The 223,921-nt window shown below is 67.9% G+C and carries 213 protein-coding genes, 4 tRNA genes and 1 pseudogene (2 of these 218 running past the window's edge); 82 read left to right on the forward strand and 136 right to left on the reverse strand.

The window, feature by feature from the left end; all coding sequences use genetic code 11:
* The 3 genes in view from O4N75_RS12140 to ccoN are tightly spaced (at most 15 nt apart) and all read right to left on the reverse strand, a layout consistent with a single transcriptional unit that may run on beyond the window.
* Window positions 1-89, reverse strand: partial view of a cbb3-type cytochrome c oxidase subunit 3 gene (locus O4N75_RS12140; RefSeq protein WP_267230235.1) — the start only. The gene continues 91 nt to the left of window position 1, outside the view; 89 of the gene's 180 nt are visible here — the first part of the coding sequence; its start codon is at window positions 87-89; its stop codon lies beyond the left edge, outside the window.
* Window positions 86-820 (reverse strand): cytochrome-c oxidase, cbb3-type subunit II, encoded by a 735-nt coding sequence (gene ccoO, locus O4N75_RS12145; protein WP_267230233.1) that lies wholly within the window; start codon window positions 818-820, stop codon window positions 86-88. The genes O4N75_RS12140 and ccoO overlap by 4 nt, the downstream gene beginning before the upstream one ends.
* A 15-nt stretch (window positions 821-835) precedes the next feature.
* A complete protein-coding gene (gene ccoN / locus O4N75_RS12150) occupies window positions 836-2,320 on the reverse strand; it encodes a cytochrome-c oxidase, cbb3-type subunit I (RefSeq protein WP_269629366.1) in 1,485 nt (494 codons plus the stop codon).
* A 305-nt stretch (window positions 2,321-2,625) separates the two neighbouring features.
* Between ccoN and O4N75_RS12155 the strand changes: the two genes are divergently transcribed.
* Complete coding sequence (locus O4N75_RS12155; RefSeq protein ID WP_269625810.1) at window positions 2,626-2,871, forward strand: hypothetical protein; 246 nt, start codon at window positions 2,626-2,628, stop codon at window positions 2,869-2,871.
* 56 nt (window positions 2,872-2,927) lie between these two features.
* Here the strand turns inward: O4N75_RS12155 and O4N75_RS12160 are convergent, their stop codons facing one another.
* Complete coding sequence (locus tag O4N75_RS12160; RefSeq protein WP_269625811.1) at window positions 2,928-5,699, reverse strand: TonB-dependent receptor; 2,772 nt, start codon at window positions 5,697-5,699, stop codon at window positions 2,928-2,930.
* 284 nt (window positions 5,700-5,983) lie between these two features.
* Between O4N75_RS12160 and O4N75_RS12165 the strand changes: the two genes are divergently transcribed.
* From O4N75_RS12165 to O4N75_RS12190, 6 genes are all read left to right on the forward strand, one after another.
* Window positions 5,984-6,898 carry a LysR family transcriptional regulator gene (locus O4N75_RS12165; RefSeq protein WP_269625812.1) on the forward strand — a complete coding sequence of 305 codons (915 nt, stop codon included), beginning with the start codon at window positions 5,984-5,986 and terminating at the stop codon, window positions 6,896-6,898.
* Window positions 6,899-6,953: 55 nt separating this feature from the next.
* A complete protein-coding gene (gene dgcN / locus O4N75_RS12170) occupies window positions 6,954-8,036 on the forward strand; it encodes an N-acetyltransferase DgcN (protein ID WP_269625813.1) in 1,083 nt (360 codons plus the stop codon).
* Window positions 7,994-9,013 carry an N-acetyl-D-Glu racemase DgcA gene (gene dgcA / locus O4N75_RS12175; protein WP_269625814.1) on the forward strand — a complete coding sequence of 340 codons (1,020 nt, stop codon included), beginning with the start codon at window positions 7,994-7,996 and terminating at the stop codon, window positions 9,011-9,013. The genes dgcN and dgcA overlap by 43 nt, the downstream gene beginning before the upstream one ends.
* Before the next feature lie 74 nt (window positions 9,014-9,087).
* On the forward strand, window positions 9,088-10,686 hold the full coding sequence (locus tag O4N75_RS12180; RefSeq protein ID WP_269625815.1) for an amidohydrolase family protein: 1,599 nt from the start codon (window positions 9,088-9,090) through the stop codon (window positions 10,684-10,686).
* Window positions 10,687-10,776: 90 nt separating this feature from the next.
* Window positions 10,777-12,093, forward strand: coding sequence for a dicarboxylate/amino acid:cation symporter (locus O4N75_RS12185; RefSeq protein WP_269625816.1), 1,317 nt, complete (start codon window positions 10,777-10,779; stop codon window positions 12,091-12,093).
* Between the two features lie 91 nt (window positions 12,094-12,184).
* Complete coding sequence (locus O4N75_RS12190) at window positions 12,185-12,946, forward strand: hypothetical protein (RefSeq protein WP_269625817.1); 762 nt, start codon at window positions 12,185-12,187, stop codon at window positions 12,944-12,946.
* Between the two features lie 117 nt (window positions 12,947-13,063).
* On the opposite strand, the pseudogene ftsZ reads toward O4N75_RS12190, so the two are convergent.
* Together ftsZ and lpxA (O4N75_RS12200) are read right to left on the reverse strand one after the other, a co-directional pair.
* A pseudogene (ftsZ, locus tag O4N75_RS12195) lies at window positions 13,064-14,032 on the reverse strand (cell division protein FtsZ); the annotation flags it as partial.
* A 166-nt stretch (window positions 14,033-14,198) separates the two neighbouring features.
* On the reverse strand, window positions 14,199-14,993 hold the full coding sequence (lpxA, locus tag O4N75_RS12200; RefSeq protein ID WP_269625818.1) for an acyl-ACP--UDP-N-acetylglucosamine O-acyltransferase: 795 nt from the start codon (window positions 14,991-14,993) through the stop codon (window positions 14,199-14,201).
* A gap of 102 nt (window positions 14,994-15,095) precedes the next feature.
* Here lpxA (O4N75_RS12200) and O4N75_RS12205 point away from each other — a divergent pair, with 102 nt between their 5' ends.
* The 3 genes from O4N75_RS12205 to O4N75_RS12215 are packed head-to-tail and all read left to right on the forward strand — an operon-like array spanning window position 15,096 to window position 18,175.
* Window positions 15,096-15,998 (forward strand): class I SAM-dependent methyltransferase, encoded by a 903-nt coding sequence (locus O4N75_RS12205; RefSeq protein ID WP_269625819.1) that lies wholly within the window; start codon window positions 15,096-15,098, stop codon window positions 15,996-15,998.
* A complete protein-coding gene (locus O4N75_RS12210) occupies window positions 15,995-16,732 on the forward strand; it encodes a 16S rRNA pseudouridine(516) synthase (protein WP_269625820.1) in 738 nt (245 codons plus the stop codon). Before O4N75_RS12205 ends, O4N75_RS12210 begins: the two co-directional genes overlap by 4 nt.
* Before the next feature lie 24 nt (window positions 16,733-16,756).
* Window positions 16,757-18,175 carry a CoA transferase gene (locus O4N75_RS12215; protein WP_269625821.1) on the forward strand — a complete coding sequence of 473 codons (1,419 nt, stop codon included), beginning with the start codon at window positions 16,757-16,759 and terminating at the stop codon, window positions 18,173-18,175.
* Window positions 18,176-18,274: 99 nt separating this feature from the next.
* On the opposite strand, the gene O4N75_RS12220 is transcribed toward O4N75_RS12215, so the two are convergent.
* Entirely contained in the window at window positions 18,275-19,708 is a 1,434-nt protein-coding gene (locus tag O4N75_RS12220) for an MFS transporter (RefSeq protein WP_269625822.1), read from the reverse strand.
* An 88-nt stretch (window positions 19,709-19,796) separates the two neighbouring features.
* Here O4N75_RS12220 and O4N75_RS12225 point away from each other — a divergent pair, with 88 nt between their 5' ends.
* Window positions 19,797-20,036 (forward strand): sulfurtransferase TusA family protein, encoded by a 240-nt coding sequence (locus tag O4N75_RS12225; RefSeq protein ID WP_269625823.1) that lies wholly within the window; start codon window positions 19,797-19,799, stop codon window positions 20,034-20,036.
* On the opposite strand, the gene O4N75_RS12230 is transcribed toward O4N75_RS12225, so the two are convergent.
* Window positions 20,033-20,917 (reverse strand): YihY/virulence factor BrkB family protein, encoded by an 885-nt coding sequence (locus tag O4N75_RS12230; protein ID WP_348649496.1) that lies wholly within the window; start codon window positions 20,915-20,917, stop codon window positions 20,033-20,035. The genes O4N75_RS12225 and O4N75_RS12230 overlap by 4 nt on opposite strands.
* A 331-nt stretch (window positions 20,918-21,248) precedes the next feature.
* Between O4N75_RS12230 and O4N75_RS12235 the strand changes: the two genes are divergently transcribed.
* Window positions 21,249-22,331 (forward strand): substrate-binding domain-containing protein, encoded by a 1,083-nt coding sequence (locus O4N75_RS12235; RefSeq protein WP_269629368.1) that lies wholly within the window; start codon window positions 21,249-21,251, stop codon window positions 22,329-22,331.
* A gap of 70 nt (window positions 22,332-22,401) precedes the next feature.
* On the opposite strand, the gene O4N75_RS12240 is transcribed toward O4N75_RS12235, so the two are convergent.
* A complete protein-coding gene (locus O4N75_RS12240; protein WP_269625824.1) occupies window positions 22,402-23,535 on the reverse strand; it encodes a CaiB/BaiF CoA-transferase family protein in 1,134 nt (377 codons plus the stop codon).
* A gap of 63 nt (window positions 23,536-23,598) precedes the next feature.
* Entirely contained in the window at window positions 23,599-24,375 is a 777-nt protein-coding gene (locus O4N75_RS12245; RefSeq protein ID WP_269625825.1) for an SDR family NAD(P)-dependent oxidoreductase, read from the reverse strand.
* Window positions 24,376-24,506: 131 nt separating this feature from the next.
* Between O4N75_RS12245 and O4N75_RS12250 the strand changes: the two genes are divergently transcribed.
* From O4N75_RS12250 to O4N75_RS12260, 3 genes are all read left to right on the forward strand, one after another.
* On the forward strand, window positions 24,507-25,835 hold the full coding sequence (locus O4N75_RS12250) for a diguanylate cyclase (protein ID WP_269625826.1): 1,329 nt from the start codon (window positions 24,507-24,509) through the stop codon (window positions 25,833-25,835).
* Between the two features lie 289 nt (window positions 25,836-26,124).
* The gene (locus tag O4N75_RS12255; protein ID WP_269625827.1) at window positions 26,125-26,403 is read left to right on the forward strand and encodes a hypothetical protein; all 279 of its coding nucleotides are present in this window, start codon (window positions 26,125-26,127) and stop codon (window positions 26,401-26,403) included.
* Window positions 26,404-26,538: 135 nt separating this feature from the next.
* Complete coding sequence (locus O4N75_RS12260) at window positions 26,539-26,820, forward strand: hypothetical protein (protein WP_269625828.1); 282 nt, start codon at window positions 26,539-26,541, stop codon at window positions 26,818-26,820.
* 1,438 nt (window positions 26,821-28,258) lie between these two features.
* Here the strand turns inward: O4N75_RS12260 and mfd are convergent.
* The 3 genes from mfd to O4N75_RS12275 all read right to left on the reverse strand — a co-directional run bounded on the left by mfd (window position 28,259) and on the right by O4N75_RS12275 (window position 32,683).
* On the reverse strand, window positions 28,259-31,747 hold the full coding sequence (gene mfd, locus O4N75_RS12265) for a transcription-repair coupling factor (RefSeq protein ID WP_269625829.1): 3,489 nt from the start codon (window positions 31,745-31,747) through the stop codon (window positions 28,259-28,261).
* Complete coding sequence (locus O4N75_RS12270; RefSeq protein ID WP_269625830.1) at window positions 31,737-32,027, reverse strand: succinate dehydrogenase assembly factor 2; 291 nt, start codon at window positions 32,025-32,027, stop codon at window positions 31,737-31,739. Before O4N75_RS12270 ends, mfd begins: the two co-directional genes overlap by 11 nt.
* Before the next feature lie 62 nt (window positions 32,028-32,089).
* Entirely contained in the window at window positions 32,090-32,683 is a 594-nt protein-coding gene (locus O4N75_RS12275; RefSeq protein WP_269625831.1) for a hypothetical protein, read from the reverse strand.
* Between the two features lie 76 nt (window positions 32,684-32,759).
* Here O4N75_RS12275 and recG point away from each other — a divergent pair, with 76 nt between their 5' ends.
* The gene (gene recG, locus O4N75_RS12280) at window positions 32,760-34,835 is read left to right on the forward strand and encodes an ATP-dependent DNA helicase RecG (protein ID WP_269625832.1); all 2,076 of its coding nucleotides are present in this window, start codon (window positions 32,760-32,762) and stop codon (window positions 34,833-34,835) included.
* Window positions 34,836-34,847: 12 nt separating this feature from the next.
* On the opposite strand, the gene O4N75_RS12285 is transcribed toward recG, so the two are convergent.
* The 5 genes from O4N75_RS12285 to kdsA all read right to left on the reverse strand — a co-directional run bounded on the left by O4N75_RS12285 (window position 34,848) and on the right by kdsA (window position 40,350).
* Window positions 34,848-35,642 (reverse strand): NADP-dependent oxidoreductase, encoded by a 795-nt coding sequence (locus O4N75_RS12285; RefSeq protein ID WP_269625833.1) that lies wholly within the window; start codon window positions 35,640-35,642, stop codon window positions 34,848-34,850.
* A gap of 254 nt (window positions 35,643-35,896) precedes the next feature.
* The gene (locus tag O4N75_RS12290; RefSeq protein ID WP_269625834.1) at window positions 35,897-37,021 is read right to left on the reverse strand and encodes a DUF3089 domain-containing protein; all 1,125 of its coding nucleotides are present in this window, start codon (window positions 37,019-37,021) and stop codon (window positions 35,897-35,899) included.
* Between the two features lie 12 nt (window positions 37,022-37,033).
* Entirely contained in the window at window positions 37,034-38,032 is a 999-nt protein-coding gene (gene rfaD / locus O4N75_RS12295; protein ID WP_267230205.1) for an ADP-glyceromanno-heptose 6-epimerase, read from the reverse strand.
* Window positions 38,029-39,483 carry a D-glycero-beta-D-manno-heptose 1-phosphate adenylyltransferase gene (gene rfaE2, locus O4N75_RS12300; RefSeq protein ID WP_269625835.1) on the reverse strand — a complete coding sequence of 485 codons (1,455 nt, stop codon included), beginning with the start codon at window positions 39,481-39,483 and terminating at the stop codon, window positions 38,029-38,031. The genes rfaD and rfaE2 overlap by 4 nt, the downstream gene beginning before the upstream one ends.
* A gap of 21 nt (window positions 39,484-39,504) precedes the next feature.
* Window positions 39,505-40,350: a 3-deoxy-8-phosphooctulonate synthase gene (gene kdsA, locus O4N75_RS12305; protein WP_269625836.1), complete on the reverse strand. Its 846-nt coding sequence runs from the start codon at window positions 40,348-40,350 to the stop codon at window positions 39,505-39,507.
* A 185-nt stretch (window positions 40,351-40,535) separates the two neighbouring features.
* Here kdsA and O4N75_RS12310 point away from each other — a divergent pair, with 185 nt between their 5' ends.
* The 3 genes from O4N75_RS12310 (at window position 40,536) to sseA (ending at window position 43,712) form a co-directional block, all read left to right on the forward strand.
* Window positions 40,536-41,792 (forward strand): cyclopropane-fatty-acyl-phospholipid synthase family protein, encoded by a 1,257-nt coding sequence (locus tag O4N75_RS12310; protein ID WP_269625837.1) that lies wholly within the window; start codon window positions 40,536-40,538, stop codon window positions 41,790-41,792.
* Window positions 41,793-41,877: 85 nt separating this feature from the next.
* The gene (locus O4N75_RS12315) at window positions 41,878-42,876 is read left to right on the forward strand and encodes a cysteine synthase A (RefSeq protein ID WP_269625838.1); all 999 of its coding nucleotides are present in this window, start codon (window positions 41,878-41,880) and stop codon (window positions 42,874-42,876) included.
* Window positions 42,877-42,878: 2 nt separating this feature from the next.
* Window positions 42,879-43,712 carry a 3-mercaptopyruvate sulfurtransferase gene (sseA, locus tag O4N75_RS12320; RefSeq protein ID WP_269625839.1) on the forward strand — a complete coding sequence of 278 codons (834 nt, stop codon included), beginning with the start codon at window positions 42,879-42,881 and terminating at the stop codon, window positions 43,710-43,712.
* Here sseA and O4N75_RS12325 read toward each other — a convergent pair.
* Complete coding sequence (locus O4N75_RS12325; protein ID WP_269625840.1) at window positions 43,709-44,773, reverse strand: amino acid ABC transporter substrate-binding protein; 1,065 nt, start codon at window positions 44,771-44,773, stop codon at window positions 43,709-43,711. The genes sseA and O4N75_RS12325 overlap by 4 nt on opposite strands.
* A 100-nt stretch (window positions 44,774-44,873) precedes the next feature.
* Here O4N75_RS12325 and metC point away from each other — a divergent pair, with 100 nt between their 5' ends.
* Entirely contained in the window at window positions 44,874-46,067 is a 1,194-nt protein-coding gene (metC, locus tag O4N75_RS12330; RefSeq protein ID WP_269625841.1) for a cystathionine beta-lyase, read from the forward strand.
* Here the strand turns inward: metC and O4N75_RS12335 are convergent.
* The 13 genes from O4N75_RS12335 to O4N75_RS12395 form a co-directional block, all read right to left on the reverse strand.
* On the reverse strand, window positions 46,064-47,374 hold the full coding sequence (locus O4N75_RS12335; protein WP_269625842.1) for a M20/M25/M40 family metallo-hydrolase: 1,311 nt from the start codon (window positions 47,372-47,374) through the stop codon (window positions 46,064-46,066). The genes metC and O4N75_RS12335 overlap by 4 nt on opposite strands.
* Window positions 47,375-47,502: 128 nt before the next feature.
* Window positions 47,503-47,579: transfer RNA gene (locus O4N75_RS12340), tRNA-Arg, on the reverse strand.
* Window positions 47,580-47,590: 11 nt separating this feature from the next.
* Window positions 47,591-47,896 (reverse strand): ETC complex I subunit, encoded by a 306-nt coding sequence (locus O4N75_RS12345; RefSeq protein WP_269625843.1) that lies wholly within the window; start codon window positions 47,894-47,896, stop codon window positions 47,591-47,593.
* Window positions 47,897-47,924: 28 nt separating this feature from the next.
* Window positions 47,925-48,001: transfer RNA gene (locus tag O4N75_RS12350), tRNA-Pro, on the reverse strand.
* Between the two features lie 71 nt (window positions 48,002-48,072).
* On the reverse strand, window positions 48,073-48,501 hold the full coding sequence (locus tag O4N75_RS12355; RefSeq protein ID WP_269625844.1) for a PaaI family thioesterase: 429 nt from the start codon (window positions 48,499-48,501) through the stop codon (window positions 48,073-48,075).
* Window positions 48,494-48,985 (reverse strand): DUF192 domain-containing protein, encoded by a 492-nt coding sequence (locus O4N75_RS12360; protein ID WP_269625845.1) that lies wholly within the window; start codon window positions 48,983-48,985, stop codon window positions 48,494-48,496. Before O4N75_RS12360 ends, O4N75_RS12355 begins: the two co-directional genes overlap by 8 nt.
* 129 nt (window positions 48,986-49,114) lie before the next feature.
* Complete coding sequence (locus O4N75_RS12365; protein WP_269625846.1) at window positions 49,115-49,714, reverse strand: cold-shock protein; 600 nt, start codon at window positions 49,712-49,714, stop codon at window positions 49,115-49,117.
* Between the two features lie 167 nt (window positions 49,715-49,881).
* Window positions 49,882-49,956 (reverse strand) — tRNA-Glu (locus O4N75_RS12370).
* Between the two features lie 124 nt (window positions 49,957-50,080).
* Window positions 50,081-51,880: a single-stranded-DNA-specific exonuclease RecJ gene (gene recJ / locus O4N75_RS12375; RefSeq protein WP_269625847.1), complete on the reverse strand. Its 1,800-nt coding sequence runs from the start codon at window positions 51,878-51,880 to the stop codon at window positions 50,081-50,083.
* Window positions 51,881-51,884: 4 nt separating this feature from the next.
* The gene (gene glpX / locus O4N75_RS12380) at window positions 51,885-52,838 is read right to left on the reverse strand and encodes a class II fructose-bisphosphatase (RefSeq protein WP_267230189.1); all 954 of its coding nucleotides are present in this window, start codon (window positions 52,836-52,838) and stop codon (window positions 51,885-51,887) included.
* A gap of 45 nt (window positions 52,839-52,883) precedes the next feature.
* The gene (locus O4N75_RS12385) at window positions 52,884-54,173 is read right to left on the reverse strand and encodes a homoserine dehydrogenase (protein WP_269625848.1); all 1,290 of its coding nucleotides are present in this window, start codon (window positions 54,171-54,173) and stop codon (window positions 52,884-52,886) included.
* Window positions 54,170-55,390, reverse strand: a complete 1,221-nt coding sequence (locus O4N75_RS12390) for an LL-diaminopimelate aminotransferase (protein ID WP_267230186.1) — start codon at window positions 55,388-55,390, stop codon at window positions 54,170-54,172. The genes O4N75_RS12385 and O4N75_RS12390 overlap by 4 nt, the downstream gene beginning before the upstream one ends.
* Before the next feature lie 115 nt (window positions 55,391-55,505).
* Window positions 55,506-55,898, reverse strand: a complete 393-nt coding sequence (locus O4N75_RS12395) for a hypothetical protein (protein ID WP_269625849.1) — start codon at window positions 55,896-55,898, stop codon at window positions 55,506-55,508.
* Window positions 55,899-56,059: 161 nt separating this feature from the next.
* Here O4N75_RS12395 and phaC point away from each other — a divergent pair, with 161 nt between their 5' ends.
* Together phaC and O4N75_RS12405 are read left to right on the forward strand one after the other, a co-directional pair.
* On the forward strand, window positions 56,060-58,000 hold the full coding sequence (phaC, locus tag O4N75_RS12400) for a class I poly(R)-hydroxyalkanoic acid synthase (RefSeq protein ID WP_269625850.1): 1,941 nt from the start codon (window positions 56,060-56,062) through the stop codon (window positions 57,998-58,000).
* A gap of 23 nt (window positions 58,001-58,023) precedes the next feature.
* Window positions 58,024-58,968: an alpha/beta fold hydrolase gene (locus tag O4N75_RS12405; protein WP_269625851.1), complete on the forward strand. Its 945-nt coding sequence runs from the start codon at window positions 58,024-58,026 to the stop codon at window positions 58,966-58,968.
* Window positions 58,969-58,971: 3 nt separating this feature from the next.
* On the opposite strand, the gene O4N75_RS12410 is transcribed toward O4N75_RS12405, so the two are convergent.
* The 6 genes from O4N75_RS12410 to rplM form a co-directional block, all read right to left on the reverse strand.
* The gene (locus O4N75_RS12410; protein ID WP_269625852.1) at window positions 58,972-59,550 is read right to left on the reverse strand and encodes a histidine phosphatase family protein; all 579 of its coding nucleotides are present in this window, start codon (window positions 59,548-59,550) and stop codon (window positions 58,972-58,974) included.
* A 10-nt stretch (window positions 59,551-59,560) separates the two neighbouring features.
* Window positions 59,561-60,043 carry a peptide-methionine (R)-S-oxide reductase MsrB gene (gene msrB, locus O4N75_RS12415; RefSeq protein ID WP_269625853.1) on the reverse strand — a complete coding sequence of 161 codons (483 nt, stop codon included), beginning with the start codon at window positions 60,041-60,043 and terminating at the stop codon, window positions 59,561-59,563.
* Window positions 60,044-60,082: 39 nt separating this feature from the next.
* Window positions 60,083-60,523 (reverse strand): GNAT family N-acetyltransferase, encoded by a 441-nt coding sequence (locus tag O4N75_RS12420; protein ID WP_269625854.1) that lies wholly within the window; start codon window positions 60,521-60,523, stop codon window positions 60,083-60,085.
* Window positions 60,520-61,497, reverse strand: coding sequence for an N-acetyl-gamma-glutamyl-phosphate reductase (gene argC, locus O4N75_RS12425; RefSeq protein ID WP_269625855.1), 978 nt, complete (start codon window positions 61,495-61,497; stop codon window positions 60,520-60,522). The genes O4N75_RS12420 and argC overlap by 4 nt, the downstream gene beginning before the upstream one ends.
* Before the next feature lie 90 nt (window positions 61,498-61,587).
* Window positions 61,588-62,058 (reverse strand): 30S ribosomal protein S9, encoded by a 471-nt coding sequence (gene rpsI, locus O4N75_RS12430; protein WP_267230178.1) that lies wholly within the window; start codon window positions 62,056-62,058, stop codon window positions 61,588-61,590.
* A gap of 5 nt (window positions 62,059-62,063) precedes the next feature.
* Window positions 62,064-62,537 carry a 50S ribosomal protein L13 gene (rplM, locus tag O4N75_RS12435; protein ID WP_267230177.1) on the reverse strand — a complete coding sequence of 158 codons (474 nt, stop codon included), beginning with the start codon at window positions 62,535-62,537 and terminating at the stop codon, window positions 62,064-62,066.
* A 217-nt stretch (window positions 62,538-62,754) separates the two neighbouring features.
* Between rplM and O4N75_RS12440 the strand changes: the two genes are divergently transcribed.
* Window positions 62,755-64,191 carry an alkaline phosphatase PhoX gene (locus O4N75_RS12440; RefSeq protein WP_269625856.1) on the forward strand — a complete coding sequence of 479 codons (1,437 nt, stop codon included), beginning with the start codon at window positions 62,755-62,757 and terminating at the stop codon, window positions 64,189-64,191.
* Here O4N75_RS12440 and O4N75_RS12445 read toward each other — a convergent pair.
* On the reverse strand, window positions 64,188-65,219 hold the full coding sequence (locus O4N75_RS12445) for a COX15/CtaA family protein (RefSeq protein ID WP_269625857.1): 1,032 nt from the start codon (window positions 65,217-65,219) through the stop codon (window positions 64,188-64,190). The two genes, O4N75_RS12440 and O4N75_RS12445, sit on opposite strands and share 4 nt — an antisense overlap.
* Before the next feature lie 138 nt (window positions 65,220-65,357).
* On the opposite strand from O4N75_RS12445, the gene O4N75_RS12450 reads away from it, so the two are divergent.
* Window positions 65,358-65,606, forward strand: coding sequence for a GlsB/YeaQ/YmgE family stress response membrane protein (locus O4N75_RS12450; protein WP_269625858.1), 249 nt, complete (start codon window positions 65,358-65,360; stop codon window positions 65,604-65,606).
* Window positions 65,607-65,645: 39 nt separating this feature from the next.
* Entirely contained in the window at window positions 65,646-65,843 is a 198-nt protein-coding gene (locus O4N75_RS12455) for a DUF2842 domain-containing protein (RefSeq protein ID WP_269625859.1), read from the forward strand.
* An 84-nt stretch (window positions 65,844-65,927) separates the two neighbouring features.
* Here the strand turns inward: O4N75_RS12455 and O4N75_RS12460 are convergent.
* From O4N75_RS12460 to O4N75_RS12490, 7 genes are all read right to left on the reverse strand, one after another.
* Window positions 65,928-66,004: transfer RNA gene (locus O4N75_RS12460), tRNA-Pro, on the reverse strand.
* Between the two features lie 89 nt (window positions 66,005-66,093).
* Window positions 66,094-66,507, reverse strand: a complete 414-nt coding sequence (locus tag O4N75_RS12465; protein WP_269625860.1) for a MerR family transcriptional regulator — start codon at window positions 66,505-66,507, stop codon at window positions 66,094-66,096.
* Between the two features lie 13 nt (window positions 66,508-66,520).
* On the reverse strand, window positions 66,521-66,823 hold the full coding sequence (locus O4N75_RS12470; protein ID WP_056019003.1) for an integration host factor subunit alpha: 303 nt from the start codon (window positions 66,821-66,823) through the stop codon (window positions 66,521-66,523).
* A 150-nt stretch (window positions 66,824-66,973) separates the two neighbouring features.
* Window positions 66,974-67,954, reverse strand: coding sequence for a beta-ketoacyl-ACP synthase III (locus O4N75_RS12475; protein WP_269625861.1), 981 nt, complete (start codon window positions 67,952-67,954; stop codon window positions 66,974-66,976).
* Window positions 67,955-69,007, reverse strand: a complete 1,053-nt coding sequence (gene plsX, locus O4N75_RS12480; protein WP_269625862.1) for a phosphate acyltransferase PlsX — start codon at window positions 69,005-69,007, stop codon at window positions 67,955-67,957.
* An 85-nt stretch (window positions 69,008-69,092) separates the two neighbouring features.
* Window positions 69,093-69,614 (reverse strand): DUF177 domain-containing protein, encoded by a 522-nt coding sequence (locus O4N75_RS12485; protein WP_269625863.1) that lies wholly within the window; start codon window positions 69,612-69,614, stop codon window positions 69,093-69,095.
* Complete coding sequence (locus tag O4N75_RS12490; RefSeq protein WP_269625864.1) at window positions 69,611-70,141, reverse strand: ubiquinol-cytochrome C chaperone family protein; 531 nt, start codon at window positions 70,139-70,141, stop codon at window positions 69,611-69,613. The genes O4N75_RS12485 and O4N75_RS12490 overlap by 4 nt, the downstream gene beginning before the upstream one ends.
* 105 nt (window positions 70,142-70,246) lie before the next feature.
* On the opposite strand from O4N75_RS12490, the gene bamE reads away from it, so the two are divergent.
* Entirely contained in the window at window positions 70,247-70,738 is a 492-nt protein-coding gene (bamE, locus tag O4N75_RS12495; protein ID WP_269625865.1) for an outer membrane protein assembly factor BamE, read from the forward strand.
* Window positions 70,739-70,816: 78 nt separating this feature from the next.
* Here bamE and O4N75_RS12500 read toward each other — a convergent pair whose 3' ends face one another.
* From O4N75_RS12500 to glyA, 9 genes are all read right to left on the reverse strand, one after another.
* Complete coding sequence (locus O4N75_RS12500) at window positions 70,817-72,943, reverse strand: sodium-translocating pyrophosphatase (RefSeq protein ID WP_269625866.1); 2,127 nt, start codon at window positions 72,941-72,943, stop codon at window positions 70,817-70,819.
* A gap of 215 nt (window positions 72,944-73,158) precedes the next feature.
* Window positions 73,159-73,620, reverse strand: a complete 462-nt coding sequence (locus O4N75_RS12505) for a hypothetical protein (RefSeq protein WP_269625867.1) — start codon at window positions 73,618-73,620, stop codon at window positions 73,159-73,161.
* Between the two features lie 42 nt (window positions 73,621-73,662).
* On the reverse strand, window positions 73,663-74,625 hold the full coding sequence (thiL, locus tag O4N75_RS12510; RefSeq protein ID WP_269625868.1) for a thiamine-phosphate kinase: 963 nt from the start codon (window positions 74,623-74,625) through the stop codon (window positions 73,663-73,665).
* Entirely contained in the window at window positions 74,612-75,070 is a 459-nt protein-coding gene (gene nusB / locus O4N75_RS12515; RefSeq protein WP_267230164.1) for a transcription antitermination factor NusB, read from the reverse strand. The genes thiL and nusB overlap by 14 nt, the downstream gene beginning before the upstream one ends.
* A complete protein-coding gene (ribH, locus tag O4N75_RS12520) occupies window positions 75,070-75,531 on the reverse strand; it encodes a 6,7-dimethyl-8-ribityllumazine synthase (protein WP_269625869.1) in 462 nt (153 codons plus the stop codon). The genes nusB and ribH overlap by 1 nt, the downstream gene beginning before the upstream one ends.
* Before the next feature lie 30 nt (window positions 75,532-75,561).
* The gene (locus O4N75_RS12525; RefSeq protein ID WP_269625870.1) at window positions 75,562-76,152 is read right to left on the reverse strand and encodes a riboflavin synthase; all 591 of its coding nucleotides are present in this window, start codon (window positions 76,150-76,152) and stop codon (window positions 75,562-75,564) included.
* On the reverse strand, window positions 76,153-76,803 hold the full coding sequence (locus O4N75_RS12530; protein ID WP_269625871.1) for a RibD family protein: 651 nt from the start codon (window positions 76,801-76,803) through the stop codon (window positions 76,153-76,155).
* Entirely contained in the window at window positions 76,793-77,266 is a 474-nt protein-coding gene (gene nrdR / locus O4N75_RS12535) for a transcriptional regulator NrdR (protein ID WP_269625872.1), read from the reverse strand. Before nrdR ends, O4N75_RS12530 begins: the two co-directional genes overlap by 11 nt.
* 42 nt (window positions 77,267-77,308) lie before the next feature.
* The gene (glyA, locus tag O4N75_RS12540) at window positions 77,309-78,598 is read right to left on the reverse strand and encodes a serine hydroxymethyltransferase (RefSeq protein WP_269625873.1); all 1,290 of its coding nucleotides are present in this window, start codon (window positions 78,596-78,598) and stop codon (window positions 77,309-77,311) included.
* Window positions 78,599-78,786: 188 nt separating this feature from the next.
* Between glyA and O4N75_RS12545 the strand changes: the two genes are divergently transcribed.
* Window positions 78,787-79,218, forward strand: a complete 432-nt coding sequence (locus O4N75_RS12545; RefSeq protein WP_269625874.1) for a MucR family transcriptional regulator — start codon at window positions 78,787-78,789, stop codon at window positions 79,216-79,218.
* A gap of 108 nt (window positions 79,219-79,326) precedes the next feature.
* Here the strand turns inward: O4N75_RS12545 and hemA are convergent, their stop codons facing one another.
* The 4 genes from hemA to O4N75_RS12565 all read right to left on the reverse strand — a co-directional run bounded on the left by hemA (window position 79,327) and on the right by O4N75_RS12565 (window position 83,839).
* Complete coding sequence (hemA, locus tag O4N75_RS12550; protein ID WP_269625875.1) at window positions 79,327-80,556, reverse strand: 5-aminolevulinate synthase; 1,230 nt, start codon at window positions 80,554-80,556, stop codon at window positions 79,327-79,329.
* A gap of 152 nt (window positions 80,557-80,708) precedes the next feature.
* Entirely contained in the window at window positions 80,709-81,605 is an 897-nt protein-coding gene (gene mmsB / locus O4N75_RS12555) for a 3-hydroxyisobutyrate dehydrogenase (protein ID WP_269625876.1), read from the reverse strand.
* 51 nt (window positions 81,606-81,656) lie between these two features.
* Entirely contained in the window at window positions 81,657-82,703 is a 1,047-nt protein-coding gene (locus tag O4N75_RS12560) for an enoyl-CoA hydratase/isomerase family protein (RefSeq protein ID WP_269625877.1), read from the reverse strand.
* Entirely contained in the window at window positions 82,700-83,839 is a 1,140-nt protein-coding gene (locus O4N75_RS12565; protein ID WP_269625878.1) for an isobutyryl-CoA dehydrogenase, read from the reverse strand. Before O4N75_RS12565 ends, O4N75_RS12560 begins: the two co-directional genes overlap by 4 nt.
* A gap of 105 nt (window positions 83,840-83,944) precedes the next feature.
* Between O4N75_RS12565 and O4N75_RS12570 the strand changes: the two genes are divergently transcribed.
* From O4N75_RS12570 to O4N75_RS12580, 3 genes are read left to right on the forward strand one after another with little or no spacing between them, the layout of a single operon-like run.
* Complete coding sequence (locus O4N75_RS12570) at window positions 83,945-84,424, forward strand: hypothetical protein (protein ID WP_269625879.1); 480 nt, start codon at window positions 83,945-83,947, stop codon at window positions 84,422-84,424.
* Window positions 84,421-85,428: a porphobilinogen synthase gene (gene hemB, locus O4N75_RS12575; protein WP_269625880.1), complete on the forward strand. Its 1,008-nt coding sequence runs from the start codon at window positions 84,421-84,423 to the stop codon at window positions 85,426-85,428. The genes O4N75_RS12570 and hemB overlap by 4 nt, the downstream gene beginning before the upstream one ends.
* On the forward strand, window positions 85,425-85,808 hold the full coding sequence (locus tag O4N75_RS12580; protein WP_267230150.1) for an NUDIX domain-containing protein: 384 nt from the start codon (window positions 85,425-85,427) through the stop codon (window positions 85,806-85,808). The genes hemB and O4N75_RS12580 overlap by 4 nt, the downstream gene beginning before the upstream one ends.
* 17 nt (window positions 85,809-85,825) lie before the next feature.
* Here O4N75_RS12580 and O4N75_RS12585 read toward each other — a convergent pair whose 3' ends face one another.
* Window positions 85,826-86,353, reverse strand: coding sequence for a GNAT family N-acetyltransferase (locus O4N75_RS12585; RefSeq protein WP_269625881.1), 528 nt, complete (start codon window positions 86,351-86,353; stop codon window positions 85,826-85,828).
* Entirely contained in the window at window positions 86,350-87,207 is an 858-nt protein-coding gene (locus tag O4N75_RS12590; protein ID WP_269625882.1) for an NAD(P)-dependent oxidoreductase, read from the reverse strand. Before O4N75_RS12590 ends, O4N75_RS12585 begins: the two co-directional genes overlap by 4 nt.
* An 85-nt stretch (window positions 87,208-87,292) precedes the next feature.
* Here O4N75_RS12590 and O4N75_RS12595 point away from each other — a divergent pair, with 85 nt between their 5' ends.
* Both O4N75_RS12595 and O4N75_RS12600 read left to right on the forward strand, forming a co-directional pair.
* The gene (locus tag O4N75_RS12595) at window positions 87,293-88,198 is read left to right on the forward strand and encodes a flagellar motor protein MotB (protein ID WP_269625883.1); all 906 of its coding nucleotides are present in this window, start codon (window positions 87,293-87,295) and stop codon (window positions 88,196-88,198) included.
* A gap of 88 nt (window positions 88,199-88,286) precedes the next feature.
* Entirely contained in the window at window positions 88,287-89,051 is a 765-nt protein-coding gene (locus O4N75_RS12600; RefSeq protein WP_269625884.1) for an arginyltransferase, read from the forward strand.
* Window positions 89,052-89,075: 24 nt separating this feature from the next.
* Here O4N75_RS12600 and O4N75_RS12605 read toward each other — a convergent pair whose 3' ends face one another.
* Entirely contained in the window at window positions 89,076-91,430 is a 2,355-nt protein-coding gene (locus tag O4N75_RS12605; RefSeq protein WP_269625885.1) for an arylsulfatase, read from the reverse strand.
* Window positions 91,431-91,644: 214 nt separating this feature from the next.
* Between O4N75_RS12605 and O4N75_RS12610 the strand changes: the two genes are divergently transcribed.
* The 5 genes from O4N75_RS12610 to O4N75_RS12630 all read left to right on the forward strand — a co-directional run bounded on the left by O4N75_RS12610 (window position 91,645) and on the right by O4N75_RS12630 (window position 98,897).
* Window positions 91,645-92,316 carry a DnaA/Hda family protein gene (locus O4N75_RS12610; protein ID WP_269625886.1) on the forward strand — a complete coding sequence of 224 codons (672 nt, stop codon included), beginning with the start codon at window positions 91,645-91,647 and terminating at the stop codon, window positions 92,314-92,316.
* A gap of 39 nt (window positions 92,317-92,355) precedes the next feature.
* Entirely contained in the window at window positions 92,356-94,575 is a 2,220-nt protein-coding gene (locus tag O4N75_RS12615) for an RNA degradosome polyphosphate kinase (protein ID WP_269625887.1), read from the forward strand.
* 88 nt (window positions 94,576-94,663) lie between these two features.
* A complete protein-coding gene (locus tag O4N75_RS12620; protein WP_269625888.1) occupies window positions 94,664-96,091 on the forward strand; it encodes a Ppx/GppA phosphatase family protein in 1,428 nt (475 codons plus the stop codon).
* A gap of 91 nt (window positions 96,092-96,182) precedes the next feature.
* Entirely contained in the window at window positions 96,183-97,553 is a 1,371-nt protein-coding gene (locus O4N75_RS12625) for an alkaline phosphatase (protein WP_269625889.1), read from the forward strand.
* A gap of 78 nt (window positions 97,554-97,631) precedes the next feature.
* Entirely contained in the window at window positions 97,632-98,897 is a 1,266-nt protein-coding gene (locus O4N75_RS12630; RefSeq protein WP_269625890.1) for a serine hydrolase domain-containing protein, read from the forward strand.
* A 437-nt stretch (window positions 98,898-99,334) separates the two neighbouring features.
* Here O4N75_RS12630 and rnd read toward each other — a convergent pair whose 3' ends face one another.
* Window positions 99,335-100,522, reverse strand: coding sequence for a ribonuclease D (rnd, locus tag O4N75_RS12635; protein WP_269625891.1), 1,188 nt, complete (start codon window positions 100,520-100,522; stop codon window positions 99,335-99,337).
* A 92-nt stretch (window positions 100,523-100,614) separates the two neighbouring features.
* Here rnd and purM point away from each other — a divergent pair, with 92 nt between their 5' ends.
* The gene (gene purM, locus O4N75_RS12640) at window positions 100,615-101,640 is read left to right on the forward strand and encodes a phosphoribosylformylglycinamidine cyclo-ligase (protein ID WP_269625892.1); all 1,026 of its coding nucleotides are present in this window, start codon (window positions 100,615-100,617) and stop codon (window positions 101,638-101,640) included.
* Window positions 101,641-101,656: 16 nt separating this feature from the next.
* On the opposite strand, the gene O4N75_RS12645 is transcribed toward purM, so the two are convergent.
* From O4N75_RS12645 to O4N75_RS12655, 3 genes are read right to left on the reverse strand one after another with little or no spacing between them, the layout of a single operon-like run.
* Window positions 101,657-102,436 carry an enoyl-CoA hydratase-related protein gene (locus O4N75_RS12645; RefSeq protein ID WP_269625893.1) on the reverse strand — a complete coding sequence of 260 codons (780 nt, stop codon included), beginning with the start codon at window positions 102,434-102,436 and terminating at the stop codon, window positions 101,657-101,659.
* A complete protein-coding gene (locus O4N75_RS12650; RefSeq protein ID WP_269625894.1) occupies window positions 102,433-103,653 on the reverse strand; it encodes a CoA transferase in 1,221 nt (406 codons plus the stop codon). Before O4N75_RS12650 ends, O4N75_RS12645 begins: the two co-directional genes overlap by 4 nt.
* 10 nt (window positions 103,654-103,663) lie before the next feature.
* Window positions 103,664-104,821: an acyl-CoA dehydrogenase family protein gene (locus O4N75_RS12655; RefSeq protein ID WP_269625895.1), complete on the reverse strand. Its 1,158-nt coding sequence runs from the start codon at window positions 104,819-104,821 to the stop codon at window positions 103,664-103,666.
* 209 nt (window positions 104,822-105,030) lie between these two features.
* On the opposite strand from O4N75_RS12655, the gene O4N75_RS12660 reads away from it, so the two are divergent.
* Window positions 105,031-105,228 (forward strand): hypothetical protein, encoded by a 198-nt coding sequence (locus O4N75_RS12660; protein WP_269625896.1) that lies wholly within the window; start codon window positions 105,031-105,033, stop codon window positions 105,226-105,228.
* A gap of 131 nt (window positions 105,229-105,359) precedes the next feature.
* On the opposite strand, the gene ndk is transcribed toward O4N75_RS12660, so the two are convergent.
* Entirely contained in the window at window positions 105,360-105,779 is a 420-nt protein-coding gene (ndk, locus tag O4N75_RS12665; RefSeq protein ID WP_267230125.1) for a nucleoside-diphosphate kinase, read from the reverse strand.
* 133 nt (window positions 105,780-105,912) lie between these two features.
* Here ndk and O4N75_RS12670 point away from each other — a divergent pair, with 133 nt between their 5' ends.
* On the forward strand, window positions 105,913-107,799 hold the full coding sequence (locus O4N75_RS12670) for an ABC-F family ATP-binding cassette domain-containing protein (RefSeq protein WP_269625897.1): 1,887 nt from the start codon (window positions 105,913-105,915) through the stop codon (window positions 107,797-107,799).
* Window positions 107,800-107,839: 40 nt separating this feature from the next.
* Entirely contained in the window at window positions 107,840-108,655 is an 816-nt protein-coding gene (locus O4N75_RS12675) for a potassium channel family protein (RefSeq protein ID WP_269625898.1), read from the forward strand.
* 108 nt (window positions 108,656-108,763) lie between these two features.
* On the opposite strand, the gene O4N75_RS12680 is transcribed toward O4N75_RS12675, so the two are convergent.
* On the reverse strand, window positions 108,764-108,934 hold the full coding sequence (locus O4N75_RS12680) for a hypothetical protein (RefSeq protein ID WP_269625899.1): 171 nt from the start codon (window positions 108,932-108,934) through the stop codon (window positions 108,764-108,766).
* A 336-nt stretch (window positions 108,935-109,270) separates the two neighbouring features.
* Here O4N75_RS12680 and O4N75_RS12685 point away from each other — a divergent pair, with 336 nt between their 5' ends.
* The 10 genes from O4N75_RS12685 (at window position 109,271) to O4N75_RS12730 (ending at window position 122,985) form a co-directional block, all read left to right on the forward strand.
* Entirely contained in the window at window positions 109,271-111,052 is a 1,782-nt protein-coding gene (locus O4N75_RS12685; protein ID WP_269625900.1) for an FAD-dependent oxidoreductase, read from the forward strand.
* On the forward strand, window positions 111,043-112,869 hold the full coding sequence (locus O4N75_RS12690; protein ID WP_269625901.1) for a 2-oxoacid:acceptor oxidoreductase subunit alpha: 1,827 nt from the start codon (window positions 111,043-111,045) through the stop codon (window positions 112,867-112,869). The genes O4N75_RS12685 and O4N75_RS12690 overlap by 10 nt, the downstream gene beginning before the upstream one ends.
* Entirely contained in the window at window positions 112,866-113,921 is a 1,056-nt protein-coding gene (locus tag O4N75_RS12695) for a 2-oxoacid:ferredoxin oxidoreductase subunit beta (protein WP_269625902.1), read from the forward strand. Before O4N75_RS12690 ends, O4N75_RS12695 begins: the two co-directional genes overlap by 4 nt.
* 100 nt (window positions 113,922-114,021) lie before the next feature.
* Complete coding sequence (locus tag O4N75_RS12700; protein WP_269625903.1) at window positions 114,022-116,685, forward strand: hypothetical protein; 2,664 nt, start codon at window positions 114,022-114,024, stop codon at window positions 116,683-116,685.
* A 94-nt stretch (window positions 116,686-116,779) separates the two neighbouring features.
* Window positions 116,780-117,712 carry an NAD-dependent epimerase/dehydratase family protein gene (locus tag O4N75_RS12705; protein WP_269625904.1) on the forward strand — a complete coding sequence of 311 codons (933 nt, stop codon included), beginning with the start codon at window positions 116,780-116,782 and terminating at the stop codon, window positions 117,710-117,712.
* Window positions 117,713-117,714: 2 nt separating this feature from the next.
* Window positions 117,715-119,010, forward strand: coding sequence for an NAD(P)/FAD-dependent oxidoreductase (locus tag O4N75_RS12710; protein WP_269625905.1), 1,296 nt, complete (start codon window positions 117,715-117,717; stop codon window positions 119,008-119,010).
* Window positions 119,003-119,431: a GtrA family protein gene (locus O4N75_RS12715; RefSeq protein ID WP_269625906.1), complete on the forward strand. Its 429-nt coding sequence runs from the start codon at window positions 119,003-119,005 to the stop codon at window positions 119,429-119,431. The genes O4N75_RS12710 and O4N75_RS12715 overlap by 8 nt, the downstream gene beginning before the upstream one ends.
* Window positions 119,428-120,897, forward strand: a complete 1,470-nt coding sequence (locus O4N75_RS12720) for a UbiA family prenyltransferase (RefSeq protein ID WP_269625907.1) — start codon at window positions 119,428-119,430, stop codon at window positions 120,895-120,897. Before O4N75_RS12715 ends, O4N75_RS12720 begins: the two co-directional genes overlap by 4 nt.
* The gene (locus O4N75_RS12725) at window positions 120,888-122,225 is read left to right on the forward strand and encodes an FAD-binding oxidoreductase (RefSeq protein ID WP_269625908.1); all 1,338 of its coding nucleotides are present in this window, start codon (window positions 120,888-120,890) and stop codon (window positions 122,223-122,225) included. Before O4N75_RS12720 ends, O4N75_RS12725 begins: the two co-directional genes overlap by 10 nt.
* Window positions 122,215-122,985 carry an SDR family NAD(P)-dependent oxidoreductase gene (locus O4N75_RS12730; RefSeq protein ID WP_269625909.1) on the forward strand — a complete coding sequence of 257 codons (771 nt, stop codon included), beginning with the start codon at window positions 122,215-122,217 and terminating at the stop codon, window positions 122,983-122,985. The genes O4N75_RS12725 and O4N75_RS12730 overlap by 11 nt, the downstream gene beginning before the upstream one ends.
* A gap of 17 nt (window positions 122,986-123,002) precedes the next feature.
* Here O4N75_RS12730 and O4N75_RS12735 read toward each other — a convergent pair whose 3' ends face one another.
* The 9 genes from O4N75_RS12735 to O4N75_RS12775 all read right to left on the reverse strand — a co-directional run bounded on the left by O4N75_RS12735 (window position 123,003) and on the right by O4N75_RS12775 (window position 132,203).
* Entirely contained in the window at window positions 123,003-123,731 is a 729-nt protein-coding gene (locus O4N75_RS12735; protein WP_269625910.1) for a PepSY domain-containing protein, read from the reverse strand.
* 11 nt (window positions 123,732-123,742) lie between these two features.
* Complete coding sequence (locus tag O4N75_RS12740; RefSeq protein ID WP_269625911.1) at window positions 123,743-124,441, reverse strand: hypothetical protein; 699 nt, start codon at window positions 124,439-124,441, stop codon at window positions 123,743-123,745.
* Between the two features lie 66 nt (window positions 124,442-124,507).
* Entirely contained in the window at window positions 124,508-127,213 is a 2,706-nt protein-coding gene (locus tag O4N75_RS12745; RefSeq protein WP_269625912.1) for a TonB-dependent receptor, read from the reverse strand.
* A gap of 468 nt (window positions 127,214-127,681) precedes the next feature.
* Entirely contained in the window at window positions 127,682-128,005 is a 324-nt protein-coding gene (locus tag O4N75_RS12750) for a copper-binding protein (protein WP_269625913.1), read from the reverse strand.
* A gap of 39 nt (window positions 128,006-128,044) precedes the next feature.
* Window positions 128,045-129,028 carry a copper resistance protein B gene (locus O4N75_RS12755; RefSeq protein ID WP_269625914.1) on the reverse strand — a complete coding sequence of 328 codons (984 nt, stop codon included), beginning with the start codon at window positions 129,026-129,028 and terminating at the stop codon, window positions 128,045-128,047.
* On the reverse strand, window positions 129,025-130,740 hold the full coding sequence (locus tag O4N75_RS12760; protein ID WP_269625915.1) for a copper resistance system multicopper oxidase: 1,716 nt from the start codon (window positions 130,738-130,740) through the stop codon (window positions 129,025-129,027). Before O4N75_RS12760 ends, O4N75_RS12755 begins: the two co-directional genes overlap by 4 nt.
* Before the next feature lie 154 nt (window positions 130,741-130,894).
* Complete coding sequence (locus O4N75_RS12765) at window positions 130,895-131,479, reverse strand: RNA polymerase sigma factor (RefSeq protein ID WP_269625916.1); 585 nt, start codon at window positions 131,477-131,479, stop codon at window positions 130,895-130,897.
* Window positions 131,476-131,913: a periplasmic heavy metal sensor gene (locus tag O4N75_RS12770; RefSeq protein WP_269625917.1), complete on the reverse strand. Its 438-nt coding sequence runs from the start codon at window positions 131,911-131,913 to the stop codon at window positions 131,476-131,478. Before O4N75_RS12770 ends, O4N75_RS12765 begins: the two co-directional genes overlap by 4 nt.
* Entirely contained in the window at window positions 131,910-132,203 is a 294-nt protein-coding gene (locus O4N75_RS12775; RefSeq protein ID WP_269625918.1) for a hypothetical protein, read from the reverse strand. The genes O4N75_RS12770 and O4N75_RS12775 overlap by 4 nt, the downstream gene beginning before the upstream one ends.
* Before the next feature lie 177 nt (window positions 132,204-132,380).
* Between O4N75_RS12775 and O4N75_RS12780 the strand changes: the two genes are divergently transcribed.
* From O4N75_RS12780 to O4N75_RS12795, 4 genes are all read left to right on the forward strand, one after another.
* Entirely contained in the window at window positions 132,381-133,478 is a 1,098-nt protein-coding gene (locus O4N75_RS12780) for a serine hydrolase domain-containing protein (RefSeq protein ID WP_269625919.1), read from the forward strand.
* Window positions 133,479-133,550: 72 nt separating this feature from the next.
* Window positions 133,551-134,243, forward strand: a complete 693-nt coding sequence (locus O4N75_RS12785; protein WP_269625920.1) for a response regulator — start codon at window positions 133,551-133,553, stop codon at window positions 134,241-134,243.
* Window positions 134,240-135,415: an ATP-binding protein gene (locus tag O4N75_RS12790; RefSeq protein WP_269625921.1), complete on the forward strand. Its 1,176-nt coding sequence runs from the start codon at window positions 134,240-134,242 to the stop codon at window positions 135,413-135,415. The genes O4N75_RS12785 and O4N75_RS12790 overlap by 4 nt, the downstream gene beginning before the upstream one ends.
* A 111-nt stretch (window positions 135,416-135,526) precedes the next feature.
* Complete coding sequence (locus tag O4N75_RS12795; protein WP_269625922.1) at window positions 135,527-136,120, forward strand: porin family protein; 594 nt, start codon at window positions 135,527-135,529, stop codon at window positions 136,118-136,120.
* Between the two features lie 97 nt (window positions 136,121-136,217).
* Here the strand turns inward: O4N75_RS12795 and O4N75_RS12800 are convergent, their stop codons facing one another.
* On the reverse strand, window positions 136,218-136,637 hold the full coding sequence (locus tag O4N75_RS12800) for a hypothetical protein (RefSeq protein WP_269625923.1): 420 nt from the start codon (window positions 136,635-136,637) through the stop codon (window positions 136,218-136,220).
* Here O4N75_RS12800 and O4N75_RS12805 point away from each other — a divergent pair.
* From O4N75_RS12805 to O4N75_RS12815, 3 genes are all read left to right on the forward strand, one after another.
* Window positions 136,636-137,010, forward strand: coding sequence for a hypothetical protein (locus O4N75_RS12805; RefSeq protein ID WP_269625924.1), 375 nt, complete (start codon window positions 136,636-136,638; stop codon window positions 137,008-137,010). The two genes, O4N75_RS12800 and O4N75_RS12805, sit on opposite strands and share 2 nt — an antisense overlap.
* 103 nt (window positions 137,011-137,113) lie before the next feature.
* Complete coding sequence (locus O4N75_RS12810) at window positions 137,114-137,941, forward strand: flagellin (protein WP_269625925.1); 828 nt, start codon at window positions 137,114-137,116, stop codon at window positions 137,939-137,941.
* 67 nt (window positions 137,942-138,008) lie between these two features.
* A complete protein-coding gene (locus O4N75_RS12815) occupies window positions 138,009-139,022 on the forward strand; it encodes an LLM class flavin-dependent oxidoreductase (RefSeq protein ID WP_269625926.1) in 1,014 nt (337 codons plus the stop codon).
* Here the strand turns inward: O4N75_RS12815 and O4N75_RS12820 are convergent.
* Window positions 139,019-139,195 (reverse strand): YegP family protein, encoded by a 177-nt coding sequence (locus O4N75_RS12820; RefSeq protein ID WP_267230088.1) that lies wholly within the window; start codon window positions 139,193-139,195, stop codon window positions 139,019-139,021. The genes O4N75_RS12815 and O4N75_RS12820 overlap by 4 nt on opposite strands.
* Window positions 139,196-139,389: 194 nt before the next feature.
* Here O4N75_RS12820 and O4N75_RS12825 point away from each other — a divergent pair, with 194 nt between their 5' ends.
* The 3 genes from O4N75_RS12825 to mazG all read left to right on the forward strand — a co-directional run bounded on the left by O4N75_RS12825 (window position 139,390) and on the right by mazG (window position 142,162).
* Complete coding sequence (locus O4N75_RS12825) at window positions 139,390-139,890, forward strand: hypothetical protein (protein WP_269625927.1); 501 nt, start codon at window positions 139,390-139,392, stop codon at window positions 139,888-139,890.
* A gap of 94 nt (window positions 139,891-139,984) precedes the next feature.
* Window positions 139,985-141,349 (forward strand): MFS transporter, encoded by a 1,365-nt coding sequence (locus tag O4N75_RS12830; RefSeq protein WP_269625928.1) that lies wholly within the window; start codon window positions 139,985-139,987, stop codon window positions 141,347-141,349.
* A gap of 3 nt (window positions 141,350-141,352) precedes the next feature.
* The gene (gene mazG, locus O4N75_RS12835; RefSeq protein WP_269625929.1) at window positions 141,353-142,162 is read left to right on the forward strand and encodes a nucleoside triphosphate pyrophosphohydrolase; all 810 of its coding nucleotides are present in this window, start codon (window positions 141,353-141,355) and stop codon (window positions 142,160-142,162) included.
* Here mazG and hflX read toward each other — a convergent pair.
* The 5 genes from hflX to O4N75_RS12860 form a co-directional block, all read right to left on the reverse strand.
* Window positions 142,159-143,475: a GTPase HflX gene (hflX, locus tag O4N75_RS12840; RefSeq protein ID WP_269625930.1), complete on the reverse strand. Its 1,317-nt coding sequence runs from the start codon at window positions 143,473-143,475 to the stop codon at window positions 142,159-142,161. The two genes, mazG and hflX, sit on opposite strands and share 4 nt — an antisense overlap.
* Entirely contained in the window at window positions 143,472-143,723 is a 252-nt protein-coding gene (hfq, locus tag O4N75_RS12845; protein ID WP_183770024.1) for an RNA chaperone Hfq, read from the reverse strand. Before hfq ends, hflX begins: the two co-directional genes overlap by 4 nt.
* A 100-nt stretch (window positions 143,724-143,823) precedes the next feature.
* Complete coding sequence (locus O4N75_RS12850) at window positions 143,824-144,687, reverse strand: D-amino-acid transaminase (protein ID WP_269625931.1); 864 nt, start codon at window positions 144,685-144,687, stop codon at window positions 143,824-143,826.
* A 1-nt stretch (window position 144,688) separates the two neighbouring features.
* The gene (locus O4N75_RS12855; RefSeq protein ID WP_269625932.1) at window positions 144,689-146,080 is read right to left on the reverse strand and encodes a sigma-54 dependent transcriptional regulator; all 1,392 of its coding nucleotides are present in this window, start codon (window positions 146,078-146,080) and stop codon (window positions 144,689-144,691) included.
* Window positions 146,080-148,314 (reverse strand): PAS domain-containing sensor histidine kinase, encoded by a 2,235-nt coding sequence (locus O4N75_RS12860; protein ID WP_269625933.1) that lies wholly within the window; start codon window positions 148,312-148,314, stop codon window positions 146,080-146,082. The genes O4N75_RS12855 and O4N75_RS12860 overlap by 1 nt, the downstream gene beginning before the upstream one ends.
* A gap of 300 nt (window positions 148,315-148,614) precedes the next feature.
* Between O4N75_RS12860 and O4N75_RS12865 the strand changes: the two genes are divergently transcribed.
* Together O4N75_RS12865 and O4N75_RS12870 are read left to right on the forward strand one after the other, a co-directional pair.
* Window positions 148,615-149,700 (forward strand): 3-deoxy-7-phosphoheptulonate synthase, encoded by a 1,086-nt coding sequence (locus O4N75_RS12865; RefSeq protein WP_269625934.1) that lies wholly within the window; start codon window positions 148,615-148,617, stop codon window positions 149,698-149,700.
* Between the two features lie 132 nt (window positions 149,701-149,832).
* Window positions 149,833-151,059: a serine hydrolase domain-containing protein gene (locus O4N75_RS12870; protein WP_269625935.1), complete on the forward strand. Its 1,227-nt coding sequence runs from the start codon at window positions 149,833-149,835 to the stop codon at window positions 151,057-151,059.
* A gap of 10 nt (window positions 151,060-151,069) precedes the next feature.
* On the opposite strand, the gene O4N75_RS12875 is transcribed toward O4N75_RS12870, so the two are convergent.
* From O4N75_RS12875 to dusB, 3 genes are read right to left on the reverse strand one after another with little or no spacing between them, the layout of a single operon-like run.
* Window positions 151,070-152,491 carry a sigma 54-interacting transcriptional regulator gene (locus O4N75_RS12875; RefSeq protein WP_269629369.1) on the reverse strand — a complete coding sequence of 474 codons (1,422 nt, stop codon included), beginning with the start codon at window positions 152,489-152,491 and terminating at the stop codon, window positions 151,070-151,072.
* Window positions 152,492-152,496: 5 nt separating this feature from the next.
* Window positions 152,497-153,618, reverse strand: coding sequence for an ATP-binding protein (locus O4N75_RS12880; RefSeq protein WP_269625936.1), 1,122 nt, complete (start codon window positions 153,616-153,618; stop codon window positions 152,497-152,499).
* Entirely contained in the window at window positions 153,615-154,622 is a 1,008-nt protein-coding gene (dusB, locus tag O4N75_RS12885; protein WP_269625937.1) for a tRNA dihydrouridine synthase DusB, read from the reverse strand. Before dusB ends, O4N75_RS12880 begins: the two co-directional genes overlap by 4 nt.
* Window positions 154,623-154,712: 90 nt before the next feature.
* Between dusB and O4N75_RS12890 the strand changes: the two genes are divergently transcribed.
* Entirely contained in the window at window positions 154,713-155,861 is a 1,149-nt protein-coding gene (locus O4N75_RS12890; protein ID WP_269625938.1) for a bifunctional 2-C-methyl-D-erythritol 4-phosphate cytidylyltransferase/2-C-methyl-D-erythritol 2,4-cyclodiphosphate synthase, read from the forward strand.
* A gap of 111 nt (window positions 155,862-155,972) precedes the next feature.
* On the opposite strand, the gene O4N75_RS12895 is transcribed toward O4N75_RS12890, so the two are convergent.
* Complete coding sequence (locus O4N75_RS12895; protein ID WP_269625939.1) at window positions 155,973-158,219, reverse strand: fused MFS/spermidine synthase; 2,247 nt, start codon at window positions 158,217-158,219, stop codon at window positions 155,973-155,975.
* An 84-nt stretch (window positions 158,220-158,303) separates the two neighbouring features.
* On the opposite strand from O4N75_RS12895, the gene O4N75_RS12900 reads away from it, so the two are divergent.
* Entirely contained in the window at window positions 158,304-158,795 is a 492-nt protein-coding gene (locus tag O4N75_RS12900; protein WP_269625940.1) for a CinA family protein, read from the forward strand.
* Here the strand turns inward: O4N75_RS12900 and O4N75_RS12905 are convergent.
* Window positions 158,792-159,241: an SRPBCC family protein gene (locus O4N75_RS12905; RefSeq protein WP_269625941.1), complete on the reverse strand. Its 450-nt coding sequence runs from the start codon at window positions 159,239-159,241 to the stop codon at window positions 158,792-158,794. The two genes, O4N75_RS12900 and O4N75_RS12905, sit on opposite strands and share 4 nt — an antisense overlap.
* Before the next feature lie 4 nt (window positions 159,242-159,245).
* Complete coding sequence (lipA, locus tag O4N75_RS12910) at window positions 159,246-160,208, reverse strand: lipoyl synthase (protein WP_269625942.1); 963 nt, start codon at window positions 160,206-160,208, stop codon at window positions 159,246-159,248.
* Window positions 160,209-160,285: 77 nt separating this feature from the next.
* Between lipA and O4N75_RS12915 the strand changes: the two genes are divergently transcribed.
* The 3 genes from O4N75_RS12915 to O4N75_RS12925 all read left to right on the forward strand — a co-directional run bounded on the left by O4N75_RS12915 (window position 160,286) and on the right by O4N75_RS12925 (window position 163,434).
* Window positions 160,286-161,302 carry an alpha/beta hydrolase gene (locus tag O4N75_RS12915; RefSeq protein ID WP_269625943.1) on the forward strand — a complete coding sequence of 339 codons (1,017 nt, stop codon included), beginning with the start codon at window positions 160,286-160,288 and terminating at the stop codon, window positions 161,300-161,302.
* 126 nt (window positions 161,303-161,428) lie between these two features.
* Complete coding sequence (locus tag O4N75_RS12920) at window positions 161,429-162,982, forward strand: AMP-binding protein (RefSeq protein ID WP_269625944.1); 1,554 nt, start codon at window positions 161,429-161,431, stop codon at window positions 162,980-162,982.
* Window positions 162,983-163,029: 47 nt separating this feature from the next.
* Complete coding sequence (locus O4N75_RS12925; protein ID WP_269625945.1) at window positions 163,030-163,434, forward strand: DoxX family protein; 405 nt, start codon at window positions 163,030-163,032, stop codon at window positions 163,432-163,434.
* A gap of 34 nt (window positions 163,435-163,468) precedes the next feature.
* Here the strand turns inward: O4N75_RS12925 and lpdA are convergent, their stop codons facing one another.
* The 7 genes from lpdA to eno all read right to left on the reverse strand — a co-directional run bounded on the left by lpdA (window position 163,469) and on the right by eno (window position 170,802).
* Complete coding sequence (gene lpdA / locus O4N75_RS12930) at window positions 163,469-164,869, reverse strand: dihydrolipoyl dehydrogenase (RefSeq protein ID WP_269625946.1); 1,401 nt, start codon at window positions 164,867-164,869, stop codon at window positions 163,469-163,471.
* A gap of 14 nt (window positions 164,870-164,883) precedes the next feature.
* Complete coding sequence (locus O4N75_RS12935) at window positions 164,884-166,167, reverse strand: pyruvate dehydrogenase complex dihydrolipoamide acetyltransferase (protein ID WP_269625947.1); 1,284 nt, start codon at window positions 166,165-166,167, stop codon at window positions 164,884-164,886.
* 11 nt (window positions 166,168-166,178) lie between these two features.
* Window positions 166,179-166,490: an aldehyde-activating protein gene (locus tag O4N75_RS12940; RefSeq protein WP_269625948.1), complete on the reverse strand. Its 312-nt coding sequence runs from the start codon at window positions 166,488-166,490 to the stop codon at window positions 166,179-166,181.
* Between the two features lie 136 nt (window positions 166,491-166,626).
* The gene (locus O4N75_RS12945) at window positions 166,627-167,991 is read right to left on the reverse strand and encodes a pyruvate dehydrogenase complex E1 component subunit beta (protein WP_269625949.1); all 1,365 of its coding nucleotides are present in this window, start codon (window positions 167,989-167,991) and stop codon (window positions 166,627-166,629) included.
* Window positions 167,988-169,028, reverse strand: coding sequence for a pyruvate dehydrogenase (acetyl-transferring) E1 component subunit alpha (gene pdhA, locus O4N75_RS12950; protein ID WP_269625950.1), 1,041 nt, complete (start codon window positions 169,026-169,028; stop codon window positions 167,988-167,990). Before pdhA ends, O4N75_RS12945 begins: the two co-directional genes overlap by 4 nt.
* Window positions 169,029-169,104: 76 nt before the next feature.
* Window positions 169,105-169,401, reverse strand: coding sequence for a septum formation initiator family protein (locus tag O4N75_RS12955; RefSeq protein ID WP_267230058.1), 297 nt, complete (start codon window positions 169,399-169,401; stop codon window positions 169,105-169,107).
* Between the two features lie 120 nt (window positions 169,402-169,521).
* Window positions 169,522-170,802 carry a phosphopyruvate hydratase gene (gene eno / locus O4N75_RS12960; RefSeq protein WP_269625951.1) on the reverse strand — a complete coding sequence of 427 codons (1,281 nt, stop codon included), beginning with the start codon at window positions 170,800-170,802 and terminating at the stop codon, window positions 169,522-169,524.
* 128 nt (window positions 170,803-170,930) lie between these two features.
* Here eno and O4N75_RS12965 point away from each other — a divergent pair, with 128 nt between their 5' ends.
* Window positions 170,931-171,794 carry a serine hydrolase domain-containing protein gene (locus O4N75_RS12965; RefSeq protein WP_269625952.1) on the forward strand — a complete coding sequence of 288 codons (864 nt, stop codon included), beginning with the start codon at window positions 170,931-170,933 and terminating at the stop codon, window positions 171,792-171,794.
* Window positions 171,795-171,876: 82 nt separating this feature from the next.
* On the opposite strand, the gene rpmF is transcribed toward O4N75_RS12965, so the two are convergent.
* From rpmF to secG, 4 genes are all read right to left on the reverse strand, one after another.
* Entirely contained in the window at window positions 171,877-172,059 is a 183-nt protein-coding gene (gene rpmF, locus O4N75_RS12970; RefSeq protein WP_056018768.1) for a 50S ribosomal protein L32, read from the reverse strand.
* 93 nt (window positions 172,060-172,152) lie between these two features.
* A complete protein-coding gene (locus O4N75_RS12975; protein ID WP_269625953.1) occupies window positions 172,153-172,509 on the reverse strand; it encodes an MmcQ/YjbR family DNA-binding protein in 357 nt (118 codons plus the stop codon).
* 188 nt (window positions 172,510-172,697) lie between these two features.
* Window positions 172,698-174,338: a CTP synthase gene (locus tag O4N75_RS12980; protein WP_269625954.1), complete on the reverse strand. Its 1,641-nt coding sequence runs from the start codon at window positions 174,336-174,338 to the stop codon at window positions 172,698-172,700.
* Window positions 174,339-174,493: 155 nt separating this feature from the next.
* Window positions 174,494-174,940, reverse strand: coding sequence for a preprotein translocase subunit SecG (gene secG, locus O4N75_RS12985; RefSeq protein WP_269625955.1), 447 nt, complete (start codon window positions 174,938-174,940; stop codon window positions 174,494-174,496).
* 110 nt (window positions 174,941-175,050) lie between these two features.
* Here secG and O4N75_RS12990 point away from each other — a divergent pair, with 110 nt between their 5' ends.
* Together O4N75_RS12990 and O4N75_RS12995 are read left to right on the forward strand one after the other, a co-directional pair.
* On the forward strand, window positions 175,051-175,566 hold the full coding sequence (locus O4N75_RS12990) for a GNAT family N-acetyltransferase (RefSeq protein ID WP_269625956.1): 516 nt from the start codon (window positions 175,051-175,053) through the stop codon (window positions 175,564-175,566).
* A 32-nt stretch (window positions 175,567-175,598) separates the two neighbouring features.
* Complete coding sequence (locus tag O4N75_RS12995; protein ID WP_269625957.1) at window positions 175,599-176,012, forward strand: VOC family protein; 414 nt, start codon at window positions 175,599-175,601, stop codon at window positions 176,010-176,012.
* 7 nt (window positions 176,013-176,019) lie between these two features.
* On the opposite strand, the gene tpiA is transcribed toward O4N75_RS12995, so the two are convergent.
* Window positions 176,020-176,763 carry a triose-phosphate isomerase gene (tpiA, locus tag O4N75_RS13000; protein WP_269625958.1) on the reverse strand — a complete coding sequence of 248 codons (744 nt, stop codon included), beginning with the start codon at window positions 176,761-176,763 and terminating at the stop codon, window positions 176,020-176,022.
* Window positions 176,764-176,898: 135 nt separating this feature from the next.
* Here tpiA and O4N75_RS13005 point away from each other — a divergent pair, with 135 nt between their 5' ends.
* Complete coding sequence (locus tag O4N75_RS13005) at window positions 176,899-178,830, forward strand: peptidylprolyl isomerase (protein WP_269625959.1); 1,932 nt, start codon at window positions 176,899-176,901, stop codon at window positions 178,828-178,830.
* Window positions 178,827-180,359, forward strand: coding sequence for an anthranilate synthase component I (gene trpE / locus O4N75_RS13010; RefSeq protein ID WP_269625960.1), 1,533 nt, complete (start codon window positions 178,827-178,829; stop codon window positions 180,357-180,359). The genes O4N75_RS13005 and trpE overlap by 4 nt, the downstream gene beginning before the upstream one ends.
* Here the strand turns inward: trpE and O4N75_RS13015 are convergent.
* Window positions 180,356-180,556, reverse strand: coding sequence for a hypothetical protein (locus tag O4N75_RS13015; RefSeq protein ID WP_269625961.1), 201 nt, complete (start codon window positions 180,554-180,556; stop codon window positions 180,356-180,358). The genes trpE and O4N75_RS13015 overlap by 4 nt on opposite strands.
* A 77-nt stretch (window positions 180,557-180,633) precedes the next feature.
* Here O4N75_RS13015 and O4N75_RS13020 point away from each other — a divergent pair, with 77 nt between their 5' ends.
* The 4 genes from O4N75_RS13020 (at window position 180,634) to lexA (ending at window position 183,854) form a co-directional block, all read left to right on the forward strand.
* Window positions 180,634-181,224, forward strand: a complete 591-nt coding sequence (locus tag O4N75_RS13020) for an aminodeoxychorismate/anthranilate synthase component II (RefSeq protein ID WP_269625962.1) — start codon at window positions 180,634-180,636, stop codon at window positions 181,222-181,224.
* A gap of 3 nt (window positions 181,225-181,227) precedes the next feature.
* Complete coding sequence (gene trpD, locus O4N75_RS13025) at window positions 181,228-182,241, forward strand: anthranilate phosphoribosyltransferase (protein WP_269625963.1); 1,014 nt, start codon at window positions 181,228-181,230, stop codon at window positions 182,239-182,241.
* Window positions 182,238-183,026: an indole-3-glycerol phosphate synthase TrpC gene (trpC, locus tag O4N75_RS13030; protein ID WP_269625964.1), complete on the forward strand. Its 789-nt coding sequence runs from the start codon at window positions 182,238-182,240 to the stop codon at window positions 183,024-183,026. The genes trpD and trpC overlap by 4 nt, the downstream gene beginning before the upstream one ends.
* A 132-nt stretch (window positions 183,027-183,158) precedes the next feature.
* Window positions 183,159-183,854 (forward strand): transcriptional repressor LexA, encoded by a 696-nt coding sequence (lexA, locus tag O4N75_RS13035; RefSeq protein WP_269625965.1) that lies wholly within the window; start codon window positions 183,159-183,161, stop codon window positions 183,852-183,854.
* 6 nt (window positions 183,855-183,860) lie between these two features.
* On the opposite strand, the gene O4N75_RS13040 is transcribed toward lexA, so the two are convergent.
* Window positions 183,861-185,903 (reverse strand): ComEC/Rec2 family competence protein, encoded by a 2,043-nt coding sequence (locus O4N75_RS13040; protein ID WP_348649497.1) that lies wholly within the window; start codon window positions 185,901-185,903, stop codon window positions 183,861-183,863.
* A gap of 121 nt (window positions 185,904-186,024) precedes the next feature.
* Between O4N75_RS13040 and gltX the strand changes: the two genes are divergently transcribed.
* The 3 genes from gltX to O4N75_RS13055 all read left to right on the forward strand — a co-directional run bounded on the left by gltX (window position 186,025) and on the right by O4N75_RS13055 (window position 189,275).
* Window positions 186,025-187,437, forward strand: coding sequence for a glutamate--tRNA ligase (gene gltX, locus O4N75_RS13045; RefSeq protein ID WP_269625967.1), 1,413 nt, complete (start codon window positions 186,025-186,027; stop codon window positions 187,435-187,437).
* Between the two features lie 57 nt (window positions 187,438-187,494).
* Window positions 187,495-188,775, forward strand: coding sequence for a citrate synthase (gltA, locus tag O4N75_RS13050; RefSeq protein WP_267233688.1), 1,281 nt, complete (start codon window positions 187,495-187,497; stop codon window positions 188,773-188,775).
* Window positions 188,776-188,915: 140 nt separating this feature from the next.
* The gene (locus tag O4N75_RS13055; protein WP_267233687.1) at window positions 188,916-189,275 is read left to right on the forward strand and encodes a hypothetical protein; all 360 of its coding nucleotides are present in this window, start codon (window positions 188,916-188,918) and stop codon (window positions 189,273-189,275) included.
* On the opposite strand, the gene lpxB is transcribed toward O4N75_RS13055, so the two are convergent.
* The 15 genes from lpxB to rpsB all read right to left on the reverse strand — a co-directional run bounded on the left by lpxB (window position 189,225) and on the right by rpsB (window position 204,042).
* Entirely contained in the window at window positions 189,225-190,382 is a 1,158-nt protein-coding gene (gene lpxB, locus O4N75_RS13060) for a lipid-A-disaccharide synthase (RefSeq protein ID WP_269625968.1), read from the reverse strand. The genes O4N75_RS13055 and lpxB overlap by 51 nt on opposite strands.
* Complete coding sequence (lpxI, locus tag O4N75_RS13065; protein WP_269625969.1) at window positions 190,379-191,221, reverse strand: UDP-2,3-diacylglucosamine diphosphatase LpxI; 843 nt, start codon at window positions 191,219-191,221, stop codon at window positions 190,379-190,381. Before lpxI ends, lpxB begins: the two co-directional genes overlap by 4 nt.
* Before the next feature lie 3 nt (window positions 191,222-191,224).
* Complete coding sequence (gene lpxA / locus O4N75_RS13070; RefSeq protein ID WP_269629370.1) at window positions 191,225-192,016, reverse strand: acyl-ACP--UDP-N-acetylglucosamine O-acyltransferase; 792 nt, start codon at window positions 192,014-192,016, stop codon at window positions 191,225-191,227.
* Between the two features lie 2 nt (window positions 192,017-192,018).
* Window positions 192,019-192,486, reverse strand: a complete 468-nt coding sequence (gene fabZ, locus O4N75_RS13075) for a 3-hydroxyacyl-ACP dehydratase FabZ (RefSeq protein WP_269625970.1) — start codon at window positions 192,484-192,486, stop codon at window positions 192,019-192,021.
* Window positions 192,483-193,499, reverse strand: coding sequence for a UDP-3-O-(3-hydroxymyristoyl)glucosamine N-acyltransferase (lpxD, locus tag O4N75_RS13080; RefSeq protein ID WP_269625971.1), 1,017 nt, complete (start codon window positions 193,497-193,499; stop codon window positions 192,483-192,485). Before lpxD ends, fabZ begins: the two co-directional genes overlap by 4 nt.
* A gap of 40 nt (window positions 193,500-193,539) precedes the next feature.
* A complete protein-coding gene (locus O4N75_RS13085) occupies window positions 193,540-194,193 on the reverse strand; it encodes an OmpH family outer membrane protein (RefSeq protein ID WP_269625972.1) in 654 nt (217 codons plus the stop codon).
* A gap of 9 nt (window positions 194,194-194,202) precedes the next feature.
* Window positions 194,203-196,605 (reverse strand): outer membrane protein assembly factor BamA, encoded by a 2,403-nt coding sequence (bamA, locus tag O4N75_RS13090; RefSeq protein ID WP_269625973.1) that lies wholly within the window; start codon window positions 196,603-196,605, stop codon window positions 194,203-194,205.
* 31 nt (window positions 196,606-196,636) lie between these two features.
* Window positions 196,637-197,854: an RIP metalloprotease RseP gene (rseP, locus tag O4N75_RS13095; protein ID WP_269625974.1), complete on the reverse strand. Its 1,218-nt coding sequence runs from the start codon at window positions 197,852-197,854 to the stop codon at window positions 196,637-196,639.
* 22 nt (window positions 197,855-197,876) lie between these two features.
* Window positions 197,877-199,073, reverse strand: coding sequence for a 1-deoxy-D-xylulose-5-phosphate reductoisomerase (locus tag O4N75_RS13100; protein WP_269625975.1), 1,197 nt, complete (start codon window positions 199,071-199,073; stop codon window positions 197,877-197,879).
* Window positions 199,061-199,900, reverse strand: coding sequence for a phosphatidate cytidylyltransferase (locus O4N75_RS13105; RefSeq protein WP_269625976.1), 840 nt, complete (start codon window positions 199,898-199,900; stop codon window positions 199,061-199,063). Before O4N75_RS13105 ends, O4N75_RS13100 begins: the two co-directional genes overlap by 13 nt.
* Complete coding sequence (locus O4N75_RS13110) at window positions 199,881-200,636, reverse strand: isoprenyl transferase (protein WP_269625977.1); 756 nt, start codon at window positions 200,634-200,636, stop codon at window positions 199,881-199,883. The genes O4N75_RS13105 and O4N75_RS13110 overlap by 20 nt, the downstream gene beginning before the upstream one ends.
* Window positions 200,637-200,670: 34 nt before the next feature.
* Window positions 200,671-201,234 (reverse strand): ribosome recycling factor, encoded by a 564-nt coding sequence (frr, locus tag O4N75_RS13115; RefSeq protein WP_269625978.1) that lies wholly within the window; start codon window positions 201,232-201,234, stop codon window positions 200,671-200,673.
* Between the two features lie 40 nt (window positions 201,235-201,274).
* Window positions 201,275-201,994, reverse strand: coding sequence for a UMP kinase (gene pyrH / locus O4N75_RS13120; protein WP_269625979.1), 720 nt, complete (start codon window positions 201,992-201,994; stop codon window positions 201,275-201,277).
* A 186-nt stretch (window positions 201,995-202,180) separates the two neighbouring features.
* Complete coding sequence (gene tsf / locus O4N75_RS13125) at window positions 202,181-203,116, reverse strand: translation elongation factor Ts (RefSeq protein WP_267233675.1); 936 nt, start codon at window positions 203,114-203,116, stop codon at window positions 202,181-202,183.
* A gap of 98 nt (window positions 203,117-203,214) precedes the next feature.
* Window positions 203,215-204,042: a 30S ribosomal protein S2 gene (gene rpsB / locus O4N75_RS13130; protein WP_269625980.1), complete on the reverse strand. Its 828-nt coding sequence runs from the start codon at window positions 204,040-204,042 to the stop codon at window positions 203,215-203,217.
* A 340-nt stretch (window positions 204,043-204,382) separates the two neighbouring features.
* Here rpsB and O4N75_RS13135 point away from each other — a divergent pair, with 340 nt between their 5' ends.
* Window positions 204,383-204,727 (forward strand): hypothetical protein, encoded by a 345-nt coding sequence (locus O4N75_RS13135; RefSeq protein ID WP_269625981.1) that lies wholly within the window; start codon window positions 204,383-204,385, stop codon window positions 204,725-204,727.
* 120 nt (window positions 204,728-204,847) lie between these two features.
* Here the strand turns inward: O4N75_RS13135 and dnaE are convergent, their stop codons facing one another.
* Window positions 204,848-208,297 carry a DNA polymerase III subunit alpha gene (dnaE, locus tag O4N75_RS13140; RefSeq protein WP_269625982.1) on the reverse strand — a complete coding sequence of 1,150 codons (3,450 nt, stop codon included), beginning with the start codon at window positions 208,295-208,297 and terminating at the stop codon, window positions 204,848-204,850.
* Window positions 208,298-208,501: 204 nt separating this feature from the next.
* On the opposite strand from dnaE, the gene O4N75_RS13145 reads away from it, so the two are divergent.
* Window positions 208,502-208,927: a VOC family protein gene (locus O4N75_RS13145; RefSeq protein ID WP_269625983.1), complete on the forward strand. Its 426-nt coding sequence runs from the start codon at window positions 208,502-208,504 to the stop codon at window positions 208,925-208,927.
* Here O4N75_RS13145 and O4N75_RS13150 read toward each other — a convergent pair.
* From O4N75_RS13150 to nuoG, 16 genes are all read right to left on the reverse strand, one after another.
* Window positions 208,924-209,610, reverse strand: coding sequence for an ABC transporter ATP-binding protein (locus tag O4N75_RS13150; protein WP_267233670.1), 687 nt, complete (start codon window positions 209,608-209,610; stop codon window positions 208,924-208,926). The two genes, O4N75_RS13145 and O4N75_RS13150, sit on opposite strands and share 4 nt — an antisense overlap.
* Window positions 209,603-210,904 carry a lipoprotein-releasing ABC transporter permease subunit gene (locus O4N75_RS13155; RefSeq protein WP_269625984.1) on the reverse strand — a complete coding sequence of 434 codons (1,302 nt, stop codon included), beginning with the start codon at window positions 210,902-210,904 and terminating at the stop codon, window positions 209,603-209,605. Before O4N75_RS13155 ends, O4N75_RS13150 begins: the two co-directional genes overlap by 8 nt.
* A 319-nt stretch (window positions 210,905-211,223) precedes the next feature.
* Window positions 211,224-211,487 (reverse strand): DUF1467 family protein, encoded by a 264-nt coding sequence (locus O4N75_RS13160; protein WP_267233668.1) that lies wholly within the window; start codon window positions 211,485-211,487, stop codon window positions 211,224-211,226.
* Complete coding sequence (mce, locus tag O4N75_RS13165) at window positions 211,487-211,909, reverse strand: methylmalonyl-CoA epimerase (RefSeq protein WP_183770102.1); 423 nt, start codon at window positions 211,907-211,909, stop codon at window positions 211,487-211,489. Before mce ends, O4N75_RS13160 begins: the two co-directional genes overlap by 1 nt.
* Before the next feature lie 57 nt (window positions 211,910-211,966).
* Window positions 211,967-213,646 carry a ribonuclease J gene (locus O4N75_RS13170; protein ID WP_269625985.1) on the reverse strand — a complete coding sequence of 560 codons (1,680 nt, stop codon included), beginning with the start codon at window positions 213,644-213,646 and terminating at the stop codon, window positions 211,967-211,969.
* On the reverse strand, window positions 213,646-214,422 hold the full coding sequence (locus O4N75_RS13175; RefSeq protein WP_269625986.1) for a type III pantothenate kinase: 777 nt from the start codon (window positions 214,420-214,422) through the stop codon (window positions 213,646-213,648). Before O4N75_RS13175 ends, O4N75_RS13170 begins: the two co-directional genes overlap by 1 nt.
* A gap of 3 nt (window positions 214,423-214,425) precedes the next feature.
* Window positions 214,426-215,166: a biotin--[acetyl-CoA-carboxylase] ligase gene (locus O4N75_RS13180; RefSeq protein WP_269625987.1), complete on the reverse strand. Its 741-nt coding sequence runs from the start codon at window positions 215,164-215,166 to the stop codon at window positions 214,426-214,428.
* Window positions 215,167-216,609 (reverse strand): NADH-quinone oxidoreductase subunit NuoN, encoded by a 1,443-nt coding sequence (nuoN, locus tag O4N75_RS13185; RefSeq protein ID WP_269625988.1) that lies wholly within the window; start codon window positions 216,607-216,609, stop codon window positions 215,167-215,169.
* A gap of 14 nt (window positions 216,610-216,623) precedes the next feature.
* On the reverse strand, window positions 216,624-218,111 hold the full coding sequence (locus O4N75_RS13190; protein WP_269625989.1) for an NADH-quinone oxidoreductase subunit M: 1,488 nt from the start codon (window positions 218,109-218,111) through the stop codon (window positions 216,624-216,626).
* Between the two features lie 16 nt (window positions 218,112-218,127).
* Window positions 218,128-220,209: an NADH-quinone oxidoreductase subunit L gene (gene nuoL, locus O4N75_RS13195; RefSeq protein WP_269625990.1), complete on the reverse strand. Its 2,082-nt coding sequence runs from the start codon at window positions 220,207-220,209 to the stop codon at window positions 218,128-218,130.
* Between the two features lie 11 nt (window positions 220,210-220,220).
* Window positions 220,221-220,526, reverse strand: a complete 306-nt coding sequence (nuoK, locus tag O4N75_RS13200) for an NADH-quinone oxidoreductase subunit NuoK (protein WP_183770116.1) — start codon at window positions 220,524-220,526, stop codon at window positions 220,221-220,223.
* Window positions 220,523-221,131: an NADH-quinone oxidoreductase subunit J gene (locus tag O4N75_RS13205; protein ID WP_269625991.1), complete on the reverse strand. Its 609-nt coding sequence runs from the start codon at window positions 221,129-221,131 to the stop codon at window positions 220,523-220,525. Before O4N75_RS13205 ends, nuoK begins: the two co-directional genes overlap by 4 nt.
* Before the next feature lie 91 nt (window positions 221,132-221,222).
* Window positions 221,223-221,714: an NADH-quinone oxidoreductase subunit NuoI gene (gene nuoI / locus O4N75_RS13210; protein ID WP_269625992.1), complete on the reverse strand. Its 492-nt coding sequence runs from the start codon at window positions 221,712-221,714 to the stop codon at window positions 221,223-221,225.
* Window positions 221,715-221,721: 7 nt separating this feature from the next.
* The gene (locus O4N75_RS13215; RefSeq protein ID WP_269625993.1) at window positions 221,722-221,916 is read right to left on the reverse strand and encodes a hypothetical protein; all 195 of its coding nucleotides are present in this window, start codon (window positions 221,914-221,916) and stop codon (window positions 221,722-221,724) included.
* Between the two features lie 8 nt (window positions 221,917-221,924).
* Window positions 221,925-223,010 carry an NADH-quinone oxidoreductase subunit NuoH gene (gene nuoH / locus O4N75_RS13220; protein WP_269625994.1) on the reverse strand — a complete coding sequence of 362 codons (1,086 nt, stop codon included), beginning with the start codon at window positions 223,008-223,010 and terminating at the stop codon, window positions 221,925-221,927.
* A gap of 4 nt (window positions 223,011-223,014) precedes the next feature.
* Window positions 223,015-223,921: the 3' end of an NADH-quinone oxidoreductase subunit NuoG gene (nuoG, locus tag O4N75_RS13225; protein ID WP_269625995.1), read on the reverse strand. 1,136 nt of this gene lie beyond the right edge of the window; the window shows 907 of its 2,043 coding nt (coding positions 1,137-2,043); its start codon lies off the right edge, out of view; the stop codon is at window positions 223,015-223,017.

The following is a 223,921-nucleotide window of genomic DNA, read 5'->3' on the forward strand; positions in this document are numbered from 1 at the left end:
ACGACGCCGCAGGCGAAGATCAGCCCGAAGTAGATCAGGCCGCCTTGCTGGGCGAACCGCGCCACGGTCTCGTAGGTGAGATCGCTCATCGACGGTTCTCCGGGGCCTTGGCCTCGTAGGTGCTGAAGTCGACGAGCGTGCCGAGCATCTGCAGGTAGGCGATCAGGGCGTCCATTTCGGACAGCCGGTCCGGCTCGCCGTCGAAGTCGCGCTGGATGACCTTGCCGCCGTAGCGGGCCTGGAACTTGCTGGCCGCCGCGAAGGGATCGGCCTGGGTCTCCAGGTCGTCCTTGGCGTTGTCGATCATGTCCTGGGTGTAGGGCACGCCGACCTTGGTCATGGCGCGGATCTTGTCCTGAATGTCGCGGTAGTCGAGCGCCTTCTCCGAGAGGAAGGCGTAGGGCGGCATCACCGATTCCGGAACGACCGAGCGCGGGTCGACCAGGTGGTCCTTGTGCCAGCCGTCCGAGTACTTGCCGCCGACCCGCGCCAGGTCGGGCCCGGTGCGCTTGGAGCCCCACTGGAACGGGTGGTCGTACATGCTCTCGGCCGCCAGGCTGTAGTGGCCATAACGTTCGACCTCGTCGCGCAGCGGGCGGACCATCTGCGAGTGACAGGTGTAGCAGCCCTCGCGGATGTAGATGTCCCGGCCGGCGAGCTCGAGCGGGGTGTAGGGACGCACGCCCTCCACCTCCTCGACGGTGCTCTCCAGCCAGAACAGCGGCGCGATCTCGACGATGCCCCCGATGGACACCACGATCAGGATCGCGATGACCAGCGGCAGGGAGTTCCGCTCAAGTTTACCGTGATGTTTCCACATGTTGGTTGTCTCGCCTTACTGCGCCGCGACGAGCGCGGGGGCGGGACCGCTCAGGCTCTGGGCGCTGGGCGCAGAGCTGGGCATGCGGATCGTACGCCACAGGTTGTAGGACATGATCACCGCGCCGGCGAGGAACATGGCCCCGCCCAGGGTGCGGATGACGTTCTCGATGTGCTTGGCGGCGACGGTCTCGACGAAGGAGTTCGCGAGGAAGCCCTGCGGCGTGTACTCGCGCCACATGAGGCCTTCCATGATCCCGGAAACCCACATCGCGCAGATGTAGAGAAGGATGCCCAGGGTCGCGATCCAGAAGTGCCATTCGGCCAGCTTCAGCGAATAGAGGCCGTCCTTCTTCCACAGCCACGGCACCAGGCAGTAGACGGCGCCGAAGGTGATGAAGCCGACCCAGCCGAGCGCCCCGGAGTGCACGTGGCCGATGGTCCAGTCGGTATAGTGGCTGAGCGCGTTGACCTCGCGGATCGACATCAGCGGGCCCTCGAACGTGGCCATGCCGTAGAAGGCGATCGCGACGGCCATCATCCGGATGACCGGGTCGGTGCGCAGCTTGTCCCAGGCCCCCGAGAGGGTCATCAGGCCGTTGATCATCCCGCCCCAGGACGGCATCCACAGCATGATCGAGAAGGTCATGCCCAGCGTCTGGGCCCACTGCGGCAGCGCGGTGTAGTGCAGGTGGTGCGGGCCGGCCCAGATGTAGATGAAGATCAGCGACCAGAAGTGGACGATGCTGAGCCGATAGGAATAGACCGGCCGCTCCGCGCGCTTGGGCACGAAGTAGTACATCATCGCCAGGAAGCCGGCGGTCAGGAAGAAGCCGACCGCGTTGTGGCCGTACCACCACTGCAGCAGGGCGTCCTGCACCCCGGCGAACAGCGAGTAGCTGCGGCTGTTCAGTCCATTGACCGGCACCGCCAGGTTGTTGACGATGTGCAGCATCGCGATGGTGACGATGAAGGCCAGGTAGAACCAGTTGGCCACATAGATGTGCGGCTCCTTGCGCTTCCAGAGCGTGCCGAGGAACACCAGCAGGTAGGCGACCCAGACGATGGTCAGCCACAGGTCCACCAGCCACTCGGGCTCGGCGTACTCCTTGGACTGGGTGATGCCGGCCACGTAGCCGACCGCGGCCAGGACGATGAACAGCTGGTAGCCCCAGAACACGAACCAGGGCCAGACGCCGCCGGCCAGCCGGGCGCGGCAGGTCCGCTGCACGACGTAGAAGGAGGTCGCGATCAGGGCGTTGCCGCCGAACGCGAAGATCACGCCCGAGGTGTGCACCGGACGCAGCCGGCCGAAGTTCAGCCAGCCGTGCTCAGGGAAATACAGCAGGTTCGGCCACGACAGCTGGGCTGCGATGAACACGCCGGCGCTCATGCCGACGATCGCCCAGAACATGGTGGCGATGACCCCCGCCCTCACCACGCCGTCGGCGTAGCGGTCCTGCGGCGAGCGCAGCCGGCCGGAGTTGATGGCGACCGTCATGATCGACAGCGCGACCAGGAAAGCGCCGAGGAATATCCAGCCCTGGAGCCGGAACAGCGGGTCTTCGGTGAAGGCGGTGGCGAGGAGCGCGCCGAAGGCGCAGATCCCCGTGGTGATGAACAGAAGGACCGCGTCGCGCGGCGCCCTGCTCTCTGGAGCCGGCAAGGTAGTCATGGTCCCCCAAGCGAGTCATGGTGACAGCACCTGTGGGAATGGCCGCCCCCTGACCTAGGGGCATTGATTTCGGTCAAGGCGTCGCGCGGCCGGCTAGTTCCTATGGCTGCACCCCACTCAAGGAGAACGCCATGACGTCGCTGAAGTCGGACCTGATCACCGCCGCCGGCGCGGCCATGCTCGTCGGGGCGGCGGTCAGCGCGGAGATGGCCTGGCTGGCCGCCCGCGGCGTCGCCCAACTCGGGGTCATCTGCGGAGCCGCCGGCCAGCCGCACTGCCCCTGGCTGATCGGCGCGGGCGCCCTGCTCGTTTCCGGGACGGCGGCCCTCGTCGCGGGCCGCCGGCGCATGAAGCCGGCGCCAGTGTCGTCGACCTGATGCGCGGCACGGCGCCGGCCGGCCCCTCAGGGGCCTGACCGGCGCCTTTCAGCCTTCTAGTAGGTGAAGCGCAGGCCGACCGTGAACCGGCGGCCGACGATGTCGTGCGCCGCCCCCGAGTTCGGGCTGCCGAAGATGAAGGTGTTCGGCGACACCGGCGGATCGACGTCGAACAGGTTGTTGATCACCCCGAACGCCTCGAGCGAGCGGGCCCCGTCGTCCTTGATCTTCCAGGCTCCAGACACGGTGGTCACGAACTGGCTGTCGACATGGGCGTCGTCATAGGTCTGCTCGACGTCGTAGACGCCTTCGCCCACGTACCGTCCCTGAACGTAGCCCTTGAACGGGCCGTTCTCGTAGGACGCGCTGGCGGTCCAGCGCCAGTGCGGACGGTTGTTACCGACTTCGCCGGCCGTATCGAGCGAAGTCATGCCGTCATTGGTGACGTAGCGATCCAGGTAGCTGCCGAGGAACCGCAGCGTCAGGTCGCCGCCGACCGCCTCGAAGATGTTCGACAGCGGGGTCGAGTAGCTGACCTCGGTATCGACGCCGCGCACCTGGATGCTCGACAGGTTGATGAAGGTCCGCATCACCTCGTTGAGGGACCCGTCGGGGTTGCGGGTGATGTAGCGGCACAGGTCCGCCGCGCCGGCTGCGCAACGGTTGACGATGCTCTGCCCGGTCAGGGTCGAGATCGCGCCCTGCAGGTCGATGTCGTAGTAGTCGACCGACAGGCGCAGGCGCGGGGCGAAGGCAGGCTCGTAGACCACCCCGGCGGTGAAGGTGTCGGCCTCCTCCGGCTGCAGCGCGAGGTTGCCCTGCTGCGGCGAGCGCACCGTCGACTGCCGGCCGGTCACCGGGTCGGTGATCGACGAGAAGGTCAACACATACGACGAGTAGAGCTCCGACAGGTTCGGGGCCCGGATGTCGCGCGAGCGGGTGGCCCGGAACTTTAGGCCGTCGAACGGCTCGTAGGTGAAGCCGGCCTTCCAGGTCCAGACGGTGCCGCTGGTCGAGTAGTTGGTCGCCCGCACCGCGCCGTTGAAGTCCAGCGACTGGGCGAAGGCCATGTCCTTGGCCAGCGGGACGACCGTTTCGACGAAGGCTTCCTGGACGTCGTACGAACCCTTCATCGCCTTGGGATTGCCGATGGAGAACTGGCTCGCCTGGGCCATGGCGTCGACGCGCTGCTCGACCGAGTCCTTGCGGTACTCCAGGCCGGTGGCGATCGAAACCGGGCCGGCCCAGGTCGAGAACGGCTCGCCCGACAGGCTGGCGGCGGCGGCCTGCTGCTCGATGTTGGCGACCAGGTGCTGGCTGCCGGTCACGTAGTCGATCGCCGCGGCCGAGGGAGAACCCTCGCCGAACAGGTTGATCGGCACGCAGCCGTTGCCCGGCGCGCTCAGGGTCGAGCGGCAGACGATCTGGTTGGTCGCCGGATTGATCACCGCGTCCAGGGCGTTGGTGAAGTTGGCGGCGATGCGGTTGTTGAAGATCCGGGCCGCGTAGCGGTTCTGGCCGTACTGGTAATAGGCGTCCCAGTTCCAGCCGTCGCCGAAGTCGCCCTTCAGGCCGACGACGATCCGCGAAGTGGCGTTCTTGTTGTCGACCACGTTGAAGGCGATGTCGCGGTTGAAGCGGCCCATGCGGAAGGTCGAAACCCCGTTCGCATCCATCAAGGCTCCGACGTGCGCCGGCAGGAAGGCGTTGTCGCGACGGATGGTCAGGGTGCCCAGGTCGTAGGACGTCGACAGGTTGAAGGTCGTCTCGGCATAGGCGACCGAGGCCTCCATGAACGCCTCGACATTGTCGGTCACGTCATAGGTCGTGCGGGTGAACAGGTTGGCCCGGGTCAGCGGGGTCATCAGGCTGATGATGTCGCCCGGATAGAGCCCGTCGCCGTCGGTGTGGTACTGGGTGCCGAGATTGTTGCCGTAGCGGAACGGCGCGGTGGCGCCGCCCGGCAGGAACTGCAGGCCCTTGAGAGGCCCGTCGGTGATCAGGCCGCCCAGCGTCGCCACCGATGCGGTGACGTTGGGAACCAGCAGGTTCTGCGGCTGGCCGTTGCCGGCGCGATAGGCTGGGTTGGCGATCACCTGCTGGTGCTCGCGGAACCAGTCGCGGTCGGCGCCGACGCCCTTCATGTCGACGAACTCGGACGCGGCCATGAAGTGACCGCGGCCGCCGGCGAAACGCAGCCCCCCGGCCAGGGCGAGGTTGAACTCCTCATTGTCCTTGTACTGGCTGGTGCTGCCCTGGACCTGGCCTTCAAGGCCTTCAAGGTCCTCACGGAAGATCAGATTGACCACGCCGGCCACGGCGTCCGAACCCCAGGCCGCCGAGGCGCCCCCAGTCACCACTTCGACGCGTCCCAGCAAGGAGGCCGGAATGACGTTGATGTCGACCAGCCCGCTGGCGGTCGTCGGCACGTGACGACGACCGTCCACCAGCACCAGGGTCCGGTTGTTGCCTAGGTCGCGCAGGTTCAGGAAGTTCGCGCCGGCGTTCTGCGAGCTGTGCGAGGTAGTCGACGGCGTCGTGCCGCCGCCGAAGGTCGGCAGGGTGTTCAGCATGTCGGCGACATTGGTCGCGGCCACGGCCTGCAGGTTGTCGGTGCCCACGACGGTGGTCGGGGTCGGCGCGTCGAATCCGGAGCGATTCACCCGGCTGGCGGTGACGACCAGTTCCTCGACCAGATCCTGGGCCAGCGCCGGCCCCGCCGGCATCATGCAGGCCACGGCCAGGCTGCTGGCCCCCGCCAGAGCCGTCTTGCGCAGCCGGCCGCCGGCCGCGGTGGCGCGGCCGTTCGATGTCGTTGTATTTCGCATGGTCCCCTCGTCGATACCCGTCATGCGAACGGCGATTGACGCCGCCCGTCGTCTTATCGCCGCGGACCTTTGGTCGGCGACCCCGCAACGCCAATGTCGAAGGCTTCCTCCGCCCATAACCTGAGCTCATGGGTCGACGGCGTTCAGGAAATCGTCCGGACGCGGCAGATGCCCCCTGTGGCGGCGCTGAATGATCGGCTATTCCGCAAACGCGTTTTCTCGCCCCAGTCCCGCACGTCCCGCGTTGCGCATCAGGATTTCAGTGGCGTTGAGGGGGAATGGTTATGGTCTCAGTTCCAGGTTCGTCGATGAACCTGCGCCACATCGAAGTCTTCCATGCGGTCTATCAGTCGGGGTCCGTCAGCGCCGCCTCCCGCGCGCTCAACGTCTCCCAGCCGTCGGTCAGCAAGGTCCTCAAACACGCCGAGAGCCGGATCGGCTTTCGACTGTTCCGCCTCGTGAAAGGGCGCCTCGTGCCTACGGACGAGGCGCACACCCTCTTCCGGGAGGTCGACGACATCTATGGCCGCATCGAATCGCTGCGCCAGACCACGCGCAACCTGCGCGCCGGCGGCGACGGGCATATCCGGCTGGCGGTTCTACCGTCCCTCGGATTGGGCGTCGCCCCGGCCGCCGTCGCTCGATTTCGTCAGCAAAGACCGAACGTTTCGTTCGATATTCACACCCTGCACAACGACGACATCCTGAAGGCCCTCTACGAGCGCAACAGCGATCTGGCCGTGGCCTACGACGCCCCGCGCCACCCGCGGCTGGCCGACGTCCGGATCGGTTCGGGCGAGCTGGTCATGCTCTATCGCAAGGACGAAATCCCGGACGCGCCAGAGCGTCTCGCCCTGGACGCGGCCCGCGGCCGCGACCTGATCAGCCTGGCCGGCAGCGGCCCCGTGGGCGCCCTGTTCGCCAGCGAGGTCGTGCAGGACGACCCCGGCCGCAGCGAGCGCATCTTCGTGCAAACCTACTACGTGGCCGCCGCCCTCGTGCGGCACGGCGCGGGCGTGGCCGTGGTGGACGAATTCACCGCGCGCGCCAGTCTCAGCCCGGAACTCGACTTCAGGCCGCTGACCCCCAAGGTGACCTTCGGCGTTCACTGTATCTACCTGGAAGACCGGCCGCCCTCGCGGCCCGCACGCGACTTCATCGGAGTCCTCCAACAAACTCTCGCCGAACGGCACACATAACCAGCGGCTATATCGCAACCCCGTCTTTGACCTATCGCCGGGGCCGCCGGACGACATGATCCAGCCCGCCGGGCGCGCCCTGGCTGGTCTGGAGCTGTTGATGATCCCCTCCCCGTTTCTCCTTTATCTCGGCGACTCTCAGGACGAGCTCTCCGTGAAAACGTCGCGCGGCGTCGCCGTCTGGCGCCCGCAGGCCTGCGTCGGGGAATTCCGCGGTCCGAAGTGCGACCAGACCCTCGGCCTGCCGCATCTGGGCTTCGAGGAAGCCAAGGCCAAGGGCGCCCGGACGGTGATCATCGGTGTCGCCAACGCCGGCGGAATCATGGGCCCGAGCATCGTCGCCGACGTCGTCGCCGCCCTGCGCGCCGGCCTGAACGTCGCCTCGGGTCTGCATGACCGCCTGCGCAATCACCCCGAGATCGTCGAAGCCGCTCAGGCTGGCGGGCTGGAACTGTTCGACGTGCGCGAGCCGCCGGCCGACATACCGGTCGGCAACGGCCGCCCCCGGGCGGGCCTGCGGCTGCTGACCGTCGGCACCGACTGCTCGGTCGGCAAGATGTACACGACCCTCGCGCTCGAGAAGGAGATGCAGGCCCGCGGCCTGAAGGCCGATTTCCGGGCCACCGGTCAGACCGGCATCTTCATCGCCCAGTCCGGCGTGCCGATCGATGCTGTGGTCGCCGACTTCATCTCTGGCGCCGCCGAGCAGATCTCCCCGGCGCGCCACGACGGCGGCTGGGACCTGCTCGAAGGTCAGGGCTCGCTGTTTCACCCCTCCTACGCCGGGGTCTCGCTCGGCCTGCTGCACGGCGCCCAAGCCGACGCCCTGGTCATCTGCCACCAGCCGGGCCGCGAGAGCATGCGCGGCCTTCCCGGCCGCGCCCTGCCAGACCTCAAGATCTGTCTGGAGGCCAACCTCGCCGCCGCCCGCCTCACCAGCCCCGACGTGATCGCGGTCGGCGTGGCGCTCAACACCTCGGGCATGACGCCGGAAGCCGCCCACCGCGCCTGCGCCGAGGCCAGCGACCTCCTCGGCCTGCCCGCCCAGGATCCGGTCTCCATGGGCGTCAATCTTATCGTCGACAGGCTGATCGAATGCTTCGAACCCTCCAAGCTCGCCGCGAACACTGGCCGCTAGCCGCGCCGTTCCGCATCTCGCGCGGCGTAAAGACGGCGGCCGACGTGGTCGCCGTCGAGATCGGGCACGAGGGACAGATCGGCCACGGCGAGGCCGTCCCCTACGCCCGCTACGGCGAAACCCTGGACAGCGTGCTGGCCCAGATCGAAACCGTCGCTATGGCGGTTCGCGGCGGCATGACCCGCATCGAGCTGATGCGCGCCCTGCCGCCGGGCGCGGCGCGCAACGCCATCGACTGCGCGCTCTGGGACCTGGAGGCCAAACTGTCAGGCCGCAGCGTGGCCGAGTTGCTGCACCAGCCCGAGCCGCAACCGGTGACCATCGCCCTGACGGTCAGCCTGGACAGTCCCGAGGCCATGGCCCGGGCCGCCGCGGCGATGAACGGAGCGCCGGTCATCAAGGTGAAGGTCGACGCGACCGAGCCGGAGGCCTGCTTGCGCGCGGTCCGCGCGGCAGCCCCCGACGCCCAGCTGATCGTGGATCCAAACGAGGGATGGAGCTTCGCGCTGCTGCGCGACATCCAGCCCGTGCTGCAGGAGCTGAAGGTGGCGCTGGTCGAACAGCCATTGCCGTCGGACGAGGATCATCAACTCGAGGGCTTCGAGCCCGCCATCCCGATCTGCGCCGATGAATCGTGCCACGTCGCCGCCGATCTGGACGAACTGGCCGGCCGCTATCAGGTCGTGAACATCAAGCTGGACAAGACCGGCGGGCTGACCGAAGCCCTCGACCTGCTGGCCGCGGCGCGGTCCCGCGGATTCGGCGTGATGGTCGGCTGCATGGTTTCGAGCTCGCGGTCCATCGCTCCGGCCCTGCTGCTGGCGCGCGAGGCCGAGTTCGTCGACCTGGACGGCCCCTTGTGGCTCAAGGCCGACCATCCGGGCGGCGTGCGCCTGCAGGCCGGCAAGCTGGCGCCGGCGGCGCCCGGCTTCTGGGGAACGCCATGCCCGCAGGCTATGACCTCGCCAAGCGTCTGACGCTAGGCGAGGTCCGGCCGGGGGACGAGATTTGCCGACGGCGCCGTGGGCGCGGGTATTGGGGGAGAGGCTTGATGACCACGTCCAAGAAGATCGCCGTCGCCGGCGCGAGCGCACTGGCGCTATGCCTCGGCTCGGCTGGCCTCGCCCAGGCGGGCCAACAGGCCGACCTGCTGATCAAGGGCGGCACGGTCTATGACGGCGGCCAGGGCGCCGGCGTCACCGCCGACGTCGCCATCGCGGGCGGCAAGATCGTCTTCGTCGGCGACGCCGCCAAGGCCAAGCTCAAGGCCGCCGCCACGATCGACGCCAAGGGCAAGGTCGTCGCCCCCGGCTTCATCGATCCCCACACCCACTACTTCGAGGACCTGTCGTCGACCGACGCCGGCATGCGGCGCAATCTCGCGGCCGCCATGCAGGGCGTGACGACGGTGTTCGTCGGCAGCGACGGCCGCGCCGCGCCGGAGGTCAAGGACACCTTCGCCAAGCTCGAGCAGAACGGCGTCGGGACCAACGTGGCGACCTATGTCGGCTTCGGGACCCTGCGCCAGCGCGTGCTGGGCGACTCCGACCGCGCGCCCAACGCCGCCGAGCTGGACCAGATGAAGGGCATGGTCGCCAAGGCCATGTGCGAGGGCGCGCTGGGTCTCTCGACCGGCCTGTTCTACCCGCCGCAAAGCTACGCCAAGACCGAGGAGGTCATCGCGCTGGCTAAGGAAGCGGCCAAGCGCGGCGGAACCTACGACAGCCACATCCGCGACGAGTCTTCCTACACGATCGGCCTGAAGGGCGCGGTGCAGGAGGTGTTCGACATCGGCCGCGGGGCCGGCATTGCCGTCCACATCGGCCACATCAAGGCGCTCGGCGTCGACGTCCAGGGCCAGGCCGGCGAGATCATCAGGATGGTCGAGGCCGCCCAGGCCTCCGGGCTAAAGGTGACCGCTGACCAATATCCGTGGGCCGCCTCGGGCACCGGCCTGTCGGCCGCCCTGCTGCCGCGCTGGGCCCAGGTCGACGGCGAGAGCGCGATGCTGAAGCGGCTGGCCGATCCGACGCTCGGCCCCAAGATCCGCGCTGAAATGGCCGAAAACATGCGCCGTCGCGGCGGCCCCGACTCCCTGCTGCTCACCCGCACCCAGGTCGCTGAGGCCAAGGGCAAGACCCTGGCCGAAATCGCCAAGCTCTGGAACGTCGACCCGATCGAAGCGGCCGTGCGCATCCTGCAGCGCGGCGACGCCGGCGTCGCTTCGTTCAATCAGAGCGAGGACGACATCAAGGCCTTCATGCGCCAGCCCTGGGTGATGACCTCGTCCGACGGCTCTGAAGGCCATCCGCGCAAGTACGCCAGCTTCGCCGAGAAGTACGCCAAGTACGTCAAGGCCGAGCAGACCGTCAGCATGAGCGACTTCGTGCACCGCAGCACCGGCCTGACGGCCGACACCTTCGGCCTTACCGGCCGCGGCTACCTGCGGCCCGGCTACCATGCCGACGTCGTGGTGCTGGACCCGGCGACCTACGCCCCCAAGGCCACCTACGTGCAGCCGGAACTGCTGTCCGTAGGCGCCGAGCAGGTGCTGGTGAACGGGAAGTTCGTGGTCCGCGACGGCCAGCCGACCGGCGCCCTGCCCGGCGTCGGCGTGCTGCACGCCCCGACGGCAGGTTCCTGCAACTGATCCTGCGGCTGCGCGGCGCACTAGCGTGACGCGCAGCCGCGACTATCGTCGGCCCTGACGGCCGACGCGCCCGCACCCTGGGAACACTTGATGGCCACCGAGCAAGACGCCCGCCCTTCGGCTGACCAGGCCGCCCATCGGCGCACCGCCGGGGCGCTGCTGCGGCGCTACTGGTTCGGCGTCGTGCTGTGGAAGCGGGTCCTGATCGCCCTGGTGCTGGGGACCATCGTCGGTCTGGCGCTCGGCGAGGCCGCGGTGCAGCTGAAGTGGATGGGCGACGTCTTCATCCGCCTGATCCGCATGGTCGTCGCGCCGCTGGTGTTCTTCTCCATCGTGTCCGGCATCGCCAGCATGGGCGATCCCAAGCGGCTCGGCGCCATCGGCTCCAAAACCCTGGGCCTCTACCTAACCCTGACGGTGATCGCGGTCAGCGTCGGCATGATCATGGGCGTGATCTTCCAGCCCGGCGTCGGCATGGATTTCGCCGGCGCCGCGCCCGCCCAGGTCGCCAAGGCGCCGCCGAGCCTCGGCGAGCACCTGATCAGCATCATCCCGACCAACCCGATCGCCGCCCTGGCCGAGGGCGCGGTGCAGTCGGTGATCTTCTTCGGGATCCTCGTCGGCCTCGCCATCCTGACCATCGCGCCTCGCGCCGAGCCGGTCGGCCGTCTGTTCCAGATGGGCGCCGACATCATGCTGCAGATCGTGCGCTTCGTGATGGAGGTCGCCCCCTTCGGCGTGTTCGCCCTGGTCGCCTGGGTGATGGGCACGAGCGGCCCCAGCGCCTTCGTCCACGTGCTGAAACTCGCCGCCGCCCTGGTGCTGGGTTGCGCCTTCCAGACCCTGATCATCCATGGCGGCCTGGTGCGCCTGGTCGCCCGCCTGCCGGTGCTGCCGTTCTTCCGCGACATCACCGACGTCGTCGCCATCGCCTTCTCCACCTCGTCCAGCGCCGCCACCCTGCCCGTCGCCATGCGGGTCGCCGAGAAGAACCTCGGCGTCAGCCATGCGGTGACCTCGACCGCCATGCCGCTCGGCGTGACGCTCAGCATGGACGGCACGGCCCTCTACGTGGCGCTGCTGGCCGTGCTGTCGGCCCAGGCGTTCGGCGTCGACCTGCACTTCTCGCAGTATGTGATGCTGGCGCTCGCCACCACGGTCGTGGCGCTCGGCACCGCCCCGGTGCCCTCGGCCTCGCTGTTCATGCTGGCCGCGGTGCTGCAGGTCATCGGCCTCGGCGCCGAGCAGACCGCCCTGGTCGTCGGCTTCATCCTCCCGTTCGACCGGCTCCTGGATATGACCCGCACGATCACCAGCGCCACCAGCGACCTCTCCACCGCGGTCACCGTCGCCAAGTGGGAGGGCGAACTCGATCGCGAGCTCTACCTGCGCAAGCCGACGGAGTAGGTCTTCCGAGCAGCTCATCTAGGGTCATACCCTGACAGCATTGCGCGGCCGCATGGCCCAATCTCCGGGAAGCTTCGCCAGGAGATCCAACATGCGCACGATCGGGCTACTCGCTTTGCTGGCGGCGACAGCCGGCCTTCCGGCGGCGGCGCACGCCGAGGACGACTGGACCTTCTCGGTGACGCCTTACGTCTGGATCGCCTTCCCGACCGGGGATGTCGCCCTCGCCTCAGGCCGCGGCGGCTCGCGCCCGTCGATCAATCCCGACGTCCAGGTGAACTTCGACGATATTGGCCTGTCCGGTGCATTCACCGGCTCGGCCGACGTCCGCTATGGAAAGTTCGGAGTGCTTGGCGACCTCACCTACTACGAGGTCGAGGCCGACAAGGACATCGCCGCCGGCCCCCTGCCGGACGCCGACGGCAAGGTCACCATCTCGGGCGCCAAGGGCATGATCGTCGGCTACTGGCGCGCCTACGAGACCGACCGCGCGTCGGTCGACCTCCTCGGCGGGGCCCACTACCTCGGCATCGACGCCGACGTCGCGGTGAGCACGCCGAACCGCCGGATCGACTTCGGCGCCAAGGAAGATCTCTGGGATCCGGTCATCGGCGTGCGCGGCAAGACCCTGATCGGCGAGCATTTCGGCGTGATCGGCCTCGCCAGCGTCGGCGGCTTCGGCGTTTCGTCCGAGAGCCTCTACGAGGTGCAGGCCTATCTCAGCTACCAGTTCAACGATCTGCTCACCGCCGAGGCCGGCTACCGTTTCTATTCCACGAAGTGGGAAGGCGACCGCATCGACTACGACGCCTCCTTCAGCGGCCCGCTGATCGGCCTGACCTTCACCTTCTGAAGTCCGAGACCCGCGCTACCAGAAGCGGCGGGGCGTCGAAGACGGCGCACCATCCTGGGCGACCGGCGCCTCCGCGGCCTGGGCCGGCGCCGGGACCGCATCGCGGCCGTTCACCGAGTTCATGCCGGTGGCGACGACCGACACCCGCAGCCGGCCCTCCAGCGAAGGATCGAAGGCCGCGCCGAAGATGATGTTGCCGTCCGGATCGACCTGGTCGGAGATGACGTTCGCCGCCTCGTCGACCTCCAGCAGGGTCATGTCGGTCCCGCCGGTGACATTGATCAGCACCGCCTTGGCGCCGGCCAGCGAGGTCTCGTCGAGCAGCGGGTTCTGAATGGCGTTCTGCGCGGCGACCGCCGCGCGGTCCGCGCCCGTCGCCTCGCCGGTGCCCATCATGGCGTTGCCCATGCCGCCCATAACGCTCAGCACGTCGGCGAAGTCGAGGTTGATCAGACCGGGCAACACCATGAGGTCGGTGATCGAGCGCACGCCCGAATGCAGCACCTGGTCGGCCATCCCGAACGCGTCGGCGAAGGTCGTCTGTTCGGTGGCGACCCGGAACAGGTTCTGGTTCGGGACGATGATCGAGGTGTCGACGTACTGCTGCAGCTCCTGCAGGCCGGCCTCGGCCAGGCGCATGCGGTGGCGCCCCTCGAACCGGAACGGCTTGGAGACGACGCCCACGGTCAGGATGCCGCGCTCACGGGCGCAGCGCGCCACGAACGGCGCGGCGCCAGTGCCGGTGCCGCCGCCCATGCCGGCGGTGATGAACACCATGTCCGCGCCGTCCAGATAGCGGATGATGTCCTCAGCCGACTCCTCGGCGGCGCTGAGACCGGCGTTGGGGTTGGCCCCGGCGCCGAGCCCTTGCGTGACCCGCACGCCGAGCTGGATGCGCTGGCTGGCCAGGGACAGCGACAGCTGCTGGGCGTCGGTGTTGGCGACGACGAAGTCGACGCCCTCCAGCCCCTGCTCGATCATGTTGTTGACCGCGTTCACGCCGGCGCCGCCGACACCGAACACCACGATCCGGGGCTTCAATTGGGCGGCCGCCGGGCGCGTTCCGTTCGGGGCTGACACTGACATGCTCGCAAAACTCCTCGTACGTCCCTGCCGTGACCGCCGGCGATTCCACAACCAAGGCGGACAAGTTCCACAGGAATGTGGTGCAATCCGGACTCACCCCCGGGGCACGGGCCAACGAATTGGCCCATTGCGCCACAAACAGCAAGCGTGGGCGTAGCGCGGCGCTTTAAGCCGCAGCCGGAAGGTTCCGGCGCGGCGTGGCGATCACCCCGCGGGCGCTGGAGCGCATGAACGCCACCAGCCGCCGGACGCGCTCGTCGTCTGCGCCGACCTCCACCGCCGCCAGGCGATCAGCCAGCGCGCCGTCGCCGTGGAAGATCGCCCGGAAGGCGCGCTTCAGAACCGCCGTGTCCCCCGCCCCGATCCCCGCCCGCCGCAGCCCCACGGCGTTGATCGACACCAGTCTCGCGCGGTCGCCCTGGACAAGGCAGTACGGGGCCACGTCCTGGGTGACGATCGCTCCGCCCGCGACAAAGGCCAGTTCGCCGATCCGCACGTGCTGGTGGACCGCGCAGAGGCCGCTGAGCTGGGCGCGGTCGCCGATTTCGACATGTCCGCCCAGGGTCGCCCCGTTGGCCATCACCACCTCGTCGCCGATCACGCAGTCATGAGCGACGTGCGCCGTCGCCATGAACAGGCCCCCGCCGCCGATGCGGGTGGTCGCCTCGCCGCCGGAATGCACGGTCACGAACTCGCGAAACACATTGCCCGCGCCGATCCGAAGGCGGCCGACGTCGCCGGCCCGCCCGGTGATCTGCGGACTGGCCCCGATCGAACACGAGGCCAGGAACCGATTGTCGGCGCCGATCTCGGTTTCGCCGTCGAGCACCGCATGAGGCCCGACGACATTGCCCGGTCCCAGCCGCACGCCCGGCCCGATCACCGCATAGGGGCCGATCTCGCAACTGGGGTCGATCTGCGCGCCGGGCGCGACAACGGCTGTCGGATGGATGCTCGCCATGCGAAGACACCTGGACCCGTCGATGGTCGCCGCCAACTCAACTTCGGTGTCCGATTGCGACGGGCTACAGATGCCGCAACAGATTCGCCTGGACCTTCAGCCTTGTCTTCAGCCGTTTACGGAAACCCGCCGCCCGACGTCATCGAGACGCCCAAGGGGGCCGTGCAGCTGTCGCCGCTGATCCCGGAATCGACCGATATCGCCAAGCTGGCCGACGCCAGCCAGGACGAGATCGCCTTGCTGGTCCCCGGCGGCGCGATCGAGGCGCGCTATCTGCTGGCCCAGGCGCTGCGCGTTCTGCGCCCTGGCGGCGCGCTGGCCGCCGCTGCGCCGAAGGATCGCGGCGGCCTGCGCCTGAAGAAGACCCTGACCGGCCTGGGCTGCGAGGTCGTCGAGACCTCCCGCCGCCATCACCGGATCTGCGAGGTTGAACGGCCGGCCGGATCGCTGGCGCTCGCCGCCGCGCTGGAAGACGGCGCGCCCCGCATCCTGCCGAGCGGGCTCTGGTCGCAGCCGGGCGTGTTCAGCTGGGATCGGCTGGACCCGGGCAGCGAGTTGCTCCTCGCCCACCTTCCCGCGCTCAGCGGGGCTGGCGCCGATTTCGGCTGCGGCGTCGGCTGGCTGTCGCGCGCGGCGCTGTCCTCGCCCGCCGTCACCGCCTTGACCTTGATCGACCTCGATCGCCGCGCGGTCGAATGCGCCGAGCACAATGTCGTCGACCCGCGGGCGACGTTTGTCTGGGCCGACGTCCGGACGGCCGCAAAGAACCTTTCCAACCTGGACTTCGTGGTCATGAACCCGCCGTTCCACGACGGCGGCCAGGAAGACCGGCGGCTGGGCCAGGCCTTCATCCGCGCCGCCGCCGACGCCCTGCGGACCGGTGGTCGGCTCTGGCTGACTGCCAACCGTCACCTGCCCTACGAAGCGGTGCTGGCCGAAGCGTTCAAGGCCGTGACGCCGGTCGCCGACGGCGGCGGCTACAAGGTCTACGAGGCCCGCAAATGAGCAAGACGCCGACCATGCGGCTCGACCGCCTGCTGTCCAACCTAGGCTATGGTAGCCGGAAGGAAATGCACGGCCTGGTCGCCGCCGGCCAGGTGGTGCTGGACGGCGTGCCCCTGACCGATGCCGGCGCGCGGATCGCCATCGGCGCGGACCTGCCAGATCGCATGCGGATCATGGGCAAGCCCGTCGACCCGCCGCCGCCGCTGGTGGTGATGATGCACAAGCCGCTGGGCGTCGTCTGCTCGCACAAGGAATACGGCGATCGGGTCTACGACCTGCTGCCGCCGCGCTGGCGAGTGCGTGACCCGGCGCTGTCGACCGTGGGCCGGCTCGACAAGGAAACGTCCGGCCTGCTGCTGATCACCGACAATGGTGATTTCCTGCATCGGGTGATCTCGCCGCGCCGCCATGTGCAGAAAAGCTATGTCGCCGATCTCGACCGCCCGCTGGAAGGCCACGAGGGCGAGATCTTCGCCGCTGGGACGCTGATGCTCGAGGGCGAGGAGAAGCCGCTGCTGCCGGCCGTGCTGGAACCGCTGGGCGAACGCCGGGCGCGGCTGCTGATTGAGGAAGGCCGTTATCATCAGGTCCGCCGGATGTTCGCCGCCGTCGGCAACCACGTGACGGCGCTGCACCGGGACCGGATCGGCGGCCTCGTCCTGCCGGATGACCTGGCGGCGGGCGAGTATCGGGTGCTTCCGGCCGCCGTCGCCGAGACGGTGTTCGCCGGCTGACCATAGCCTGAAGGGAAAGTGCCGATGGCCACGGCCGACGCCGCGTTCGAACAACTGATGCGATTGGCCGGCCGCCCCCGGCCCGATTTCGTCCGCATCGACGACGAACCGCCCGCCATAGCCACCCGCTTCCAGGCCGAGGCCGGAGCCGCCGCCGCGCTGGCCGCGGTGGGCGCGCTCGCCGCCGAGCTCTGGACGCTGCGGACCGGTCAGACCCAGCAGGTGAGCGTCTCGCCCCGCGAGGCCGGAGCTGCGCTGGTCAGCTTCGCCCTGCAGATCTTCGAAGACCCCGACCGCGCACCGCCGCAACGGCCCGAGGACGCCGGCGGCGGCGGACGCGGCACCCCGGCCATGGGGTTCTTCCCGACCAAGGACGGGCGCCACGTCTTTCTGCATCCGAGCTTCCCGGACAGCGCCGCCAAGCTGCACCAGCTGATGGGCTCCCCGGCCGACACCGCAGCGGTCGCCGCCGAGGCGCTGAAATGGTCGGCGCTAGACTTGGAAAACGCCATCGCAGACGCGGGCGTCTGCGGGGCCATGGTCCGCACCGCCCAGGAATGGGACGCCTCCGAACAGGGCCGCATCCTCGCCGCCCGGCCGAGCGTGGAGATCGTCAAGATCGCCGATGGTCCGCCCATGCCCCTGCCCGACCGCGGCGAGGCTCCGCTCTCAGGGGTTCGCGTCCTGGACCTGACCCGGGTGCTCGCCGGGCCGACCTGCGGCAAAACCCTGGCCCAGCACGGGGCGGACGTCCTCTATGTCGCCTCGCCGACTCTGCCGGCCACCGAGTTCTTCATCAGCGACGTGGGGCACGGCAAGCTCTCGACTTGGCTCGATCTGAAGGACCCCGGCCAGTTGGCGCGGCTGAAGGAGTTGATCGCGCGTGCGGACGTCTTCAGCCAGGGCTACCGCGGAGGAGCCCTAGAGCGGCTGGGCCTCGGCCCCCTCGATCTCGCCAAGTTGCGGCCCGGGATCGTCTACACCTCGATAAACGCCTATGGGCATGAAGGCCCCTGGGCGAACAGGCCAGGCTGGGAGCAACTCGCCCAGACCGTGACCGGCATGGCCGATGTTCACGGCGGCGACGCCGGGCCGAAGCTGCAGCCGGGCGCCGTCGCCGACTACACCACGGGCTTCCTAGCCGCCTTCGGTACGCTGGCGGCGCTGGAGCGCCGCGCCCGCTACGGCGGCAGCTATCTGGTGCGGGTGTCGCTGGTCCAGACCGCGACCTGGCTGCGTGGCCTGGGCCTCAAGCCCGCCGACGATCTCGCCAAGGTGCAGCCCGCCGCCCCGGCCGAGATCGACGCCTGGCGCGTCACCTCGCCGTCGGGCTTCGGCCCCGTCCGCCACCTGCGCCCGCCGGTGCGAATGTCGGTGACCCCGGCGCGCTGGGCCCGCCCGACGACGCCGCTCGGTGCGGCGCCGGCCGAGTGGCCCGTCTAGAGCAATTTCCGCCGAAGTGGTTGCCGGTTCGGCGAAGAAAATGCCCTATATTTCAAAGAGTCCTGAGCAAATCCCGATCCAATCGGATCCGAATTTGCTCTAGGGGACGTCGTCGATCACCGACAGCGGCGGGGCGACCTCCTCCAGCGGCTTGCGCTCGGCGGCGACGCCCAGGAACAGCTCGACGACCGCTGCGCTCAGCATCAGGCCGCCGCCCAGCAGATAGCCCCAGAAGATTTGGCCGCGCTCGCCGCTGTCGATCAGGGCCCCGAACAGGGCCGGCCCGCCGACCCCGCCCAGCAGCGTTCCAAAGGCGTAGAACAGCGAGATGGTCACAGCCCGCGTCTCCAGGGGAAAGCTCTCGCCGACGGTCAGATAGGCCGCGCTTGCTCCTGCCGAGGCGAAGAAGAAAATCACCGTCCACGCCGCCGTCTGGGTCGTGGCGGTCAGCAGCCCAGCCGAGAACATCCATCCTGTCGCGCACAACAGCGCGCCGGCCAGGCCATAGGTCAGCGCGATCATCGGCTTGCGCCCGACGCTGTCGAAGAAGTGCCCGAGCAGCAGCGGTCCCAGGAAATTGCCCGCCGCGAACGGTAGGATGAACCAGCCGATCGAGGCGGCCGGAACCTCGTAGAACTTGGTCAGGATCAGGGCGTAGGTGAAGAAGATCGCATTGTAGCAGAAGGCCTGGGTCGCCATCAGCACCAGGCCCAGCACCGTGCGCTTGGGGTGGCGGACCACCAGCGAGCGGGCGATGTCGAACCACGACGTCCGCATCGGCCGCAGACGCAGGGTCGGCAGGTCGTTCGTGGGACCAAGGGAGCGGCCCGTATCGCGTTCGACCCGCGCCTCGATCGCCTCGACGACCGCCAGGGCTTCCTCAGGATGGCCATGCGTCATCAGCCAGCGCGGGCTTTCCGGGATGTAGCGGCGGACCCAGATGACGATCAGCGCCAGCAGCCCGCCGATGATGAAGGCCAGCCGCCAGCCCCAGGCCTGGTCGATCAGGTTCGGATCCAGCACCACCAGCGAACCCATCGCGCCCAGCGCTGCGCCGAGCCAGAAGCTGCCGTTGATCGCCAGGTCGGTGTAGCCGCGCCGGCGCGCCGGGATCAGCTCCTGGATCGCCGAGTTCACCGCCCCGTACTCGCCGCCGATCCCGGCGCCGGTCAGGAACCGGAACAGCATGAACGACCAGAAGTCCCAGGCGAAGCCGGTGGCGATCGTCGCGACCAGGTAGACCGCGACCGTAATCGTGAACAGCCGCCGCCGCCCGAAGGTGTCGGTCAACCTCCCGAACACCAAGGCGCCCAGCACCGCCCCCAGGATGTAGGCGCTGCCCGACAGCCCGATCTGGGTGGTGCTGAGGCCAAGCCCCTGGGAAATCGCCGGCGACAGCGATCCGACCAGGGTCACCTCCAGTCCGTCGAGTATCCAGGTGATCCCCAGGGCCGCCACCACCAGCCAGTGGAAGCGGCTCCAGGGCAGTCGATCGAGCCTCGCGGGCACGTTCGTCGTGAAGCTGTCGGTCATACGCCCCTCCCCCGTCTTTTGCGTAAGTGAGCGACAACGCGACGGCGCCGCTTGGGTTCAGGCGTTTCTGCCTGTATGGCCGCACAAGATGTTTACTGACGAAATCACCGTAGACGCCCGCGGCCACCGCTGTCCGGTGCCGACCCTGCGCCTTCGGCGTGCGCTGGAAGACGCCCAGCCGGGCGTGAAGGTGCGGCTGCTCGCCGATGATCCGCTCGCCCGGATCGACGTGCCGCATTTCGCCAACGGCGCCGGCTTCGTCGTCGTCGAGACCGGCGAGCGCGACGGCGTGCTCAGTTTTCTGGTGGCGCGGCCGGAGCCCGCCTAGTCGTCCGGCAGGAGACGGCGCTCGCGTTCGCGCAAAACGATCTCGATCTCGGTGGCGAAGGCGCCGCCGAAGAACACGGCGTTCACGCTCCACGACAGCCAGATCAGGAAGACCACGACCGCGGCGACCGATCCGTAGGTCGCGCCCAGGTGCGCCACCTGTTCGACATAGAAGGCGCTCGCCCAGGACACGAGCAGGCAGAGGATCGCCGCCGCCGCCCCGCCGAGGATCGACGGCATCCAGGCCACCGGCCGGCTGGACATCGCATACCGGTAGATCAACGTCATCGCGAAGGTCAGGCCGAAGCTCGCCCAGGTCCACTCGCTGTAGAGCCACGAGACGCCCGCCAGCGGCTTGATCCCGAACGCCGCGGCGACGAACCGGAAATAGAAGAAGATGGCCGAGAAGAAGGCCAGCATCGCGAAGGCGGCGATGAGCACTGCCAAGGCCAGAAGATTGAACTGCAGGAAGCTGCGCGGCGCCGCTTCGTCGTGAATGAACGACAGCCCCGCCAGCAGCGCCTTGAAGCCGCGGTGCGCGGCGTAGCCGCCGACCACCAGCGCCACCCCGCTCTGCGCCGACACCGAATGGAATGGCGTCTGCGCCAGCCGTTCCAGCTCGGCCTGAAAGATCGCCTGCGCGCCCGACGGCATCAGCCGGGCCAGGGCCTCGGCCTGGTGCGCCACCTCGTTCGGGTCGGCCATCAGGCTGTAGAGCCCGATGCCGATCGCCAGCGCCGGAAACACCGCCAGCATGATGAAGAACGACACCCCGCCCGTGTAGAGCATGACGTCCCGTCCCCAGAGCCGGCCCAGCGCGCGACCTGAAATCAGGACGGCCAGGCGCAGCCAGTGGGAGGGATCCCAATCCCACTCCTGCACACGCTGGATTCGTTGCCTTAGCGACATGGCGCGGAAGGTGCTGAAGCTCGCCTGCCCGCGCAAGCGGTGATCTTGCCCCGGCGAACGGCGCGCCGACCCTTGCTGGGGGACCGACGCGCCGCCGATGGGCGTGTCATGCCATCGGGCCGGCCGTCGTATCGAGGGACGGGAGTGACGACGACCGACCGTGGCCAAGGATGACGCCCGGGGGCTGAACCCACGCTGAACGCGGTTCGTAGAACCCGTTCAGCTCCCGCGCGTTCGTCACCCAACCTTCACAGAACCGTCAAACAACAATGTTAGCGCCTCTGCCGTACCCGAGCGGAGCCAGATCATGAAGACTTTCGCCTATCTCGCCGTCGCCGCCGTCGCGCTCAGCGCCTGCGGCCAGCAAGCCCCCAAGGGCGGAGCCGAAAAGGCCGCCGGCCCCAGCGCCAGCGGCCGCGATCAAGTGTGGGCCGCCGGTTCGTCGACCGTCTTCCCGTTCGCGACCCGCGTCGCCGAGAACGTCGCCAAGACCACGGGCGGCCGCGCGGCCAAGGTGGAAAGCCTCGGCACCGGCGGCGGCTTCAAGCTGTTCTGCAGCGGAACGGGCGCGGGCTTCCCCGACATCGCCAACGCCTCGCGGGCGATCAAGAAGTCGGAATTCGAGCAGTGCGCCGCCAACGGCGTCACCGACATCGTCGAGATCAAGATCGGCTATGACGGCATCGTGATCGCCAACGCCAAGAGCGGCCCGACCTACAACTTCAAGATCGACCAGGTCTATCGCGGCCTGGCCGCCGAGCTGCCGCAGGGCGCGGGCTTCGCCAAGAACGCCGCCAAGTCCTGGAAGGACGTCGATGCGAGCCTGCCGGCCCAGGCGATCCTGGTCTACGGCCCGCCGCCGACCTCCGGCACCCGCGACGCCTTCGTCGAGCTGGGCCTGGAAAAGGGCGCCCGCAAGCTCCCGGCCCTGGAAGCCCTGCGCGAGAAGGACGAGGACGCCTTCAAGGCCAAGGCCCACACCATTCGCTCCGACGGCGCCTGGGTCGACGCCGGCGAGAACGACAACGCCATCGTCCAGACCCTGACCAAGACCCCGAACGCCATCGGCGTCTTCGGCTACTCGTTCCTCGAGAACAACATGGACACCGTGAAGGCCGCCACCGTCGACGGCGTCGCCCCGACCTTCGAGACCATCTCGAACGGGACCTATCCGGTGTCGCGCTCGCTCTACATCTACGTAAAGAAGGCCAATGTCGGCGTCATCCCGGGCCTGCGCGAGTACGTCAACGCCTTCGTTTCCGATGCGGCGACGGGCAAGGGCGGCTACCTGCAGCAGCGCGGCCTGATCCCGCTGGCGGCCGAAGAGCACGCCGCCCAGAAGGCCTCGGCGACCGAGCTGAAGACCATCGGCGCGCCCGAGAAGTAAGTTCCGCGCTCAAGGCGACGGACAAGGCCCCGAAGCGCGAGCTTCGGGGCCTTTGCGTTATCCGGCCATGTTATCCGGCGAGGGCGCCGGCCGCCTTCAGCTCGTCGATGGCGGCGGGCGAGAAACCCCAGTCGGCCAGCGCTTCGCGATCATGCGCGCCGATGGCCGGCGGCGGGCCCTGGATCTCGCCCGGGGTGGCCGAGAAGCGCGGCGCCGGCGCCGGCTGCACCACCCCGCCCAGTTCCACAAAGGTCTGCCGCGCGACGTTGTGCGGATGCTTGGGCGCCGCGTCGAGGTCGAGCACCGGGGCGAAGCATACGTCGGTGGCGTCCATGATCTCGCACCACTCGGCCTGCGTCTTCTGGGCGATCACGTGGGCCAGCTTGCCGCGCAGGTCGTTCCAGCTCCCGCGGTCCATCTGCGTGGCGAAGGCCGGATCGTTGATCCCGGTCTTTTCCAGCAACAGGGCGTAGAACTGCGGCTCGATGGAGCCGATCGAGATCCACTTGCCGTCGGCGCATTGATAGGTGTCGTAGAAGTGCGCCCCGCCGTCCAGCAGGTTGGCGCGACGCTCCTCCTTCCACATCCCGCTGGCCTTGAAGCCGTAGAACATGGCCATCAGCGAAGCCGCGCCGTCGCTCATCGCGCAGTCGATCACCTGGCCCTGGCCGGTCTGGCGGGCGTTCAGCACCCCGGCCAGCAATCCGAAAGCCAGGTAGAGCGCCCCGCCCCCGAAGTCGCCGACCAGGTTCAGCGGCGGGATCGGCTTGTCGTTCGTGCCGATAGCGTGCAGCGCGCCGGTGATGGCGATGTAGTTCATGTCATGGCCGGCGGCGTTGGCGTAGGGCCCGAACTGCCCCCAGCCGGTCATCCGGCCGTAAACCAGCTTCGGATTTCGCTTCAGCGCGACGTCGGGGCCCAGGCCCAGCCGCTCCATGACCCCCGGGCGGAAGCCTTCGAACACCGCATCGGCGCTCTCCATCAGCTTCAGGCAGGTCTCGATGGATGCCGGGTTCTTCAGGTCGAGCCCGATCGAGCGCCGGCCCCGGGCGGTGATGTCGGCCGGCGAGGCCCGCCCCTGCCCCTTGCGGTCGATCCGCACGACGTCAGCGCCCAGGTCGGACAGCAGCATGCCGCAGAACGGACCGGGGCCGATTCCAGCGAACTCGACGACCTTCAGCCCTGAAAGCGGTCCCTTACCCATGCGACGTCTCCCTGTTTTGTCGGGCCGAACCTAGCGGCCATGACGCGCCGTCAGCCAACGGCTTCAGCCGCCGCCCGGCAGCGACTGGCCGTCGTCGATGGTGATCACCGTCCCGGTGATGGCCCGCGCCGCGGGCCCGCTCAGCATCAGCAGCGAGGCGTCGAGATCCTCGGCGTCCATCAGCCGCCGGCGCGGGAAGCCCTTCATCTGCTTCAGCCCGCCCTCGGTCTTGAACCAGTCGGAATTGATGTCCGTCTCGATATAGCCGGGGCAGATGGCGTTGACGGCGATCCCCCTGCGGGCCCACTCGCGGGCCAGGCCGCGGGTCAGCATGGCGACCGACGCCTTCGAAGCGCAATAGGCTGACAGCCCCGGCAGCACGGTGTGCGAGGCGATCGAGGCGATGTTGACGATGCGCGCGTCGCCGCGCTCGGCCACGCCCGAGGCGATCATCCGCTTGGCGGCCTGCTGGGCGGCGAAGAACACCCCGCGCACATTGACGTCGAAGGTGCGGTCCCAGTCCTCGATGGAGAGGTCCAGGGCCAGGCCCTCGCCGCCGACCCCGGCGTTGTTGATCAGGATCGAGATGGGGCCCAGCGCCGCCTCGACCTCGTCGAAGGCAGGACCGATGGCGGCGGCGTCGGCGATGTCGAGCTTCAGCGCCATCGCCTGGCCGCCCGCCCCGGCGATGGCCCCGGCGTGGCTTTCCACCAGATCCAGGCGACGCGCGGTCAGCGCCACCGACGCGCCCGCCTTCGCCAGCACCCGCGCGAAATGCGCGCCCAGCCCGCCCGACGCGCCGGTGATCACCGCCACCTGGCCCTTCAGGGTCTGCTCCATCCCGTCTCTCCTCCACAGGCTTGCGACTGCGCGTCGCTGTGTCATTCGCCTTGCGGCTGTATAATCGCTGGGCACGTCGATTCCCGCCCAGCCTGGGCGGGCGCGCGACCGAGAGGCCAGGGTTTAAGCGAATGACGGCGGGCGTCCAGGCGCGAGTTTTGATCGTCGCGAAGGACGATGCGGTTGCTGGCCCCCTGGCCGAGGGCCTCGATCGGCTGGGCTGGCGCACGGTGACGGCCCGGGGCCCCTACGCCGCCGCGGCTACGCTGGCCGATCTCAATGTCGAGGCCGCGATCGTCGACCTCGCCAGCGGCGGCCACGAGGCGCTGACCATGGCGCGCCGCCTGAAGTCGGCCTGCGCGCCGCGCCGGATTCCGGTCATCGCGATCGGCGATCCCGGCCCCGAACTCGAGACCTACGACTTCGACCTGACGCTGGCCGCACCTGTCCATCCGGCCCAGATGGTCATGCGGCTGGAGACCCTGGTGCGCACCGCCGTGGCCGAGGAAGAGTTCGAGCTTCGGCTGGAGACCTTCGCCGAACGCGGGCGGCGGCTGGACATGCCCGAGCCCGAATCCACGCCCTATCAGGTGCTGGCGATCGGCGAGCCGGCTCCGCAGTTCCTGGCCCTGGCCAACGCCCTGACCCGTTCAGGCGCCGAGGTCGTGGGCGCCTTCACCGCCTATACCGCCTTCGACTACCTGCATGAGCGTCCGTTCGACGCCGTCGTGCTATGGGCCGGCGACACCAGCCAGGAGGCGCTGTCCATCGCCGCCGGCATGCGCCGAAACACCCGCCTCTATCACACGCCCGCCCTGCTCTACATGCGCCAGGAGAGCTACGTGACGATGTCGGAGGCCTACCATCGCGGCGTCTCCGACGTGGCTTCGCCAGAGACGCCGGAGACCGAGACCGCCCGCCGCGTGCTGGAGCTGGCCCGCAGCTATCGCCGTCAGACCGCGGTCCGCCGGGCGCTGGAACTGGCGCGCACGTCGGGCCTGATGGATGCGGCCACCGGCCTCTTCACGCGCGACCTCTTCGCCCGCCATGCCGGACGTCTGGCCCAGGCCTCGCGCGAGCGCGGCCGCCCGCTGTCGGTCTGCGTGCTCAAGGTGGCCGAGCGCACCGACGTCTCCGCCGCACGCGCCGCCGGCTGGCTCGACCGCGCGATCCCGCAGATCGGCTCGATGATCGGCCGCCTGGTCCGCGTCGAGGACACCGCCGCGCGCCTCGGCCAGGAAGTCTTCGCCCTGGCCCTGCCGGCCACCGGCAAGGCCGCCGCCCGCGCCGCGGGCGAGCGCATCGCCGCGGTCATCGGCTGCACCGCCTTTGAGGCCGGCGACGGCCAGCCGCCGTTCGTGGTCGATTTCGACATCGGCGTCGCCGAGGTCACCTCCCCCGAAAGCGTCGGCAAGGCGCTCGAAGAGGCCGCGGCAAGGGCTCACCAGAAGGCGAGCTAGAACGTCCCGGTACGGCGAGGATCGGCCCTCGCCGAGGACCAGCGGCCGCGGCGGCTGCAACAGCCTCCATGGCCAGCCGGCCCTCGCGCGCGCTCGGCGCCACATGATGTGGCCGCGGTCAGGAGGTCGGGATGAAAGCCTTGATGGTTCTCGCAACAATGGCCGTCGCCGCGCCCACCTTGGCGGTTCCTCCAGCGCCGGCGGCGCCCCAAGGTCTGTTCGGCCTGCACCCCATTGCGGACATTTGCGGGAAGTGAAAGCTACACTGCGCAGCTTTTGGGGCGTTGAGATGAGCGAACAGGCCGACGCGTCCGAGATTTGGTTCGAGCGGATTGGGCCGACCCTCGGATGGTTCGGCTCCTACAGCCCGACCACGATGAAAGGCTTCTATGTGCTCCTCGCGCACATGTTGCCGGTGCTCATGCTCTGGGTCGTCCCCCTATCGCTGCTGGCGCATTTTCAGGTGGTCGCCGGGCCCGTTGTGTTCGTGCTCGTGTTTCCAGTGGTCATCGGCTGCCTTGTCTCGCTCATGCGGACTGCGCACCGACACAGTGCCCCACGGACCTAACGATCGAAATCCATCCCTTCTGGGACTTTGTAGTCGTCGGCTCTCCGGTATGGCAGCGACGTCCGTAGTCTGTGCAGCAGCTTTGGACCGAAATCGACCCGTTGCGGACGTCCCACGCGCTGGCAGTATACCTGGATGGGAAACGTCATCGCCGTCACCCTCGCATCGGCAATAGTCGGAGGCTATTTTACCATCGGCTTCGCACTCTTCTCCTACGCGGCGGTGAGCGCGCCGAAATCCGAAAACGTGAAGGCATGGCCTCATCCGCTGGCATTTATGGGCCCTTGGATTTGGTCGTACGTATTCAGTGGTCGCCACCTTGGCGCGAACGACCCCGTTCTGAGCGGTCTCGTCCGGAGTTGGCGGGTGACTATGATCCTTCTTCCAATTGGGTTCTGGGCGTTGTTTGCCATCTAGGTGCCGAGCTTCGTGCAACGCCCGCTTCCCGCCCCTCGACGACGTTTGAGACGTCTGCTCTCGGGCGCGGCGCCCTATGTCCGTTGTCGGGACTGAAGCCTACGATTGGAATCGACCCGTTGTGGACCCAAGAGCCATGTGCGTGAGCCTAGGGGGTGAGATGAGCTGGCAGGCGCGCGTTCGACGTCGTCAAGAGGGTCGAAGGCTTAAGTTCTTTGCGCTCCTCGCGCTGCTCTTCTTGGCTTGGTTCGCAGGTGTGGCGCTCTTTTGGCTGGTGCATGTGATCACTCTAGGCCCTCCATCAGTACAGCGGCTCATGGCGGTCTACCTCGGAATTGGAGCCGCGCTCCTAGCTGCATTCGCCAAATGGGGGCCGACTCTACCATTTCGCGGGCGCGCTCCCGAGGAAGCAGCTGCCCGAGCCTTCTTCGCGCGGGAGAGCGTGCGATCCGATGACAACAAGTTTGAGCCGGGCCTAGAGCCATAGATCCGCTCCCCCATCTGAGATGATCACGAGGTCTGCTCATGGGTAGGATGGCTTAGGTCCGCTTCTGGCCGGCGGCCTAGTGACCGCTCGCGACCCTTCGGAGCTTCGAACGCGACCGTGACGAGGGACGGTTCAACGTTTTGATCGGCGCGCGCGCCACTTTTTGGCACGTGGAGGTGTGCGAACGGACCGAAGATGGATGGCGTCTCGCTGGAATGACCAGAGAGACCAAAGACCTGTGGGGAGATACCTACTGGTTCGAGATGCATACCGGCGCAAACACCCGGGTTGAGTATTGCCTACAAGGAGTGGGTTCGCACGGACACTCCGGTGGAGCTAGGGGCCTAGGTCCGCAATCCACCCCTCGGCGACGTTTGAGACGTCTGCTCTCGGGCGCAGCGGCCTATGTCCGTTGTCGGGACTGAAGGCCATGGCTGAAATCGACCCTTAGCGGACGTTCGACCGAAGGTTTCGCAATACCAGAGCTAGGCCAGCGGCAGCGCTGGCCGGTATGAGCCAATAGGCAGCGTTCCACGCCGCAATTTCTGGATCCAGCAAAGCGCGCCAGAGACCGGGTCTCAACAGAAATTGACTAGCGGGTATGAGCAGGCCGACTGGGAGAACGGCGACTGCAAATCGTGCGCCCCACCGCCGAGAGCCCACGAACGTTACGACCCACCCAAGCGCGAGGCCGAGGAGTAGAGGGCCGTAGTTGGTGTGAACAGCGTAGACCACCATCGTGGGAACCTAGGCTGTCGCGCGTCCTGTTTCCACCCATTGCCGACATAAGAGAGGACCGCTTTTGGGCGGCAACTGCTCACCGGGACTTGAGGGCGTCAGAAGCCTCCAGAGCTGCCCAGCCGCTCCGACCGTCGGCGCACCTGCGTTTCGGGTTGGCGGACGCCGCCAGCCTTGAGCGGCCCCGCTGTCCGGCGCTGACCGCCCCCCGCCTCACGCCGCCAGCTTCGCCAGTTCGCTGAGGATGCCCTCGGCCGCCGCGAGGCGCTGCTCGGGGGTCTCCCATTCGCCCTTCACCACGACCTTGTGGTCGGGGCGGATCTTCCAGGCGACCTGGTTCTTCTGGACGAAGCCGACCAGGCCCATCGGGTTCTTGAACTCGTCGCCGCGGAAGGTGACGACCGCGCCCTTCGGCCCGACGTCGATCTTGGCGACGTTGGCTTCGCGGCACATGCCCTTGATGGCCACGACCTTGAGCAGCTGACCGGCTTCCGGCGGCAGCGGGCCGAAGCGGTCGATCATCTCGGCCGCCAGCGCCTCGCGGTCGCCCGCCTTCTCGGCGTCCGACAGGCGGCGATAGAGCGACAGGCGCACGTTGAGGTCCGGCACGTACTCGTCGGGGATCAGCACGGCGGCGCCGGTGTTGATCTGCGGCGACCATCCACGGTCGGCGGCCTCGCCCTTGCCGGCCAGTTCCTTGAGCTCGTTGACTGCGTCTTCCAGCATCTGCTGGTACAGCTCGACCCCGATCTCGCGGATATGACCCGACTGCTCGTCGCCGAGCAGGTTGCCGCCGCCGCGCTGGTCCAGGTCGTGGCTCGCCAGTTGGAAGCCGGCGCCCAGGCTGTCGAGCGATTGCAGCACCTTCAAACGGCGCTCGGCCGACAGCGTGATCTGCTTCTCCGCCGGCGTGGTCAGATAGGCGTAGGCCCGCGCCTTGGCCCGCCCGACGCGGCCGCGCAGCTGGTACATCTGCGCCAGGCCGAACATGTCGGCGCGGTGCAGGACCATGGTGTTGGCGGTCGGGATGTCGAGGCCGCTCTCGACGATGGTCGTCGACAACAGCACGTCGTACTGGCCCTCGTAGAAGGCGCTCATCACCTCCTCAAGCTGGGTCGGGGCCATCTGGCCATGGCCGACCACGAACTTCACCTCGGGCACCTGCTCGCGCAGGAATTTCTGCAGATCCGGCAGGTCGCTGATCCGCGGGGCCACGTAATAGGCTTGGCCGCCGCGATACTTCTCGCGCAGCAGCGCCTCGCGAATGACCACGGGGTCGAACGGCGTGATGTAGGTCCGCACCGCCAGCCGGTCGACCGGCGGCGTGGCGATGATCGACATCTCGCGGATGCCGGACAGCGACATCTGCAGCGTCCGCGGGATCGGCGTCGCCGTCAGGGTCAGCATGTGCACGTCGGCGCGAAGCTCCTTGAGCTTCTCCTTGTGCTTGACCCCGAAATGCTGCTCCTCATCGACGATCACCAGGCCAAGGTTCTTGAAGCCCACCTGCTTGGAGAGCACCGCATGGGTGCCGACGATGATCTCGACCTCGCCGTTGGCCAGCGCCGTACGGGTCTCGCTGGCTTCCTTGGCCGGCACCAGTCGCGACAGCCGGCGAACCTTCACCGGCCAGCCCTGGAACCGCTCCGAGAAGGTCTTGTAGTGCTGGCGGGCCAACAAGGTGGTCGGCGCCACGACGGCGACCTGCTGGCCGCTCATGGCGACCACGAAGGCCGCACGCAGCGCGACCTCGGTCTTGCCGAAGCCGACGTCGCCGCAGATCAGCCGGTCCATCGGCTTGCCGGCGCCCAGGTCCTCCAGCACGTCGCCGATGGCGTTGAGCTGGTCCTCGGTCTCCTCGTACGGGAAGCGAGCGCAGAACTCGTCGAACACGCCATGCGGCGGGACGATAGCGTCGGTGTCCTTGGTCGCCCGCTCGGCCGCGATGCGAATAAGGCCGATGGCCATTTCCCGCAGGCGTTCCTTGGCCTTGGCCTTGCGCGCCTGCCAGGCCGCGCCGCCCAGGCGGTCGAGCTGAACCCCCTCCCCATCGCTGCCGTAGCGGGTCAGCAGGTCGATATTCTCGACCGGAAGGTAGAGCTTGGCCTCGCCGCCGTATTGCAGCTCCAGGCAGTCGTGCGGCGCGCCCGCGACGTCAAGGGTCTTCAGCCCCTCGTAGCGTCCAATGCCGTGATCGATATGGACGACCAGGTCGCCCGGCGTCAGCGACGAGGCCTCGGCCAGGAAATTCGATGCGCGGCGGCGGCGGCGCGGCCGCGCCAGGCGATCGCCGAGGATGTCGGTCTCGGAGATGACCGCAAGCTTCTCGGTCTCGAAACCCGACTCCAGCGGCAACACCACGCGCTGGAAGATTTTCGGATCAGCCGAGCGCGCCGCGTCCCAGTAGGGCGCGAGCGAGATGTTCTTCAGGCCGTGATCGGCGAGCATGGCGCCCAGGCGGTCGGACGAGCCGTCCGACCATGAGGCGAACAGCACACGCTTGCCCTCGCCGACCAACCGCTTGGCATGGTCGGCGGTCGCCTCGAACAGATTGACCGAGTCCTGCTGGCGCTCGGCCGTGAAGGCGCGGCCCTGGCGCGCGCCCATGTCGATGACGCTCTCGCCCTCGACCTCCTGGAAGGCCGAGAACCGCCGGGTCGCAAGAACCGCGAGCCGCTCGCGGTACTCGTCGGCGTCCATGTAGAGCCTGGTCGGCTCCAGCGGCCGATAGTGCACCTTGCGGTCGGCCTGGGCGCGGGCGTCGTAGGCGTCCTCGATCATCGAGAGCCGCTCGTCGCGGGCGCCGTCGGCCAGGTGGTCCAGGGCGATCAGGGTGTCGGCCGGCAGATAGTCGAGCAGCGTCGCCATCTCCGGGTAGAACAGCGGCAGCCAGTGCTCCATGCCCGCCCGGCGGCCGCCCTCGCTGACCGTGTCGTAGAGCGGATCGCCGCCCGGCGCTCCGAACGCCTCGACATAGCCGCGGCGGAAGCGCGAGACGCTGTCCTTGTCCAGCAGCGCCTCGCTGACCGGCAGCAGCGAGATGTCCTTGAGCTGGCGGGTCGAGCGCTGGGTTTCGGGATCGAAAGCGCGGATCGATTCCAGGGTGTCGCCGAACAGGTCCAGGCGGACCGGCTCGTCCGCGCTCGGCGGGAACACGTCGATCACCCCGCCACGGATCGCAAACTCGCCGCGTTCCGACACCGTTGAGGCGCGCTGATAGCCGTTGATCGCGAAGTAGCGCTCCAGGTCGGCGATCTCGACGACGTTGCCGACCGTCGCCGAATAGGCGCCGCCCTCGACCGCCGATTTCGGCGGCGTCCGCTGGATCAGCGCCGGCACCGTGGTCACCAGCAGGGCCGGCTTCTTGGCGTCGAAGCCCTTGGCCAGCCGCGCCAGGGCGGTCATCCGCTCGGCGGCGACGCCGGCCGAGGGCCCGATACGGTCGTAGGGAAGGCAATCCCACGAGGGGAACCGCACGATTTCGACGTTCGAGGCGAAGAACGAGAACGCATCGACGAAGGCCGACAGCCGCGAGGCGTCGCGGGCCACGAACACCGAAAGCCCGCCCCGGGCCTTGACGATGTCGGCCATGACCAGCGCGTCGAAACCCTCCGGTGCGCCGACTAGGTCGAGCCGGCCGGGGTCCTGGGCGATGCGCCGGGTCTCCGCCGCCGTCGGCGCCCGGAAACCGTCAGCCGCCACGAGGACCGCCCCTCGCTTCGTAAGCTTCAAAGCGGAAAGTCTTGATCATGCGCATGATTTCGCCGTCGAACTCGGGCGGCGTCGGGGTGCGCTCGACGATCCACTCATAGAGGTCCTGGTCGGCCTGCTCCATCAGCGCCTCGAAGGCGTCGAGTTGCTCAGGGCTCAGCGTGTGGGCATAGGTGTCCGCGAACGGCCCCAGGATGAGGTCCGCTTCCCGGAAGCCCCGGTGCCAGGCCCGGAACTTCAAACGCTTCAGTCGTGTGTCGTCGGTGCTCATGGGAGAGCGGCCGATATAGGCCGCTACGCCCACGCGCGCCAGAGCGCGTTCGCTGAAAAGGCTCAGCCCCAGTCGCCGCCGCGCCAGGTGAAGGCCACCTGTTTGAACGGCGTGTCGCCGACCTGCAGCGCCCCGGTCGCGACGGTCAGGCCGTCCTTGCCCTTCGTGCCCTTGGTCTTCTTCAGCGCCGCAGGGTCCAGCTTGGCGTCCAGCCGCACCTCGCCCAGCTTGGGATGGCTGCCCACCAGGCGGATGCGATCGTCGGTGACGGCGTATGCGGCCGGCAGCACCTTCAGCTTCACCGAATAGACGACGTTGCCCAGCGCGTTCTTTCGGGCCGGGCTGGTGATGTCGACGAACTCCAGCATCACCGGGGCGTAGGTCTTGGTCCGCTCGCCCTTCTCCCAGTCGTTGAAGCCCATCTGGCCGGCGATGTGCAGGTTGTCGAGCCGGTAGTCGCCGACCTTCACCTCGGCGGTGGGCAGATAGTAGCCGAACTGGGCGTCGCCCTTCGGACGGGTCAGGCCGGTGAACGTCGGATCGACCGGTACGGCGGGCTCGGCCACCGGAGCCTTGGCCTGCTCGACCTGTTCGGCCGCAGGGCTGCAGGCCGCGAGCATGGCGACGCCGACGGCCGCCAGAAGCGCTTTACGCATATGATTTCCCCCCTGGGTTTTGCCGAACTTCATCATGGGCGCCGCAGGCTGTCCATGGTCGCGCTATGTTCCGGCCATGCGGCCCGAGATTCTCTTTCCGCTCTACGCACCGATCACGACCCTCAAGGGCGTCGGCGCGCGCGTCGCGCCCCTGCTGGAGAAGCTGGCGGGGCCGATCGTGCGCGACGTCGCCTTCCTGCGCCCGCACTCGGTGATCCGCCGCGAGCACGCCACCGTCGCCGGCGCGGTCGAGGGCGCGGTGCAGATCTTCGAGGTCCAGATCGACGCCTACAAGCGCCCGCGCAGCCCCCAGCAGCCCTGGCGGGTCGAGACCTATGACGGCACCGGCGTGCTCAGCCTGGTGTTCTTCGGCAGCTTCGGCGGCCAGCTCGAGGCCAAGCACCCGCTCGGCTCCAAGCGGCTGGTCAGCGGCAAGGTCGAGCGGTTCGGCGCCGGCCTGCAGATCGCCCACCCCGACTACATCGTCGCCCCCGACCGGGCCGCCGACATCCCGGCCTTCGAGGCCGTCTATCCGGCCACCGCCGGCCTGCCGGCCCGCACCGTGCGCAAGTTCGCGCTGGAGGCGCTCGGCCGCGCGCCGGACCTGCCGGAATGGCAGGACCCCGCCTGGCTGGCCCGCGAGCGGTTCCCGTCCTGGCGCGAGGCGCTGGCGCTGCTGCACGCCCCGCAGTCGGAGGCCGACCTCGCGCCCCAGACCCTCCACATCCAGCGCCTGGCCTATGACGAGCTGCTCGCCCACCAGCTGGCCATGGCCCAGCGCAAGTCCGAGCGCCGCGCCGAGCCCGCCGCCCGCATCGCCGCCTCGGCGCTGGCCGAAGCCGTACGCGAAGACCTGCCCTACCGCCTGACCGGCGCCCAGGAGCGGGCCCTGGCCGACATCCGCCGCGACTTCGAGGCCGGCGAGCGGATGAGCCGCCTGGTCCAGGGCGACGTCGGCTCGGGCAAGACCGTCGTCGCCATGCTGGCCATGGCCGACGTCGCCGCCGGCGGCGGCCAGAGCGCGCTGATGGCCCCGACCGAGATCCTCGCCCGCCAGCATTTCGAGACCATTTCCGGCCCGCTGGCCCGCCACGGGCTCACCGCCATCCTGCTGACCGGCCGCGACAAGGGCGCGGCGCGGGCCGAGAAGCTGCGCGCCCTGGCGTCCGGCGCCGTGCAGGTCGCGGTCGGCACCCACGCCCTCTTCCAGGACGACGTCGCGTTCCAGAACCTGCGGCTGGCGGTCATCGACGAACAGCACCGGTTCGGCGTCGCCGAACGCCAGCGGCTGCAGGCCAAGGGCCAGGCCGTCCACCTGATCGCCATGTCGGCGACCCCGATCCCGCGCACCCTGGAGCTCACCGTCTACGGCGACCTCGACGTCTCGCGGATCGACGAGAAGCCGCCCGGCCGGACCCCGGTCGCCACCCGCGCCGTCCCGACCACCCGCCTGGACGAGATCGAGGCCCGCCTGCGCGACGCCATCGCCCACGGGGCCCAGGCGTTCTGGATCTGCCCGCTGGTCTCCGAATCCGAACTGATCGACCTCAAGGCCGCCGAACAGCGCGCCGCCGAGCTGCGCGCCAGGATCGGCCCCGGCGTCGGCCTGGTGCACGGCAAGATGACCGGCCCGGAGAAGGACGCGGTCATGGCCGACTTCGCCGACGGCAAGATCAGCCTGCTGGTCGCCACGACCGTCGTCGAGGTCGGGGTCAACGTCCCCAACGCCACCATCATGGTCATCGAACAGGCCGAACGCTTCGGCCTGGCCCAGCTGCACCAGCTGCGCGGACGGGTCGGCCGCGGCTCGCGCGAGAGCGCCTGCGTGCTGCTCTACGATCCGCCGCTGTCGGAGACCGCCCAGAAGCGGCTCGACATCCTGCGCCGCACCGACGACGGCTTCCTGATCGCCGAGCGCGACCTGGAGCTGCGCGGCGGCGGCGACGCGCTCGGCCTGCGCCAATCGGGCTTTCCGGCCTACGTCTTCGCCGACCCGATCGCCCACCGCGACCTGATCGCCGCGGCCGGCGACGACGCGCGCCTGATCATGGAACGCGACCCCGCCCTGACCTCGCCGCGCGGCCAGGCCCTGCGGGTGCTGCAGGAGTTGTTCGACTGGCGGCCGAGCTCGCCCCTGAAGGATGCGGGCTAGGATGCGGGCTGGCTAGCTGACCTTGACCATGCGCTTGCCGCGGTTCTCCCCGGCCAGCAGGCCGACCAGCGCCGCCGGCGTGTTCTCCAACCCCTCGATGACGTCCTCCTGGACCTTCAGCGCCCCGCTGGCCACCCAGGCCTGCAGTTCGGCCAGGGCGATGTCGCGGCGGTCGTAGAAGTCCGAGACGATGAAGCCGCGCACGTTCAGCCGCTTGGTGACGATCAGTCCCGGCACCCCGCGCGGCCCATGCGCGGGCGCTGCCCCGTCGTACTGCGAAACCGCCCCGCAGCAGGCGATGCGGCCGAAATTGTTCATGTTGAACAGCGCCGCCTCGAAGACCTCGCCGCCGACATTGTCGAAATAGACGTCGACCCCGTCCGGACAGGCCGCCCGCAGCGCGCGCCGCACGTCGCCGGCCTTGTAGTCGACCGCCGCATCGAACCCGAGTTCATCGGTCAGCCAGGCGCACTTCTCGGCCCCGCCGGCGATCCCGACCACCCGGCAGCCCTTGATCTTGGCAAGCTGCCCGACGATCGACCCGACCGATCCGGCCGCGGCTGAGACCACGACCGTTTCGCCCGCCTGCGGCCGGCCGCACTCCATCAGCCCGAAATAGGCCGTCAGCCCGGCCACCCCATAGACGCTGATCAGGTGGGTCATCGGCTTCAGGTCGGGCAGCGGCGCCAGCCCCTTGGCCGGAACGGCGGCGTACTCCTGCCAGCCGGTGTCGGCGAACACGAGGTCGCCGGCCTTGAGCCCCGCCGCCTTGCTCTCGACCACCTCGGCGACCGCGCCGCCGGCCATGACGTCGCCGGACTGCAGCGCCGAACATAGGTCGCCCCCTGCATCCAGGCTCGGTTCGCCGCGTCTAGCGAGATGTACCGCGTGCGTACCAGCACCTCGCCGTCGGCGGGCGCGGGGGCCGGCGTCGTCTGCATCCGGAAGTGATCCGGCGTCAGCTTGCCCTGCGGAATCTGCTCAAGAACGATCTGGCGGTTGTCCATCCGGCGTCTCCTGCCCTGCGGTGACGCCACGATGGTCCCCGAAACCTCGGAGGGTCAATCGGCAGGCGTCGTTCCGGGCTCGGCCAAGGCCGCGACCCGGGCCCCGGCGTCGGCTTCCAGGTCGGCGAAGAACACGTTGTAGCCTGGCGCCCGGCGGCGGTCGGTCCAGGACCCCGAGGGCTTGAGCGACGGCGACTTCGGCCGCGTCACCCGCAGGATTCCCTTGTCGCACTTGGCCCCGACCTGGCGGGTCAGGAACGCCGGGCGCGCGCCCCATTCCAGCCCCGTCGCGTTGGTCGCCCCCAGGTTCAGGCGCGCCGGCGCCTCGGCGTCGACGACCGCGCCGAACAAGGGATTGAAGCAGATCGGGGTGCGACTGCCGAGATTGACCAGTTGCCCAACGTCGTTCCAGACCAGCGAGCGGTCCAGCAGCGCCTGGGCGCGCTCGGGCTCGCCGTCATAGACCGAAGCCCAGGCCGCCAGGCAACCGGTCTGCTTGGGCGCCAGGCACGGCGGCAGCGGCGGGTTGTCGGAGGGGACGACCGTCTGCACCAGATAGGCGGCCGCGAGGCGCGCGCGCAGCGTCGGATTGGCCGCGACCTCCTCGGCGATCAGCCGCGTCGCCAGGGTGCCGCCCTGCTCCACCCCGACGATCACGAACGGGCGGTCGAGGTTGTAGTGGGCGACGTAGTAGCGGAACGCCTGGGCGACGTCGCCATAGGCGAAACGGCGCGCCTCCCTGGCGTCGTCGCGCAGTGTCATCAGCGTATAGAGGCTGGCCTGGCGGTAGCGCGGCGCGAAGATCCGGCCGACCCGGACGAACGGACCGGCATAGTTCGGCGCCATCACCTGTCGGAACAGGCGGTCGGCCTTGGGGTCGTCGATCGGCGCGTTCCAATGACGGCCGCCGTCGAAGGTCGTCGGCCCGACGAAGAACACGTCGGCGGGGGGCTCGCCCGCCGTCGGCGCCTCAGGCGCGTTCGGCATCAGCGCCCAGGCCGACCGCTGCGCATAGTCCGGCGCCGGCGGCGGATCATAGGTCTGGAAGGGCTCTTTCGGATCGAGCCGCGTGCGCAGGATGTCGTCGCGCCAGACATAGACCGCGGCCGCCAGCACCAGCGCGACCAGCACGATCGCGGCGGCCATCAGACGCCGAATACCCTTCGGACGATCGGCCATGCGCCCCTTCGCCTAGCGGTAGGGATCAGGCTGGGAGAGATAGCGCTTCACGTAGTCGCTCACGCCGTCCTCCAGGGTCGTCATCGGCTGGTTGTAACCGGCCGCCTGCAGCCGCTCCATCTTGGCCTGGGTGAAATACTGGTACTTGTCCCGGATCGCCGGCGGCATCGGCGTGTACTCGATCTCCGGGGCCCGGCCGGCCGCGGCGAAGACGGCGCGCGCCAGGTCCTCGAAGGTCCGGGCGGTCCCCGAGCCCAGGTTGTAGATACCGTTGACCTGCTCGTTCTTGGCCAGCCAGCCGATCACGTCGGCGACGTCGCGGACATAGACGAAGTCGCGGGTCTGGCCGCCGTCGGGCACGCCCTCGCGGTACGACTTGAACAGCTGCACCGAATGGCCGTCGCGCACCTTCGGCCAGATCTGCGAGGCGACCGACTTCATCGAGTGCTTATGTTCTTCGTTCGGCCCGTAGACGTTGAAGAACTTCAGCCCGACCCACTGCGGCGGCGCATAATCGCGCGCGGCCTGGCGCGCGGCGAACAGGTCGAACAGCGCCTTGGACCAGCCATAGGTGTTCAGCGGCCGCAGGCCCGTCAGCCATTCCAGGTCGTCGCGATCCTGGAAGTCGACGGAATCGCCATAGGTCGCGGCCGACGACGCGTAGATGAAGCGGCGCTGGTGATCGGCGCACCAGCGGAACAGGTCGCGCGACAGCGTGAAGTTCGAATGGATGATCTTGTCGGCGTCCGGTTCGGTCGTCGAGGACACCGCGCCCATGTGGACGACCAGCTCGACGTCGCGCCAGCGCTTCTCCAGCCACTCGAACATCGCTTCGGGCGCTACGAAATCGCCGATCGGGTGTTTGGCGATGTTGCGCCACTTGCCGAGCTCGGCCTCGCGCAGCCGGTCGCAGACCACCACGTCCAGCGAAGGGTCCTCGGCCAGTTTGGCGACAATGTTCGAACCGATGAAGCCGGCGCCGCCAGTGACGAAGATGATGCGACGGGTCATGCCTTCTCCTGCATCCGGGCGATAGCCGCGGTCGTGGAATAGCCGTCCACGATCTGGGCCAGCCTGACCTCGCCCCCATAAGACTTCACAAAATCGCCGCCGACCACCTCGCTCTCGGCGTAGTCGGCGCCTTTGATCAGCACGTCGGGGCGAGCGGTTTCGATCAAGGCGATCGGGGTGTCCTCATCGAACGGGGCCACCAGGTCCACCGACCCCAACCCGGCCAGCACCATGGCGCGGCTCTCCAGGTCGTTGACCGGCCGGCCCTCGCCCTTCAGCTCGCGCACCGAACGGTCCGAATTCACCCCGACGATCAGCCGGTCGCACCAGGCCCGTGCCTGGGCCAGATAGGCCACGTGACCGCGGTGCAGGATATCGAAGCAGCCGTTGGTGAAACCGACCTTCAAGCCCTTCGCCCGCCAGCGGGCGATTTCGTCGGCCATGCGTTGCGGCGTGGCGATCTTGGCCTCGGCCGGGGCCATGTGCGCGGTGATCGAGGCCTCGATCATCTCCTCGGGGGTGACGACCGCCGTCCCGGCCTTGCCGACCGCGACCCCGGACGCCAGCATCGCGAACTCGATGGCGTCGGCCACGTCGACCTTGGCCGCCAGCGCGACGCCGAGCGCGGCCAGGGTGGTGTCGCCGGCGCCGGAGGCGTCGAACACTTCGCGTGGCACGCCGGGGAAATGGCGCACGCTCTTGCCGCGCTCGGCCAGCGAGATGCCCTTGGCGGCCCGCGTCACCAGGATCGCCTTGGCCTCACAAAGCGTCAGGGCGTGGGCCAGCGCCGCCTCGATCTCGGCGTCGGTCTGGGTCGGCATGTCGGTGGCGTGCGCCAGTTCGGCGGCGTTCGGCTTGACGATGTCGACCGCCCCGTAGCGCGCGAACGAACGGGCCTTGGAGTCGACGATCATCAGCGCGCCGGACGCCCGGCAGGCCTCGATGACCGCCGGGGTCACCACGCCCTTCCCGTAGTCCGACAGCAGGATGACGCCGGCGTCCTTGGCCACGTCGCGGACGGTGCGGACCAGGCGTTGTTCGACCTCGCCGGTCGCCGGGCCGCTGGTCTCCATGTCGACCCGCAGCAGTTGCTGGCCGCCGGACACGAAGCGGGTCTTCAGGGTGGTCGGGCGCGCGCCGTCGGTGACGACGAAGCCCTCGACGCCTTCCTCGGCCTTGATCAGGCGCAGGGCCTCGACGCCCTCCGGATCGCCGCCGATCATCCCGACCAGGCAGACCTCGCCGCCCAGCGCCGCAGCGTTGCGCGCGACGTTCCCCGCCGCGCCCAGCATCACCAGCTCACGCTTGCGGGCCAGGACCGGGATCGGCGCCTCGGGCGAAACGCGGGTCACGTCGCCATAGACGAACCGGTCCACCATCAGGTCGCCGACGCAGGCGATGCGGGCGCCCGACAGGGCCGAGAGGATCTTCTGAAGGGCCGCGAGGTCCATGATGCTCAGAGCCTACGCCGATTACTGAACCGCCGCATGAACGGCTTTGACGCTGGCCAGCAGATCGCGCGCGCCATCCAGCGGCAGGCAACTCGGGCCGTCGCACAGCGCCTTGTCCGGATCGGGGTGGAATTCGAAGAACACGCCATTGGCGCCCGAGGCCACCGCCGCCTTGGCGATGATCGAAACGCCGTCGCGACGTCCGCCGGTCGAGGCGCCCGCCGTGCGCGGGTCGGCGCCCGGCAGCTGCACCGCGTGGGTGGCGTCGATCGTCACCGGAGCGCCCAGCTTCTTCATTTCCGGGATCGCCAGCATGTCGACCACCAGGTTGTTGTATCCGAACGAACTGCCGCGCTCGCAGAGGATCACCCCGACGTGCGAAACTTCCTTGATCTTGCTGAGGATGTTCTTGGTGTCCCAGGGGGCCAGGAACTGCGCCTTCTTGACGTGCACCAGGCCGCCGGCCGCGCCGGTCGCCTTGGCCGTCGCCACGACGAGATCGGTTTGGCGGCAAAGAAACGCCGGGATTTGCACCAAATCAGCGACGGCGGCCACGGGCTCGGCCTGTTCGACCTCGTGCAGGTCGGTGCAGATCGGCACGTCGAGCTGCGCCTTCACCTCGGCCAGGATCTTCAGGCCTTCCTTCAGGCCGGGCCCGCGAAAGCTCTTCACCGACGAGCGGTTGGCCTTGTCGAAGCTCGCCTTGAACACATAGGGCAGGCCCAGTTCGGCCGTTACGGCCTTCAGGTGGCGGCCGGTCTCCAGCGCCAGGTCCAGGTCTTCGATGACATTCAGCCCGGCGATCACGACCAGCGGCTGGCCGTCGCCGATCGAGAGATTCCAGCGATTAAGCGTCAGTGCGGTCATGACATTCTCGAATTTGGGTGATCAGCGGCGCGCTCGCGCCAGGGCCTAAGTGGCGCGCGTGCGCCCGGTTCACAAGCGCGAAAACGTGAACCTCGGCAACCAGCTGCACAGCTTCCGCGTACTGGAGTTGATTCTATTCAATCCCAAATGCAGTGTTGCAGGTGTGAAAATCGAGGGTTGCGGCCATGACCTTGGCGCATGAACCATCGCTGGCGGCCTTGGCCGCCTCACCACGGGCCTTCGGCAAGCTGCCGGCATTGGTCGGCGCGCCTGCCGCATTCCGCTTTGCGGCCCGGTTGCTGGCGCTGAATTGGAGAGCCGGTTCACTCACCTTCATCACGCCCTCAGGGCGCGAACTGGGGATCAAGGGGCCGGAGCCCGGCGTCGACGGACGCATCGTCGTCCACGACTTCGGCTTCATGCGCCGCGTGCTGGCGGCCGGCGACATCGGCTTCGCCGAGGGCTACATGGCCGGCGAGTGGGACACGCCGGACCTCTCGGCGGTGCTTGGCGCGGTCAGCATGAACTTCGACCGCCTTGCCCGGTTCTTCCTTGGCAACCCGGTCGTGCGGGCCGTCAACTTCATCGGCCACAGCCTGCACGCCAACACCCGCAAGGGATCGCGCAAGAACATCCATGCCCACTACGACCTCGGCAACGCCTTCTACGGGCAGTGGCTCGACCCGACGATGACCTATTCCTCGGCCCGCTACTCGCGCGACGGCGAGCCGCTGGAGTTGGCGCAGACCAACAAGTACCGATCGCTAGCCCAAGGCATGGGGCTGGAACGCGATCAGAGCGTGCTTGAGATCGGCTGCGGCTGGGGCGGGTTCGCCGAGTACGCGGCCAAGGAGGTTGGCGCCAAGGTGACCGGCATCACCATTTCCCAGGAACAGTTCGACTTCGCCCGCAAACGCATCTTCGAGCAGGGCCTGGCCGAACGGGCCGAGATCCGGATGGTCGACTACCGCGACGTGCAGGGCCAGTTCGACCGCGTCGCCTCGATCGAGATGTTCGAGGCGGTAGGCGAGCGCTACTGGCCGACCTACTTCGGCAAGATCCGCGATGTGTTGCGACCGGGCGGGCGCGCAGGCCTTCAGATCATCACCATCCGCGACGAGATTTTCGAGTCTTACCGTCGGCGGGCGGACTTCATCCAGAAGTACATCTTCCCGGGCGGGATGCTGCCGTCCGAGGCGCGGCTGAAGGACGTCACCGGTGAGACGGGCCTGGCCTGGACCGGGATCACCCGCTTCGGTCAGGACTACGCCGACACCCTCGCCGAATGGGGCCGCCGCTTCGAGAGCGCGTGGGACGGGATCGCCGCGCTCGGCTTCGATGAGCGCTTCCGCAAGCTCTGGCGCTTCTATCTCAGCTACTGCGAGGCGGGCTTCCGCACCGAGCGGACCAATGTCGTGCAGCTCAGCCTTTCGCGCGCCTAGGCCCCAGAACAGCTTAGGCCGGTTCGACGAAAGCTGAGGCTTTGCCCCCTGTTCTGCGCCTGCCGCCCGGCTTAAGTAGTCGGCTATGACCGTCGCCAGCAGCGTCCTCGACGCCATCGGAAACACGCCCCTGATCCGTCTTCGCCGTGCAAGCGAGGCGACAGGATGCGAAATTCTCGGCAAGGCCGAGTTCATGAACCCGGGAGCCTCGGTCAAGGACCGCGCGGCCCTCTATATCGTGCGCGATGCTGAACGGCGCGGCCTGCTGCGGCCCGGCGGCCGCATCGTCGAGGGCACGGCCGGCAACACCGGCATCGGCCTGGCGATGGTCGGGGCGGCCAGCGGCTACAAGACCACCATCGTCATCCCGCGGACCCAGAGTCAGGAAAAGAAGGACGCCATCCGCCTGCTCGGCGCCGAGTTGGTCGAGGTCGACGCCGTTCCCTACTCCAATCCCGACAACTACGTCCGCTATTCCGGCCGCCTGGCCGAGGAGCTGAACGCCAAGGAGCCGGCCGGCGCGATCTGGGCCAACCAGTTCGACAACGTCGCCAACCGCCAGGCGCACGTCGAGACGACGGCTCCGGAGATCTGGGAACAGACCGGCGGTAAGGTCGACGCCTTCATCTGCGCGGTCGGCTCGGGCGGCACGCTCGCCGGCGTCGCCGAAGGCCTGCGCGCCCGCAATCCGAACGTGAAGATCGGCCTGGCCGATCCGCATGGGGCGGCGCTCTATTCCTGGTACGCCGACGGCGAGCTGAAGTCGGACGGAACCTCGATCAGCGAGGGCATCGGCCAGGGCCGGATCACCGCCAACCTCGAAGGCCTCAAGGTCGATCATCCCTACCGCATCGACGACATCGAGATGCTCAAGGTGATCTTCGACATGGTCGAGCACGAGGGCCTTGTGATGGGCGGTTCGACCGGCATCAACGTCGCCGGCGCCATGCGCATGGCCAAGGACCTCGGCCCCGGGCACACCATCGTGACCATCCTCTGCGACCAGGGCGCCCGCTACCAGAGCAAGATCTTCAACCCCGTCTTCCTCAAGGAGCGCGGCTTCCCGATCCCGCGCTGGCTCTAGCCATGGACCCGGTCGTCTCCACTGCCTGGCTGGCGGACCGCCTGGGTTCGGTCCGCGTCGTCGACGGCAGCTGGCACATGCCCGCCGAGGCCCGCGACGGCCGCGCCGAATATCTCCAGCGGCATGTTCCTGGAGCCGTGTTTTTCGACATTGATCATGTCGCCGACCACGACACCGACCTGCCGCACATGCTCCCGACTCCCGAGGCCTTCGCCCAGGCCGCCGGCGAACTCGGCCTGTCCCGCGACGCCGACATCGTCGTCTACGACGTCCACGGCATCCGCTCGGCCGCCCGCGTCTGGTGGACCCTGCGGGCCATGGGCTACGACAAGGTCCGCGTGCTAGACGGCGGCCTTCGCAAGTGGCTCGCCGAGGGCCGTCCGGTCGAGGCCGGCGACGTGGTTCCCTCGCCCGCCGCCGTCGCGCCGCGATTCGACCCCGACCTCGTGAGAAGCGCCGCGGACGTCAAGACCATCCTGCAATCGGGCTCGGCGCAGATGCTCGACGCCCGCTCGGCCGCCCGCTTCCGCGGCGAGGCGCCCGAGCCGCGCGCCGGCCTGCGGTCCGGGCACATGCCGGGCGCGGCCAACCTGCCCTGGGAGCAGGTCATCGCCGAGGACGGAACCTTGCGCCCTGCCGCTGAACTCAAGTCCGTCTTCGAGCAGGCCGGCGTCGATCTCGCCAGACCGATCGTCACGACCTGCGGGTCCGGGGTCACCGCCTCGGTGCTGGCCCTGGCCCTCGCGCGGCTCGGACGGGACCGCACGGCGGTCTATGACGGCTCCTGGAGCGAATGGGGCGGCCTGGCCGACGCCCCCGTCGTCACCGGCGCCTAGCGCGCAGGCGGCGCATAGAGCAGGCCAGGCTTCGGGGCGCTCCAAAGCGCATTATGGCCGCGCTCCAGCTTCAAGGCCGACTGCGCCCCCAGATTACGGGCGAAGACTTCGTCATAAGCGCCGACCTGCATGATCGCCTGTAGGGCGAAGTCCCGGCGCAGGCCCATCAGCGGCCCGAAATCGCCCTCCACCCCCAGCAAGCGGCGCACCCGCGGGTCGACCGAACTCTTGGCCAGTTCCTCGGCCGTCTTCGAAGTGACCCCGAACTCCTCAGCGAGGATCAGCGAATAGACCGTCCAGCGCACGATGTCAGTCCACACCGGATCATCCTGGCGAACCACAGGCGCCAGCGGCTCCTTCGAGATCACGGTCGGCAGGATCACGTGGGCGTTGGGATTGTTCATCACCGATCGCGCCGAAGCCAGGGCCGAGACGTCGGCCGTGAACGCATCGCAGCCTTCGCTCTGGTAAAGGGCGCGGGCCTCGGACTCGGACTTGGTCACGACGGGCGTGTACTTGAGTCCTCGGGCCTTGAAGTAGTCCTCGACATTGGTCTCGCTCGCCGTGCCGCGCTGGACGCAGATCCGCGCGCCGTTCAGCTCATCGGCGCTCGTCAGGTTCAGCGACTTGGGCGCTAGAAACCCTTGCCCATCGAAATAGGTGATCGCCGCAAAGTCGACCCCCTCGCCCGCGTCCCTCGCCAGCGTCCACGACGTGTTGCGGGCCAGGACGTCGATCTTGCCGCCGCGCAAGGCGGCGAAGCGTTCGGCCGCCGCGACGGGCGTAAAGCGCACAGCATTGGCGTCGCCGAGCACGGCGGCCGCGACGGCGCGGCAAATGTCGACGTCGAATCCACGCCAGGCGCCGCGATCATCGGCGTAGGCGAACCCCGGCAGGCCCGGATTGACCCCACAGGATACCCACCCTCGAGCCTTCACCGCCGTCAGCGTGGGACTGGGTTTGGGCTTGTAATCTCCCGTCGTCGGAGGCGGCTCCACCTTCGGCGCGGGCGGCGGCGGCGGTGCGGCTTGCTCCCTCCCGCAGGCGGCCAGCAACAGCATCGCGGCGACGCTACTGGGGATCTTGGTAGAAATACTGAGCCGGGAGATTGGCCGCCCTCCTTGATTGCTTAGCTGTGGAGGCTCTAAGTGCCATGCGATCATGGCTCAAGTTCGCTCCACCCCGTCAACCCGCGTCACCCAAGAAACCCGCCTCATTCGCGCCGGGGCGCACGACGGCGAGCTCGTGAAGACCGTCGGCCCGCCGATCCAGAAGGGCTCGACGGTGCTGCTGCCCAATGCAGCGGCCCTATACGACGATGATTCGTTCCTCACCTACGGCCGCGCAGGCCTCGCGGCCCACGACGCCCTGAGGCAAGCGCTGTCCGAGATGGAGGGGGCTGCGGGCGTCTGCCTATACCCGTCGGGCCTGTCGGCGGTGACCGGCGCGGTTCTGGCCGTTCTGCAGGCGGGCGACGAAGTGCTGGCGGCCGACAACATCTACAAGCCCAGCCGGCGGTTCTGCGACAACGTCCTGAAGCGCTACGGGATAGGGGTTCGCTACTTCGATCCCCGGCTGTCGCCGGAAGCCTTGCTCGACCTAACGGGTGAGCGGACGCGGCTGATCATGATGGAGTCGCCTGGCTCGCTGACCTTCGAGATGATGGACCTGGCGGCCGTCGCCGAGCTGGCGAAGGCGAAGGGCGTCCTGACCCTGACCGACAACACCTGGGGCGCCGGCTATCTGTTCAAGCCGCTAGAACACGGCGTGGACATCAGCGTCCAGGCGCTGACCAAGTATGTCGGCGGGCACTCCGACGTGTTCATGGGATCGGCCGCGGCTCGCGACCCGGCGTTGGTGCATCAACTCGCGGAAGGGGTTCACAATCTCGGCTGGTCGGTCTCGGCGGACGACGCCTACCAGATGCTGCGCGGCCTGCGCACGCTGCCGGCCCGGCTCAAGGCCCAGGGCGAGTCCGGCTTGCGCATCGCAACCTGGCTGGCGGCCCAGCCGGAAGTCGCCGAGGTCATCCATCCGGCGCTGCCGGGCGCGGCGGACCATGCCCTCTGGGCGCGCGACTACAGCGGCGCCTGCGGCCTGTTCGGCTTCGCGCTGAAGGGGGGCACGCCGCAAGCCGCGGACGCGTTCCTGGACGCCCTGAAGTTGTTCGGGCTGGGTTTCTCGTGGGGCGGTTTCGAGAGCCTGGCCATCGTCAGCGACCCTCAGCTCGGCAAGCGCAAATTCGCCCCGACCTACGACGGCCCGCTGATGCGCCTGCACATCGGTCTTGAGACCGAGCAGGATCTGATGGCGGACCTCCGCCGTGGCCTCGACGCCTTCTCCGCCGCGCGCTAGGGCCGCGCCATCCGGCTCATGAACAGGGCCGCCCGCTTGGTCTGCCGATCGATGCTGGACAGGTCCATGGTTTCGCCGGGCGCATGCGCCCCGGCGCCCGCCGCGCCGAACCCGATCAGGCCAGGGACGATGTCGCCGACGAAGCCGATGTCGCCTGCCCCCCGCTTGAGCGGATCAAGCTCGGCCATCAGCTCAAGCCCAAGGTCTCGATTGACCTCGTTGAGCCGCCCCAACAGCTGTCGCGACGCCTCGCTCGGGGCCATGGCCGGATAGCCGCCATCGAAGGCGATGGACGCGCTCGCTCCGTTCAGCGGCTGAGCCACGATAGCCCGCATCTTGGCCCGTACGCTTTGTGTCTGGGCGTTGGAAAGCGTCCGCAGATCGCCGCGCGCCACCGCCTGCGCGGGGATGATGTTGGTCTTGCCTGTGGCGACGCCGCCCGTGTCGCTGTCGTTGGGCGCGGCGGCTGTCCCGGCCAGCATATAGCCGACATTGAAGGTCGCGTTCGGCTCGCGCGCCTCCTTGCGGAAAGCGTCGACGATGCGGGCCAGTTCATAGGCCGCGCCATATCCCACGGTGTCGTTGAAGACGCCCGACGAGTGGCCGGACTTGGCTGTGACCGTCAGCGTCCAATCGGTCGACGACCGGCGGGCGATCGAGGCCATGTCCTTGCCGTTCTCCTGGGCTAGTCCCTCGAACTCGAGCGCCATGTCGCTGGCCTTGGCGGCGTCGATCAGCTCCGCGCGCGACACCGACAGGGGCCTCCCCCCGCGTTCCTCGTCGCCGGTCAGGACGATGGTGATATCGGCGTCCTTCAGGGTCCCCGCCGCCTGCATAGCCCGCAGGGCCGCGACCATGATGACCAGTCCGCCCTTCATATCGTTGACGCCCGGCCCCTCGGCGAGGTCGCCCCGGCGGACGTACTTCTGGAACGGACTGTCGGGTTCGAAGACCGTGTCGAGGTGGCCGATGAGCAGCATCCGCTTGCCCTTGCCCGATCCACTGTGGACCGCCACCAGATGGCCGGCGCGATCGACCTCGTGCATCGGGACCCAACGGACCTCGAAGTCCAGCGCCTTCAACTCGGCCTGCATCCGCCGGCCGACCTCTTCGACGCCGGGCTTGTTGAGGGTGCCGCTGTTGATGTTGACCAGCGTTTCCAACAGCTGGAGGGACCGGGCCTCCTCGGCGGCCGCCGCCTGGACCAGCTGCTGCTCCTGCACCGTGAGGCCAGCCGCCAACGCTGGGCCGCCCGCCAAGACGACAAGCGCCGCCAAGACGGCGGCGGAGTTCTTGATGCAGGTCATCGCAAATCCCCAGGTCACAGAATCAAGCGGCGACCATCCCTGTCCCTGCCAGCAAACTCAACCTTGCCGCTTAGAGCCGCTGCGGCCGCGACGTTGGGCCTGAACCCTGTCTCGTCGGGAGGCGGAGTTGGCGCGCCCAGCAGGACTCGAACCTGCAACCGTCCGCTTAGAAGGCGGATGCTCTATCCGGTTGAGCTATGGGCGCCTGGCAGGCGCTTAGTGCGTCCAGGACTGCTTGCGATTGTAGGCGAAGTTGTCGGCGTAGGCCTTGAGGATGCGCTTAGGCGCCTTCGGCTCGGTGATCTGGAACGGAATGCCGTGCGCCTGGGCGTAGGCCACCGCCTCGTCGCTGGTCTCGAAGGAGAGACGAATCTGGCCGTTCATGTCGCTGGTCAGCGTCCAGCCCATCAGCGGATCCGAACGGCGGGCCGAGGCAGGCTCGAACTCGAGCACCCAGTCCTTGGTCTTGGCCTTGCCGGACTGCATGGCGTTCTTGGCCGGACGATAGATGCGCGCGAGCATGCGAACCCTCATAGAAATCTGACCGGCGTGGTCGGGGCGGCAGGATTCGAACCTGCGACCCTCTGCTCCCAAAGCAGATGCGCTACCAGGCTGCGCTACACCCCGAAGAGCGCCGGAGAGCGCGGGATATAAGGCTTTGGCCTTTCCCGCAATTGAACAAAGTCGCGCGGCGGCGCCTAGCCGTGCCGCCGCATCAACTTGAACACCGCCGAGCCGCGCACGACATCCGTTCCCGCGACATGGGCGCGGGCCTCCACGAAGGCGACGTCGCGCGTGGCGCGCGTCACCCACGCCTCGCCCATCACCCATTCGCCGACCCGCGCCATGTGCAGGAAGTCGATGGAGAGGTGGATCGTCACCGCGGTCTGCCGCGCGGCCCGATATACCGCCGCGCCCATCAGGCCGTCCAGGAAGGCGGTCAGCATCCCGCCATGCACCAGCCCCAGCCCATTGGCGTGGCGCGGCAGGGCGTAGAACGCCTGCTCGGTCACCTCGCCCATCTCGGCGCGATGAAAGTACGGGCCGTTGTGGCTGGAAAACGGCCCCCGGCTACCGGACGCGACAAAGCCGGGCGGCGGCTCGGGAACAACGTCCTTGTCAGTCACGCTTGAAAATCCGGTGTTCGATGCGGTCGCCGGGCATCAGGCCGATCTCGCCTGTCCGCCCGCCAGCCAATTCCAGCACGCCGACCACGGGGCCGCCCGACGGAATCGGCGCCTCCGACAGCGGCGTCGTGTTGCGGGCGATGGACAAGATCGTGCCGTCCGTCCGGATGTAGATGATGTCCAGTGGGATCAGGGTGTTCTTCATCCAGAACGCCACCTCACGCGGCGTCTTGAAGTCGAACAGCATGCCCCGATCGGGCGGAACCTCCTTGCGGAACATCAGCCCTCTTTCGCGCTCGGCGTCGGTATCGGCCATCTCGACGAAGAAGCGAGTGCGGCCGGTAGGCGTCACAGCCTCCAACGCCTCGAAGCCGGCCGGCGGCTGTCCGACCGCTCCCCCCGTCGGGGTCGATGCCGCAGCAGGCGCAGCAGCGTGCGTCGCCGATTCCTGCGCCGCTGGCTCCTGCGCGCAGGCCGCAAGCAACGAGAGGGCGCCGACAAGCGCGGTCAGGCCGCGTCGCGGCCTTTTCTGACTAGGCACCGGAAACCTCCGAGCTGTGGGTCCGGCGCGCGACGGTCGTCGCGCGCCTGGGTCGAGAGCCCGCGCAGGGCTCTAGGCCAGACCTACAGACTCGATCTCGGCGACGACAAGCCCCTTCGGACCTTCCGCGAACCGCACCATGACATCATCGCCCGGTTGCAGGTCCTCGATACCGGACCGGCGCAGGGTTTCGATGTGCACGAAGATGTCGCCGCTCTCCCCGTCCCTGACTACGAAGCCGTAGCCCTTGGCGCGGTTGAACCACTTCACCTTGGCGCGCTCCAACGGGCCGTGCGGGGTCAGCGGACGGCGCTGCGGGCGGGCGCCAAAGCCCCCGCGATCGAAGCTGCGTCCGTGATGTCCCTCGTCGTGCCTTCGCCGGTCGGATGGCGGCGGGGCGGAACTCTCGTCCACCTCCAGCACTTCTGCGACCTGCCACCCCTTCGGACGCCTGATCACGTCACAGACAATCACCGCTCCTTCGAGCGCGCTCTCGCGCCCCGAATTGCGAAGACTTGTGACGTGAAGCAATACGTCCTTGAGCCCCGTTTGATTGGGGTCGTCAGGAACGACAAATCCATAGCCCTTGCCGGCGTCGAACCACTTCACACGCCCGCTGATCCGCACGGCTTCTTCGTGTGGACCTACTCCCTCGAATTCGTAACCAGACATCTGCCCCTCTGGCCCCGGTCTCCCCCCGATCCTTTCGGATATGGCCAACTAGAACAGTGTTCTCGTTACGCTAGTGCCGTCAATGGGGCATTTTACAAGCAACACACGTCCCGGTCGCAAAACTCGCGCCAGCGTCGTGAAACTCTACATTTTGGGGAGCCTCGCGGTGGCAGTCCCTAGGGGAGTCGAACCCCTCTCTCCAGGTTGAAAACCTGGCGTCCTAACCGATAGACGAAGGGACCGCGTCCGCGAGAGCGGTGTCTATATGGGCGAATCTTCGGGTGCGCAAGCGCCTTGCTCAAACCTTTTTCAGCACGGCGTTATCCGAACCGTCGCCAGAGGCGCGCAGCCCTTCTGGCTCAAGGCTTAGCCGACGCGCCGGGGGTCCGCGGCGTCTTCGATTTCAAGCTCGACGCTCTCACGTCCCTGCCAGTCATCGGGCTTCAACCGGCCGGCGACATGGATCGCGCCGGCGCCCCCCAGCAGCGTGCGGCCCAATTCGGTCTCCTCGGCCCGCCAGGCCACGGCCTTGAGGCGGCCGCCGGAGCCGTCCGTCAGCGTGACCCGGACGTGGCCGCCGCGAAGAGCCATCGGCCGCTCGACGCGGACATTGGCCGCCGCAAACATCGGCTCCGGATTGCCGGGCCCAAACGGCGCCATGGCCTGGAAGGCTTGCCAGAGCCCCCGGTCGGCCCCGCCGGCGGTGACCAGCGCGTCGATGTCCAGGGCGTCCTCTGCGGCGGCGATCTGCGCCTCCGCGGCGATGTGATCGTTCAGGAAGGCCCGCAGATCCGGGATGAGCTCCGGCCGGACCGAAAGCCCCGCGGCCATGGCATGCCCGCCACCGGCGAGCAGCAGTCCCTCGTCGAACGCCGCCTGCACGGCGCGCCCGAGGTTCACTCCGGGCTGGGAGCGGCCAGAGCCCTTGCCGACGTTCGCCGCGCGGTCGACGCCAATCACCATCGTCGGCTTTCGGTAGCGCTCACGCAGCCGGCTGGCGACGATGCCGATGACCCCTGGATGCCAGCCGTCGGCCGCCACCAGCGCCATCGGCGCGTCGGCCTGGTTGCTTTCACGTTCGACGATGCGCACGGCCTCGTCGAAGATCTCCTTTTCGACCTCCTTGCGCGAGGCGTTGAGGCCGTCGAGTTCGGCCGCCAACGCGGCGGCCTCCTCGGGATCGTCGGTCGACAGCAGCCTTGCGCCAAGGTCGGACCGACCGATGCGACCGCCGGCGTTGATACGCGGTCCCAGGATGAAGCCGGCGTGGAAGACGCTGGCGGGTCCGGAGCCCTTGGCGACCTCAAGCAAGGCCTTAAGGCCGGGGTTGCGCCAGGCCGACATGACCTTCAGCCCCTGAGCCGTCAGCGCGCGATTGAAGCCGACCAACTGGGTGACGTCGCAGATCGCGCCAAGCGCGGCGAGATCGAGCCACTGGCGCAGATCAGGCTCGGCGCGATCAGAAAACAGCCCCCTGCCCCGCGCCTCGCGATTGAGGGCCGCCAGCAGCACGAAGGCGACCCCGGCGGCCGCCAGGACGCCCTGCCCCGACTCGCAGCCCGGCCGATTGGGATTCACCAGCGCGGCGACGTCGGGGATCTGATCGCGCATCAGGTGGTGATCGATCACCACCACCTCGAGGCCGATCTCCTTGGCGCAGGCCAGCGCCTCGTACGCGGCGGCCCCGCAGTCGACGGTGACGACCAGATCGACCCCCGACTCGCGGATCTTGCGGAACGCCGCCGGCGACGGGCCATAGCCCTCGGTCATCCGGTCGGGGACATAGATCGGCAGTTCCTTGCCCATGCCCCTGAACCAGCGGACCAACTGGGCAGCGCTCGAAGCGCCGTCCACGTCGTAGTCGGCGAATACGGTCATCGGCCGGTCGGCCAGCAGAGCGTCGATCAGGATCGCCGCGGCCCGATCCATGTCGAGAAAGCTCGACGGATCGGGGAACTGCGCCTTGAGGGTAGGATTGAGGTAAGTCTCGCCGCCGTCGGCCGCGACCCCACGCGAGGCCAGCGCCCGCGCCAAGGGTTCGGAAAGCCCGAGCGCGAGCTGGTGGCGGCGCACCACGGCGGGATCGGCTGGCCGTTCACGCCATGCGCGGCCGGAAAGCGACCGCACAACGCCAAGATATCCGGCCGCCGAGCCCCCGTCGGGCACGGTTCTAGACCGGCCGCTTCATCCGCACTTCACGCACCGTGCGGGTCGAGGAGTTCATCACGAGGGTGTGGGTGTGGACGAAGCCGTCCTCATAGGCCACCCCGTCCAGCAGAGCGCCGTTGGTGACCCCCGTCGCCGCGAAAATCGCGTCGGCGCGGACCATCTCGTGCAGGTCGTACTTCTTGTCGAAATCGGTGATCCCGACCCGGGTCGCCCGCGCCTTCTCGTCGGCGTTGCGGAACACGAGACGGCCCTGGAACTGGCCGCCGACGCACTTCAGCGCCGCGCAGGCCAGGACGCCTTCCGGCGCGCCGCCCTGGCCGATGTAGAGGTCGACGCCAGTGGTCGGGTCCGAAGTATTGATCACCCCGGCCACGTCGCCGTCGGTGATCAGGTAGACGCGCGCGCCCACCGAACGGACCGAGGCGATGATCTCGGCATGGCGCGGGCGGTCGAGCACGCAGACGGTGATCTCGGACGGATCGACGTCCTTCGCCTCGGCCAGCGCCTTGACGTTGTCAGCCGGCGACTTGTCGAGGTCGATCACGCCGGCCGGATAGCCCGGGCCGCAGGCGATCTTGTCCATATAGGTGTCCGGCGCGTTGAGCAGGCTGCCCTTCGGCGCCCAGGCCATCACCGCCAGGGCGTTGGCCATCGCCTTGGCCGTGAGCGTGGTGCCTTCCAGCGGATCGAGCGCGATGTCGATCGCCGGGCCTTTGCCGCGGCCGACCTTCTCGCCGATGTACAGCATCGGGGCTTCGTCCCGCTCGCCCTCGCCGATCACGATCTCGCCGTCGATGTCGAGGTCGTTCAGCGCCGTGCGCATGGCGTCCACGGCGGCTTGGTCAGCGGCCTTCTCATCACCGCGTCCAACCAGCTTCCAGGCGGCGATTGCGGCGATCTCTGTCACCCGGACCGCGTCCAGAACCAGACCGCGATCCAGATCTTGCGAACTCATCTGTCTCTCCCAGCACCTCGAAGGGCGCAGATTATCCTTGGATTCTTATATGCGGGCGATCCGCAAGAGGCGCGGTCTTTCCAGCACCGCCGGCAGATTGGCGATGCGGTCGATCGCCGCCGTCAGCACCGACTCGGCCACGGCGTGCGTGGTGAGCACGATCGGCACGCCTTCGGCGTTCTCTACCGGCTTCTGCAGGAAGCTCTCGATCGAGACGCCGGCCTCGGCCAGGGTCTCCGACACCGCGGCGATGACGCCCGGCTCGTCCTTGACCAGGAAGCGCAGGTAGGCGCGGCTCAGGCTGCGGGACGGATCGACCGGCGTGAACGGCTTGAGCGCCTTGGCCGGCGCCTGGAAGACCGGGCGCTTGGCGTTCGTCATCACGTCGGCGATGTCGGCGGCCACGGCGGCGGCGGTCGGTCCCGAGCCGGCGCCCGGCCCCTGGATGAAGATCCGGCCGATCCGCGTGCCCTCGATGAACAGCGCGTTGAGCGCGCCGCCGGCCTGGGCCAGCGGATGGCTCTGGGCCACCAGCGTAGGATGGACGCGAACGAGGACGCCCTCGGCCGACCGGTCGGCCGAGGCGATGAGCTTGATCTTGTAGCCGAGGTCCTTGGCCAACTGGATGTCCAGCAGAGCCACCTGGTCGATCCCCTCGATCTCAGCCGCCGCATAGTTCGGAGCGCAGCCGAAGGCCAAGGCGGCCAGGATCGAGATCTTATGGGCGGCGTCGAACCCGCCCACGTCCATGGTCGGGTCGGCCTCGGCGTAGCCCAGGCGCTGGGCCTCCGACAGCACGTCGGCGAACGAGCGGCCGCCGCTGTCCATTTCCGAGAGGATGTAGTTGCAGGTCCCGTTGAGGATGCCGGCCACCGACTTCACGTCGTCGCCGACCATGGCCTCGCGCAGCATCTTGACCGCCGGCGTTCCGCCCATGACCGCGGCCTCGAACAGCAGCGGCACGCCCTTGGACTCGGCCAGGGCCGCCAACTCGGCGCCGTGCTCGGCGATCAGCGCCTTGTTGGCGGTGACGACCGGCTTGCCGGCGTTGAGCGCGGCTTCGACCGCGGCCTTCGCCGGGCCGTCCGAGCCGCCGATCAGTTCGACGAAGATGTCGACGTCCGGCGACTTCGCCAGTTCGACCGGGTCGTCGTACCAGGGCAGATTCGAGATATCGAACGGACGCGGCCGCGAGCGCGAGCGCGCCGAAACGCCGGTCACCACAGCCTGGCCGCCGGCCGGAGCGAAGCCGGCCTCATCCGACAGGAAGTTCAGCAGGCCGCCGCCGACCGTACCCAGGCCCGCGACGCCGACCCGCCACTCAGTTTTACTCATTGCGCCGCCATAGTGTTGTGGGCCCGGCCGAGGATTTCGTCGGCATTGGCCAGAAATTTCTTCACGTTGCGCGCGGCCTGCCGAATCCGGTGCTCGTTCTCGACCAGACCGATACGCACATAGCCCTCGCCGTATTCGCCGAACGCCACGCCGGGGGCCACGGCCACGCCGGCCTCCTCGATGAGCAGCTTGGCGAACAGCATGGAGCCGGCTTCCCGGAACTTCTCAGGCAACGGCGCCCAGGCGAACATCGAGGCGGGCGGCGGCGGGATGTCCCAGCCGGCGCGCTTCATCGACGACACCAGCGTGTCGCGCCGCGACTTGTAGATCGCCCGGATCTCGTCGACGCAGTCCTGCGGCCCGTTCAGGGCCGCCGCCGCAGCCACCTGGATCGGCGTATAGGCGCCGTAATCGAGGTAGGACTTCACCCGCGCCAAGGCCGCGCACATCCGCGCGTTGCCCACCACCATGCCGACGCGCCAGCCGGCCATGGCGTAGGTTTTCGACAGCGAGTTGACCTCGACGGCGATGTCCTTGGCGCCCTCGACCTGCAGGATCGACGGCGGCGGGTTGTCCTCGAAGTAGATCTCCGAATAGGCGATGTCCGACAGCACGAGCATGTCGTGCTTCTTCGCCAGGGCCACGGCTTCCTTGTAGAAGTCGAGATCGACCCACTGGGCCGTGGGGTTCGACGGATAGGACAGGATCAGCACGCTGGGCGGCGGCGCCGAGTGCTTCACCGCCCGGCTGATGCCCGACAGATACTCTTCCGGCGACGGCGCCGGGACATGCCGGATGACCCCGCCGGCCATGATGAAGCCGTAGGCGTGGATCGGATAGGCCGGGTTCGGACAGATGACGACGTCGCCGGGCGCCGTCAGGGCCTGGGCGAGATTGGCGAAGCCTTCCTTCGAACCGAGCGTCGCGATGACCTCGGTGTCGGGGTTCAGGTCGACGCCGAAGCGCTTCTTGTAGTAGCCGGCCATGGCCTTGCGCAGGCCAGGGATGCCCTTGGAGGCGGAGTAGCGGCCCGCCTTCGGGTCGCGCGCCGTCTCGATCATCTTGTCGACGATGTGCTTGGGCGTCGGCATGTCGGGATTGCCCATGCCGAAATCGATGATGTCGACGCCCTCGCCGCGAAGCCGCGCCTTGATGCGGTTCACTTCTTCAAAAACGTAGGGCGGAAGCCGGCGAATACGGTGGAATTCGGGAGTCATTTCGAGCTCTGGCCGCGACCCTCGCGGCGGTGGGGAGCTAACGTCGCGCATGGATAGCCCCCATGACAGGGCCGGCCAAGCAGGTTCACGGTCATTTATGCCCCCGCTAGCCGTGTTATCTCGGCGGCGGAGGCGGCGTAGCTCGCTCCCGCAGTTCCTTCGCGAAGGCTTCGCTGGACGGCGTGGTCGAGGCCTCGACCCCAATGTCAGGGCCGGCCTGCGCACGCGCGCGCGTCACGAATCGCTCAGTCCCGCTCAGCGTCCAGGTGTTCGGAGCCGTATTCCGTTCGACCTTGGCGGCGGCGACCTCAAGCTGATCCGCCGCCTGTCCCCATGCCGCTACGGGCCGGGACGGCGGCGGCGATGCCGGAATCTGGTCAAAGGTCGGAAAAGATCGCGACTCGTGCGCCATCCGCGCCACGTCGTCGGCCACCGCCGAATTCGCGTCCACCTTGGCCTCGGCGAACGGATTTCCCGCGCAGCCGGCCGCCAGCACGGCGACGGTCATGCAACCGAGCACGCCCCGGGCGGAGGACCCGAGCGACGAACATGCAAAAAGTCGAAGCGGCGCGTTCATTTTCGTCTTGGTCTTATGCCACTATCGCGTCGGGCGGAAGAGCGTGGGCGCTTTCACTCCAAAGGAATGCGTAAGCGGGAGGACAACGGGCGATGAGCGATCAGGCCACTGCGCCGCCGAAAGCCAAGGCGAAAAAGAAGGTCAAGGCCGCGAGCAAAGCCGCTGAGAAGACCAAGGCCGCCGCCTCGCCGGCTCCGGCGGCCGCGCCCGAGCCGCCCGAACCTGATGCGCCCGGCGCCTCGAGCTTCTCGCAGCTCAGCGCCGAACAGCGCGACATGATGGAAAAGCTCTCGAGCAATCTGGCCCGTGCGGCGCTGACCGCCCAGGGCGCCATCGCCGAGGCCGCCTTGCGCCAGGCCGAGCGCCCGGCCGGGCTGCAGCCCGACCCCTTCCATGTCGCCCCCGCGCTGACCGACGTCATGGGCCGCCTGATCGCTCAGCCTGACCGCCTGGTCCGCGCCCAGGCCGATCTCTTCCAGCGCTATCTGGAGCTCTGGCAGTCCGCCGCACGTCGCGCCGGCGGCGAGACCGTCGAGCCCGTGGTGCAGCCTGAGCGCGGCGACAAGCGCTTCAACGATCCCGATTGGGCCGAGAACCCGGTCTTCGACGTCATCAAGCAGTCCTACCTGCTCACCTCCAACTGGCTGAACGGCCTGGTGGCCGAGGTCGAGGGCGCTGACCCGATGACCAAGCGCCGGGTCGAATTCTTCATGAAGATGCTGACCGACGCCTTCTCGCCGTCCAACTTCCTGGCTTCCAATCCGGCCGCGCTGCGCGAAGCGATGGCCAGCCGCGGCGAGTCGCTGGTCAAGGGCATGGAGAATTTCGCCGCGGACCTCGCCCGCGGCGGCGGCCAGCTGGCGATCAGCCAGACCGACTATCAGATGTTCAAGATCGGCGAGAACGTCGCCACGGCGCCGGGCAAGGTCGTCTTCCAGAACGAGATCCTGCAGCTGCTGCAGTTCGCCCCCACGACCGATCAGGTCCACGAAATCCCGCTGCTGATCTTCCCGCCCTGGATCAATAAGTTCTACATCTTGGACCTGCGCCCGGAGAACTCGATGATCCGCTGGCTGACCGACCAGGGGTTCACGGTGTTCGTCGCCTCGTGGGTGAACCCCGACCCGACCATGGCCGGCAAGACCTTCGAAGACTACATGCACCAGGGCATCTACGCGGCCACGGACGCCGTGATGGCCCAGGCCGGCGTCGATCGGGTGAACACCGTCGGCTATTGCATCGGCGGCACCCTGCTCTCCGCGTCGCTGGCGCACATGGCCGCCAAGAACGACCAGCGGATTTCATCGGCCACCTTCTTCGCGGCCCAGCAGGATTTCGCCGAGGCCGGCGACCTGCTGCTGTTCACCAATGAGGACTGGCTGGCGGATCTCGAGAAGCAGATGGACGCCGCCGGCGGCGTGCTGTCGGGCCAGGCCATGGCCGAGACCTTCAACTCGCTGCGCGCCAACGACCTGATCTGGTCGTTCTTCGTGAACAACTACCTCATGGGCAAGGAGCCCAAGCCCTTCGACCTGCTGTTCTGGAATTCCGACCAGACACGGATGCCCAAGGCGCTGCACCTGTTCTACCTGCGCAAGTTCTACGGCGAGAACGCTTTGTCGAAGGGCGAGCTGGTGCTCGACAACGTCAAGCTCGACCTGAAAACTGTGAAGACCCCGGTCTATGTGCAGTCCTCCAAGGAGGACCACATCGCCCCGGCCCGCTCGGTCTATCGCGGCGCCAAGCTGTTCGGCGGACCGGTGACCTTCACGCTGGCCGGCTCGGGCCACATCGCCGGCGTCATCAACGCGCCCGCCGCCAACAAGTATCAGCACTGGACTAACAGCGCCCTGCCCGACTCCGTCGAACAGTGGATGGGCGGCGCGGTCGAGACGCCAGGCTCCTGGTGGCCGCATTGGGCGCAATGGCTGCGGGCCAAGTCCGGCGGACTGGTGCCGGCCCGAGATCCCGCCAAGGGCAAGTTCGCCCCTATCGAGGATGCGCCGGGCTCCTATGTGAAGGTGAAGTCTTAGGCTGAGCTTTCTTTGTGGGCGAGATGATCAAGACGGTCGTGCTGGGGCTAGCGGCGCTGCTCGCCCTATGGGTCGGCGCGGGCTTGGCGCTGGTGGCGTTGTCAGGGCCGTTCGAGCCCAGCGGCCGCTATGTCGACATCGGCGGGCGCAAGTTGCGGCTCGTCTGCACCGGGCCGAAATCCGCCCAACCCGTAATCTGGATGGAGGCCGGCGCCTGGGGGCTGGCGGCGGACTTCGCCGCCGTCCAGCAGCGGCTCTCCGGCAAGGGACTTCGTTCCTGCGCCTATGACCGCGCCGGCATGGGGTTCTCCGACCCCGGCCCCCAGCCTCGCGATAGCGCCGCGATCGCCGGGGACCTCCACAAGCTGATCGCCGCCTCCGGCGAACCCGGCCCGTTCGTGTTCATGGCGCATTCGATGGCCGGGCAGCACATCCGCCTCTATGCGGGCCAGCATCCGGAGCAGGTCGCCGGCTTGGTGCTGCTTGAAGCCACGACCCCGGAAATGGCCGGGCGCCCGGAAGCCCAGAAGTTCCTCAACCGCGTCCAGGCCATCGCCCGTGCGACCGCTCTCGCCGGCAGCCTCGGCCTGACCAAGATCGCCTACTACAAGGGCGACCGGATCGGCTTGCCGCCGCAGGGCGGCGCCGAAAAGCGTCACGCCTTCGTTTCGGGACGGCACGCGCGCACCGCCGCCGACGAGGTGCTGGCCTGGCCCCAGGGCGCCGCGCAAGCTGCAGCGACGAAGCTTGATCCAGCCTGGCCGGTCGCGGTGGTCACCGCCGGCAACGCCGAGTTGATGGCCGGCTGGAACGAGGTCCGCCGTGCGCCAGAGCGCAACTCCCGCGCGGGCTACTACGAAAACGAGGCCCAGGCCGGCCACGCCACCCTGCTCGGCCTCACCCACTCCGACGCCGTACTCCGCGGCGTCGATCACGTTTTGGCGGCGCTGGCCAAGCCATCCAGGTGACCGCTAGTCGGGAATCGACTGCCAGCTCCGCCGAATAGTCAGCGTGTCGCGGTCGATCTCCAGCCAGCAGCCGCCGCCCGGATGTGCGGGCCGGTCCTCGCGCCCGATCTCGACACCCTGGAGGTGAGCCGTCAGCAGGCGCCCGACGCCGCCATGCGAGACCACCAGCAGGTCGCCCTGCTCTGGTTCGTCCCGCGCCAGACGCCTGACTGCGCCAACGATCCTGGCCTGCGCCGCGCGCGCGCGCTCCCAGCCGCGAACGCTCTCGTCCGGGCGGGCGAAGAAGACCTCGACCACCTCCCAGAACTCGGGCGGCGCAAGATAGCCCGTCGAGGACCGATCATTTTCGCCGAGGTCGGGATCGACCCGCTGCGGAACGTCGAGCGCGGCCGCGGCGATGGCAGCGCCATCGGTCGCCTTTCGCTCCGTGCTTGAATAGACCGCCACTACGCCTTGCCTAGCCTCACAGCCGACAAAGTGTTCCATCCGCCGTCGCCCGACGTCCGACAGCCGCCACTCCGTGATCGGCGTCGCCGGGTCGATGATCACTTCGGGATGGGTCAGGAAATAGATGGTCGCCATGTCGCGCAGACTAGGCGGGCGTGAACCTCAGCGCATCGCCGTTGTTGCAATAGCGCAGCCCCGTCGGGCGCGGGCCGTCAGGAAACACGTGACCCTGATGGCCGAGGCATCGTGCGCAATGGTACTCGGTCCGCGGCACGCCGATGGCGAAGTCGGTCTTCTTGCCTAGAGCGCCCTTGATGGCCGTGTAGAAGCTGGGCCAGCCGGTGCCGCTCTCGAACTTCCACTGGGATACGAACAACGGCAGCGCGCAGCCGGCGCAGAGATAGGTTCCCTTCCGCTTTTCCTTGTTCAGCGGACTGGTGCCGGCCATCTCCGTCGCCTCGCGGCGCAGGACGTTGTAGGTCGGTGTGTCGAGCCGCCGACGCCATTCGGCGTCGGACAGCTTGCGCCATGGCGAGGCCGCATAAGGATCGTCAGCGGCGGCGGCGAGAGCCGGGACGCAGGCCAGCGCCGATCCCATCAGAAATGCGCGTCGGTCGATCTTGATCATGCCAGGAGATACGGCGCTCTCCCTTCGGCGGATGCAAGCTCAGCGGCCAGGCCAAGCGTAACGAGCGTCCGGCTCCTTCTCGCGGTTGCCCTGGCCGTCCGTCAGTTCGACCAGGACCCAACCGCGATCTTCGTAGAACTTCCGCGCCCGGGCGTTCTTCTGAAAGGTCCAAAGCTCGCGCGCAGAGCCATCTTCCAGGGCCTTCGCCATCAGCGTCGGACTGATGCCTCGCCCCTGATAGGCCGGCAGAACGTAGAGATGCTCAAGCCAGCCCGGATGGAAGGCCACATAGGCCACCGGCTGGCCGTCCACCTCGGCGATCCAGGTCTCGTTCTCCAGCAGCAGGACGGTCTCGAAGAACGTCAGCGCGCCGTTGATATCGGGATCGGCGGGCAGGAACGGCAGGGAGGCCAGATTGGCCTCCCGCTGGACCATCGCGCAGGTCGATGCGTCCGAAACGCTGGCCCGCCGCAGGATCACAGGCCCTCGCCTTCCGGCAGGCCGAGCATGATGTTGAGGTTCTGAACCGCGGCGCCGGATGCGCCCTTGCCCAGGTTGTCCAACAGGGCGACGAGCCGGACCTGACCGCGGTCCTCGTTTCCGAAGACGAACAGCTTCATCCGATTGGTCCCATTCATCGCCTCGGGATCGAGCGCCGTATTGTATCCGGCCGCGCCGGCGCGCGCCTTCTGCAGGTCCGCGCACTCGTCGGCCGAGGCGACCTCGACGAATGTCTCCCCCTGATAGGCGGCCGCGAGCGCCTGGCGCAGGGCCTCGGGCACGGGCTTGCCGGGGAGCGCCCAGAGCTGGAGCGGAACCTCGACGATCATCCCCTGGGCGTAGCGGCCGACGGACGGCGCGAACAGCGGCGGATGGGCGAGGCCGCCATAGGCCTGCATCTCGCCCACGTGCTTGTGCTGAAGCGTCAGGCCATAGGTGCGGTAGGCGTCGTTCGTCCCCTGCGGCGCCGGCGCTTCGAACTCGGCGATCAGGCCCTTGCCCCCCCCGGAATAGCCCGAGATGGCGTTGACGGTGACCGGAAAGTCAGGCGGCAGCAGGCCAGCCGCCGTCAGCGGCCGCACGAGCCCGATGAAGCCGGTCGGATAGCAGCCAGGATTGCTGACGCGGGTCGACTCGGCGATGGCCGCGCGCTGCGCCTTGTCCATCTCGGCGAAGCCGTAGGTCCAGTCTGGCGCAGTCCGGAAGGCCGTCGAGGCGTCGATCACCTTCACGCTGTTGGACGTCACCATCCCGACCGCTTCCTTGGCCGCGTCATCGGGCAGGCACAGGATGACCGCGTCCACCCCGTTCAGCAGCTCCGCGCGCGCGTCGGCGTCCTTGCGACGAGCCGGATCGATGGACACGATCTCCAGGTCGCGGCGGCCTTCCAGCCGCTGCCGGATCTGCAGGCCGGTGGTGCCGGCTTCGCCATCGATGAAGACTGTGTGGGCCATAGTTGGGGATCCAGAAATTCGGGCCGAAAAACAGAAAGGGCGCCTCGGTTGCCCGAAGCGCCCCTCCCAAACGCGAGTGCTCGCGCGCGGTTAGCGCTTCGAGAACTGGAAGCTGCGGCGGGCCTTGGCCTTGCCGTACTTCTTACGCTCGACCACGCGGCTGTCGCGGGTCAGGAAGCCGTGCGGCTTCAGGACCGGGCGCAGGGCCGGCTCGTAATAGGTCAGAGCCTTGGACAGGCCGTGGCGGATGGCGCCGGCTTGGCCCGACAGGCCCGAGCCTTCGACCGAGACGACGACGTCGAACTGGCCGACGCGGTCGGTCACCTGGAACGGCTGAGCGATCATCATGCGCAGCACCGGGCGAGCGAAGTACACTTCCTGGTCGCGGCCGTTGATCGTGATCGTGCCCTTGCCGGGCTTAATCCAGACCTTGGCGATCGCGTTCTTGCGCTTGCCGGTCGCATAGGCGCGGCCCTGCGAGTCGATCTTCGGCTCGGCCGGCGCGGCTTGCGGGTTGGACGAGAGGCCTTGCAGGGCCTCGAAACCTTGGGTCTCGGACATCTGTCTTACAGGCTCCGCACGTTCTTGGCGTTCAGCGAAGCGAACGCGATGGTCTCGGGGTTCTGCGCTTCGTGCGGATGCTCGCCGGCATTGTAGATGCGCAGGTGCGTCATCTGCTTGCGGGCCAGCGGGCTTTCCTTCGGCAGCATGCGCTCAACGGCCTTTTCCAGGATGCGCTCCGGATACTTGCCGCCGAGGATCTTGTCCGCGGTGCGTTCCTTGATGCCGCCCGGATAGCCGGTGTGCCAGTAGTAGGTCTTGTCCTGCAGCTTCTTGCCGGTGAACTTCACCTTGTCGGCGTTGACGACGACGACATAGTCGCCGCAATCGACGTGCGGGGTGTAGTCCGGGCGGTGCTTGCCGCGAAGACGCATGGCGATGAACGAAGCGAGACGGCCGACCACGGCGTTCTCGGCATCGATCACGATCCACTTCTTCTCGACGTCGGCGGGCTTCAGCGAAGCCGTCGTCTTCATCATGGGAACGGGTCCGTTAGGTTGGCGGGACGAGAAAGGTCCCGGCGAGGGCGCGGCTAGTACGGGGTTACCACGTGCCTGTCAACACCGATTGCGACATCCATGGCGCAATGCGTTGCGCCGCAAGGCTTTGCTGAGATTGGTATTATAATACCGTCAATTTCAGCACTCAAGCTTCTATGGTCGTCGCCCGTCCCACAGCCCAGCTGGAAAGCCCACCATGTTTGCGTCGCGTCGCCAGTTCCTTCAGACCGCAGCCGCCTCCGCCGCCTTCGCAGGACTGGCGCGTTACGCCAACGCCCAGGTCACCGCCGACGCGGAAGGCTATTCCAACCCAGGCTATGCCAGCGAAGTCGCCGGATACGGCCCGTTGCGCCGCGACCCGGCTGAGATCTTCGACCTGCCCGAAGGCTTTTCCTACAAGGTGATCTCGCGCGCCGGCGACCGGATGGACGACGGCCTTGTCGCCGCGGGCAAGATGGACGGCATGGGCTGCTTCCCGGCCGGCCGCAATCGAGTCGCCCTGGTCCGCAATCACGAGATCAGCCCGCCTCCCCGCGACGTCCAGATCACCGCCTTCGGCGAAAGCCGCAACCTGGCAGGCAAGATCGCCGCGGCCGATCTCTACGATACCGACAATGACGGTCTGCCGCTCGGCGGAGGAACCAGCACCCTGCTCTATGACCTTAAGACTCAGGAGTTGAAGGCCCAGCACCTCAGCCTTGCCGGTTCGGCCGTCAACTGCGCCGGCGGCGTGACGCCGTGGGGCTCGTGGCTGACCTGCGAGGAGACCCTCGTGAAGGCCGGTCAGGGCGTGAAGAAGGACCACGGCTGGGTCTTCGAGGTGCCATCCCGCCTGCGCGGACTGGCTGATCCGGTGGCGATCAGCGGCATGGGCCGCTTCAAGCATGAGGCCTGCGCGGTCGATCCGCGCACGGGCGTCATCTACATGACCGAGGACGAGGTCGACGGCAAAGGACTGTTCTACCGCTACCTGCCCAATGACCGGCGCAAGCTGCAAGCCGGCGGCCGGCTGCAGGCTCTGGCCGTGGTCGGCGAAGGCGATCCGCGCAACTGGGACGCGGTGTCCTGGAAACAGGGCGACTGGCGCAATGTACGCTGGGTGGATCTGGACGGCGTCGACAACCCCAACAACGACCTGCGCCAGCGCGGCAAGGCGGCCGGCGCCTCGTGGTTCGCCCGCGGCGAAGGCATCTTCTTCGGCCAGGGCGAGCTCTACTTCACCTGCACCAGCGGCGGACCGAAATACCACGGCCAGGTCATGCGCTACGTCCCCAGCCAGCACGAAGGCCAGGCCGGCGAAGTCGACGAGCCCGGCCGTCTGCAGCTGTTCGTCGAACCGTCCGATACCCGGGTCATGGAGATGGCCGACAACCTCGCCATCTCGCCCTGGGGCCACATCGTCACCTGCGAGGACAAGATCGGCGGCACCAACTATCTGCGCGCCATCACCCCCCAGGGGCAGATCTACACGATCGGCCGCAATGCCCAGACCCTGCCCGGCGCCAAGATCCGCGGCACATCTGAACTGGCCGGCGTCTGCTTCTCACCGGACGGGTCGACCCTGTTCGTCAACATCTACAGCCCGGGCTGCACCCTGGCCGTCACCGGCCCCTGGCGGTCGTTCAGGGCCTAGGGGCGACGCACGCGCCAGGCGAAGGCCACCGCCAGCGACAGGACCAGAGCGGCCGTCACCTGGTGCGCCATCCCCAGCCATACGGGGACCCCGGCGACCAGCGTGACGACGCCCAGCAGCGCCTGCAGCAAGATCGCCGCGCCGGTGGCCAGAGCCAGCAGTTTGGCCTCGGCCGGCAGATAGCGCGAGCGCCAGGCCACCCAGGCCATGGCGACGCCGACCGCGGTCAGCAGGTAGGCGACGATCCGATGGTTGAACTGCACGGCCGCCTGGCTGTGCGCCAGCGTGGCCCACAGGCCGCCACCGCCGTAGTCGGCCGGGAACAGGGCCCCGTTCATCAGCGGCCAGTCGTTATAGACGAAGCCTGCATCGTTTCCGGCCACCAGGGCCCCGAGCAGGATCTGGAAGAAGATCAGGCCGATCAGCGCCAGACCGCCACGGGTCCAGGGACTGGGAACCGTCTGGCGGGCTGCGCCCGACCAGGCGTCCAGCGCCGTCCAGACCAACGCCCCCAACAGCGCAAAAGCCAGCCCCAGGTGGATCGCCAGCCGCTCGGGCGCGACCGACACCCGATCGACCAGGCCGCTGGCGACCATCCACCAGCCGACCGCCCCCTGCAGCCCGCCCAGGAGAAACAGGCCCGCGCACCGCACGATCAGCCGCCGCGGCATCTCGCGGCGGATCAGGAAGTAGGCGAACGGCAAGGCGAAAGCCGCTCCGACCAGGCGGCCCAGCAGCCGGTGGCTCCACTCCCACCAATAGATCGCTTTGAAGGCCTCCAGGGTCATGCCCTTGTTGACCTGCTGATACTGGGGAATGGCTTTGTAGAGCGCGAACTCGTCGGCCCAGTCCTGCGCCGACATCGGCGGCAGCGCGCCGGTGACGGGCTTCCACTGCGTGATCGACAGGCCGGAATCGGTCAGGCGCGTCGCGCCCCCGACAACCACCATCGCCAGCACCAGGGCCGCCACGATGAACAGCCAAACCGCGACCGGGCGCGACCGGTCTGAACGAAGAAACGAGGTCATGACTTAAAGTGCAGGCTCTTCAGGGCGTTCTTACGGCGATCCGCTATCGGAGATCGCGCCGCAGGTCCATGCTCGGAAGGCGGAACCACGGAAGCTTGACCGCATTTGGTGTGAGGGACTCAACCAAAGGGCACAATCATGCAAGGCGTGGGTATCATCGGGTGGATCGTCATCGGCATCGCCGCCGGCTTCGTCGCCGAGAAGGTCATGAAGCGGGACCATGGGTTGATGACCAACCTGCTCGTAGGGGTCGTCGGGGCCTTGCTTGGCGGCTGGCTCGCGGGCCTCGTCGGCTTCAGCTTCGGCGGCTGGATCGGCAGTTTCATCGTCGCCTCGATCGGCGCGATCCTCCTTCTCTTCCTCCTGGGCCTCATCAAGAAGCGCTAGGGGCTTAACGGAACGCGCGCCGGCGCCTATAGGCATGGCATGAGCGCGCGCGTCCGGAAGTTCATCGGTGGCATCGGCATCGTCCTGTTCCTGGGATTCTACGCCTGGATCATGACGATGATCGGCGAGCGGCTGCCGGACCACTGGGCCGCTCAGCTGGCCTTCTATGGAATCGGCGGCCTCGCGTGGGGCGTGCCGATTCTGCCGCTGATCAGCTGGATGAACCGCGGCCGGTAGCGGCCAGCCGCCCAGGCGCGTCCGCGCAGGGCATTGAAGTGCGGATGGTGTGGGAAAAGGTGGTCCTAAGGACCAATTCGCCGATGGTCGGAGCGACAGGATTCGAACCTGCGACCCCTTGACCCCCAGTCAAGTGCGCTACCAGGCTGCGCCACGCTCCGACATCGGCGAGCGGCCCTTCTAACCACTTGGGCACGGCGGGCAAGCTGAATTTCCAATTCCGACGACAATCACCCCGCAGAGCGGGCCGTCATTCCTTGTCCAGCAAGGAATCCAGACGCCGCTTGGCGCTCTGCAGGTCGTCCAGCGCGAACAACAGCCGCTCGCGCCCCTCGTCGCTCAGCTCGCTGTTGGCAAGGCCCAAGGCGAGCCCCTCCGGCCGCGGCCCCACATCGCCGTCAGCGGCCGCCAGGAGCCGCTTCAGCCCCTGTTCCTTATGGAGTTTCTGCACGCCTTTGATGGTGTAGCCAGCGTCATGCAACAGCACCCGGACGCCGCGCAGGACCGCAATATCATGCGGGCGATAGAATCGCCGTCCGCCCGCGCGCTTCATCGGCCGGATGAAGGAGAATTTCGTCTCCCAGAACCGCAGCACGTGCTGCGGAACGTTCAGCTCGTCGGCTGCTTCCGAGATCGTTCGAAAGGCGTCCGGCCCCTTGGCCACGTGGCCGCCTTCCTCACTTCGCCAGGGCGCGGTCCACCCGCGCCTTCATGACCTGGGAGGCCCGGAAGCCGATCACCCGGCGCGGCTCGATCGCCGCAGGTTCCCCGGTCTTAGGATTGCGGCCCATGCGCGCGCGCTTTTCGCGCACCTGGAAGACGCCGAATCCGGAAAGCTTCACCTGCTCGCCCTTTTCGAGGGCCTGGGCCATGAGTTCCAGCGTCCGCTCGACCAGCTCGGAACAATCCTGCCGGGTCAGCCCCACTTCCTCATGAACCGCCTCGCACAGGTCGGCCCGCGTCACAGTAGCGCCTTTCATGAACGCCCCTACCCCGAAAAACACCGTTACTCTAATAGTTGACCCGCCGTCACTACCTGATTGTCACGTCAGGTCAAAGACTTCAGGCCTGTTTGTCTGAATGCACCCTCGCGCCTACGCGCGCCAGACGCAAGCGTCTCGCAACAAACGTTACAGACGAACGACGCACGCGCCCCAGGTCAGGCCGCCCCCCATCGCCTCAAGCAGCAGCATTTGGCCCGGCTTGATCCGACCGTCCTGCATGGCTTTCCACCAGGCCAGCGGGATCGACGCCGCCGACGTGTTGGCGTGTTCGGACACCGTCGAGACGACTTTTGACTCGTGGATGCCGACACGCTTGGCCACGCCCTCAAGGATGCGCTGGTTGGCCTGGTGCGGGATGAACCAATCGACGTCCTCGATCGCGACGCCGGCGTCGGCCGCCGCCGCGAGAATCGCCTCGGAGATGTTCACCACGGCATGGCGAAACACCTGATTGCCCTGCATGCGCAGATGACCGATCTGGCCGTTGGTCGAAACCCCGCCATCGACGTAGAGCAGGTCCTGCTTCGTGCCGTCGGCCCGCAGCGCGAACCCCAGCAGCCCGCGATCGGCTGTCGTCCCCTCGCCCTCCTGCGGTTCGAGCACGACCGCCCCGGCCCCGTCCCCGAACAGGACGCAGGTCCCGCGATCGGTCCAGTCCATCAGGCGGGTCATGGTCTCCGCGCCGATGACGAGCGCGCACTTGGAGCGCCCGCGGGCGACAAAGCCGTCAGCCGTCGAGAGCGCATAGACGAATCCCGAACACACGGCCTGGACATCGAAGGCCACGCCGACTGGGCAACCGAGCTTGCGCTGGACGATGGTGGCGGTCGCCGGGAAAGTCAGATCGGGCGTCGTCGTCGCCACGATGATGAGGTCGACGTCGGCCGGCGTCTTGCCAGCCGCCAACAGCGCCAGGCGGGCCGCCTCGACGGCCAGGTCGGAGACCGGCTGGTCCTTGGCCGCGCGGTGGCGCTGGCGGATGCCGGTCCGTTCGACGATCCATTCGTCAGACGTGTCGACGACTTGGGCCAGATCGGTGTTGGTGACGATTTCGTCGGGCAGATAGCCCCCGACACCGGTCACGACGCTACGCAGAACTTTGGTCACTCAGGCGGCTCCATCCACGGCCGGCGGCTGCTGTTCGGCCACCGCGGCGGTGAGCCGCGTCATATTCCGTTCGATCTCCGCTGCGAAGTCGCTTTGCGCGAGCTTCGAGGCCATGCGGATCGCGGCGGCGATGTCCCGGTCTGACGCGCCGCCGTGGCTCTTCACCACCACTCCATTGAGGCCAAGCAGGGGCGCCGCGGCGTCGGGACTCAGCTTTTCACGCAACTTCAGCAGGCCGGACTTGGCCAGCAGCGCGCCCAGCTTCGATGTCAGGCTGCTCGTCAGCGCCGCACGCAATTCGCCGTTTATGTAGCGCGCCGCGCCCTCCGCGGTCTTCAGCGCGATATTTCCGGTGAACCCATCGGTGACGACGACGTCGACCTTGTTCTGGAATAGTTCGTCGCCCTCGACGAAGCCTCGATAGTCCAGGTCGAACTTGCCGCTGCGCAGGATGCCATGGGCCTGACGGACCTCTTCGTGGCCCTTCACGTCCTCGGCGCCGACGTTCAGAAGGCCGACGGTCGGCTTAGCTACGCCGTGAGCCGCACGATGGAAGGCCTCCCCGAGAATGGCGAACTCGACCAGGCGCTCAGCGTCGCAATCGACGTTGGCCCCGACGTCCAGAACGGTGGTGATTCCCCTCACGCCAGGCCAGCCGACCACCAGGCACGGCCGGTCGACGTCGACGCTCATCCGCAGGATCAGCAGCGAAATGGCCATCAAGGCGCCGGTGTTGCCAGCCGAGACTGAACCCTGCGCCTCGCCGGACTTCACCGACTCGATCGCCGCCCACATCGACGTGCCCTTGCCTCGACGCAGCGCCTGGGCAGGTTTCTCGTCCATCGCCACCACGCGGTCGGCGTGGCGAATCTCGACTCGGTCCTTCAGGGTCGGATGCTTCGCGAGCTCGGCCGAAATCGCCGCCTCGTCGCCATGCAGCAAATAGCGGAGCGCGGGCGCCTCGGCCGCCGCCAAGGCGACACCGGGAACCACGACAGAGGGGCCGTGGTCGCCCCCCATTGCATCAATTGAAATGGTCAGGGATTTCGTCACGGCGCTGCTTTCACCCCTCACAGCGTCGCGCCGCAAGCACGTTCAGGATATGGCCCGAGGCGCCGCGATGCAAATAGAGAGCAGATCACGCACCATCGTCCTTCAAGCGCTTCAGGACCGCGAATGGAGATTCCTCCCGCACGTCCGGTTCGTAGTTGAATTCGGCGCCGGGCTTGCGCGGAAAGGGGTCGATCTCAAGCGCGAGATGCTCGACAAGGTAGCCCGCCAGGTCGATGTCGTCCGAACTGAGCACGTCCGGCGGGTCGGGCGCTTCAAGGTCCATCTCGACCTCGCCGCCCTCCGAATCGGCCGGCGCGTTGGGACTTCCCGCGGGAACGGCCCGAACCACGAAGTCGCCGTCGATCTGCGTCTCGAAAGGATCCAACGTCACGCCGCAGATCTGTTCGACGACTGCGGTGAACCGGCTGGTGATCTCGGCCCCGTCCAGCCAAGGACGGACGGTGACGCGGCCTTGCAGGGCCGGCAATCCTTCCAGCGCGAGTTCCTTGGCGATCGCCGCACGAGCCTCGGCGCCCGGCTCGAGCGTGACGCTGACCGGGCCGCGGGCCAGGTCCGAGAGGCGGATCATATGACGCCAGGCGCTCATGCTGCGCTCCAGTTCGCGCGACCGTCCAGCAGCCCTTCCAGCTTCTGCTCGGCGAGCGCGGCGCGCTGACGCAGCACATACTCGCCGAGCTCAGCCACGTGCTCGGCGCCGCCCTGGGCGTAGACCGTCCTGCCCAGCAGGGCGTGCAGATGGTCCGTCTGCGGCAGGGCCGCGAACGCGGATTCGTAGGACTTCACCCGGCCGTAGAAAGCTTCGCCCAGCTTGCGCATCTTCTTGCCGACCGACAGGTCGCCGACGCCCATTTCCCGCAGCGCATCGTCCAGCGCGCCGAGATAGGTGTCGAACAGGGCTTGCGAAGTCTCGCTCGCCCGCGCGCCCTGCCCCCTCAGCCGATCCAGCAGCAGAAAGACGTGAACCGTATAGAGCTCGAATCGCCCTTCGACGGTGTCAGGCACGCCGTAGGCCTCGTAGAGCGCCGGCGTACGCGCCTGAGCGACGACGCCGGCGTACAGCTTCTGACCCATGGCCAGGGTCGCGCGTGGGCGGAAGAAGCGGTCCAGGAACATCTCGGCCTCGATTTCGCCCTCAGGCGCAGATACAGGCGGCATTGAACTAAGGGGCGGCGAGCGATAGGTCAAAGCCTCGAAGAATTGAACAGGTCCGGTTCGCACATGTTTCGCCGCGTCGCCTATGCCGCACTCGCCGCCGGTCTGCTGACCTCCGCCACGGCCTGCGCGCCTATTACGACCTATTCCGGCTTTCAGGCCATCGAGGCCAACCCCAAGGACGTCAAGGTCGGGACCGACACCAAGTCCACCGTGCGCGCCAGCCTCGGCTCGCCGTCGGCGACCTCGACGTTCGACCCGAACGTCTGGTTCTATATCGACCAGGTGAAGGAGCGTGTGGCGTTCCGCCGCCCCGTCGTCACCTCGCGCAACGTGGTGGCGGTGACCTTCGACAAGGACACCGAGGTCGTGAAGACCGTCGACACCATGACGCTGAAGGATGGCAAGGTCATCGCCTTCAACGGCCGTGAGACCCCGACCCGGGGCCGCGAGCTGACCATCCTGGAACAGCTGCTGGGCAACGTCGGCCGCGGCGGCATGCTGCCGAACGCCGACGACGAAGGCATTCCGGGCACGCGTCCGGGCGACCGACGCTAGCGCAAGCCCATCGCCGCAGAATCAAACAGGCCCCGGAGATCACTCTCCGGGGCCTGATCTTTTCGTGCGAAGCGTCGGCTAGCCGACAGCTCCGTGGGCCAGCACCGCCAGCAGCAACAGCGCGACGATGTTGGTGATCTTAATCATCGGGTTCACGGCCGGACCGGCAGTGTCCTTGTAGGGATCGCCGACGGTGTCGCCGGTGACCGCGGCCTTGTGCGCCTCGGATCCCTTGCCGCCGTGATGGCCTTCCTCGATCAGCTTCTTGGCGTTGTCCCAAGCGCCGCCGCCCGAGGTCATCGAGATGGCGACGAACAGACCGGTGACGATCACGCCCATCAGCATCGCGCCAAGGCTGGCGAAGGCGTTCACCTTGCCGGCGATGGCGTTGATCACGAAGAACAGCACGATCGGCGAGAATACCGGCAGCAGCGACGGGACGATCATCTCCTTGATCGCCGCCTTGGTCAGGATGTCCACGGCCCGGCCGTACTCAGGCTTGACCTCCCCGGTCATGATGCCGGGGTTCTCCTTGAACTGACGGCGGACCTCGGCGACCACCGACTCGGCGGCCCGGCCCACCGCAGTCATCGACATGCCGCCGAACAGGAAGGGCAACAGCCCCCCGATCAGCAAGCCGACGACGACATAGGGGTTGGAGAGGTCGAAGGCCACCGCGCCCAACCCGTCGAAGAACGAGCCCGGGGTGGCGTTGGCCGCGAAGTACTTGAGATCCTCGGTGTAGGCGGCGAAGAGCACCAGGGCGCCCAGGCCGGCCGAGCCGATCGCATAGCCCTTGGTGACCGCCTTGGTGGTGTTGCCCACGGCGTCGAGGGCGTCGGTGGTGACCCGAACCTCCGGCGGCAGGCCGGCCATTTCGGCGATGCCGCCGGCGTTGTCCGTCACCGGACCGAAGGCGTCGAGCGCGACGATGAAGCCCGCCAGCGACAGCATCGCGGTCGTGGCGATGGCGATGCCGAACAGGCCCGCGAGCCCGTAGGTGACGATGATCCCGACAACGATGACCAGCGCCGGAGCTGCGGTCGATTCCAGCGACATGGCCAGGCCCTGGATGACGTTGGTGCCGTGACCGGAGACCGAGGCCTTGGCCACCGACTTCACCGGACGGAAGCCCGTGCCGGTGTAGTACTCGGTGATCACCACGATCAGGGCGGTGACGATCAGGCCCGTGATGCCGCACCAGAAGAGGCTCATCGCATCGAAGGTCTTGTCGCCGACGGTGACCGGGCCCGTGACCAGCGAGGTCACGACCCAGTAGATCGCGGCCACCGACAGCACGCCGGTGATGATCAGGCCCTGATAGAGCGCGCCCATGATGTTGTTGGACTTGCCCAGGCGCACGCCGAAGGTGCCGATGATCGAGGTGACGATGCAGACCCCGCAGATGGCCAGCGGAAGCAGCATCATGCTGCCGACGACATCGCTGCCGCGGAAGAAGATCGCCGCCAGGACCATGGTCGCGACCGTGGTCACCGCATAGGTTTCGAACAGGTCGGCGGCCATGCCGGCGCAGTCGCCGACATTGTCGCCGACATTGTCGGCGATCGTGGCGGCGTTGCGGGGATCATCCTCGGGAATGCCGGCCTCGACCTTGCCGACCATGTCGCCGCCGACGTCGGCGCCCTTGGTGAAGATCCCGCCCCCGAGACGCGCAAAGATCGAGATCAGCGAGGCCCCGAAACCGAGCGCCACGAGCGAGTCGACGACTTCGCGGCTGGTGTTCTCGTGGCCGAGCGGCCCGACCAGGATGGCGTAGTAGCCCGCCACGCCCACCAGGGCGAAGCCGGCGACCAGCATCCCGGTGATGGCGCCGGACTGGAACGCCAAGGACAGCCCCTTGGCGAGCCCTTCGGAGGCCGCCTGAGCGGTGCGGACGTTGGCCCGCACGGAGATGAGCATGCCGATGAAGCCGGCCGCGCCCGAGAGGATCGCGCCGATCGCAAACCCGACGGCCGCCAGCGGTCCGATAAGCACCGCCGCGGCGATGAGCACCACGACGCCGACAATGCCGATAGCGGTGTACTGACGACGCAGATAGGCCTGCGCGCCTTCCTGGATCGCTGCGGCGATCTCCTGCATGCGTGGATTACCAGGTGAAGCCCGCAACAACTGCGCGGTTCGCACGATGCCGTAGAGCACCGCCAATAGGCCGGCAGCGATCACCAGCGTAAGCGTAAGACTCATGTTCTAAGCGCCCCTATCGATTGCGCGAAGACGCCGGTCGCCGCCCACGATTGGGCGGTGCTCGACGCTCCAGGCCCCTGTCGTTTTTTCCCTCAAGTAGAGCGCCGTTGATCCGCCGCTCCTTATTGATGGACGAGACGTTGCCAGTTGTAACGGATGCGTGCAACGCCCCGTTGACCACGGTTACGCGACGATAGGCGCAGGGATGCTGCCGGTCAGGGCCGAATCTCGTCGCGCGGGGGCCGTGGGCCTGGCTCGGGCAGTCCGCGACGCTGCTTGGCGGTCTGGGCGGTGATCACGACGTTCTTGACGTCCTTGCCGGCGATCGCGACCGCCTCGCGCTGGAAGGCGGCGACCAGGCGCGGCGCATCGACTGACGCATAGTCCTTCGGGTCGCCAAACGAACCGCGCCCTCCGAGACGCGCCAGGGCGTCGCGGAAATACGGCTCCTTGCCGCGCCATTTGCTCGCGTTGGCGCTGGGCGTGAGGTTCACCCGGATGGTGACGAACACGTAGTTGACCAGCTGTCCCTCCGCCACGATCGGCACGGCGACCGGCGAGACGTCGACATATTGCCCGATCGGCGCGTCCTTGGACGGGGTCTCGGTCTTCGCTGCGACCGCGGGTCCGGCGGCGAAGGCAGAGAGCAGCACGGCGATGAGGGCGCGACGGATCATGCACCGACCCTTAGCGCAAAGGCGTTTCCGGAAGCTTTCCCGTCACTTGTGGCGCCAACCGCCCGGGCCGGCCTCAACCACCCGGCCGCTGGAGACCACCTCAACTCCCTCGCCGGCCGACACCTCGCCGATGACCGAAAAGCCCGGTATCGGCGCGGCCCCGGTGCAGACCACCTCATAGTCGTCGCCGCCGCCGGCGAGCGCTGTCAGCGCCGCCAGCCGGTCAGACTGTGCCTGCAACCAGGCCTGCGCCGGCTTCGACAGCGGCACAGCGTCGAGGTCCAGGCGCAGCCGGACACCGCTGGCGCGGGCGATATGGCGCGCGTCGGCGATCAGGCCGTCGGAAACGTCCGCCGCCGCGCTTGCCCCATCCCGCAGCGCCTGGCGCAGCTCCAGCCGCGGCGACGGCAGGCGGAAACGCCCGGCCAGATAGCCGTCGACGTCCGCAAGCTCGCCGCGGACGGCCGCCAGGCCCAGCCAGCCGTCCCCGATCACACCCGACACCATCAGCAGGTCGCCCGGCCGCGCGCCGGCCCTGCGGACCATCCGGCCTGACGGGACCCAGCCGAGCATGGTCAGCGAAACGGTCAGCGGCCCCGGCGTCGAGACCGTATCCCCGCCGAGCAGCACCAGCCCGTAGGTCTCGCCGTCCTGCGCCAGGCCGGCCGCGAAGGCCCGTCGCGCCCCCCAATCGTAGCTGGCCGGCCAGGCAGTCGCCAGAAAGTAGCCGTAGGGCTCGGCGCCCTTGGCCGCGAGGTCGGAGAGGTTCACACGCAGCAGCCGGCGCGCCACGATTTCGGGGGCCTCCCCCGGCAGGAAGTGGACGCCTTCAACCATCGCGTCCTTGGTCACGACCAGGTCATGGCCAGCCCGCGCCGGTATCGCCGCCGCGTCGTCGAGCAGGTCGAACGCTTCCGGCGCGCCCCGCGTCAGGGGGCGATAGAGGCGAGCGATCTGCCCGAACTCATCGGGCAGATCCTCGGTCGGCTCGTCAGCCGCGGACATCGCGGGCCACCGCGTCCAATGCGCCGTTGACGAACCCCGCTTCCGGGCCGTCGAAGAACGACTTGGTCAGTTCGACATACTCATTGATGGCGACCTCGGTCGGCACGTCCGGCCGGTGCGAAAGCTCGAACACCCCGGAACGCAGGATAGCCCGGACAGTGGCGTCGAGACGCTCCAAGCGCCAGTTGGCCGCCAGCCTGCCTGCAACCGTCGCGTCGATCTCACGCTGATGGCCGACGACGCCGCGCACCAGGTCGGCGAAGAAGGCCTCGTCGGCGGCGGCGAGGGTCGCGCCCTCGCCTTCCGGGTCGCCTTCCAGCGTCCGGTCGAAGCGATGGTCGGAGAACTCGCGGATGACGGCCTCAACGCCGACGCCGGACACCTCCATCTGATAGAGGGCCTGGATGGCGGCAAGACGCGCGACGGATCGTTGGCTGCGGCTCATCAATCTTGTCCGAGCAGTTGGCGCTTCAGGGCGATCATCGCGAACGCGGCCCGCGCCGCGCCCCCGCCCTTGTCGCCCTCGCTGGCCTTGGCGCGAGCCCAGGCCTGATCCTCGTCCTCGACGGTCAGGATGCCGTTGCCGATCGCCAGGCGCTTGCCGACGGTCAGGTCCATGATCCCGCGCGCCGACTCGTTCGAGACGATCTCGAAGTGATAGGTCTCGCCGCGGATCACCGTGCCGAGCGCGACATAGCCGTCATAGAGCTTGCCGGCCGGGCCTTGGCCGCCCTCTTCGGCGATCGCGATGGCGCCCGGGATTTCCAGCGCACCGGGCACGCTTATGACGTCGTATTCGGCGCCGTGCGCCGTGATCACGTCGGCGGCGGCCTTCAGCATCTCGTCGGCCAGATCGTCGTAGAAACGCGCTTCGACGATGAGGATGCGGATTTTGTCTTCGAGCATGGGGCTCCAGTCTCTGTTTGGAGGGACCCTTTAGGCCGTTTCTCGCCAGCGGGCGAGATAGCGAGCGAGCATGTCGATCTCCAGATTGACCTTCACCCCCGGCTTCAGACGCCCGAGGGTGGTCACATCCCAGGTGTGCGGGATCAGATTCACCCCGAACACGTCGTCCTCGACCTCGTTCACCGTCAGCGACACGCCGTCCACGGTGATCGACCCCTTCGGCGCGATGAAGCGGTGCAGCGGCCGCGGGACGCGGATCTTCACCCGGTGAGATCCGCCCTCGGATTCGACCGAGATCACTTCGCCGACGCCGTCCACGTGGCCCGATACGATGTGGCCGCCGAGTTCGTCGCCGACGCGCGCGGCGCGCTCAAGGTTCACCGCGTCGCCTTCCCTCCAGGCCCCCAGCGTCGTCAGGCTGAGCGTCTCGCCGGAAATCTCCACCGCAAACCAGTTGTCGCCCTTCTCGACGATCGTCAGGCAGCAGCCGGCGTGGCTGATCGAGGCGCCCATGTCGATCGTCGCCAGGTCGAAGCTGGTCTCGACCTCGAAGCGGAGATCGCGGTTGGTTTCACGGACGGCGCGAAGGCGGCCCACGTCGGTGACAATGCCGGTGAACATTCAGATCCTCTCGTAACGCTCCCAGAGGTCGTCGCCGACCTCACGGATTTCAACACGGCGCAGCCGGGGCGCGTCGGCCAAAGCGCTCAGCGCCAAGGCGCCGACGCCTGGACGCCCCTCCCCGCCGATGACCAGCGGCGCACGGAACCACTCCATGCGATCCACCAGCCCGCACCGCAGGAAGCTCCCGGCCACCTGACCTCCGCCCTCGACGAACAGCCGGCCCAGGCCTTCTCTTGCCAGAGTTTCCACGACGTCACGCAACTGCGGGCGACCATCGCCGACGGCATGGACCTGCAAGACCCTGACGCCGGCGTCGACGAGGCGCGGCTCTGGCGTGGTGGTGGTGATCAGATAGGTCGGAACGTCTCGGGCGGTCGCCAAGAGCTTGCAGCCGTCGGCCAGGCGCTGGCGGCTGTCCAGCACCACGCGCGCTGGCTGCAGGCCGGTCCAGCCCTCCAGCCGCACAGTCAGTTCAGGATCATCAGCCAGCGCGGTTTCGACGCCGACCAGCACGGCGTCATGCTCCGCGCGCAGCCGATGAACCGCCTCGCGCGCCTGCGGCCCGGTAATCCAGCGGCTTTCGCCCGCTGCGGTCGCGATGCGGCCATCGAGCGAGGTCGCCAGCTTGAGGGTGACGCTAGCGGCCATCCTCGTCGCCGTCGCTCAGGCCTTCTTCGCCCAGGAAGGTGGCGAACTCGCCGGCCTCGCGGAAGTCGCGATAGACCGACGCGTAACGGACATAGGCCACGTCATCGAGGCTCTTGAGATGCTTCATGATCAGCTCGCCGACCGCCGAAGACGGCAGCTCGGTTTCGCCCATGCTCTCAAGCTGGCGAACGATGGTCGAGATCATCTTCTCGATGCGCTCGGGCTCGATCGGCCGCTTGCGGGTGGCCAGGGCGATCGAGCGTGCGAGCTTGTCGCGATCGAAGGGCGCGCGGCGGCCCGCGCGCTTGACGATCGTCAGCTCACGCAGCTGCACGCGCTCAAAGGTCGTGAACCGACCTTCGCACTCCGGACACATACGACGGCGACGGATAGCCGCGCCGTCTTCCGACGGGCGGCTGTCCTTCACCTGACTTTCGGCGTGGCCGCAGAACGGGCACCGCATGATCTAGCCCCTTCCGGCCAACCAAACCCCTAAATACAGGGACTAGCTGTAGATGGGGAAGCGTTTCGTCAGCGCCAGCACTTCGTCGCGGACCTTGGCTTCCACAGCGCTGTTGTCGCCGCCCTTGGCCAGGCCGTCGAGCACCTCGCCGATCCAGGTCCCGATCTGACGGAACTCGCCCGGGCCGAAGCCGCGGGTGGTGCCCGCCGGCGTGCCGACGCGCAGGCCCGAGGTCTGCATCGGAGGCAGCGGGTCGAACGGGATGCCGTTCTTGTTGGTGGTGATGTGGGCGCGTTCCAACGCCACCTCGGCGTCCGAGCCCGAGACGCCCTTCGGCGTCAGGTCGACCAGCATCAGGTGGCTGTCGGTGCCGTTGGAGACGATCTTGAAACCAGCCGTCTGCAAGCTGTCGGACAGCGCGCGGGCGTTGTCGACCACCTGGCGGGCGTACTGCTTGAACTCCGGCTTCAGCGCCTCGCCGAACGCGACGGCCTTGGCGGCGATCACGTGCATAAGCGGACCGCCCTGCAGCCCCGGGAACACCGCCGAATCGATCTTCTTGGCCAGCTTCTTGGAGTTGGTCAGGATCATGCCGCCGCGCGGACCGCGCAGGGTCTTGTGGGTGGTGGTGGTGACGATGTCGGCGTGCGGGAACGGGTTCGGATAGACGCCGCCCGCGACCAGGCCCGCATAGTGGGCGATGTCGACCATCAGCAGCGCCTCGACGCTGTCGGCGATCTCCTTGAAGCGCGCGAAGTCGATGTGGCGGCTGTAGGCCGAGCCCCCGGCGATGATCACCTTCGGCTTCTCGGCCAGGGCGACCTCGGCGGCCATGTCATAGTCGATCAGGTGATCCTGCTGGCGCACGCCGTAGGCCACCGGACGGAACCATTTGCCCGACTGGTTCACGTTCTTGCCGTGCGTCAGGTGGCCGCCGGCCGACAGGTCCATGCCCATGAAGGTGTCGCCCGGGCTCATGGTGGCCATGAACACCGCCTGGTTCGCCTGGCTGCCCGAGTGCGGCTGCACGTTGGCGAACTCGCATCCGAAGATCTGCTTGGCCCGGTCGATGGCGATCTGCTCGGCCACGTCGACGACTTCGCAGCCGCCGTAGTAGCGCTTGCCCGGATAGCCCTCGGCGTACTTGTTGGTCAGCACCGAGCCTTGGACGTCCATCACCGCCTTGGACACGATGTTCTCGGAAGCGATCAGCTCGATCTGGTCCTGCTGGCGCTTCAGTTCGCCCGACAGAACGGCGGCGATGTCGTTGTCGGTGTCGGCGACGCCGGCCGAGAAGAAGGCGTCTGCGGGGGTCTGGGCGTGAACGGTCATGGGCGGGCCTTTCGGGAAACCTGGGAGGCGGAAGTGGGCTGAGCGCCTCGTGCTGCGCTCTTTAGCGCCATCGGACCTGCGATCCAACGGCATGGAACGATCTTCTATGTGCGGCGTTGCAACCCCCACGGAGGGGCGCGCGCCGATGCGCCCGCTTCGCGTGTCATTGCGTTCTCAGGGGGTCCTGAATGAGTATGGAAGCCGAGCCCGAAGTTCGTTCGGGCGAGGAGTTGATGCGGCTTGGGGCCGATATCGTGGCCGCGTATGTCAGCCGCAACGCTGTCGCCGCTGAAGCGGTCCCCGAGATCATCAGGTCCGTCTATGGCGCGCTCGAAGGGCTTAGCAAGAGCCCGGCCCCCGCTCCCGAAGAAAAACCCCGGCCTGCCGTGCCGGTGGGCCGTTCGATCCAGCACGACTACATCATCTGCCTGGAAGACGGCAAAAAGCTGAAGATGCTGAAGCGCTACCTGCGCTCGCGGTACGACATGAGTCCGGAAGACTATCGCCGGCGCTGGGGGCTGCCGCCCGACTATCCGATGGTGGCGCCGGCCTATGCGGCGCGCAGATCCGATTTCGCCAAGCAGATCGGCCTTGGCCGGGGCGTTCGTCGAGGGAAGTAGGCGGGGCGGCGTAGCCGCCCTTACTTGCTTTTGATCAGTGAACCCGAGGGGTCTCCAAAAATACCGAACTCAGACAGGTATGCCCCTGCCTGACGCTGGCGACAACGATTAAGCGGCCTGGCCGCCCACGCGAGCGACGTTGCAGTGAACCCACAGCTTCTCGAGCGCCTCAGCCAGGGCGTCCATCATACCGTCGGTGTGCGCCGGCGATGGCGTGAACCGCAGTCGCTCGGTGCCGCGCGGCACGGTCGGATAGTTGATCGGCTGCACGTAGATCCCGAAGTCGGACAACAGGATGTCCGAGATCATCTTGCAGTGGACCGGATCGCCCACCAGCACCGGCACGATGTGGCTGACCGAGGGCAAGACCGGCAGGCCAGCCTTGCGCAGCCGCGCCTTCAGGGCTTCGGCCCGCTCCTGATGCGCCTCACGGACCTCGTTGTGTTCCTTCAGGTAGCGGATCGAGGCCACCGCGCCGGCGGCCAGGGCCGGCGGGATCGAGGTCGTGAAGATGAAGCCGTCGGCATAGGAACGGATCGCATCGACGATCATCGCGTCAGCGGCGATGTAGCCGCCCATCACGCCGAACGCCTTGCCCAGCGTGCCTTCGATGATGTCGATCTCGGCCATCACGCCGTCACGTTCGGCGACGCCGGCGCCGCGCGGACCGTACATGCCGACCGCATGGACCTCATCCAGATAGGTCATCGCGCCGTACTTCTTGGCCAGCGCGACCGTGCCTGCCATGTCGGCGATGTCGCCGTCCATCGAGTAGACGCTTTCAAACGCGATCACCTTCGGCGCGTCGGCCGGGGCCTCGGCCAGCAGTTGCTCGAGATGCTCAAGATCGTTGTGCCGGAAAACCCGACGCTGGGCGCGGCCGCCGGCGCGGATGCCGGAGATCATCGAATTATGGTTAAGCTCGTCCGAGAAGATGATCAGGCCCGGAAGGATCTTATACAGCGTCGAGAGCGAGGCCTCGTTCGAGACGTAGCCCGAGGTGAACAGCAGCGCGGCTTCCTTGCCGTGCAGGTCCGCCAACTCGTGCTCGAGTTCGACGTGATAGTGCGTGGTGCCCGAAATGTTGCGAGTGCCGCCCGAACCCGCGCCCGCCTCGTCGATCGCCTTGTGCATGGCGTCGGTGACGATCGGGTTCTCGCCCTGTCCGAGATAGTCGTTGGAACACCAGACGACGACGTCGGACTGCGAGCCGTCCGGACGGGTCCAGGTCGCCTGCGGGAACTGCCCGCGGTGGCGCTTCAAGTCGGCGAACACCCGGTAACGGCCTTCCGAACGGATCTGTTCGAGGGCGGTGCGGAAGGCGTTCTTATAATCCATCGACTTGAACTCCGCCCGAGGCGTTCGACGATCTCGCGCCGCGGGGCGGTCCCCTTGCAATTGCCCGGCTTATCGCGCCGCGGGCATCGATTGTCTACAATTCGTCATACGTAATCATTCAGATTTCGATGACGCACCGTAAGCTTGGGCGCTCAGCCGTGCAGCTCGTCTAGCCGACCGCGCAGCATCTGCAGAACTCCGGAAAAGTCCGTAGTGCCGAAGCCGAGCCGCTCAAATAGGGCATAAAGTCCCTCGGCCTGCGCCCCCATCGGCGCGGCCGCGCCGGCCGTGGCGGCCGCCTGCTGCGCCAGCTTGAGGTCCTTGAGCATCATGGCCGTGGCGAAGCCGCCCTGGTAGCCACGGTTGGACGGTGCGGTCTCCACCGGCCCCGGCCAGGGGTAGTAGCTGGTGATCGACCAGCACTGGCCGGACGACTTCGAAGCGATCTCGAAGAAGCGTTCCGGATCCAGGCCCAGCTTCTCGGCCAGGGCGATCGCCTCGCAGACGCCCAGCATCGAGATCCCCAGGACCATGTTGTTACAGATCTTGGCCGCCTGCCCGGCCCCATGATCGCCGGCCCGGATGACCGCGCGGGCCATGGGCTGGATGACCGCCTCGACGTCGGCGAAGTCGGCCTCATCGCACCCGACCATGAAGGCCAGCGTCCCAGCGTCGGCCGCCGCGGTCCCACCTGAGACAGGCGCATCGGCGAAGCGGACCCCCTTGTCCCGCGCCAGTTCAGCCACGGCCCTGGCGCTGTCCACATCAATGGTCGAGCAATCGATCAGCAACGCGGTCTTCGGCGCGTTGGGCAGGATCTCCTCGGCGTAGACCTTGCGGACGTGCGGACCGGCCGGAAGCATCGTCACCACCGCGTCGGCGTCGCGGACCGCTTCAGCGACGGAGCCCGCCGGTGTGCAGCCGGCCGCCTTGGCGCGGTCCATGGCCGCAGCGGCAAGGTCGAAGGCGGCCACCTGGCGCCCCGCCTTCGCCTGGTTGGCGGCCATGCCGCCGCCCATGTTTCCCAATCCGATGAAGGCGATACGCATGTCAGGTCCCTAATGTCGGTCGCCCTGGCCCGGGCGATCCTTGTGTCGGCGTCAAGCTAGCGGCGACCACTCCTGGTCGGAAGGAAGCGGCGCGAAAATCTCATCGAGCATGGCCTCGCTGACGCCCTCGGGCGTAGGCGGGTTCCAGCGCGGTGAATTGTCCTTGTCGACGATGACCGCCCGCACGCCCTCGATGAAGTCGTGACGCTGCACGACGCGGGCGCCGATACGGTATTCCATCGTCATATTTTCGGCGAAGGACTCCATCTTCCCGCCGAGACGCAGCTGGCGCAGCGCGACCTTCATGGTCTGCGGCGACTTGGTCGCCAGCACCTTGAGCTGCTCCAACGCCCATTCGGTCCCGGCCGCCTTCAGGCCAGCCAAGATCTCCTCGAGCGTATCGGCCCCGAAGATCTTGTCGATCTCGTCCTGGTGCGCAGCCAGCGGCGGACGACCGGCGTCCCCTTCGTATTCGGTCAGCAAGCGGTCTACGGCGGCCGGATCGGCCACGATCGCCGCCTTCAGCGCCTCGACCTTGCCGCTCTCCACGAAGTCGGTGGCGACCCCGATCAGCTCGCAGTCAGCCGCCTTGATTCGCCCTCCGGTCAGGGCCAGCCAGGTTCCGATATGGCTGGGCATGCGCGGCAAGAACCACCCGCCTCCGACATCGGGAAAGAGGCCGATGCCCGTCTCAGGCATGGCGAAGGTGGTCCGCTCGGTCGCCACGCGATAGCCGGCCGGCATGGAGAGGCCCACGCCGCCGCCCATGGTGACGCCGTCCATGATGACGACCACCGGCTTGGCGTACTCGAACAGCAGGTGGTTCAGGCGGTACTCGATGAAGAAGAACTCGCGCGCGTCCTTGCCGTCGCGAGCGCCGCTATCGGCCAGCATGCGGATGTCGCCGCCAGCGCAAAAGCCGCGCTCGCCGGCGTGATCGAGCAGCACCAGCTTCACGACGGGATCGTCACGCCAGGCCAGCAGCGCGTCGGTCATCGCCGCGCACATCGCCGTGGTCAGGGCGTGCAGCGCCTTGGGCCGGTTCAGCGTGATCCGCCCGACACTACCTTCGACACGGATCAGGACTTCATCGGTCATTGCCGGAACATCTCCCGGGCGATGATCACCCGCATGATTTCGTTGGTGCCTTCGAGGATCTGGTGGACCCGCAGGTCCCGCACGACTCGCTCGAGCGGATAGTCCTTCAGATAACCGTAACCGCCGTGAAGCTGCAGCGCCTGGTTGGCGACGTCAAAGCCGGCGTCGGTGGCGAAGCGCTTAGCCATGGCGCAGTACTTGGTGGCCTGCGGATCGCGATTATCGAGCGCATTCGCGGCCCGGCGCACCATCAGCCGCGCCGCCTCCAGCTCGGTCGCCATGTCGGCGATCTTGAACTGCAGCGCCTGGAAGTCGGCGAGCTGCTTTCCGAACTGCTTGCGCTCGGTCATGTAGGCCTGGGCCGTATCGAGCGCGAAGGCCGCGCCGCCGAGCGAGCAGGAGGCGATGTTCAGCCGCCCGCCGTCGAGCCCCATCATCGCGAACCGGAAGCCCTCGCCCTCCCCGCCGATCCGATTCTCAACCGGGACGCGGACATTGTCGAAGTTCACCTGGGCCGTGGGTTGGGCGTTCCAGCCCATCTTCTTTTCCTGGGCCCCGAACGAGAGGCCAGGCGTCCCGCTCTCGACCACGATCGCCGAGACCCCCTTGGCGCCCGGCTCGCCGGTGCGCGCCATGACCACGTAGAGGTCCGAGACCCCGCCCCCGGAAATAAACGCCTTGGAGCCGTTGAGGACGTAGTGGTCGCCATCCAGTGTCGCCGTCGTGCGCAGGGCGGCCGCATCCGAACCCGAGCCGGGCTCGGTCAGGCAGTAGCTGGCGATCAGTTCCATGGTCGTCAGCCGGGGCAGATACTTCCGCCGCAGCTCCTGCGAACCGAAACGGTCGATCATCCACGAAGCCATGTTGTGGATCGTCAGATAGGCCGCGACCGAGACGTCGCCGTAGCTGAGCGCCTCGAAGACGATCGAGGCGTCGAGCCGGGTCAAGGCCGAACCGCCGACGTCCTCTCCGATGTAGATCCCAGCGAAGCCGAGCTCAGCGGCCTTGCGCAGCACGTCCGTCGGGAAATGCTTGTCCTCGTCCCAGCGCGCCGAGTTCGGGGCAAGTTCCGCCTCGGCGAACGCCATCGCGGCCTCCTGAATTGCGCGCTGATCGTCGGAGAGGGTGAAATCCATTCGCTCGAACCCAGGTTTGAGAGGCTGACTTGAGCAAGTCGCTCTGCTGGCGCAACCTGTCAACGACGCGACGCGCGGGGGCGTGTCTTTCTCGGGGTCTATTGCATGGCGGTCCAAGGGGTCGACGGACGCAGCGGCGAGTCCGCGCGCAATCTCGCCTTCATCAACTACGCCCTGCTGTTCTCAGCGATCTTCTTCGCCGGAGTGCCGGCGCTGATCGCCGCGATCATCGCCTATTCGCAGCGCGACGAGGCGCCGCCGACCATCGGCTCGCACTACAGCTTCCAGATTCGGATCTTCTGGGTGGCGTTCGTCATCGCCCTCGTGGCCGGTCTCTGCTTTCTCGGGGCGGTGGTCAGCATCGCCGGCGAGCTTTTCCAGGTCACGCGCCTGGAGGGCTGGCGCATACCCGATCAGGTGCAGGTCAAGCTGTCCGACGTGACGGTCGATCGAACGCTGATCGTCCTATTCGCCGGAACGGGCCTGTTTTCGGCGATAGGGGGCCTCTGGCTGGTGTTCGCGCCCGCCCTGGGCTTCATCAGGCTTGCGTCGGCGCAGGGGATGGGCCACAGCGCGCGCTCATGAGCATGCCCCCCCTCGCCGCCTACCCCGCCCTGCGTCTCCGTCGCTTGCGCCAGGCCGACTGGGTCCGACGCCTGGTCCGCGAAAGCGTCCTCACCCCCGCCGACCTGATCTGGTCGATGGTCGTGCATGAAGGCGAAGGCGAGGTTCCCGTCGCCTCGATGCCGGGCGTCTCGCGCCTGTCCGTCGACCAGTGCGCCCAGGCTGCCGTCGAAGCCCGCAAGCTCGGCATTCCGGCCATCGCCATCTTCCCGCATATCGACGGGGCCAAGAAAGACGCCGCCGGTTCGCTGGCCGCCGACCCGAACGGGGTCGTCTGCCGCGCCGTGAAGGCCATGAAGGACGCCGCGCCCGAGGTCGGCATCATGTGCGACGTCGCCCTGGACCCGTTCACCGACCACGGCCACGACGGGATCATCGAGGGCGACAAGATCGCCAACGACGCGACCATCGAACGGCTGGTCGAGCAGGCTCTGGTCCAGGCGCGCGCCGGCTGCGACATCCTCGCCCCGTCGGACATGATGGACGGCCGCTGCGGCAAGCTGCGCGAAGCGCTGGAGGCTGAGGGCCTGCAGGACGTGATGATCATGTCCTATGCGGCCAAGTTCGCCTCGGCGTTCTACGGTCCCTATCGCGACGCCATCGGCTCGGGAAAGCTCGGCACCGCCGGCCCCGCCGACAAGAAAACCTATCAGATGGACTCGGCCAACACCGAGGAAGCCTTGCGCGAGGTCGCCCTCGACATCGCCGAGGGCGCCGACATGGTGATGGTCAAGCCGGGCATGCCCTATCTCGACATCGTCAGCCGGGTGGTCCGCGAGTTCAACATGCCGACCTTCGCATTCCAGGTCTCCGGCGAGTACGCCATGATCATGGCCGCCGCCCAGAACGGCTGGATCGACGAGGAACGCGCGATCCTGGAAAGCCTGGGCGCCTTCAAGCGCGCCGGGGCGGCCGGCATCATCACCTACTTCGCACCGCGCGCCGCGCGGATGCTGGGGGCGTGAAGGCCGTCGAGATCGTCGCCGGCGTGATCCGCGATCATGGGGGCCGGGTGCTGACTGTGCGCAAGCGCGGCACGACCGCATTCATGCTGCCCGGCGGCAAGCGCAATCCGGGCGAGGCCGACATCGACACGCTCTCGCGCGAACTGGGCGAGGAGCTCGGCTGCGACCTGGTCAGCGCCGAGCACCTCGGCACCTACGACGCGCCGGCCGCCAATGAGCCCGACACGCGGGTCTATGGCGCGATCTACCTGGCGCAGGTCGCCGGCGGCGTCCTGCCTAAGGCCGAGATCGAGGAGCTGCTCTGGATCGAGCCGAAGTCGCCCCCCAGCGTGCGGCTCGCGCCGCTGCTGGAGCGGCAGGTGCTGCCGCGGCTGGGCTAATGCCCGCCTCGACCGTGCTAATCCTCGAGCGCTCGGCTGAGAAATAGGGCGAATTCCCCCTCCGACTCGGTGCCGTCGTAGAGTGTCAGGTCAAAGCCCGTAACCTGGAATTCCAGCGCCTTGTACGCCTCTATGGCGGGCGTGTTCACGCTGCTCGCCTCCAACCAGAGATGGCGTGCGCCAAGGCCCCGCGCGTGCGCCGCCACCACGTCGATCAGGCGGCGGGCCACTCCCTGGCCACGCACCGACGCATCCACATAGAGATGCCAGAGCGCCAGGCGTCGATTCCACTCCTGGAAGCCGACCGCCGCAAACCCGCACGGCGTTCCGTCGCGAACAGCGACCCAGGCCGTGTCCCAGGCGCGTTCGACTTCCCGCAGGTCGTCAAGCGGCAGCACCTTCTCCACCGCCACGCCATAAGGAAGAAACTCGATACCGTGGTCCCCGCGGATCGGCGCTAGGGCCGTATCGCTCCGAAACGAACGATCAATGGCCTCGATCGCCTCAATATCGTCCGGCAGCCGCGCCGGCCGAATTTCAATCACGGCTTCTCCAATCGCGCCACCAGGCTCGACGTATCCCAACGATTTCCGCCGAGCTCCTGCACCTCGCCATAGTAGCCGTCGACCAGGGCGGTCATGTCGAGCCTGGCTCCGTTGGCCTGGGCCTCGTCGAGCACCAGGCCCAGGTCCTTGCGCATCCAGTCGACCGCGAAGCCGAAGTCGAAGCGGTTCTCGGCCATGGTCGTCCAGCGGTTGTCCATCTGCCAGGACTGCGCTGCGCCCTTGGAGATCGCCGCGGCGACCTCCAGCGGGTCGAGCCCCGCGCGCTTGGCGAAGTGCATGCCTTCGGCCAGGCCCTGGACGACGCCGGCGATGCAGATCTGATTGACCATCTTGGTCAGCTGCCCGGCGCCCGGGCCGCCCATCAGGCGGGTGGCTTTGGCGAAGGCGGCGATCACGGGTTCGGCCCGGGCGAAGGCGGCCGGATCGCCGCCGCACATGACCGTCAGCTGGCCGTTCTCGGCCCCCGCCTGCCCGCCGGAGACCGGCGCGTCGACGAACCAGCGGCCGCCCTGACCGGCCAAGTCCGCCATCTCGCGCGCCACCTTGGCGGAGGTCGTGGTGTGATCGACGATGATTGCGTCTGCCGCCATGGCCGACAAGGCCTGGGCGACGACGCCGCGCACGTCGTCGTCATTGCCGACGCACAGGAAAACGATCTCCGCGCCCGCGGCGGCCTCGGCCACGGTCGCAGCAGCCGCGCCGGGATGCAGGCCCGCCCAGGCCTGCGCCTTCTGCGGGCTGCGGTTGAACACCGTCACGTCGTGGCCCGCCTTAGCCAGATGTCCGGCCATCGGAAAGCCCATGACACCCAGGCCCACGAACGCGACTTTCATTCCAACTTCCTTCTTAAGCTCAACGCCATCTTAACGGCCTCCCGCGCAGTTTGGCGGGAAATCAGGGCTTCCGAGGTAGAACACCATGGCGATGGGCGAAGCGCCTATCCTGATCAAGAAGGTCAAGAAAGGCCACGGGCACGCCCACCACGGCGGCGCCTGGAAGGTGGCCTATGCCGACTTCGTGACGGCGATGATGGCCTTCTTCCTTCTGATGTGGCTGATCAACACCACGAGCCCGGAGCAGAAGCGCGGCATCGCCGACTATTTCGCGCCGGCCAGCGTGTCGGAAAGCACCTCGGGCTCCGGGGGCATCCTCGGCGGCACCGCCTTGGGCGACGACGGGGCGATGGCCGCCGGGTCGCAGTCGATGGTCGAGGAAATGGCGCCTGAGTCGCGCAATCCCAACGACGGCACCCAGACCGACGCGGCCAAGGAGATGGCCCGCGAGGCCTCGACCGAAGCCCTGCGCGAAGCGGTGCTGCAACGCGAGCAGGCGGCCTTCGCCTCGGCGGCGCAGTCGCTGCGCCAGGCGCTGCAGGACATGCCTGAACTGGCCGAGCTTTCGAAGAACATCCTGATCGACGTCACGCCCGAGGGGCTGCGCATCCAGCTGGTCGACCAGGAAGGCCGCTCGATGTTCGCCAACGGCCGCACCGAACCCAACGACCGCGCCAAGCTGCTGCTGCGCGCCGTCGCCCGCGTCATCAACCAGTTGCCCAACCGGATCAGCGTCTCGGGCCATACCAGCATGTCGCCAAACGGCGCGAAGGCCGACGGCGACTGGCAACTGTCGGCCGGCCGCGCCGACGCCTCGCGCCGTGTGCTGCAGGCCTCGGGCGTCGACCCGGATCGCGTCTATCAGGTTTCGGGCAAGGCCAATTCGGAACCGCTGTACCCGGACGATCCGACCCTGGCCGGAAACCGTCGGATCGCCATCGTGCTGTTGCGCGAGGCCCCTGTCCTGCCCCCGGATCACGGCCTGCAATGAGGAGTTCTCTTCACTGACGCATGGGACCTTGCGCCCGAGCTTCCCATGACGCCTAATCGGTCCAGGCGCACTGTTTCGAGAGCGGTCCGTGACGCAGCACTTTCCGACGCGACAGCTCAGGTTCTTTCTGACGGCGCCCAGTCCGTGCCCTTACCTGCCGGACCGCCACGAGCGGAAAGTCTTTGCGCACCTGCCGCTGTCGGACGGGGCGAGCGTCAACGACAGCCTGACCCAGGTCGGCTTCCGTCGCTCCCAGAACATCGCCTACCGCCCGGCCTGTGAAAGCTGCTCGGCCTGCGTGTCGGCCCGAATCCCGGCCCGCGACTACGAATTCTCGCGCTCGGAACGCAAGGTGCTGGCGCGCAACGAAGACATCGAGCGCCACCTGGTCGAGGCCGAGGCGACCATGGAGCAGTTCGACCTGCTCCGCCGCTATCTGACCACCCGGCACGCCGACGGCGGCATGGCCGAGATGACCTGGCCCGACTACGTCGCCATGGTCGAGGACACCGCCGTCAGGACCCACATCATCGAGTATCGGCTGCGTTCGAAGGACGGCGGCCCCGGCGATCTGATCGCCTGCGCGCTGGTCGACCTGATGAACGACGGCCTCAGCCTGGTCTATTCATTCTACGACCCTGCGCTCGCGCGGCGGAGCCTCGGCTCGTTCATGATCCTGGACCACGTCGTCCAGGCCAAGCTGACGCAGATACCCTACGTCTATCTCGGCTATTGGGTCCGGGGCTCCGAGAAGATGGACTACAAGGTCCGCTTCTCCCCGATCGAGCTGCTGCGTCCGGAAGGCTGGTCGCTGATGTCGGCCCGCGACCGGGTTCGGCCGACGGAGGCCTGAGCCCCCCGTCGCCGCGCCTCGTCGCTACTGGCGGGCCATCGCCACCTTCAGCCGCTCTTCGGCGCTCACCAGGTGATCGTGGTCGTCTCCCTTGAGGTCGATCTGCACCCACTCGATCTTGCCGGTGAAGCTGTTGCCGGTCGTGCCGTACTCATAGGACGCCGGCGATCCGGTGTCGCAGCCGACATCGCAGGCTTCGTCCGCTGAATAGGCCATCGGCTGAGTCTTCTCGACACGCCCCTTGCCGACCTGCTTGCCGTCATAGAACAGCGTCAGGTCGCCCCCCTTTCCAAGACCGCCGCCGTCATACTTGAACTCCATCCGCACCTGATGGTCACCCGGGGGAATGGCGGCATCGGCGGCGATGATGAAGTACTCGATGCCGAAGTAGTTGAAGCAGCACTTCAGCTTGCCCTGCTTGGCGTAAAGCGCCCAGCCCCCGGCCTCGCCGCCTTGAGTGATGATCACGCCCTCGGCGCCGCCGGCGGGGACCGTGATCTGGGCGGTCACCGCGTAGGACTTGTTCTTGAGGGTGAGAATGCAGGCCTCAGAAACCCGCATGCCCGGGAATAGCAGCTGGCTCTCGCCGGTGATCATCTGAGGCCGTCCGGCGATGTCAGGATTGATCCGCTCGAAACCTCGATCGTCCAGCGGCACCACATTGTACTTGGTCGCCTCGATCAGCCAGAGCCGCTGCAGGTCGGCGAGCTTCTTCGGTTCCTTGGCCGCCAGGTTGTTGGACTGGGTCCAGTCGTCGGGGCCGTAGAGCTCCCAGACGTCCTCATCGAACGGCCGCGGCGCGTCGGCCTTCCACGGGGTCCGGTGGCGGGTGCAGGCCGTCCAGCCCTTATGATAGATGCCGCGGTTGCCCATAATCTCGAAGTACTGGACCGTGTGGATTTCCTCCGCCCTCGGATTGGTGAAGGTCGAGACCATGCTGGAGCCTTCGAACGGCGCCTGTGCGATGGAATTGACGATCGTCGGCTCAGGCAAGCCGCAGACCTCCAGGACCGTCTTGGCGACGTCGATCACATGGTGGAACTGATCGCGGGTCTCGCCCTTGGCCTTGATCACCCGCGGCCAGTGGACAATCGTTCCATTGCGGGTGCCGCCCCAGTGAGAGGCGATCTGCTTCGTCCACTGGTAAGGTGCACAAAGCGCATGCGCCCAGCCGACGGCATAGTGGTTGTAGGCCTTGGGCGTCCCGAAATCGTCGATCTTGCTGAGCAGGAACTCCGGCGTCTCGATGCCCGGCAGGCCGTTGAGCGTGCAGAGCTCATTGAAGCAGCCGTTGATCGTGCCTTCGGCCGAGGCCCCATTGTCGCCGATGATCAGGTAGATCAGCGTGTCGTCCATGACCCCGAGATCATTGATGGCGTCGATGACCCGGCCGATCTCGTGGTCGGTCTGCTCCATGAAGCCGGCATAGATCTCCATCTGCTTGGCCAGGACGGGCTTGAGCTCCGCCGGCATGTCGTTCCAGGCAGGGATTTCCTCGTGCCGCTTGGTGAGTTGCGCGTCCTTGCCGATGACGCCGAGCGTCTTCTGGCGAGCGAACGTCTCCTCGCGCAGCTTGTCCCAGCCGCCGTCGAACTTGCCCTTGTACTTGTCGGACCACCCCGCCGGTACGTGGTGCGGCGCGTGGGTGGCGCCGGGCGCGTAGTAGACGAAGAACGGCTTGTCCGGCATCAGCACCTTCTGCTGGCGGATCCAGGTGATTGCGCGGTCGGCCAGGTCCTCGTTGAGGGTGTAGCCCTCCTCCGGAGTTCTCGGCGGCTCCACCGCCGTCGTCCCCTCGTACAGACCCGGATAGTACTGGTTCGCCTCGCCGCCGACGAAGCCGTAGAAGTGCTCGAAGCCGGAACCGGTCGGCCACTGGGTGAACGGCCCCATCGGGGAAACCTCCCAGATCGGGACCTCGTGGCACTTGCCGAACTGCGCGGTCGAGAAGCCGTTGAGCTTTAGGATTTCGGCCAGCGGCGCCTTGTCCTTCGGGCGCACGCCGCTGTTGCCGGGAGCCGACGTGCCCATCTCGGTGATCGCGCCCATGCCGACCGAGTGGTGGTTGCGGCCGGTCAGCAACGCCTGGCGCGTGGGCGAACACAGGGCCGTGGTGTGGAAACGGATGTACTTGAGCCCGCCGCCGGCCAGCTTCTCGAAGTTCGGGGTGTGGCACGGCCCGCCGAACACGGACGAGGAGCCGAAGCCAGCGTCATCGACCAGGAAGATCACGACGTTGGGGGCCTGCTTGGGCGGCTGCAGCGCCCTGATCGGCGGGTAGCGGGTGTCCGGATCCTTAGCGTCGTAGGTCGTCAGACCGACGTGCTTGGGCTCCGGAATGGGCAGGATCGTGCGGTTCAGTTGCTCGTCGGCGGGCATGGCGCAATCTCCGGCTTTGGACGCCGATCCTCGACAATGCGCCCCCGGATGGGCCTCGGGCGTTCACCTGAGAAACGCCGCGTATCGGCCCCTGCGCGGCCCGTTTCGCCCACATTTTCAGCTAATCATCCCCAGGCCGCCCCTTCGCGTGCGTCGACCCCGCCGCAGCGTCTTGGTAAATTGAGGCTCTGTTTCAGTTGCCTGGACCTGGCGCATGACGCGGCAATTACGCCTGAGGCTCCGGCGCCCGGCTTCCTACGCTCGCGAAGACTTGGTTCGCGGCCCTTCCAACGCCCTGGCCATCGCCACGCTGGACGCTTGGCCGGCCTGGCCAGGCGGCGCGCTGGCGCTGTTCGGCCCCGCAGGCAGCGGCAAGACGCACCTGGCGCGGGAGTGGGCGCATCGCGTCGGCGCGTTGATCATGGACCGCGTCGTGCCCGACGTAGCCTCGGCCGTCGGACGCCCGGTGCTGATCGAGGACGTCGATCAGGGCGTTGACGACGAAGCGCTGTTCCACCTGATCAACATGGCCGGGCGCGACGGCGCCGGCCTGCTGCTGACCGCGCGCGAGGCGCCGACGGCGTGGCGCGCCGAGCTCCCCGACCTGCGCTCGCGCCTCAACGCGCTGTTCGTCGCCGAAATCCAGGAACCTGATGATGAAGTGCTGGAGGGCGTACTAAGAAAATTCTTCCGCGAGCGGAGCATTCGCCCGCCCAAGGAGGTTTATCCATATCTCCTGCGCCGCATGGAACGGTCGATCCCGTGCGCGCGCGAAATCGTGAAGCGGCTGGATGAGGCCGCCGATGATGAACAGCGCCCCATTTCGCGCATGCTTGCGCGACAGATTCTTGAAGATGATACGGAGAATCTTGACCTTTTCGAGTGATGACTTGCGGGACCCGACCGGCTGGTCCAGAACCGGCCCATGTCTACGGAAGCGCCCTTGATGACCTACGCCGCCCCTTCGCCGCGGCCGGCCGACGCCAGTCCGCTGGCCCTCGATCAGGAGCTGTTCGGCTCCCCTGACCGCTTCTTCAATCGCGAACTCTCCTGGCTGGCCTTCAACGAGCGCGTGCTCGACGAGAGCAAAAACCCCCGCCATCCGCTGCTCGAACGCCTGCGGTTCCTGTCGATCTCGGCCAACAACCTCGATGAATTCTACATGGTGCGCGTCGCCGGCCTGAAGGCCCAGGCCCGCGAAGGCGTCCGCGTCGTCTCGCAGGACGGCCTGACGCCGGTGGAGCAACTGTTGCGGGTCAACGCCGAGGCCGCCAACCTGATGGCCGACCAGCAGTCGCAGTGGCGCAGCCTGCGCAAGGAGCTGGCCGGCGAAGGCCTGACGGTCGTCATGTCGGACGAGGTCAGCGCGACCGAGAAGCAAGCTCTTGAAGGGATCTTCCTGTCGCGCGTCTTCCCGGTGCTGACGCCGCTGGCCATCGATCCGGCGCATCCATTCCCCTTCATCCCGAACCTGGCGTTCTCGATCGTCCTGAAGCTCAAGGGCAAGTCGGACGGCCGCATGCTCTACGCCCTGGTGCCGATCCCGGCCCAGGTGGCGCGGTTCTGGGAACTGCCTGCCCCGCCGACACGTCGCAAGCGCCCAGAGCGCCGCTACATCAGCCTGGAGAGCCTGACGGCGCTGTTCCTCGACCACCTGTTCCCGGACAGCGATATCGAGGCCCTGGGCGTCATCCGGCTGATCCGCGACAGCGACGTGGAGATCGAGGAAGAAGCCGAGGATCTGGTGCGCGAGTTCGAGGTGCGCCTTAAGCAACGCCGGCTCGGTTCGGTGGTCCGCGTCGAGATCGAGGCCGCCATGCCCCCGGATCTGCGGACTTTCATCGTCGAAAACCTGCACGCCAAGGAAGAGGACATCATCCTCATCGACGGTCTGCTGGGCCTGGACGAGCTGTCGCAGTTGATCCCATCGAACCGACCGGACCTGAAGTTCAAGCCGTTCGAGGCGCGGTTCCCCGAGCGAATCCGCGACTATGGCGGCGACTGCTTCGCCGCCATCCGCGCCAAGGACATCCTGGTCCACCACCCGTTCGAGAGCTTCGACGTGGTGATCCAGTTCATCCGCCAGGCCGCCCGGGATCCGAACGTGCTGGCGATCAAACAGACCCTGTACCGGACCTCGTCCGACAGCCCGATCGTCGCGGCGCTGATCGAGGCCGCCGAGAACGGCAAGAACGTCACCGCCCTGGTCGAGATCAAGGCGCGCTTCGACGAGGAGGCCAACCTGAAGTGGGCGCGCGACCTGGAGCGCGCCGGCGTGCACGTCGTGTTCGGCTTCGTGGAGTACAAGACCCACGCCAAGCTCTCGATGGTCGTGCGCAAGGAAGGCGACCAGTTGCGCACCTACTGCCACTTCGGGACCGGCAACTACCACCCGGTCACCGCGCGCATCTACACCGACCTGTCGCTGTTCACCTGCGATCCGGCGTTGGGCCGCGACAGCGCCAAGGTGTTCAACTTCATCACCGGTTACGCCAGGCCCGAGCACCTGGAAAAGCTGTCACCCTCGCCGCTGACCATGAAGGCCGACTTGCTCACCTTCATCATGCGCGAGGTCCAGGCGGCCCGCGCCGGCAAGCCGGCCGGCATCTGGGCCAAGCTGAACTCGCTGGTCGACCCGGTGATCATCGACGCCCTCTACGAGGCGAGCCAGGCCGGGGTGTCCATCGACCTGGTGATCCGCGGCATCTGTTGCCTGCGCCCAGGCGTTCCCGGCCTCTCGGAGAATATCCGGGTTAAGTCGATCGTCGGACGATTCCTGGAACATGCCAGAATCGTCGCCTTCGCCAACGGCGCGGCGATGCCCTCGGCCGAGAACCGGGTGTTCATCTCGTCAGCCGACTGGATGCCCCGTAACCTCGATCGACGTGTGGAATGCCTGACGCCTGTCGAGAACCCGACAGTCCACCAGCAGGTGCTGCAGCAAATCATGGTGGCCAATCTGAAGGATGAAGCGCAAAGCTGGACGCTCGACGCGGACGGCCGCTATACCCGGGACCCATCATGGGACCACCCGGGCGCCTTCTCCGCGCACGAGTACTTCATGACCAATCCCAGCCTGTCGGGCCGGGGGCAGAAGGTGAAGGACATGCCGCGCGCGATTGATCATGTGGCCCCGCGCGGATAGCCGGGCTTTCCAAGGCGACCCTGGGGCTGACGCGTTTCAGGATCCGAGTTCGCGCCAGACCGCCGTCATCGACGTCGGCTCAAACTCAGTGCGCCTGGTCATCTACCGCCTGGAAGGGCGGGCGATCTGGACCGTCTTCAACGAAAAGGCCCTCGCCGGCTTGGGCCGCGATCTGCCCGCCACCGGCCGACTGTCGCCGGAAGGCGTCGAGACCGCGATGGTCGCGCTGCGCCGGTTCCGAGCCGCGCTGAGCGGCTGGAACCGGGCCGACATCTTCGCGGTGGCGACCGCCGCCGTTCGCGAAGCTTCGGACGGCCCGGCCTTCCTGGCCCGCGTCGAGATGGAGACCGGCCTGCGGCTGCGGGTGGTTTCCGGCGCAGAGGAGGCGCGCTACGCCGCGCTCGGCGTGGTCGCCGGCCAGCCGGACGCCGCCGGGGTCGTCGGCGACCTTGGCGGCTCAAGCCTCGAACTCGTCCATCTGGACCCCGCCGCCCCCCGCGACGGGATCACCTTGCGACTCGGACCGTTCGCGCTCGGCGCACCCCGTCCGCTGGACCTCGACAAGGTCCGAAAGATCATCGACCAGCGGATCGACGGCGCGGGCCTGGCCTTCCGTTCGCGCGAATTCCACGCCGTCGGCGGCGCCTGGCGGAACCTGGCGCTCCTCCACATGGAGATGGCCGACTACCCGCTTCGCGTCGCCCACCAGTACGAAATGAACCGTTCCGACGCCGTCGATGTCGCTCGCTTCGTCGCCCGGCAATCCAAGGGCAGCCTGGAGCGGATGCAGGGGCTGTCCAAGAAGCGCTTCGACACCCTGCCCTATTCCGCCCTGGTGCTCGACGCCCTGATCGAACGTCTCGGCATCGAACGCATCGTGATTTCAGCCTACGGCCTGCGCGAAGGCCTGCTGCTGGAGGCCATGCCGCCGGAAGAGGCCGCGCGCGATCCGCTAATCGAGGGCTGCGAAGCGCTGACCACGGTGCGCGGCCTTTCCGCGGACCTCGGCGCTGCGCTTCACAGGTGGCTGCAGCCGGCCTTCGCCCAACTGCCCCCCGTGTTCGGCGCCCGTGAGCCGACCCTGATCGCAGCGGCCTGCCGGCTGGCCGATCTAGGCGCGCGGCTGCACCCCGACCATCGCGGCGAGCTGGCCTTCGAGCAGGTTCTGCGCGCGCCGATCGCCGGCATGAACCACCCCGAGCGGGCGTTCCTCGCCAGCGCCGCCTTTGCTCGGCATTCGTCGGCGCCTAGCACTCCCGACCCGCAGACCGTCGCCAAGGTGCTGTCGACGGAACGCCGCCAGCGGGCCCGGGCGCTCGGCTCGGCGATCCGCCTCGGCTGCGACCTCTCGGGCCGCAACGCCAGCCTGCTGCCCCGCTCGACCCTCGCGATCGAGGGCGACCGGCTGTCGCTTTCGGCCCAGGAGGGCTGGGGCGACATGCTGCTCGGCGAGCAGACGACCAAGCGCGCGCAGGCGCTGGCCCAGGCCCTTCGGTTGAAGCTGCAGGTCGGCTGACGCCAACCGACACCAAGCTGTCATCGGCGCGTCATGCCGCTGTAGCCAATCACCGCCAAGAGGACGCCCATCTGTATGGAGGGCGTGAACTTTGGCGAAGATCGGCGGCAAGTTGGCGGCGGGACTTTGCGCCTTGGCCTTGGCGAGCGGACCGGCCTCGGCCGCCGAGCGGGCCAAGAACGTCATCCTCTTCATCGGCGACGGCATGGGGGTCTCCACCCTGACCGCGGCGCGGATCTATGACGGCCAGAAGCGCGGCGTCGACGGCGCCTCCAACCTGCTTTCCTTCGAGCGCTTTCCGGACCTGGCGCTAGTGCGCACCTATTCCGCCGACAGCCTGGTCACCGACTCGGCCGCAGGTGCGTCGGCCCTGTTAACCGGGCGCCGGACGCTGAACGGAGCGCTCGGCGTCACCGACCAGATCAGGTTCGCCGACTGCGCCTCGACCAAGGGACAATCAGCCCCGACGCTGGCCGAGCAAGCCAAGCAGGCCGGACTGGCGGTGGGCGTCGTGACGACCGCCGCGATCACCGACGCGACCCCGGCCTCGCTCTATGCCCACACCCCTTCGCGCCGCTGGCAATCGGACGCCGACCTGCCGCCGGAGGCCGTCAGCGGCGGCTGCACGGACATCGCCCGCCAGATGCTGGACGTCCCCAAATCAAAACGCTTCGACGTCATGCTCGGCGGCGGCCAGGCCAACTTCGTCGCGGACGACGGCAAGCGGATGGACGGTCGCGACCTGACCGCCGAATGGCGGCAGGCCGGCGGGCTCTATGTCCAAACGGCAAGCGAGCTGGCCGCCGCCCCCAAGACCGACGCCCCGCTGCTGGGTCTATTCGCCCCGAACAACATGATGCGCGACAGCGCCCGCCTGGCGACTGGAACCGACGCCCCGACCCTGTCGCAAATGACCAGCCAGGCGATCGAACGGCTGGCCCGAAACAAGAAGGGCTATTTCCTGATGGTCGAGGGCGCGCTGATCGACAAGGCGCACCACGTCAGCCTGGCCGGCGAGGCCTTGAGCGAGACGGTCGAATTCGCCAAGGCGATCGCCGCGGCCGCAGCGATGACCGATCCGAACGACACCCTGATCGTCGTCACCGCAGACCACAGCCACGGCCTGACGATCAACGGCGGGGCCCGCGACACCTCCATCCTCGGCGTCCTGCAGGGCAATGACGACGACCCGCCGGTGGCGCTCGACGGCCGCATGGTGCCGATCCTGATGTACGCCACCGGCCCAGGCGCCCCGGCCGCCGGCGAGCCGCGCCCCGTGCCCGGCAAGAGCGACATCGACGATCCGGACCGCCTCACCTACGCGGCTGTGCCGCTGCCGAGCGCGGCGCACACCGGCGAGGATGTCGCGGCCTATGCCCGGGGTCCCGGGGCCTCGAAAATCCGCGGCCTGATGGACCAACCCGGCGTCAACCGGGTGATGCGCGAGGCGCTCGGGCTCTAACTGAGCCATCGCCCCTAGCCACACCGGCGTACCTCCCCCTAGAATTCGCGCAACAAGAATCTCCAGGGGGGAAACGTCATGAGCATTACGCGCAAGGGTCTGCTCTATGGGTTGCTGGCTTCGGCGGCCATCGTTGCGGGTCCGGCCTTCGCCGAGGTCAAACTTGCGAACCCGACCGAGGCGGGAATGTCCACGGACGGCCTCGCAACCCTCGACAAGAACTTCCACGGCCTGGTCGACGAGGGGCGGTTGGCCGGCGTGACCACCCTGGTCGCCCGCCACGGCAAGGTGGTTCACTTCGACGCCTACGGCGTGCAGGACGTCAACACAGGCGCGCCGATGAAGCGCGACACGATCTTCCGCATCGCCTCGATGACCAAGCCGGTCACCGGCGTGGCGATGATGATCCTCTACGAAGAGGGCAAGTGGAAGCTGGACGATCCGGTCGCCAAGCATATTCCCGAGTTCGCCGACCTGATGGTCAAGGGACCGGACGGGACCCTAGTCGCGCAGACTCATCCGATGACCATGCGCGAGTTGATGAGCCATACGGCGGGCTTCGACGTTTCCGGTGGATACGCCCCTGACGTCACGGACCGCAATCAGCCCCTGCAGGCGATGATCGACAAGCTGGCTAAGCTGCCGCTGGCGACCCAACCGGGCACGGACTGGCGCTACGGCCCCAGCGTCAACATCCAGGGCTACATCGTCGAGAAGCTGTCGGGCCAGCCGCTGGATGTCTTCTTCCAGCGGCGGATCTTCGCACCGTTGAAGATGACCGACACCGGCTTTGCGGTCGCGCCCGCCAGCCTCTCGCGGGTGGCCTCGATCCACACCTATGACGCGACGAAGAAGCTGATCGCTCCGCCCAACCCGTTCGACCCCTCGGTAAAGCCGGCCTTGCTGTCCGGGTCCGGCGGCCTGTTCTCGACCACCGAGGACTACTGGCGGTTCTCGCAGATGCTGGTCAACGGCGGGGAATTGGACGGCGCACGCATCCTGAGGCCCGACACCGTCAAGCTGATGCGCCAGAACGTCCTGAAGGACGGCGTGCTGGTCGACCTCTACGGGCCCAGCATGCAGGGCGTCGGCTTCGGCATGGATTTCGCGGTCATCCTCGATCCGGCCAAGGCCGGGACCCTGCAGGGCCAGGACAGCTACTACTGGGGCGGCGCATTCGGCACCTGGTTCTGGATCGACCCGACCAACGACCTCGTTTTCGTCGGCATGATCCAGAACCTGAACGGCTCCATCCCTGGCCGCGACACGCCGGACGTCCGTTCGATTTCCTATCCGCTGGTCTATGGCGCGATCACCGAGACCGGCCAGCAGGACGCCCAATAGCAAGAAGGCGGCGCAGTGGTTTCCCGCCGCGTCGCCTTCTCATTCCAAGCCAGGCTTGAAGGTCTCGAGGTCTTCGACTTCGCTGGCGGGCGAGATTTCTCTGGTCGGCCAACTCTGTCGTCGTGACCCTTCGATCGGCGGCCTTGGGTCGCCCCGCGGCTGCGTCTCTTGGAGCCTTCCGCTCGCCTTTCGATCCGGTCTCCCGGTTCGCCGCGCCGCGTTTCCTTTCGACGAGTTCAGCCTCGCGCCGATCCCACCGCCCCGCAAGCCCGCCCGCACGCCGACATACCGCCGTTCGGTGGATAAGCGGTGGGCAAGGCTGTCGACGAACCGAGATACGCCAAACACCGCAAGCCTTCGGCGTTATCCACAGCTTCGTCTGGGTCGGAAGGCCGACGTCCGCCGCCGTGCCCGCCGCAGGCGCGCCTGCCGAGCGTCTACTCCGCCGCTTCGGTCGCCTTGGCCTTGGGCGCGCGTCGCACCTCGACGACGCGCACGCGGGCGCCGTCCAGGACCAGGGCCAGTTCCCCGCGCTTCAGGCGCAAGGCGTCCTCGCCGAACGCCTCGCGCCGCCAGCCGGTCAGGGCCTGGGTCTTGGCGTTGTCGTCATTGGCGATCTGCTCGAGGTCCGAGACCGTGGCGATCAGCTTGGACGCCACGCCGGCGTCTTCCGAACGCGCCTTGAGCAGCACCTTGAGCAGCTCGACGACGGCGCCGGCGGCCGGCGACGGCTGGTGCTTGGTTTTCTCGATGACCGGGGCGTAGGCCTCGGGATCCTTCAGCGCCTCGCGCACGGCGGCCAGCAGGTCCGGCCCAAAGCGCGAACCGGAAAAACCCTTCGGCACCGAACGCAGTCGGTCGAGCCCATCGGCGTCGGTCGGCGCCTGGGTCGCAATTTCATCGATGGCGTCGTCCTTGAGGATCCGGCCGCGCGGCTGATCGCGCAACTGGGCGGTGCGCTCGCGCCAGGCCGCCACCGCCTTGAAGATCGCCAGATACTTGGCCGTGTGCCGGCGGGGACGAAGCCGCTTCCAGGCGTTTTCCGGGCTGACGTCGTACATCGTCGGATCGGTCAGGCTGCGCATCTCGTCGACCACCCAAGCCAGGCGACCGTCCTTCTCCAGGCGGGCTCGCAGCATCGGATAGAGCTTGGCCAGGTGCGTCACATCGCCCACGGCGTAGACCAGCTGGGCGTCGGTCAGCGGCCGCCGCGCCCAATCGGTGAAGCGCGACGACTTGTCGATTTCGACCTTGAGCATCTGGCGGACCAGGGCGTCATAGGCGATCTGCTCGCCGAACCCGGCGGCCATGCCGGCCACCTGGGTATCGAACAGCGGCGTCGGCATCGCATTGAGGTTGTTGAAGATTTCAACATCCTGGCGCGCGGCGTGAAAGACCTTCTCGATCTTCGGATCGCGCAGAATCTCCAGGAACGGCTCCAGGTCGATGCCGTCGGCCAGCGGGTCGATCACAGCCTCGGCGTTCGGCGCGGCGGCCTGGATCAGGCACAGCTTCGGCCAGTAGGTCGTCTCGCGCATGAACTCGGTGTCCACGGCGACGAAAGGCTGGTCTTTGATCTTGTCGCAGAACGCCTGGAGGTCGGCGGTAGTTGTAATCGGCGTCATCAAGTAGCTATACGCTCGCGCAGGGCCGAGTCTGCAAGCGCCCGATGCGCGCAGCGGCCAATTTCTAGTCGTCCTAGCACCAAAGGCGTCACATGACCGACCGGCCCAATGGCCTCACCTACGCCCAGGCCGGCGTCGACATCGATGCCGGAAACGCCCTGATAGAGCGTATCAAGCCTCTGGCCAAGGCGACGCGTCGTCCCGGCGCCGATGCGGCGCTTGGAGGCTTCGGCGCGCTGTTCGATCTGAAGGCGGCCGGTTACGAGGACCCGCTGCTGGTCACGACGACCGACGGCGTCGGCACCAAGCTGAAGATCGCCATCGACACCGACCAGCACGACACCGTCGGGATCGACCTCGTCGCCATGTGCGTCAACGACCTGTTGGCCCAAGGCGCCGAGCCGCTGATGTTCCTGGACTACTTCGCGACCGGGAAGCTGGACGTCGACGCCGCCGCGCGCGTGGTCGCCGGCATCGCCGAAGGCTGCACCCAGGCCGGCGCGGCGCTGGTCGGCGGCGAAACCGCTGAAATGCCGGGCATGTACTCGGAAGGCGACTACGACCTGGCCGGCTTCTGCGTCGGCGCGGTCGATCGCGGCGGCGTGCTACCCAAGCTGGACGCCCAGCAGCCCGGCGACATCCTGATCGGCCTCGGCTCGTCCGGCCCGCATTCCAACGGCTACTCGCTGGTCCGCCGGATCGTCGAACGCTCCGGCCTGGCCTGGGACGCGCCGGCCCCGTTCGAGGAAGGCAAGACCCTGGCCCAGGCGCTGATGGCGCCGACCAAGATCTACATCAAGAGCGTGCTGCCCCAGATCAAGAAGGGCCGCATCAAGGGCTGCGCCCACATCACCGGCGGCGGTTTGATCGAGAACCCGCCCCGCGCCATCGCCGAGGGCCTGGTCCCGAAGTTCGACTGGAACGCCTGGACCATGCCGCCCGTCTTCCAGTGGCTGTCCGAGGTCGGCGGCGTCGCCGAGCACGAGATGCGCCGCACCTTCAACTGCGGCGTCGGCCTGATCCTGATCGTCGCTCCGCACGATCTGCCCGACGTTCTGGATGGCCTGCTGCACGCCGGCGAGGACGCTTTCGTCTGCGGCGAGCTCGCGGCCGCCTAGGGAGATCAAGGGGGAGCTACTCCCCCTTGAACACCGCCGTGCGCTTCTGATTGAAGGCCGCTACGCCCTCGCGGCGATCCTTGGTCTTGAACAGGCGGTTGTACTCGACCAGTTCCAGCGCCATGGCCTTGTCCAAGGGCAAGGCCGCCCCGCCGCGGACAACCTTCTTGAGGGCCTTGACCGACAAAGGCGCCTTGCCGGCGATCACCCGTGCGCGCTCCAGCACCTGCGGCATGAGTTCGTCGGGTGGAACCACATGATTGACCAGGCCAAAGTCCAGCGCCTGGGCCGCATCGATCGGCAGACCGGACATCAAGAGCTCGGCCGCCCGGCGCTCGCCAGCGGCGCGGACAATGTACTGGGTGCCGCCGAGCCCCGGAATGATGCCAAGCCCCACTTCCGGCAGGCCGAGCCGCGCCGTCTGCGAGGCCCAGGCAAAATCGCAAGCCAGCGCCATCTCACAGCCGCCGCCCATGGCTGCGCCGTTGACCGCCGCGATGATCGGGAACGGACAGGACAGTTGCGCGCGGATCATCGCCTCGAACATGACGTGCTGATCGGACCAGGCCTGGTCGCTCATGCCGTCGCGTTCTTTCAGGTCGGCGCCGGCGCAGAAGAACCGGCCCGCGCCTGTCAGCACCGCCACCCGCACCGAGGCATCCTTGGCGAGCGCGGTCCAGAGCGCGAGCAGCTCCTCGCCCATGGCGGTGTTCAGCGCATTGGCGGCGTCCGGCCGGCTGAGGGTGACGACCTTGACCCCTGGAGACGGCTCACTGACCTCGATCGTACTGCTCATCGTCCCTCCGGTCCGGCCACGACGCCGGCGTCATGCAATCTGGCGATCTCTCCGCCCGACATTCCAAGCACCTCGGCCAAGACTTCGTCGGTGTGCTGGCCAAGGCGCGCAGCGCCGCCGGCCGGCCGCCGCTCCTCCTGGGGAATGGTCCCGGCAAAGCCCGCTGTCGGATAGGTCCGGCCGCTGGGATGGGTCGCCTCGGCGAAGATCGGGTTGCCCTTGATCAGCCGCGGGTCCTCCGCCGCCGCGCTCATCGGCTGATATGGCCCCCAGCAGACCCCTTCCTTGTCGAAGGCGGGCTTCAGCTCGGCCAGGCTCTTGCGGGCGAACGCCGCCTCGAACAGCGGAAACAGCCGTGCGCGGTGATCGAAGCGCAGGCCCTCGTCGGCGGCGAAACTGACGCCGAGCTCGGCTTCAAGGGCGGCGACCGGCCCTTCGATCTCCAGGACCTGGGTCAGCCCCTTCCACTGCCGCGGCGTGATGGCCACCAGCATGATCCGTTGGCCGCCCTTCAGCAGGAAGTCGCGGCCGAAGGCGCCGAACAGGTCGTTGCCCATCCGCTGCCGGTCCTGACCGCCGAGGCTCTCGGCGAGATAGCCGAGGTTGGCCATGGTCGTGCCGGCGATGTCCGACAGCGGGATGCGGATCTCGCGCCCCTTGCCGTCCCTCTGACGGGCGTGCAGCGCCGAGACCAGGGCGAACGCCGCATAGGCGCCGGTCAGCAGGTCCCAAGCCGGCAGGACGTTGTTCACAGGCCGTGGCTCTTCCGGGAAGCCATTCAGCATCGGCACGCCGACCGCGCTGTTGACGGTGTAATCGACGGCCGGGCCGCCATCGGCCCAGCCCATCACCCGCGCGCAGATCAGATCGGGTCTCACCGCGCTCAATTTCTCATAGGATAGAAAGCCTTCGACCGGAAAGTTGGTGACGAAAACACCGCCCTCCTCGCCCGGGGCGGCAGCCAGCCGCGCCGCCAGTTCGCGGCCCTCGGGCCGGGACAGATCGATGGCGATGGACTTCTTGGCCTTGTTCAGCCCTTCCCAATAGAGGCTCTCGCCGCCTTCGCTGAGCGGCCAGCGGCGAAAGTCCGGGCCGCCGCCGATGTTGTCGAACCGGATAACCTCAGCGCCCAGTTGCGCCAGATAGAGCCCGCAGGTCGGTCCGGCGACGAAAGCCGAACCTTCGACCACGCGCAGGCCCTTCAGAAGATCGTACATCCCGCGGCCCTCAAAACGATTTCGGCATGCCCAGCACGTGGGTGCCCACGTGGCTGAGGATCAGGTTCGTGGAGATCGGAGCCACCTGGTAGAGTCGGGTCTCGCGGAACTTGCGTTCGATGTCGTAGTCCTCGGCGAAGCCGAAGCCGCCGTGGGTCTGGATCGCCGTATCGGCCGCGAACCACGAGGCCTCCGAAGCCAGCATCTTGGCCATGTTGGCTTCGGTGCCGCAGGGCTGGCCCGCGTCGAACATCGCCGCGGCCTTGTCGACCATCAGCGCGGCGGCGGTCACCTGGACGTGCGCCCGGGCGATCGGGAACTGGACGCCCTGGTTCTGGCCGATCGGCCGGCCGAAGACCTCTCGCTCGGTGGCGTAGCGGCTGGCGCGGTCCACAAAGAAGCGTCCGTCGCCGATGCATTCCGAAGCGATCAGAATGCGCTCGGCGTTCATCCCGTCGAGGATGTAGCGGAATCCCTTGCCCTCCTCGCCGACCAGGTTCGCCGCCGGAACCCGCAAGCCGTCAAAAAACAGCTCCGTCGTGGCATGATTGAGCATGGTCCTCACGGGGCGGATGGTCAGGCCGTTGCCGACCGCCTCGCGCAGATCAACGAGCAGGACGCTCATCCCGTCGGAAGGCTTGGCCGCATCCTCGCGCGCCGTCGTGCGGCACAGCAGCACCATCAGATCGGAATGCTCGGCGCGGCTGATCCAGAGCTTCTGCCCGCTCACCACGTAATGGTCGCCCTCGCGTCGCGCGAAGGTGGAGATGCGCGTCGTGTCGGTCCCCGCCGTCGGCTCAGTGACGCCGAAGGCCTGCAGGCGCAGTTCCCCGGATGCGATCTTCGGCAGGTAGGCCTGCTTCTGGGCCTCGCTGCCGTGCTTGAGGATCGTGCCCATGGTGTACATCTGGGCGTGGCAGGCGCCGCCGTTGCAGCCCGAGCGATGGACTTCCTCGAGAACGGCCGTCGCGGCGGCCAGGCCAAGCCCGGACCCGCCGTAGGTCTCCGGGATCAGGACCGACAGGAACCCCGCCTCGGTCAGCGCGGCTACGAACTCCTTGGGATAGGCGCGCTCGCGATCACGCTCGCGCCAGTATTCGCCGGGAAACTGGGCGCACAGCTTGCGCACGGCCTCACGGATCTCAGGAAAATTCTCCGTTCCGCTCAAGCCCGCCTCCACCAACGCACAAGGTCCGGCTCCAGCTAGCCGAAAGCTCTCCGAGGGGAAAGCCATGCCGCAACGTCACCGACGGCTTGAACAAGCTTAAGTGTTCGCGCCCGAAAACTAGAGCGAACTCAAATACAACTTCCGAGAATTTGCGAATCGTTAACCAAGTTCTGGCGGAACTTCAGTGCGCTTGCGTTGTTCGAACCGGCATGGACAGCATGAACCGCAATGAACGCTTGCATAGGGAGGCCGTCAGCCTCTGGCGCGCGTTGAGCGCCGACCCGCCGCCAAGAGGTCTGCGCGGCGAACGCCTGCTGGATGCCGCGCTGCACCTGAAGATGGCCGACAAATACGACCGCTTTCATTCGCCGCACCTGCGACCGAGCCAGATCGTTCGTCCTCGCTGACTCCGGATAAGAGAAGGCCCCGCCCGGCGTGCGCCGAACGGGGCCTGTCATGCGGCTGGTCCGCTGGGGGGACCGGAGTGGGGCTCGTGGCCGCGCTTGTTCAACGCGGCTGAGGCCCAGCCGTTCCCAAGTCAGCCGACGATCTGATCGTCGGTGAAGAACTGGGCGATTTCGATCTTGGCGTTGTCCAGGCTGTCCGAGCCGTGAACCGAGTTTTCGCCGACGTTCAGGGCGAACAGCTTGCGGATCGTGCCGTCAGCGGCCTGTTCCGGGTTGGTCGCGCCCATGACTTCGCGGTACTTCGCGACGGCGCCTTCGCCTTCCAGGACCTGCACGACGACCGGCGCCGAGGTCATGGTTTCAACCAGCTCGCCGTAGAACGGGCGCTCAGCGTGCACTTCGTAGAACTTCTTGGCCTGAGCTTCGGTCATCTGGATGCGGCGTTGAGCGACGATGCGCAGGCCGGCGCCTTCGATCACGGCGTTGATCTGGCCGGTCAGGTTCCGCTTGGTCGCATCCGGCTTGATGATCGAGAAGGTGCGTTCGGTCATGTGATTTGCTTGTCTTATTCTTGGGGAGGCGCGGGTCCCGCGCGGGTGGCGGGCTTATAACCGCCCGATGTGACGACGCCAAGCGCACGACGGTCGCCTTGTACGGCGGTCTCTGCTAAGGCCCCGCCCTCCCATGCTGCAGATCAACGACCTTACCTTCGACTCCTGGGGCCGCCGCTTCTTCGACCATGCGAGCGTCAGCATACCCGTGGGCGCCAAGGTCGGCCTGGTCGGACGCAACGGCGTGGGCAAGTCCACGCTGTTCAAGCTGATCCTCGACCAGCTGCACGCCGGCGACGGCGAGATCGGCTATCCGAAGCAGGCCCGCATCGGCTCGGTCGATCAGGAACATCCGGCCACCCCCGTGCCGTTGATCGACACGGTGCTGGCCGCCGACGAGGAGCGCGCCGCGCTGCTGCACGAGCTGGAGACCGCCGATCCCGAGCGGATGGGCGACATCTACGGCCGGCTGTCGGAAATCGGCGCCGACCGCGCGCCGAGCCGGGCGGCGGAAATTCTCTCCGGCCTCGGCTTCTCGAACGATGACCTCACCCGCCCGATGGCGGAGTTCTCGGGCGGGTGGCGCATGCGGGTGGCCTTGGCCGCCGCGCTGTTCGCCGAGCCTGACCTGCTGCTGCTGGACGAACCGACCAACTACCTCGACCTGGAAGGCGCGCTCTGGCTGGAAAACCGGCTGAAGAAATACCCGTATACGGCGGTGATCATCAGCCACGACCGCGAGATCCTGAACAACAGCTGCGACCACATCCTGCACCTGCTCGACGGCAAGCTGACCCTGTATGTCGGCGGCTACGACCAGTTCGAGCGCCAGCGCGAGGAAAAGGCCCGCCTGCAGGAAGCCACCAAGGCCAAGGTCGAAGCGCAACGCGCCCACCTTCAGTCCTTCGTCGACCGGTTCCGCGCCAAAGCGTCGAAGGCGACCCAGGCCCAGTCGCGCCTGAAGATGCTGGCCAAGCTGCCGCCGGTGTCGGCGGTGGTCATCGAGCACACCGCCCCGTTTCTCCTGCCTTCCCCCGAGCGTCCGCTGGCGCCGCCGCTGGTGCGGCTGGAGGGTGTCGCCACCGGCTATGCTGACGGCCCGCCGATCCTCAAAGGGCTGAACCTGCGGCTCGACCTGGACGACCGCATCGGCCTGCTCGGGGTCAACGGCGCCGGCAAGTCGACGTTCGCCAAGCTGGTCGCCGGCGCGCTGGAGCCGCTTGCCGGCGAGCTTAAGCGCTCGGCCCGGCTGAAGGTAGGCTGGTTCCACCAGCATCAGATCGAGGCCCTAGACCCGAACGACACCCCGCTGGACATCATCCGCCGCGAAATGCCCGAGGCGTCCGAGGCCAGCCGTCGCTCGCGCCTGGCGCAGTATGGGCTCGGACACGAGAAGGTGGAGACCTCAGTCGCCAACCTGTCCGGCGGCGAGCGCGCGCGCCTGCTGCTCAATCTGGTCGCCGCCGAGAAGCCGCACCTGCTGATCCTCGACGAACCGACCAACCACCTCGACATCGACAGCCGCCGGGCCCTGCTCGATGCGCTGAACGACTACGAGGGCGCCGTGATCCTGATCACTCACGATCGCTCGCTGATGGAACTGGTCGCCGACCGCCTCTGGCTGGCCTCGGATGGAACCATCGCCCCGTACGACGGGGACATGGATGACTACGCCAGGTTCGTCATCGAGCGCGCCAAGCAGGCCGGTAAGGCGCCCACCCAGGTGCGCGAAGCCGAGCCCGTCGCTCCCGCCAAGCCGCCGCCGGCGACCAGGGCCAAGGCGCCGACCGGCACCGCCCGCCGTCGCGCCGAGGCCGCCGAGGCTTCGCTGGCCCGCGCCAGCCAGGCGCTGGCCCGCATCGACGCTGCGCTCACCGACCCGAAGGTGTTCAGCGAAAACCCCGCCAAGGCCGCCGAACTCGGCCGGCAACGGGCTGCGGCCGAGGCCGCGCTGGAGGCGGCCGAACAGGAATGGTTGGAGGCGACCGAAGCCTACGAGGCGATGAAGGGCGAGGGCTAGAGCCCCTTCCCCTGCCGGCCGAGCCGCCTATGGTTGCGGCATGCCTCCCGCCGACGCGACCTCGCCCCCCGAACCTGGCCAGCGCCGTCTCGCTCCACGCATTCGCGCCCGGCTGCACGAGCTCTATTTCGGGAAGTCCGAACGGTCGGTGCGCTTCCGCCTGACCGTGATCGCGATCGATTTCGTGATGATCGCGTTCTTCATCGCCGCGCCGCTGCTGCGCGACACCCCGGCCTTCCTGTTCATCGACTACGCCATGGCGCTGGTGCTGGCGACTGACCTGGTGGCGCGGGCGCTGGCGAGCGACAACCTGGCCGCCTGGATTCGGCGGCCGGTGACCTGGATCGACCTGTTCGTCCTGGTCACGCTGCTGTTTCCGCTTTGGCTGTTCAACCTGGCCTTCCTGCGGGTGCTGCGGCTCTGGACCCTCGTCCACTCCGAGTTCTTCTGGGACACAGTCGGCCGCCGCTACAACGAGACTCGCTGGGAAGACGTGATCCGCGCGGCTTCGACGCTGATCACCTTCATCTTCATCATGACCGGGTTCGTCTATACGAGCTTCGCGCGCACCGAGGGCATCGGCGGCTACATCGACGCGCTCTACTTCACCATCGCGACCCTGACGACCACCGGCTTCGGCGACATCACCCTGCCCGGGGCCTGGGGCCGGGTGATCTCGATCGTGACCATGCTGACCGGGATCACGCTGTTCGTGCGCCTGGCCCAGGCCCTCTTCCGGCCCTACAAGATCCGCTTCACCTGCCCCACCTGCGGCTTACGCAGGCACGACGTGGACGCCGTCCACTGCAAGGCGTGCGGCGAGCTGCTCAACATTCCGAACGACGACGAGGTCTAGAATCGTGCCCGAGGAAGCCCGCCTGATCTATCTGCTGGGGGTGCTGGTGCTGCTCGCGCCCGCGGGCATGGCGGCGTTGCGCCGCCTGCTTCGCAAGCGCGACAAGCCCTAGAGCGCGCGCGCCAGGCGCAGGTTCTCGGCGTGCTCGGCCTGCGCGCGGCGCAGGTTGATTTCCAGCGACAGGCTGTCCTGGCCGTCTTCGACCACGGCTTCGATCATGGTTTCGGCGACATCGGCGTCGTCGAACGGGGACGCGACTTCGAACGGTTGGTTCGGCATCGGAGGACCTCCTTGGCTGGTTGGTGAAATTGTTAAGCAAAGCTTGACGACAACCAAGCCCTTTCGCGTAACAGGCGCGTGAAATTCACCCGGTTTCACAGCAACTTGAGCGGTCAGGCGCCGCGCCGAGGCCAGGCGCCCCTCTGATGCGGCGCCCACGACGTCAGTCGATGAAATCGCCGCCTCAGTCGTCGAAGTCCGCAAGAAATGTATTGGCTACCGCCGCGATAGGGTCCTACCATCCCTTAGAACGCTGCGTCGCGGTAAGGCGAGTCTGCTTTCACTGACCCTCGTCTTCGCAACCGCGAAAGAATGGCGTGTGGGAAGGAAGCGATTGTGCAGCGCACCAGTACCGAGGGGCCAGACTACTTTCATAAAGTCGTCGATTGCCAGTGGGCCTGCCCGGCCCACACGCCTGTTCCAGAGTACATCCGCCTGATCGCCGAGGGCAGGTACTCAGACGCCTACATGGTCAACTGGAAGTCGAACGTCTTCCCCGGAATTCTGGGGCGGACCTGCGACAGACCGTGCGAGCCGGCCTGCCGACGCGGGCGAGTCGAGGACGAACCGGTGGCGATCTGCCGCCTGAAGCGTGTCGCCGCCGACAACAAGGAGGACATCACGGGCCGGCTGCCTGCGCCGGTCGCGGTGTCCAATGGCAAGCGTGTGGCGCTGGTCGGCGCCGGGCCGGCCTCGCTGACCGTCGCGCGCGACCTGGCGCCCCTGGGCTACGAGCTGACCCTGTTCGACGGCGAGGCCAAGGCCGGCGGGATGATCCGCAGCCAGATTCCCCGTTTCCGGCTGCCTGAAGAAGTGATCGACGAGGAGGTCGGCTACGTCACCGGCCTGGGCATGGACGTGCGGCTGGGCGAGCGGGTCGACAGCCTCAAGGCGCTGCTGGCCGAAGGCTACGACGCGGTGTTCATCGGCTCAGGCGCGCCGCGCGGACGCGACCTCGACCTGCCGGGACGGCAGGAGGCCGCCGCCAATATCCACATCGGCATCGACTGGCTGAGCAACGTCTCGTTCGGCCATGTCGACCAGATCGGCCGCCGGGTGATCGTGCTGGGCGGCGGCAACACGGCCATGGACTGCTGCCGCACTTCGCGGCGGCTGGGCGGGCAGGACGTCAAGGTGATCGTCCGCTCGGGCTTCGAGGAGATGAAAGCCAGCCCTTGGGAGAAGGAAGACGCGCTCCACGAAGACATTCCGATCCTCAACTACCTGGTGCCCAAGGCCTTCACCCATGAGGGCGGCAAACTCACCGGCGTGACCTTCGAGAAGGTGCGCCCCGAATACGACGCCAAGGGCCGTCGCAGCCTGGTCCCCGCCGGAGAGCCCGACGAGCACTACGCGTGCGACGACGTGCTGATCGCCGTCGGCCAAGAGAACGCCTTTCCGTGGATCGAGCGCGACATCGGCCTGACCTTCGATGCGTGGGGCATGCCGACGGTCGATCCCCTCACCTTCCAATCGACTCTGGCCAACGTGTTCTTCGGCGGCGACGCCGCCTTCGGGCCCAAGAACATCATCTGGGCGGTCGCCCACGGCCATGACGCGGCGATCTCCATCGACAAGTTGTGCAAGGCCGAGGATCTGAACGACCGTCCGCCTCCAGGCACGTCGATGACGAGCCAGAAGATGGGCATCCACGAGTGGAGCTATGACAACGATCCGGCCAACGACGCCCGCTATCGCGTGCCGCTGCTCGACAAGGGCGAGGCGCTGAAGGACGTCCGGCTGGAGGTCGAGTTGGGCTTTGACCGGGCGACGGCCTATCGCGAGACCCAGCGCTGCCTGAATTGCGACGTGCAGACGGTCTTCGCCGAGTCGGCCTGCATCGAATGCGACGCCTGCGTCGACATCTGCCCGACCGACTGCATCACCTTCACCGAGAACGGCGACGAGGCCGACCTGCGCGGCCGGCTGAAGGCCCCGTCGCTGAACCTGGAGCAGGCGCTGTTCGTCTCTGGCGACCTGCCGACCGGACGGGTGATGGTCAAGGACGAGGACGTCTGCCTGCACTGTGGGCTCTGCGCCGAACGCTGTCCTACCGGCGCGTGGGACATGCAGAAGTTCCTGTTGGAAATGACCCATGCGGGGGGATCATGCCGCTAGAGGCGCTCAACGATTTCGTCGTCAAGTTCGCGAACGTCAACGGTTCCGGGTCGGCCAGCGCCAACAGCATGTTCGCCAAGGCGATCCTGCGCATGGGCGTGCCGGTGGCGGCGCGCAACATCTTCCCCTCCAATATTCAGGGCCTGCCGACTTGGTTTGAAGTGCGTGTGACCGAGGCGGGCCATCTGGGTCGCCGCGGCGGCGTCGACCTGATGGTGGCGATGAACCCGCAGACCTGGGACCGCGACGTCGCCGAGATCGAGCCGGGCGGCTACCTGTTCTACGACTCCACCAAGCCGTTGCCGCCATCCAAGTTCCGCGACGACGTCACGGTGGTCGGCGTGCCGCTGACCGCGATGTGCAATGCGGCCTACCAGATCCCGCGCGAGCGCCAGCTATTCAAGAACATCATCTATGTCGGGGCCCTGGCCGCCTTGCTCGACATCGAGATGGGCGTCATCGAGCAACTGCTGGGCGAGCAGTTCGCCGGCAAGGACCGGCTCATCGCCGCCAATGTCGCCGCGCTCCACATGGGTCGCGACTACGTGGCCCAAAACCTCTCGCCCCTGCGCCTCCGGGTGCGGCGCGCCGATCGCGTCGGCGATCGCATCTTCGTCGAGGGCAACGCCGCCGCGGCGCTGGGCGCAGTCTATGGCGGGGCGACCGTCTGCGCGTGGTATCCGATCACCCCCTCGACCTCGCTGGCCGAGGCCTTCACCAGCTATTGCGAGGACCTGCGCACCGACCCCGAAACCGGCAAGGCGCGCTATGCCATCGTCCAGGCCGAGGACGAAATCGCCTCGATCGGGGTGGTCGTCGGGGCCGGCTGGAACGGCGCCCGGGCGTTCACGGCCACCTCGGGACCGGGCGTGTCCCTGATGACCGAGTTCATCGGCCTCTCCTACTTCGCCGAAATCCCGGCGGTGATCTTCGACGTCCAGCGCGGGGGTCCGTCCACCGGCATGCCGACCCGCACCCAGCAGGCCGACCTGCTCGCCGCCGCCTATGCCGGCCATGGCGACACCAAGCACCCGCTGCTGCTGCCGGCCGACCCCGGTGAGTGCTTCGAGATGGGCGCCCAGGCCTTCGACCTGGCCGACCGCCTGCAGACTACGGTCTTCGTCATGCTCGACCTCGACATCGGCATGAACGAATGGCTGACCCAGCCCTTCGAGTGGGACGACGCTCGCGCGCTCGATCGCGGCAAGGTCATGACCTACGACGATCTGGAGGCTGGCCGCGACTTCGGTCGCTACCTCGAGGTCGACGGCGATGGCATCCCGTATCGCACCTATCCCGGCACGCACCCGACCAAGGGCGGCTACTTCACCCGCGGGACATCGCGCAATCCCTACGCCCGCTACAGTGAGGAAGGGGCGGTCTACGTCGGCAATATGGAGCGTCTGCTTCGGAAGTTCGACACCGCGCGGCGGCTGGTGCCAGGGCCGATCGCCCGGAACGCGACGCGCGCCACCCGGGACGGCGTGATCTATTTCGGCTCGAGCACGCCGGCCGTGCACGAGGCCCTGGGCAGCCTTGAGCACGCGGGACTGCATCTCGACGCCCTGCGGGTCCGCGGCTTTCCGTTCGCCGACGAGATCTTCGACTTCATCGCCGCCCACGACCGGGTCTTCGTCATTGAGCAGAACCGCGACGCTCAGTTGCGGACGCTGCTGATCAACGAGGGCGAAATCGATCCGTCGCGGCTGACCGCCGTGCTGCACTACGACGGCACCCCGATCACCGCGCGCTTCATCACCGATGCGGTCACCAGGCTGATGAGCGAGCGCAGGCCCATGCCGGAGGCGGCCGAATGACCTACATCACCAAGCCGCAACTGCATCACCCGCAGCTCAAGCCCAATGCGCTCGGCTACACCCGGCGCGACTACGAAGGCGCGGTCTCGACCCTGTGCGCCGGCTGCGGCCACGATTCGATTTCGTCGGCGATCATTCAGGCCTGCTACGAGCTGGACCTGCCGCCGCATCGGGTCGCCAAGCTTTCGGGCATCGGCTGCTCGTCGAAGACGCCCGACTATTTCCTTGGGAACTCGCACGGTTTCAACACCGTCCACGGGCGCATGCCGTCGGTGCTGACGGGCGCCAACCTCGCCAACCGCGACCTGATCTATCTGGGCGTTTCAGGCGACGGCGACAGCGCGTCCATCGGGCTGGGTCAGTTCGCCCACTCGATCCGCCGCGGCGTGAACATGCTCTACATCGTCGAGAACAACGGTGTGTACGGCCTGACCAAGGGCCAGTTCTCGGCGACCTCGGACAAGGGCTCGAAGTCGAAGAAGGGCGTGATCAACCACGACGCCGGCATCGACCTGGTCAGCCTAGCGCTGCAAATGGGCGCGACATTCGTGGCGCGGTCCTTCTCCGGCGACAAGAACCAACTCGTGCCGCTGATCAAGGCCGCGCTGAGCCACAAGGGCGCGGCGTTCATCGACTGCATCAGCCCGTGCGTGCAGTTCAACAACCACGCCGGCTCCACCAAGTCCTACGACTATGTGCGCGAGCACAACGAAGCGGTGAACCGCATGGACCTCGTGCCGGCGCGCACCCCCATCACCATCGACTATGCCCCGGGGGAGACCGTCCCGGTCGCTCAGCACGACGGCTCGATCCTGCACCTTCACAAGCTGGCCGAGCATTACGACCCGTCCGATCGGGTCGGGGCGCTCGCCTACCTGCAAGCGCGCCAGGCGCTGGGGGAGATTGTCACCGGGCTGCTATTTCTCGATCCTGAGGCGCGCGACCTGCATGAGAACCTGGGCACCGTCGACGTTCCGCTGAATTCGCTGGGCGAGCGCGAACTGTCCCCAGGCGCGGCCGCCCTGGCCCGGATCAACGCCTCGCTTCGATAGTCGGCCACGCCACAACTCCCGCTGGTGCCCGCAGCCAGCTAACCTATGGTCTTCGGCCGTCGCTGATTCATCGGCGGACCGGAAGGGGAGCGATCTGGGCATGTGGTTGCTGCGCGCGGCGCTTTGCGCCCTGGCTCTGCTGAGCCTCGCCATCGCGATCGCGCCTGAGCCCCCGGCCGCGCCGATGCTCGGCATGAAGACCCAGGTCATCGTCGGAAAGCCGGACACCGTTCCCCTGGCCGGCGCAGTGGTCCTCGACAGTGCGCTCCGGGCCGGCACGCCCCGTGATTCCGCGCTCTATCGCTCAACCTCGCCGGCAGGCGTTCGGCCGTTGGCGCTGGAGATGGGGCCGCTGAAGCCGGTCGATTTCGTCGGGGTGACGTACCAGGGCGCGATCCGCGAGTACGAGACACACAATGCGCTCTACCTGCGTTGCTCGACACACCAGCAGATCAGGCCCATCGCCGGCGGCGCCACGGAGGGAACCTACACCGAGGCCATCGTGCCCCTGGGCCGGGCCTGGTGTCCAGGCGGCGAAGTGTTCCTGCGGCTCGTCGGAACGTCCGAGTTCCGGCACGTCGGCGTCGCCCCGCCCTACGAGGTCTCTGCGCTGAGCTACCTCAAGCAATCCTATCTCGGGTACGCCGGCTATCTGCTCTTGGCGTTCGCCGTCGTGTTCGCGGCGTTCTTCACAGGCGGGCTCGCGGCCAGAGCCGCCCGCAGCGGGGTCGATCCGGTGCTCGGCGGCTTCCTTGGCCTCGCCGTCGCGTCGCTGGCCATGTTCTATCTCTATGCGTGGACGCCTGCGCCCCCATTCAGCGGACTATTGCTGATCGGCGCGGTGGTGGCGATCGCGATCGGCGCACGCTGGAAAGCGCCCGACCTCGCCAGGTCCGTCTGGCGCGCCCAGAAGGCCCCGGTCTACGCTTGGTTCCTGACCGCCTTTCTCGTCTTCACCGTCCTGCATCTCGGCGCGACCGGATCGGGGGTCTGGGAACCGGCACGGAGGTTCGCACCGGCGGTCTGGTCCTCCGACCACCTGTTGCCGGGCCTGTTCGCTGAGACCGTGCGGCTTGGGACCCATCCTTTGCAGACCCCGCCGGGCGACTGGTCGCTCAGCGATCGCCCGCCGCTGATGGCCGGCGGCTACCTACTGTTCGCCGACCTCTTTGCATTGCTGCAAGCGAACAATGACGGCGCACATCTGCAGCCCGTCGCGCTCGGCGTGGGCGGCATATCGCTTTCGGCGCTGTGGGCGGCGGCGTTCTACTGGGCCGTGCACCGGGCGGCCAAGCTGCCGCCTGCAGTCGCCGCGACCGGCGTCCTGCTCGTGGCGCTCACCCCGTTCGCGCTATTCAACACCGGTTACACGTGGCCGAAGCTGATGGGCGCGGCGTTCAGTATCGCCGCGGCAGGGTACGCCTTCCGGCTGCGGCCCTCGCCCCGCGCCTCGATCGGCGAGACCGCGACGTTCGGCGGGCTCACTGGCTTCGCCATGCTCTGCCACGCGGCCTCGTCGTTCTTCCTTGCGCCGGTGGCTGTGGTCTACTTCGTAACCCGCCTGTGGCGTTCGCCCAAGGCGCTGCTGGCCGGAGCCGCGGTCGGCCTCGCCCTGCTGGCGAGTTGGTCGGCGCACAAGGCCACCGCGCTGCCGAGCCAGGATCCCCTGCTCGCCTACGCCCTGACCGGCGAACTGCAGCTCGCCCCCAACCAGTCGCTGACCGAACGGCTGGCCACGCGCTACCAGAGCCACACCGCCGTGGAATGGCTCCAGACCAAGGCCGAGATCGCCGCCTATCTGTTCACGCCCAGCCCGCCGCAGGCGCCCGAGCCGCTGGCGCGCCCCCTCGGCGCCGGAGAGACCGACCTGGCCGGCTCGCTGCGGCGCTGGGACTTCTACGCCCTCAGCGCCGGCAACGTCGCCTTGCTGCTGCTGGGCGCGCTGGCGCTCTGGAGCGTTGCGCGCCGGCGTCCCGGCCCCCCGCAGACCGCGATGGCCGGCCGCCTGCTCGTCTCTGTCGCCGGGTGCTACGCGCTGTTCGTGGGCGTGACCTTCCTTGCGCTCTTCCTGCACCAGTTCAGCTACGACGCCATTCTGGCGCTCGCCCTCGCGGGCGTCGTGGCAATCGGCGCCGCGCGTTGGGGCCGCAAGGCGCTGCTGGCCCTGACCGCGGGCACAGGGCTCTATACGGGCCTTGTCTGGGTCGCCGCGCCGCTGGGCGGGCTGATCACCCTGGATCTTGCGGCGTTGGCGACGCTGATCCTGACCGGGCTGGGGCTCACGCTCGCCTGGCGCCGGATCGGCGCGGTTTCGCGCCGCGGCACAGCCCTCGTCGCGCTTGGCCTCGCCGCGCTCGCTGGCGGATGCCTCGCGCTTCGGCCGGACGCCGTCGTGCGCCATGCGAGCCCTCCGGACCTGGCCTACATGTCGCGGCTCGTCGCCAATCCGGCGGTGGATCCCGCACGCTGCCGCGGCAGCCTCGATGGCGTCGTGCGACGCAAGGCCGGCGGCTGGCGGGTGTTCGGCTGGGCGTGGGACGTTGCAGCCGGGGCGCCGGTCAAGGCCATCGCAGTGGTCGACAACGGCTTGATCCTTCGGGCGGCCGTCGCCGACGATCCCCGCCCCGACGTGCCCGCCGCCCTCCCGACGGTGACCGACGCCAATGTCGGCTGGCGTCTCGACGTCGAGAAACCTCCGCTGCGCCCGCAGGTGCTGGTCACGCTCGCCGACGGTTCGAACTGTGCGCTCTGGGCCGCCCCCTGATGAGCGACAGAATCGACCCATGCTCGCTGCGCCCGGCCGCAAGGCCTAAGCCGACGCGGTCCGTCGGCGAGCTATCCCAAAAGCGTGTTCTTCCATGATGCAGCGTATCCTCGTCACCGGCGCCGCAGGCCTCGTCGGCCAGAACCTGATCGCCCAGCTGGCGCGGACAGGCGAGTTCGACCTGGTGGCCGTCGACAAGCACCCGCAGAACACCGCCATCCTCCAGCGCCTGCATCCGCAGCTGCAGGTGATCACCGCCGACTTGGCCGAACCCGGCGCGTGGGAGGATGTCGCGGCGGCCTGCGACGCGGTGGTCATGCTGCAGGCGCAGATCGGCGGGCTCGATCCGGAAGCGTTCCGCCGCAACAACATCGTCTCGACCGAACGGGTGCTGGCCGCCGCCGCGCGCGGCAAGCGCCCCTATGTCGTCCACGTCAGTTCGTCGGTGGTGAACTCCCAGGCCTGCGACCTCTACACCGAGAGCAAGAAAGCCCAGGAAGCCATCGTGGCGCATTGTGAGCTGCCGCACGTGATCCTGCGGCCGACGCTGATGTTCGGATGGTTCGACCGCAAGCACCTGGGCTGGCTGGCCCGCTTCATGCGCCGCGCGCCGGTGTTCCCGATCCCCGGTGACGGCCGCTATCTGCGTCAGCCGCTCTACGCGGGCGACTTCGCAGCCATCATCGGCGCCTGCCTGCGCGAGCGTCGGGAGGGGACCTTCAACATCTCCGGCCAGGAGCGGATCGACTACATCGACCTTATCCGGCAGATCCGCGACACCGACGGATCGCGGACGCCCATCGTCAAGATTCCGGTCTGGCTCTTCAGTTTCCTGCTGAAGACCTACGCGATCTTCGACCGCAACCCGCCGTTCACCACCGCGCAGCTGAAGGCGTTGCGGACGCCCGACGTGTTCGAGGTAATCGACTGGCCGGGCACCTTTGGCGTGCGGGCCACCCCGCTGCGCGAGGCGCTGAGCGCCACTCTGAAGGACCCCGCCTACGCCGATGTCGAGCTGACGTTCTGACCATGGCGCTGACGGACGACAGACTGCTGGTGATCGGCGCAGGGCCAATGGGGCTGGCCGCCGCCTACTACGCCGCCAAGGCCGGCTGGAAGGTCGAGGTGCTGGAGGCCGGCGACCGGCCTGGCGGCATGGCCGCGCACTTCGACTTCAACGGCCTGTCGCTTGAGCGATTCTATCACTTCTGCTGCCGCAGCGACGCCGACACCACCGCCCTGCTCGCCGAGCTCGGCCTGCCGCCGATCCGCTGGGTCCCGACCAGGATGGGCTTCTACGTCGACGGCAAGCTGCACCCGTGGGGGGATCCGATCTCGCTGCTGACCTTCCCCGGCATGAACCTGGTCGAGAAGGTCCGCTACGGCCTGCAGGCCTATCTCTCGACCAAGCGCTCGGACTGGCGGCGGCTGGACAGGATCAGCGCCGCCGACTGGTTCCGCGCCTGGTGCGGGCAGCGGGTCTACGACAAGCTCTGGCGCCCGCTGTTCGAGCTGAAATTCTACGAGTACGCCGAGAGCATCTCGGCGGCCTGGGTCTGGCAACGGATCAAGCGGCTCGGCCGCTCGCGCCGCTCGCTGTTCCAGGAGGAACTAGGCTACATCGAGGGCGGCTCCGAGGCGCTGGTCACGGCCCTCACGGCGGCGATCGAAAAGCTGGGCGGCAAGGTCCATCTGTCGACCCCGGCCAGGCGCCTGCTGATCGAGGCCGGCCAGGTCCAGGGCGTCGAAGCCGCGGACGGTCGCCGGTTCGAGGCCAGCCACGTGATCTCGACGGTCGCCATGCCCTACGCCGCCGCGATGCTGGCCGACCATCCGGATCTGGCTGGCGCCTATTCGCAGTTCGAGAACGTCGGCGTGGTCTGCGTCGTCCACCAGTTGGCCAAGCCGGTCACCGCGAACTTCTGGGTCAACATCTCCGACCCGGCCATCGGCGCGCCCGGCTTCGTCGAATTCTCGAACCTTCGCCCCCTCGACCGGCATATCGTCTACGTCCCCAATTACATGCCGACGTCCAACGCCGCGTTCGGCCGAACCGACGAGGCCTTCGTCGATGAAAGCTATGGCTATCTGCAGCGGGTGAACCCGACCTTGGGCGCCTCGGACCGCATCGCCAGCCATGTCGCGCGGCTGCGCTACGCCCAGCCGGTCTGCGACGTCGGCTTCGCCGACAGGATCCCCGATCCGCAGACGCCGGTGGCCGGTCTTCAGATTGCAGACACCTGCTTCTACTATCCAGAGGATCGCGGCGTGTCCGAGAGCATCGGCTATGCGCGGCGCCTGGTGGAGAACCTTCCGCGTGCATGAGCGCCTGCGCCCATTGCTGAGCCGGCAGTTCGCGGCCTTCCTGCTGGTCGGCGGGACCGCGGCAGCGGCGCAGTGGCTGAGCCGCTTCGCCTTCAGCCACGCCCTGCCCTATGCAGCAGCCGTAGTCTGCGCGTACGCGGTCGGCGTGCTGGTCGCCTTCGAGCTCAACCGGCGTTTCGTCTTTCCCAGCGCGCCGGGCGACCGCCGCGGGCAGTTCATGCGCTTCCTGGCGGTCAACGTCGTCTCGTTCGCCGTCGTTTGGCTGGTCTCCATGCTGCTTGGCGAGCTGCTGCTGCCACGGTTCATGCCGCGCCCCTGGGCTGAGGCCATCGGGCACGGCGTGGGCGTGCTGTCGCCGGCGGTGCTTAGCTTCGCCCTGCACAAGCGCTACACGTTCCGATCCCACGGACCCGCCAAATGACCCTGCAGTCGAACCTCGAACGCGGGCCGAGCGCCGCCACAGTGCTGGTCGTCGACCTGGACGACACGCTGGTGCGTACCGACACCCTGGCCGAACAGTTCGTGGCCCTGGTGTTCCGCAACCCGCTGGCCGCGCTCATGCTGCTGCCTGTGCTGCTGCGCGGTCGGGCCGCGTTCAAGGCGCGCCTGGCGCACCTGCAGCCGCTGGATCCGGCGGCCCTGCCCTATCACGAGCCGCTGCTCGACTTCCTGCGCCAGCAGAAGCAGCGCTCGCGGCCGATCCATCTGGTCACCGCCGCTCACCAGTCGGTCGCCGACGCGGTGGCCGCCCATTGCGGCCTGTTCGACAGCGCCGAGGGCAGCGACGGCGCGCGGAACCTGAAGGGCGTGCACAAGGCCGAACGGCTGGTCGAGCGCTTTCCCGACGGCTTCGCCTATGCCGGCGACTCTCGCGCCGACTTGAAGGTCTGGGCCAAGGCCCAGGGCGTGGTCCTGGCTGGAGCGGCCGCCACCGTCGCCGTGCAGGCGCGTAAGCTGGGCAAGCCGCTGGAAGCCGAGTTCGAGCGTGATCGCCCGAGCCTGAAGACCTGGCGCAAGGCGCTGCGCCTGCACCAGTGGACGAAGAACCTGCTGGTGTTCCTGCCGCTGCTGCTGTCGCAGAAGTTCACCGATCCGCAGGCGGTGACGCTGAGCCTGGCCGCCTTCGTGGCCATGGGCCTGACCGCCTCGGCGACCTATCTGATCAACGACCTCTCGGACCTGGCTTCGGACCGGCGGCACGCCACCAAGCGTCATCGGCCGCTGGCGGCCGGCGTGCTGCGCATCGAACATGTCGCGGTGGCCGTTCCGCTGCTGCTGGCGGCCTCCGCCGCGTTGGCGCTGGCGACATCGCCGGTGCTGTTGCTGGGGCTGGCGGGCTACGCCGTCCTGACCCTGGCCTACACCTTCCGCCTGAAGCGCCGGGCCATTCTCGACGTCGCGACCCTGGCCTTGCTCTACGCCATCCGCATCGCCATCGGCGCGGCGGTGATCGCCACGCCGCAATCGCCGTGGCTGATCACCTTCTCGCTGTTCTTCTTCTTCTCGATGTCGCTGGCCAAGCGCTACGCCGAGATCCACAACCTGCGGGCCGGCGACGTCTCCCGCCCGCTGCCTGGCCGCGGCTATCGCACGGACGACGGGCCGACGGTCCTGGCGCTCGGCGCGGCCTCCAGCGTCGCCTCGGTGCTGATCGTGGTGACCTATCTGATGGAGGAGGCGTTTCCCTCGAACATCTACGCACAACCCGACTGGCTGTGGGTCGCGCCGCTGCTTCTGATGATCTGGGTCGCGCGGCTGTGGCTGGTCGCCGGACGCGGCGAGTTGGACGAGGATCCGATCGCCTACGCCATCCGCGACCGTTTCAGCTGGAAGCTGATGGGCCCGCTGCTCGCGGCCTTCGTGCTGGCGACGATCGCATGGCCCTGAGCTACCACAGCCAGATCATCGAGCCTTGGGGCCGCACCCCGCGCCTGCCCCACCAGGTCGCGCGCCCGCAACATCAGGACCAGCTGCCCGGCCTGATCGCAGAAGCCTCGGGAAGCGGCGGCCTGCTCGCTGCCGGGCTGCACCGCTCGTACGGCGACAGCGGACTCAATCCAGATGGACTGATGATCTCGATGCGTGGGCTCGACCGCTTCATCGCCTTCGATCCGGCGACCGGCGTCCTGCGCGCCGAGGCCGGGGTCAGCCTCGATGAGATCCTGCGGATGGCCACCCCGCACGGCTGGTTCCTGCCGACCACGCCGGGAACGCGGTTCGTGACCCTGGGCGGGGCCATCGCCAACGACGTACACGGCAAGAACCACCATCGCGCCGGATCGTTCGGTCGGCACGTGCGCCGTATCGGCCTGCTGCGCTCTGACGCCGGCGGCCTGGAATTGTCGGCGCAGGATCGGCCCGAACTGTTCCACGCCACCCTCGGCGGCCTGGGCCTCACCGGCCTCATCGCCTGGGCCGAGATCGCCCTGGCGCCGATCCCAAGCACCTTCGTCGACGAAGAGACCGTGCCCTTCGCCAACCTGCAGGAATATTTCCGGCTGACCGCCGAGAGCGACGGGCGCTTCGAGCACGTCTCGTCGTGGATCGATTGCAGCGCGGGCGGCGCCGCGCTGGGCCGCGGGGTGATGTACCGGGCCAACTGGTCGCCCTCCGGCCCGCTGACCCCGCACGCGCCACGCCAGAAGCTGCAGGTCCCGGTCACCGCTCCGCCGGGCCTGATGAATCGGCTGACGCTGCGCGCCTTCAACGCGGCCTATGGCGGGATGCAGCGGCGGCGGCAGGGGACCGCCCGCAAACACTATGGCGGGGCGTTCTACCCGCTCGACGCCATCGGCGGCTGGAACCGCTTCTACGGCCCGGCCGGCTTCTACCAGCATCAGTTCATGGCGCCGGTGGAGACCCAGCAGGACGCCGTGGCCGAGGCGCTGCGTACCCTTTCGGCCGCTGGCCAGGGCTCGTTCCTGGCCGTGCTCAAGAGCCTGGGCCCGCTGCGCTCGGGCGGCCTTGTATCGTTCGAAGGGCCCGGCGCCTCGCTGGCGCTGGACTTCCCGAACCGCGGCGAGGCGACCCTGGAACTGCTGGAGCGGCTCGACAGCATCGTCGTGGCGGCCGGCGGCAAGGTTTATCCGGCCAAGGACGGGCGCATGTCGGCGGCGACGTTCCGCGCCGGCTATCCGCGCTGGCGCGAGCTCGAGGCTCTGCGCGACCCTCTGTTTTCTTCACGTTTCTGGCGACGAGTGACACATGACCAATAACGCCTGGCGCGGCCGCGGCGTCCTCATTCTGGGCGCGGCCTCGGCCATCGCCGAAGCGGTCGCCCGCGACCTCGCCGCCCAAGGCGCGCAGCTGATGCTGGTGGCCCGCGACGGGGCACGGCTGGAAGCGATCGCCGCCGACCTGCGGGTGCGCGGGTCTCCCAACGTCGCGGTGCGCGCGCTCGACCTGGTGGAATCCGAACCCACCGACGAGTTGCTGCAGTCGCTGGCCGACGCCATCGGCGGTTTCGACACCGCGCTGATCGCGCACGGCCTGCTGGGCGACCAGACCCGCGCCGAACAGGACGCCGCCCACGCCGCGGCGCTGATCGACGTGAACTTCACCTCCGCCGGCCTCTGGGCCCTGGCCCTGGCGCGGCGGCTGGAACGCACCGACGGCAGCAACGGCGTGGTGGCGGCGATCGGCAGCGTGGCCGGCGACCGCGGCCGCAGCTCGAACTTCGTCTATGGCGCGGCCAAGGCCGGCCTGGCGGTGCTCATGCAGGGCCTGGCCCATCGCAGCGCCCTGCACGGCGGCCCCAAGGCCGTCGTCTTCAAGCTGGGCTTCGTCGACACTCCGATGACCGCCGCCCTCGCCAAGGGCGGGCCGCTATGGGCCACGCCGCAGGCGGTGGCCAAGGTCATCGTCAAGGGCCTGAATGGGCGCAGCGCCATCGTCTACGGCCCGTGGTTCTGGCGATACGTCATGCTGATCATCCGGCTGTTGCCCCAGCCGGTGATCGCCCGGATCGACATCTAGTCGTCCGGGCGGCCGGCTCAGCCCTTGGCGCGGCCTTCGCGCAGACGTTCGATCGGGTCGAGCAGGTAGGCGAAGTCCTGACGGCGGAAGCTGCGGAACAGCAGGATCACCCCGCTCAGCGTCAGCCAGGTCACCCCGCTGGCGACGGTGATGATCAGCGGATGATTGAAGCTCTCGCGCTTGGTGTAGTCCATGATGTGGATCATCCAGAAGATGTCCCACAGCCGCCAGGTGTCGTTGCGCAGCAGCGACACCTCGCCCGTGGCGACCGACATGAACAGCGTCGTCTTCCCGGCGTCGGCGAACTCCACGCGCCAGGCCGGCAGGTCGGCGGTGCGTGACTCGACGTCGTGCTTCTCGACCTTGCGGATCGAGGCGACGCCCTCGGGCCCCGCATATGCCGCGGCCGCGAGCGCCCCGGCCCGGGCCGCATCGATGACCATCGGCTGGCCCGTGGCCGCGTCGAGCAGCTTGACCCCTGAGGGCGTCGTCGCCTGATAGACCTGGGTCTGGCCGAGGGTCTTGAGCTGGAGCTTGAGGACCGGCTCGCCCAACGCGGCCCCGACCTGGGACAACGGCAGGGTCTGGGCCGGCAGCATGACCTGGGCGGGCTCGCGAATGGAGCCCTCGCCCGAGACCTTGTGGTGGTCCAGCAGGGCCATCATCGCCCCGCTGATCGACCAGAGCAGCATCTGCAGGCCCAGCACCAGGCCGAACCACTTGTGAAGCGTGCGGATCAGGAACATCGGTCGATCCTCTAGGCCGCTTTGCGCGCGCGGCGCCGGCGGCGGAAACTGTAGAGCAGCAGCCAGCCGCCCGTGGCCGAGGTCGCGACGGCCATCCAGGTGGCGACGCGCAGCAGCGTGTTGTTCATGTCCGTGCGTTCTTCGTAGTCCATGATGTGGAACATCCAGACGAAATCGAAGATGCGCCAAAGGTCGTGGCGCTTTGCGGAGAGTTCGCCGGTCTGCGGCGCGATGTAGATCGTGGGCTTCCACATGCCCTCGAACTCGACCCGCCAGATCGGCATCTGGCGGCCCTTGATCTCGCTGGGGGCGGTGTCGAGCAGCTCGACCTTGGTCACGGCCCCCTTACCCGCGTAGAGCGCCACAGCGCGGTCGCGCGCGGCCTTTTCGTCCAGCGGCGAGAGCATCTGGCCGGTGCGGGCGTCGAACAGCATGCGGCCGGGAATGGCGTCGACGATGTAAACCGGCTGGCCAAGCTGGGTGTCGAGGCGCACCGAGCGCGTCCCGCCCGGGACGAGGCTGGTCGGTTCGACCAGGCCATCCAGGGCGATCGGCTGCTGGCGCGGCGCGCGCACCAGATGGTCGCCGTGGATGATGTTGATGTGGACGGCGGTCATGTAGAGGCCGCTCAGCATCCAGAACACCGCCTGGACGGCGATGATCAGGGCGAGCCACTTGTGGGTCTTCCGGGCCAGGGCCGGCAGGCGCATCGGGGGATCTCTCAAATGGGTCGGCGTCGAGCGGGCATGGGGTCCCGCCCGACGCCGGGCGCCAACCTAGTTGAACTGGTAGGTCAGGCGCAGGTACGCGCGACGTCCGAGCAGGTCGTACGTCATCGTGTCGGTGTTACCGTCGGTGAAGCTCTGGATATACGGAGCCTTCTTGTCGAAGATGTTGTCGACCCCCACGGCGATGTCGGCGTTCTCGGCGAAGCGATAGGCGAGCTGGGCGTTGTGGTAGAACACCCGGGGCGCCTCATAGCCGATATCTCCCGGCGCGGCGTTGAAGTCCGTCGCCTTGCCGATCATCTGCACCGAGTAGGTCCCGGTCCAGGTTTCGTCGGTGACCGTGAAGCTGGCGTTGGAGCGCCACTTCGGGAAACCGCCGTTGCCGCCGCCGATATGGCCATCGAACTCGATCGGTTCGGCGCCGTCATAGGCGGTGATCAGATACTCGCCGAGATAGGTCGTGTTCCAGTCGAAGCTGGCGCGACGGTCGAACAGGTCGAAGTCGTAGTGGATGCCGATGTCGACGCCGGTCATCTCTTCCTTGCCGGTGTTCACCGGGATGGACGACAGGAAGTTGACCTCGCCGGTCAGCGTGCTGCGGGTGAAGTTGCCCGGGCCGCAGAACGGATGGGTCATCCCCGTCGAGGCGTAGCAGACCGCCAGCTTGGTCGAGCCGGGGATCGAGCGGATCGCGTCGGTGATCTCGATATCGAAGTAGTCGATCGTCACCGACAGGCCGCTGATCTGCGGCGGCGTGAAGACCAGGCCCAGGGTAAGGGTCTTGGCCTCTTCCGGCTGCAGGTCGCTGTTGCCGCCGTTGGTGGTCAGGATCGTGGTGCCCAGCTGGCGGTAGCCGGCCGGAACGCCCGAGGCCTGGCAGTTCGCGATCAGGGTCGCATTGCCGCTGGTGCTGTAGCCGCTGCAGGGATCGGTGGTGGTCAGGTTGCCCTCGGCCACGCCCCCGAACAGTTCCGGCACGCTCGGAACCCGGAAGCCGGTGCCGTAGGTGGCGCGCAGACGCAGGCCTTCGATCGCCGTCCAGTTCAGGCTGGCCTTGTAGGTGACGTTGCTGCCGAACAGGTCGTAGTCCGAGTAGCGGAGCGCTCCGTCGATATCGAGGCTCTTGATCAGCGGCAGATCGGCCAGCAACGGAGCCGAAACTTCCAGATAGGCTTCCTTGGCCTTCATCGAGCCGGAAATCGGATCCTGCTGGTTGGTGTTGCCGATGCCCAGCACCGTCAGGGCGTCGGGGTCTCGCCAGCCCTCTTCCTCGCGGTAAAGCAGGCCCACCGCCGCGCCGACCGGACCGGCGGGCAGTTCGAACAGCGTCCCGGAGAAGTCCAGCGTGGCGCTGCGCTGCTCGTTACCGCCGGTGTCGCGCGAGGTATAGAGGATGTAGTCCAGCACCTCCTTGGTCAGGCTGCCGGCGCCGAGATAGTCGCCGCAGGGCGCCCCCGGCACGCAGTTCATGGTCTTCTGGACGCGTTCGAGGTTGGCGATGTTGGTCATCGCGTCGATGCCGGTGTTCCGGCCCCAGTTCACCGCCGCTTCCCAGGTCCAGTCGCCGACCACCTTGCCGCGGGCGCCCGCCACCAGGCGATAGGTGTCGGTTTCCTGGAAGAACTTGCGGGGGCCGCCCTCGCCCAGCCGCCGCGCCAGCAGGACCAGGTCCTGGCCCGTCGGGTTGTTCGGGTTCGCAGCGCGGATGGTGAAGTCACGCAGCACGTCGGGCGTGCCGTCCGGATTGGTCGGCCGATGGGTCAGGCCGCCGGGCGTCGCCAGCTGGTTGCTCTTGCGGTGAGTGAAGAAGAACTCGCCGAACAGCTGCACGTCGTCGGTCAGGTCGTAGTCGGCCAGGAACGCCGTGCTGATCCGCTCGATCGGCGACACCGCGTTCAGGTACGGGTTCGAGTTGAAGCCGTGCTTGGCGCCGTTGTAGGGCTCGAAGTAGTTGCCGTCCGGGCCAGGCGTCTGGCTGAAGTTCACGACGCGGCCGTCGGCCAGCCGCGCACGGCCCCCGAGGGTGTTACCGCTGTACGAGCAGACCAGCTGGCCGTTGCTCTCGCCCAGGCTGCAGGGCGCGCGGCTGGCCATGTTGACCGCTTCGGTCTTCTGGTAGGTGAACGCCGCGGTCACGCCGCCGCGGTCGCCGCGCATGCCCCACAGCAGGTCGACGGTGTACTCCTCGCCGTCCTTCTCATCGGTGATGCCGTACTTGCCGGAGATCTTCAGGCCTTCGTAGCCGTCGATGGTGACGATGTTGACCACGCCGGCGACCGCATCGGCGCCGTAGATGGCCGAGGCGCCGTCCTTCAGCACGTCCATCCGCCCGATGATCGAGGTCGGGATCATGTTGAGGTCGGGCGCGCTGTTGGCGCCGGTGCCGCCGTTCACGACACGGCGGCCGTTGATCAGGGTCAGGGTGCGGTTGATGCCGAGACCGCGCAGGTTCACCTGCGCCGTGCCGTAGCCGTTGCCGGTCCAATAGGCGCTGGTCTGGCCGCCGGCGGCGCCCGCCGAGGCCGGAAGCCGCTGCAGCAGGGTCTCGACGTTGGTGATGCCGGTGTTGGAAATCTCTTCCTGGCTGACCACCGTCGCCGGGCCGACCCCGCTGATGTCCACCCGCTTGATGCGGCTGCCGGTGACGATGACTTCCTCGACGTCGCTCGCGGCTTGAGCATGCGCCTGGGCGCTCAACATCGCGCCGCTCAGCATGGCGCTGGCCAGCAGCAGACGCTTAGAAAAACGGTTCATAACCTACCCCCTTTTGATCGGCGCCTGGGGCCACCCTCCCGGCGTATCCCAAGCGCCCGCGCGCCGCCGCGGTGAACCGCCAGCGGCTAATGTCTATACATATTTTGGTTCGCGCAGACGGGACCACCGGCCCAGGAATCGATGACGATGTCCGATTGCATCGACCGCCGGCCAGGTTCGCGACGACAACCTCCGTCGCCGCATAGCGCCTGGTCAGCCGAAATCCCCCGCCTGATCGTCCGCCTCGCCGACGATCGCGACTCTTCTCAAATCACCCCGAACTCACCGTGTTGATCCCCTCCTCTGGGCGCAGATTGCTCGCGCCGTGAGAGCGACCCTCCAGTCGCTCGTTGGGGATACGCGCGCCCCGCCCCCATCCCTCAAAATTTTTCCGGGTACGGCCGGAATTTTGACGAGGGTCAAGGTCGGAGCCTCCGGAGCGTTGTCGCGCTCCGGAGGCAGGCCAGCCTATTGCGGGCGGATGGCGGTGATGGTCTGACCGTTGAGGTCGAAGCGGACCTTGGCCCCGACTTTGACCTTGGCGAGCAAGGCCTTGTCGGCGACCTTGAACGGCATGGTCATCGCCGGCCAGTTCAGGGCCTTGATCGGGTCGTGGGCGATGGTCACCGAGCCGCTCTTGGCGTCGATCTTCTTGACCACCCCCGTGCCTTCGACGCTGCCGGCGGCGGCCGGAGCGGCATGGCCGGCATGAGCGCTGTGGTCCTGGCCGTGGGCCAGGGCCCCGGTCGCGCTGACGCCGAGGGCCGCGACGGCCAGAAGCAGGGTCTTCATCTGTTCTCTCCAACTAAGCTCGCGCCGACGGCGCGATGACTAGAACCAGGCGCGTACGCCCAGAACGAAACGGGTGTCTTCGACGTCTTCTCCGGCGGCCCGCGCGAGATCGGCGGTGTCGCCGAACTTCCGCTCGTAGGAGACGCCGACATAGGGACCGAGCTCGCGGCGAAGCTCGTAGCGCAGCCGCAGGCCAAGCTCGGCGCTGGTCAGGCCCGAGCCGAGCTCCAGTTCGGGAACCTCCTGGGCCGCCAGTTCGACCTCGGCGCGGGGCTCGAGGATCAGCTTCTGGGTCAGGCGCAGGTCGTAGGCGCCCTCAAGCCGCGCCGACAGATCGCCCTTCTCGGAGAGGAAGGCCGCGCCTTCCAGTTCGAACCAGTAGGGCGCTACGCCTTCAAACCCGACCGTGGCGTAGGTCCGCGAGGGGCCCGGCTCGAAGTCGTGCCGGACGCCCGCCTGCAGGTCGAAATAGGGCCCGATAGCGCGTGAATAGAGGACCTGGGCCTCGGCGGAGTGCAGGTCACCGCCGAACTCGCCCTCGCCCGCCGACTTCACCACCAGGCGATTGACGTCCCCGCCGTACCAGAACTCGCCCTGCCAGCCGTAGGCGTCGTCGCCCGAGGTCGGCCGCACCTCGGCGGTGCTCAGCATGACCTTCCAGGCCTTCCCGCCGCCGTGCTCCTTGGCGAGTTGGGCGCGGGCCGCGGCCATGGCCTCGCGACCAAAGTACCGCTCGGCGGCGTAGTCGGTGGGGGCCGGCGGCGCAGGCGCGTTCCCGGCCGGCGGGACGTTGGCCGGCGCAGGCATCACGTGACCGGCATGCGGGTCTGCGGCGGGCGCAGGCATCGAGTGGCCGGCATGGGGATCGGCCGCCGGGGGCGGCATGGCGTGCCCCGCGTGCGGATCGGCCGCCGGAGCGGCGGCGGGCGGGGCGTGATGCTCGTGCTGTGCGGCGGCGGGCGTGGCCAGCATGAGCGGCGTCGCGGCGAGCGGCGCCAGGGCGGTCAAAAGCTGACGGTTCACGCGGCGTCTCCTTCCAGGGGACGCACGGTCACCACGTTAAACATGCCCGCATGCATATGGTACAGTAGGTGGCAGTGGAACGCCCAGTCGCCGCGCTCGTCGGCGGTGAAGTCGAACGCCACCTTGCCGCCCGGCAGCACGTTGACGGTGTGCTTGCGCGGGTGACGGCCCGGGTTGCCGGTCACCACCTCAAAGAAATGGCCATGCAGGTGGATCGGGTGGGCCATCATCGAGTCGTTGACCAGCACCACGCGGACCCGTTCGTTGTAGCGGAACGGGATCGGGTCCTTAAGGTGGCTGTAACTGACCCCGTCGAACGCCCACATGAAGCGTTCCATGTTGCCGGTCAGGTGGATTTCCAGCTCCCGCGAAGGCGGCCGGGGGTCTGGATTGGGATCGAGCGAGACCAGGTCCTTGAGCGTCAGCACCTTGTGGCCGACGTCCTCCAGCCCCTGCCCCGGATCACCGGTCCGGTCAGCCGGCATCGGCGAGATCATCTGCACGCCCGGGCCAAGCTTGACCTGCGGCGCGTTGCGCGGGTCGAGCATGGACATGCCGGAGTGGTCCATCTCCATGCCTTCCATGCCGGGCATGGCCGAGTGGTCCATCCCCATGTCGCGCATGTTGAGCAGCGGCCGCTTGCGCAGCGGCGGGACCGGCGCGGTCATCCCCAGGCGCGGCGCCAGCGTGGCGCGGCCCATGCCGGAACGGTCCGCGGCCTCGGCGACCAGCGTATAGGCCTGATCGGCCGTCGGCTGGACGACAATGTCGTAGGTTTCGGCCGGAGCGATCTGAAACTCTTCGACGTCCACCGGAACGACGTTCTGACCGTCGGTCTGCACGACGCTGAGCTTCAGGCCCGGAATGCGGACATTGAAGATCGTCATCGCGCCGGCGTTGACGAACCGCAGCCGCACTCGTTCACCAGGGGTGAACAGGCCCGTCCAATTGTCCTTCGGCCCATGGCCGTTGATCAGGAAGGTGTAGGTCGACCCGGTGACGTCCAGGACGTCCGTCGGGTCCATCAGCATCTTGGACCACTCCTTGCGGTCCTTGAACGACTGGTCCTGCCCCTGCAGAAGCCCGGCGACGGTCTGCTTCTGCATGTTGAAGTAGCCGGCGTGCGCCTTCAGCTTCCGGAAGATCTCGTGCGGATGCATGAAGCTGTAGTCGGACAAGACGATCACGTGCTCGCGATCGTATTTCACCGGGTCCTCGCCGGCCGGATCGATGACGATCGGACCGTAGTGTCCCATCTGCTCCTGCAGGCCCGAGTGGCTGTGATACCAGTAGGTGCCCGCCTGACGGACCTTGAACTCGTAGTTGAAGGTCTCGCCCGGCTTGATGCCGGGGAAGCTGACGCCCGGCACCCCATCCATCTCGAACGGCAGCAGCAGTCCGTGCCAGTGGATCGAGGTGTCCTCGTCGAGATTGTTGGTGACTGACAGGCGGACCTGCTGGCCTTCCTTCAGGCGGACCAGCGGCGCCGGCACAGTGCCGTTGACGGTGATCGCATGCCCGGCGCGGCCGTCGACCTTGAACGGCGTGTGGCCGACGGTCAGGGCGATGTTCTCGCCCGACACGGTCGGCAGGGTGCTGGCGATGCCAGGGGTGCCGCTCTGCGCCCAGGCCGGCAGCAGCGCGCTGAGGGCCGCCCCGCCGCCCAGGGCGGACGCTCCACGCAGGAGTTGACGTCGATCCAAGTCCTTCATGGGCGGCCCTTCGAAGCAAAGCCCGCCATGCGCAAGGGAGCGCCGACGGGTCGGGTACAGGTCGTTTCAGTCATGGCGGGAAAAGAACAGGTTCCCATCGTGGGAGGGTCAAGCGAGCAGTCAAAACAGAATACGCGCGCCCGGCCGCTTCCCCTCAGGGTCGCCCGACCAAATCTTCGACCTCCAGCAATTCGGCCAGCCGCCGACGGGCACGATAGACCCGCGTCTCGATAGTCTTGGCCGAAACACCCAGCACCTCGCCGGCGGCCTGCTGGGAAAGCTCCTCAAACACCGTGAGGATCAGAGGCTCCTTGAGCTTGGCCGGAAGGAGAGCGATCGCGCGGTCGAGCGCCCGCCGTTGTTCGGCGGCGATCAGGCCGCTGTCGGCGCGAGGCTGCGGGTCGGGCGCGGCGGCCACCGCCTCGCCGCCCGGATCGGCCCCGAAGAAGGCCCGCCGCACGGCTTCGCGCCGCCCGCGATCGCGGCACTTGTTGAGGGCGATGGCCCGTATCCAGCTCGCGAACGAGCGGCCGGCGTCGTAGCGCCCGAGATTGCGCCAGGCGGCGACGAAACTCTCCTGAACGATCTCGTAGGCGGAGTCGGCGTCGCCGACGTACCGGCGGACGAAGCGATAGAGCCACTCCTTGTGGCGTCGCATGAGCTGGGTGAAGGCGTGATCCTCCCCCCCGAGCGCCCGACGGGCCAGCTCGGCGTCGGACTCCTCGTCGGAACCCGTCACTTCGCGTCTTCGGTCAGGGCCTCCGACACGCGTCTGTCGAAGATCGCGGCCTGTTCGGGGGTCAGGATCGCCCGCATCTGCAGGATATGAACGACCGTCTCCTTCTGAAGCTCGCCCATCACATCATGGAAGTGCTCGATCGCGATCCGCACTTCGGGTGAGTACTCGTGCTTGGCGTTGATCGCTCCGGCCAGCTCGGCGTTCGCCATCCGCAATTCGGCTTCGCGGGCGCTGCGGGTGATGGAGAATTCCCGCTCGATCGCCTGGAGCTGGCGGCCCTGCTCGGCGCTCAGGCTAAGCTTGTCGTGCATGAACTCATGCAGCGAGGGCTCCTTCGTGGCCTTGAGCACGTAGGTGGCCCCGCCCCAGGCCCCGAGCCCCGCGGCCAGCGCGGCAAGCAGTACGGTCAGGATCGCGCTTCGCAGTCCGCTCACCGGCGCGCTTCCAGCAGGGTCGAGGGCGCAAGCCGGCTATCCAGGGCGAAGACCGACGTCTCCTTCGGCGCGGCGACCGCGGCCACCGCCGAGGCGCTGCCGACCGCGGCGCCGACGACCAGCGCCATGACCAGCGTCGCCATGCGAACAGGCGCAAACCCGAACGCCGCGGCCCGCTCGATCCGCGCGCCGCCGATCCGCCGCCAAACGACGGGTTCGAGCTGGCTCAGATCACGGTCCAGGCCCTGGGATCGCAGGCCCTCGACCAGTTCATCCAGCGATTGGTTCATCGACGACTCCGAATACGTCACTCCATCTATACGCGACGACCACGCAAATCCCTCAGCTTTTGGCAGATGCATCGCAGCCTCGGGCGCGCAACGGTTGCATCCACTCCGGCGCCACCCGACATCCACGGAGCGTCCACAGTCCGGCGGCACGAGGAAGCGCCCTACCGAGGACCGCCCATGCCTGTCGTCGACGCCGCCGAACCGCCCCTGAGCGACCTGACGCCAAAGGCCGCGCCGTTGTTGCAAGCCCGACTGTCGAAATCCCGCGTTCCCGGCCTGGCCGCCGCCATCGTGAACCGCAACGGCGTGGTCTGGTCGGGCGCCGGAGGGATCCGGCGACGCTCTCAAGGCGGCGCCGTAAGCCACTCTGATTGCTGGCATATCGGCTCTAACACAAAGGCCATGACCGCAGCGCTGTTCGCCCGTCTCGTGCAGGCCGAGCTCACCCGCTGGGACGTCCCGCTGACGAACCTTTTCCCGGACCTGCGGCTCGACGGCGCCTGGGGCTCCGTCACCATCGCTGATCTTTTGCGGCATCGATCCGGCCTGCGCGACCGCGGTCTCGTCGACGCCGCTTGGATTGCGAGCGCACGCGCGGCCCCCGCCCTGGCCGCCGACCAGCGCAGCGAACTGGCGGCGCGGGCGCTAGGCGCCCCGCCCCGCCGCCGCGATCGAAGGTTCGCCTACGCCAACGCCAACTACGTGATCGCTGGCGCGGCGATCGAACGGATCACCGGACAGGCCTGGGAAGATGCGATGCGGACCTGGCTGTTCGAGCCGCTCGGCATGGCCTCGGCCGGGTTCGGAGCGCCGCGCGGCGACCAGCCCTGGGGCCACCGCAGCCGCCTCGCCGGGCTTAGCGTCGGCGAGGCCATCGATCCGCAGCGACCGGAGGCCGACAATCCCGCGGTCCTCGGCCCGGCCGGCGCCGCGCATATGTCGCTGACCGACCATGCCCGGTTCGCGCGGCTGTTCCTCACTGACGGGGCCGGCTTCCTCACCCGCGCCAGCATCAGCGCCCTGACGACGCCGGCGGCGGGCGAGGCGAACGACTACGCCTTCGGTTGGGGAGTGATCGCCGAACGGCCCTGGGCCCGCGGGCCGGTCCTGCTGCACGAAGGCTCGAACACGCTTTGGCACTCGGTCGTCATCGTCGGAACGCAACGCGGGCTGGCGGTCCTGACCGCCGCCAACGCCACCGGACCTGGAGGACGCGCCGCCCAGGGACTGGCGCTGGACCTTCTCAAGCTATACGCAGGCGCCGACCGGCTCTAGGCGTCCCGCGCGTGCGCATGGGCTGGCCCAGTTCTGCGCGAAATCTCCACAATCGCCCGGCTCGTGGCCCACATGGACAACGCCCTCATCCTGATCGTCGAAGACGAGCCCGAAATCGCCGAGATTCTCGAGGCCTATCTTGGCCGCGACGGCTTTCGAACGGTCCGGGCGGGCGACGGCGTGACGGCCTTGCAGCACCACCGGATGCTGCGGCCCGACCTCGTCGTGCTCGACGTCAAGCTGCCCAAGGCCGACGGCTTCGAGGTCCTGGCCGAGATCCGTCGGCGCGGCGACACGCCGGTGATCATGGCCACCGCGCTGGCCGAGGACCTCGACAAGCTCTCGGCGCTGCGCATCGGCGCCGACGACTATGTGGTCAAGCCCTTCAACCCGCTCGAACTGGTGGCCCGCGCCCGCGCGGTCCTGCGCCGGACTCAGGCCCGGGGCATGAGTCATCTGTTGCGCCTCGGCCCGCTGGAGATCGATCCGCAGGCCTATTCGGTCGCAGTCATCGGTGACGCCGAGACCAAGGCGCTGGACCTGACGCTTACCGAGTTCCGGCTGCTGGAACACATGGCGCGCACGCCGCGCAAGGTGTTCAGCCGCGCCGAGTTGCTCGACGCTTGTCTCCCGGACGGCGACGCCCTGGAGCGGACTGTCGACAGTCACGTGTCCAATCTGCGTCGGAAGCTGGAGGCGGCTGGGGCCACCGACCTGCTGGAAGGCGTGCGCGGCGTCGGCTATCGGCTGGCCTACCTGGCATGACCCGCCTGCGCCGCCTGCCCCGTCGGCCCTGGAAGCTGAGCGCCCAGCTGGTCGCGGCGATGACCGCGGTCGTCTCCCTGTCGGTGATCATCATGATCGGCGGCATGGCGCTGTACTATCTGATCCTCGACAAGATCCTGCGGCTGCAGATGCCGCCCCAGGCGCTGGCGGCCTACAACGCGATCGAGGCCAACCGCCCGCCGCAGCCGACGGACTTCCAGGTCCTGCTCGACGTCCACAAGGGGCTGGAGACGCGGCTCAGCCTGATGGAGTTGGCGGCCCTGGCCATTTGCGGAGCGGTGGCCCTGACCGCAGGCGTGGCCGCCGCGCTCTGGTTCGCGCGGCGGATCAGTGAGCCGCTGCACCGGGTGGCGGCGACCGCCCGCCGCGTCGCCGGCGGCGATCTTGGCGCCCGCGTCGTGCAACCCGAGTTCGGCGGCGGCGCTGGCGAAACCCACCAGCTCATCGCCGACTTCAATCTGATGGCCGACGAGATGCAGCGCGCCGAACGCGACATGCGCGAGAGCGTGGCGGCTATCGCCCACGAGCTGCGCACCCCGCTGACGGTGCTGCGCGGACGACTGCAAGGCATGTCCGACGGCGTCTTCGTGCCCGACAGCAAAGGGCTGGCGGGACTGATCCTGCAGGTCGACTCGCTGACCCAGATCGTCGAGGACCTGCGCACCCTGAGCCTGGCCATGGCCGGCCGGCTCCTGCTGCAGCCGGCCAATCTAGACCTGGCCCAGGAGATCGAGGCGGCGGTCGACGCCCTGGCCCCGGACTTCACCGCGGCGGGACTGACGATCGAACGCGACCTGCGCCCGGCCCCGGTCCGGGCCGACCCGGCGCGGCTCCGCCAGGTGCTGCTGGTCATGCTGGAGAACGCCCGGCGCTACGCTCTGAACGGCGGCGTGGCGCGGGTCGAGACCCGGCGTGGCGAAGGCATGATCTATCTACGGGTGCTGGATCGCGGCCCCGGCCTGCGCGTGGGCGACGAGGAGCGCGTCTTCGAACGCTTCTGGCGGGCCGACGAATCCCGCTCGCGCGACGCCGGCGGCACCGGCCTCGGCCTGGCGGTGGTCAAGGCCATCGCCGAGGCGCACGGCGGATCGGCGATCGCCTTCGCGCGCCCCGGCGGCGGCGCCTGTTTCGAGATCCGCCTTCCGGCCTGAGCTCGATCACTCCGTCGCTGCTGGGCGCGACCTGCGTCCAAGCTCCACATTGCCGGCTCAAATCACTCTGGCGCGGTCGAGACGCGGCCGCGATACCGAGGAGAGTTGAGTATGAAATTCTGGATCAGCCCGCTGGCCGCGACCCTGGCGCTGGGCGCCACCGCCGCCAGCGCCGAACCGTTCCAGGGCTTCCACGTCGGCGCCGGCATCGGCGGATCGAAGATCCAGTCCGAGGACGCCATTCCGGGGTTCGCCCGCAAGGCCGACAACGACGCGAGCGGCCTGGCCTATCGCGCCTTCGCCGGCTACGACCTGCGGGTGTCCGAACGGGTGGTGATCGGCGCCGAAGCCGGCATCAGCGGCGGCGACAAGAAGATCGAAAGCCGGGTCGACGCCGCGCGGGTCAAGGTCGATCCGGGCCTCGGCTATGACCTCACCGCGCGCCTGGGCTTCCTGGCGACCGACAATCTGATGCTCTACGGCCGCGCAGGCTGGGCGCGTCAGAACTTCGAGCGCGAGATCCGCTTCACCAACAACGCGGCGGTGATCCGCAGCGACAAGGACGTCGACGGCAAGCTGTTCGGCCTCGGCGCCGAGTACGCGGTCTCCGACAACATCGCCGTTCGGGCCGAGTACGACCGCACCGACTTCGACGGCGACCGCAAGCGCGACCGCCTGCTGGTCAGCGCCGCCTACCGCTTCTAAGCCAATGCGGCCGCGCGCGCTCCCCATGGCGCGCGGCCGCAGGGGCGGCCCCCTGCCCCCGGGGCCGCCCCGCCCTGCCGCCGCCCCCTGGACGGGATCAACCGCAATGTGACACGACTTCGAGCGTGTCCCTGCAGGAGCCGTCATGTCCCGGCGAACCACCATCGCAACGCTCGCCCTCGCCCTGCTCGCCGGTCCCGCCCTCGCCGAGCCGACTGCGATCACGATCCGGCCGATCAGCCACGACGGCAAGTTCATCGGCGACAGCATGGGCGGCGTCCGGGTTCGGCTGACCGAGGCGGCCTCCGGGCGTGAACTGGCCGCCGGGACGACCAGCGGGACCACCGGCGACACGCGCAAGCTCGTCGTGGAGCCGCGCCAGCGGCAGACGCCGATCCACACCCCGGACGCCTCCGCCTTTCGCGCTGTCGTCGACATCGAGCGCCCCACCCTCGTCCGCGTCGAGGCGACCGGACCGCTCGGCAAGCCCCGACGCCCAGATCACGGTCAGCGCCATGCGATGGCTGCTGCCGGGCCAGCCGCTCGACGGCGACGGCTGGACGCTCGAATTTCCCGGCCTGGCGATCGAACCCAATTGGACCCTGCAAGCGAGCGGACTGGATCTCTCCGCCAAGGTGACGCTCATGTGCGGTTGCCCGATCGAGCCCGGCGGCCATTGGGACGCGGCGCAGTACCGCGTGCAGGCCGCGCTCTATGACCGCGACACCCTCTTGCAGGCCACCGACCTGGCCTATGCCGGGAAGACCTCGACCTTCGCCGGCCAGCTGCGCCGCCCGCCGCCAGGCGCCTATCGGCTGCTGCTGACGGCTCACAACGCGACGACGGGCAATGTCGGCGTGTCCGAGCGTACGGTCGCCATCGCGCCTTAACCGCGTACGGTAACAATCTCGCAACGCTCGCGTGAGTAGATCTCAGGCGGGGCAAAACGCCCTGCGGACACGTTTGTCCGCCTCCTGGAACCGAGGCTTCGTCATGCCGCTGAACAGCGTCAATACGAACACCAGCGCGATGATCGCGCTGCAGAGCCTCAACGCCATCAATACGGAATACGCTCAGGTCCAGCGTCGCATATCGACCGGCCTGAAGATCGCCGGGCCCAAGGACAATCCCGCTATCTGGGCGATCGCCCAGAACATGCGGGCCGAATCCAAGTCGCTCGACGCGGTGATGAGCTCGCTGCAGCGCGGGCAGTCCATCGTCGACACCGCCATGACCGCCGGCGAGACCATCTCCGACATTCTCTCGCAGATGAAGGAAAAGGCGCTGGCCGCCACCGAGGCCGGCCTCAGCACCGCCAGCCGTCAGGCGCTCAACGACGAGTACGTCGCCCTGCGTCGCCAGATCGACCTGGTGGCGTCGAACGCCAGTTTCGACGGAGTGAACCTGATCTCGGCCGGAGCGACCGGAAACGTCCGCGCCCTGGCCAACACAAAGGCGACGGCGACGATCAACGTCGACCACGTCGACCTGTCCACCACCGGCGGGGCCATTTCCCCGACGCTCGCCGACCTGATGGGCGGCGTCACCTCCGCCGACATCCAGGCGTTGGAGGCCTCCTCTCAGAGGGTGTCCGCCGCGATGTCCAAGCTCGGAGTCGGCGGCAAGGCCCTCGACCGCCAGCTCGAGATGAGCGCCAAGCTACAGGACAGCTACGACGCCGGGATCGGCAATCTCGTCGACGCCGACATGGCCAAGGAAAGCGCCCGGCTGACCGCCCTGGACGTCAAGATGCAGTTGGCCATCCAGGCGTTGCGGATCGCCAACCAGGGCCCCTCGCTGCTCCTCGCCTTGTTCCGCTAGCGGCGATCTTCGCCCGCACGGCCGATTGCCCCCTCCCAGTGGAGCTGCAAGCGCCTATATCGCGCTGATGGTTGATCTCTCGGTTCTCGATCTCTCGCCGATCATCGAAGGCGGCGACGCCGCCCAATCGCTGCGCAACAGCCGCGACCTCGCCCAGCACGCCGAGCGGTTCGGCTATAAGCGCTTCTGGCTGGCCGAGCACCACAACATGGCCGGGGTCGCTAGCGCGGCGACCTCCGTGGTCATCGGTTACGTCGCCGAGGGAACCTCCACGATCCGAGTCGGCGCCGGCGGCATCATGCTGCCCAATCACGCCCCGCTGGTGATCGCCGAGCAGTTTGGCACCCTCGCCTCGCTCTATCCCGGCCGCATCGATCTTGGCCTCGGGCGAGCTCCTGGCTCGGACCAGGCCACCGCGCGCGCCCTGCGGCGCACCCTGGCCGGCGACATCGACGACTTCCCGCGCGATGTGATCGAGCTGATGAACTACTTCGAACCGGTCAAGCCGGGCCAGATCATCCGCGCCGTGCCCGGGGCCGGCCTGGACGTCGAGTTCTGGATGCTGGGGTCGAGCACCTACGGCGCCCAGCTCGCCGCTGCGCTCGGCCTGCCCTACGCCTTCGCCTCGCATTTCGCCCCCGCCCAGCTGGAGCTGGCGCTGAACGTCTACCGCAGCCAGTTCCGCCCGTCGGAGCACCTGGACAAGCCGCGGGTGATGCTGGGGGTCAACATCACGGCCGCTGACACCGACGCCGAGGCGCAGCGGCTGTTCACCTCGCTCAAGCAGGCCTTCATCAACCTTGGCCAGGGCCGTCCCGGCCCGCTGCCGGCGCCGATCGACGATCCAGAAGGGCGCCTCGACGAAATCGGCGGGGCGATGCTGCGGCAGAGCTTGAGCTGTTCGATCGTCGGCTCGCCCGAGCGCGTGCGTCAGGGCCTGGCCGACTTCGTGCGCCGCACCGGCGCCGACGAGCTGATGGTCACCGCCCAGGTCTACGATCACACCGCCCGGGTCAGGTCGTTCGAGATCGCCGCTCAGGCGCGCGATGAACTCGCGCGCCTGGCGGACGCGCCGGCCTAGCTGTTGTCTTCGACTTCAGCGCCAGGGCCGTTCTTCTTGATGGAATCGATCGCGTTCTGAGCGCTCGCCTTCGACGAATAGCCTTCGGTCGAGAACATCGTTTCGCTGTTGTACTTGAAGCGAACCCGGAATTCTCCGGCCTTGTCCTTATAGATTTCGAACTTGTGCGCCACAGGTCGTCTCCGTTTTACAATTGAACATGCCCGTCCCCTGTCGGGCAGACTTGGGCGCCGCTCCAATCAGGTCAAGCCTGATCCCGGCGCGGCGCGCCACACTAAGGCCACGCTTGGGTGATGGCTTTGCGACAGGCGGTCGTGCGCCCCATCTAGTCAGACAGACTGTGTCGTCCTTTCGCCTGGAGCCCGTCATGCGCGCCCTGCTTTTCACCGCCTTCGCCACCCTTGCGCTCGCCGGTTCGGCGATCGCCGAGCCGATGCCGACCGTCGCCAGCGTCGAGGTCAAGCTCAGCCCCGAACTGCAGAAGAAAGCCACCGAGGAATACGGCGTGCGCGACGTGGAGCGCCTGGCCGCCGAACTGCGCAAGGACGTCGAGCGCGAGATGCATCGCACCGGTGTTCTCGCCGGCGGCCGGCTGGAGCTGACCCTGGTCGACGCCCGCCCGAACCGGCCCACCTTCAAGCAGCTCGGCGACACGCCTGGCCTGTCGATGGAGAGCTTCGGCGTCGGCGGCGCCAAGATCGAGGGCCGGGCCATTTCGGTCGATGGCGAGGTCACCCCCGTCCGTTACGACTGGTACGAAACCGACATTCGCCAGTCGCGCCTGACCACCACATGGTCGGACGCCGAGTACGCGATCAACCGCTTCGCCTATCAACTGGGCCGCGGCAATGTGTACGCTCGCCGATAACGCCGAAAGGCCTTGCCACCCCAGGGGCTGAGGGTTCACATCGCGCCGCTCGCCGGACGCCAGTAGATCCGGAAGCGCCTAGGGGATGAGTGAAATGACCGCAAAGGCGGAACGGCGTTCCAACTGGACCTTGGCGGCGCTCGCCGCTCCGTGTCTTCCGCTGGCGGGCCTTGGCCTGCCGCTCGTGGTCTACCTCCCCGAATACTATGCGAACGAACTGGGCCTCAGCCTCGGCGCCGTCGGCATGGCGTTCATGCTCGTGCGCCTGCTCGACATGGCCTTCGACCCCTACATCGGCGGGGTCATGGACGGCACGCGTTCGCGGTTCGGCCGCTTCAAGCTGTGGTTCGCGATCAGCGCGCCGCTGCTGATGCTGGCTTCCTACATGCTGTTCATGGCCAAGCCCGGCGTATCCACCGGCTATCTCTGGCTCTGGCTGCTGGTGGTCTATGCGGGCGTCTCGATCGCCGGCCTGTCGCAGCTGGCCTGGGCCGCAGTGCTCTCGCCGCAGTACGACCAGCGCTCGCGGATCTATGCCTGGTGGCAAGCCGGCAATGTCGTCGGCATGATCTTCGTGCTCACCCTGCCGGCCCTGCTGCCGATGCTCGGCGTGACCGGACACCGCGCCGGGGTGCAGGCGATGGGCTGGTTCATCGTCGTGCTGCTGCCGATCACGGTGGGCCTGGCGCTGTGGCGCGTCCCCGAGCCCCAGGTCGCCTCCGAGGTCAAAAAGTCGGGCTTCCGTGAGTACCTGGCGCTGTTCAAGCGCCCGAGCGTGGTCCGCATCCTGGTCGCCGACCTGCTGATCGGCACCGGCCCGGCGATCACGGGCGCGCTGTTCTTCTTCTTCTTCGGCCGGGTGAAAGGCTTCACCCACGCCGACGCGAGCATGCTGCTGCTGATCTATTTCATCGGCGGCTTGGTCGGCGCGCCGCTGTGGACCTGGCTCTCGTACAAGATCTCCAAGCACCGGGCGCTGGCCGTCTCCGGCGTCGTCTACGCCGTCCTGACCCTGTGCTCGCTGCTGATTCCGCAAGGCGCGATGATCCCCGCGGCTATCCTGATGTTCTTGATCGGCGTGCCCTACGCCGCCGGCGCCTTCCTGCTGCGGGCGATGATGGCCGACATCGGCGACGAGGAGCGGCTGGCCAGCGGCGTCGATCGCACGGGCCTGCTCTATGCGATCCTCTCCGGCACCGTAAAGGTCGGCTCGGCCGCCGCCGTCGGCATCAGCTTCCCGCTGCTGCAGGCCATGGGCTTCGATCCCAAGGGCACGGGCGTCGATACGGGACTCCAGGGCCTGGCCATCCTGTTCGCGGCGGTGCCCGCGGCCATGTCGATCGCCGCCAGCGTCATCGTCTGGAGTTTCCCGCTGACCTCCGAGCGCCATGCGGAGATTCGCGCGGCCCTGGCGGCGCGCGATATGAAAGACGCCGAACTCGCCGAGGCCGCCGAATAGTCCATGAGCTCCAATCCCAGCGATCAGCGCCCCATCGACCGCCTGCTGTCCATCATGGCGCGGCTGCGCGACCCTGACGGCGGCTGCGCCTGGGATCTCGAACAGACCTTCGCGACCATCGCTCCCTACACGGTCGAGGAAGCCTACGAGGTCGCCGACGCCATCGAGCGCGGCGACCTGAACGACCTGCGCGAGGAACTGGGCGACCTGCTGCTGCAGGTCGTGTTCCACAGCCGCATGGCCCAGGAACAGGGCGCCTTCGCCTTCGACGACGTGGCCGACGCCATCTCCGAGAAGATGATCCGCCGTCACCCGCACGTGTTCGGGCAGGACGAGCAACGCACCAGCGCCGAACAGACCCGCGCCTGGGAGGTCATCAAGGCTCAGGAGCGGGCCAAGAAGGGCAAGAACCAGAGCCTGCTGGACGACGTGCCGACCGGCCTGCCCGCCCTCACCCGCGCCGTAAAGCTGACCGCCCGCGCCGCGCGCGTCGGCTTCGACTGGCCGGACGTCTCATTCGTGCTCGACAAGCTGCGCGAGGAGACCGCCGAGCTGGAGCACGAGATCGCCGCCGGCCGTGACGTCGCCCGGATGCGCGACGAGCTGGGCGACATCCTGTTCGTCTGCGCCAACCTGGCCCGCAAGCTGGACCTGGAGCCGGAAGACGCGCTGCGCTCGACAAACGCCAAGTTCGTGCGTCGCTTCCAGTTCATCGAGGCCGAACTCGCCAAGCGCGGCAAGAGCGCCGAGCAGTCTGACCTTGCCGAGATGGACTCGCTCTGGGATGCGGCGAAGCTGGCCGAGAAGGCCTAGAGCGCCGTCAGTTCGGCCTTCGGGAACTGCTGCTCGAACTGACCCAGGGCCTGGGCGCCCAGCCGCACGGCGATGCGAACCGACCCGTCCTCGTCGTCGACGCGGTCCATCACCCGGCCGTGCCGGTACAACCACGCCATCGCCGCGCCATCGGCCGCCGTCAGCTTGACCGACACCGGCGGCGCATCGTCGACCAGCCGCGCGATCGCCGCCAGCAGCGCATCGCACCCCTCGCCGCTCACCGCCGAGACCATGACCGCCGGCGGATGATGACGCCGCGCGTCGCCGGCGACCTGCTCGCGGTCCTCGGGCTCCAGCAGGTCGGCCTTGTTCCAGACCTCGATGACGTTGCGTTCCTCGACGTCGACGCCGAGCCGGTCGAGCACCGTCCGGACGTCCTCGGCCTCGGCCTCCGTCTCCTCGCTGGCGATGTCGCGGACATGCAGGATGACGTCGGCCTCCTTCACCTCCTCGAGGGTCGCGCGGAAGGACTCGACCAATTCGTGCGGCAGGTCGGAGATGAAGCCCACAGTGTCCGACAGGATCGCCGGCCGGCCGTCGGGCAGGTCCAGCATCCGCAGGGTCGGGTCGAGGGTGGCGAACAACATGTCCGCCGCCATCACGTCCGCCTTGGTCAGACGGTTGAACAAGGTCGACTTGCCCGCGTTGGTGTAGCCGACCAGGGCCACGGCCGGGAACGGATGGCGCTGGCGCGCCCCGCGCTGCAGGTTGCGGGTGCGCCGCACCTCGACCAGCTCGCGCTTCAGCTTGCCGATCTTCTCGGCCAGCAGCCGGCGGTCGGTCTCGATCTGGGTTTCGCCGGGACCGCCCATGACCCCGAAGCCGCCGCGCTGGCGTTCCAGGTGGGTCCAGGTGCGAACCAGCCGCGACCGCTCATACGACAGCCGGGCCAGTTCGACCTGCAGGATGCCCTCGCGGGTCCGTGCGCGCCGGGCGAAGATCTCAAGGATCATCCCGGTGCGGTCCATCACCTTGACCTGCCAGGCCTTTTCCAGATTGCGCTGCTGGACGGGCGTCAGGGCGTCGTCGACGACCGCGACGTCGACCTGCAGCTGAAAGCAGAGCTCCCCGATCTCGTCGACCTTGCCGCTGCCGAACAGCGTCGCAGGCGTGCGCTTGCGCAGGGGCGCGATGATCGCGTCCCGGATTTCCAGGTCGAGCGCCAGCGCGAGGCCGACGGCCTCGTCCAGACGCGCCTGTGAGCTGCGCGCCGAGTCGCGGCCGTCTCGCTGGGGATGAATAACGAGCGCCCCCTGAGGGGGCGCTTCACGATCGATGGACTTGGAGGTCAATCGCCCTCGTCTTCCGCCGGTTCATAGAGCTGAACGGGCTGGGCCGGCATGATGGTGGAAATGGCGTGCTTGTAGACCAGCTGCGACTGGCCGTCGCGGCGCAGCAGCACGCAGAAATTATCGAACCAGCTCACGACGCCCTGCAGCTTCACGCCGTTCACCAGGAAGATCGTCAGCGGCGTCTTCGACTTGCGGACGCTGTTCAGGAACGTGTCCTGGAGGTTCTGTTTCTTTTCGTTGCCGGACATGGCTTGTCGCCCTTTTTTCTGTTCGGGAGGCAACACGCCTCCCACACACATGCATGAGGCTAGACCGGCGGACATGACCGGCGCAATCGCGCCGCTCGCATCAGACGGCCGTCGCCCTCGCGCGCTCGATATAGAGGCGACGGAGCTTTATCGCCACCGGTCCGACCTCACCATTTCCGATCGGCTTGTCGTCGACCGCCACGACCGGCAGCACCAGGCTGCCGGCGCCGGTGATGAACGCTTCCTTCGCCGCGACCGCCTCGGCGGGCGTGAACGGCCGCTCATCGACCTGCATGCCCTCGTCGCGCAGGACGTCCAGCAGCGTGCGCCGGGTGACGCCCCGCAGGATGTTGGCGTTGGTGTCGCGGGTGCGCAGCACGCCGTCGGCGTCGATGATCCAGGCGTTGGACGAAGCGCCCTCGGTGACGAAGCCCAGATCGTCGACGAACCAGGCCTCGGCCGCGCCGCGCTCCTTGGCCGCCTGTTTGGCGAGCGCATTGGGCAACAGGCCGACGGTCTTGATGTCGCACCGGCCCCAGCGGTTCTCCGGAGTGGTGATGACCTTCACGCCCTTGGCGGCCTTGGCCTCGGTAGCCGCGCGATCCACGGGCGAGACGGTGATCACCACGCTCGGCGCCACCGGATGGTCGGGGAAGGCGTGGCCGCGCGGGGCGACGCCGCGGCCGACCTGCAGGTACAGCAGGCCTTCACGGATCCGATTGCGGCGCACCGCCTCGCGCAGGACGATGGTCAGGGCCGCGCGACTCATCGGCATCGGGATGCGCAGTTCGGACAGGCTGCGTTCCAGGCGCGCGAAGTGCCCCTCGGCGTCAGCCAGCTTGCCGTCGAACAGGGCCCAGACTTCGTAGACCGCATCGGCCAGTTGGTAGCCGCGGTCCTCGATGTGCACCACGGCCTCGCCGTGCCGCACGAACTGCCCGTTCACATAGGCGATACGCCCCACCTTACGCGTCCTCTTCTTCCATAGGCCTGGCGCCCGACAGGCCCAGGGACTTCAGTTTGCGGTGCAGGGCCGAGCGCTCCATCCCGATGAAGGCCGCGGTCCGCGAAATATTGCCCGAGAAACGCAGCATCTGGGCGTTGAGGTACTCGCGCTCGAACACCTCGCGCGCCTCGCGCAGCGGCAGGGCGATGATCTTCTCCGCCCCCAGGCTGGACGGCTGGTCGTTCACCACCGCGTCGTTGGGCAACATCTCGGCGCTGATCGGTTCGCCGGCGTCCCCGGCCGCCAGGATCAGCATGCGTTCGACGTTGTTGCGCAGCTGGCTGAGGTTGCCCGGCCAGGCCCGCACCTGCAGCGCAGCCAACGCGTCGTCGGCCAGCCGCCGGCGCGGCATCCCGGTCGCCTCGCAGATCCGGTTGACGAAGTAGTCGATCAGCTCGGGGATGTCCTCGCGCCGCTCCGACAGCCCCGGGACGCTGACCGGCACCACGTTCAGGCGGTGGAACAGATCCTCGCGGAACCGGCCCGCATTGATCTCCTCACGCAGATCGCGGCAGGTCGAAGAGACCACCCGAACATCGACCTGCACGTCCTGCTCTCCGCCCACGCGGCGGAATCGCTGCTCCACCAGAACCCGCAGAATACGGCTCTGGGTTTCGCGCGGCATGTCCGCCACTTCATCGAGGTATAGCGTCCCGCCATGGGCGCGCTCGAAGACCCCGATCTTGGCCGGGCGGCCGCCCTCCAGCTCCTCGCCGAACAGCTCGGTGTCCACGCGCTCGGGCGTCATGCCGGCGGCGCTGATCACCACGAACTCGTTGCGCGCGCGCGGGCTGGCGGCGTGGATCAGCCGCGCCACGGTCTCCTTGCCCGAGCCGGGCGGACCGGCGATCAGCACCCGGCTGTTGGCCGAGGCCAGCTTGGCGATCAGGCCGCGCAGTTGCTGGGTGACCACGGACTTGCCGATCAGCCCGTCGGGCTGGATCGTCTGGGCGCGCAGGCGGCGGTTCTCGCGCTTGAGATTGCTGGTCTCCAGCGCCCGCTCGACGCAGAGCAGCAGCCGGTCGGACTTGAACGGCTTTTCAAGGAACTCGTAGGCCCCGCGCTTGATGGCGCTGACTGCGGTCTCGATATTGCCGTGGCCGGAAATCATGATCACCGGGATGTCGGCGTCCAGGGTCTTGACCAGGTCGAGCAGCTCCAGCCCGTCCATCCCCCCGCCCTGCATCCAGATGTCGAGGATCAGCAGCGCCGGCTTGCGCGACTTGATGGCGGCCAGCGCGCTCTCGGAATCGTTGGCCGTGCGCACCGCATAGCCTTCGTCCGACAGGATGCCTGCAACGAGCTCGCGGATGTCCGCCTCGTCATCGACCACCAGTACATCAGCCGCCATCACATCACTCCTGCGTCTTGAGCTCTTGGCTCAGGTCCGGCGGCGGCGTCGGACGCGCCCGGCGCCGCCGTGGGAAGTTTCAGCACTGCACGGGCCCCGCGTCCGCCCGTCGCATCGGTCAAAATCAATTCGCCGCCATGGTCTTCCAGGATGCGCTTGACGATCGCCAGGCCCAGTCCCGTGCCCTTCTCGCGGGTCGTCACATAGGGCTCGGTCAGACGGTCGCGATCCTTGTCCGGCAGGCCGACGCCGTTGTCCTCGACGATCGCCTGCACCCCCTGCTCGTCGGCGATCAGGCGCGCGGTGATCCGGCCCTTGGGCTCGGGCTCGACGGCGACGCGCGCGGCCACGGCCTCGGCTGCGTTCTTCAGGATGTTGGTCAGCGCCTGGGCCAGCATCCGGCCGTCGGCGACCAGCGTCACGTGCGGCGTCGGGTCGAGCAGCTCGACCTCGATGTCCGGGGCGGCGACCCGCTGTGCGAACACCGCGGCGCGAACCAGTTCGGCGCCGTCCTGCGCGGCGAACTTCGGGGTGGGCATCCGGGCGAAGGACGAGAACTCGTCGACCATCCGGCCGATCCCGTCGACCTGGCGCACAATGGTGTCGGTGCAGCGGTCGAAGGTCTCGAGATCCTCGACCGGCACGTCCTTGCGGAACTTGCGGCGCAGGCGCTCGGCCGACAGCTGGATCGGGGTGAGCGGGTTCTTGATCTCGTGGGCGATCCGGCGGGCGACATCGCGCCAGGCGGCGTTCCGCTGGGCCGAGACCAGGCGGGTGATGTCGTCGAAGGTCAGCACAAGTCCGCCTTCCGAGCGGCTGGCGCGCACGCGCAGCCGGTGGGTTTCGCGGGCCCGCGCCACGTCCACCTCCGCCTCGGACTCGCCGGCCGCGTCGGCGCGGTCGGCGATGGCGACGAACTCCGGCGCCACCTCGGCCAGCCGCCGGCCGCTGGTCTGGCCTTCGACCAGGTCGAGCAGGATGCGCGCCTGGCGGTTCACCGCCGAGATCCGCCCGTCGGCGTCCAGGCCGATCACCCCGGCCGAGACCTCGGCCAGTACGGTCTCGATGAACTGGCGACGTTCCTCGGCCTCGTCGCCGGCGCGCTTCAGCGCCGCCTGCTGGGCCTGAAGATCATGCGTCATGCTGTTGAAGGCGCGGGACAAGACGGCTAGCTCCTCGGGGTCCTCGGAGGTGTCCACCCGCACGTCGAGATCGCCGCCGGCGACCCGCCCGGCGGCCTGCACGAGCCGCCCCACCGGGGCGGAGATGGCGCTGGCCGCGCCCATGCCGAGCCACACCGCCCCGACCAGCACCAGCATCGCCGTTTCGATGTAGGAAAGCGCGAAAACCCGTTGAATTCGCGCGCGACTTTCCGCCGCCTCGCGATAGGCGGTGACCGCCCGGTCGGCCTCGTGCAGCTGGTTGACGATCCCCGCTTGCACCGGACGCGTCACGTAGAGGTAGGCGTCGGGATAGGCGGTCAGCCGGGTCAGCGCGCGCGTCAGGTTCGGCGACACCGAGATCGACCCCTCGTCGGCGGCCGCGAAGCTGGAGGGCGGCGGCGCTTGGAAGTCGACGACCCCGACCGCCTCGGCCCGCGCCAGGATCCGCCCCTCGCGGTCGATCAGATAGGCGGCCGGAAACGCGTGGTAGGAGGCCTGATAGGCCAGGAAGTGGCTGAAGGTGACCGGGCTGACCTGCAACGCCGGGGCGGCGCGGTTCAGGTCGTTGGCCATCAGGGTCACGTGTTCCTCGACGAACTGACTTTGGTCGTCGACATAGGACCGCATCACGGTCGCCGAGTTCTCGACCACCGTCTGGACCCGCTCGGAGAACCAGTTCTCAACCCCGCGGTTGACCAGCACCGTGTAGAACAGCGCCACGACCATCGCCGGGGCGACCGCCGCCAGCGCGAACAGGGTCACGAACCGCACATGCAGCCGCGCCGCCGGGTCCACCGACCGCGCCCGCAGCATCGTCGCCACCCGGAAGCCCACCTGCGCGGCGAGCGCCAGGATCAGCACCAGGTTGAGGCCCAGGATCGCCAGGATGTTCTTGGAGGCAGGAGCCAGCGGGCCCGTCTCGGGCGGCGACGCGGCCAGCAGGATCGCCACCGCCGTGAGCACCGCGGCCAGGGCGTAGCCGCCGCCAAGCACATAGCGTGATTGCAGCGCCCGCCAGAACCGCGCGGCGGGCGTCGCGTGAGTTCCGCCATCGTGACTCAAAGACGCCATTGCAGCGGCGACCCTAACCAGCTGTGCCCCAAATTCAACACTGATGTTGCGCTCAGGCTTCACAGTCGCCTGACAGCCGCCTGGGGATGACAGCGCTCTGCGAGTGCGCTATCGGTGCCGGCGATGATCCTCGCCACCAGCCAATATTCGTTTTGGTATTTTGGCTATTCCGATGCCGCTGGCGGAGGAAGGGGATCGCGCGACAGCACGCTGTCATAGAACGCAAGACCCACCCAGCCGCCAGCACCTGGCGGCTTTTCTTTTGCGCCGCCGGAACCTGAAATCACCCGGAGCGCACTCGTGAACACCGACGACCTACGTATCCTCGACATCAAGCCCCTCGCCTCGCCGGCGCAGGTTATGGGCGACCTGCCGGCCAGCGACGCCGTCGGCGCACTCGTGTCGGATAGCCGACAGAAGATCCACCAGATCCTGCACGGCGCCGATGACCGGCTGGTGGTGGTCATCGGTCCCTGCTCGATCCACGATCCGGTCGCGGCCATGGACTATGCGCGACGACTGGCCGCACAGCGCGCCCGCTTCGAGGACCGGCTCGAAATCGTCATGCGGGTCTATTTCGAGAAGCCGCGCACCACCGTCGGCTGGAAGGGCCTGATCAACGACCCCCATCTCGACGGCACCTTCCGCATCGACGAGGGCCTGCCGCTGGCGCGTAAGCTGCTGCTGGAGGTCAACGCCCTCGGCCTGCCGGCCGCGGTCGAGTTCCTGGACGTGACCACGCCGCAGTACCTAGCCGACCTCGTGGCCTGGGGCGCGATCGGCGCCCGCACCACCGAGAGCCAGATCCACCGCGAGATGGCCTCCGGCCTCTCCTGCCCGATCGGCTTCAAGAACGGCACCGACGGCAACCTGCGCATCGCCGTGGACGCGGTGAAGGCCGCCAGCCAGCCACACCATTTCCTGGCCATCGGCAAGGACGGCCGCGCCGCCATCGCCGCCACCCGCGGCAACGACGACAGTCATGTGGTCCTGCGCGGCGGCAAGGCCCCGAACTACGACGCCGCCGGCGTCGCCGCAGCCTGCGCTGAGCTGGCCGCCAGCGGCCTGCGCCAGAGCGTGATCATCGACGTCAGCCACGCCAACAGCGGCAAGAAGCCGGAGAACCAACCGGCTGTCACCCGCGACGTCGCCGCCCAGGTCGCCGCCGGCGACGCGCGGATCGCCGGGGTGATGATCGAGAGCCATCTGGCGGCCGGGCGCCAGGATCTCGTCGAGGGCCAGCCGCTGGTCTACGGCCAAAGCATCACGGACGGCTGCATCGACTGGGACAGCTCGGTCGAACTGCTCGAAGAGCTGGCCCTGGCGGTCGAGGCCCGCCGCCGGGTGCGCGCCGCCCAGCCGGCCGGCGAACCGGTCCAGGCCTGATCGGCCAGGCGGGAGCGCGCACCGGGGCGCGCTCCCGTCGATATTCTCCCCTCCCGCCGCCTCGGGACTTGGCGCGCCCGGCCGGTTCAGGTCTGTTGACGTCAGCTTCGCCGTCAACGACCAGGACCCGACATGGCCGATCCCCGCTCCCTGGGCTTTTGCCCCGACCGCCTCGCCAAACTCGACCGCTTCATCAGCGAAAAGTACCTGCAGCCCGGCCGCATGCCCTGCGCCCAGGTGCTGATCGTCCGCCACGGCGAGATCGCGCACGAGTTCGTCGGCGGCCAGCGCGACGTGGCCCGCGGGCTGGCCTGTGAGGCCGACACCGTCTTCCGCATCTATTCGATGACCAAGCCGATCACCTCCATCGCCTTCATGATGCTGGTCGAGGAAGGCAAGGTCGCGCTCGACGATCCGGTCCACCGTTTCATTCCGGAGTGGGCCAATCTCGGCGTCTTCAGCGCCGGGACCACCGGCGGCTTCCTGACCAAGCCGCCCGCGCGGCCGATGCAGATGGTCGACCTGCTGCGCCATACCTCCGGCCTTACCTACGGCTTCCAGAACCGCACCAATGTCGACGCCGCCTATCGCAAGGCCGGGGTCGGCGAGATCGGCAGCACCCTGCCCCTCGACGCCATGATCGAGGCGCTGGCCGCCCTGCCGCTGGAGTTCTCGCCCGGCGAGGCCTGGAACTACTCGGTCTCCACCGACGTGCTCGGCTACCTCGTCGGCAAGATCGCCGGCATGCCGTTCGAGCAGTTCCTGCAACAGCGAATCTTCACGCCGCTGGGCATGGCCGACACCGGCTTCCAGGTCCGCGAGGGCCAGGGCGCGCGGCTGGCCGCCTGCTACAACGCGACCCCGAAGGGCGGGCTGGACCTGCAGGACGACGCTGCGACCAGCCCCTACCTGCAGCCGCCGTCGTTCATTTCCGGCGGCGGTGGGCTCGTCTCGACCGCGGCCGACTACATGAAGTTCTGCCAGATGCTGCTGAATCGCGGCGAGTACGGCGGCGTGCAGCTCATCGCGCCCAAGACCCTCGACCTGATGACCGCCAACCATCTGCCCGACGGCAAGGACCTGACCCAGCTGTCGCGCTCGCTGTTCTCCGAGGCGACCAACGCCGGCGTGGGCTTCGGCCTAGGCTTCGCCGTGGTGCAGGACGCGCCGCGCACCCTGGTGCCGTGCAGCGACGGCGAGTTCTACTGGGGCGGCGCGGCGAGCACCGCGTTCTGGGTGGACCCGGCCGAGGACCTCTCGGTGGTGTTCATGACCCAGGTGCTGCCCTCGTCGGCCTATCCCATCCGGCGAGAGCTGCGGACCCTGGTCTACTCGGCCCTGATCGAACCGGCCGTCTGACCGCCGGCTGCTAGCGGCGGCCGCGGGCCATCTCCACGCCCAGGTCCTGGATCTTCTTGCGCAGCGTGTTGCGGTTGAGGCCCAGGATCTCGGCGGCCCGCACTTGGTTGCCGCGGGTCGCCGATAGGGTCAGCTGGATCAACGGCCGCTCGATCTCCTCGAGCACGCGATCGTAGAGGCCGGGCGGCGGCACCCCGTCCGGCTGTTCGGCGAAGTAGCCCCCCAGGTGGCGCTCGACCAGCGTCGCCAAGGTGACCGGCCCCTCGTGCCCCGGAATGGCCGGCTGCTGGTCGGCCAGTTCGCGCTCGACGATGCGGGCGGTGATCAGTTCCTCGGCATAAAGCGCGCAGATCCGCCGGATCAGGTTCTCCAGCTCGCGGACATTGCCCGGCCAGGCGTGCAGCTTCAGGCGTTCCAGGGCGCTGGCGTCGATGGTCTTGGCCGGCAGCCCCTCGCGGTTGGCGCGCAGCAGGAAGGCGCGGGCCAGATCGGGGATGTCCTCAGTGCGGTCGCGCAGCGGCGGCAGGCGCAGCGGCGCGACGTTCAGGCGGAAGAACAGGTCCTCCCGGAACAGCCCCTGCTGGATCAGCGCCCGCAGGTCGCGGTTGGTCGCTGCGATGATCCGCACGTTCGGCGGGCGACCGGTCTTGGGGTTCACCGACTGTTCGGAACCGTCGATCACCCGCAGCAGCCGGGTCTGGGCGTCCAGCGGCATGTCGCCGATCTCGTCGAGGAACAGCGTGCCGCCATCGGCCTCGACCAGCTTGCCGTAGTCGCCGTCGTCGCGGCCGAACAGCTCGGCCTCGACCCGCTCGCGCGGAACCGCGGCCAGGTTGATGACCACGAACTTACCGTCCTTGCGGCGGCCCATGTCGTGCAGGGCGCGGGCGACCAGCTCCTTGCCGGTGCCGCTTTCCCCGAGGATCAGCACCGTCAGGTCGGCCCCGACCAGCCGCGCGATGGTGCGATAGACGTCCTGCATCGGGCCCGAGCGGCCGATCAGCGGCAGCCGCTCGTCGCGCACCGCACGAGCCTGGGCCTTGGTCGCTTCGGTGTCGGCCGGCCGCGACAGAGCCCGCCGCGCCGCCGAGGTCATGTCGTCCAGGTCGAACGGCTTGGAGACATAGTCGAAGGCCCCGGCGTCGGCCGCGTTGACGGCGGTCAGCAGGGTGTTCTGGGCGCTCATCACGATCACCGGCAGCCGCGGGCGTTCCTTGCGGATACGCGGCAGCACGTCGAACACGTTCTCGTCCGGCATCACCACGTCGGTGACGACCAGGTCGCCCTCGCCGTCGGACACCCACTTCAGCAAGGTGGTGGCGTTGCCGGTGGCCCGGACCTGATAGCCCAACCGGGTAAAGGCCTGGCTCAAGACCAGCCGGATCGACGCGTCGTCGTCGGCGATCAGGATCTTCTTGCTGGCGTTCGTCATCGCATTCATGCCGGCGTATCCTCTCCAGACGCGATCGGCAGGAGCACACGGAAGGTCGTGCGCCCCGGCTCGGATTCGAAATCGATCAGGCCGCCGTGCCCGGCGACCAGCTTGGCGACCAGGGCCAGGCCCAGGCCCGCTCCATGGGTCTTGGTGCTGACGAACGGTTGGAACAGGCTCTCGCGCAGGTGCGCGGGCACGCCTGGGCCGTTGTCCTGAATGCGAACTTCCAGCGGCGCGCCGCGCAGCACGTGCCCCTTGGCGGCGCGGACCTTCACGCCATGCCGATAGGCCGTGTGGATGGTGATCGCCCCGCGACCGTCGCCGCGCGCATGGGCGGCTTCAGCGGCGTTCTTCACCAGGTTCAGGAAGATCTGGATCAACTGGTCCTCGTCGCCATAGGCCGGCGGCAACGAGGGATCGTAGTCGTCGGTCAAGGTCAGGCCGTCGGCGACGCCGTTGGCGGCCAGCGCCTTCACCCGGTCGAGGACCTGGTGGATGTTGATCGGATGGCAGTCCGGCAGCGCGTCGTCCGAGAACGCCTCCATGCGGTCGACCAGCCGCCGGATACGGTCGGTCTCATCGACGATCAGCTGGGCCAGGGGGGCGTCCTCGGCCCGCGCCCCGGCCTTCAGCAGCTGGGCCGCGCCGCGGATGCCGGCCAGCGGATTCTTGATCTCGTGGGCCAGCATGTGGCCGAGCCCGACGATGGTCCGCAGGCCCGCCTGCTCGGCCCCGGTCCGCTCCCCGCCCAGCGCCCCGCCCTTGACGTGCAGGGTCAGCAGCACCGAGCCGTCGCCGAGCGGCGCGGCCGCGCCGTCCGCCTCGAAGGACGGATGGCCGAACAGGCTGATCTCCACGCCCCGCTCGCGGACCCGAACCCCCTCCTCCAGGGCCCGTTCGAGCAGCGAGACCAGGGCCGATCCCGGCGGCAGCGCCGCGCCGAACCGCCCTCGGGTCAGCAGCCCCAGGCCTTGCCCGAACAGCGCCTCGGCCGCCTCATTCACCGCGACCAGCGCCCCGTCGCGGCTGACCACCAGCGCCGGTTCCGGAGAGACGTCGAACGCGCTCGACTTCAGGAGCTCCAGATTCAGGCCGGACGTCGCCGCGCGGGTTTGGTTGTTCATGCGGCCAGTCTCGGTTGGGGGTCACGCCACAGGGCGGCCAGGCCGGCTTCGACCTCCGCCGGATCGTCGAGCCGGCACAGCGTCGAGCGTGCGGCGCGGCGCGCCTCGGCCGTCTCCGGCCAGGGCGCATTTTCGATGTAGGAGGCCAGGTGCTTGCGGAAGATCCGCACCCCCAGCCGATCGCCGTAGAAGTTGAGGCTGTCGCGGAAGTGCTCCAGCGCGATCTCCAGCCGCCGCTCGGCCTGCGGCTCCTCGAACGTGCGCCCGGCCAGCTCGGCCTCGATCAGGGTGGCGACCCATGGCCGCCCATAGACCCCGCGACCGACCATCACCCCGTCGGCGCCCGAGGCGGCCAGCGCCTTGCGCGCGCTGTCCCCGTCGGTGATGTCGCCATTGACGATGACGGGGATCGAGACCGCCTCGGTCACCGACCGAACCGCGCTCCAGTCGGCGCTGTCCTTGTAGAACTGACTGCGCGTCCGCCCGTGGATCGTCACGGCGCGCGCGCCCCTGGCCTGAGCCCGAGCGGCGATGTCCGGCGCGTTCTTCGAGGCCGCGTCCCAGCCCAGCCGCATCTTCACGGTGACCGGCACGTCGACCGCATCGACTGCCGCGGCAATCAGGCTTTCGGCCAGCTCCGGCTCGCGCATCAGCGCCGAGCCCGACAACACGCCGGTCACTTCCTTGGCCGGGCAGCCGAAGTTCAGGTCGATGATCTGAGCGCCCGCCTGGGCCGCCAGCCGCGCGCCCTCGGCCATGTGCGCCGGCTCGCGCCCGACGAGCTGGACGACCATCAGCGGCAGCCCTTCGCCCACCGCCGCGCGCCGCACGACGTCGGGCCGGCCTTTGGAGAATTCGGCGCAGGCGACCATCTCGGTCGCGACATAGGTCGCGCCCAGTTTGCTGGCGGCCTTGCGGAACGGCAGATCGGACACGCCGGTCATCGGCGCGATCCAGGCGCGGCCGCCGACTTCCACATCCCCGATCTTGAGCACGCTGCTCATTTTGTAATCACCCCTACCGCCTCTGTTTTAGGCAAATTGTGCGGCGCCGTAAAGCCTAGACAGCGGGCATATGCGCCCTAAACAAGCCGCATGGATTTCTCAGCCGTCATCGTCGCCGCCGGTTCCAGCACCCGCGCCGGTCCCGGAGCACCCAAGCCCTGGCGCAGCTTGGGCGGCCGCCCCATCCTCTCCTGGTCGATCGACGCTTTTGCGGCCGCCGGCGCGCGACAGATCGTCGTGGTCGTGGCGGACGGCTGGATCGATGAGGCCGCCGAACTGCTCGAGGCGGTCGACAACTGGGCGGTCGTGCAGGGCGGCGCGACCCGGGCCGAGTCCGTGCAGGCCGGCCTGAAGGCCGTCACCGGGCCCGCCGATACGCCGGTCCTGATCCACGACGCCGCCCGCCCCTTGCTGAACGGCGCGCACATCGAGGCCTTGCTGGCGGCGCTCGCCGACGCCGACGGCGCCGTGCCCGCCCTGCCGATGGCCGATACGCTCAAGCGCGGAACCGGCGGCGTGGTCTCCGAGACAGTGCCGCGCGAGGGCCTGTGGCGCGCCCAGACGCCCCAGGCGTTCCGCCTGTCGACGCTGACCGACGCCTATGGCGCCTGGCCGGCCGACGCCGAGCCGACCGACGACGCCGCCGTGGTCGAACGCGCCGGCGGCAAGGTGGCGATCACGCCTGGCGACCCGCGGCTGATGAAACTGACTTATCCGGAGGACTTCGCCATGGCTGAGCAACTGGCGGGCGGCGCGCGTATCACCCGTATCGGCCAGGGCGTGGACGCGCACCGCTGGGGCCCGGGCGAAGCCGTCTGGCTATGCGGGGTGAAGATCGAGCACGACCAGACCCTGATCGGCCATTCCGACGCCGACGCCGGGCTGCACGCCCTGACCGACGCGATCCTCGGCGCCATCGGCGAAGGCGACATCGGCGAGCACTTCCCGCCGTCCGATCCGCAATGGAAGGGCGCGGCCTCCGACAGGTTCCTGCTGCACGCGGTCGAAATCCTGACGAACAAGGGCGGCCGGATCATCAACGCCGACGTGACGCTCGTCTGCGAGCGGCCCAAGATCCGCCCCCACCGCGACGCCATGCGCGAGCGCTTGGCGCAGCTGCTAGGCGTGCCGCTCGACCGCGTCAGCGTGAAGGCCACCACCACCGAGGGCATGGGCTTCACCGGCCGCCAGGAGGGCCTGCTGGCCCAGGCGATCGTGGCCGTCGAGACCCACGCCTAGCCCCTGTCCCGATTGGCTTGAATCAAGCGCACCGGGATGCACAGGGTCGATTGTTTGAGTTTAGAGCCCTTCTTCCCCACTCACGATGATCCATCGTGAGTGGGAAGGGCTCTAGGGCAGCCAGGGCCAATTCACCTTCAGCTGCGCGTACATCGCTCCGGCGAGGTTCATGTAGTCGTCGGTCCACGGCCGGGCCGCGGTCGGGTCCGTCTGCGCCCAGCGGCCGTCGGCCTCGTACGGCGCCAGCGCCGCCAGGCTGCGGCTCACGATCATCGCGTCCTCGGCCGACTCCCAGAGCGGCGGGCTGCCCTTGGCCGGGCTGTGGCGCTGGATCAGGGCGAACCCTCCCGCCGCCTCGGCGACCGCCATGGCCGGCGCGCGCAGCTCGAGATTGCGGTTCGACAGGTGGACGATGAGCACGCCGTCGGGCTTGAGCTTGGCCAGATAGCCCTTCATCGCCTCGACGGTCAGCAGGTGCGCCGGCACCGCGTCTGACGAGAAGGCGTCGATCAGCAGGACGTCGAACGTTCCGGCCGGCTGCTTGGCGAGGGTCAGGCGCGCGTCGCCGACGACATAGTCGATCGCCCCCTTGGCGCAGGTCGTCGTGTAGCTGAAGTACTTGGGATCGGTCGACAGCCGGATCACCAGCGGGTCGATCTCGAAGAAGGTCAGGTGGTCGCCCTTGCGGGAATAGGCTGCGACCGCCCCCGTCCCCAGGCCCACCGCCCCGACCCGCAGCGGGGTCGGACGCTTGGTCTCGTGGCTGAACACCTGCCCGATCGGCGTCTCCGGCGCGTAGTAGACGAGAGGACGGCACATGTAGCGCGGGTCCTGGGCCTGAGCGCCGTGCAAGGTCGTGCCGTGCGACAGCATCTTCACCGCTCCGCCCATCGCCGGGACGGGCATCTCCGACTGGCGAAGGACGCCGAAGAAGCTGCGCCAGCTCTGGCGCACGTCGACACGGTCGCCGACCAGCTCGGCGGAGATCGACAGCAGGACCACCAGCCCGAAGAACACGATCATCTGGCGGCGGATCACGAAGGCGCTGACGCTCGCCAGGACCAGAAGGGCGCCGACGATGACCTTGAAGTGATCGACCATCCCGAACTTCAGGGCGATGACCGGCGCGGCCGCCGCCGCGATGCCCCCCAGCGCGAAAGTGGCCCAGCGCCAGGGCTCGACGGGCTGAAGCCCCGGTCGCGCCAGGCAGGCCAGCACCAGCACCAAGGGATACTCCCAGACGTTGGTGAAGATCACCGGCGCCAGGAAGGCGTTGAACGCGCCGCCGACGACGCCGCCAAACGACATCCAGAGATAGAACTCCGTCAGGTGCGCCGGATCGGGCCGCCGGGCGACCAGCGCCTGGTGGCACATCAGCGCGGTCAGGAAGAACGCCGCCAGGTGCACCGTCAGCTGCAGCATGAAGTTGGCCGACTTGAACGGCATCAGGGCCGCGCAGGCGACCACCGCCGCGGCCTGCAGCATCAAGGTCAGCTTCGGCGAGACGATCGGCCTGTCCGAGAAGGCGATGATGAAGGTCAGCAGGTAGAGGGCCAGCGGAATGACCCAGAGGAACGGCGCCGAGGCCACGTCGGTGGTGATGTGGGTCGTCACCCCGAGCATCAGGCTGGACGGGATCGCCGCCAGGCCGATCCAGATCGCCCGGTCGCGCCAGCTGGGCGCGGGTCCGGCGGCGGAGGCTGGCGTTTCGATCGTCGCCGCCCTCGCCCGCGAGACGAACAGCGCCAGGGTCGCCATCAGTACTACGAACGCGACATAGCCCGTGCTCCAGCCGGCGGTCTGTCCGTGCAGGGTGGCCAGCGGCTCGACCACCGCCGGATAGGCCAGCAGCGCCAGCAGGCTGCCAAGGTTCGAGGCGGCGTAGAGCACATACGGCTCGGCCCCGGTCTCGGCATGGATGGTGCGCGCATGCCAGGCCTGCACCAGCGGCGCGGTGGCCGACAGGATGGCGAACGGCGCCCCGATGGAGACCGCCAGCACCCCCAGCAGCCACAGCGACGGGTAGTCGGAGGACGGCTCGCCCAACGCTCCTGTCACCCGCAGCGGCAGGGCCAGCGCAGCCGCCAGCAGAGCCGCCACATGCACTAGCGCCTGGATCCGCACCGAACGGATTTTCTGGAGAAAGTGGGCGTAGCCGTAGCCCACCAGCAGCGCGGCTTGGAAGAAGGCGATCGAGGTGTTCCAGACCGAGGAGCTGCCGCCTAGCAGCGGCAGAACCAGCTTGGCCACCATCGGCTGGACCAGGAAAACCAGGCCCGCGCTGGCGAAGGTCGTCACCGCGAAAAGGATCGGCGAGATCGAGGCGGCTGGCCGTTCGGCCCGCTCTAACGTGGTCATGGGATCGAATCGGCTTGTGTGGGGGGCTCCGGCGATGTTGTGGTCAGCCTTCGTCCTTGCCTAGAGCCCGCTGGAGTCGCCCCCATGTTTTCCCTTGAGATCGAAACCCTGGCGCGGCTGCTGATCGACGAAGCGCGCGAGCGCTCGCTGCGCATCGTCACCGCCGAGAGCTGCACGGGCGGTCTGGTGGCCGGCGCGATCTGCTCGATCCCCGGAGCCTCGGACGTCTTCGAGCGCGGCTTCATCGTCTACACCAATCGCGCCAAGCAGGAGCTGCTCGGCGTCCCTGGCGACCTGATCGCCGATCTGGGCGCCGTGTCCGAACCGGTCGCCCGCATGATGGCCGAAGGCGCGCTGGAGGCGTCCAACGCCCATGTCGCCGTCGCGATCACCGGCGTCGCCGGCCCCGGCGGCGGCACGCCAATGAAGCCGGTGGGCACCGTCCACATCGCCACCGCGCGCTCGAACCAGGCGCTGATGCACCGCGCTGAACTGTTCGACGGCGTCACCCGCGCCGAGATTCAGGAACAGGCGGTGCAGGCCGCGCTGCAGGCGCTGCGCGACCGTATGACCTAAGCCGGGTAGAGCGCCCTCGCCCGCCCTTCGAAGCAGGCCATCAGCCGCTCGACGGCATGGTTGAAGTTGGCGTCCAGAACGCCCGTGAGCAGCCGGGTCTTGAACTCGAAATCGATGTCGAACTCGATCCGGGTTCCGCCCGGCGCCTCGACGAAGCGCCAGCGGTTCAACAGGTGCTTGAAGGGCCCGGACAGCAGCTGCACATCGATCTGCCGCGCGTTCGCGTCCCGCCGCACGCGGGTCGAGAAGGCTTCTTTCAGGAACGAGAAGCCCACCCCGACCTTGGCGTCGAACTGGCTGATTCCCTCGCCTGGCGTCGTATGGTTCCAGGTCCGCATCGACTGAACCCAGGGCACGAACTGCGGATAGGCCTCCACGTCTCCGACCAGCGCGAACAGCTGGTCGGGCGCATAGGGCAGCACCTTCTCGATATGGTGACGCGGCAAGCGGTTAGGCCGCCGCGTCCTTGGCGATCCGCGCCGCCTTGAGCCGCGCGAAGTCCTCACCGGCGTGGTGCGACGAGCGGGTCAGCGGGCTGGCGGAGACCATCAGGAACCCCTTGGCTCGCGCGATTTCCTCATAGGCTTTGAACTCGTCGGGCGTCACGAAGCGGTCGATGGCCGCGTGCTTGCGCGTCGGCTGGAGGTACTGGCCGATGGTCAGGAAGTCGACGCCGGCCGACCGCATGTCGTCCATCACCTGCATGACCTCTTCCTTGGCCTCGCCCAGCCCGACCATCAGGCCGGACTTGGTGAACTGGTTGGGGTCGCGCTCCTTCACCCGCTCCAGCAGCCGCAGCGAGTGGTAGTAGCGCGCGCCCGGGCGGATCGAGAGATAGAGCCGCGGCACCGTCTCGAGGTTGTGGTTGAAGACGTCCGGCTTGGAGTCGATGACGATCTCGGCCGCGCTCGGGGCCTTGCGCAGAAAGTCCGGGGTCAGGATCTCGATCGTGGTGCCGGGCGCGGCCGCGCGGATCGCATGCACCACCGCGGCGAAGTGCGCGCCGCCGCCGTCGGCCAGGTCGTCCCGGTCGACCGAGGTGATGACCACATGCTTCAGCCCCATCTTGCGGACCGCGTCGGCGACGCGCGCCGGCTCGGTCGGATCGAGCGGCAGCGGCTTGCCGGTGCTGACGTTGCAGAAGGCGCAGGCGCGGGTGCAGATCTCGCCCATGATCATCATGGTGGCGTGGCTCTGGCTCCAGCACTCGCCGATATTCGGGCAGGCCGCCTCCTCGCAGACCGTGGTGAGCCCATGCTCCTTCACGATCGAGCGTGTGGCGTTGTAGCCGGGCGAGCCCGGCGCGCGCACGCGCAGCCATTCCGGCTTTCGCAGGATCGGCGTGTCGGGGCGCGACTGCTTTTCGGGATGTCGGGGCCGTGGCCCCCCGAGGGTGTCGATGACGGTCGCCATGAGGCCTAGATCGGCTTTCTGCCCCTTCGGATCAAGGCGTGATTGAGCGGCCCGGCGACGCATGGTCAAACTCGGCCATGGTTCGCGCGTTTCTGCTCGCCGCTCTGCTTCTTTCGCTTGCGGCCTGCGAGCGCGACGGCGGCCGCGAACCGTTCGCCGAAAGCCGCACCCCGGCCTCGCTCGCGCCGCGGTTCTATCCGCCGGAGGGCTGGGCCTGGGGCTATATCGGCGTCGGCGACCAGCCGCTGCAGCGATATGGCGTGGCCAGCACCCGGCGCGTTCCGGTCGCCACCGTGGTGATCGTACCCGGCTACGGCGAAACCGCCGAACTCTGGTTCGAGACCGCCTCGGACCTGATCGAGCGCGGCTGCACGGTCTGGATCCTCGACCGCGCCGGCCAGGGCGGCTCCGGACGCTACGTCCTGCCGCGCGACCTCGGCTTCACCCCCTCCTTCGATCCGGAGGTCGCCGCCCTGCGCGAACTGGTGCGGGTCGTGGTCCGCCCGACGCCCGAAACGCCGCTCATCCTGCTGACCCAGGCCGACGGCGCGGTCGTCGCGCTCAGCGCGGTCCGCTCGGGGCTGAGGACGGACGGCGTGATCGCCAGCTCGCCGCAGATCGCCGAACCGCCGGAAAAGGCCCTTCTTGGGCCTGTGAAGCGCGCCTCCAAACCGCCGCCGGGCTGGAAGCCCTGGAGCCGCGAGCGCGCCGACGACCTCGCCGCGGGCCGAACCCACGACGCCTGGCGCGGACAGGTCGGCCACGCCTGGATGACGGCCAATCCCGACCTGCGCCTCGCCGGCCCCAGCCTTGGCTGGACCAATGCCTTCGAGACCGCCAGCCGGGTCCTGGAATCCGGCGCACGACAGGTCCGCGCGCCTGTCCTGATGCTGAACCCCGACCGGCGCGCCGGCGCCTTCTGCCGGCAGTTGGCCGATTGCACCGCCACCACCCTGAGCGGCGCTCGCAGCGCCCTGCATATCGAGTCTGATCGCTGGCGCGGCCCCTGGCTCGACGCTGTGGGGGCCTTCATCGACGCCCGCCAACCCACGGTCACGGCTGCGACGATTTCGGCAGTTCCGGCAAGGCCTTAAGCGCCTTTCCGCACTTGACGCGCAGGCCGAAGCTCACGACCTGTTACGCATCTTTTCAACCACCGGCGTCGGCGATAGGCTCGCGCCCAACAATAATCGGCGAGACGTTCGGGGAGGTTTTCGCCTTTGTCGCGTTCTTTTGATCCGCGTTCGTGCGAGCGCTCACTTTTCGATGCGCTGGTCGATGCGCGCGCCACCTACGGCGCCAAGAAGCCGATCCTGGAAGACCAGGAGCGCAAACCGCTCACCTATACCGACCTGATCCGCGCCTCGTTCGCCCTGGGGCGCAAGATCGCGGACATGACCACCGAAGGCGAGCGCGTCGGCGTCATGCTGCCGGCCAGCGCCGGCGCGGTCGTCACCTTCTTCGCCCTGCACGCCTTCGGCCGCACCCCGGCGATGCTCAACTTTACGGCCGGCATCCGCAACCTGAAGGCCGCCTGCGAGCTGGCCGGGGTCAAGCGCGTGCTCACCTCCCACCGCTTCATCGAGCAGGGCAAGCTGCACGACCTGATCGACGCCCTGGAGCCCTTGGCGACGGTCACCTATCTCGAAGACGTACGCGAGACGGTCGGCCTGTCTGACAAGCTGTTCGCGGCCGCGGCCGGCGCCTTCCCCAAGCGCTTCCGCGCCGCCACCAAGCCGTCGGACCCGGGCGTGATCCTGTTCACCTCCGGCAGCTTCGGCGCGCCGCGCGGGGTGATCCTCAGCCAATCGAACCTGATCGCCAATGTCGAGCAGGTCGCCGCCCACATCCCGCTCGACCCGTCGTGGGTGATGTTCAACCCGCTGCCGACCTTCCACTGCTTCGGCCTCACCGGCGGGGTGCTGCTGCCGCTGCTGAAGGGCATGAAGGCGTTCGAGTATCCCTCGCCGCTGCACGTCAAGCAGATCCCGCCGCTGATCAAGGACACCGGTGCCTCGATCCTGTTCGCGACCGACACCTTCCTCAATCAGTACGCCCGCGCCGCCGAGCGCGATGAGCTGTCGGGCCTGAAGTTCATCGTCTGCGGCGCCGAGAAGGTGCGCGACGAAACCCACAACCTGATCCGCGACCGCTTCGGCGACATCCCGGTGCTTGAGGGCTATGGCGCGACCGAGGCCTCGCCCGTGATCGCCGTGAACAAGCCCACCGACAACCGTCGCGGCACTGTCGGCGGCCTGCTGCCAGGCATGGAGATCAAGCTGGAAAAGGTCGAAGGCATCCCGGGCGGCGGCCGCCTGTACGTCCGTGGCCCCAACGTCATGGCCGGTTACCTCACCGAGAACGGCCTCGAACCGCCGCCGGGCGGCTGGCACGACACGGGTGACGTGGTCGACATCACTGACGACAACTGGATCAAGATCCTCGGGCGAGTGAAACGCTTCGCCAAGATCGGCGGCGAAATGGTCTCGCTGACCGCCGCCGAGGACATCGCCACCGCCGTCTGGCCCGACAGCCGCCACGCGGTCATCGCCATGCCCGACCCCAAGAAGGGCGAGCGCCTGGTGTTGGTCACCGATCGCCGCGACGCCGATCCCGGCCCGCTGGTCGCCCATGCCCAGACCATCGGGGCGCCAGAGCTGGCGGTGCCGCGCAAGATCATCCGGGTGACCGAGATCCCGGTGCTCGGCACCGGCAAGACCGACTATGTGGCGATCATGCGGATGGCGGAGGCTGACGGGCGCCGCGCCGCCTGATCCCGACGGCATCGCGCCGCGTCCGGCGCCGATTGGGAGGGACTGCCATGCCGAACCTCGAGGCCTGGGCGCCGCGGGTGCTGAGCCTGTTGCGCATCATTGCGGCCCTGCTCTTCATGGAGCATGGGCTGATGAAGCTGTTTCACTTCCCGGCGCCGCAGCCGGGCGCGCCGGACCCACTGCCGATGATGCTGCTGGCGGCGGCCTGGATCGAGGTGATCGGCGGCGGCCTGCTGGCGCTGGGGCTGTTCACCCCGCTGGCGGCCTTCGTCTGCTCCGGGCAGATGGCGGCGGCCTACTTCATCGCCCACGCCTCGCAGGGATTCTGGCCGGCGCTCAACGGCGGCGAGCCGGCGATCCTGTACTGCTTCGTCTTCTTCTATCTGGTGTTCGCCGGCGGCGGCGCCTGGAGCCTGGACGCCATGCGCCGCGGTCGCCGCCGACGGCTGTAGTCCGAGGGCGCCAGGATCGGCGCCCCCGCCTGACTCAGATGTGCAGGACGCGTCCATAGGCGTCGAGCGCGGCCTCGTGCATCGCCTCGCTCAGGGTCGGGTGCGGGAAGACGGTGGCGAACACCTCCTCCTCCGTGGCCTCCAGGGTGATGGCCAGGGTGAAGCCCTGGATCATCTCGGTGACTTCCGCGCCGATCATGTGCGCGCCGATCAGCGCGCCGGTCTTGCCGTCGAAAACGGTCTTCACGAAGCCGTCGGTTTCGCCGGCGGCGATCGCCTTGCCGTTCACCTTGAACGGGAAGCGGCCGACCTTGGCCTCGATCCCCTGCTCCTTGGCCTGCGCCTCGGTCAGACCGACAGAGGCGATCTGCGGCGTCGAATAGGTGCAGCCGGGGATCGGCGAGCTGAGGTTGTTAGGCTTCAGGCCGGCGATGTGCTCGATGCAGTGGACGCCTTCGTGGCTGGCCTTGTGCGCCAGCCAGGGCGGGCCGGCGACATCGCCGATCGCGTAGAGGCCCGGCACGCCGGTCCCGCCATGGGCGTCTGTGACCACGTGGGTCTTCTCGACCTTCGCGCCCAGAGCCTCCAGCCCCAGGTCCTCGACATTGCCGACGATGCCGATGGCGACGATGGCGATGTCGGCCTCGAGCGTCTCGGCCTTGCCGCCGGCTTCCAGTTCGATGGTCACGCCGGCCTTGGACTTGGACAGCTTCTTGACGCTGGCGCCGACCCGGAACTTCAGGCCACGCTTCTCGAACGCCTTGTGGGCGGTCTTCGAAACCTCCTCGTCCTCGACCGGCAGGATGCGCGGCAACGCCTCGATCACGGTCACGTCCGAGCCCAACGCCCTGTAGAAGCTGGCGAACTCGATGCCGATGGCGCCCGAGCCGATGACGATCAGCGACTTCGGGGCCGCCTTCGGAACCATCGCTTCGCGATAGGTCCAGATGCGCTCGCCGTCCGGCTCCATGCCGATCGCCGGGACCGTGCGCGCCCGCGCGCCGGTGGCCAGGATCACGTGCTTGGCCTGCACCGTCCGCGCGCCGCCCGCCTTCAGCGCCACGACCACCTTCGGCGCGCCCTGCCCCTTTTCGAGCTTGGCGACGCCCTCGATGACCTCGATCTTGTGCTTCTTCATCAGGAAGGCGACGCCCGAGTTCAGCTGGCCGGCGACCTTGCGCGAACGCTCAATGATCTTGCTGAAGTCGAAGCTCGCCTTCTCGATCTTGAGGCCGTAGTCGGCCATGTGGCTGAGGTTCTCGTAGGCCTCGCCGGACTTCAGCAGGGCCTTGGTGGGGATGCAGCCCCAGTTGAGGCAGACGCCGCCCAGCGCTTCGCGCTCGACGATGGCGGTCTTGAAGCCGAGCTGGCTGGCGCGGATGGCGGTCACATAGCCGCCGGGCCCCGAGCCGATGACGATGACGTCGAAATCCATGACTTACTGCTTCCTCAGACGATCATCGTGATGGGGTCTTCGATCAGGGCCTTGAAGGCCTGCAGCCAGCGCGCGCCGGTCGCGCCGTCCACCACGCGGTGATCGCAGGACAAGGTGACGGTCATCACCGTGGCGATCGCCAGCTGGCCGTTCTTGACCACCGGCCGCGGTTCGCCCGCGCCCACCGACAGAATGCAGCCCTGCGGCTCGTTGATGATCGAGCCGAACGACTTGATGCCGAACATGCCCAGGTTCGACACCGAGAAGGTGCCGCCCTGGAACTCTTCGGGCTTCAGCTTGCGGGTGCGGGCCCGCTCGGCCAGGTCCTTAGCCTCGACTGCGATCTGGGCCAGGCCCTTGGTCTCGGCCTTGCGGATGATCGGGGTGATCAGCCCGCCCTCGATCGCCACCGCCATGGCGATGTCGGCGTTATGGTGCATGGCGATGCCTTCGGGCGAGTACGACGCATTCGCCTCCGGCACCTGCTTCAGGGCCACGGCGGCGGCCTTGATCACCAGGTCGTTGACGCTGACCTTCACGCCCTGCTTCTCCAGCATGGCGTTGATCTTGGCGCGGCTGGACAGCAGGCCGTCGATCTCCAGATCGATGGTCAGCGGGAAGTGCGGCACATCGCGGAAGCTGTCGGTCATCCGCCGCGCGACGGTCTTGCGCATGCCGTCCAACGGAATGAGGTCGTAGCTGCCGTCCGGTATGCCCATCTGGGCGAGGCTCAGCGCCTGACGCGGGGCCGCGGCGCTCGTAGCCGCAGCGGCGGCCGGCTTGGCGACCTGGGGCGTCGCGCCTTCGACGTCGCGCTTGATGATCCGCCCATGCGGGCCCGAGCCCTGCACCTGGCCGAGGTCCAGGCCCTTCTGCTCGGCGATCCGCCGCGCCAGCGGCGAGGCGAAGATCCGCTCGCCCGAGGCCCGAGCGGGCGCAGGCGCCGCCGCAACCGGCGCCGGAGCGGGCTTAGGCGCCTCGGCCTTGGCGGGCTCAGCCTTCGGAGCCTCCGCCTTCGCCGGTTCGGCCTTGGGAGCCGGCGGCGCGGCGGCCGCGTCGTCGCCGCTCAGGCGGGCGATAGGAGTGTTGACCTTCACGCCCTCGGAGCCTTCCGGCACCAGGATGTCCTCGACCACGCCCTCGTCGACGGCCTCGACCTCCATGGTCGCCTTGTCGGTCTCGATTTCGGCGATCACGTCGCCGGACGAGACCTTGTCGCCCTTCTTCACATGCCACTTGGCGAGCGTGCCCTCCTCCATGGTCGGAGAGAGCGCGGGCATCAGAACATCAATGGACATCTTCAAGCTTCTCAGGCGCTGGGCGAGGCTTCGACAAGCACGGTGGGCGTCCAGCGCGCCTTTCTCCGGGCCAGCCTGTCCTCGTCAGTTTCGTCGTCATAGGCGACAGGTTCACCAGAGCGGCCGGAGAACCCGTCGAGGGCGACGCCCGCCACGTTCAGCGTGGCGAGCATCCTGTCTTCTATCTGCATGACCGAGGCGACGTAGACGCCGCACTCTTCGCAAAGCAACGCGTCCACCAATCGCCGCCCGAACCGGTAGCGATTGAGCGATCCCGGCGCCGCCTCGATATTGAGCCGGCAGTCCGGGTCGCTGGTGGTCATGGCCCCGTGCCGCCGACAAAAGCCGCATTGGCAGGACCGCAACGGAAGCTCGCCGGCCGGCTTGCCGGTCTCAAGCTCCACCCGGATCGCGCCGCAGTGGCAATGGCCAGCGAGCGTGGTCATGCGCGGCGGGTCATCACTTGTAGGCGACCGCCTTGGCCGCCTTCACGATGTCCTCGACCGAGGGCAGCGAGAGGGCCTCCAGATTGGCCGCATAGGGCAGCGGCACGTCCTTCTGGTGCACGCGGGCCGGCGGCGCGTCCAGGTAGTCGAAGGCGTGCTCCAGCACCCGCGCCACCACCTCGGCGCCGACGCCCATCGGGCCCCAGCCTTCTTCGGCGGTGACCAGTCGGTTGGTCTTCTTCACGCTCTCGACGATGGTCTCGTGGTCCAGCGGACGCAGGGTGCGCAGGTCGATGACCTCGGCCTCGATGCCGTCGGCGGCCAGCTCCTCGGCCGCCTTCAAGGCCAGGCCGACCATCCGCGAGTGGGCGGTGATGGTGACGTCCTTGCCCTCGCGGCGGACCTTGGCCTTGCCGATCGGCACCACCCAGTCGACGTCCTCGGGAACGTCGAACTCCTGCCCGTACATCATCTCGTGCTCAAGGAAGACGACCGGGTTCGGGTCGCGGATCGCCGCCTTCAGCAGGCCCTTGGCGTCGGCCGCGTCATAGGGGGCGACGACCTTCAGACCCGGGACCTGGGCGTACCAGGCCGAATAGTCCTGACTGTGCTGGGCGCCCACGCGGGCCGCCGCGCCGTTCGGGCCGCGGAACACGACCGAGCATTTGATCTGCCCGCCGGACATGTAGAGCGTCTTGGCGGCCGAGTTGATGATGTGGTCGATCGCCTGCATGGCGAAGTTCCAGGTCATGAACTCGACGATCGGCTTCAGGCCCGCCATCGCCGCGCCGACGCCGAGGCCGGCGAACCCGTACTCGGTGATCGGGGTGTCGATGACGCGCTTGTCGCCGAACTCCTGCAGCAGGTCGCGGCTGACCTTGTAGGCGCCCTGGTACTGGGCGACTTCCTCGCCCATCAGGAAGACCTTGTCGTCCTTGCGCATCTCCTCGGCCATCGCGTCGCGCAGGGCGTCGCGGATGGTGGTCTTCACGAGCTTGGCGCCTTCGGGCAGGTCAGGATCGCGCAGCTCGACCTTCGGAACCACGGGAGCGGTCGCAGCGCCTTCCGTCTGGGCCGCCGCGGCGACAGGCGCGGCCTTCTCCGCCTCGCCCGCGGGCGGCGGAGCGGCAGCCGGCGCGCCATCGCCCGACAGCCGGGCGATCGGGGTATTCACCTTCACGCCCTCGGAGCCTTCGGGGACCAGGATCTCCTCGACGGTCCCTTCATCGACGGCCTCGACCTCCATGGTCGCCTTGTCGGTCTCGATCTCGGCGATCACGTCGCCCGAACGAACGGCGTCGCCCTTCTTCACGTGCCACTTGGCGAGCGTGCCCTCCTCCATGGTCGGGGAAAGCGCAGGCATAAGGACGTCGGTCACTGAGCGGCCTCCAGGTAGACGTCCGTGTAGAGTTCGGAGGGTTCCGGCTCGGGCGAGGTGCGGGCGAATTCGGCGGCGTCGGCGACGATCGCCTTCACCTCCGCGTCGATGGCCTTGAGCGCCGCTTCGTCGGCCCAGCCGTTCTTTTCCAGCAATTCCTGGACGTGATCGATCGGGTCGCGGGTCTTGCGCACCTCGTCGACCTCGTCGCGGGTCCGGTACTTGGCCGGGTCGCTCATCGAGTGACCACGGTAGCGGTAGGTCTTCATCTCCAGGATGTAGGGCCCCTCGCCCGAGCGGGCGTAGTCGGCGGCCTTCTGGGCCGCGGCCTTGACCGCCAGCACGTCCATGCCGTCGACCTCTTCGCCGGGGATCCGGAACGACGAGCCGCGTTTGTAGAGATGGGTCTCGGACGAGGAGCGCTCGATCGATGTGCCCATGGCGTACTGGTTGTTCTCGATCACGTAGACGACCGGCAGGTTCCACAGCCGAGCCATGTTGAAGCTCTCGTAGACCTGCCCCTGGTTGGCCGCCCCGTCGCCGAAGTAGGTGAACGAGACCTTCTTGTTGTCGCGGTAGTGGTTGGCCAGCGCCAGCCCGGTGCCCAGCGCGACCTGCGCGCCGACGATGCCGTGGCCGCCGTAGAAGTCGGCCTCGGTCGAAAACATGTGCATCGACCCGCCCTTGCCCTTCGACGAGCCGCCGGCCCGGCCGGTCAGCTCGGCCATGACCTCGCGCGGGTCCATCCCGCAGGCGAGCATGTGGCCGTGGTCGCGGTAGCCGGTGATGACCTGGTCGCCGGGCTCCTTGATCGCCTGCACGCCGACCGCGATCGCTTCCTGGCCGATGTAGAGGTGGCAGAAGCCGCCGATCAGGCCCATGCCGTAGAGCTGGCCGGCCCGCTCCTCGAAGCGGCGGATCAGCAACATGTCGCGATAGTACTTGAGTAGCTCGTCCTTGCTTACGACGCCTACGGCGCCGCCGTCCGAGTCATTGCTCTTTCGCTTAGCTGCGGAGCTGGTTTGCCCACGCGCCATCTGTCTCTCCCGTAGGAATGATTTTGCGCGGTTAAATTCCACGCTTTCGGGTCGTTTATGAACGAACGAATCCGCCCTAGGGCTTCACGCGGACCACATAGTCGTTCGGATGCCCGAAACCTAGCAGGGAACGGGCACGTTCTTCCAGTAGATCGGCAGAGAGGCTTGTGTCGCGCAGCAGCTTGGCGCGGGCCTCCAGGTCCTGGCGCTGGACGCGCAGCTCGGCGAGTTCCTTGGACTTGGCGGCCAGCGCCGCGTCCCTTTGCGTGGAAGACAGAAGGCCACGCTCGCCCGTGAAGGCGTGGAACCCGAAATAGAGGATCAGGAGTACGAGCGCCGCGGTCGGCAGATATGGGCGGAAGCGCGCGAACACGGACGAAATCCAGGACTCCTGATCAGCGACATCTCACGCAAACGTGCTTAATTTCCGGTTACAAACACCGGCTCGGCGGGCCGGATGCGAAAAATCCTGCCCGCCGAGACGTGAGCCGTCCTAGCGCTGCTTCAGCGCCTTGGCGCCGAGGTAGATCGCCTGGTCGCCCAGCTCTTCCTCGATGCGCAGCAGTTGATTGTACTTGGCGGTGCGGTCCGAACGGGCCAGCGAGCCGGTCTTGATCTGACCGCAGTTCATCGCGACCGCCAGGTCGGCGATGGTCGAATCCTCGGTCTCGCCCGAACGGTGGCTCATCACCGAGGTGTAGCCGGCGCGGTGCGCCATTTCGACGGCGTCCATGGTCTCGGACAGCGTGCCGATCTGGTTGACCTTGACCAGGATGGAGTTGGCCAGGCCCTTGTCGATGCCCATCGACAGGCGCGCCGGGTTGGTCACGAACAGGTCGTCGCCGACCAGCTGGACCTTGCCGCCCAGGGCCTCGGTGAGCAGCTTCCAGCCCTCAAGGTCGTCCTCGGCGGCGCCATCCTCGATGCTGACGATCGGGAAGTTCTTCACCAGGCCTTCCAGGTACTTGACCATGCCGGCCGGATCGAGGGTCTTGCCCTCGCCTTCCAGCACGTACTTGCCGCCCTTGAAGAACTCGGTCGAGGCGACGTCGAGGCCCAGCTGGAAGTCCGAACCGGCCTTGTAGCCGGCCGCCTCGCCCGCCTTGACGATGAAGGCCAGGGCTTCTTCGGCCGAACCGATATTGGGCGCAAAGCCGCCCTCGTCGCCGACGTTGGTGTTGTGGCCGGCGTCCTTCAGGGCCTTCTTCAGGCCATGGAAGATCTCCGCGCCCATGCGCAGGCCTTCGGCGAAGGTCGGCGCGCCGGTCGGCAGGATCATGAATTCCTGGATGTCGATCGGGTTGTCGGCGTGGGCGCCGCCGTTGATGATGTTCATCATCGGCACCGGCAGCACGCGGGCCGAGACGCCGCCGACGTACTTATAAAGCGGCAGGCCGGCGCTGATCGCCGCGGCCTTGGCGGTCGCCAGGCTGACGCCCAGGATGGCGTTGGCGCCCAGGCGGGCCTTGTTCGGCGTGCCGTCCAGCTCGATCAGGCGCTGGTCCAGGCGGCGCTGGTCCTCGGCGTCGAAGCCCGACAGCGCGTCATAGATCTCGGTGTTGACGGCCTCGACGGCCTGCAGGACGCCCTTGCCGCCATAGCGGCTCTTGTCCCCGTCCCGCTTCTCTACCGCCTCGTGCGCGCCCGTGGAGGCCCCGGACGGGACCGCTGCGCGACCCAGCGAGCCATCTTCCAGGACGACATCGACCTCGACCGTCGGATTGCCGCGGCTATCCAGGATTTCACGGGCTGTGATGTCGATGATTTCGGTCATGGGAGCTCCAAGTCTTCAGGCGGAAAGGCGCGCGTTCGTTTAGCCACCTTCGCCGCCCGGGGCAAATCGGGCCTTGGCTTGACCCGACCTGAACGCAGGCTTCTGATCGCGATCGCAAGGAGGCCCGGATGCCCGCCCACGCCACGGTCTTTGTCGAAGATGGCGCGATCCGCGAGGCGCAAGACGCCGACGTGCCCGTTCCCTGGTGGAGCTTCAGCAAGACGATCATTGCTGCGACAACCCTGCGCCTGGCCGAGCTCGGCCGCCTTGATCTTGACGGGGCCGCGCCCGGCTACAGTCTGCGCCAGTTGCTGCGTCACGAGGCCGGGATCAAGGACTACGGGCCTTTGCCCGCCTATCATGAGGCGGTCGCAAAGGGAGATCAGCCCTGGCCTGCCGCGGAGCTTCGCGCCCGCGCTGGCGCCGACACCGCCGCCTTCCCGCCCGGTCAGGGCTGGGGCTATTCGAACATCGGCTATCTGGAAGCTCGCCAGCGGATCGAGGCCGCCCATCATGGCCATCTGTGTGATGCTGCGCGTGAACTGGTCCTGGAGCCGCTGGGCGTCGAGGCCCGGTTGGCGGTCAGCCGCAAGGACCTGGCTGACGTCGAGATGGGCTCGGCTGCCTGCTATCACCCCGACTGGGTCTATCATGGCCTGTTCGTAGGACCGTTAGTCGAGGCCGCGCGGCTGTTGGCGGGGCTGCTAGGACGAGCCTCGCCGCTGCAGGCGTCCAGCGTCGCCGCCATGCGCCAGAGCCACGCCCTGCCGCAGTTCGCCGGACCGGTCTGGAAGACGCCCAGCTATGGCCTGGGCCTGATGCGCTCGACAACAGAAGGCGGCTTCCTGGCCGAGGGGCATACCGGCGGCGGTCCTGGCAGCGGGATCGCCGTCTATGGCCGGGAGGATTGGCCGGGAACGGCGGTCGCGGTGTTCGCACTGGAAGAGACCGGCGTATCAGTCGAGGCTGAGGCGGTCCGCCTGCTGACCTGAGCGCAAACAAAATCCCCCGCCCGGGGTCCGGACGGGGGATCTCGAAACTCTCAGCGCCGTAGCGCTGCAACACCTGAAAGGCTTAGTCGGCCTTCGGCGTGATGACCTGGCGGCCCTTGTACATGCCGGTCTTCAGGTCCACGTGGTGCGGACGCTTCAGTTCGCCGGTTTCCTTGTCTTCGACATAGGAGTTGGCGCCCAGCGCGTGGTGCGAGCGTCGCATGTTGCGCCGCGAGGGGGATACTTTTCGCTTCGGAACGGCCATCGGAAAATCTCGCAGGCGTAGAAAAAGGAGAAGGCGGCCGAACGGGCGGCCGCCGACGTGAGCGCGGGTGTATGCCGGAAAACGTCCGCGGTTTCAACCGCCCTTGTGAATCCCGCGCAAAACGTTCGCCTGCAAGGCTTTAGACGCCACCTGAACCCAGGCCATGCGCATCAGCCCCGCCAAGTCGGCCTCATCGATTCGCTCGAACCACACGAAAGTCGAGCCGTTCTTGCCCCAATAACCCGCGACCGGCTCGATCACCCCTGGCCTGCCCTCGCTCAGGTTGCGCTGATCCTCCGGGTCGAGCTTGAGCATCGCCCGCGGCAGGTCCTGGTGGATCGTGCAGAAGATCTTCTTGCCTACGCGAAACGACGGCATGCCGTGGTGATCGGCCTCATAGGCCTCGGGCTGGGCCAGCGCGATACGGCGGACGTCGTCGCGGGTGAGCATGGCTAGAGCCTAACCCGGGCGAACCGATCTGGGGAGCGTCGCCGCCCCCTGCTCCGTCGTCATGGCCGGGCCGCAGGTCCCGGCCATCCATACACATCGCGCTCAAGGCAAAGACGCCGACGCATATGGATCCCCGGCACGCATGCGCGGCCGGGGAAGTCGAACCGGAGGACGCGGGTCTGCGCCGCCTAGACCAGGCGGCTGCGCTCCTTGGCCGCGCCGATGAAGCCGGTGAACAGCGGGTGCGGGTCGAACGGGCGGCTCTTCAGTTCCGGGTGGAACTGGACGCCGACGAACCACGGGTGATCGCTGCGCTCGCAGATTTCCGGCAGCACGCCGTCGGGCGAGAGGCCGGAGAAGGACAGGCCGGTGTTCTCGATCGCGGCGCGATAGCTGATGTTCACCTCGTAGCGGTGCCGGTGACGCTCGCTGATCGTGCTCGAGCCGTAGATCTCCGAGACCTTGGAGCCGGGCGTCAGCACCGCCTCATAGGCCCCCAGGCGCATGGTGCCGCCCAGGTCGTCGCCTGCCCTGCGGGTCTCGCGCTCGTTGCCGCGCACCCATTCGGTCATCAACCCGACGATCGGCTCCGAGGTCGGCCCGAATTCGGTGGACGAGGCCTGCTTGATGCCGGCCAGGTTCCGCGCCGCCTCGATCATCGCCATCTGCATGCCGAAGCAGATGCCGAAGTACGGGATCTCGTGCTCGCGCGCGAAGCGGACCGCGCGGATCATGCCTTCCGAGCCGCGCTCGCCGAAGGCGCCCGGCACCAGAACGCCGTGGACCCCGGTCAGGCGCTCGGAGATCAGCCCCTCCTCGCGCTCGAAGGCCTCGCCCTCGATCCAGTCGAACTTGACGCGGACATTGTTGGCGACACCGCCGTGCACCAGCGCCTCGACCAGCGACTTATAGGCGTCGGTCAGACCGGTGTACTTGCCGACGACGGCGATGTTCACCTCGCCGTCCGGGTGCGTCAGGGTGTTGGAGATCGACTGCCAGCGCGACAGGTCCGGCGCCGGCGCGGTGTCGAGCATGCCGAACACCGACAGCACTTCGCGGTCCAGCCCCTGGGCGTGGTAGTCGAGCGGCACGTGATAGATGTTCGGCGAGTCCATCGCCTGGATCACGGCGCTTTCCCGCACATTGCAGAACTGGCCGATCTTGCGGCGTTCGCCGGCCGGGATCGGCTGCTCGCAACGGCAAAGCAGGATGTCCGGTTGGATGCCGATCGAGCGGAGTTCCTTGACGGAGTGCTGGGTCGGCTTGGTCTTCATCTCGCCGGCCGTCTTGATGTACGGCAGCAAGGTCAGATGAATGTAGCAGGCGTGGCCGCGGGGCAGTTCCTGGCCCAGCTGGCGGATCGCCTCGAAGAACGGCAGGCCCTCGATGTCGCCGACCGTGCCGCCGATCTCGACCAGCACGAAGTCGACGCCCTCGCCCGGATCGGAGAGCACGAAGTTGCGGATCTCGTCGGTGACGTGCGGGATCACCTGCACCGTCGCGCCGAGATAGTCGCCGCGGCGCTCCTTCTCGATGATCGTCTTGTAGATCTGACCGGTGGTGATGTTGTCCGCCTTGGTGGCGTTCACACCGGTGAAGCGCTCGTAGTGCCCCAGGTCGAGGTCGGTCTCAGCCCCGTCGTCGGTCACGAAGACCTCGCCGTGCTGATAGGGGCTCATCGTCCCCGGATCGACGTTCAGATAGGGATCGAGCTTGCGCAGGCGGACCTTATAGCCGCGAGCCTGCAGGAGCGCGCCAAGGGCGGCGGACGCGAGACCTTTTCCCAAGGAGGAGACCACGCCGCCGGTGATGAAAATGTACCGGGCCATGGGCGTTCAGATTACCTCCGATTCGCGTCGGGCGCCCTGCGGCGTTTCGCCAAACCCTGTGGATTGAGAGCAGGGTTCTGCGAGATGCGGCGCGCACAAACGCCGAACGAGCCGCCGAAGCGGCTTTTCAGTGGGGCTCACGATCATAACGGGGCTTAGGGGTTGGACGGCGCCGCAGGGGCGGTCTGCGGCGCGGCCGGAACTTGCGCGGCCGGCGCTTCGAAGGGGCTGCGGACCTGCGGGGTCGGCGCGCTCAGCGGCGCGGGCGCGTCGCTAGGCGCGCTCGGGGCCGCCGGTTGCGGGGCGGCCGGCTGGTTCAGCTGGTTCGGATCGAGGCCTTGCACCTTGATGCGATCGACGACCGACGAGGCGCCGCGCTCTTGGCCGGCCAGAATCGTCAGCGTCAGGCTGAGCACAAAGAACACGCCGCCGAGGATCCACGTCGTGCGGGTCAGCAGGTCGCCGGCGCCGCGCGCCGTCATGAAACCGGTGTTGCCCCCGCCCATGCCCAGGGCGCCGCCTTCGGACCGTTGCAGCAGAACCACAGCGATCAGGGCGATGCAGACGATGACGTGAATGGTGAGCAGAATGCCGAGCAGCATGACGTATCCAATGACTTCGGGCGGTCCCCCGCTCCGAAATGAAGCGCGCGATCTACCACCAGGCAGCGCGTAAAGCCATAGCTAGCGCGTCGCATCGCTCGGACAAGGTCATGATTTTGGAAACCGAACGCCTCAGTCTGCGACCGCTGACGGCGTCCGACGCCGAGCTGCTGTTTCCGCTGCTGAGCGACCCTGAAGTGATGGCCCACTGGGACATCGCCGAGGTCGACGACCCCGACCTGGTCCGCGTCATCGTCGAAGGCCAGGTCGCCGCAGCCGACGCCGGCAAGGCCGTGCACTGGACCATCCACACCCTGGACAGCGACACGTTCCTCGGCGCCTGCGATCTCTCCGACATCGACCGCTGGCACAAGCGCGCCGAGATCGGCTTCATGTTGGGGCGCGGGGCATGGGGCCAGGGCTATGCCCTAGAGGCCATGCGCTCGGTCGTCGGCCACGCCGCGACGATGGGCCTGCGGCGGCTCTCGGCCCGCACGCACCTGGGCAATCTGCGGTCCGACGCCCTGCTCGAGAAGCTCGGCTTCGAGGAAGAAGGCCTGTTGCGCGGCCATGTCCTGCGCGACGGCGAACATCGCGACTGCCGCCTGTTCGGACTGTTGCTCTAGCAACGGCTGGCGGGCGGCCTAACTAGAACGGCATGAGCCATCCGATCCAGACCGCCGGCCTCGACCACATCGTCCTGCGCATCGTCGACAAGGAGAAGATGGTCGCCTTCTACCGCGACGTCCTCGGCTGCCCCGTGGAATGGGACCGCCCGGACCTGGGCATGACCCACATGCGCGTCGGCGCGTCCCTGATCGACCTGGTGACCGTCGACGGCAAGCTGGGCCGTCAGGGAGGACCTGCGCCCGGCCCCGATGGGCGCAATCTCGATCATTTCGCCCTGGTGGTCCGGCCGTTCGACGAGGCCGCCATCCGCGCCCACCTGGCCGCCTACGGCGTCGAGGTCGGAGAGACCGCACCACGCTTCGGGGCCGACGGCGAAGGGCCCTCGATCTACATCAAGGACCCCGAAGGCAACACCGTCGAGCTGAAGGGCCCGCCCGACTGAGCGGGTCTCAGATGGCGTTGATAATGCCCAGGAAGTCCTGGGCCTTCAGCGACGCGCCGCCGACCAGCGCCCCGCCGACCTCGGCCGCTCCGAGAATCTCGGCTGCGTTCGACGGCTTCACCGAACCGCCGTAGAGGATGGCCACGCTCTTGCCGGGCTCGCCGAACATCTCGACCAGGGTCGCGCGGATCGCGACGTGGACCTCCTCGATCTGCGGGGTGGTCGGGGTCAGGCCGGTGCCGATGGCCCAGACCGGCTCATAAGCGACGCAGAAGGCCTTGCCGGCCAGCTCGGACGGCAGCGATCCCCTCACCTGCCCGGTCACGATCTTCAGCGCGTCGCCCGCTTCGCGTTCGGCCAGGGTCTCGCCGACGCAGACGATCGGCTCCAGGCCGGCCCGCAGCGCGGCCCCCACCTTCGCGGCGACCACCTGGTCGGTCTCGCCGTAGCCGGCGCGGCGCTCGGAGTGGCCTAGGATCACCAGGGTCGCGCCCGCATCGGCCAGCATTTCGGCGGCGACATCGCCGGTGAAGGCGCCGGAGACTTCCGCGCGGCAGTCCTGACCGCCGACCAGCACCTTGCCGCCCTCGAGCGCCGCGGCCGCCCGGGCGACCAGCGTCGCCGGCGGACAAATCGCCACGCGGGCCTTGGCGCTCTGGATCCCCGCGGCGACCGCTTGCGCCTCCGCCAGCGACGCGGCGACCCCGTTCATCTTCCAGTTGCCGGCGATCAAAGGGGTCGGAGAAGTCATGTCTTGCCTCGCATTTCGTGGATCGCAGGGCCGTTAAGCTATGCGGCTTCTTCTGTCACGTGCTTGCGGGGGGGAAGCGGCCTCCACTATACCCGCCGTTCCACATTCGCGCCGAAGGGGCTCCGGTAGGGTCAAATGCTGTCCGCCACCCGACAATTCGCCAAATCCTGGGTCGCCGCCGTGCTGATCGGCCTGCTGGTCGTCAGCTTCGCGATCTTCGGCGTCAACGATGCCTTCCAGGGCAATTACACCAACGACGTCGTCAAAGCGGGGTCGCGACACGTGTCCGGACCAGACTTCCGGCGCGAGTTCGACAATTTCCGCAAGGGCGCCGAGGAACAGACCAAGCGGCCGATCACCATCGAGGAGGCCGTCGAGGCTGGCCTCGACCGTCGGCTGATGGAGGAGATCGCCACCCGCGAGTCGTTCGGCGAAATGCTGCGCAAGATCGGGATCCATCCTTCCGACCGGCTGATGGAATCGGAGCTGCGCAAGATCCCCGCCTTCTTCGACCAGGTGTCGGGCGCCTTCGACAAGGCGCTCTACCAGCAGCGCCTCAGCGAGAACGGCCTGACCCCGGCCCGCTTCGAGACCCTGCTGCGCGACCAGATCGCCGAATCCCACACCGCCGCGGCGATGGTGAACGGCCTGCGCGTGCCGCGGGCCTATGGCGCGCTGACCGCCATCTACGAGATGGAGGCCCGCGACGTCGGCTACTTCATGATCGATCCGCGCAGCGTGGCCCAGCCGGCCCAGCCGACCGACGCCCAGCTGCAGGCCTTCATGAAGGAAAACGCCGAGCGCATGACGCTGCCCGAGTTCCGGGTCCTGACCGTAGTGGCCTTCACCCCGGCCCAGGTCGGCGAGGTGAAGGTCGACCCGGCCGAGGTCCAGAAGCGCTTCGACTTCCGCAAGGACACGCTGTCGCGTCCCGAAACCCGCACCCTGATCCAGATCCCGGCCAAGGACGCCGCCGCCGCCCAGGCGATCGCCGCGCGCCTGACCAAGGGCGAAGATCCCGCCGCCATCGCCAAGTCCACCGGCGTCGAGGCCATCAACTATGCCGACAAGCCGCAATCGGCGATCGCCGACAAGCGGGTCGGCGCCGCCGCCTTCGCCCTGAAGGAAGGCCAGGTCTCGGTCATCCAGGGCGACCTGGGCATGGCCGTGGTCAAGGTGGCCAAGGTGACCCCCGGCCAGGTCGTCACGATCGATCAGGTCCGCCCGCAGATCGAGGCCGAGGTCCGCAAGGACGCGGCCGCCGAGAAGGTCTACGCCCTCAGCCAGGCCTATGAGGACGCCCGCGCCGACGGCGCGAACCTCGTCGAAGCCGCCAAGAAGGCCGGCGTGCCGACCTTCACCATCGGCCCGGTGACCCAGCAGGGCCAGGGCCAGCAGGGCCAGCCGGTCGCCGGCTTGACCCCGAAGATGCTCGAACTCGCCTACAGCCTGCCGGCCGGCGGCGAGAGCGAGGTCCAGGACGCCGGCGAGGGCCAGTACTTCGCCGTCCGCGTCGAGCGGGTCATCCCCAAGGCGCTGCCGCCGCTGGCCGAGGTCAAGCCGCAGCTGACCCGCTTCTGGATGATGCGCGAACTGGTCAAGGCGATGCAGACGCGGGCCGACGAACTGGCCGCCCGGGTCAGGAAGGGCGAAAGCCTCGACGCGGTGGCCGCCTCGGCCGGCGCCAAGGTGGTCCACGTGACCAACCTCGACCGCCAGAACGCGGCGCAAAGCACCGCCCTGTCGCGCGACGCGCTGGGCAAGGCGTTCAGCGGCAAGCAGGGCGACGTCTTCACCGCCGAGGGCACACAGTTCGGCCTGATCGTCGGCAAGCTGGAGGCGGTCCGCGCCCCGAGCGGCCCGACCCTGGCCCGCATCACCGAGGATGTGCGCCCGCAGCTGACCATGGCGCTGTTCCGCGACCTGGGGGCCGACGCCCGCAAGGCCGCCCGCACCGAGGTGAAGGCCAAGGTCTATCCGGACAAGGCGCGCGCGGCCCTGGGCCTGGCGCCGATCGAAAAAGGAAAGGGCGCCGAGCCGGCGGCCAAGACGGAGAAGGCGAAGTGACGATCGATCCTGCGTTTGCGGACTTTGAGGCGAAGTACTCTCAAGGCGCGCCGCAGGTCGTTTGGACGAGGCTCATCGACGATCTGGAGACGCCGGTCTCGGCCTATCTGAAGATCGCCCACGGCCGGCCCTACGCCTTCCTGTTCGAGTCGGTCGAGGGCGGCGCCCACCGCGGCCGCTACTCGGTCATCGCCATGAAGCCGGACCTGGTCTGGAGGTGCCGCGGCGACCAGGCCGAGATCGCGGTCGGTCCGGACATCGCCGCCGGCCGGTTCCAGACCCAGGCGGGCGGCGCGCTGGATTCGCTGCGCGACCTGGTCGCCCGCTCGCGGCTCGACCTGCCTGAGGGCCTGCCGCCGATGTCGGCGGGCGTGTTCGGGGCCATCGGCTACGACATGATCCGGCTGGTCGAGCGTCTGCCGAACATCAATCCCGACCCGCTGGACCTGCCCGATGGGTTGATGATCCGCCCCTCAATGGTGGCGATCTTCGACGCCATCGCCCAGGAGATCATCCTGGTCACCACGGTCCGCCCGTCGGAGATCACCGCCAAGGCCGCCTATGAGGACGCCCAGGCCCGGCTGGCGGAGGTCGCCGCCGACCTGCGCAATCCGGCCCCGGCGCTTACCGGCGCGGCCCAGCCCGAGCCGGACCGCTTCACCACCCCGGTGAGCCGCGAGGACTATCACCGCATCGTCGCCCGGGCGAAGGACTACATCCTGGCCGGCGACATCTTCCAGGTCGTGCCCAGCCACCGGTTCCGCGCGCCCTTCGCGCACGATCCGTTCGCGCTCTACCGCTCGCTGCGGCGCATGAACCCCTCGCCGTTCCTGTTCTACATGAACTTCGGCGACTTCCAGCTCGCCGGCTCGTCTCCCGAGATCCTGGTGCGGCTGCGCGACGGCAAGATCACCATCCGGCCGATCGCCGGCACCCGCCCGCGCGGCGCCACGCCCGAGGAGGACCGCGCACTCGAGGCCGAGCTGATCGCCGACCCGAAGGAACGCGCCGAGCATCTGATGCTGCTCGACCTCGGCCGCAACGACGTCGGCCGCGTGGCGATGCTGAAGAACCAGGGCGCCAACGAGCCGCAGCCGGTGGCCCGCGGGCCGCGGGTGCGGGTCACCGACTCGTTCTTCGTCGAACGCTACAGCCACGTCATGCACCTGGTCTCCAACGTCGAGGGCGACGCCCCCGAGGGCCTGGACCCGATCGACGTGGTGATGGCCGCCCTGCCCGCCGGCACCCTGTCGGGCGCACCGAAGGTGCGGGCGATGGAGATCATCGACGAGCTGGAGCTGGAAAAGCGCGGCATCGCCTATGCCGGCGCGGTCGGCTACTTCGGCGCCGACGGCTCGGTCGACACCTGCATCGTGCTGCGCACCGCCTGCTTCAAGGACGGCCAGATGTACGTCCAGGCCGGCGGCGGCGTGGTCGCCGATAGCGATCCGGACGCCGAGTACGACGAGACTCTGCACAAGGCCCGCGCCCTGCGCCGCGCCGCCGAGGAATCCTGGCGCTTCGTCTAAGGCGCGCGGTCGACCACGTGGGTGGTCGTCACGGGCGGGGCGGTGATCATGGCCGCGGCGAGCGCCAGCGCCGCCACAGCCGCGAACGCCGCAGCGCCCAGGGCCGGCCAGGCCCGCTCGCGCTGGACCGGGGCCCGCAGCAAGCTGCGCGCATAGGCCATCTGGTCCGGGTCGAGGGCGGAATCGGCAGGCGTCATGGACACAGCATCCCGCCAACGCGCGGCCCAGGCAATCGGGGCTTGGCGTTAGGACGGGCCGAGCCTAGAGAACCCTTATGATCTTGGTGATCGATAACTACGACAGCTTCACCTACAACCTCGTTCACTATCTGAACGAGCTGGGGGCTGAGACGCTCGTCTATCGCAACGACGCCCTCAGCGTCGAAGAGGCCCTGGGCCTGAAGCCGCAAGGCGTTCTGCTCTCGCCCGGCCCGTGCACTCCCAATGAAGCCGGCATCTGCCTCGACCTGCTGGCCGCCGCGCCGGACGATCTGCCGATCCTCGGCGTCTGCCTCGGCCACCAGTCGATCGGCCAAGCTTATGGCGGCCAGGTCGTGCGCGCCAAATCGATCATGCACGGCAAGACCAGCCAGATCGAACACACGGGCAAGGGGATTTTCGCCGGCCTGCCCAACCCGGTGACCGCCACCCGCTATCACAGCCTGTCGGTCGAGCAGTCGACCATGCCGGACGTCCTTGAGGTCACCGCCTGGACCGAGGACGGCGAGGTTATGGGCTTCCAGCACAAGACCAAGCCGGTGCACGGCGTGCAGTTCCACCCCGAATCCATCGCCACCGAAGGCGGCCACGCCATGCTGGCCAACTTCCTCAAGCTCGCGGGCGTCCCGCCCCTGGTCGACGCCTAAGACATGTCCGACGCCTTCAAGCCGCTCCTGGGCCGCCTCGCGGACGGCGGGACCCTGACCGAAGACGACGCCGGCGAGTTCTTCGCCGCCTGCCTGCGCGGCGAGCCGACCCCGGCCCAGGTCGCTGCGGCTGTCACCGCCATGCGCATGCGCGGCGAGACGACCGGCGAGATCACCGCCTGCGCCCGCGCCATGCGCAAGGCCGCCGTCACCCTGGATCACCCGTTCCAGGTCATGGACGTCTGCGGCACCGGCGGCGATGGCCTGCATACGCTCAACGTCTCGACCGCCGTGGCCTTCGTCTGCGCCGGCGGCGGGTTGAAGATCGCCAAGCACGGCAACCGCGCGGTCTCCTCGCGCTCAGGCGCCGCCGACGTGCTGACCGAGCTCGGCGTCAACCTGGCGGCCACCGCCGACCAGCAGCTGCGCGCGCTGGACGAGGCCAATGTGGCGTTCTTCTTCGCCCCGGCCCACCACAGCGCCATGCGCCACGTGGCCCCGATCCGCACCGACCTGGGCTTCCGCACCATCTTCAACCTGCTGGGCCCGCTGACCAATCCGGCCCACGCCCAGCGCCAGGTGATGGGCGTGTTCGCCGACCGCTGGGTCGAACCGCTGGCCCGCGTTCTGGGCGCCCTGGGCGCAGAGCGGGCCTGGGTCGTGCACGGCGGCGGTCTCGACGAGATGACCACCACGGGCGAGACCAGCGTCGCCGAATACCGCGACGGCCAGGTCCGCCTGTTCACGATCACGCCCGAGGCCGTCGGCCTGCCGCGCTCGGCGCTCGCCGACCTGACCGGCGGTGCCCCGGCCCAGAACGCCGTGGCCCTGCGCGAGCTGCTGGACGGCGCCCAAGGCGCCTATCGCAATATCGTGCTGCTCAACGCCGCCGCCGCCTTCCTGGTCGGCGAGCAGGTCGAGACCCTGCGCGAGGGCGTCGAACTGGCCGGACAGATCATCGACGACGGCCGCGCCAAGGCCGCGCTGGACAAGCTGATCGAGGTGACCGCGGCATGAGCGACATCCTCGACAAGATCGCGACCTACAAGCGCGCCGAAGTCGCCGAGCGTAAGACCCAGCGCACGCTCGCCGACCTCGAAGCCGCCGCCCAGGCCGCCTCCGCGCCCCGCGGCTTCCGGGTCGCGCTCGAACGCGCCCATGCGCCCGGCAGGCTGGCCCTGATCGCCGAGATCAAGAAGGCCTCGCCGTCCAAGGGCCTGATCCGCGAGGACTTCGATCCGCCGGCCTTGGCCCGCGCCTACGAGGCCGGCGGCGCGGCCTGTCTTTCCGTGCTCACCGACGGCCCCAGCTTCCAGGGCGCAGACGCCTTCCTCACCGCCGCGCGCGAGGCCGTCGCCCTGCCCGCCCTGCGCAAGGAGTTCCTGGTCGATCCGTGGCAGGTCGTGGAGGCCCGCGCTCTGGGCGCCGACGCCATCCTGGTGATCATGGCCATGGTCGACGACGCCCTGGCCGCAGACCTGATGTCGGAAGCCGCGCGCCTGGGCATGGACGCCCTGGTCGAGGTCCATGACGAGGACGAGATGCTCCGCGCCGGCAAGCTGGGCGCCACCCTGGTCGGGGTGAACAACCGCAACCTGCGCACCTTCGAGACCGATCTGGCGATCACTGAGCGCCTCGCCGGCGCCTCGCCTGACGAGGCCCTGCTGGTCACCGAAAGCGGCATCTTCACGCCGCTGGACGTCACCCGGCTGGAACGCTGCGGCGCGCGCGCCATGCTGGTCGGCGAGAGCCTGATGCGTCAGGCCGACGTCGCCGCCGCGACGCGCGCCCTGCTCGGCTGAGTCGGCCCCAGGCGACTTCAAGCGACCGAAAAAGCCTAGCTTTTCAAAGGCTCGACGGTAACTTGACATTAACCCAGAACACCTAGAGAACATTCGTGACGTTAGCGCTTTGTTCTCAAGGGCACGACAGCCATGCTCACCCGCAAGCAACACGAACTTCTCATGTTCATCCATGAGCGGATCAAGGAAACCGGGGTCTCGCCGTCGTTCGACGAGATGAAGGAAGCGCTGGATCTGGCTTCGAAGTCGGGCATCCACCGGCTGATCACGGCGCTGGAGGAGCGCGGCTTCCTGCGCCGCCTGCCCCACCGGGCCCGCGCGTTGGAAGTGGTGAAGCTGCCGCAGCAGGCGACCACCGCCGCGCCGCCTAAGGGCCGCACCCCCTTCAAGCCGCAACTGGTCGAGGGCGCCGGCGATGCACCGGTGATGCCGATCGCCAACGACACCCGCGAACTGCCGATCCTCGGCCGCATCGCCGCCGGGACGCCGATCGAGGCGATCCAGCAGGAGCGCGACCGGATTCCGGTGCCCGAGACTATCCTCGGCGCGGGCGAGCACTTCGTGCTCGAGATCGCCGGCGACTCGATGATCAACGCCGGCATTCTCGACGGCGACTATGTGGTGATCCGCAAGACCGACACCGCCAACTCCGGCGACATCGTCGTGGCCCTGGTCATGGGCGAGGAAGCCACCCTCAAGCGCCTGCGCAAGAAGGGCGCGTCGATCGCGCTCGAGGCCTCGAACCCGGCCTACGAGACCCGCATCTTCGGGCCCGACCAGGTGCAGGTGCAGGGCCGCCTGGTCGGCCTGATCCGCCGCTACCACTGACCGGCCTCATCGGCTCCAGGGCCGCTGGCCGCGCAGGTCCTGCGCCCACACGATCCGCCAGCCGTCGACGGTGCGGTAGAGCTCGGCCGAGCCGCCGCGCTTGAAGTCGGCTTCAGTGAGTGTGAGCGCCGTCGTGCAAGGCGCCGCCGCGCCGCGAACCACAACAACCTCGGCCCACTGGCAAAACAGGGGCTGCTTCTTCTCGATCGTCAAAGCGCGGCGCGTGAAGATCGTAGCGACCCGCGGATCGCCGCTCGCCTGCCGCGGCGCGCAGGACCAGCGATCGCAGTCGTAGCCGGCCTCGCGCGCAGCCTCCTCCCCCACGGTCAGGCCGCGTCGCCTGGCCCATAGCTCGGCCGCGAACAGCTTGGCGTCCGGTCGCAGCAGCACCGCCTGGTCGCCCCGCCGCACGGCGGCCGCCGCCCCATCGGACGAGATCCAGACGTCGGGCGCCGGGGGCCGCGGGCAGAGCCAGACGGCCAAGGCCAGCGGCAGCCCCAGCCACCTCAGCGGCCCCTTCCACAGGCAAAGCCACAACACGCCGATGAAGGCGGCCGGCAGGGTCCAGGCCGGCGCGCTGGCGAAAATCCGCTGACTGCCCGGCATCGCCGCCACCCAGGACGCGATCATGTTCATGGTGTCGATCGCCAGGTCGGCCGCGGCTAGGGGCGCGCCGCCGAGCCCCAGCGGCGCCAGCACCGCGCCAATCGCGAGAGCCGGCATCATCAGGAATGACGAGATCGGCGCGGTGAGCAGGTTGGCGACGAGCCCGAAGGTCGAGACCCGGTTGAAGTGCTGCATGGCGAACGGCCCGGTCGCCAGGCCGGCCACGAAGCTCGCCCCGATGCTGGCGGCGGTCCAGACGCCGATCGCCTGCGCGGCGCGGATCGGCCAGGGCGTGTTGATCTCCTTCGCCGGACGCGGCCAGGCCTCGGCCAAGGCCACCAGCGCCGCGGTGGCCGCGAACGACATCTGGAATCCAGGCGCGGCGACCGCCTCAGGCTGCATCGCCAGGATGACCAGCGCAGCGATGGCCAGGGTGTGCAGGCTGATCGCCCGGCGGTCGACCAGGATCGCCAGGAAGGCGGCGCCCGCGGTGATCGCCGCGCGCTCGGCCGGGGCCGGCGCGCCTGAGATCACCAGATAGAGCATGACCGCGAGCAGGCCCGCGGCGGCCGCGACCTTCTTCGACGACACCCGCAGCGCCGCCCACGGCCAGGCCGCGATCCCCAACCGAACGGCGGCGAAGGCGAACCCGCCAACGATGGCCATGTGCAGACCCGAGATCGAGATGATGTGCGCCAGGCCCGACGCCCGCAGGTCCTCAACCTGCTCCTTGGGCACGAACGCCTCGTGCCCGGTGATCATGGCCGCCGCCAGACCGCCGCTTTCGACGCCCATCTCCCCGACGATGCGCTTGGCCAAGGCCCAGCGGGCCGAATTGATCTTCATTTCCAGCGCCAGACGCCAGGGCGGCGGCGCAGCCTCAATCGACCGGACGTCGGTCAGCGCGAAGCCGACCCCGCCGACCCCGTCGAAAAATGCATCGCGCGCGAAGTCGTAGGAGCCGGGACTGGCCGGCGGCGGGGGCGCATTGATCATCCCCTTCACCGAAATGGCCGACCCGGGCGCCGGCAGGAGGTCATCCCCACGCAAGGTGATTCTGATCCGGATCGGGGTCGCATCGGGGGCGAGTCCGGATATTCGGATCGGCGCGACCAGCAATCGCGGACCGCCCTGACCGGGGCTCGCGACATCGACCACGAAGCCTTCGATCAGCCGCACGCCGCCGTCGGCCGGGGCTATCGGAGCCCGCACAGCCTGGGTCCGCAGCTTGGCGGCCGCGAAACCGCCAAGCGCGAAGGCGGCCAAGACCAGAACGACGACCGCCGGCCGGCCAAGGCTCAGCCGGGAGGCCGCCAGCAGCAGGAGGCCCGCCGACAGCAGCATGACGTACGCCACCAGCGCGAGCGGTTCGGCCGGCAGCGACAGGTAGATCGCGGCCCCGCACCCGAACGCCACCGGCGCCCACAGGCTGACCGACTGCACGGAGGCTTGATCGACAAACCATGTTGCGATGCGGCGAAAACTAGGACGTCGGGAAATGACCGTGTTAAGAGGCGCCGCGCGCACGTCAGGCGCGCCTGCTGCAGTCATAGCCCCTACCTCGATGTCCGACCGTCCCGTCGTCACCCGGATCGCCCCCTCCCCCACCGGCTCCATGCACATTGGCACGGCCCGGACGGCGCTTTTCAACTGGCTTTACGCAAAACACACCGGCGGCCAGTTCCTGCTGCGCATCGAGGACACCGATCGTGAGCGTTCGACGGACGCGGCGGTGCAGGTCATTTTCGACGGCCTCGACTGGCTGGGCCTGAAGCCCGACGCCGAGCCGGTGTTCCAGTTCGCCCGCGCCGACCGCCACCGTGAAGTCGTGGCGCAGATGCTGGCCAATGGCGGCGCCTATCGCTGCTACATGACGCCCGAGGAGTTGGAGATCGAGCGCGAGGCCGCACGCGCCGAAGGCCGCGTCATCCGCTCGCCGTGGCGCGACCGCACCGACGCCGGCAACTATGACGAGGCCCAGCCCTACGTCGTGCGCCTCAAGAGCCCGCTCGCAGGCGAGACGATCATCGCCGACCAGGTGAAGGGTTCGGTCACCTTCCAGAATAAGACGCTGGACGACCTGATCCTGCTGCGCTCGGACGGCACCCCGACCTACAACCTCGCCGTGGTCGTCGACGATCACGACATGGGGATCACCCACGTGATCCGCGGCGACGACCACCTGAACAACGCCGCCCGCCAGACCCTGATCTATCAGGCGATGGGCTGGGAGGTTCCGGTCTGGGCCCACCTGCCGCTGATCCACGGCCCGGACGGGACCAAGCTGTCTAAGCGCCACGGCGCCCAGGCGGTCAGCGAATTCGACGACATGGGCTATCTGCCCGAAGCCATGCGCAACTACCTGGCCAAGCTGGGCTGGGGCCATGGCGACGACGAGATCTTCTCGGACGAGCAGGCGATCAGCTGGTTCGACGTCAAGGACGTGGTCGGCGCCCCGGCCCGCCTGGACTGGGACAAGCTGAACCACCTCAACAACCACTATATCCGCCAGGCCGAGCCGGCCCGGTTGGCCGAGCTCGTTGCCGGCGTCTACAAGAGCCGCGACTTCCCACTTCACGACGGCGACGAGGCGATCATCGAACGCACCGTCCCGCTGGTTCGTGACGGCGCAAAGACCGTGCTGGAACTGGCCGACGCCACCGTGTTCGCGCTGAAGCGCCGCCCGCTTGAGCTGCCGGAGAAGGCCAAGGGCCTGCTGACCGAAGAGACCCGCGCGCGGCTCGGCCGCCTGCGCGAGCACCTCGACGGCCAGGCTGAATGGGCGGTTCCGGCGCTCGAAGCGGCGCTTCGCGGCTTCGCCGAAACCGAAGGCGTGGGCATGGGCAAGTTCGGCCCGGCCTTACGTGGCGTCCTCTCTGGAGGGTCTCCGGCCCCTGATCTGGCCGGAGCCCTTGTGAGCCTTGGGAAACCGGAAAGTTTGGGGCGCCTCGACGACGCGCTTTCACAGTCCGCATAACGCGCTATAAGGCGCCCTGAAACGGGCGTTTGACTCCTGCAAGACGGAAGGAATGGCATGGGCGACACGGCTAAGGTGAGTTTCGACGGCAAGTCGGTCGAGCTGCCGATCCTCAAGGGCACGGACGGCCCCGCCGTCGTGGATATTCGAAAACTCTACGCCGAGGCCGACGTCTTCACTTACGACCCGGGCTTCACCTCGACGGCGAGCTGCGAGAGCAAGATCACCTTCATCGACGGCGACAAGGGCGTGCTGCTGCATCGCGGCTACCCGATCGACCAGCTGGCCGAGAAGTCGAGCTTCCTCGAAGTCTGCTACCTCCTGCTGAACGGCGACCTGCCGAACGCCAAGGAGTTCGAGGCCTTCGAACACAACATCACCTATCACACGATGCTGCACGAGCAGTTCGATAGGTTCTTCATGGGCTTCCGCCGCGACGCCCACCCGATGGCGATCATGGTCGGCGCCGTCGGCGCGCTGTCGGCCTTCTATCACGACAGCACCAACATCGATGATCCGGAACAGCGGATGATCTCGTCGCATCGGCTGATCGCCAAGATGCCGACGATCGCCGCCCGCGCGTTCAAGTACTTCAAGGGCCAGCCGTTCGTGCATCCGCGCAACGACCTGTCCTACTCGGAAAACTTCCTGCGCATGTGCTTCTCGGTCCCGGCCGAGGATTGGAAGCCGAACCCGGTGCTGACGCGCGCCATGGACCGCATCTTCATCCTGCATGCGGACCACGAACAGAACGCCTCGACCTCGACCGTCCGCCTGGCCGGTTCGTCGGGCGCCAACCCGTTCGCCTGCATCGCGGCCGGCATCGCCTGCCTCTGGGGCCCCAGCCACGGCGGCGCGAACGAAGAAGCGCTGAACATGCTGGCCGAGATCGGCTCGGTGGAGAACATCCCCGAGTACGTCCAGGGCGTGAAGGACCGTCGCTATCGCCTGATGGGCTTCGGTCACCGGGTCTATAAAAACTACGACCCGCGCGCGAAAGTCATGCAGCAGACCTGCCACGAAGTGCTGGCGGAAGTCGGCCACTCGGACGACCCGCTGCTGAAGGTGGCCATCGAGCTCGAGAAGATCGCGCTCAACGACCCCTACTTCGTCGAGCGCAAGCTCTACCCGAACGTCGACTTCTACTCGGGCATCACCCTGCGCGCCCTCGGCTTCCCGCCGGAGATGTTCACCGTGCTGTTCGCCCTGGCCCGCACCGTGGGCTGGATCAGCCAGTGGAAGGAAATGATCGAGGATCCGTCGCAGAAGATCGGCCGTCCGCGTCAGATCTACACCGGCGCGGCGCAACGCGACTACGTCGCGGTCGACAAGCGCTAAGCCCGATCGACGATCGAAACATCAGCCCCGCCCGGACCACCGGGCGGGGCTTTTGCTTTGGCGCTCAGGCATAAGCCTAGGTTGCGGCGGCCGTTCATGCTCGTAGGGTTCCCTGCGCAAACCGCATGAGGAGCACCCCCATGGCTTTCATGGCGAAGCTGAACGAGCCGCACGTCACCCGTGACATCTACGAACAGGTTCGCGCCGAGATCGGCTGGGATCACGATCCGCCGGCCGGCTGCCTGCTGCACATCGCCGCCTTCGACGAGGCCGGCGCGCACACGGTCGATATCTGGGACAACGAAGAGGACCTCAAGGACTACCTGGAGGATCGCTTCCTGCCGGCCTTGCGCAAGCTGGGGGTCGGGCCGGTCAATCCGACCTGGAGCGAACTGCATGTCTGCGTCGCCGGCCCCGACATCCAGCAGTACGTGCTGGACGCCCCGCCGCTACGCTCGCGACCCCAGCACTTTCAGGACGGCCTCGGCCGCCACGTCTGACGGATCGGGGCCGCCGCGGCCCATCTTCTGCAGGGCGGCGGTCTGGGCGGCCGCCTGCTTCTCGCGCAGCGCCGGATCGTCCAGGCGCAGGGCGACCTCGCGGGCCAGGGCCGGACCGTTGCAGTCGTCCTGGACCAGCTCCGGGGCGACGAAGTCCTTGGCCGCGATATTGAACAGCGTGATGTAGGGCGTGCGGATCAGCCGCTTCAGGATGGCGTGGGTCATCGCGCCCAGGCGGTAGCCCACCACGATCGGCACGCCGGCCAGCGCCAATTCGGTCGTGACCGTGCCCGAACAGGCCAGCGCCACGGTCGCGGCCTTCATGGCGTCGAGCTTGGCGCTCTCGCCTTCGACCACATGCGCCCAGCCTGACGCTTGTTCCTTGACGCTCGCCGCCACCGTCGGCGCAGCCGGGATGATCACCTCAAGGTCGGGCCGCGCCGCCTTCAGGATGGCCACAGCGTCGGCGAACGGCGGCAGGACGCGGCTGATCTCGCCCGGCCGGCTGCCGGGCAGCACCAGCAGCACCGGCGCCTGCGACGCGATGCCGAGCTGCGCGCGCAGCCGCCCGCCGTCGGCCTGCGAGAAGTCCAGCGTCAGGGCGGAATTGCCGACGAAGGTGACCGGCAGGCCCTCGGCCTCGAAATACGGCGCATCGAACACGTGGATCGACAGCAGGTGATCGACGGCGGCCGCCAGCGTCTTGGCGCGCCCGGGGCGCGTGGCCCAGACCTGCGGGGCGACATACTTGATGAGCGGCAGCTTGGGGTCGAGCTTGCGCAGTTGCTGGGCCACCCGCAGTGTGAAGCCCCAGGAGTCGATCAGCACCACCACGTCGGGCTTCTCGCGCTTGGCCAGGGCGACGGTGTCCTCGACCCGCGCCACCACCTTGCGATAGGCCATCAGGCCTTCCAGCAGCCCGAGGATCGACAGCTCGGCTATGTCGAACGGGCTCTGCACGCCCTCGGCCGCCATGCGCTCGCCGCCCACGCCGACAAAGCGCACCCCGTCGCCGAGGCGCGCGCGCAAGGCCCGCGCCAAGCCCGCGCCGCGGTCGTCGCCCGAGGCCTCGGCCGCGACCAGCATGACGCAGAGCGGCTTGCTCACGGCGCGTTCGGCGGTTCCACGCCCACCACGAAGATGCCCAGTTCGTCGGCCAGCGCGATCACCGCCTCGCGGTCGAGCACCAGCAGCCGGCCGACCTCGCCCGCCACCCCGGCCAGCCCGGCCTGGGCCGCCCGCTGAATGGTGCCCAGCCCTATGGTCGGCAGGTCGATACGCGTTTCCTGGATCGGCTTGGGGGCCTTGGCGAGCACGCCGCGCGGCGCCTCGGCGCTGCCGCGGATGTTGCGCGGCAGTTCGGCGACCCGGCGCAGCATCGCGTCGGTGCCTTCCTGCGCCTCGACCGCCAGCACCAGGCCCTCGCAGACGACAGCGCCCTGCCCGACGTCCAGCTGGCCGATGGCCCGCGCCACGCGCAGCGCGTGCTGCACGTCGGCCATCTGCTCCTCGCTCGGCGCCACCGCGCCCAACGGGCCGGCCGTCAGGGTGAGATCGCCCATCACCTCGTGCGCGCCCTCGACGGCGAAGCCTTCTTTCTCGAACTCGCCCAGCAGTTGGCGCAGCAGCGCATCGTCGCCCTTGCGCGCCGCGGCGATCACCCCCGGCAGCGCCATCAGGCCGCGCAGGTCGGGCGACAGCGCCTTGAAGTCGGGCCGGTCGACCGTTCCGACGAGGGTGACGGCCTCACAGCCGGCCCGCTTCAGCGCCTTGAAGCACTTGCCGAGCTCAGCGATGCCGATGTCGGCCCCCGGGAACCGGGCGATCCCCTCGCCCGCGAAACCCTTCAGCCGAATGATGAAGAACGGCCGCCCGGCACGTTCGCAGTGCTGCGCGATCTCGACCGGCAGGTTCCCGCCGCCCGCAATCAGCCCAAGCTTCCGCACGTCCTAGACCTCCCGCTCCGGCAGGCAGAGCGGCCGGCTGGCGTCGGCGCGGATGAAGTCGACGATCTCCATGACCTCCGGCGATTCCGAATAGGTCTCGACGGTGTCGTCGAGCCGCTCCTGGAAGGTGCCTTCGTCGGCGAACAGCATCCGATAGGCCGCCCGCATGGTGTTGATCGTCTCGCGGCTGAAGCCGCGGCGCTTGAGTCCCAGAAGGTTCAGGCCCTCGAGGTGCGCATGGTTGCCCCACACCGAGCCGTAGGGGATCACGTCCTTCACGACCGCCGCCAGGCCGCCGATCATCGCGTGGCGCCCGACACGGGTGCGCTGGTGCACGGCGGCCAGGCCGCCGACGATCACGAAGTCGGCGATCTCGCAGTGCCCGCCCAGCGTCGCCTGCTTGGTCAGGATCACCTGGTCGCCGAGGACGCAGTCGTGCCCGACATGGCTCTCGATCATGTAGAAGCCGTCCGAACCGACCTTGGTCACGCCGCCGCCGCCGACCGTCCCGGTGTTCATCGTCGCGTGCTCGCGGATGACGTTGCGGTCGCCGATCACCAGCTGGGTCGGCTCGCCCTTGTAGGCGGTGTGCTGGGGCGGACCGCCGAGCATGGCGAACGGATAGACCTGATTGTCCTCGCCGAGCGTGGTCACGCCGTCGACCACCACGTGCGAAGACAGCTTCGTCCGCGCGCCGAGCTTGACGTCGGGGCCGACGGTGCAGAACGGGCCGATCACCACCCCCTCGCCCAGCTGGGCCTTGGGGTGGACGACGGAGCTGGGATGGACGTCGATGCTCATGGGGTCTCCACCAGCATGGCCGCGAACTCCGCTTCCGCAGCGGTTCTGTCGCCGACCATGGCCTTGCCTTCGAACTTGAAGAGCCCCCCGCGGGCGCGCAGCACCTTCACGTGCATGCGCAGGACGTCGCCTGGCCGCACCGGCTGCCGGAAGCGGCAGTTGTCGACCGAGGTGAACAGGATGGTCTTGCCGGCGCGATCGACGTTCAGCGTCTTCGACATCAGCACCGCGCCGGTCTGGGCCATCGCCTCGACAATCAGCACGCCGGGCATCACCGCATAGTCCGGGAAGTGGCCCTGGAAGAACGGCTCGTTGATGGTCACGCACTTGATGCCGACGATCGACTCGTTGGGCCGATATTCCTCGGCCCGATCGACCAGCAGGAACGGATAGCGATGCGGAATCCGTTCCAGGATCTCGGAGATGTCGATCGAGACCTCGGCTGTCGCCGCGTCGTTGCTCATTGGTCGGTCCCCTTGCGGTTGGCGGAGCGCGACAGCCACGCCACCTCCCGCATCCAGCGTCGAATGGGTTGTCCGGGCACGCCGCCCCAGGTCTCGCCGGCCGGGATGTCGCGGAACACGCCGGCGGCGGCTGCGACCTGCGCGCCGTCGCCGATGTTGACGTGGTCGGCCACGCCCGCGCGGCCACCGAAGGCCGCTCCGTCGCCGATCACGACGCTGCCGGAGATGCCGGTGTGCGCAGCCATGACGCAGTTTCGTCCCACACGCACGTTGTGGGCGATCTGCACCAGGTTGTCGATCTTGGTGTTTTCGCCGATCACCGTGTCGTCGAACGCGCCACGGTCGATGCAGCTGTTGGCGCCGATGGTCACCCCGTCCTGCAGGACGACGCGTCCCAGCTGCGGAATGTCGACCACGCCCTTGGCCCCGCCTGCGGCGCCGAAACCGGGTTCGCCGATCCGCGCGCCCGCCAGGATGCGTACCCGATCGCCGAGCAGCGCAAAGCCGATGGTGACGTTGGCGCCGATCACGCAGTCCCTGCCGATGGCGACACCCGGCCCGATGACGGTGTTGGCGCCGATCTCGGTCCGCGCGCCGATCTGCGCGCCCGGTCCGACCACGACGCCGGGCGCCAGATGCACGTCCTCCTCGATCACCGCATCGGCGGCGACGAGGTCCGGGCCGCCATAGCGGCGCGCGCGATGCAGCCGCGTCGCAGCGGCGGCGTAGGCGGCCTGCGGCGTCGGCGTGACCAGCGCCACGCATCCAGGCGGCGCAAAGTCTTTATCGCGCGCGGTGACAAACACCGCGGCGGCCTTCGCCGCAGCCAGGTCGGCGGCGTACTTTTTGTCGGTCAGGAAGGTGACGGTGTCAGCCTGGGCGCTGGCCAGTACGGCCACGCCGCGGACCTGGCGCTGGCCTTGGTCCACATCGGAAAGTTCGGCGCCTGTCAGGCTGGCCAGTTCGGCGAGCGTGACAGGGCCGAGGTCTTCAAAAAATCGGGGGTCGGGCATGGGAATCCTCAGCTCGACCCGCCTTTATCGCGAGTCGGCCCTACTTGCGGGTCGCAGGCGCCGCAGCCGGAGCCGCAGCCGGGGCCGCCGCTTGGTCGAGGCGTTCACGATCGAAGGTGAACTGGGTGATCTTGGCGTTCAGCGCCGTGACGACCGGCTGGCTGATGTCCATCGACGGGTTCGACAGCACGATGCTTTCGCGGTTGATCAGCAGGCTGCACTGGCGCTGCTGGTACACTTGGCTGACGATCGGGGTCAGCTCCTGGTACACGCGGCCCAGGGCCTTCTGCTGCGTCGCCTGCAGCTCGCGCGAGCGCTGCTGCTCCTTGCGCTGATAGGCGTTCGCCTTGACCTGCAGGGCTGCGGCGCGGGTCTCGAACGTGTTCTGGTCGAGCGTCGCGCGCTGGCCTTCCAGCGTCTTGGCTTCGTTTTGGATCGCGGTCTGCTCGGCCTTCAGCTCGGCTTCGACCTGGGTCGCGATCTGCTGCAGGCGGGTCTGGACGTACTTGCCGACGGTCGAGGTCGCGATCGCACCTTCCACCGAGACGGTGCAGACGCCGGGCAGCGCCGGGCCATGGGTCACCGCGGGCGCCGCCGAGGCGGCAGGCGCAGCCGCTTGCGCGAAAGCCGCGCTGGAAGCGGAAGCGGTGATGGCGGCGACGCAGGTCGCCGCGACAAGGGCTTTGATCGTCATGTGGTGAATCTAGAACCTGGTTGAGGTGGAGAACCGGAACGTTTCGGTCTTGTCGTAGTCTTCTTTGGCCAAAACTTGGCTGAAGTCGAATCGGATCGGCCCCATCGGCGAGCGCCAGAAGACCGACAGACCGGCCGTCGCACGCAGCGACAGGTCGTCATAGATCAGCGGATCGACCGTGCCGTCGGCCTTCAGCTTGTCCTTGTCGTCGAGCAGGCCAAGCGTGCCGACGTCGGTGAACAGCGCGGCCTTGATGCCGTACTGCTCGGGCAGGCCGGTCGGAATGGTCAGCTCGGCCGAACCGATCGCATAGGCGCGGCCGCCGAGCGCGTCGGAGCGCCCGAAGTTGGTGTCGCGCGGACCGATGCCGGCGGTTTCGAAGCCGCGGAAGCTGTTCCCGCCCTTGTAGAAGCGGCTGTTGACCCGCACCGTGTCCCCGCTCCAGCCGGCGATGTAGCCGCCCTGCCCGGTCACGCTGAGGATGAAGTCCTTGTTGAACCCGTAGTACCAGCCGCCGGTCACTTCGGTGCTGATGTAGTTCACGTCGCCGCCGATGCCGGCCAGGTCCTGGCTGACGTCGAAGCGGAAACCGCGGGTCGGATTGATCGGGTCGTTCCGGCGATCGTAGAGGTAGGTGTAGCCGATCAGCGACGTCAGAAACTTGCCGCGCTGGGCGCAGAGCGACAGCGACACCAGCGGCGCGGTCGGATCGCAGTAGGCGTCATCGATCTGAACGTCTTCCTGGCGCAGCGTGTACCGGGTCGACATCCGCGAGTTCAGCGTCAGCGGGAACGCCATCCGGATGTTGCCGCCGACGGTCACGGTCTTATAGGCCGAGTACTCGGTCAGGTCGTAGCGGTACGAGTAGAGGTCGACGCCCGCGCCCAGGTCACGGCCCAGGAACCGCGGCTCGGTGAAGCCGAAGTCGATCTGCTGACGCAGCGAACCGACCGATACGCGCGCGCGCAGGCTCTGGCCGCGGCCCCGGAAGTTCCGCTCGGTGACCCCGAGGTCGAGGATCAGCTGGTCGACCGACGAATAGCCGGCGCTGAACGAGAGCTCACCCGTCGGCTGCTCCTCGACCTTCACCGCCAGACGGGTCCGGTCGGGCGCCGTGCCGGGCGCTTCGTCGATAGTCACGTCCTTGAAGAAGCCGAGCGCGCGGATGTTGTTGCGCGAGCGGTCGACCAGGGCGCGGTTGTACGCGTCGCCTTCCACGAGGTTCATCTCGCGGCGGATGACATAGTCCAGCGTGCGGGTGTTGCCCGTGACGTCGATACGCTCGACGTAAACACGCGGCCCTTCGCGGACCTGGAACACCACGTCGACGAGGCCGGTCTCGCGGTTCGGCGTGTAGCGCGGACGCACGTCCACGGCGGCGAAGCCGGCGGCGCCGGCCGCGAAGGTCAGCGAGTCGGTCGCCGCCTCGATCTTTTCGTCCTGATAGATCTCGCCCGAACGGATCGGCACCAGCTGCTGCAGGACGTTCTTGTCGAGCTTCTGCAGCTCGGTTTCGACCGTCACCTTGCCGAACTTGTATTCCTTGCCCTCGTCGAGCGTGTAGGTGACGACGAAGCCGTTCTTGTCGGGCGCCAGCTCGGCGATCGCCGAGACCACGCGGAAGTCATAGAAGCCGCGGTTGCGGTAGTGCTTGCGCAGCTGCTCCTTGTCGTACTCCAGGCGGTCGGGGTCGTAGTTGGCGTTGTTCGAGAAGAACTTGTACCAGCTCGACTGCTCGGTCACGACCACGTCGCGCAGGTCGTTGTCCGAGTACTCCTTGTTGCCCAGGAAGTTGACCCGCAGCACCCCGCTCTTGGGGCCTTCGTTGATCTCGAAGATCAGGTCGACGCGCTTCTGCGGCAGTTCGACGATCTTCGGCGTCACCGTCGCCGAGATCCGGCCCGAGCGGCGATAGAGCTCGACGATGCGCTGGACGTCCTGCTGCACCTTGGCGCGGGTGAAGATGCCGCGCGGACGCACGGTGACCTCGTCGCGCAGCTTGTCTTCCTTGAGGCCCGAGTTCCCTTCGAAGACCACCTTGTTGATGATCGGGTTCTCCACGACCGTCACGATCATGTCCGAGCCCTGCAGCTCGACCTTCACGTCGGCGAACAGGTCGGTGCGGAACAGGGTCTTCAGCGCCAGGTCGGCCTTGGCCGGATCCAGGACCTCGCCGGGCTGGATTGGCAGATAGGACAGCACGGTCGACTGCTCGATCCGCTCGTTGCCGCGCACGATGATGCGCTGGACGACGCCGGACTGCTGGCCGGCGTCCTGCGGCGCAGGCTGCGGCTGGGGCGGAGTCGCCTGTTCCTGCGCCAGGACGGCGCTGGGAAAGACGATCGCCGTCGAGCCCATCAGCAAGGCAAGGCCGGAGGCGAGCGCGGCGCGGCTAGCGCGGGGTCTTTGCATCGTATCAGCCGTCAATGGAAAAGCGCGGGTTTCAGGAGAAAACGCCGCCGAGGATTTTGAACACACGCAGTTGCTGCAGATCGTTCCAGGTGGCGAACAACATCAAACCCAACAGCAGCGCAAGCCCCACCCGGTAGCCCGCCGCCTGGACCCGCGCCGCCAGCGGACGCCGCGCCACCGCCTCATAGGCGTAGAACAGCAGGTGTCCCCCATCCAGCACAGGGATCGGGAGCAGATTCATGAAGCCGATGCTCACCGAAACGAACGCAGCCAGTTGGAGCAGATTGACGCCGCTGCCGAGGATCATTCCCCCGACATCCGGCGCCCCTTCGGCTCCAGCCTGCGCGACTTTGCCGGAGATTCGGGCGATTCCGAGGGGACCGCTGAGTTGGTCCGGCGAAACCTGGCCAGTGACCATCCGGCCCAGATAGTAGACCGTCGTCTCAAGCGTGCGCCACGTGCGCTGGACGCCGCCGGCGACGGCTTCAAGCGGGTTGTAGCGGACGTGGACATAGTCGTCCCGCGCCTGGGCCGGGGTCACGCCCAGCACGCCCTGCCGGTGGGTCCCAGCGACCGGATCGGTGCGCTCGACCCAGCGCGGCGTGGCGTTGATCGGGACCTCGCGCCCCGCCCGCTCGACGACAAAGGCTGTCGGCACCTCGGCGCGCACCTGCACGATCACCGCGAGTTCGTCGAAGCTCTTGATGCGCCGGCCGTTGGCCTCGACGATCAGGTCTCCGGTCCGGAAGCCGGCCGCCTCGGCCGGGCTGCCGGGTTGAACCGACGCGATCTTGGCCGGCAGCACGTACTGGCCGAGCGCCAGCAACAGCGAGGCGAACAGCGCCACGGCCAGCACGAAGTTGGCGATCGGCCCCGCCGCTGCGATGACGGCCCGCTGCCAAAGCGGCTTGAAATGGAAATAGCGCGCCACGGCCTCTTGGCCTTCACGCCGGGCGATCTGCTCGCGCATCGCGTTCAGGTCTTCTGCATCCGGCACGCTGGCGGCGTTCTCGTCGCCGGTGAACCGGACATAGCCGCCCAGCGGGATCCAGCCGACGCGCCACTCGACGCCGGATTTGTCGGTCCAGGAGGCGATCGCCTTGCCGAAGCCGATGGAAAAACGGTCGATGGCCACGCCGAACATCTTGGCGGCCAGGAAGTGGCCCAGCTCGTGGATCGTGACCACCAGCCCCAGCACCAGGACGAAGGGAACGACGAAGGTCAGAGCGGTGAGGATGAAATCGAGCATCTGCTGTAACTCCTCCGCGCGGCTAGCGCCCTAGGCCGACGACGACCTCGCCGGCGACGCGACGCGCCAGCGTATCGGTCGCCTGAGCGTTCTCGAGCGTGTCGCCATTCGCCGCCCCCGCGACCAGGCCCTGAGATTCGACGCGTTCGAGGGTCTCAGACACCGTCGCGGCAATATCGAGAAAGCCAATCTTGCGGTCAAGGAAGGCGGCCACGGCGACCTCGTTGGCGGCGTTCATCACCGCGGGCGCGGCCCCACCGGCCGCCAGAGCTTCTTTGGCGATCTTCAAGGCGGGAAAACGGCGCAGGTCCGGTTCTTCGAAGGTCAATTGGCCAATGGCGGCCAGATCCAGCCGCGGCGCCGGCCACGGCAGGCGGTCGGGCCAGGCGAAGGCGCAGGCGATCGGCGTGCGCATGTCGGGCGCGCCGAGTTGGGCCAGCGTCGATCCGTCGCTGTACTCCACCAGGCTGTGGATGATCTGTTGATGATGGATCAGCACGTCCACCCGCTCATTGGTCATGCCGAACAGGTAGGCGGCCTCGATGATCTCCAGGCCCTTGTTCATCATGGTCGCGGAATCCACCGAGATCTTCGCGCCCATGCTGAAGTTCGGGTGGGCCACGGCCTGCTCGGGCGTGGCGTGGGCCATCTGCTCGGCCGACCAGGTCCGGAACGGCCCGCCCGACGAGGTCAGGATCAGCCGGTCGACCCGCTGGGCGTTCATCGGATCCAGCACCTGGAAGATCGCCGAATGCTCGGAATCGACCGGGATCACCGCCCCGCCCGCCAGCTTGGCCGCTCGCAGCAGCGAAGGACCCGCGCAGACCAGGCTCTCCTTGTTGGCTAGGCCGATCACCGCGCCGGCCTGCGCCGCCGCCAGGGTCGGCGCCAGGCCCGCAAAGCCGACGATCGAGGACATCACCCACTGCGCGTCCGCGGCGGCGGCCTCGACCACGGCGCTGTGGCCTGCCGCGACCTTGACGCCCGAGCCGTCGAGACGCTGGCGCAGCTCAGGCAGCTTGGTCTCGTCTTCGATGACCGCCAGCTTCGGCCGCCAGCGCAGGGCCTGCTCGGCCAGCCGCTCGGCGTTGCGCCCGGCGGTCAGGGCGGTCACCTCGACCTCGGCGCCGGCCTTTTCCAGGAGATCGAGAGTGGAAACGCCGACCGAGCCGGTGGAACCCAGAACGCTGACGCGGCGAGGCAAAGTCAATGCGCCCATCCCCAATGATTGACCAGTCGGGCGGCCGCCAGCACGACCACGGCGAACATCAGGCCGTCTACTCTATCCAACAAACCGCCGTGCCCCGGGATCAGGTCCCCGGAATCTTTCACGCCGAACCGGCGCTTGAGCATCGACTCCCAGAGATCCCCGGCCATGGTCGCCAGGCCGCCGACCAGGCCGATCAGCGCCCCGGCCGGAACGCTCAGCACGATGGCGCTGAACGCCGCCATCGCCGCCCCTGCCGCGGCTGCGGCGACCAGGCCGCCGATGAAACCAGACCAGGTCTTGTTCGGCGAGAACTTGGGCCACAGCTTCGGGCCCTTCAGGGCGCTGCCGACCGCGAACGCGGCGATGTCGGCGGCCCAGGCCACCGCGAACAGCAGGATCGTCCACTGCCGGCCTTCGGGCATGCCGCGCAGCCATACGAGGCAGACCACGGGGATCGCCAGATAGACCACCCCGAACGCCGCGTTCATCGGCCGCTCGGCCACGCCGCGCGCCACCAGGGCCGCAGCCACGGCCCCCAGCGCGCCGGCCGCCCAGGCCAGCGGCATGTGCTTCTGGTGGGCCAGGAAGGCGGCGGCCAAGATCGCAACGGTAAGCGCAGTGGAGACGCGGATCGGCGCGGTCGGCGCGGTCATCGCGCCCCACTCGATGGCCAGCAGCGCCACCGCCACGGCCACCAGCACCAGGAACAACCAGCGCAGCCCCGGCATGTCGGAGAACCACACCGCGCCCAGCACCGCGGGCACCAGGACGGTGGCCGAGGCGACGCGGACGCCCAGATTGGCCCAGTCGAAACGCCTAGCCTGCGGCAAGGACATTATCGGCCACGGCGCCGCCGTAGCGCCGCTCGCGCTTTTGGAATTCCTCGATGGCCGCCCGCAGATAGTCGGCGCCGTAGTCGGGCCAGAGCACGTCCTGGAAGACGAACTCGGAATAGGCTGTCTCCCAGAGGAGGAAGTTCGAGAGCCGCTGCTCGCCGCTGGTGCGGATCACCAGGTCGGGATCCGGAAGGCTGGCGGTCGACAGCTTGCCCTGCAGGAGCTCTTCGGTGATGTCGTCGGGCCGGATCTGGCCGGCGGCGACCTCGGCCGCCAGGGCCCGGGCGGCGTCGGCGATGTCCGCGCGGCCGCCGTAGTTGAACGCCACCTGCAGGAAGAACTTGTCGTTATGCGCGGTCTGGCGCTCGGCCCGCTCGACGATCTCGGCGACGTCCGGCGGCAGGCCCGTACGGCGGCCGAGGATGCGGATCTTCACCCCCGCGCGCGCCAACTTGTCGAGGTCTGAGTTCACGTACAGCTTCAGCAGCCGCATGACCTCGGCGACCTCGCCGGCCGGTCGGCGCCAGTTCTCGGTCGAGAACGCATAGAGCGTCAGCCAGCGGACGCCCTGCGCAGGCGCCGCCTCGACGACCCGCCGGATCGCGTCCACGCCTTTCGGATGCCCGACCTGGCGCGGCAGGCCGCGGCGCTTCGCCCAACGGCCATTGCCGTCCATGACGATCGCCACGTGCAGGGGCGCATGCGGCGCGGGCTGCTGTTGATCGATCGTAGCCATGGGTTCCCGTTCGTCCTCGCTCCCGATGGGACGATTAAACCTGCATGATCTCTTGTTCTTTGGTTTTCAAGGCTTCGTCGACGCGCTTGATCGCCTCGTCGGTAAACTTCTGAACCTCGGACTCCATCCGGCGCTGCTCGTCCTGGGTGATGGCGCTGTCCTTCTCGGCCTTTTTCAGGTCGTCGTTGGCGTCGCGGCGGACGTTGCGGATGGCGATCTTCTGCTGCTCGGCGTACTTGCCGGCGATCTTGGCCAGGTCCTTGCGGCGCTCCTCGGTGAGCGGCGGGATCGGCACGCGCAGGCTCTGGCCGTCGACGACCGGGTTCAGCCCCAGGCCGGCGTTGCGGATCGCCTTTTCGACCGAGACCACCAGGCCGCGGTCCCAGATGTTGACGCTGATCGAGCGCGGCTCGGGGACGCTGACCGACCCGACGGTGTTCAACGGCACGCTCGAGCCGTAGGCGTCGACCATCACCTGATCCAGCAGGCCGGCGGACGCCCGCCCGGTCCGCAGGCTCGAGAACTCGTCCTTCAGGGCCGCGATCGCCTTGTCCATGCGATCCCGATACTTGCTGAGAACCGGCTTTTCCGCAGCCATAGGATTGTCTCCCAAGATATTGGTCTAATTCGGCGAATGGTCAGGCGATCGTCGTGAAGACGCCCTGCCCTTTCAGCACTTTGAAGAAGTTGCCCCGTTCACGGATGGAAAAGACCACGATCGGGATTTGGTTGTCACGCATCAGGGCGATGGCCGAGGCGTCCATGACCCGCAGGTCCTTGGCCAGCACTTCCTGGTAGCTCAGCGTCTCATAGCGCTGCGCGCTCGGATCTTTCTTGGGGTCGGCGGTGTAGACGCCATCGACGCTGGTGCCCTTGAACAGTGCGTCGCAGCCCATCTCGGCCGTGCGCAGCGCCGCCGGGGTGTCGGTCGTGAAGAACGGCGCGCCCAGGCCTGCGGCGAAGATCACCACCCGGCCCTTTTCCAGGTGCCGCAGCGCCCGGCGGCGGATGTAGGGCTCGCAGACCGCTTCCATCGGGATCGCCGACTGCACGCGGGTATAGACGCCGATCTTCTCGAGCGCGCCTTGCAGCGCCAGGGCGTTCATCACCGTGGCCAGCATGCCCATATAGTCGGCGTTGGCGCGGTCCATGCCCTTCCCGGCCAGCGAGACGCCCCGGAAGATGTTGCCGCCGCCGATCACCAGGCAGAGCTCGATCCCGTGATCGACCACTTCCTTTATGTCCTCGGCCACCGCTTCGATCGTCTTGGTGTCAATGCCGAAGAGCGAGTCGCCCATCAGGACCTCGCCCGACATCTTCAAGAGGATCTTCTTGTAGCGGGGCTTGGCTTCGGACATGGCGGCTTCCGTGGAGAATCTGGCTGGGTACTACATAGACCAAGGGCGCCGTGCGCGTCGAACGCCCACGTCGAACGCATGCGCTCGACGCTCGCCCTAAAAAAAAGGGGCCGAGCCTTCGGGCGGCGGACCGGAGTCCACTCCGCCTAAGGCTCGGCGCCCTTGGGGCGTCCTAAATCAGGCTGATCAGCCTTGGCCGGTCATCGACGCCACTTCGGCGGCGAAGTCGTCCTGCTTCTTTTCCACGCCTTCGCCCAGGGCGAAGCGCACGAACGCCTTCACGGCGACCGGCGCGCCGGTTTCCTTGGCGGTTTCGGCGATCAGCTGCTCGATGGTCTGATCCGGGTTCATGACGAAGGGTTGCTTCAGCAGCACCACTTCTTCCTGCCACTTGCGGATCCGGCCTTCGATCATCTTCTCGACGACGGCCAGCGGCTTGCCCGATTCCAGCGCCTGGTCGGTCAGGAACTTCTTTTCCTTCTCGACGGCGGCCGGATCGAGGTCGCCCTCGTTCAGGGCCAGCGGCGGGGTCGGGGTGCCGGCGACGTGCAGAGCGATCTTACGGCCGACTTCCTTCAGCACGGCCTGATCGCCCGCGCCTTCCAGAGCCACCAGCACGCCCAGACGGCCGACGCCTTCGCCCTGCGCGTTGTGCAGGTAGAGGGCCACGGCGCCTTCGCTGACCGACAGACGGGCCGAACGACGCAGACGCATGTTCTCGCCGATCGTCGCGATCAGGTTGGTGATCACGTCGCTGACGACTTCGCCCTTGGCCGTCTTGGCCGCGGTGATGGCGTCGACGCCTTCGATCGTCAGGCCGACGTCCGCGAAATCGCGGGCGGCGTTCTGGAACAGCTCGTTCTTCGACACGAAGTCGGTCTCGGCGTTCAGCTCGACCAGCACGCCGGTCTTGCCGTCGGCGCTCAGCTTGCCGGCCACCAGGCCTTCAGCCGCGGCGCGGTCCGACTTCTTGGCGGCCTTCGAGAGGCCCTTGGTGCGCAGCCAATCGACGGCCGCTTCCATGTCGCCGTTGTTTTCCTGCAAGGCCTTCTTGCAGTCCATCATGCCAGCGCCGGACTTTTCGCGCAGGTCCTTGACCAGCGCAGCGGTGATCTCCGCCATGGTCAGCTCCTTATCAGTCAGAATGGGTTTGACCGGACCCTGATAGGGCCCGGCCATGATCGTTTTTCGTCAAGCTGAGTAAGACGCCCGAAAGCGTCTTAGCCGGCTTGTTCCTGGTCCGCGGCCGGAGCCTCGGCGGCCGGGGCCGCTTCCGGCTCCGGCGCAAGCTCTCGGGCCAGGGTCGGCTCAACCGGCGCCACCGAGGCGCCCAGGTCCACGCCAGCGGCCGATTGGCCGGCGGCCAGACCGTCGAGAACGGCGTCGGCCATCAGGTCGCAGTACAGCTGGATCGCGCGGGCGGCGTCGTCGTTGCCCGGGATCGGATAGGTGATGCCGTCCGGATCGCAGTTGGTGTCCAGGATCGCGATGACCGGGATGTTCAGCTTGCGGGCTTCCTGGATGGCGATCGACTCCTTGTTGGTGTCGATCACGAACATCAGGTCGGGGATGCCGCCCATGTCCTTGATGCCGCCCAGGCTGAGCTCGAGCTTGTCGCGCTCGCGGGTCATCTGCAGCAGTTCTTTCTTGCCGCGGCCTTGGCCTTGGCTTTCCCCGTCGAGCAGGCCTTCCAGCTCGCGCAGGCGTTGGATCGAACCCGAAACGGTGCGCCAGTTGGTGAGCGTGCCGCCCAGCCAACGGTGGTTCACGTAGTACTGGGCGCTGCGCTTGGCCGCCGTCGCGATCGGCTCCGACGCCTGACGCTTGGTGCCGACGAACAGCACGCGACCGCCGCCGGCGGCGACTTCACGCACCTTCACCAGGGCCTGGTGCAGCAGCGGGATCGACTGCGAGAGGTCGATGATGTGGATGTTCGACCGCGAACCGAAGATGTAGCGGTCCATCTTCGGGTTCCAGCGGTGGGTCTGGTGGCCGAAGTGGGCGCCAGCTTCCAGGAGCTGACGCATGGAGAATTCAGGAAGCGCCATCGGCTTTTCGTCCTTTTTCCGGTTAACCGCCGCAGGCAAACCCTCCAGATGGAGGACCGGAATGGGTATGGCGGGATGTCTCCCCGCACATCGCCAAACACCTGCGTGTGGAATGACGCGCCAAATAGGGGCTGAGCGCGGAAAATGCAAGCCTCGCACGCGTCTAGCCCCCGTCCCGGTTGGCTTGAATCAAGCCAGCCGGATTCAACAGGGTCGTTTCTTTGAGTTTAGAGCCCTTCTTACCCACTCACAAAGTCCATCGTGTGTGGGAGGGCTCTAACCGCCCCGGCCCTTGCGTGCACGGCCGCCCAGCTGCATCCTGCGATGGCAGGAGGGGATCATGACACCTATCATGGCGCTTGGCGTCGGTCTCGGCATTCTCGCCCAGGGCACGTTCGGCGGCTCGGGCGGCACGCTCAAGCCACAACCTGGGACGTGGGGGCCTGCGCCAGCCGCCGCCCCGTACACGCCGCCGCCGGTCTATGGCGCTCCGACGCCCGCCCGGCGCGCGCCCACGCCCAGCCTGGCGCCGCCGGCCTTCCCCGCCGCGCCCAAGGCGCCGGAGATGTATCAGCCGCCGAACTTCAAGCCCTACAAGCCGGGCGTCTCGCCTTACTCCGACCGCGGCGGCCTCAACGCCCATCCGAGCCCCGCCAAGCCGCCCGGCTACATCGACCTGCGCTGAGCGGGCCTAGACCCTTTCCGGTTCAGGTGGAATCACCTGAACCGGACAAAAAGGGTCTATCTTCAAAAGCGTAGAGCGTGACGGCCGCTTCAACCGGCTTCCACTTGAAGCTGTCACGCTCTAAATGTCCTCGACGAAGACCACGCCCGGCGCGGTCTTCAGCGCGCCGCGCACCGACACGTCCAGACTGAAGCGCCCCGGCAACTTGAGTTCAATCTCGCGGCCGCGCTCGATATTGGCGACCAGGATGATCTCCCCGCCCCGCGGGTTGGCGACGTGCTCAAGCCGCTTCTTCAGCGCCTCGATCTCCGCGCTGCGCGGCGCTATGTGGACGCGCAGCCCGGCCACCGCGTTCTCCACAGCCTTATCCACAGGCTCGGCGTCGTCACCAAAGAACCGCACCTCGCCGTCGCGAGCCTTGGCCCGGACCTTGAGCGCCACGGCCTTGCCCGGCTCCAGCAGGTCGCGGCACTTGCGCAGCGACTCCGGCGGGAACAGCACCTCGTATTCGCCGGTCGGGTCCGAGAGCGTGACGAAGGCGAACTTCTCGCCGCTGGACTGCGAGGCCCGCTCCTGCTTGCGGCGCACGACGCCGGCCATGCGGAACGCCTCCGCGCCAGCCTCGGCCTTGGGGATCACATCGGCCAGCAGGTCCGTGCGACGGCGACGCAGGGCGGTGACCATATCGTCCAGCGGGTGGCCGGACAGGTAGAAGCCCACCGCCGCCAGTTCCTCGTCCAGGCGCTGGACCGGGGTCCACGGCTCGGCCTTGGGCATCTTCTTGCGCACGGCGGCGACCAGGTGATGGGTCCCGTCCGAGAACAGCGCGCCCTGCGCCGAGCTTTCCTGCGAGGCCACGCTCTGTCCCAGACCGGCCAGCAGTTCGGCCGCCGCCAACAACTGCGCCCGGTCCGGGTGAATGGAGTCGAAGGCTCCGGCGCGGGCCAGCGTCTCGAAGGTTCGCTTGTTCACCTGCTTGGGGTCGACGCGTGAGGCGAAGTCGAAGATGTCCTTGAAGGGGCCGCCCGCCTTGCGGACCGCCACCACGTGCTCCATGGCCTGCTGACCGACGTTGCGGATGCCGCCAAGCGCATAGAGCACCTCGCCGTCCTCCACCTCGAAGTCGGCGCTGGAGCGGTTCACGTCGGGGCTGCGCACCTTTACGCCGAACCGCTTGGCGTCCTGATAGAAGACCGCCAGCTTGTCGGTGTTGGAGATATCGAGGCTCATCGAGGCCGCGAAGAACTCGACCGGCGCATTCGCCTTCAGCCAGGCCGTCTGGTACGAAACATAGGCGTAGGCGGCCGCGTGGCTCTTGTTGAAGCCGTAGCCCGCGAACTTGTCCACCAGGTCGAAGATCGACCCCGCCTGCTCGGCCGGCACGCCCTTGGCCTCGGCGCCGGAGACGAACCTGGCGCGCTGCAGGTCCATCTCCTCCTTCTTCTTCTTACCCATCGCCCGGCGCAGAAGGTCGGCTTCGCCGAGCGAGTAGCCGGCCAGGATCTGGGCGATCTGCATCACCTGTTCCTGGTAGACGATGATGCCGTAGGTCTCCTTCAGCACCGGCTCCAGGCTCGGGTGCAGATAGTCGATCTCCCGCCGGCCGAACTTGCAGTCGATGAAGGCCGGGATGTTGTCCATCGGGCCCGGGCGATAGAGCGAGACGACGGCGGTGACGTCTTCGAGCGAGCCTGGACGCAACTGGCGCAGGGTGTCGCGCATCCCCTGCCCTTCCAGCTGGAACACGCCGACGGTGCCGCCGCTGGACATCACCTCATAGGACGCTGCGTCGTCCACCGGCAGGGTCGCGAAGTCGATCTCCACGCCGCGTTTGCGCAGGAACTTCAGCGCCCGGTCGATCACCGTCAGGGTCTTGAGGCCCAGGAAGTCGAACTTCACCAGGCCGGCGCTCTCGACCCACTTCATGTTGAACTGGGTAGCGGGCAGCTCCGAGCGCGGATCGCGGTAGAGCGGGGTCAGCTCGGTCAAAGGCCGGTCACCGATCACCACGCCGGCGGCGTGGGTCGAGGCGTTGCGATAGAGACCCTCCAGCTGCAGCGCCGTCTCCAGCAGCTGATTGACCGCCTCGTCCTCGTTCTTGGCCTGACGCAGCCGCGGCTCGATCTCGATCGCCTTGGCCAAGGTCACCGGATTGGCCGGGTTGGCCGGAACCATCTTGGCCAGGCGGTCGACCAGCCCCAGCGGCAGTTGCAACACCCGCCCGACGTCGCGCAGCACGGCGCGCGCCTGCAGGGTGCCGAAGGTGATGATCTGCGCCACCCGGTCACGACCGTAGTGCTGCTGGACGTAACTGATGACCTCTTCCCGGCGCTCCTGGCAGAAGTCGATATCGAAGTCGGGCATCGACACCCGCTCCGGATTCAGGAAGCGCTCGAACAGCAGGCCATAGCGCAAGGGATCGAGGTCGGTGATGGTCAGGGCGTAGGCGACCAGCGAGCCGGCGCCGGACCCCCGTCCCGGTCCGACCGGAATGTCGTGATCCTTTGCCCACTTGATGAAGTCCGACACGATCAGGAAGTAGCCCGGGAACCCCATCTGGGTGATGATCCCGATCTCCCGTTCGAGCCGCGCCTCGTAGTCCTCCACCGGCATCGCCGAGGCCTGCCCCCTGGCGATCCGCGCCTTGAGACCTTCGCGCGCCTGGTGGGCCAGTTCGTCGGCCTCCGAACGGCCGGCCCCGGTGTCGAAGCGCGGCAGGATCGGGTCGCGCTTCTTGACCATGAAGGCGCAGCGGCGGGCGATATCGAGGGTGTTGTCGCAGGCTTCCGGCAGGTCGGCGAACAGCGCCCGCATGTCGGCGGCCGGCTTGAACCAGTGCTCCGGGGTCACCCGGCGGCGTTCGTCCTGCATAATGAACGCGCCGTCGGCGATGCAAAGCAGCGCCTCGTGGGCCTCGTACATCGATTGCTTGGCGAAGTAGACGTCATTGGTCGCGACCAATGGAATGTCGTTGTCGTAGGCGAACGCCACCAGTTCGCCCTCGGCGGCGGCCTGCGCCGGCAGGCCATGCCGCTGAAGCTCGACATAGAACCGGTCCCCGAACACGCGCGCCATCTCGGCCAGGGCGGCTTGGCCTTCCGGAACCTTGCCGGCGGCTAACAGCGGATCGATCGGCCCGTCCACGCCACCGGACAGCAGGATCAGACCCTCGGCGCGGGCGGCCACCTTCGACCAGGGGACCGACACGTCCTCGCTGCCGTCAGCCTCCAGATAGCAGAGCGACGAGAGTTCGCTGAGATTGAGATAGCCCTGCTCGCTCTGGGCCAGGAGGACGATGGTCGGGATCTTGGCCCAGCGCTCGGTCTGCCCGCCGCCGATCCCGGTGACCGGCAGCGCGCAGCCGATAATCGGCTGGACGCCGGCGTCCTTACTGGTGACCGAAAATTCGAGCGCGCCGTAGAGGTTGGCCCGGTCGGTCAGGGCTACGGCCGGCATCTCCGCGGCCTTGGCCAGCCCGCTGACCTTGTCGGCCTTGATCGCGCCCTCGAGCAGCGAATAGGCGGAGCGAACCCGCAGGTGGACGAAACCCTCGTTCACCGCTTCGCTCACCGTTCACCTCCAGGGATCAGGCGGCCAGCTGGGCCACCGCACACATCATCCAGACAAAGCCTGCGACCGACACAAAGGCCAGCGATTCCCGAGCCAAGCGAACCATCTGCGACGTCCTCACTGTGGATGTTCTGTTCTTGTTCTTATTTCCCGTTTTGTTCTCGTCGTCAAGCAGCTTAGTCTCGCCCTCGCACGGAGGCCCAAATGGATCAGAGACTGTCCCTCATCACCCTGGGCGTGGACGACCTCGCCCGCTCTCGCGCTTTCTTCGAACGGGGCTTGGGTTGGAGCCCGAGCACGGTCGCCGAGGGCGTGTGCTTCTACCAGCTGCCGGGCGTCGGCCTGGCGCTGTTCGGCCGTGACGACCTGGCCGAGGACGCCCGCCGCCCGCTCGATGGCCGCTTCTCAGGCGTCACCCTGGCGATCAACGAACGCTCGCGGCACGAGGTCGACGCCACCTTCGCCCAGGCGCTCGCAGCCGGCGCAACGCCGCTCAAGCCCCCTGAAGAGGTGTTCTGGGGCGGCTACTCCGGCTACTTCGCCGATCTCGACGGCCATACCTGGGAGGTCGCGCACAATCCCGGTTGCACGATCCACGATGACGGCACGACGACCTTCGCCCCAAGCTAAAGCGTTTGGGCTTCCAGGTGGCCGTCCTTCAGGGCCAGCACCCGGTCCATGTGCTTGGCCAGTTCCAGATTGTGGGTCGCCACCAGCGCCGCGACGCCTTCCTGGCGGGCCAGGGCGTAGAGACTGTCGAACACGGCCGCCGAGGTCTGCGGATCGAGATTGCCGGTCGGCTCGTCGGCCAGCAGCAGCCTGGGCGAATTGGCCAGCGCCCGGGCGATCGCCACCCGCTGCTGCTCGCCGCCCGACATCTGGGCCGGCTGATGGTCGACCCGCTCGGCCAGGCCGAGGCTGGCCAGCAGGTCCCTCGCCCGCGCACGCGCGGCCTTGCGCGAACGGCCGGCGATCATCTGCGGCAGGGCCACGTTGTCGAGCGCGGTGAACTCGGCCAGCAGGTGGTGCGCCTGGTAGACGAAGCCGATGGTGGCTAGCCGCACTCGGGTTCGTTGGCGGTCGCTGAGGTCCGAGCAGTCGCGGCCCTCGATGACGATGCGCCCGTCGTCGGGATGTTCCAGCAGGCCGGCGGCGTGCAACAGCGAGGATTTGCCTGAGCCCGAGGGGCCGATCAGGCCGACGATCTCGCCGGGTCGCACGTCGAGGTCAGCGCCGTTGAGGACGGTCAGGGTCTTGTCGCCGCTCTTGTAGGTGCGACGCAGGCCCCGGATGGAGAGCACAGGGTCACTCATAGCGAAGCGCCTCCACCGGATCGAGGCGCGAGGCCCGCCATGCCGGCGGCAGGGTGGCCAGGAACGACATCGCCAGGGCCCAGAAGGTGATGACCGAGACTTCCTGCCAGTCGATCTTCGCGGGGATGCGGGTCAGGAAATAGATGTCCGAGTTGAACACCTCGGCGCCGGTGACCCATTCCACGAACTGCTGGATCTCGCCGATGAAGATGCAGAACAGCGAGCCGATCAGCAGGCCGGCGATGGTGCCCAGCACCCCGACCGCCGCCCCGGACATGAAGAAGATGCGCAGGATCGAGCCCTGTCCCGCCCCCATGGTCCGCAGGATGGCGATGTCGCGGCCCTTGTTCTTCACCAGCATCACCAGGCCCGAGATGATGTTCATGGCTGCGATGGCGACCAGCATCATCAGGATCAGCCGCATGACGTTGCGCTCGACCTTCAGCGCGCCCCAGTAGGCCGAGTTCTTCTCCGTCCAGTCGGTGATCAGCGCCGACGAGCCGGCCGCCTGCGCGACCGCGCCTTTCATGGCGATCGCCTTGTCGGGGTCGCTCAGCTTGATCTCCAGATAGTCGATGCTGTTGTCGCGGCCGAAGAACAGCTGCGACTGCTCCAGCGGCATGTAGATGAAGGCCTGGTCGTACTCGCTCATCCCGACCGTGAAGGTTCCTGCGACCGTGTAGGTCTTGCGCAGCGGCGTCGCGCCGAACGCCGTCGCCCCTCCGGTCGGCGAGATCAGGCTGAGCTCGTCGCCCGGCCCCACGCCCAACGCCTGTGCGAGCCTGTCCCCGACCATGATGTAGTCGCCGCCGTATTCGCCCTCGTCGAAGCCGGCCATCGACCCGCGGGTGATGTTGTCGGAGACGATCTTGGTGGACTTCAGGTCCTTGGCGGTGATCCCGCGCACGATGGCGCCGCTGATCTGGCCGGCGCCCAGCGCCATGGCCTGGGCCTCGACGACCGGCGTCACCTGCACCACGCCCGGCAGGTCGGAGATCCGCTTGATCACCGCCTCCCGGTCCGGATCGGTCAGCACCCCGCCCGTCACGTAGAGATGCCCGCTGAAGCCGAGCATCCGCGACAGCAACTCGGCGCGGAAGCCGTTCATCACGCTCATCACGATGATCAGCACCGCCACCGCCAGCATGATGCCGATGAACGAGATGATCGAGATCAGCGCCACCCCGCCCTGGCTGCGCTTGGCGCGCAGATAGCGGGCCGCCACCGAGCGTTCCCATTGGCCGAACGGCGGCGCACGCCCGTTCAGCGTCCCGTTGGTCGACGACGTGGTCACGCGGCGACCGCTCCGGCGGGCGAAGGTCTCGAAAGATGCATGCTTGGGAAGATGTCCCGATCTTCTGCGGCCGTCACGGCCCGTTCGCCAGCTTTGCCATGTAAGCGGAGCGAAAAGAAGGCCGCCCGGTGGCCGGGCGGCCTTCAAGTTATCGGGGAAAACGCCACGGGCGACCTTTCGGCCGCCTGTGCCTGCGTGCAGCGGTAACCGAAGTTACATCGCCCTCCCCCGCACCGACCGCGCGGGCGGCCGGGCAATCGCCTATTCGCCCAAAACTTGGGCGCGTCGCTCGCACCGACGCCCAATTCGCGCTCGCGCCTCAGCGCCAGCTGGCCGGCACCGGCGGCAGGGTGATCAGCTTGAAATGGATGATCAGGAACAGGATCACCCACAGGATCGTCGAGACGATCGTGGTGGTGATGAACTTCTTCTTGAGCTTCGGATCGACCGGCGCTCCGGGATCGCCGCCATCGCCCTTGTCGATCCCGGCCTCGGCATGGCTGGTCACGCCGATCGGCAGGACCGAGAACAGCACGGTCCACCAGATGGTGAAATAGATCGCGATGCCGGTGAAGACAGTCATCAGTGCGCGTCCTTCGGGGATTCCATCAGCTCGACCAGCACCCCGCCCATGTTCTTTGGGTGGACGAAGATCACTGGGGTGCCATGCGCGCCGATCCGCGGCTCGCCCGTCCCCAGAACCGTCGCCCCCTTGGCCCGCATGTCGTCGCGCGCGGCGATGATATCAGGCACTTCGAAGCACACGTGGTGTTGCCCCCCGGCCGGGTTCTTCGCAAGGAAGCCAACGAGCGGCGAATCGTCGCCGAGTGGCTCAATCAGCTCGATCTGGCTGTTGGGAAGGTCGACGAAGCAGACATAGACGCCCTGCTCCGGCATGGCCTTGGTCTCGGTGATGTTCGTCGCGCCCAGCACGTCGCGATAGAGCTTCACGGACTCGGCGATGGAGGGGGTCGCGACCCCGACGTGGTTCAATCTTCCGATCATGACAGCCGTATAGACCTCTCCGGAGCGCCGCGCGAGATCACGCTACGGCGCCCTCACCTAGACCCGCAGGACCGTCGTCTCCACGACCGGTCGCTTGCCCCAGATCCGCTGGCTGGCCTTCTTCACGGCGCGGGACATCACGGTCTCGACCTCTTCGTCGAACTCGCGCTCCTCGCCCTGCAGGCGGGCTAGCGCCTGGCGCGCCTCCTTGGCCAGGTCCTCGAGCACCTCATCCATCGGGTAGTCGTCGTCTGCGGGCAGACCGAGCGCCCGCACCTGCGGCCCGGCGGCGACCTTGCCGCGGCCATCCAGCACCACGCTGACCGCCAGCACGCCGTTGTAGGCGGCATGGCGGCGCTCGCGCAGGGCGTCGCCGTTCTCAGGCGTCAGCACGCCGGCGTCGACATAGATGCGGCCGGCCGGCACTTCATCGATGATCTCGGCGCGGCCAGGCGCCAGGCGCACCATGTCTCCGTTCCGCGGCGCCACCGACTGCGGGACCTGCAGGTCCTTGGCGAAGGCGGCGTGTTCCAGCAGGTGCCGGCGCTCGCCGTGGGTCGGCACCGCGATCTGCGGCCGCGCCCAGCTGTACATCTGGGCCAGCTCGTCGCGGCACGGGTGACCGGAGACGTGGATGCCTGGATGGTCGCGCTCGGTGTAGAGCCGCACCCCGCGGTCGGCGAGCCGGTTCTGCAGGTTGCGGATCGGAATCTCATTGCCCGGGATGACCCGCGAGGAGAACACGCAGGCGTCCCCCGCCCCCAGCTTCACATGCGGGTGTGAGCCGTCGGCGATGCGCGACAGCGCCGCGCGCGGCTCGCCCTGGCTGCCGGTGCAGAGAAACAGCACCTCGTTCTCCGGCATGGCCGCGGCCTGTTGCTCGGACAGGAACTCGCGCACGCCGTCCAGCAGGCCGACGGACTTTGCCGCCGCCGCCATCCGGTGCATCGAGCGCCCGACCAGGCAGACGCCGCGGCCGGCCGCCTCGGCGGCGCGGATCACGCTGTCCATGCGCGCGACGTTCGAGGCGAAGCACGCCACCGCCACCTTGCCCGACAGGCCCCCGATCAGGCCGGCCAGCGCTTCCTTTACGTCGGCCTCGGAGCCGGACTCGCCGTCCACGAAGACGTTGGTGGAATCGCACACCATGGCCAGGACGCCTTCGTCACCCAGCTTCTGGATCGCCGCGTCGTCGGTGACCGAACCGAGCACCGGGTCCGGATCGATCTTCCAGTCGCCAGTGTGCAGCACCGTGCCCAGCGGCGTGCGGATCGCCAGGCCGTTCGGCTCCGGGATCGAGTGGGTCAGGGTGATCAGCTCGACCTCGAACGGCCCCAGCTGGATCGTGCCGCTCAGCGGCACCTCGGTGATCTCAGCGTCGGCGCACTCTTCGTTCTCGCGCAGCTTTTCGCGCAGGAGGAAGGCGGTGAACGGCGTCGCATAGAGCGGCGCGCGCAACTGCGGCCATAGCCACGCCACGGCCCCGATGTGGTCCTCGTGGGCGTGGGTCAGCACGATGCCGACGATGTTCTTGGCGTACTCCCGGATGAATTCCGGGTCGGGCAGGATGATCTCCACGCCGGGCGTGGTCTGGTCGCCGAAGGTGACGCCCAGGTCGACCACGATCCACTTGCGCGCGTGCGCCGGGCCATAGCCGTACAGATTGAAGTTCATGCCGATCTCGTTCGAGCCGCCGAGCGGCAGGAAGACGAGTTCGTCTTGGTCTTTTGCTTTCATTACGTCCTTGCCGCCGTGTTCCGGCGGTGAATTTCAAGTAGCCCCCGGATCGTCAGGTCCGGGTCAAAATGGTCGATGGCCGTCGTGGCACCGTGGAACAGCGAGGCGACCCCGCCGGTGGCGATAACGGTCATCGGAGCGCCGCGTTCAGCCTTGATGCGGGCGATCAGGCCCTCGATCAGGGCGACATAGCCCCAGAACACCCCCGATTGCATGGCGCCGACCGTATCGGTCCCGACCACGCGCTGGGGCTTCTGGATCGCCACTCGCGGCAGTTTCGCCGCCGCCGAGTGCAACGCTTCCATAGATAGGTTGATGCCGGGCGCGATGACACCCCCCTCGAAACCGCCGTCCGCGGCGATGACGTCGAAGGTCGTGGCGGTCCCGGAGTCGATGACGATCAGGTCCCCCGGATAGACGATGTGCGCGCCAAGCGCATTGACCAGGCGGTCGGCGCCGGCCTCCGAAGGCTTGTCGATGCGGACCTCGATCCCGAGGTCGGCGTTCTCGCCGATCACCAGCGGTTCGACGTGCAGGTAGCGCCGCGCCAGATTGCGCAGGTTGAAGATCGACTGCGGCACGACGCTCGAGATGATGCAGGCGTCCAGCACGCCGAACTGCAGTCCGGCCATGTGCAGCAGTTGCGAAAGCCAGACGGCGTACTCGTCGGCCGTGCGGCTGGAATCGGTGGCCGCCCGCCACTGGGCGATCCAGGCTTCGCCGTCGTGGACCGCGAACAGGGTGTTGGTGTTGCCTTGCTCGATCGCCAGCAGCATCGCTTACGCCTCTCCGAAGAAAACGTCCCCGGCGGTGATGCGAAGCACCGCCCCGTCGTCCAACCGCAGCCGCAGCGCCCCGTCCAGGTCGAGACCTTCAGCGACGCCGGTGTGGGTCTGGTTGGGCAGGCGCGCCACGCACGGCTCACCCAGCCCTTGCGCGACCTGCGTCCAACCGCGGGCGATGGGCGCAAAGCCCTCGGCCTGCCAGAGCGAGCGCCAATGCTCGAAGCGGGTCGCGAGCACCTCCAGCGCATCGCCCGGCGAGGGCGGCGGCCCAGCCATGTGGTCGGCGAAGGCCGTCGCTGGCCGCTCTACGTCGCTCGGCGCGTGCGCCAGATTGATTCCGATGCCTACGGCCAGCCAGAGCGCGCCGTCGGGCCGGCTGCCGGACTCGACCAGGATCCCGACCGCCTTGCGGCCATGGACCATCACGTCGTTCGGCCACTTCAGGCGCGCCGCGCCCTCGCCCAGGCAGGTCTGCGCCAGGTCGGCCGCGGCCAGCGCCGCCACGAACGACAGCTGCGCCGCCTCGGCGGCCGGCTTGTCGGTGGTCAGCAGCAGCGTCGCGGCGAGATTGCCGGTGGAAGTAGTCCACGGCCGCCCCCGCCGACCGTGGCCGGCGGTCTGGCGCAGGGCGGTGATCCAGACCGGACCGCCCGCCCCCGCCTCGGCGCGCCTGCGCGCCTCGGCGTTGGTGGAGTCCAGTTCTTCGTAGGCTTCGATCGGGGGGTGGGCGCCCACCTAGGAGGCGAGCCCGAACGCCGCCGCCGCCGCCTTGGCGAGCGGGTCGAGGAAGATCAGCGCGCCCATGACCACCGGGAAGGTGAACAGCGCGGCGCTGATCGCCACCACCTGGGCCTCACGCGGCAGGGCGTCGGTGCCGCTCGGGGCGTTGTCGAACCACATGACCTTGATCAGGCGCAGATAGTAGAACGCCGCGATCACGCTGCCGACCAGGCCGAGCACGGCGGCGATCACGATCATCGGCTGACCGACGCTCAGCGCCGCCTTGAAGACGTAGAACTTGGCCCAGAAGCCCGAGAACGGCGGCAGGCCGAGCGCCGACAGCGAGAACGCCGTCATCGCCAGGGCGATGCCCGGACGTTCCTTGAACAGGCCGGCCATGTCCGAGATCGTCTCCATCGGCCGCCCGTCGCGCGACAGCGCGGTGAGGCAGGCGAAGAAGCCGGTGACGTCGATCATGTAGAGAACCATGAACACCAGCATCGCCTGCATGCCCTCAGGCGTGCCGGCGGCCAGGCCGAGAACGGCATAGCCGACGTTGGCGATCGAGGAATAGGCCCACAGACGCTTCAGGTTCTGCTGCGCCAAGCCGGCCAGGGCGCCGACGAAGATCGACAGCAGCGCGATGACCACCAGCACCTGGCGCCATTGCTCGACCGCGCCGGGGAAGCCCTCGGCCAGCACCCGGGCGAACAGCACCATGGCCGCCAGCTTCGGGGCGCCGGCGAAGAAGGCCACGACCGGGGTCGGGGCACCTTCGTAGACGTCCGGGGTCCACATGTGGAACGGCGCGGCCGAGACCTTGAACGCCAGGCCGCAGATCAGGAACACCAGGCCGAACAGCACGCCGGTGCCGGCGCCGCTCTGCACGACCACGGCGATCTCGTCGAACCGGGTCGAGCCGGCGAAACCGTAGATCAGCGAAGCGCCATAGAGCAGCAGGCCCGAGGACAGCGCGCCGAGCACAAAGTACTTCAGGCCGGCTTCCGACGCCTTGGCGTCTTCACGGTGCATGGCCGCCAGCACGTAGAGCGCCAGCGAGTGCAGCTCGACGCCCATATAGAGCGAGATCAGGTCGCCCGCCGAGGCCATCATGCCCATGCCGAGCGCGGCCAGCAGGATCAGGATCGGGAACTCGAAATTGCGGATCGCCTTGCGCTCAAACCACTTCTGGCCGAGCACGATGGCCACCGCGCTGGCCAGATAGATCGCCACCTTGGCGAAGGCCGAAGCGTTGTCGGCGATCAGGCCGCCGGAGAAGCCGCGGCCGATCGGGCCGACCGCAGCGGCCCAGGCCGCGACGATCAGCGCGCCGATCGAGGCGAGCATGACGGCCGTGGTGGCGCGCGGCGCGAAGGCGCCGATCACCAGCAGGCCAAGGGCGCCGATGGCCAGGATCAGTTCCGGCGCGGCGAGAGCGAGGTCTTGGGAAAAGGTCATGTGACTTTAGGTCCTCACCCGCCGATGGCCGCGCGGTAAACCGCGGCGAGATTGTCGACCGAGGCTTGGGTCAGATCGAAGACGGCGGCCGGATAGACGCCGAGGTACAGGGTCATGGCGATCAGCGGCGCGAAAATCGCCACCTCGCGCCAGTCGAGGTCGGTGATGTCAGCCAGGGCCGGGTTGGTGATCTCGCCGAACACCACGCGCTTGTACAGGGTCAGCGCATAGACGGCCGAGAAGATCACGCCGGTAGCGGCGACGACCGCGGTCCAGGTGGAGATCTCGTAGACCCCGACCATGGTGGTGATTTCGCCGATGAAGCCCGAGGTGCCCGGCAGGCCGACATTGCCCATCGTGAACAGCAGGAAGGTCGCCGCATACCAGGGCATGCGGTTCACCAGGCCGCCGTAGAAGGCGATCTCGCGGGTGTGCATGCGGTCATAGACGACGCCGACGCAGAGGAAGAGCGCGCCCGAGATCACCCCGTGGCTCAGCATCTGGAAGATCGCGCCCTGCACGCCGATGGCGTTGCCGGCGAAGATCCCCATAGTCACGAAGCCCATGTGAGCGACCGACGAGTAGGCGATCAGCTTCTTGATGTCGGTCTGACGGAAGGCGACCAGCGAGGTGTAGACGACGGCGATCACGCTGAGGGCGAAGACCAGCGGCGTGAACAGGTCCGAGGCCTGCGGGAACATCGGCAGCGAGAAGCGCAGGAAGCCGTAGCCGCCCATCTTCAGGAGGATGCCCGCCAGGATGACCGAACCGGCGGTCGGCGCCTCGACGTGGGCGTCGGGCAGCCAGGTGTGCACCGGCCACATCGGCATCTTCACCGCGAACGAGGCGAAGAAGGCCAGCCACAGCCAGGTCTGCAGGTTCTGGTCGAACTTGTAGTTCATCAGCTCGGGGATCGAGGCGGTGCCCGCGACGCTGATCATGACCAGGATGGCCGCCAGCATCAGCACCGAGCCGAGCAGGGTGTAGAGGAAGAACTTGTAGGCCGCGTAGACCCGGTTCTTGCCGCCCCAGATGCCGATGATCAGGAACATCGGCACCAGGCCGAATTCAAAGAACAGGTAGAACAGCACCAGGTCCAGCGCGCAGAACACGCCGATGACCAGGGTCTCGAGGATCAGGAACGCAGCCATGTAGGCCGGCACCCGCTTGTCGATCGAAAACCACGACGCCGCGATACAGATCGGCATCAGGAACGCGGTCAGCAGCACGAACAGGATCGAGATCCCGTCCACGCCCATGCGGTAGTGCAGGCCGGCGAACCACGCGTGGTCTTCCACGAACTGGAAGCCCGGATTGGCCGGGTCGTACTGCATCACCAGCAGCACCGACAGCGCGAACGTCGCCAGGGTGGTCACCAGGGTGATCCACTTCACGGCGCGGATGGTCTGCTCGTCCTCGTGCGAACGGAACAGGCGCAGCAGGATGATCGCCGCCACGCCGACCAGCGGCGTGAAGGTCGTCAGGGAGAGAATACCGGTCATGGGATCGCCCTCCCCCTTAAGCTTGCCAGGCCCACAGCGCGTAGGACAGCAGTCCCGCCACGCCGAGCAGCATTACGAACGCATAGTGATAGACGTAGCCGGTCTGCAGCCGCCCGGCCCGACGGCCGAGGGTGTAGGACAGCGCCGAGACCCCGTTCGGCCCAAGGCCGTCGATGATCTTCTGGTCGCCGACCTTCCAGAACACGTCGCCCAGGAACTTGCTGGCCCGCACGAAGGTCGCCTCATAGATCTCGTCGAAGAACCACTTGTTGTAGAGGAAGGTCCACAGGGGGCCCTTCCGCGCCGCGATCGCCGCACCGAGGCCTTCACGCATGATGTAGACGTAGTAGGCGCTGGCGAAGCCGATCGCCGAGACCGCCAACGGCGCCCACTTCACCCAGGTCGGCACATGGTGTGCGTGCTCCAGGACGTGGTTGTCCGCGCCGTTGAAGATCGCGCCGCGCCAGAACTCGGTCCAGCCCTCGCCGACGAAGTGGTCGACGAACACGTAGCCGGCCGCGACGGCGCCGAACGCCAGCAGCAGCAGCGGAACCAGCATGATCGCCGGGCTCTCGTGCGGCTTGTGGTCGTGGCCATGACCATGGTCGTGGTCGGCCAGCGGCTCGTCGTGGGTTTCGATCTGCGCCGAGGAGGCGTGATCGTCGTGGCCGTGGCCATGGGCGTGCGCGTGGTCGTCGTGATGGCCCCACTTGGCGGTGCCGTGGAAGGTCATGAACGCCAGGCGCCACGAATAGAAGGCGGTCAGCCCGGCGGCGAAGATGCTGACCACGAAGGCGAAGTAGGCCACGCCACCGTACAGCTGTCCGGCTGCGAAGGCGCTCTCGATGATGGTGTCCTTCGAGTAGAAGCCCGCGAAGCCCAGGTGCAGGTTCGGCAGACCAAAGCCCGTGATCGCCAGGGTGCCGATGGTCATCACCGCGTAGGTGACCGGCAGGTACTTCCACAGCGCGCCCATCTTCCGCATATCCTGCTCGTGGTGCATGCCGTGGATCACCGAACCGGCGCCCAGGAACAGCAGGGCCTTGAAGAAGGCGTGCGTGAACAGGTGGAACATCGCCGCCTGATAGGCGCCCACGCCGGCCGCGAAGAACATGTAGCCGAGCTGCGAACAGGTCGAATAGGCGATGACGCGCTTGATGTCGTTCTGCGCCAGGCCGACGGTCGCGGCGAACAGCGCCGTGACCGCACCGATGATCGTGACGATCTGCTTGGCGTACGGCGCGTACTCGAACATCGGCGACAGCAGGCAGACCATGTAGACGCCGGCGGTGACCATGGTCGCCGCGTGGATCAGCGCCGACACCGGGGTCGGGCCTTCCATCGCGTCCGGCAGCCAGGTGTGCAGGAAGAACTGCGCCGACTTGCCCATCGCGCCGACGAACAGCAGGGCGCAGGCCAGGTCGACCGCGTGCCAGTACGAGCCGGCGAACCACCAGCCCTCGTTGGCCATGGACGGGATCTTCGGGAACAGCTCGGCGAACTGGATCGTGCCGAACATCCAGTAGACGGTCATGATGCCCAGCACGAAGCCGAAGTCGCCGACCCGGTTGACCACGAAGGCCTTGATCGAGGCGGCGTTGGCGGTCGGCTTCTTGAACCAGAAGCCGATCAGCAGGTAGCTGGCCAGGCCCACGCCTTCCCAGCCGAAGAACAGCTGCATGAAGTCGGCCGCGGTGACCAGCGCCAGCATGGCGAAGGTGAACAACGACAGATACGCGAAGAAGCGCGGCTTACTGTCGTCCTCGGCCATGTAGCCCCACGAATAGACGTGGACCAGCGAGGAGACGCTGGTGACGACCACCAGCATGACCGCCGACAGGCCGTCGAGCCGGATCGACCAGTTCGACTGGAAGTCGCCGATGTTGATGAACGGCAGAAGCTTGATGGTGAAGGCTTCGAGGCCGCCCCAGGTCCACTGGCTGAAGATCGTCCAAGAGAGGACGGCCGACAGCAGCAGCAGGCCGGTGGTGATCGATTGCGACGCGACGTTGCCGATGCGGCGGCCGAACAGGCCGGCCACGATCGCGCCGACGAGCGGCGCGAAGACGACGGTGGTGATCAGAGACTGCGGTGTCATGTTCAGGTCCGTCAGCCCTTCATCATCGAGACGTCGTCGACGGAGATGTCGCCGCGATTACGGAAGAAGGTGACAAGGATGGCCAGGCCCACGGCGGCCTCGGCGGCCGCCACGGTAAGGACGAACATGGCGTAGATCTGCCCCACGACGTCGTGGAGGTAGACCGAGAACGCCACGAGATTGATGTTCACGGCGAGCAGGATCAGCTCGACCGACATCAGGATGACGATGATGTTCTTGCGGTTCACGAAGATCCCGAACACCCCGATGGTGAACAGGATCGCGGCCACCGCGAGATAGTGGGTGAGCCCGATCATTGGTCGATCCCCTGCCCCGGCTTGATCTGAACGACGCGCATGCCGGTCTTCGGCGTGCGGGCGACCTGGTCGACGATGACCTGGCGGCGCACGCCCGGCTTGTGGCGCAGGGTCAGGACGATGGCGCCGATCATGGCCACCAGCAGCACCAGCCCCGCGGCTTGGAAGAAGTAGACGTAGTCGGTGTAGAGCACCCGGCCGATCGTCTCGATGTTCGAAACGTCGCCGTAGACCTGCGGCGTGTCGGCCTTCGGCTTGCCGCCCGTGGCCACCGCGGTGGCCACCACGATCATCTCGATGACCAGCACGCCGGCGACCAAGCCGCCCAGCGGCAGGTAGCGGGCGAAGCCTTGACGGAGCGCGGCGAAGTCGACGTCGAGCATCATGACGACGAAGAGGAACAGCACCGCGACTGCGCCGACATAGACGACGACGAGCAGCATCGCGAGGAACTCCGCGCCCATAGTCACGAAGAGGCCCGCGGCCGAGAAGAAGCTGAGGATCAGGAACAGTACCGAGTGCACGGGATTGCGGGAGGAAACCACCCCGAACCCTGCGCCTACGGTCACCGCCGCCAGCAGGTAGAATGCGATCGCCAAGGCCATGACGGCTTTTCTCAGCCCCTTAGTTTACTTGGTCCGCCCCGCCGAGGATCCGGCGCGGGCGAAGGTGGTCGTCTCACGGATGCGCCGGCGCTTACCGGTAGGGCGCGTCCAGTTCCAGGTTCTTCCCGATCTGCCGTTCCCAGCGGTCGCCGTTCGAGAGCAGGCGCTCCTTGTCGTAGTAGAGCTCCTCGCGGGTCTCGACGGCGAACTCGATGTTCGGGCCCTCGACGATGGCGTCCACCGGGCAGGCCTCCTGGCACAGGCCGCAGTAGATGCACTTGACCATGTCGATGTCGTACCGGGTCGTGCGGCGGCTGCCGTCGTCACGCGGTTCGGCTTCGATGGTGATGGCCTGGGCCGGGCAGATCGCCTCGCAAAGCTTGCAGGCGATGCAGCGCTCCTCCCCGTTGGGATAGCGGCGCAGCGCGTGCTCGCCGCGGAAGCGCGGCGACTGCGGACCGCGCTCGTGCGGGTACTGAACGGTGGCCTTCGGCTTGATCATGTACTTCATCGCCAGGCCGAACGCCCCGACGAAGTCCATCAGGGCCGCGCCCCTGACTGCCTGTGAAATTCGCTGCATCATTTCGCGGTTACTTTCTCTTGCAGGCGTAGTCGGTCATGCGCTTGCCCGAGCCCTCGGGGCTGCGGATCAGCTCCCCGCCCTTGGCGGCGCAGGCCGAGCTGGCGGACTTCAGCGCGTCGTAGCTGGCCACGCCCCCGGTTACGTCGGGGCCGCCCGCCGAACTGGCGCAGGACGAAAGGGAAATCAGGAAGATGCTGGCCATCACCGCCCTCATGCGCCCCCCGGACCGAAAACGCGCCAACCCGCGACCAGGACCACGGCGACCAGCGAAGTCGGCAGGAACACCTTCCAGCCCAAGCGCATCAGTTGGTCGTAGCGATAGCGCGGCACGATCGCCTTCACCATGCCGATCAGGAAGAAGAAGAAGCAGATCTTCATGACGAACCACATCAGGCCGTAGAAGCTCTGCACCGTCGGCGGCCAGGTATGCTCGACGCCGAGCACGAACGGGGCCTGCCAGCCGCCGAAGAACATCACCGAGATCAGGGCGCACATCAGCACGATGTTCACCAGCTCGCCGATCATGAACAGCAGGAACGGGCTGGAGGAGTACTCGACCTGGTAGCCTGCCACGAGTTCGGATTCAGCCTCCGGCAGGTCGAACGGCGGACGGTTGGTCTCGGCCAGGGCCGAGATGAAGAAGATCACCGCCATCGGGATCATGACCAGCGCCAGCGGCAGGTTGTGCAGGCCTTGGCCGCCGAACACGTTCCAGTTCCAGAAGCCGCCGCTCTGCAGCTCGACGATCTTCTGCAGGTTCATCGTGCCCGAGAGCAGGATGACGGTGACGATGACGAAGCCGATCGAGACTTCGTACGACACCATCTGCGCCGCCGAACGCAGCGAGCCGAGGAACGGGTACTTCGAGTTCGAAGCCCAGCCGCCCATGATGATGCCGTAGACGCCCAGCGAGCTGATCGCGAACAGGTACAGCACCCCGACATTGATGTCGGAGACCACCCAGCCCGGCGCGAACGGGATCACCGCCCAGCCGACCATGGCCAGGACGAAGGTCAGCACCGGGGCCAGCAGGAAGACGAACTTGTCGGCCCCGTCGGGGATGACGATTTCCTTCAGCACGAACTTGATCAGGTCGGCGAATGACTGCAGCAGGCCGAACGGCCCGACGACGTTGGGCCCCTTGCGCATCTGCACGCCGGCCCAGATCTTCCGGTCGGCGAGCATGAAGAAGGCCAGCGCGACCAGCAGCGGCAGCACGACCGCCAGGATCTGCGCGACCGTGATCAGGGTCCAGCCGCCCGGCGTAGCCCAGAAGTTGTTGGCGACAGCGTCCATGCCCCTACTCCGCCGCGATCTTGGCGGCGCCGGAAGCGACGGCGGCGCACTCGGCCATCGTCACGCTGGCGCGCGCGATGGGATTGGTCAGATGGAAGGTCTTCACCGCGCTCTCGAACGGAGCCTCTGAGACCTCGCCCTTGGAGCCCAGCGATCCGAAGTCCAGGGCCGCGCCGGCCGAACCGGGGGCGTAGTCGACCTGACCGAAACTCGGATGGTCGGCGAAGAGCTTGGCCCGCAGCTGGGCCAGGGTGTCGTAAGGCAGGGTCACGCCCAGGCGGTCGGAGAGCGCCCGGAACACCGACCAGTCCTCGCGGGCCTCGCCCTTGGGGAACACGGCGCGGTAGCCGAACTGCACCCGGCCTTCGGTGTTGACGTAGATGCCGTCCTTCTCGGTGTAGGCCGCGCCCGGCAGGACCACGTCCGCCGAGTGCGCGCCGGCGTCGCCGTGCGTGCCGAGATAGACCTTGAAGGCGTCGCTGCCCTTGGCGTCGATCTCGTCGGCGCCGAGCAGGAACAGCACGTCCAGAGCGCCCGGCTGCACCATGTCCTTGGCGCTCTTGCCGCCCTCGCCCGGCACGAAGCCGAGGTCCAGGCCGCCGACGCGCGAGGCCGCGGTGTGCAGCACGTTCCAGGTCATGCCGAAGCTCTTGGCGACCGCGGCGGCGGCGGCGAGCACCGCCTGGCCGTCGTCGCGCGACAGCGCGCCGGCGCCGACGATGATCGCCGGCTTCTTGGCTTCCTTGAGCGCCTTGACGAAGTCGCTCTTGGCCCGGCTCAGGCCGGCCAGGGTCGCAGCGCCGGCGCCGAGATAGTCGTACTTGTAGGTCAGGTCGGCCTGCTCGCCGATCACGCCGACGCGCAGCGCGCCCGCCAGCCAGCGCTTTCGCAGGCGCGCGTTGAACACCGGC

Origin of the sequence: Phenylobacterium sp. NIBR 498073, from assembly GCF_027286305.1 — a bacterium.
GTDB lineage: Bacteria > Pseudomonadota > Alphaproteobacteria > Caulobacterales > Caulobacteraceae > Phenylobacterium.

Excerpts from the sequence above, each read along its gene's own strand:
- O4N75_RS12440 (WP_269625856.1), top strand. The coding sequence starts at position 62,755 with ATGTTTGCGTCGCGTCGCCAGTTCCTTCAGACCGCAGCCGCCTCCGCC.
- O4N75_RS12335 (WP_269625842.1), bottom strand. The coding sequence starts at position 47,374 with ATGACCTGCATCAAGAACTCCGCCGCCGTCTTGGCGGCGCTTGTCGTC.
- rnd (WP_269625891.1), bottom strand. The coding sequence starts at position 100,522 with ATGACGCCGATTACAACTACCGCCGACCTCCAGGCGTTCTGCGACAAG.
- O4N75_RS12855 (WP_269625932.1), bottom strand. The coding sequence starts at position 146,080 with ATGGCGGCTGATGTACTGGTGGTCGATGACGAGGCGGACATCCGCGAG.
- O4N75_RS12405 (WP_269625851.1), top strand. The coding sequence starts at position 58,024 with ATGATCAAGACGGTCGTGCTGGGGCTAGCGGCGCTGCTCGCCCTATGG.
- O4N75_RS12825 (WP_269625927.1), top strand. The coding sequence starts at position 139,390 with ATGCGCGCCCTGCTTTTCACCGCCTTCGCCACCCTTGCGCTCGCCGGT.
- O4N75_RS12260 (WP_269625828.1), top strand. The coding sequence starts at position 26,539 with ATGGGAAACGTCATCGCCGTCACCCTCGCATCGGCAATAGTCGGAGGC.
- O4N75_RS12965 (WP_269625952.1), top strand. The coding sequence starts at position 170,931 with ATGCCCGCCCACGCCACGGTCTTTGTCGAAGATGGCGCGATCCGCGAG.
- gltX (WP_269625967.1), top strand. The coding sequence starts at position 186,025 with ATGTCCGACCGTCCCGTCGTCACCCGGATCGCCCCCTCCCCCACCGGC.
- O4N75_RS12725 (WP_269625908.1), top strand. The coding sequence starts at position 120,888 with ATGGCCCTGAGCTACCACAGCCAGATCATCGAGCCTTGGGGCCGCACC.
- nusB (WP_267230164.1), bottom strand. The coding sequence starts at position 75,070 with ATGAGCCGCAGCCAACGATCCGTCGCGCGTCTTGCCGCCATCCAGGCC.
- O4N75_RS12485 (WP_269625863.1), bottom strand. The coding sequence starts at position 69,614 with ATGAGCGCCTGGCGTCATATGATCCGCCTCTCGGACCTGGCCCGCGGC.
- O4N75_RS13105 (WP_269625976.1), bottom strand. The coding sequence starts at position 199,900 with ATGTCCTTGCCGCAGGCTAGGCGTTTCGACTGGGCCAATCTGGGCGTC.
- hemB (WP_269625880.1), top strand. The coding sequence starts at position 84,421 with ATGAGCATGCCCCCCCTCGCCGCCTACCCCGCCCTGCGTCTCCGTCGC.
- O4N75_RS13160 (WP_267233668.1), bottom strand. The coding sequence starts at position 211,487 with ATGACTGTCTTCACCGGCATCGCGATCTATTTCACCATCTGGTGGACC.
- O4N75_RS12810 (WP_269625925.1), top strand. The coding sequence starts at position 137,114 with ATGCCGCTGAACAGCGTCAATACGAACACCAGCGCGATGATCGCGCTG.
- nuoN (WP_269625988.1), bottom strand. The coding sequence starts at position 216,609 with ATGACCTTTTCCCAAGACCTCGCTCTCGCCGCGCCGGAACTGATCCTG.
- O4N75_RS12610 (WP_269625886.1), top strand. The coding sequence starts at position 91,645 with ATGACGCGGCAATTACGCCTGAGGCTCCGGCGCCCGGCTTCCTACGCT.
- nuoH (WP_269625994.1), bottom strand. The coding sequence starts at position 223,010 with ATGGACGCTGTCGCCAACAACTTCTGGGCTACGCCGGGCGGCTGGACC.
- O4N75_RS12525 (WP_269625870.1), bottom strand. The coding sequence starts at position 76,152 with ATGTTCACCGGCATTGTCACCGACGTGGGCCGCCTTCGCGCCGTCCGT.
- mazG (WP_269625929.1), top strand. The coding sequence starts at position 141,353 with ATGAGCTCCAATCCCAGCGATCAGCGCCCCATCGACCGCCTGCTGTCC.
- O4N75_RS12915 (WP_269625943.1), top strand. The coding sequence starts at position 160,286 with ATGGTTCGCGCGTTTCTGCTCGCCGCTCTGCTTCTTTCGCTTGCGGCC.
- lipA (WP_269625942.1), bottom strand. The coding sequence starts at position 160,208 with ATGGCGACCGTCATCGACACCCTCGGGGGGCCACGGCCCCGACATCCC.
- O4N75_RS12720 (WP_269625907.1), top strand. The coding sequence starts at position 119,428 with ATGACCCTGCAGTCGAACCTCGAACGCGGGCCGAGCGCCGCCACAGTG.
- O4N75_RS13170 (WP_269625985.1), bottom strand. The coding sequence starts at position 213,646 with ATGAAAGCAAAAGACCAAGACGAACTCGTCTTCCTGCCGCTCGGCGGC.
- mce (WP_183770102.1), bottom strand. The coding sequence starts at position 211,909 with ATGATCGGAAGATTGAACCACGTCGGGGTCGCGACCCCCTCCATCGCC.
- O4N75_RS12895 (WP_269625939.1), bottom strand. The coding sequence starts at position 158,219 with ATGACCACGTTAGAGCGGGCCGAACGGCCAGCCGCCTCGATCTCGCCG.
- pdhA (WP_269625950.1), bottom strand. The coding sequence starts at position 169,028 with ATGGCGCGTGGGCAAACCAGCTCCGCAGCTAAGCGAAAGAGCAATGAC.
- O4N75_RS12225 (WP_269625823.1), top strand. The coding sequence starts at position 19,797 with ATGTTTACTGACGAAATCACCGTAGACGCCCGCGGCCACCGCTGTCCG.
- fabZ (WP_269625970.1), bottom strand. The coding sequence starts at position 192,486 with ATGAGCAACGACGCGGCGACAGCCGAGGTCTCGATCGACATCTCCGAG.
- O4N75_RS13145 (WP_269625983.1), top strand. The coding sequence starts at position 208,502 with ATGGATCAGAGACTGTCCCTCATCACCCTGGGCGTGGACGACCTCGCC.
- O4N75_RS12750 (WP_269625913.1), bottom strand. The coding sequence starts at position 128,005 with ATGAAGACCCTGCTTCTGGCCGTCGCGGCCCTCGGCGTCAGCGCGACC.
- O4N75_RS13100 (WP_269625975.1), bottom strand. The coding sequence starts at position 199,073 with ATGGGCGCATTGACTTTGCCTCGCCGCGTCAGCGTTCTGGGTTCCACC.
- eno (WP_269625951.1), bottom strand. The coding sequence starts at position 170,802 with ATGACCGAAATCATCGACATCACAGCCCGTGAAATCCTGGATAGCCGC.
- O4N75_RS13020 (WP_269625962.1), top strand. The coding sequence starts at position 180,634 with ATGATCTTGGTGATCGATAACTACGACAGCTTCACCTACAACCTCGTT.
- O4N75_RS12345 (WP_269625843.1), bottom strand. The coding sequence starts at position 47,896 with ATGCTCGCGCGCATCTATCGTCCGGCCAAGAACGCCATGCAGTCCGGC.
- O4N75_RS12310 (WP_269625837.1), top strand. The coding sequence starts at position 40,536 with ATGACCTTGGCGCATGAACCATCGCTGGCGGCCTTGGCCGCCTCACCA.
- ndk (WP_267230125.1), bottom strand. The coding sequence starts at position 105,779 with ATGACCGAACGCACCTTCTCGATCATCAAGCCGGATGCGACCAAGCGG.
- argC (WP_269625855.1), bottom strand. The coding sequence starts at position 61,497 with ATGGCCCACACAGTCTTCATCGATGGCGAAGCCGGCACCACCGGCCTG.
- O4N75_RS12680 (WP_269625899.1), bottom strand. The coding sequence starts at position 108,934 with ATGCCGAACCAACCGTTCGAAGTCGCGTCCCCGTTCGACGACGCCGAT.
- tsf (WP_267233675.1), bottom strand. The coding sequence starts at position 203,116 with ATGGCGGAGATCACCGCTGCGCTGGTCAAGGACCTGCGCGAAAAGTCC.
- ribH (WP_269625869.1), bottom strand. The coding sequence starts at position 75,531 with ATGCTCGAAGACAAAATCCGCATCCTCATCGTCGAAGCGCGTTTCTAC.
- O4N75_RS12155 (WP_269625810.1), top strand. The coding sequence starts at position 2,626 with ATGACGTCGCTGAAGTCGGACCTGATCACCGCCGCCGGCGCGGCCATG.
- O4N75_RS12615 (WP_269625887.1), top strand. The coding sequence starts at position 92,356 with ATGTCTACGGAAGCGCCCTTGATGACCTACGCCGCCCCTTCGCCGCGG.
- hemA (WP_269625875.1), bottom strand. The coding sequence starts at position 80,556 with ATGGATTATAAGAACGCCTTCCGCACCGCCCTCGAACAGATCCGTTCG.
- O4N75_RS12180 (WP_269625815.1), top strand. The coding sequence starts at position 9,088 with ATGACCACGTCCAAGAAGATCGCCGTCGCCGGCGCGAGCGCACTGGCG.
- O4N75_RS12735 (WP_269625910.1), bottom strand. The coding sequence starts at position 123,731 with ATGTTCCTGATCCGCACGCTTCACAAGTGGTTCGGCCTGGTGCTGGGC.
- tpiA (WP_269625958.1), bottom strand. The coding sequence starts at position 176,763 with ATGACTTCTCCGACCCCTTTGATCGCCGGCAACTGGAAGATGAACGGG.
- metC (WP_269625841.1), top strand. The coding sequence starts at position 44,874 with ATGGCTCAAGTTCGCTCCACCCCGTCAACCCGCGTCACCCAAGAAACC.
- O4N75_RS12470 (WP_056019003.1), bottom strand. The coding sequence starts at position 66,823 with ATGAAAGGCGCTACTGTGACGCGGGCCGACCTGTGCGAGGCGGTTCAT.
- O4N75_RS12790 (WP_269625921.1), top strand. The coding sequence starts at position 134,240 with ATGACCCGCCTGCGCCGCCTGCCCCGTCGGCCCTGGAAGCTGAGCGCC.
- O4N75_RS13135 (WP_269625981.1), top strand. The coding sequence starts at position 204,383 with ATGACACCTATCATGGCGCTTGGCGTCGGTCTCGGCATTCTCGCCCAG.
- hfq (WP_183770024.1), bottom strand. The coding sequence starts at position 143,723 with ATGTCCGGCAACGAAAAGAAACAGAACCTCCAGGACACGTTCCTGAAC.
- O4N75_RS12505 (WP_269625867.1), bottom strand. The coding sequence starts at position 73,620 with ATGATCCGTCGCGCCCTCATCGCCGTGCTGCTCTCTGCCTTCGCCGCC.
- O4N75_RS12530 (WP_269625871.1), bottom strand. The coding sequence starts at position 76,803 with ATGGCCGCTAGCGTCACCCTCAAGCTGGCGACCTCGCTCGATGGCCGC.
- O4N75_RS12690 (WP_269625901.1), top strand. The coding sequence starts at position 111,043 with ATGCCGCTAGAGGCGCTCAACGATTTCGTCGTCAAGTTCGCGAACGTC.
- rfaE2 (WP_269625835.1), bottom strand. The coding sequence starts at position 39,483 with ATGGACCTCGCGGCCCTTCAGAAGATCCTCTCGGCCCTGTCGGGCGCC.
- gltA (WP_267233688.1), top strand. The coding sequence starts at position 187,495 with ATGGGCGACACGGCTAAGGTGAGTTTCGACGGCAAGTCGGTCGAGCTG.
- O4N75_RS12650 (WP_269625894.1), bottom strand. The coding sequence starts at position 103,653 with ATGTACGATCTTCTGAAGGGCCTGCGCGTGGTCGAAGGTTCGGCTTTC.
- rfaD (WP_267230205.1), bottom strand. The coding sequence starts at position 38,032 with ATGACCCGTCGCATCATCTTCGTCACTGGCGGCGCCGGCTTCATCGGT.
- O4N75_RS12815 (WP_269625926.1), top strand. The coding sequence starts at position 138,009 with ATGGTTGATCTCTCGGTTCTCGATCTCTCGCCGATCATCGAAGGCGGC.
- O4N75_RS12795 (WP_269625922.1), top strand. The coding sequence starts at position 135,527 with ATGAAATTCTGGATCAGCCCGCTGGCCGCGACCCTGGCGCTGGGCGCC.
- O4N75_RS12935 (WP_269625947.1), bottom strand. The coding sequence starts at position 166,167 with ATGTCCATTGATGTTCTGATGCCCGCGCTCTCTCCGACCATGGAGGAG.
- O4N75_RS12980 (WP_269625954.1), bottom strand. The coding sequence starts at position 174,338 with ATGGCCCGGTACATTTTCATCACCGGCGGCGTGGTCTCCTCCTTGGGA.
- nuoL (WP_269625990.1), bottom strand. The coding sequence starts at position 220,209 with ATGACACCGCAGTCTCTGATCACCACCGTCGTCTTCGCGCCGCTCGTC.
- ccoN (WP_269629366.1), bottom strand. The coding sequence starts at position 2,320 with ATGACGGTCGCCATCAACTCCGGCCGGCTGCGCTCGCCGCAGGACCGC.
- O4N75_RS12445 (WP_269625857.1), bottom strand. The coding sequence starts at position 65,219 with ATGACCTCGTTTCTTCGTTCAGACCGGTCGCGCCCGGTCGCGGTTTGG.
- O4N75_RS12595 (WP_269625883.1), top strand. The coding sequence starts at position 87,293 with ATGGCGATGGGCGAAGCGCCTATCCTGATCAAGAAGGTCAAGAAAGGC.
- O4N75_RS12365 (WP_269625846.1), bottom strand. The coding sequence starts at position 49,714 with ATGTCTGGTTACGAATTCGAGGGAGTAGGTCCACACGAAGAAGCCGTG.
- O4N75_RS12490 (WP_269625864.1), bottom strand. The coding sequence starts at position 70,141 with ATGTTCCTGGACCGCTTCTTCCGCCCACGCGCGACCCTGGCCATGGGT.
- nrdR (WP_269625872.1), bottom strand. The coding sequence starts at position 77,266 with ATGCGGTGCCCGTTCTGCGGCCACGCCGAAAGTCAGGTGAAGGACAGC.
- O4N75_RS12245 (WP_269625825.1), bottom strand. The coding sequence starts at position 24,375 with ATGGAGCAGACCCTGAAGGGCCAGGTGGCGGTGATCACCGGCGCGTCG.
- phaC (WP_269625850.1), top strand. The coding sequence starts at position 56,060 with ATGAGCGATCAGGCCACTGCGCCGCCGAAAGCCAAGGCGAAAAAGAAG.
- O4N75_RS12450 (WP_269625858.1), top strand. The coding sequence starts at position 65,358 with ATGCAAGGCGTGGGTATCATCGGGTGGATCGTCATCGGCATCGCCGCC.
- kdsA (WP_269625836.1), bottom strand. The coding sequence starts at position 40,350 with ATGACCGCACTGACGCTTAATCGCTGGAATCTCTCGATCGGCGACGGC.
- sseA (WP_269625839.1), top strand. The coding sequence starts at position 42,879 with ATGGACCCGGTCGTCTCCACTGCCTGGCTGGCGGACCGCCTGGGTTCG.
- O4N75_RS12785 (WP_269625920.1), top strand. The coding sequence starts at position 133,551 with ATGGACAACGCCCTCATCCTGATCGTCGAAGACGAGCCCGAAATCGCC.
- ccoO (WP_267230233.1), bottom strand. The coding sequence starts at position 820 with ATGTGGAAACATCACGGTAAACTTGAGCGGAACTCCCTGCCGCTGGTC.
- lexA (WP_269625965.1), top strand. The coding sequence starts at position 183,159 with ATGCTCACCCGCAAGCAACACGAACTTCTCATGTTCATCCATGAGCGG.
- O4N75_RS12730 (WP_269625909.1), top strand. The coding sequence starts at position 122,215 with ATGACCAATAACGCCTGGCGCGGCCGCGGCGTCCTCATTCTGGGCGCG.
- O4N75_RS12975 (WP_269625953.1), bottom strand. The coding sequence starts at position 172,509 with ATGCTCACCCGCGACGACGTCCGCCGTATCGCGCTGGCCCAGCCCGAG.
- O4N75_RS12940 (WP_269625948.1), bottom strand. The coding sequence starts at position 166,490 with ATGACCACCAGCGACCCGGACTGCCGGCTCAATATCGAGGCGGCGCCG.
- O4N75_RS13215 (WP_269625993.1), bottom strand. The coding sequence starts at position 221,916 with ATGGCCAGCATCTTCCTGATTTCCCTTTCGTCCTGCGCCAGTTCGGCG.
- rplM (WP_267230177.1), bottom strand. The coding sequence starts at position 62,537 with ATGATGAAGACGACGGCTTCGCTGAAGCCCGCCGACGTCGAGAAGAAG.
- O4N75_RS12500 (WP_269625866.1), bottom strand. The coding sequence starts at position 72,943 with ATGAGTCTTACGCTTACGCTGGTGATCGCTGCCGGCCTATTGGCGGTG.
- O4N75_RS12830 (WP_269625928.1), top strand. The coding sequence starts at position 139,985 with ATGACCGCAAAGGCGGAACGGCGTTCCAACTGGACCTTGGCGGCGCTC.
- O4N75_RS12165 (WP_269625812.1), top strand. The coding sequence starts at position 5,984 with ATGGTCTCAGTTCCAGGTTCGTCGATGAACCTGCGCCACATCGAAGTC.
- trpC (WP_269625964.1), top strand. The coding sequence starts at position 182,238 with ATGAGCGACATCCTCGACAAGATCGCGACCTACAAGCGCGCCGAAGTC.
- dgcA (WP_269625814.1), top strand. The coding sequence starts at position 7,994 with ATGCTTCGAACCCTCCAAGCTCGCCGCGAACACTGGCCGCTAGCCGCG.
- O4N75_RS13085 (WP_269625972.1), bottom strand. The coding sequence starts at position 194,193 with ATGACGATCAAAGCCCTTGTCGCGGCGACCTGCGTCGCCGCCATCACC.
- O4N75_RS12455 (WP_269625859.1), top strand. The coding sequence starts at position 65,646 with ATGAGCGCGCGCGTCCGGAAGTTCATCGGTGGCATCGGCATCGTCCTG.
- secG (WP_269625955.1), bottom strand. The coding sequence starts at position 174,940 with ATGCTGCTCGGCATTCTGCTCACCATTCACGTCATCGTCTGCATCGCC.
- O4N75_RS12410 (WP_269625852.1), bottom strand. The coding sequence starts at position 59,550 with ATGGCGACCATCTATTTCCTGACCCATCCCGAAGTGATCATCGACCCG.
- O4N75_RS12670 (WP_269625897.1), top strand. The coding sequence starts at position 105,913 with ATGCTGCAGATCAACGACCTTACCTTCGACTCCTGGGGCCGCCGCTTC.
- O4N75_RS13015 (WP_269625961.1), bottom strand. The coding sequence starts at position 180,556 with ATGACGCCTGCCGATTCCGCCCTCGACCCGGACCAGATGGCCTATGCG.
- lpxD (WP_269625971.1), bottom strand. The coding sequence starts at position 193,499 with ATGCCCGACCCCCGATTTTTTGAAGACCTCGGCCCTGTCACGCTCGCC.
- dusB (WP_269625937.1), bottom strand. The coding sequence starts at position 154,622 with ATGAGCAGCGTGCTCAAGATCGGGGATGTGGAAGTCGGCGGCCGCGCC.
- pyrH (WP_269625979.1), bottom strand. The coding sequence starts at position 201,994 with ATGTCCGAAGCCAAGCCCCGCTACAAGAAGATCCTCTTGAAGATGTCG.
- O4N75_RS12990 (WP_269625956.1), top strand. The coding sequence starts at position 175,051 with ATGATTTTGGAAACCGAACGCCTCAGTCTGCGACCGCTGACGGCGTCC.
- O4N75_RS12890 (WP_269625938.1), top strand. The coding sequence starts at position 154,713 with ATGGATTTCTCAGCCGTCATCGTCGCCGCCGGTTCCAGCACCCGCGCC.
- O4N75_RS12800 (WP_269625923.1), bottom strand. The coding sequence starts at position 136,637 with ATGGCGCTGACCGTGATCTGGGCGTCGGGGCTTGCCGAGCGGTCCGGT.
- O4N75_RS12780 (WP_269625919.1), top strand. The coding sequence starts at position 132,381 with ATGCCTGTCGTCGACGCCGCCGAACCGCCCCTGAGCGACCTGACGCCA.
- O4N75_RS12740 (WP_269625911.1), bottom strand. The coding sequence starts at position 124,441 with ATGCGCCTGCCGGCCCTGGCCCGGAAGACCCACAAGTGGCTCGCCCTG.
- rpmF (WP_056018768.1), bottom strand. The coding sequence starts at position 172,059 with ATGGCCGTTCCGAAGCGAAAAGTATCCCCCTCGCGGCGCAACATGCGA.
- O4N75_RS13205 (WP_269625991.1), bottom strand. The coding sequence starts at position 221,131 with ATGGCCTTGGCGATCGCATTCTACCTGCTGGCGGCGGTGACCGTAGGC.
- O4N75_RS12880 (WP_269625936.1), bottom strand. The coding sequence starts at position 153,618 with ATGAACAACCAAACCCGCGCGGCGACGTCCGGCCTGAATCTGGAGCTC.
- thiL (WP_269625868.1), bottom strand. The coding sequence starts at position 74,625 with ATGTCCGCGGCTGACGAGCCGACCGAGGATCTGCCCGATGAGTTCGGG.
- O4N75_RS12325 (WP_269625840.1), bottom strand. The coding sequence starts at position 44,773 with ATGCTGTTGCTGGCCGCCTGCGGGAGGGAGCAAGCCGCACCGCCGCCG.
- O4N75_RS12210 (WP_269625820.1), top strand. The coding sequence starts at position 15,995 with ATGAGCAAGACGCCGACCATGCGGCTCGACCGCCTGCTGTCCAACCTA.
- O4N75_RS12695 (WP_269625902.1), top strand. The coding sequence starts at position 112,866 with ATGACCTACATCACCAAGCCGCAACTGCATCACCCGCAGCTCAAGCCC.
- O4N75_RS13175 (WP_269625986.1), bottom strand. The coding sequence starts at position 214,422 with ATGCTGCTGGCGATCGAGCAAGGCAACACCAACACCCTGTTCGCGGTC.
- O4N75_RS12395 (WP_269625849.1), bottom strand. The coding sequence starts at position 55,898 with ATGACCGTCGCCGTGCTGGCGGCCGGCTGCGCGGGAAATCCGTTCGCC.
- O4N75_RS12660 (WP_269625896.1), top strand. The coding sequence starts at position 105,031 with ATGGACAGCATGAACCGCAATGAACGCTTGCATAGGGAGGCCGTCAGC.
- rseP (WP_269625974.1), bottom strand. The coding sequence starts at position 197,854 with ATGCTCGATTTCATCCTCACCGCTCTGACCTTCGTCGTTCCCTTCGTC.
- glyA (WP_269625873.1), bottom strand. The coding sequence starts at position 78,598 with ATGACCGTTCACGCCCAGACCCCCGCAGACGCCTTCTTCTCGGCCGGC.
- dgcN (WP_269625813.1), top strand. The coding sequence starts at position 6,954 with ATGATCCAGCCCGCCGGGCGCGCCCTGGCTGGTCTGGAGCTGTTGATG.
- O4N75_RS12270 (WP_269625830.1), bottom strand. The coding sequence starts at position 32,027 with ATGAGCACCGACGACACACGACTGAAGCGTTTGAAGTTCCGGGCCTGG.
- O4N75_RS12275 (WP_269625831.1), bottom strand. The coding sequence starts at position 32,683 with ATGCGTAAAGCGCTTCTGGCGGCCGTCGGCGTCGCCATGCTCGCGGCC.
- O4N75_RS12385 (WP_269625848.1), bottom strand. The coding sequence starts at position 54,173 with ATGAGTAAAACTGAGTGGCGGGTCGGCGTCGCGGGCCTGGGTACGGTC.
- O4N75_RS12645 (WP_269625893.1), bottom strand. The coding sequence starts at position 102,436 with ATGAGCAGTACGATCGAGGTCAGTGAGCCGTCTCCAGGGGTCAAGGTC.
- bamA (WP_269625973.1), bottom strand. The coding sequence starts at position 196,605 with ATGCAAAGACCCCGCGCTAGCCGCGCCGCGCTCGCCTCCGGCCTTGCC.
- lpdA (WP_269625946.1), bottom strand. The coding sequence starts at position 164,869 with ATGGATTTCGACGTCATCGTCATCGGCTCGGGGCCCGGCGGCTATGTG.
- O4N75_RS12705 (WP_269625904.1), top strand. The coding sequence starts at position 116,780 with ATGATGCAGCGTATCCTCGTCACCGGCGCCGCAGGCCTCGTCGGCCAG.
- O4N75_RS12185 (WP_269625816.1), top strand. The coding sequence starts at position 10,777 with ATGGCCACCGAGCAAGACGCCCGCCCTTCGGCTGACCAGGCCGCCCAT.
- O4N75_RS12710 (WP_269625905.1), top strand. The coding sequence starts at position 117,715 with ATGGCGCTGACGGACGACAGACTGCTGGTGATCGGCGCAGGGCCAATG.
- O4N75_RS12565 (WP_269625878.1), bottom strand. The coding sequence starts at position 83,839 with ATGGATTTCACCCTCTCCGACGATCAGCGCGCAATTCAGGAGGCCGCG.
- O4N75_RS12590 (WP_269625882.1), bottom strand. The coding sequence starts at position 87,207 with ATGAAAGTCGCGTTCGTGGGCCTGGGTGTCATGGGCTTTCCGATGGCC.
- O4N75_RS12560 (WP_269625877.1), bottom strand. The coding sequence starts at position 82,703 with ATGACCGATGAAGTCCTGATCCGTGTCGAAGGTAGTGTCGGGCGGATC.
- O4N75_RS13055 (WP_267233687.1), top strand. The coding sequence starts at position 188,916 with ATGGCTTTCATGGCGAAGCTGAACGAGCCGCACGTCACCCGTGACATC.
- O4N75_RS12290 (WP_269625834.1), bottom strand. The coding sequence starts at position 37,021 with ATGGCCGATCGTCCGAAGGGTATTCGGCGTCTGATGGCCGCCGCGATC.
- O4N75_RS12545 (WP_269625874.1), top strand. The coding sequence starts at position 78,787 with ATGAGTATGGAAGCCGAGCCCGAAGTTCGTTCGGGCGAGGAGTTGATG.
- O4N75_RS12995 (WP_269625957.1), top strand. The coding sequence starts at position 175,599 with ATGAGCCATCCGATCCAGACCGCCGGCCTCGACCACATCGTCCTGCGC.
- O4N75_RS13005 (WP_269625959.1), top strand. The coding sequence starts at position 176,899 with ATGCTGTCCGCCACCCGACAATTCGCCAAATCCTGGGTCGCCGCCGTG.
- O4N75_RS12160 (WP_269625811.1), bottom strand. The coding sequence starts at position 5,699 with ATGCGAAATACAACGACATCGAACGGCCGCGCCACCGCGGCCGGCGGC.
- rpsB (WP_269625980.1), bottom strand. The coding sequence starts at position 204,042 with ATGGCGCTTCCTGAATTCTCCATGCGTCAGCTCCTGGAAGCTGGCGCC.
- O4N75_RS12250 (WP_269625826.1), top strand. The coding sequence starts at position 24,507 with ATGACGGCGGGCGTCCAGGCGCGAGTTTTGATCGTCGCGAAGGACGAT.
- msrB (WP_269625853.1), bottom strand. The coding sequence starts at position 60,043 with ATGATCAAGATCGACCGACGCGCATTTCTGATGGGATCGGCGCTGGCC.
- frr (WP_269625978.1), bottom strand. The coding sequence starts at position 201,234 with ATGGCTGCGGAAAAGCCGGTTCTCAGCAAGTATCGGGATCGCATGGAC.
- nuoI (WP_269625992.1), bottom strand. The coding sequence starts at position 221,714 with ATGATGCAGCGAATTTCACAGGCAGTCAGGGGCGCGGCCCTGATGGAC.
- lpxA (WP_269625818.1), bottom strand. The coding sequence starts at position 14,993 with ATGGCGAGCATCCATCCGACAGCCGTTGTCGCGCCCGGCGCGCAGATC.
- O4N75_RS12240 (WP_269625824.1), bottom strand. The coding sequence starts at position 23,535 with ATGGGTAAGGGACCGCTTTCAGGGCTGAAGGTCGTCGAGTTCGCTGGA.
- O4N75_RS12285 (WP_269625833.1), bottom strand. The coding sequence starts at position 35,642 with ATGGCCGGCGGCGCGGTCGCCGAGGTGGTCGAGAGCAAGGCGGCGGGG.
- O4N75_RS12215 (WP_269625821.1), top strand. The coding sequence starts at position 16,757 with ATGGCCACGGCCGACGCCGCGTTCGAACAACTGATGCGATTGGCCGGC.
- O4N75_RS12700 (WP_269625903.1), top strand. The coding sequence starts at position 114,022 with ATGTGGTTGCTGCGCGCGGCGCTTTGCGCCCTGGCTCTGCTGAGCCTC.
- O4N75_RS12775 (WP_269625918.1), bottom strand. The coding sequence starts at position 132,203 with ATGAACCAATCGCTGGATGAACTGGTCGAGGGCCTGCGATCCCAGGGC.
- O4N75_RS12875 (WP_269629369.1), bottom strand. The coding sequence starts at position 152,491 with ATGACGAACGCCAGCAAGAAGATCCTGATCGCCGACGACGACGCGTCG.
- nuoK (WP_183770116.1), bottom strand. The coding sequence starts at position 220,526 with ATGATCGGGCTCACCCACTATCTCGCGGTGGCCGCGATCCTGTTCACC.
- O4N75_RS12745 (WP_269625912.1), bottom strand. The coding sequence starts at position 127,213 with ATGAACCGTTTTTCTAAGCGTCTGCTGCTGGCCAGCGCCATGCTGAGC.
- O4N75_RS12900 (WP_269625940.1), top strand. The coding sequence starts at position 158,304 with ATGTTTTCCCTTGAGATCGAAACCCTGGCGCGGCTGCTGATCGACGAA.
- O4N75_RS12675 (WP_269625898.1), top strand. The coding sequence starts at position 107,840 with ATGCCTCCCGCCGACGCGACCTCGCCCCCCGAACCTGGCCAGCGCCGT.
- O4N75_RS12255 (WP_269625827.1), top strand. The coding sequence starts at position 26,125 with ATGAGCGAACAGGCCGACGCGTCCGAGATTTGGTTCGAGCGGATTGGG.
- O4N75_RS12220 (WP_269625822.1), bottom strand. The coding sequence starts at position 19,708 with ATGACCGACAGCTTCACGACGAACGTGCCCGCGAGGCTCGATCGACTG.
- mmsB (WP_269625876.1), bottom strand. The coding sequence starts at position 81,605 with ATGCGTATCGCCTTCATCGGATTGGGAAACATGGGCGGCGGCATGGCC.
- purM (WP_269625892.1), top strand. The coding sequence starts at position 100,615 with ATGACCGACCGGCCCAATGGCCTCACCTACGCCCAGGCCGGCGTCGAC.
- O4N75_RS12190 (WP_269625817.1), top strand. The coding sequence starts at position 12,185 with ATGCGCACGATCGGGCTACTCGCTTTGCTGGCGGCGACAGCCGGCCTT.
- O4N75_RS13110 (WP_269625977.1), bottom strand. The coding sequence starts at position 200,636 with ATGGCTACGATCGATCAACAGCAGCCCGCGCCGCATGCGCCCCTGCAC.
- glpX (WP_267230189.1), bottom strand. The coding sequence starts at position 52,838 with ATGAGTTCGCAAGATCTGGATCGCGGTCTGGTTCTGGACGCGGTCCGG.
- O4N75_RS12870 (WP_269625935.1), top strand. The coding sequence starts at position 149,833 with ATGGCCGATCCCCGCTCCCTGGGCTTTTGCCCCGACCGCCTCGCCAAA.
- O4N75_RS13150 (WP_267233670.1), bottom strand. The coding sequence starts at position 209,610 with ATGAGTGACCCTGTGCTCTCCATCCGGGGCCTGCGTCGCACCTACAAG.
- O4N75_RS12605 (WP_269625885.1), bottom strand. The coding sequence starts at position 91,430 with ATGCCCGCCGACGAGCAACTGAACCGCACGATCCTGCCCATTCCGGAG.
- O4N75_RS12805 (WP_269625924.1), top strand. The coding sequence starts at position 136,636 with ATGCGATGGCTGCTGCCGGGCCAGCCGCTCGACGGCGACGGCTGGACG.
- O4N75_RS12860 (WP_269625933.1), bottom strand. The coding sequence starts at position 148,314 with ATGGCGTCTTTGAGTCACGATGGCGGAACTCACGCGACGCCCGCCGCG.
- O4N75_RS12315 (WP_269625838.1), top strand. The coding sequence starts at position 41,878 with ATGACCGTCGCCAGCAGCGTCCTCGACGCCATCGGAAACACGCCCCTG.
- recG (WP_269625832.1), top strand. The coding sequence starts at position 32,760 with ATGCGGCCCGAGATTCTCTTTCCGCTCTACGCACCGATCACGACCCTC.
- O4N75_RS12760 (WP_269625915.1), bottom strand. The coding sequence starts at position 130,740 with ATGAAGGACTTGGATCGACGTCAACTCCTGCGTGGAGCGTCCGCCCTG.
- O4N75_RS13190 (WP_269625989.1), bottom strand. The coding sequence starts at position 218,111 with ATGACCGGTATTCTCTCCCTGACGACCTTCACGCCGCTGGTCGGCGTG.
- O4N75_RS12390 (WP_267230186.1), bottom strand. The coding sequence starts at position 55,390 with ATGACTCCCGAATTCCACCGTATTCGCCGGCTTCCGCCCTACGTTTTT.
- O4N75_RS12630 (WP_269625890.1), top strand. The coding sequence starts at position 97,632 with ATGAGCATTACGCGCAAGGGTCTGCTCTATGGGTTGCTGGCTTCGGCG.
- trpD (WP_269625963.1), top strand. The coding sequence starts at position 181,228 with ATGTCCGACGCCTTCAAGCCGCTCCTGGGCCGCCTCGCGGACGGCGGG.
- rpsI (WP_267230178.1), bottom strand. The coding sequence starts at position 62,058 with ATGTCCGAGACCCAAGGTTTCGAGGCCCTGCAAGGCCTCTCGTCCAAC.
- O4N75_RS12925 (WP_269625945.1), top strand. The coding sequence starts at position 163,030 with ATGCCGAACCTCGAGGCCTGGGCGCCGCGGGTGCTGAGCCTGTTGCGC.
- bamE (WP_269625865.1), top strand. The coding sequence starts at position 70,247 with ATGTTTCGCCGCGTCGCCTATGCCGCACTCGCCGCCGGTCTGCTGACC.
- O4N75_RS12570 (WP_269625879.1), top strand. The coding sequence starts at position 83,945 with ATGGCGGTCCAAGGGGTCGACGGACGCAGCGGCGAGTCCGCGCGCAAT.